This is a genomic window from Halococcus salifodinae DSM 8989 (genome assembly GCF_000336935.1).
GTDB lineage: Archaea > Halobacteriota > Halobacteria > Halobacteriales > Halococcaceae > Halococcus > Halococcus salifodinae.
In genome coordinates this window covers 1-226,786 of sequence record NZ_AOME01000013.1, presented here as the reverse complement: position 1 = coordinate 226,786, position 226,786 = coordinate 1, and the positions used below count along the sequence as shown (strand labels likewise).

Sequence of the window (226,786 nt, the reverse complement as noted above, 5' to 3'; positions counted from 1 at the left end):
CCGCTCAGAGATGTGTATAAGAGACAGGAACAGGAGCAGGTTGATCGACAGCGAGCGCGCCGTCCCCTCGACCGAGGCGGGAACGCCGATATCGACGGCTTTGCGCGCGAACGAACGACCCGGAATCATCTGGCGCAGTCGGATCTTGACGCCACGATTCCCCCGGAACATGATGACGAGGCCGACCCCGAACGCGAGCGCCCGGGCGAACACCGTTGCGATCGCGGCCCCGCCGATCCCCGATCCGGTGTAGCTCGTGAGGGCGAACAGCCACGTTTCGAGGCCACGAGCGCCGAGCAGCCCGAACAGCGGGTTGTTCTGAAAGCCGAAGATGAGGATCGGGTCGAGCACGATGTTGATGACGACCGAACCCGCCATCACGTACATCGGCGTGAGCGTGTCGCCGTACCCACGCATCAGCGCCATGAACACGGCGAAGCCGAAGACGGCCACGAGACCGATCGAGTACACCTGCATGTACTCCTCGACCAGCGGCGCGATATCGGGCCCCGCACCGAGCACCACGAGGAACTCGTCGACGAAGAAGTAGCCGATCACGCCGAGGACGAGCGAGGCGATTATCGCGTAGCTGATCGTCTGTGAGGCGGCATGTTCGGCTTTCCGTTCCCGTCCGGCTCCGGTGTGTTGGGCGACGAGCACGCTGCCGGCCACCGAGAGCCCGAGCGCGAGCGAGATCAACAAGAACACCATCGGGAACGCGAAGCTGATCGCGGCCAGCGCGGTCGTGTCGAACTGGCCGAGCCAGAACGTGTCCCCGAGGTTGTAGGCGGTCTGGAAGAGGTTCTGGACGATGATCGGCAAGGAGAGATAGAACAGCGGCTTTCCGATGCCGCCCTCGGTCAGATCGAACTCCTCGCGGGACTTGAACAGCCCGCCCAGCATGCTTCGAAGGCTCACTCCGCGGTGACCTCCTCGGGCCCGATCACCAGCGTCTCGTCGATGTGATCGAGCAGGTACTCACGGGCGTCCTCGATCGGCTGCTCGACGGCGACGTGGCGGGTCTCGGCCCCGTCGATCGTCGTCACGAAGAAATCCGCGATCCGATCGGGATCGAGGGCTGCGTCGAAGTACCCCTCGGCGACTCCCTCGGCCAGAATGGTACGCAGGAACGCGTGGAGATGCTCATCGAAGCGTTCGAGGCGGTCACGATAGGCCGTTTCGTAGGGAGCCTGGGCCTTGATTTCGAGGATGGCGGTCTGGAACTCTTGGTGGGCCTCCCGATCGCGTGCGGTGAGCCGTTGCCCGACGAAATCCCGCAAGCGGTCCGGCGGAGTCTCGCCTTCGGCCTCGCCCAGCTTTTCGCTGAAGTCGGCGATCAGGTGGTCCAGAAACGACAGCAACAGGTCGTGCTTGCTGTCGTAGTGGTAGTGGAGGGCGGCCTTGCTCTTGGTGGTCTCGTCGGCGATGTCCTGCATCCGGAGGGCGGCGTAGCCGTGCTCACAGAGCGCGCGGTAGGTCCCGTCCATGATCTCTGCTGCGGTCTCGTCGGTCGTCGTGTCGGACATGATCGATGATACTGACTGGTCAGTCAGCTCTTACCGAAATGACTAACCAGTCAGTTAAAAAGTTTTTGAATGGTGGCGCACCGTCCTGTTCCTGTGCGAGACGCCCACCACCACACGCTTGCCGAGTCGACGACGCTCTTCGCCAGCGACGGCGAACCCCTGGCCGACGTCTCAGCGGCTGCTGGCACGGACTGTGACGAAAGCCAGCCGCCATCGGTCGCGCCGATTCGTTCCGTGTGAGTTCACATCGATTCGGGTGCAGCCACCCCGAGGAGGCCGAGTGCGTTCGCCATCGTGGTCCTCGCACCGGCCACCAGCGCCAGCCGTGCCGTCCGGGTCTCCTCCTCGGCGTCGAGCACGGGACACTCCCGATAGAAGGCGTTGAACCGTTCGGCGAACTCTCTCGTGTAGGTGGCGATCACGTGCGGGGCGAGCTCGTCGGCCGCACTCTCGATTACGGCCGGGAACCGAGCGATCACGTCGAGCAGCGCGCGCTCTTCGGGCGTCGTGAGCGTGCTCGCATCCACGCTGTCGAGAGCCGGGACGTCGTTCGCTTCGTCCAAAATTCCGCAGGTCCGGGCGTGGACGTACTGGACGTACGGCGCGGACTGGGCCTCGAAATCGAGCGCGCGATCCCACTCGAAGGTGATCGCCTTCGTGGGCTGCTTGGAGACGATGTCGTATCGGACCGCGCCGAGGCCGACCTGGCGGGCGATCCGCTCGACATCGTCCTCGGTGAGGTCGTCGTTTCGGATCCGGTCGTCGAGTCTGGATTCGACTTCTTCGCGCGCGCGGGCGATCGACTCGTCGAGCAGGTCGTCGAGATCGACGCCGGTGCCCGCGCGGGTGCTCATGCCGCCCTCCGGAAGGTTGACCCACGAGTAGTACACGGATTCGAGCTGGTCGGTGTCGTTGCCGAGCAGGTCGAGCGCTCCCCGGAGCTGCTCGGCCTGGAGCTTGTGGTCCTCGCCGAGCACCGTGACCGCGTGATCGAAGTTGTCGAACTTCCACTCGTGGTGGGCGAGATCGCGGGTGGTGTAGAGGCTCGTCCCATCGGAACGGAGGAAGACGAGCTTCTTCTCGAAGTCGGGGAGGTCGAGCTGCCACGCGTCCTCCTCGTAGACCGCGTTCTCGGTGTCTTTGAGCTGCTCGACGATCTCGTCCATCGAGCCGTCGCGCATGAACCGCGTCTCACGAACGAACTCGTCGTACGTCACGGGCAGCCGTTCGAGCGACGATCCCATTCCACCGAGCATCGGCTCGACGACCTCGTTCACCCGCTCGAAGGTCGCCTCGTCGCCCGCTTCAAGCCCCTGAAGGATCGACTGGATCTCGTCCTCGGCGGCCTCGCGCTCGTCGTCGTTCGCCGCTTCGAGGTATGCGTTGCCCTTCCGGTAGTAGCGCACGAGGTCGTAGTCCGCGCGAGGGCGCTCGGGGTCGGGAAGGTCGTCCTCGTCGAACGTCTCGTAGGCCCACGTGAACACGGCCATCTGGCGACCGGCGTCGTTGACGTAGTAGTGGCGAGTGACGTCGTAGCCAGCGAAATCGAGGACGTTCGCGACCGCGTCACCGATGATGGGGTTGCGTGCCCGACCGACGTGGACTGGTCCTGTGGGGTTCGCGCTGGTGTGTTCGACCACGACCGACTCCTCTTTCGGATCGAGTCGACCGTAGCCGTCGTCGCCGGCGGCCGCGAGCGTGTCGTCGTAGTAGTTTTTCGAGGGGTGGAAGTTGACGTACGGCCCCGCGAGAGAGACCCGATCGAGATACTCGTAGCCCGTCGTGTCGAGCGTGTCGGCGACCTCCTCGGCCACCTGGGGCGGGGGTGCACCGCGCTCTGCGGCCAGCCGGAAGGCCACACTAGAGGCGAGCGGGGCGTCGACGTTCTCGGGTGGTTCCTCGATACCGAGGTCGGTCGTGTCGACGTCGAGCGCTGCGAGCGCCTCGGAGAGCGCCGCAGCGACGTCGTCGCGAAGCGAGAGGAACATACTCGCCGTTTCCCGGCGGCCGACATAGGGCTGTTGGGTTCGACCGTAACGACCCCGAGCCAACGGGTTTACCCGCCGCCCGTTCCATCGATCGATCACGTCACGGATCTGGAGTCGAACACCATCACGATTTCGTGATGCGTAACACGTCCGATACGCTTATGCGGGATGGTCCCCGAATCGGGTGTATGTCGACGGCAACCGAGCGCGCGGTCGGGAACGACGAGCTCGCCACGCTGAAGCTGCTGGCGCTTCGCGGCGCGCTCGACGGCGAGATCAAGGTCTCGTGTGCGAACCTCGCGGCCGACCTCGACGCCTCGAACCAGACCGCCTCGCGCCGGCTCCAGCGTCTCGACGACGCCGACTTCCTCACGCGCGAGACCGTGAACGACGGCCAGTGGGTCGCGATCACGCCGGCGGGCGAACGCGATCTCCGCGAGGCGTACGCCGCCTACCGACGCATCTTCGAGGAGGGGCTCACGGTCGAACTCGCAGGGAGCGTCACCGGCGGGATGGGCGAGGGCCGCCACTACATCACGCTGCCCGGCTACGCCGAACAGTTCGAAGAGCGGCTGGGCTACGAGCCGTATCCCGGCACGTTGAACGTCGACCTCACCGACGAGAGCATCCGGTCGCGCACGGCGCTCGCCGGGATCGATCCGATCGGCATCGATGGCTGGGAGGACGACGACCGCACCTACGGCCCCGCCGTCTGCTATCCTGCGACCGTCGAGACAGCGGACGAGAACTACGACCGTGCCCACGTCATCGCGCCCGAGCGCACCCACCACGACGAGGACCAGCTCGAAGTGATCGCCCCCGACAAGCTCCGTGAGGCGCTCGAGCTCGACGATGGGGATCGCGTGACCGTCCGAATCGAGGGTGAAGCGTGACCTCGCGGACGACCGAACATGCTGCCGAAGTGGGTGAGGCGGCCGAATCCAACGAATCCAGCGAATCCGCGGACCCAGCGGAACGCACGATCGCGGCGTTCGCGCGCGGCGACCCCGTCCTCGTCCACGACGCTGCCGACCGCGAGGGCGAGACCGACCTGATCTACCCCGCCGGCGCGGTCACGCCCGACGCGGTCGCCCGACTCCGGAACGACGCCGGCGGCCTCGTCTGCGTCGCGCTCTCCGATGGCGTGGCGAGCGCGTTCGACCTCCCGTTCACGCGGGAGATCGTCGATCATCCAGCGGCCGACGGCGACGCGCTGGCCTACGGTGATCGGTCATCCTTCTCGCTCACGGCGAACCACCGTGACACCTACACGGGGATCACCGACGACGACCGGGCGCTGACGATCACCGCGCTCGGCCGGGCGGCCGCCGCACCCGACGACACCGACTTCGCCGCGACGTTTCGCGTGCCCGGCCACGTCCACCTCCTCCGCGGTGCGCCCGACCTCCTCGCCGGCCGTCGCGGCCACACCGAACTCGCGCTCGCTCTCGCGGCGGCCGCCGACCGCGCGCCTGCGGCCGTGGTCTGTGAGATGCTCGACGATGCGGGTGGCGCGCTCGCGCCGACGGATGCGCAGACGTACGCCGAGGAGCACGACCTTGTCTACGTCGAGGGGAGTGCGCTCGTCGATCGCCTCGGGTAGTCAGAACACCCCGGCGATGAACCCGATACCCATCACGACGAGGATCGCCGCCGTGACCGCCGGCAGGTACTCGGTGTAGCGTTCGAGACGCTCCTCGTAGCGCTCGTAACCCGCCACGAGGAGGAGGGTGATCCCGACGAGCGAGACGATGACCGAAATCGCGTAGAGGAGCATGAGTTCGAGGCAGTAGCTCGATCCCGTACAGATCGCGATGATGTCGAACTCCTCGTTGTGGGCGAACCCGAGCGCGAACGCGAGCGCCGCCATCCCGTAGAGCCCGCGATCCGCTCCCTCCTCGGCAGGGTCATGTGAATGTGAGTGGCCCGAGTCGCCAACGAACGGCAGCACTCCACGGAGCCGAACGATCCAGCCAGAATCTTCGGTGTCAGCGTGATTGTGCTCGTGGTCGTGAGTGTGGCCGTGTTCGTGCTCGTGATGATCCTCGTCGGAATCGTCGTGTTCCTCGGTGGTGTGGTCGTGACCGTTGAAATACTGCCAGATTCCGAGCCCGATCAACATCGCGCCCGCAACGTAGTTCATCCACCCGATCTGCGTCAGATCGAAGTACGAGAGCGCGAAGAAGTAGAGCAGCACCATCGCGATGCTGCTGACGAGGTGGCCGACGCCGAGGATGAGACTCGACGCCGCGCCGTAGAACCACTTGTTCGGCTTGTCGAGCGCATAGCTCGCGGCGATCGCCCAGCCGTGACCCGGCGCAAGCCCGTGAACCAGGCCGAGCGCGCTCGCCCCGAGCGCGAGTCCCACCACCCCGTTTGCCATACGACCACCTGTGGAACACCGGTTGATAGGGGTTGTTATGGTCGAGCCGGCGGGTTCGTAATAACGGGGTTCATATCCGACGCCACCCAAACGGTCGCCGATGCGAACGAGCCTCAACGTTCCGGGGGAGGTTCTCGACGCGTTCGACGAGACGTGGCAGAACGAAGAGCTGGAATCGCGCTCTCGCGCCGTTCGTGAGGCGATGCAGGAGTATATCGAGCGCCACACCGGTCTCGAAGGGTTGGAGGGAACTGTCGTCGCCGCACTCGCCTTCGATTACGAACACACTCTCGTCATCGGCGAACTCCATACGATCCAGCACGAGTTCGAGTCGGTCATCGAAACGACCCACCACATGCATCACGGCGAGTGGTGCCTCGAAACGGTTTTCTGCCAGGGGCCGGCGCCACGGGTTCGCGAGCTCGTCTATCAGCTCCGCGATTTCGATGCCGTTGGTCGCGTCAACGTACTGTTCCTTCAGCCGGAGCACGCGCCCACGGCGAACGAGTAATCCCGATCACGCTCGATGATACCCAGCCCGGCAACAACTACGAGTCGAGTGCTTGGAAGGACTAGTCGTCCGCGGGCGCTGCGGCGTCGGATTGCGCGGTCGACCGAGTCACGCCGTGGCCCGTGTACGCCATCACGAACAGTGCGAGCGGCGAGAGGAAGCCGAAGAAGTAGTACGGGACGAACGTCCACGAGGTCGCGAAGCCGAGCACGCCCGCCATGTAGACCGCACCGGCGTGCCACGGGAAGAGCGGCCCCGAGGGCGTGCCGGCGGCCTCGACCGCACGCGAGAGGTCGGTGGTTTCGAGGTCGTACTCGTCGTAGAGACTCCGGAGGCTCATTCCTGGGACGACGATGCTCATGTACTGCTGGGCCGAGAACGCGTTGGTCGCCATCGCGGCGACACCGGTGCCCGCGACCAGTGAGCCTGGCGACCGGATCGCCGCCGCGAGGTGATGGGCGAGCGTCGCGAGAATCCCCGTGCGTTCGAGTAGCCCGCCGAGCGAGAGCGCGGCGACGACGACCGCGATGGTCCACGCCGAGCCGGCGATCCCGCCGGTCGCGAGCAGGCCGTTCACGACCTCGCTGCCCGTCTCCGGGGCGGTGCCGTTCAGGAACACCTCCCACGCGCGGGTGAACGACGCGCCCTGGGTGAAGATCGTGGTGAGCGCGCCGGCGAAGACACCCGCGACGAGCGCCGGGAGCGCCGGATAGCCGGCGATCGCGAGTCCGAACGTGACCAGTAGTGGGAGGAAGACGAGCGGGCCGAGCGCGTACGTCGCGGCGAGCGGATCGCTGATCGCGGCGACGTCCGCCCCCGCGCCCGTGACGGCGACCACGCCGAGTGCAGCGTACGCGAGCACCGAGAGGCCGAATGCGACGAGCGTGCCGAGTCGCATCGCGGTGATGTGATCGTAGAGGTCGGTGTCGGTGACCGCGGCCGCGAGGTTCGTCGTATCCGAAAGCGGGCTCTGCTTGTCGCCAGCGTATGCGCCGGAGACGATCGCCCCCGCGGTCATCGGTGCGGGGACACCGAGCCCTTCACCGATTCCGAGGAAGGCTACCCCGAGCGTTCCTACAGTGGTCCACGAGGAGCCGACGGCGAACGCCACGATCGCGGCGAGGACCGCTGCGACAGGAAGAAAGATCGTCGGCGAGAGCAGGCCGAGTCCGTAGTACATCAATCCGGGGATGGTCCCGGCGCTCGTCCACGTCGCGATGAGCCCGTAGATCACGAACAGGATCAAGATCGCTTGCAGCCCCATCCGGAGGCCGCTCGCGGCGGCGTCGTAGACGCCGTCCCAGTCGTAGCCCAGCCGATACCGGGCGAACAGCCCCGTAAAGGCGATGGCCCAGAGCAGCGGTCCGTGTGGTGCGAGTCCGAGATAGCCCGACCCGATCCCGAGGGCGAGAACGACCGCGCCGACCGGCACGAGCGCCTCGGCGAGGCTCGGCCGCCGCGACGGGTCGATGTCCGCATACTCGAGCGGTGCGAAATCACTCATCGCCACCAAGTAATTCTCGGAGGTAATTAAGACGCTCGATTGAATTACTGTAGGGAATTTTTGGTGCGTGTGGGCCGGCAAGCGTTGCCCGAACCGTCACTCGTGGTTTTAAGACGTGGCCGATCGATTCTGTGGGTATGAGTGGCTTCGACGACATGGACGTCGACACGATCTGGATGGACGGCGAGTTCGTCGACTGGGACGACGCCCAGATCCACGTGCTGACCCACGGTCTCCACTACGGCTCGGGCGTGTTCGAGGGTATCCGGTGTTACGACACCGAGCGCGGGCCGGCGATCTTCCGGTGGGACGAGCATCTCGATCGGTTCTACGACTCCGCGAAGCCGTACGACATGGATATCGAGTTCTCTCCGGAGGAGCTCACCGACGCTACCCACGAACTCATCGAGCGCCAGGACCTCCAGTCGTGTTACATCCGTCCGATCGCCTTTTACGGCTACAACAGTCTGGGAGTGAGCCCACAAGACTGTCCCACCCAGGTCGCGATCGCGTGCTGGCCGTGGGGCACGTATCTCGGCGAGGATGCGCTCGAAAACGGCGTCGACGTGATGGTGTCCTCCTGGCGCAAACACGCCTCCAGTCAGATCCCGACGAACGCCAAAACCACGGGTCTGTACGTGAATTCGATGCTCGCCGGCGAGGAGGCCCGACGAAACGGCTACGTCGAGGCCATCGTACTGAACAAGGAGGGCAACGTCGCCGAGGGTCCCGGCGAGAACCTCTTTCTCGTGCGTGACGACACGATCTACACGCCAGGCCTCGCCGAATCCATCCTTGACGGCATTACCCGCCAGACCGTGATCGAACTCGCCGAGGAGGCGGGCTACGAGGTCCACGAGGACTCGGCGATCAGCCGCGGCGAGCTCTACACCGCCGACGAGCTCTTCTTCACCGGCTCGGCGGCCGAAGTCACCCCCATCAAGACCGTCGACGACGTCACGATCGGCGCTGGCGAGCGCGGTCCCGTCACCGAGGAGCTCCAGTCGCGCTTCTTCGAAGTGGTCGAGCGCCGTACCGACGACCACGACGAGTGGTTCACCTACATCTGAACGTTTTTACTGCGGGGGATCGCACGCTCGCTCCGCTCGCGCGCTCAACCCCTTGCAAAAACGGTCATCAAAAACACCCGCTCGCTCACTTCGTTCGCTCGCGGTAGGGTTGCTGGCGCTCTCCGCAACCGCACAACACCGCCGAAGCCCTCGCTCCCCTGCGGTCGCTCACGGGTCGTTCCTCCCCGTTCGTGCGTTCGGCGGTGCTCACTCCGTTCGCACCGCCCGACGCTCGCCCTTCATCCACCGGGAGAGCAACGCTCTCCCGAGCCCCGACTCACTCTGTTCGTCGGGACGCCAGGTCCGTAGCTGCGCCGCTATCGATGATACGACAGCGAACGATTAAAAACCGAAGTGGACGGTCTACGCCGCGCTCTGGCCGTAGGTCTCGTCGAGATAGTTCACGATGTCGTCGGATTCCGACATTCCGTCGACGCCGTGCTCGGGGTCAACCAAGACAGGGACACCGGTCTGACCGCTGACCTCCTCGACTTCGGTGCGCTCGCTGTGGGAGCTCGGCACCATGTGCGAGTCGTAGTCGAGGTCGAGGTCGGCGAGTTTGTCTTTCACCTTCGCGCAGTACGGACAGCCCTCCAGCTCGTAGAGTTCGAGGTTCGACATCGACAGTTGATAGGCGACACGGATTCAAGAGGTCTCCGGTGGTGTGCGCCCCGCCCGCCCAGCCACGCTCACTGCAACAGCCGCGAGCGGGCGCGAGCGACCGTGCGGCGGATGCGCTCGCGGTGATAGAGCCCCTCGCCGAGCGTCCACGGAAGCGCGACGAGCACCGCACCGAGGAGGGCGGCGAACGCCCAGCTCGACAGCCACACCGGCCGGAAAAAGGGCGTGACGTGGGCGTACCGTTCGGCGATCGATCCGATCTCCTCGGCCACCGGCGTCCCCGCGGCCACCGACGCGACCCACGTCGAGAACCGTTCGCCGTCCGCTGGCTCCCCCGTTGCACCGCCCGAGAGTTCGTAGCTTCCGGTGACGTTCTGGTCGCCCATTGTCGGTCCGTGCGAACCGCCGATCGAGGCGTTCGTTGCGTTCGTCGCCGCCGTCCTGTTCGCCCCGTCCGCTCTGCCCGTCTCGGCCGCACTGAGCCGTTCCGCGTCGTAGGGAGCCCACGGCGCGCTGTACTCCCAGACGACCTCGCCCGTGGGCGTGACCTCGACCACCCGGTGGTTGAGCGAATCCGTCACGAGCGTGTTACCGTTGGGAAGTCGATCGGCGTCGCGCGGCCAGTTGAACCCGCCCGACAGCTCCCACGTCCGTTTCCACCCGGTGTCGTTGCCGGGACTGTCGACGCGGGCGTACTCCACGATCCGATCGTTCTCGCTGTCGGCCACGAGGATCGTGGGGGTGCCGTTCTCGCTTTCGAGGTAGTCGGGGTTGTGCTGTTCGAACAGCGTTCCCAACTCCCCATCCTGTCCGAGCCGCATCGTGATATTCCCGGTCGAGCGGTCGATCACGATCGTCTGGTCGAAGTTCCGCGGCGAGGCGAGATACTTCCCGTCACCGATCTTGTCGACGTCGTTGACGTGTGACCAGTCTTCGGAAAAACCGCCGTCGGTCGAATTCGGATAGTGCTCTCTGAATCGCCACTCCCAGATCACCTCGTCCGTGCCTCGGTCGTAAACGAACAGCCGATCGTTGCTCACGCCGGAGCTTCCGTTGTACTCGCGCATGTTGGCGACGAGCAGCTGATCGCCGTTGATCAGGTCGACGTCGTGGGTGTCCTCGGCGTCGAAGCGTTCGGTCCAGACCCGTTCTCGACTATCTGGATCGAGCTCGAACACCACCGTCTCGTTCGGTACTGTCGACGTCACCAGCAGGTTCCCATTGGAAAGCGGATCGACGTCGTAGAACCAGCGCGCGTTCCGTTTCGAGCCGTCGTAGACCCACTCGGTTGCGGCACGCGGCCCGGCCGAAGCCAGCCGTGCCGGCTTCTTCGCGTTACCGACGCCCTGAAAGTGAAACCCCTGGACGCTGACGACCGTCGATCCGTTCGCGGGCTGCTCGACCGCTCCGGGTGGTGTACAACGCCTCGAAGANCCATCAGAGATGTGTATAAGAGACAGGGATACCCCGAAGGAGCCACCGCCGTGGCGGGAGGTCCATATCCCGACACACCGACCGGCGGTTGAAGCGCTTGTGGTCCGCTCCGGCCGGTCAGGCGTCGTCGAGCAACGCCGAGGCCGTCACGAGCGACGTGAGGTCGACGTCCGCTTCAGCGAGCGTTTCGCGCGCGCCCTCCTCGCGGTCGACGACGACGAGCACCTGATCGACGCTCGCACCGGCCTCGCGGAGCGCACGGACGGCCGACAGCGCGCTTTTGCCGGTGGTGGCGATGTCTTCGAGAACGACGACCGACTCCCCGCCGGCCAGCTCGCCCTCGATCCGGTTTCCGGTGCCGTACTCCTTCTGTTCTTTCCGCACGATCACGTACGGCGTGTCGGTCTCGACGCTCGTCGCGGCGACCAGCGGGACGGCCCCGAGCGCGACGCCCGCGAGTTTCGACTCGTCGAGTCGCTCGGCGAACGCCGCCGCGATCGTCGAAAGGCAGTGAGGGTCGGTCTCGAAGCGGTACTTGTCGACGTAGTACTCGCTCGTGCCGCCGTGGGAGAGTTCGAACTCGCCGAACTCGACGGCGTCAGCTCTCTGAAGCGCGTCGATGAGGTCGCGATCGGTCATGTGTTTCGGTCGAACGGGCCCTACCATAAGCGGCGCGGAGCGCAGGGGACGAACGACGACGTTCACTGTCATCAGGGACGCGTCGTCACTCTCTTGTTGTTCGGGTCAGTCGTCGGTTTTTGCCGGCTCTTCGGTGACGTTGATCGACACGCCGATGTCCTCGCCAGTCTCGCCGAACCCCGCGCTCAGGACCCGGGTCAGCGCGTCCTCGACGCGCTCGTCGGTCTCGGTGTACTCGTCCGGCTCGACCTCGATCACGAACCCGGTGGTGATGTTGGGAGCGGTCGGGAGGAAGAGTACGTCGCGGCCGTCCTCGGTCCGCTTACCGGTTTTGAACGCCGTCATCCGCATTCCGTTCCAGGTTTCGAGCTTCACTGGGGCCTGGAGATCGCCGGTGCCCGTGACCGCGGTCTCGACCGCCATCTTCGAGGCGTTGTACACCACCCGGAGCCCCGGAAGACTGTTCATCACGTCGTCGATCGCCCCTTCGACCAGCGGTCCCGTGGCCGTGCGCATCAGATACCCGATCGCGAACACCAACAGGGCGAACAGGATCAGCGTGAGCGGAACCCGAACCCATCCCGGCTGGATACTTTCGATGAACGGCAGCGTCGCGATGGCGTTGTAGATGAACGCGATGACGTAGAGCGTGACGATGACTGGTACGAGCACGATCAGCCCACTCGTGGCGTCGCGCTTCCAGGAGGCCATTTGTTCGACGGTCACCCCCGACCGTAATGAGCGCTTCCCCTGCTCGGCTGCTCCGCCGTGCTACCGCCCCACGATCGCCCGGAGCGCGAACGTGAGGTTCTCCTTTCGCTCCATCGTCCGGCGGTAGAAGTACGACAGCCACTTCCCGCCGTAAGGGGCGTACTGCCAGACGTCGTACTCCTCGGCGAGTTCGATCTGGGCCTCCTCGCGTACTCCCATCAGCATCTGTATCTCGAAGTCCGTCCCGAGCTCCTCGTGGCGGCGGGTTGCGTGCTCGATCATCGCGGGATCGTGACTCCCCACCGCGATCCCGCCGTCGAACTCCTCGAACATCAGATCGAGACAGTCGCGGTAGGCCTCGTTGACCCCCGACTTCTTTCGGTGGGCGATCGCCGCGGGCTCGTCGTACGCGCCCTTCACGAGTCGGACTTTCCCCGGCAGGTCCGCCAGCCGGCGGAGGTCTTCGGGGGTCCGCTTCAGGTTCGCCTGGACGCAGACCCCGACCCGCTCGTACTCCGTGGCGTGATCGGCGTAGGCGTCGAGCGTGGCGTCGGTCGTCGGATGGTCCTCCATATCGATCCAGACGAACTTTCCGTGGGTGGCCGCCCGATCGACGATGGCCCCGAGGTTCTCTCGAAACGTCTCCTCGCCGATCCCGAGTCCGATCTGTGAGGGTTTGACCGAGATACACGCCCCGAGCCCCGCGTTGTCGATGTCCGCGAGGAGGTCACAGTAGGCGTCGCGGTCCTCGCGTGCCGGCTCGGGCTGCTCGTAGTGCTCGCCGAGCCGGTTGCAGATGGTTCTGACACCCTTTTCTTCGAGCTGGCTGACGTGTTCCAAGAGTTCGGCCGGGGTCTCGCCCGCGACGAACCGACTGGCGATCGGCGGGATCATGCGCGCAATTCTTGCCGGGCGGTCAATAGCAGTTCCGCTCTGCGATCGGGTCGGTTCCCACCGATCTGGCTGCTCGTCGAGAATCGAACCGGTGAGTCGAGCGACGAGAGCTACTCGATGTTGTCGACGATGACGTCGGCGAACTCGCTGGTGGCGAGCTTCTCGCCGCCCTCGATCTGCCGGTGGATGTCGTAGGTGACCTGCTTCGAGGAGATGGTGGCCTCGACGGCGTCGTAGATCTTCTGGGCGGCGTCGTTCCACCCGATCTCCTGGAACAGGATGCGGCCCGAGAGGATCAGTGCGGTCGGGTTGGCCTTGTCCTTGCCGGCGTGTTTCGGCGCGGAGCCGTGGACGGGTTCGGCGACCATCCGGCCGTCGCCGATGTTCGCGCCGGGCGCGATCCCGAGCCCGCCGATCTGTGCGCCGGCGGAGTCCGAGAGGTAGTCGCCGTTGAGGTTCGGCATCGCGAGGACGTCGTAGTCACTCGTGCGAGTGAGGATCTGCTGGAGCATGTTGTCCGCGATCCGGTCGTTGACCACGAGCGTGTCCTCGGGTGCGTCACCGTCCTCGTCCTCCCAGAGGGTGTCCTCGGTGATGACCTCGTCGCCGTACTCCTCCTCTGCGACCTCGTAGCCCCAGTCACGGAACGCGCCCTCGGTGAACTTCATGATGTTTCCTTTATGAACGAGCGTGACCGAGTCGCGGTCGTGATCGAGCGCGTAGTCGATCGCCTTCCGGACGAGGCGTTTGGTGCCGAACTCGGTGATGGGTTTGACGCCGATCCCCACCGCGCCCTCGTGGATCGACTCGTCGAAATCCATCTCGTCCTCGACGAACTCTCGAACCTGCTCGACCTCGTCGGTGCCGGCCTCCCACTCGATGCCGGCGTACACGTCCTCGGTGTTCTCCCGGAAGTTGACCATGTCCATCGCGCCCGGGTCGGATACCGGTGAGGGGACGCCGTCGATGTGGAACGTCGGCCGGACGTTGGTGTAGAGATCGAGGCGTTTGCGGAGCGCGACGTTCAGGCTGCGAAAGCCCGCGCCGACAGGGGTCGTGAGCGGGCCCTTGATCCCGACGTTGAACTCCCGGAGCGCCTTCAGGGTGTCCTCAGGGAGGTTCTCGTCGTAGCGCTCGCGGGCGGCCTCGCCGGCGTAGAGTCGCATCCAGTGGATCTCGCGTCCTGTGGCCTCGGCAGCGGCTCCCAGCACTCGCTGGGCGGCGGGTGCGACGTCGCGACCGATGCCGTCGCCGTGGATGAACGGGATGATCGGCTCGTCGGGAACGTCGAACTCGTCGCTGCCGGCGGCTTCGATGCGCTCGCCCGCGTCGGGTACCTCGACTCGATCGTAGCTCATATCATCACAAATCCGCGTGGCGCGCTCAAAGGTTTACCGTTCTCCGATCCGGCTTCTCCGCGTTCCGCGCCGGTTCGTGAGGGTTATGCGACCGGCCCCGGTGGCGCACGTATGCAGCTCATCGTCCACGGCGGAGCGGGCAGCGCACCCGACGATCCCGAGTCACGCCAGGAAGTTCTCGACGAGGCCGCGGCGACCGGCACAGGGGAACCGACACCGACCGCCGCGGTCGTCGCCGCCATCGGCGTGCTCGAACGTGCCCCACGATTCAACGCCGGCGTCGGCGGGGCGATCCAGGACGACGGGGTCGTCAGAACCGACGCGGGGATCATGACCGACGAGCGCGAGGTGGGGGCAGCCTGCTCGATGCCCGGCGTCCGCGACGCCGCGACGGTCGCCCGCACGGTGATGACGGAGACGCCACACGTGCTCGTCGCCGACGACCATGCCGTCTCGCTGGCCGAGGGGTTCGGGGTCGAGACCGAGGCCGATCTCACGACCGAGCGGACACGCGAGCGGTGGGCCGATCTCTCGCCGCCCGACGAAGGCGATACCGATGAACGGCTCGCGTGGGTTCGTGAGCAGTTCGGCGGATCGGATACGGTCGGTGCGGTCGCGGTCGAGGATGGGAAAATTGCGGCGGCGACCTCGACCGGCGGGCGGTGGTGTGCGCTCGCCGGGCGGGTGGGTGACGTCCCGCAGGTCGGGAGCGGGTTTTACGCGACGCCCGCGGGCGGCGCGAGCGCGACTGGGGCCGGTGAGGACATCGCCCGGATGACGCTCTCGCGGCTGGCGGTCGAGCGGCTCGAAGCCGGCGACAGTCCCGAGACGGCCGCCGAGCACGCCATCGACGAGCTGGCGGTCGAGACCGACGGTGGGGCGGGAATCATCGTACTCGACGACGAGGGCAGGGTGGGCAGCGCGTACAACACCGACGCGATGCAGACCAGTACGGCAGAGCAGTCGTAGGCCGAACGGCAGGCGTTTTGGTGGTTCGGTCCAACGTCGAGCCATGAGCGACGTGGACCTCTCGTCGGAGCAGTACGAGAAACACCGTGAGGCAGGCGAAATCCTCGCTCAAGTGCGCGAGGAAGCCGCCGAGCGCGTCGAGGTCGGCACGAGCCATCTCGACGTTGCGGAGTGGGCCGAGGAGCGTACCCGCGAGCTGGGTGGCGAGCCCGCGTTTCCAGTGAACATTTCGATCGACGAGGAGGCCGCCCACGCCACGCCGAGCGCCGACGACGACGCCACGTTCGGCGAGGAGATGATCAACCTCGACATCGGGGTACATGTCGACGGCTGGCTCGCCGACACCGCTATTACGGTCGATCTCTCGGGCCACGACGACCTCGCGGAAGCGCCCGAAGCCGCGCTCGACGCCGCGCTCGACCTCGTCGAACCGGGTGTCGAGACCGGCGAGATCGGTGCACGGATCGAGGAGGTCATCGACGACTACGGCTACAACCCCGTCGTCAACCTCACCGGCCACGGGCTCGGCCGGTGGGACCAGCACACCCCGCCGAACATCCCGAATCGCGCGGTGAGCCAGAGCGTCGAACTCGAAGCGGGCGACGTGGTCGCCGTCGAGCCGTTCGCCACCGACGGTGGCGGGAAGGTCTCGGAGGGCGGTGACGAGCAGATCTACGCGCTCGACCGCGAACAGTCGGTCAGAAACCGGGACGCGCGCAAGGCGCTCGATCAGATCACCGAGGAGTTCCGCACGCTCCCCTTCGCCACCCGATGGCTCGACGTCGATCGTCCCGAGATGGCGCTCCGCCGGCTCGAACGCCAGAACGTGGTTCACGGCTACCCGGTGCTGAAAGAGGACGATGGCGCGCTCGTGAGTCAGAAAGAGCACACCATCATCGTGACCGAGGACGGCTGTGAAGTGACGACCGAGCGCTGAGACGGCAGTTGCGGGTGTGGTGCGGCGGCGGTGCGGGCCTGGCGGATGAAGGGCGAGCGAACGAAGTGAGCGAGGGCTTCGGCGGTGCGGTTGGAGTGCGGCTGCGGCCCCTCGGTGGATCGAGGGCGAGGGAGCGGAGCGACCGAGGGCTCGGGCGGTGCTGTGCGGAGCGGACGGCGGGACCGTCCGTGCGAGCGAAGCGAGCACGGTTCACCGCGAACGACCGAAGAGAGTGAGCGGGGGTTTTTGGTGCAGATTTTTACGAGGAGGGGTGTGCGAGCGAAGCGAGGCGCGACCGACGGGAGCGCCTCGATGCGAACGGGGAGTGGAGCGACCCGTGAGCGAAGCGAGCGCACCCGACGAAGTAAAAAGGTGCTACCACGGCTCACTTTTCAGCCCCACCCGATAGGCGATCACGTTGGTCCCGACGTGGAGCAACGGGGTGGCGACGAGGACGACCAGGAGAACGGGGAGGGTGAACGTCGCAGTAAACCACTCGAACGCGCCGAGCGCCGTCAGGAGGAGCGCGCCGAGGACGAAATCGAACTGGTCGACGCCGGGGAACGCCGCGCCGCGTTCGCGGCCGGTGCGACGCTTGAGGAAGGAAGCGGCCGCGTCGCCGACCATCGCGCCGATCGGCAGTGTGACCATCGCGATGGGGGGAAACGTCGGAAGCGGGAGGCCGGTCGCACCCGAAACGGTGGGCTCGACGGCATTCAGCACGAGTGCGAGCGCGATACCCGCGATCGCGCCAGCGGCGGTCCCGCGCCACGTCTTGCCGTCGCCGAGCACGCGCGCACCGCGCCACGTCCGCCCGTTGTCGATGGGACGACCACCGCCGACGAGAACGGCGGCGTTGTTCGGAACGTACGCCGGCAGCATCGCCCAGAACGCGACGGCGATGACTGCGACAGGGTCCATACCGCCGGATCGGCGGTCGGCGGTATGATACTGTCGGAGTTCGAGGCCGCGTCACGCGGAGCGACCGCTACACGCCGGGGATAAATCCGAGCACGCCGATGGTTTCGAGAACGAGCCAGCCGACGAACACCCCGTAGACGCCCAACAGGACGCCGCCCTCCCGTCCGGTGAGCGTCAGATCGGTCCTGAGAACGGTAAAGAGCACCAGCGTCGCGACGGTGAGAAACGCCATCATCGGGACGGTGGCGGCGAAGTCGATCGGCGCGGTGCCGGCGACCAGCACGCCCGCGGGCACCGCGACGAGGAGATCGAACGTGTTGCTGCCGAGGACGTTCGCGAGGCTGGTCACACCCTCGCCGCGCTTCGCTGCTTTGACGCTCACGAACGCGTCGGGCAGGCTGGTTCCGGCCGCGACGACGGTCAGTCCCCAGATGAAACTCGGGGTATCGAAGAGGTCACCGAACCCGATTGCCGCCCGGACCAGCCCCTCGACCGCGATCACGATGACGACGAGACTCACCGCGAGCACCGCCCACTCCCGCACGACGTTTATCCCGTCGGTTGGCTCGGTCGATTCGTGCTCGATGACGTCCTGGTACTGGATGAACACGTACAGCGCGTAGAGGGCGAGCGGCGCGAGCGCGAGCGGCCGCGTGACGGTGCCGACGAGCGAGCCCGGCGTGGTCGGGTTGTAGATGACCGCGAGCGCGAACGTGATGAGGAGCCCCGCGACCGCGAGCATGTAGAACTGGGCCTCCTTGTACACCAGCGTGCGATCCGCTTCGAGATCGCCCCGGCTGAAGTAGCCGCTGAGCGCCGGGATCACGAGGATGTTGAACACTGCGGAGCCGACGATCGCGCTCACGCCGAGATCGAACTCACCGTGGAGCAGCGTCGAGAGCACGGCCGCCGAAAGCTCCGGAAAGCTCGACCCGACCGCCGCGACGATGGCTCCCTGGACGACCGCCGGCAAGCCGTAGTACGTCGACAGTCGATCACTGGCGCGTTCCAGCAGGCTGCTCCCCTTCCACACGCCGGCGGTAGCCACGACGGCGATCACCGCGTACAGGGCGACCTGAGTCGCGCTCATCGTCCGACGCTACCGACGGCCGATCCCATAACACTCCTGTTATCGCTCGACGACTGCCGACTCAGTCGAGCTGGTCGGCCACGATCGCGTCCGCACGCTCGACGAACGCCTCTTTCTCCTCGGTCGGAATCGTGGCCCCGGCGGCGACGTCGTGGCCGCCGCCGTCGCCGCCGAGGGCGCGCGCGGCCTCGCCCATCACCGCCGAGAGATCGAGCCCCTCCCGCACCAACCGATGGCTCCCGCGGGCCGAAACCTTGCTCTCGGCGTCGTTTTTCGTGGCGAACGCGACGATCGGCTTGTCCGAACGTGTCGCGTCGGCCCCGAGCGCCATCCCCGCGATGATCCCCACGATGGTCTCGCGGATCTCCTCGCCGGCGTCGAACCACTGGAGATGCTCCTCGCCCGTCACGCCCGTTCGCTTCACCCAGTCGAGGCCGGTCGCGAGGTTCCGACGGTGGTTCGAGAGCAGGCGTCGCGCCCGATCGAGCGCCTCGTCGCGATCGCCGAGACAGACCGCGAGGCCGACGTCGGCGCGGTCGTAGCGGGCGGTGGCGTTGAGCAGCGTCGAGAACTCGCTGGCGTCCCGGAGCTCCGTGCCCGTCGGCTCGCCTGACAGCGTGTAGGTCGTCCCCACCAGCTCGTCGATCCGCCCGGCGGGGACGCCGCGATCGACCGCGCGCTTGACGAGACCGCTCGCCACCGCCTGTCGCTCGTCGGCGGTGAGATCGACCCACCGCCGCCAGCCGTCGTCGTCTTCGAGATCGAGGCCGAGCCCGGAGAGGAACTCGCGTGCCCCGCGCTCACTGCCCGAGATCCCTGGGATCCGGACGTCGGTCGCGTATTCGAGGAGTTTCGGGAGCGGCCGGGTCTGTTTGCCGTAGAGTGCCAGATCGGTGGTTTCGTTCAGGACGTCCGCTGCACAGCCCTCGCCGACGATCGCCTGATTCGCGCCCGTGAGCTCGCCGTCGCTTGCTTGCATGTCGCCGACCGCGCCGACGATTGCGAGCGCCGCGAGATCGCGGTTTTCGGTCGTTCCTCCGTGCGCGTCACCGCCATGCTCCGCTAGCGCCCGTGCGAGAACGTACGCCGTCCCCGCTCCCGAGAGCTCCGACGATCCGTCGAGGCCGACGAGCAGCGGGTTCAGGTGGTGTTCGGTGTCGGCGTCGGCGGGCTGGTGGTGATCGGCGATCACCGGTGTGAACGCACCTGCGGCCTCGTGTTCCGCGATGTGGTCGAGCTGACCGCTGCCGAAGTCGGTGAACAGCACGGTCTCGAACTCGGTGGCTGCGATCTCGGCGATCGCGTCGGCGTCGAGCTGCTTTTCGAAAACGACTTCGAAGGGGATCTCCGCGCGTTCGAGCGCCTGTGCGGCGACCGCCGCACTGGTCAGTCCGTCGGCGTCGATGTGGGAGGCCACGAGCACTCGGTCGGCCCCCACGAGTGCGTCGGCGCACGCTCGGGCGTCGTCGGCGAGCTCGGGGACCGGTGAGGCCATTGTTCCCGATTGGCGCGCGATCCGGTTTAAGTCTCCGGACCGTTGGCGGCCGTCTCGTCGAGGAGATCGACCGCAGTCCGTGCGAGCGCGTCGAACGTCGCTTCCGCTGGCACGATGTCGACGCCGATCCCTGCGGCCGCCGCAGTTGCCCGGGTCGGTTCGCCGATCGTTCCGACGACCGCGCTCTCCAACCCGTCGATCGCCGCCTCGTGGAGCCCGCGTTCTGTGGCCGCTTCGAGAAAGTGTTCGACCGTGAGCGAGGAGGTGAACAGCGCGGCCGCGAGATCGCCGTCGGCGGCGAGTTCGGCCGAGCGACCCGCTTCCGGCGGCCGAGCGAGCTCGTACAGGATTGTCTCGTGGACGTACGCACCGTGCTCGGCGAGGCCGTCGGTGAGCACCGCCGACCCGTGATCGCTCCGGGCGACCTCAACGCGCGCACCGGGGACCTCGTCGGCGAGATGGGCCACGAGACCCGTCGAGGAGAATTCTCCGGGGACGTGATCGACCTGGTAGCCCGCCGCCCGGAGCGCGTCGGCGGTTGCGGTGCCGATCGCACACACCTTTCTCTCCGGCTCCCAACCCACGTCGGCGACGATCTCGACGCCGGTCTTGCTCGTCAGGATCGTGTACTCGGCGTCCGTCCGTGGCACGGCTCCCGTGGTGTCGATCGCGAGCATCGGGTCCGCTACCGGTTCGACGCCGAGCGATACGAGCAGATCGTTCGCCCGTTCGATGCGCTCGTCGGCCGGCCGGAACACTGCGACCTTCATCTTTGGAGGAACTCCCGCACCCGATCGCGCTCGCCGGCCACGTCGCCGATGACGGTGACGGCAGGTGGCTCGATACCCTCGCGATCGGCGACCCCGGTGATCGTTTCGAGTGTGCCGGTCACGATCCGTTCGTCAGGCCGGCTCGCGCGCTCGATCAGCGCGACCGGCACTTCACCACTCATCCCGGTTTCGCGGAGTGCGGCGGTGTACCCGGGCAGTTTGCCGACACCCATCAGTACCACGATCGTGCCGTGGGTGGCGGCGAGCGCGTTCCAGTCGACCGCTGATTCTTCCTTTGTGGGGTCCTCGTGGCCAGTCACGAACGACACCGACGAGGCGTGCTCGCGGTGGGTCGTGGGGATGCCCGCGAGCGCGGGGCCGGCGAGCGCCGAGGTCACGCCGGGCACGACGCGAAAATCGACGCCGTGCTCGGCGAGATAGGCTGCCTCCTCGCCGCCGCGACCGAACACGAACGGGTCGCCGCCCTTCAGCCGAACGACGTGGTTGCCTTCGCGGGCGAGTTCGACCAGCCGCTCGTTGGTGTACTCCTGGCTTGTGCGATCGCCGCCCGCGCGCTTGCCGACATCCTCGCGCTTCCCTTCGGGGATCGTCTCGATGATCGCCGGCCCGGGGAGCTTGTCGTGGAGCACGACGTCGGCCTCGTCGATGAGTCGGCGGGCTTTCACGGTCAGGAGCTCGGGATCACCCGGACCGCTCCCCACGAGAGAGACGATGCCGACCGAGTCGGTTTCGGTGTCGGTCTCGTTCCCGGTCATTCCGCGCGTTTCGCCTCCCCTTCGTCGTCCCGTTTGGCCTGCTCGATCAGATCGGCTGCACCCCGGTCGGCGAGGTCGTCGGCGAGATCGCGGGCCGCCGTCGGATGGCGCTCGATCGGGAGGTCGCGGGTCGCGGCCACCTCTTCGGTTCCATCCCGACTCAGTACCCGGACCGCGACCCGGACGTACTCACCCTGGATGACCGCGTGTGCGCCCATCGGTGCGACACAGCCACCGCCGAGCTCCTCCAAAACCACTCGCTCGACGGTGGTTTCAACGCGCGTTCGGGGATGATCCAGTACCTCGTTGAGGGTCTCGGCGAGGTCACTGTCCCGGGCCGTGACCGCGAGCGCGCCCTGGCCGGCTGCCGGGACGAACGTGTCGGTCGCCAGTTCGCGGGTAGGGACGTGGCGCGCGAGACCCGAACGTTCGAGTCCCGCCGCCGCAAGCACGATGGCGTCGAATTCGGTCTCGACCTCGCGTTCCAGTGACTGGCGCTCGATCTCGTTCAGATCGTCGAACCACTCCTGGGGCGTGCGCTCGTACGCCGGCAGGTCGTCCGCATTCCCGTCGTCCGTGCCCTCTCCATCGCTCTCGCTCCCCTCTTCGTCCGTGTTTGCGGCCTCCATCCGCCGTTCGTGTTCGCGCTGGCGGTGCGGCGCGAGCAGCTTCTCGATTCGAGTGTCGACGTTCCCGCGAAGCGGCTGAACGTCGAGATCGGGCCGCGTTGCGAGCAGTTCGGCCGTCCGCCGGAGGCTCGACGTACCGACAACGCTCCCGTCGGGGAGATCGTCGAGCGTCGTTCCGTCGGGCGTGACGAGCAGATCACCGGCGGTGGCGCGTTCGGGGACGCCCGCGATCACGAGACCGTCGGGGCTCTCGGTCGGAACGTCCTTCATCGAGTGCACTGCGGCGTCACAGTCGCCGTCGAGGACTTGCTGGTCGAGCGCACGGACGAACGCACCGGTCTTGCCGAGCCGGTGGATGAGTTCGTCGCGGAGCTGGTCGCCCGTGGTTTCGACCTCGACCAGCTCGACCGTGTGGCGGCGGGCTTCGAGGCGTTCTTTCACCGTCGCCGCCTGGCGGGTAGCGAGGTCCGAACCCCGCGTCGCCAGCCGGATGGTCCCGTCGCGCGCGTTCATACCTGCTCTCGGACACCGAGCTTCAAACCACCTTCGAGAGACGTACGTGACTGTTGCTCTGTCTGCTCGTGAGTAAACGGGCCGGGCAAACGGCGGAGGTTCGGATTCGGCTGGCGACGAGCCACGGGCTTTCGGGCTGGGCGGTGCGGTGGAGAAAACCCGATTACGCGTTGTTCATCCGCAGTGCCGTCTCCTCGCCGCAGATCATGCACTCGCTGATCCGGTAGGGTTCGCGCGAGAACTCCGCGTTCTCGGCTTTGCCGCTCTCGGTGCGAAGCTCGATCGAGACGCTATGGCTGGTATCGCGGTCGCAGACATCGCAGGATTCGCTGACGCCGTCTGCAGCATCGGTGCGGGTTGACATCGACAAGTGCTCGGGGTGTCGCCATCATAAACCTCCAATTCCGTTGGCTCCAGTTCCGACGGTTCAATCGCCGATAGCGCCAACCGCCCGCGAAACAGGCCCGAAAAACGGAATTTGCCACCGACCGTTCAACCGTTCATCCCGCCCGAAACAGTCGAGAACGGCCGAAAAGCTTTTATACAGGTTTCATCGACACTCGATACATCCGGAAAGGCTCTAACCGCGCCACCGCTCAGCCCCCACATGGAGCAGGTGTTCGCCCCGTGGCGCATCGAGTGGGTCGAGCGCGACGACGACGGCGATGGGTGTCCGTTCTGTGAGCTTCCCGAACGCAATGCGGACCGAGAATCGCGGATCGTGGCTCGGAGCGAGCACGCTTTTTGCCTGCTGAACAACGCCCCGTACAACCCCGGCCACGCGATGGTGATTCCCTACCGCCACACCGGTTCGTACCCCGACCTCGACGACGAGGCACTCCTCGATCACTCGCGGCTCGTCCAGCGCACGCTCGCCGCGATCGACGACGGGCTCGACTCTGATGGGGCGAACACCGGGATGAACCTCGGAGATTCGGCCGGCGGCTCGATCGACGATCACCTCCACACTCACGTCGTCCCTCGCTGGCAGGGAGACACCAATTTCATGCCGGTGGTGAGCGACACGAAGGTGATCGTCGAAGCGATCGACGACACCTACGATCACCTCCACGACGCGTTCGCCGCACAGGACGGGGTCCGTGATCCCGGTCCCGACGAGGCGATCGTCATCGAGTGAGTCCACGCCCCGCCAGCCTCGGCGTGTCGAAGCGTCTATGCCGTCCGCTCGCCAACCGTCGACGATGAGTCGTGCGGCCGCGGTCCGGCGGGTCGGGCTGCTCGTACTCGCTGCGAACGTCGTGCTCGTCGCGGTCAAAGGGGGCGCGTGGGTCACCACCGGGAGCCTCGCAGTCGGCTCGGAGGCCGCGAACTCCCTCGTCGATGCGGGCTACGCCGCAGTCGTGCTCGGTGGGCTCTATCTCACGACCCAGCCACCCGACAGCGAACACCCCCACGGCCACGAGCGGATCGAGCCGTTCGTCGCGCTCGCGATCGCGCTCGCGGTCTTTCTCACCGGCGGCACGGTTCTGTGGCGCTCGCTCACCGCGATCGCCGCCGGGGACGTGACCGCAACCGGCAGCCCGATCGCGGTCGTAGTGCTCGCTGGCGCGGCGATCGCCAAGTTCGGGCTGTATCGGTACTGTCTCGCTGCCGGCCGGACCCACGACTCGCCCGCGCTGACCGCGACCGCGCTCGACAACCGCAACGACGTGCTGACCGCGGGAGCGGCACTCTGCGGCGTGCTCGGCGCACGGCTCGGGTTTCCGTTGCTCGACCCCCTCGCGGCCGCGATCGTCTCGGTGGGAATCCTCTATACGGGCGTCGAGGTCGTCCGAGACAATCTGCCGTACCTCGTCGGCGGCGCACCGTCCGAGGACTTCCAGGCCAGAATCCTCCGGCGCGCGCTCGCCCACCCCGATGTCGAGGGTGCACACGACGTGATCGCTCACTACGTGGGTCCGGAGATCGACGTCAGCCTCCACATCGAGGTCGAGGGCGATCGCACGCTCAGGGAGGCTCACGCGATCGAGAGCGCGGTCGTCGCATCGATTCGCACGCTCGACCGCGTCGACGACGTGTTCGTTCATCTCGACCCGAAGGAACTCGACGAGTGGAAGGCGGACCCGGACGCCGATCGCCTGGTTCGCCGAACCGAGGAACGTCCCGACGACGGTGAGCCGAGCACAGCGAGGCGATCCACGTCGGTCAAGCGGAGCGAGGCGCGACCGGAGGAAGCGCCTCGAAACAGCGAACGGCGAAGCCGTGAGCGAAGCGAGTCCGACGACGGTAGCGAGCCCGGGCCGAACGGCAGCCGCCAGTGACGACTACTCCGGGAAGATGCTCTCGGGAAGGTACGCCGAGACCGTCCAGTTGGGTGCGTCGACGACCTCGCTGATCTTCAGATCGATCGCGGCCGAACACAGGATGTACGCCTCCGCTCGGGTCAGCCCGCGCTCGTCGTGGAGGTGATCGATCATGTGACGCACCGCCTTCTTCGTCGCCGTCATGAGGTCGTCGCTGATCCCCGTGGTTCCGTACATCGGCTCGTCGACGCCGGTGGGCGTGAACGGTCCTTCTGTTCGGAACTGGGGCTGTTCGATCTCCATGTCCGAGCGGACGTCGAACCGCGCGGTCACGAACATCGGCGCTTCGATCCCGGTCACGCAGACCTCGCCGTCGCCCTGAGCCGCGTGGCAGTCGCCAGTCGAGAACAGCCCGCCCTCGACTTCCACGGGCAAGTACAGCGTCGAGCCTTCGGTGAGATGTTTGACGTCCATGTTCCCGCCGACATCGCGCGGCGGGAGCGTGTCGTGTTCGCCGTCCTCGCCTGGTGCGACTCCGATGGTGCCCGGGAACGGGTCGAGCGGGACCTCGATGCCGTTCACGAACTGGCCGACGTCCCCCTCCAGATCCCAGATGTGGAGGCCTGGCTCCTCGAAGTCGTCGGGCAGCAGTCCGAGCCCCATCTCGCCAGGGAAGAAGACGTTGTACCCCCAGCCCTTGTGCTGGCAGTCGAGCAGTTCGACTTCGAGGACATCGCCCGGTTCCGCGCCCTCGATTGCTACTGGTCCCGTGAGCGGGTGGACGGGATCGAAGCTCACGTCCGGGACGTCCGCGACGGTGGTTTCGACGTCGACCTGGCCGTCGACCGCGTCGCGGCACTCGAACCGGACGACCTCGCCAGGCTCGACGGTCAGCGCGGGATCGAGGCCGTTGTCCCACGCGCTGTGGATGTTCTCGTCGCGATCGCTCAGTCGGTGATCGACGGTGTACTCGCGTTCGGTGTGTGCCATACAGCCACAATCGACGAACCGGAACGGAATAACTCTACGGACGATGTCGGTCTTCCTCAGACCGGTTCGCCGAACGCGTACACCGTGTTCTGCCCCGTGATCTCGACGGTGAGGAGATCACCAGGCGCGACGCCGTGTTCGGGTGCGTTCTGGATGATGACCTGGCGGTAGGCTTCGTCGTAGCACTTGACCGACTCGCCGGTGCCGGGTTCGACGACCAGCACCTCGTGGCGCTCGCCGACCATCGACTCGTAGGCCGCGCCCACAACGTCCATCTTCAGGTCGGTCATCGCCGACGACCGCTCCTTCTTTTTGGTGCCGCCGAGGCCCTTCATCTCGGCGGCGTCGGTGCCAGGCCGCTTCGAAAAGCGCGTGACGTTGATTCGCTCGGGCTGAGTCTCGCGGAGGAGATCCATCGACTCCTCGTGGTCCGCGTCGGTCTCGGTCGGGAAGCCCGTGATGAAGTCGGTCGCGAGCGTCCAGTGATCGAGGCGGTCGTCGAAGGTCTCGACCACCTCGCGGAACTCGCGCACCTGGTGCTGGCGGCGCATCTCTCCGAGTACGTCGTCGCTTCCGCTCTGGACCGGTGCGTGGAGGAAGTTGTAGAGCTTCTCGTTTGCCGCAAAGACGTCGGCGAGTTCCTCGCGGATTCCATGTACTCCCTTCGGGTTCGCCATCCCCACACGCACCCGAAAGTCGCCGTCGATGGCACAGATCCGATCGAGGAGCTCGTGGAGCTTCCGTTCGCCGTCGTCCCAGCCGTACACGCCGGTGTCCTGGCCAGTAACGCGAATTTCCTTCGCGCCGGCGTGGACCAGCGCGCGGGCTTTCTCGACGTTTTCTTCGACGGGTGGCGAGTCGATCTTGCCGGTCGCGTGCTTGGTGATGCAGTACGAACAGTCGCTCATGCAGCCCCGCGCGATCGGGAGGATGCCGACCTTCCCGTCGAGGATCGGCTCCGTGCCGGGGGTCGCCGTCGGACACTCGCCATTCAGCACGACCTCGGGGACTTCGTCCCAGCCACAGACCGTGGCGTCGAGGTCGGCGAACTCCTCGCCCTGGGCGAGCGCCATGCAGCCGGTGACGACGAGATCCGCGGTCTCGCTTTCGAGCTCGCGCGCCCGACTGAGCATGTTCGTCTCGGTGGTCTCGACCACGGTGCAGGTGTTGAGGATGGCCACGTCGGCCGCTTTGGGGCCGTCGACTGGGTGATGGCCGCCGTCGCGGAGCCGGCGCTCGATCGCGCGGCTCTCCCCGCGGTTTGCGGTGCAACCGTAGGTTTCGAGGTGATAACTGGCCATCCGCTGTCGTCGGTCCTCGGGCGTGCGCAGCAAAAAGCGCGACGACTCGTCCTCCCGGAGCGGGTCTCACGTCGTCTTTCGGATGAGGCCGACTATCGCCTGGCGGCGAGGTAGATCACCGCCGACTCGTGAAGCGCCGGATGGGAAACGGCGTGCGGGCGAGCCTCGTGGACGATGGCGAACGCGTCATCGAGCCGACGATCCTCCTCGGCGGCGAGCGTCGTCGCCACCAGCACGCTGCTCCGCGAGATCCCGGCCTTGCAGTGGATCAGCACCGAGCCGTCACGTCGGTAGAGCGCTCGCGCCGTATCCACCGCGGCCTCGAACGCCGGCCAATCGTTGCCTGGCCCATCGTCGAGCGGGTGGTGATGGGTCGTCAGCGGTCGCTCCTCACTGGTGGCCGAGAGGACGTGCGCAAACGCGTGGTCGTGGCGCTCGGGAGCGGCGGCGAACCAGTTCCCGAGGAACAGGTCCCGATCGCCGATCCGACGGACGATCGGTTCATCAGCCACGTAGCCGAACGGTCGAACGATCGGCTCCGGGGTGTCCGTCCGGTTCGGTGTGGGGGCCGTTCGGTCCGGCTCGTCCGGATTCATGCCAGCACGAGCCCTCTCACCGACAATGAAGCGTTCGGTCGATCAGCGAACGTGATCGCCGGACCGTGACGGCCTCTCTACCGCAGCGGCTCGCCCCTCGTCTCGCGGCCGAACGCCAGCACTACGACTCCGCCGGCAGCGAACGCGATCGCGAGCGGGACGAGCGCAGCGAGATAGCCGACCTCGACCAGCGCGTCCGCGAGGATCGGGCCGATGACGGCCGCGATCTTGCCGACCCCGCCCGCAAAGCCGTTGCCGGTCGCGCGCGCCTCGGTCGGGAACAGCTCGGGCGTGTAGGCGTAGATCGCGCCCCACGCCCCGAGCGAGAAGAAACTCGCCGCGAGCAGCCCGCCGAAGAAGGGCCAGAATCCGGAGAGGCCGAGACCGAACAGCGAGACGCCGGGCATCGCCGTCGCGAAAACGAAGGTGAACACGCCCGAGAGCACGAGATAGCTGCCGAGGGTTGGCTTTCGACCGATTTTCTCGACGAGATAGGCCGCGCTGAAGTAGCCCGGGAACTGGACGAGGCCGACGAGCAGGAAGTAGCCGTAGACGTTGCCGACCACACCCGCCGCGCCCACAGTCTGTGGCAGCCAGATGAACACGCCGTAGTAGCCGAAGTTGATCGCGAACCACGCCGCCGCGATCATCAGGGTCTGTCGGCGGATGTCCGGCGCAAACAGCCGTGAGACACTCGCAGCGGCGGTCGATTCGACCCCCTCGACGTCGGGTGGGGCGTGCTCCTCGCCGTTCTCCTCGGCGATGGCCGCGAGGCGCTCGTTCGCGCCCTCGACATCGCCGGTGCGCGCGAGGTAGTAGGGCGTCTCACGGAGCTGTGAGCGGATCACGAACACCAGCAAGGCGGGGAACGCGGCGGCCGCGAACAGCAGCCGCCAGCCCGCCACCGCACCCACGACCGGCACCGCGATCATCCCTCCTGAAGGGAGCGCGGCGAGGAAGACCCACGCGAGCACCACCGCGAGCACGTAGCCCACCGGCCAGAACGCGTCGAGGTAGACGAGATACCGGCCCCGGCGGTCGGTCGGGAGATGCTCGGAGAGATAGGAGGTGTCGACTGCGAGCGCGCCGCCGAGGCCCATGCCGGTCAGAAAGCGCAGCGCGAACCCCGAGTAAAAGCCGACCGCGAGCGCGGTCAGCCCGGTAAAGACGCCGTAGAGAAGCACCGTCCACTGGAAGGCGACCTGGCGACCGTACCGATCGGCGTACCAGCCCCACCCCCAGTTGCCAAGCACCATCCCCATCAGGCTCGCCGAGCCGAGCAACCCGGCCGAGAGCCCCGAGAGCGTCCACGCCTCGATCAGTACAGGAAGGGTGAAGCTGATGATGATGACTTCCATCCCGTCGAGCGCCCACGCGCTGCCACAGATCGCGAGCAGCCGGCGGTGGAACGCGCCGATCGGGATGCGATCGAGCACCTCCGCGACGGTGACCGTTTCTCCCTTCGACATCGATTCGATTTCCCGTATCGAAGACCCACAGCCACACGTACTTAATAGCGAGGAAGATCAGCAATCAGTTCCGCTTTTGAAGACCGATCGACTTCAACCGATTTCGGTCGTCGTTGGAATCGCGGGTCCGCGATCGTCCCGGGTGGCGCTGTGACGGCCTGGTCTCACTCGCCGCTCTCGAACTCCTCGACGAGCGTCACGCCGCTCGACGCACCGATCCGCTCCGCGCCCGCTTCGAGCATCGCTTTCGCCTCCTCGTAGCTGCCGACGCCGCCGCTGGCCTTGACTGGGAGGAACTCGCTCATGAGCTCGACATCGGCAACCGTCGCACCCCCCTCCGCGAACCCGGTAGCGGTCTTCACGAAGTCGGCATCGGCGTCGACCGCACAGCCACACGCACGGCGCTTCTCGTCGTCGCTCAGCAGGGGGGCTTCGATGATGACCTTCACCGGGAGCGGCACCGCAGCCACCACCTCGGCGAGCTCCGCCGTGACGGCCTCGTCCTCGCCCGCACGGAGCCGACCGACGTTTATCACCACGTCGAGTTCGTCCGCACCGTCCTCCCACGCCCGAACCGCCTCCGCACGCTTCGTTTCCGGGGCGTGCTGGCCGTGGGGGAACCCGATCACGGTGGCCACGGTCACCTCGGGTGCAGTCTCGCTCGCGATGTCGAGGTAACACGGCGGCACGCAGGCGTTCATGCCGTACTCGTCGGCCTCGGTCACGACTCGCTCGACGTCGCGCGGCGTCGTCTCGGGCCCCAGGATGGTGTGATCGATCGTCGCGGCGAATGCGGTGCGGTCCATATCGGGGCGAACGGAGCCACGGTCAAAAGATCGCGTATCCGCCGACCGGAACCCTTTCGCCGCCGCCGGCCGCGTCGTCGGGCATGGTTCCCGTGCAGGTTCTTCCGGAAGGAACGACGCTCCCGTCGCCCGTCGTCCTCCTCGTGCTGGCGATCGGGATCGCGGGTGTCGTCGTCGCACTCCGGCGGATCGCCCCGCGGGTCACCGAGCGGGTGGTGGTCGCGTTCGCACCGTGGATGGTCGCCGGGTCGAGCTGCTACGTGCTCTATCAGGTCGAGGCGGTGCCGGAAAGCGTGGCCCCGTTTTTCAGCTCGCCGGCGGTCTACGTCTCGATCGCAGTGCTCGCGGGTGCGGTGTGGGCGGCCACAGCGGCGACCGGACTCTCTGCGGATCGGTGGCGACTGCCGTCGGTCCCGGGGATCGTCGCGCTCGTGGGGAGCGCGGTCGCGATCGCGGCCGTGGGGTGGGCGTTCGCGTTCGGCGTGGAGACGCGCCGAGGACTCACGGTGGCGTGGCCGGCGGTCGGGCTCATCGTCGCCGTGGTGCTGGCGGCCGTCGTCTGGAGCGGCCTGCAGCGCGTTGCCCCCGAGACACGGATCACCGGCGGCGTCGGCGCGCTCGCGGTGTTCGGCCACACGCTCGACGGCGTCTCGACCGCGGTCGGAATCGACGTTCTGGGATTCGGCGAACAGTCGCCGATCTCGCGCGCGATCATCACGTTCGCCGCCGACCTCCCGACGGCACCGGTTCTCGGCACGGTCTGGCTATTCATCCTCGTCAAGCTCGTGCTCGCGGCGGTCGTCGTCGTCCTTTTTTCCGGGTACGTCCGCGACGAGCCCGCCGAAGGATACCTCCTGCTCGGCGCGGTTGCGGCCGTCGGGCTCGGGCCTGGCGTCCACAACCTGTTGTTGTTCACGATCGCCACCCCGTAGATTTATCACACAACACGAACGAACCGTAACGGAGCCGACATCACTCAGCCGACACCGCTCGACCGATGACCGACGATCTCCCGACCCCAGCCGAAATCATCGCCGCCCACGACAGGATCGAGGAGATATACGACCTCAAATGTCCGTGAACGATGACGGCGGCCCCGAAGCGCACGCTCCGCCGCGAAGTGCTCGAACCTGCTGCCGAGCACGACGATCCGTACCACCGGGCAGCGACGCTGCTCTGGAAAATCGAGAGCGTCCACGTCTTCGAAGACGCGAACAAGCGGACTGCGTGGGCCGTGACGGAGAACTATCTCCGGGAGAACGGCATCGCGCCACCTCCCGGCGACGAACTTGTCGAACGCGTCGTGCGGCGGGCCGGGATGTTCGATGTGGACGAACTTGCGGACTGGTTCGAAACCGGCGATATCGACGCATCGCGACTGCCGGAGCATTAATCATGCGTTGGACCACTACTACCACCATCCCATCATGAGTCAGGAAAAAGAGCGTGACCCCGATGATCTCGATGCGTACAAGAACCGGATCGAACGGATCGTCGAGGAGCGCCGCGAACTCTTCGATCGGCTCGCCTGAGCAGCGCCACTCGGCTTTCAGCGAGCGGCCTCGGTGACCAAAGCGACCGAACGGCCAGTTTCTCGGCCTGAGTGGCAGGTATTAGTGAGCCGACCGCCTACAGCCGGCAATGCCAGACGCAGAGGCGGTCGCCGAGGCCGACGTACCGCTCGATCTCACCCTCTCGGAGAACGAACTCGATGCGCGCCGCGAGCACATCCTCCAGTTCGTCCGTGAAACGGTCGACGACGCTGGGGCAGACGGTGCGGTGCTCGGGCTCTCCGGCGGGATCGACAGCACCCTGACGGCGTATCTGGCCGTGGAGGCGCTCGGTACTGATGGCCTCCACGGCCTCGTGATGCCGAGCGAGGTCAACGACGACGCGAACATGAGCGATGCCGAGCGGGTCGCCGACGATCTCGACATTGCGTACGACGTGATCGCAATCGAACCGGTCGTCGAGTCGTTCCGCGAGGCGTTCCCGGCCGATCTCGACACCGACTCGGACTCCGCGGCGCTCACGACGGCTGTCGGCAACGTCCGCGTCCGCACCCGCGCGATCTTCAACTACTTCGCCGCCAACCTCGAAAACCGGATCGTGCTCGGGACGGGCAACCGAAGCGAGGCGCTCGCGGGCTACTTCACGAAGTACGGCGATCAGGCCGTCGACTGCAACCCGATCGGCAACCTCTACAAAGTGCAGGTTCGCCAGCTCGCGCGCCACCTCGGCGTTCCAGACGATCTCGTGGCGAAGACGCCGACAGCAGGGATGTGGGTCGGCCAGACCGACGAGGAGGAGATGGGTCTGAGCTACGACGTTCTCGACGCCGTGCTCGCGCTCCACATTGATGGGCCGCTCTCGAAGTCCGCGACCGTCCGCGAACTCGCAATCGACGAAGCGGCCGTCGAGCGGGTCGAAGGTCTCGTCGCTCGGAGCGAGCACAAACGTCAGATGCCGCCCGCACCCGAACCGCTCGGCTGACACGATGATTCCGGAGCCGCGCCCCCTTCACCCCGACGATCGATAGCACTCGCTGCGAATCGAGTCCGTGGTCGGTTGCTGTTCGTCCCTCTTCGAACCTGCTCGCCGAGTTCTGTCACTCGACAGGGACAAAAAGATAACTTCACCGATCACGATCGGGATGATGAATGGCGATCCTCGATACATTCGTCATACTCGCGGTGAGCCTGCTGGTCGGCGGTCTCGTGATCTTCACCGGCGTGCGATTCGTCGTCGATGACACGGTACGCCCCGAGAGTGCGTTGCTCACCGCAGCAGTCGGGGCCGTCGTGTGGGCTGCCATCAGCTTCTACGCCGGCCGCGTTCCGGTCGTCGGCCCCGTGACGGCACTCGTCATCTGGATCGTCGTTATCGTTTTGCAGTACTCCAGCAGTTGGCCGACCGCCGCCGTGCTCGGATTCGTCGCCTGGTTCGTTTCCGTCGTAGCGTTGTACGCGCTCGGAACCCTGGATATCGTCTCACTTTCCGTTCTTGGTGTCCCGGAGGTGTGACAGTCGTGATCGCACGGGAGCACAGTAGCGCACGTATCGACGACGGGAGAGCTGTTCCGTGAGTGATCGATCGACGAAACCGAACGTCTCGACCACCAGACGTGCGCTTCTCCGCGCCAGCGTCGGTATCGGTACTGGCGGAGCACTCGCGAGCACAGGGGCCGCAACGCCGAACGATGCTGTCACCGTCGCGACGGAACGGACTCGAAAGACGGCTCCCGACAACGAACAGTTCGAAACGCCGGGGCGGCCGTCACGGACCGCATACCGTGCCCTCGCGCAGATCGAGCGAAGCGTCGCACAGCGATCGGGATCGCCGTCGTTCGATCACGTCGTGAACGCGGTCGGGTATCTCGGCATCGGATCGAACGATCCGATCGACGAGGCGCTGGAACGAGCAGACGCTGCCGGCGATCTCGACGGCGTGCTCCTCGATTTCCCGCCCGGAACCTACCGCCTCTCGGATGGGTTCAGCATCTCGCCAGAGGGAGCCTTCGGTATCGTCGGCCCCCGAGCCACGTTTCGACTCGATTCCGGCCTCCGCTGTGAGGTGAAGATCCATGGCCTCTCGCGCGGGCTGTTCGAGGGGTTCACGTTCGATCAGCGTGCCGGACGGGCCGCCGTCTCGGTCCTTCTGGGTACCGACGGCCACATCGGTGTTCGCGATCTCACCTACCGCGGCACGGCCGAAGCCGTCGCCGACGACCAGGGCGCGCTGCTGCGCCCCGTTGCAGAGAACCGAACGGCGAGCATCCGGATCGACGATCTGCACGCACGCGGCGGCACCAACGCCGGGTCGCACGCCTGGGTGGGGTCCGACCCGCCCCCGAATCACGTCGCTGGCGGTATCGTCGGCGTGTTCGTCGGCCGTGCGAACGAGGGCGTGGTGCAGTTCGTTGACCCCGTGCTTCACGGGTGGGAGAACGCGCTCTACGCCACCCGAACGAGAGGAGCCGTTCAGGTGATCGGGGGCCGGTTCGTCAACAACAACAACACGGCCGTTCGGATCAGCGGTGCGGAATCGTTCTGTGATGGGGCCACGATCGTCCTCGATGCGCGGCAGTGGCCCGAAAGCCATCCTGGCGAATTCACAATCGGCGAGGTACAGGGCGTGAGCGCCGTGCGATTGGAGACCGGTGGATTGGACAAGTCGGGAACACGCCTCAGAAACCTGGACGTTCGGGCGTACGCGATGCAGAAGTGTCCGGGACTGATCGTCTATCGCGGGAGCGCCGGCGCGGGGCGGATGCGGCGCTGTCGGCTGACGAACCACCTCGACGGCACGCCAGCGATCGTGATCGACCCACCGGGAGCGGGCCCGTATTCGGCACCCCCGGGCTCGCAGGCTGTACGGATGGACCACATCGAGATCGGAGGATCGATGACGGGCGCGCCAGCCGTCCGTGGGTCCACCGAGCGCTCGAACTCCCTGCTCGCGGATAGCTGTCTCCGAATCCCCGACGCGGGTCCCGACGACGTCAGAGCGGTTCGGACCCAAAACGTCGGCTACGGCGCTGATTGTACCGCCAGCCAGCGTATCGAGAGTCAGTTCGGCATGCCGAGTGACGTCCCAACGATCCAGAATACGACTGTCCAACCGCCGTCGCCCGGTCCAGGGTTGCCGGGGCTGGGAGTTCTGGTCGGTTTCGGTACAATCACTGCATACGTGATGGCGACGCTGCCACCACTGCTGAGGGAGAAAATCCGCACATAACTCGTCGAGGGGAGCGTCGCGAAGTGCGACTAGCGGGAGAGCAGCACTACGCTATCGCGGCCAGCCGGCAACGCATTCCGTCCTCGATCCAGGCCGCGATCTCCTCGGGTGACTCGCCAGTGAACTCGACGAGACGATCGTAGAACCCGGAGTTGCCGAGGAACCGGACGGCCTCGTAGATCGGTCGGCGTTCCGCGAACCCCGCCGGAAACCGGCCGGCGCGGTCGCGGTAGCCGTCGTGGAACGCGGTCACGATCTCTTCGGGACCGTCGCTACGGAGCGTATCGAGATAGCCACGGGTACGGACGATGTCCCGAGCTGGATCGCCGACATGGGCGATCTCCCAGTCGAGAAATCCCACGCCGCTGTCGGTGTGAAAACAGTTCGGCTTGGCGGTATCGCCGTGAAGCAGAGCGGCCGGTGTGTCGTCGAGCAGATCGCGGTTCGCCTCGACCGCTACGACGACCTCCTCGAAGTGGTGATCGAACCGTTCCGACGGGGCGATTTCGCGCTTCTCGCCGATTTTGTCGAGGAGGACATCCGTCCACGGTTTCGTATCGAGGTCGAGACCGTCCGCGTCCCCGCCGGTGATGTGCCCGTGTCGATCGAACCGCTCGGCGTGGATTCGCGCGAGAGATTCGCCGACCTCGCGGGCCAGCGACGCCCGTTCGGCGGTTTCCGCGTCGCTCCAGAGTTCCAGAAAATCCTGCCCGTCGATCGGTGCGGTCGCGAGATACGGCCCTGGATCGTCGGTCGCGCTCGCCACCACTCTTGGCACGGGAATCGAACTGTTCGCACCGACGTAGGCGATGGCCGCACGCTCGCGGGCCACGCGGGTCGCGTCGCCGTCGACGGCCACTTTCAGGTAGATCGTTGTCCCGTCGTCGAAATCGACCCTGACCGTGTGATTCTTCCCGTTCCACGATGGCCCCGGAGGCCTCACCTCGTCGACTTCGCGCCCCGGGAACCTGTCGTCGAGGACCGCTGCAACCTGGTCGTCCATGATCTGGCGTAGTCCGTGTCCAGGATTGTTCTTGTGGTGGGTGCGGAGACGTTACGTTGATCGCGACTCTCCGTGCGGTTTCTGGGAGCTATCGCTCGGCCGACCGCTCGACCTGGAGATTCCGATCGTCGAGTGCTGCAAGGAGGTGTGGAACGTCACAGTCCCTGATGACGTCGAACACGGTGAGACGCGGATCGTAGGAGTACTCCCGGCTCGTCGCCATGTCGTGGAAGCTCGGCCCGAGCCCCCGAAGATCGACCGTTCCGACGCGCTCGTCGACGGCTGCGGCGTACAGCGCGTGGTACGCGCCGACTTCTTCGCCGACAAGCGAGACCTCCCCGCACCCGGTTTCCTCGACGAGGAACTCGACCGCCCGCAGCACGTCGTAGACGCGCATCCCGAACAGCGACTCGCCGAGCAGCAGCGCGTCGTACGCGAGTTTGAACTCGGTGCCATAGATCCCGTAGTAGTCGTCGACCCACGTGGGGATCGGGATAGATCGGTTCCGCACTGCCCCGACGCCGCGCGGATCGAACACGAACACCGTTCCGTACTCGGCGGCCAACGACGCGATGTCGTCGCTTCGTTCGGGCAACGCCTCGGTTCCTCGCTCGGAGCACACCACGGCGGGCGAGCGAGCGGATACGTCGCGATCCGTGACGAGAACACCTGTACAGACGATGTCGGGCTCTCGCTCGATCTTGAACCAGACGTGCTCGACGTTCAGTCCCGCTGCTTCGCTTTCCCGAACGTATCGTGGGTACGGATCGGGTGCCTTCCTATCGAGATCAAGCCGCTCGACGAGCGTTTGTCGGAGCCGTGCCGCGTCCACCTCGCGATCGTCGACAGCCGGCGATGTCCCCGCGCTGGGGTACTGCTCCGCCACGTACTCGTGGAGCAGGTCGTTGATGGTCCGTTCGTCGGGGTACGCTGCTCCGACGCTTCCTTCGGGAGTACATTGGAGGTCGGCCGCGTCGACGATCGATAGCTCGTCGTGCGGGACGTACTCGGTGTCACCGAGGGTGTCACAGAACCACTCGAAGATCCCGTCGCCGAGTTCGTAGACCGAACAGTGCGTCTCGTCGGCGACGACGAGATCGACCCTCTCCTGGGCGTCGTACAGGTCGTAGACGCGCTGTGCCCGTTCAACCGTCTCGTAGACTCCTTCGATCGGGAAGTATTCGTCCGACGCCGCTGCGCCGATGCAGACGGGTCGTGGTGCCATCGCCGTCACGAAGTCGTCGTAGTTGATACCGAGCGGGATCGCGCCGTGGATCAGTTGCTCGGCGTCGATGCGTTTGCCCGTCCGGAGCCATTCCTCGCGTTCGGTGATCGAACAGCACGGCGCGGCGGCGTCGATCCGGTCGTCGACGAGAGCGAGATACGCCGTCTGGACACCGCCACCGGAGGTGCCAGTGACCCCGATGCAGTCGTCGTCGACGTCCGGTCGTCTCTCCAAGTAATCCAGCGCGCAGCGAGCGTCGTGGATCATGTACCGCGCGAGGTTCGCTCCGGCGTAGAAACACTGCTGGCCGGCATAGCAGTGTGCGAACGCGCCGCCGGCGCTGCCGACCAGCGGATCGTCCGTCTCGGCGTCGCGGTACTGCGTGCGCTCACCTTGGCAGACCGGATCGACGGCGAGAACGACGAACCCGTTCCGTGCAAGCTCGATGCACGCTCGCTGGTTGAGCGGGTCGGCCTTCGCCGCATCGATGTGGCCACAGAGGAAGAGCACTCCCGGATGTGGACCGTCGCCCTCTGGCACGTAACAGTTCGCCGTGACGTGGAAGTCCGGATGGCTCTCGAAGGTGAGTAACTCGATGGTGTATCCGTCCCGAGTCAGGACGCCCGTCGTCTCGACCACGAGATCGTCCGGCCGGTCGGGGAGTCCGCCGATCCCCGAGAGAAACCCCTCCCGAACCCGTTCGCGGCGTGCCTCGAACTCGCGCCACGAGTCGATGGCGCGCTTCGCCTCGCGTTCGGCCGTAAACCCCTCAGCCGCCCGCTGCTGGAGATACCGTGTCAGTTGGTCTTCGACATCGAAGTAGCCGTTCACGGCGGCTCGGAACCCGTCCATGAACGGGGGTGATCCGTGCTCCGGATGGCTCTTGTGGTGGTCTGAAATGTCACGGCCAGCCAACGGGTTGAGGACTCTCAGCGATCCCGAAGCGCGTCGGCATTCCGCGTGACGAGATCCGCGAACGCCTCGCGTTCGGCGCGTTCGCGGGCGGCGGCGGTTCCTCGATCCCGTAGCAGCGGTTGCAGCCGTTCGAGCGCCGCAGGATCGTTCGCTGCCACTTCACGAGCGACTTCGGTCGGGTCGTCGGTGACCCGCGAAACCAGCCCCATTCTGAGCGCCGTCTCGGCGTCGACGGTCCGTCCCGAGAGCGCGAGATCCATCGCGTTGCCTTCGCCGACGACCCGTGGGAGTCGAACCGTGCCGCCCCACGCGCCGAACAGCCCGAGTCGCACCCCCGTCTCGGCGAACGTCGCCGCCGGGGTGGCGACCCGGAGATCGCAGGCGAGTGCGAGTTCAACCCCGCCGCCGCGCGCCGCGCCGTCGATCGCCGCGATCACGACCGCTGGCGACTCCGCGATGGCTCTCGCGACCCGCTGGCCTTGCTCGGCGAACGCGGCAGCCTCTTCGCGGCCGAGGTCGGCGACGACGTCGAGATCTGCGCCGGCACAGAACGCGGGCCCCGCGCCGTGGAGACAGATGACCGACGTCTCGCACTCCTCGACGGCGGCCTGGAGCGCATCGAGTCCGTCCGGCGTCAGCGCGTTGCGTCGGTGGGGCCGATCGAGGGTGATGGACGTGATGTCTGCCCCGATGGTCGTCTCGATCATGACCGACGCTGGGTACGCTTTCCAAAGGCCTTTGCCCTCCCCGCGGCTATTTTCGGCTGATGGAGGAAGCCTCCCAAGTCCGACGTGCCGCGCGGGAGGCCGTCCGCGACGTCGGTCCCGAGCGGTTCGGCGACGCCGTCGGGACCGTGCTCGACGACGGGTCGATGACGCCCGGCGTCCTCGCGGTCGCGTGTGCGCGCGCGATCGACGAATCGGTCGCGTTCGATACCGTCGCCGAACGCGCCGCCGGGACCCAACTCATCTACGAGGGGCTGCGACTGACGCGCGAACTCGCCACCGATCCCCCGTGGGAGGGTGCTGTCGGCGGCGGTGCCGACACCACCTTCGATCCCGACATCGAGACGGGAGCCAACGTCGACGTGCTCGTGGCGGACGTGCTGGTTGCTCGTGGGTTCCATCTGCTCGCACGGACCGAGGCCGCCGGGACCGCCGTCGAGACGGTGCGGAGCTTCGGCCGCGATCAGACGCGCCGCCGATCGACGGCTGAAACAGCGCTCGACACCAGTCTCGAAGCCGACGTGTTCGAACTCGCCGCGGTCGCGGGCACGACGGCCGTCGGCGCACCCCCCTCGACCGAGTGTCGCGAGTTCGTCGCCGCCCTCGCGAGGACGGACGATGGACTGCCGACCCCGGAGACGGTGTTCGGGCCGTCGGTACGCGAGTCACTCCGGACGTTCTCGGCCGCACCCGCCGTGTCCGGCGAGGGTGTCCGCCCCTCTGCACCCGACTCGTGAATCGAAACGGATAAACACGGGTCGGCGGTACTCACAGGTGCCTGCCTGGGTAGCTTAGCGGTAAAGCGCGTCCTTGGTAAGGACGAGACCCCGGGTTCAAATCCCGGCCTAGGCTTTTCGGACCTCTTAGACTCTTGTTAGAGCGCTGGCTCCGTCGAACGGGCCCTTTCTGGGTACTCCCCAGCGCATGTGTGCGGGACCACTACTCTACATATCAGATTAGTGGTGGTAGGTGGTATCTCAACGAAGATGCTGGTTAGTCGGATCAACTCTTCTCTGATTGACGGATCGAAACAGAAGTAATTACACTACATTCGTGTCGAGTGCATGAACGAGATCTGAGACAGATTCGATTTCGGGTCTCTGTTACGCTTCTGCATACTCCTGTGGCTCGTGTCATTGCAATAGGGAATCTCGTCCATCGTCGACATTTAACCACTTATATTCGATTTACTTGTCATCGCTTCGTTTCATTGCGGACGTCATCTGTACCGTTTCTACCAAAGTGTTTGGACCGTAGAAATTCAACCCACCTATCCGTTCGTGCTCACAGCCGAGTACCGCGGAACGGGTGGGTGTACCATCGGAAGACGAACGAACACTTCTGTGTCGGTTGTCTCTCGCTGTCCGGTCTCGCCATCGGTAGCGCGCCGTCGTATCCGGCTGGGCGTAGCCCCCGGCGATCAGGTGTCTTCTCGACTCTGGCGCGTGTGCGGCCACGACTCTTCGGTGTAGGCCATCTCCCAGAAGGCGTGTTCTAACTGTGTGCTCCGGCGAAACGCCGTCTCCATCTCCTCGTGGAGTGAGGGGTCGTTCTCGGCACACCGATCCACCAGTTCGCGCATCCAGGCCACCGATTCGCGGAACGCATCGCTCGTGTACTTCGTGATGAACGGGGTGTAGCGGTGCTCGCCGTCGGCCAGTTCGGCCATGTGCTCGGCGATGTCGAGATACCCCTGTCCGCAGGGATAGATGGCGGCCGCACCGACCCCGAGCGGGCGCTCGCGGGCGGTTCGCAGCAAGTAGTTCGTGTAGGCGACGCAGGTCGGTGCCTTCTCGACGGCGGCGAGATCGTCGGGAGTGAGCCCGTACTCGGCCGCGAACTCCCGATGGAGCTCCATCTCCTCGGCGACGATCGTTCCCGCGACGTCGAAGCAGTGGGCCATCGTCGCCTCCTCGCGCGCCTTCGTCCCGAGCACGGCGAACGTGCGCGCGTAGTCGAGGAGATACCGGTAGTCCTGTTCGAGCCACGTGCGAAACGCCGCTTCGTCGAGCGTTCCGTCGGCCAGCTCACGGACGAACGAATGGTTCCTCTGTGCCGTCCAGAGCTCCGCCTCGGTCTCGACGAGGTGGTCGCTGAAGCGCATTGGTTGAACGGTGGGATTCACAGGTAATATAATCATCGAATACTACTGTGGTGGCGAACGACGCGACCCGATCCGAAGGAAGGTTCGGGGCGCAGCGAGGGATCGAGCAGCAACAGCACTGCGGACCTGTCGACACAGTACGACGCAATGTCGTCCGCCGATCAGAGCTCGACGACCCGATCCGCCCACGACCGCAGCGCGTCGAGAGCGGTCCGCTCGTTGCGGGAGATGTCGTCGTCGACACCGAGTTCGTCGCCCTCGAAGGCGTTGCAAACCGCCACTTCCGCCCCATCACAGTACGTCGACAGCACCGCGGGATCGAGGAGATCAGCTTGAAACGGGATAGTGGCGTCGTTGACGAAGACCGCACGCGGATCGGCGGGAGCCGACTCGACCATCCGTTTCGACTGTCGGGCGTTTGCCGCCGCGAGATCGAGCGCTTCGGAAACCGTCGCGCCGGACGTCCGTGGCGCGTGGGCGTCGAGGCGCTCGTTCCAAACGTCGTCCGGCACGTCGGTGAACCGGGTTAAGAACCCACCGAGCAGCCGGCCGTCCCGTCGAACTTCGGGGGCGAAATCGAGAACCACGACTCCGTCCGTTCCGTGCTCGTCGGTCCACGCGTCGAGCGCACGGGCAGTCAGGCGTGTCTTGCCTACGTTCGATGGGCCAGTCACGAGCGTCGTTCCGGCGAGTGGAAACGGAAGATCAGTCATCTCAGCCTGCCGATTCGACGGTTGTGCTGGCGCTGTCGAGTCGTTCGCGGACGAACAGCGCGAGCAACAGCAACGTCGCGATCCCGAGAACGGCGGCGAAGATGAGGACGAACAGCGTGACCGGCGTCAGCCCGCTCGCGATCTGCCCTTGGAGGAACGAACCGGCCGTGACGGCGGTCACGCCGATGAGCACCACGCCGCCGACGTTGGCGGCCGTCGAGTTCGTCTCCGGGACCGCCTGCCGGTCGTTGAGCAAGTAGAGGACGAGCGCGAGCGCGAACGGCGTCCCGACGAGCCCGAACGCGAGCGTCAGGACGAGCAGCGGAAATACCTCTCCGCCGACGAACACGCCGGCGATGCCAGCGAGCGCGACGACGACGACGGCCGCCCGGTATCGCGGATCGGCAACGTCGCGCTCCCACCCCAGCTTGTCCGCGAGGAGGTACGGCGGGACGACCGTGTTCGCGCCGAGCGTCGAGATGGCTGCACCCCAGAGCCCGAGCAGGAACAGCCAGCTCGCAGCATCGCCGACGAGTGGGCCAAGCGCCTGTGCGGCTGCGGTCGCGGTCAGCTCGGCGGCCGCGACGTTCGGCCCGTGGAGCACCGACGCAGCCACGAGGAAGATGGCGAGGCTGTAGACGCCGAACGCACCCAGCATCGAGACGATGACGTCGAAACGTGCGAGACCGGCGTCCTCGCGGGTCCAGCCGCGTGCCGCCATCGTGTACGACTGCATCGTCACGAGCGTGATGTGGACCGCGCCGCCGAGAACCCCTGCGGCGACGAGCGCACCGTCGACGCCGGCGGGGATCCGTGGCACGAGCCCGCCAGCCGCCGCCGAGAGATCGATGGGAACGACGAACAGCGAGGCGACGAAGGCGAGGACGACGAGCGAGACGAGCACTTTCGCGCCGAGTTCGGCGATGTGATAGCCGCCACTGGCGAGTCCGATCGCGAGCACGAGCCCCCAGACGACCGCCCAGATCCGGGCGTCGATCCCGGTGACCGTCGCGGAGACGCCGGCAACCGTCTTCATGATGACCAACTGCGCCAATCCGGCGGCCAGCACCGTGTCGGCGACGAGCAGCCACGCCCAGCCGTCGCCGAGATGGTCCTCGACGACCGAGACGATCCCCGCCTCGGTCAGCAGTCCGAGCCGCATCGCGAGATACTGTGAGAGCGCGCCGAGCACTGCCGAAAGCACGGCGACCCAGAGCAGGGTGTAGCCGAAGCCCGCCCCGCCGGCGATGAGGCTGGCCATTGTCGCCGGGCCGGCGGCGATCGCCCCCGCGAGCCACGCCGGTCCGATCTCCGCGGTGTATCCGCGAACGCGTTCGAGTGCGGCCATTCAGACGCACCCCGAAAACTCGTCGTCGTTCATCGGTGTATCACTCGATGCTATCTTCCAGTAATTAGCGCTTGCGACATCGATGAGCGCGAGCACTGAGAGGGGGATGCAGTCCGGCGTGTTGTCGTGATCGGCTGTTCGGTGGTGCTCGCTGGCGGACGTTTCCGACCACGATGCAACGTACAGTCGTGTCTGGGTGCTGTGATGTCTTCCGGGGTGTTGGGAATCTCTCGACCTGGAAAACTATCATCCCACTTTACACCCATTCGTCTTCATCTCCTGTCAAGCATCTCCTCGCCCGACACGAACGACGAATTCTCGTCCGTGGGATGCTGTCGATGTCGTTTCACGTCCTGCTCTCTTGTAGCAATCCCGGGACTTGTGTTGAGTGCTTCACAGACTCGATCACATCCTTTCGTATCTGATCGTGATCGAGAACACGAGGACAGCTGACGGAAACGTAGCAACAGGCGACTGCCTTCTCTCGAACGTTCGTTGCTTCGACCGTACGATGCCAGCACCGTGCTCGCTACCCACCTACTCTGACTCGCTACGATATGGGTTATCAGTTCCAACTGTCGTTCACGTTTTGTGAACCGTTTCCTGTTCCCCTACTATAACACACGTACTACTGTTAGAACTGGACACTCCACTCGGCAGTCGAGCCCAATCGTGATCGCGAACCGGCTGGAAATCTCCAAAAGCAGCGTCTACAAACACCTCAAGACGCTCGAAGAGGGGGCGGTACGTGATCGAAGGCGAAACGATATGTCCGACACCGGACTCCGACTGCTGAACCTCGACGTAGGGGCACGCCGACGGCGGAGGATCGACGAAACGGCGAAATCGGAGATACGGCGATCGGCCGAGGAGTACGGCGAAATGGCGAACCTGCTGGTCGAAGAACGGGGACGTGGAATATTTCTCCACAGAGCCGACAGCAGTCGCGCGACGAATCTCGATACTCACGCCGGTCGCGAAGTGTATCACCACACAACGGCGCTGGGCAAGGTGATTCTCGCGGGCTTTTCCGACGGACGAGTGAGCGATGTCATCGAGCGGTGACGGACTGCCATGTCGCGAAACCGGCTTGCACGACGGTCAGTCTGTGACTTTCGTCGAAAAGAGTGTAACAGCGTGTGCAGATCGAGTACCGTCGGCTCAGACGACGCGATTCTTCAACGACTCGCCGTCCTGATACCGGTGGACGTTCTCGGCGACCAGTTCGGCGATGTCGAGGTGATAGCGGTTCGTCGCCGACCCACGGTGCGGCGAGATGATGACCTCCTCGAAGTCCCACAGCGGCGACTCCTCGGGGAGGGGTTCGGTCTCGAAGACGTCCAGCCCCGCACCGGCGATCGTGCCCGAGTCGAGCGCGTCGATGAGTGCGTCCTCGTCGACGATCGGCCCACGGGCGACGTTGACGAGATAGGCGTCGTCGCCCATTGCTTCGAACTCGGCGGTGCTGATCATCCCCTCGGTCGACGGGGTGTGCGGGACGGCGACCGCGACGAAACGGGCGTCCGCAATGGCGTCGTGGAGATCGTCGGGGTGGTACACCTCGGAGACGCCCGGGATCGATTTCCCGGAGCGACGGACGCCGACGACGTCCATCCCGAGCGCGTTCGCACGCTCGCTGATTCCCTGGCCGAGCGTCCCGAGACCGATGACGCACAGGCGCTCGTCTTCGACGGTGAAGGGCCGGCTGTACTCCGGCTCGTACCAGTCGTCGTCGTTCTGTCGATCGCGATAGATGTGGAGCATGCGGGCCAGCGAGAGCATGTAGCCGACGGCGATCTCGCCGACGGTGGTACCATGAATGCCCGTGCTGTTCGTCAGGGGAGTTCTTGCGGTCTCGTACGCGTTGGTGTCGAACGCATCGTAGCCTGCACGAATCACGTGCACCCAGCCGGCGTCGAGGAACTCTGGACGCGGCTCGAACGAGGCGACTGCGTCGCCCTCGTCGTACGTTTCGTCGTCGCTGACGAGTTCGATGGGGATCGGGAAATTGTCGAACGCCGATACGAAGCCTTCTCTTGGGATCGCGTTGCCGATCGATTCGTGAACACAGAGTCGTCGTAACTCGGGACGGTCGGTCATGCAGTTCCGGCGGAGACAACGGAATCGGGTCATTTGAGTCTGTTGGTGCGTTTCAGCGGCGGAGCGCACACAGGGTACCGGGATCATCTGACAAACTCATGCCAGCCGCTATCGGCTGAGTGACTGTCACTTGAGTGGTGGGTACCACAATAATCATCAACGAGTCAATCACTGACGTGCTGAAAGCGGAAGACGTAGAGTACCTCGTGGGGCTCCCCAGCAACCCGCTGTTCGGTACGGAAATCCCAGAGGACGCGGAAATCCGGACCATCATCACCCGGCAGGGGCGGACCGCACTCCACATGGCCGACGGGATCGGGCGGGCGTCCTCCGGCGAGAACATCGCCGCGTTCGTCTGCCAGCCTGGTCCCGGAACGGAGAAATCGGTCGAGAATGTGGGTTGCGCGACTCAATGCGTGCCACGGCACCCGTGAGGATCGCGAGAGATAGAACGCGCGACCACGATCGTCATCGACGACGTCGCGATCGACATCGCCACCGACCGAATGTGAGACGAGGCCACCTACCAGGCTGCGATGACCCCTGTCACCCTCTTTCAGGACGTCTCCGAGAACCGCCCCCAGCCAGCACGACGACCTCGCCGACCGCTACGGCGAGAGCGTGGTCGAGCGCGCCACCGACGTCGGCAACTGAAGCCACACTCCGCGCTGCATCCTGAGAACGATTTCGAAGCTCCGGTTTCCGCTGAGTACTGATCGCGTAGCGCCCGATCCGCAGCGGCTGCCGATGGTTATGAGGGTTGCGCGTCGGTCTCGGATGCGGCCACCGTGTTGCTGAGGGTCCCGATTCCCTCGTAGGTGATCTCGATGCGGTCGCCCGGTTCGATCGTGCCCGGGTTCGCCGGGCTCCCGAACGCGATCGCGTCGCCAGGGCGGAGGGTGAACCGTCGGGAGAGGTACGCGACGATCTCGTGTGGATCGAACAGCATCAGTTCGGTGTTCGCGGCTTGGCGCTGCTCGCCGTTGATCGTCGTCGTCATGTCGATCCCGTGCGGGTCGATATCCGTCTCGATCCACGGACCGAGCGGCCCGGACGTATCGAACGCCTTTCGGGCGGTCCGACCCTGCTGGTCGAGCGCGTCGACGTCGTTCATGATGGTGTAGCCCTCGACCACGTCCGGAACGTCCGCGGCAGCGACGTCGTGGCATTCCTCCTCGATGACGGCGACGAGCTCACCCGCGTACGTCAGCTCGTTCGTCCAGTCGGGATACCATATCGGATCGTCGTGGCCAACGAGCGAGGCCGGCGGTTTGATGAAGAAGTCGGGTTCGTCCGGCCGCTCGTAGTCCATCTGATCGAGCGTTGCGGCGAAGTTCCGGCCGACACAGTACAGCGCCGATGGCGAACAGGGGTACGTGAGCTCTCCATCTTGGCCGACGACGTACTCGGCGTCCCGCGTGGTCACGATCCCGTCCTCGTACCGACCGCTGACGACGCCACCTGACGTCCGTAGTCGCGCTCGTCGCATACACGACGGCCGGGTGCGACCGTAATAAGCCCTCGTGAATCGGCGCTTCCAGCCACTCAGCAACGCTGTTCGGTCCTGTTGTCCAGTCGCGTGAGCTACTCCGCAGCTAGCTCGACAAGCGCCGTCCCCAGCACCGCGGTATCCGGTGTCGGTGAGTGTCCCTTTCAGGGTTTCACTGTCGTCGTCTTCGAGCAGCTCGGCAGTAAACGTCCTCTCCCCCTCGATGTTGAACTCGGGTTGTTCCATGGGCCGCACGGGACAGCTAAGCCGTATGACTGTTTTGATGTACTACGGCTCGTTCGATCCGACAGCTCTCCACCCCGGATTCAGATGAGTAATCTATTCCAACTAATAAATTCCGATACAGCACCTACCAGTTCTAGCCACGTCTCGCGTAACAGAGAACCGAAACAGCGTGTGGGATTTGCCATTTTTCGATAGACATCTCTAATCACGATGTAAAAATGCCAAAGATATGGTTATACTGAAAATTCTGTTAACGATCGGTTGGAACTGTTGCGGTTCTATTGCCAACCCGGTTTGTTATCGGTGCTGTCGGATCTGTCTCGTGGCCCTGTGCTTCGCCTTGTCTCTCGGTCGAGGCCGCTCACCTCGTGAAATGACTTCGCTACTGAATGTCGTCGCACAGGCGTTCTCTACTGGATAGCAGCCGACTTTTCACTCACGTGAGGACGGTCGACCAGCTCAAGAGCAGTGATAACTAAAAACTCATCCAACTGTGTCTGTCATCGACTAATTCGACATGCCTAATTATACTGTGTTCCCTACTGAAACTTCGTTCGATTGAGGCGTGGTCACTATCCGGGTCGGCAACATCTGATCGGTGTTTCTGCCCGAACCGACCAACGATAGCACAGCATCGCACGCGCTCGTCCAACCCGACCGTCGACACGGTTAGCGATCGGTGCCCAGAACGGGTGTGTTCGTCACCGGCGACACCATCGTGCCGCCGTTGCTGGAGTGCGAGTCGACTCTCGAATGATGGTTTATTTTTCGGATTCAGACCGCCTCGACCCGTTCGAACAGATACGCACCGAGACCGACCATCACGACCGACGAGGCCACGAGCGCGCCGAAGTTCACGACGAGGGGATACGTCGACGTCCCGACCAGTGCCGCCCGGAGCCCGTCGACGCCGTACGTCAGCGGGTTGATGTACGCGAGTGGCTGGATCAGTTCGGGCAGCCCCTCGATGGGGACGATCGCGCCCGAGAGGATGAACAGCGGGAAGATGACGAACTGAACGATGAGCGAGAAGCCCTCGCTGTCGGAGAACTGCGACGCGAGCGCGATGCCGAAGCCGACGAACGTCACCGCGATCAACACGAGGAAGACCGCTGCGAGCGGTAGCGAGAGCCAACTCGCGAGTTCGAACCCGAGCGGGATCGAGATCGCGAGGATGAGCACCGCCTGGACGATCGCCGTCGTCGACCCGCCGGCGATCCGACCTAGAACTATCGAGGTCCGACTCACCGGCGCGACGAGGATCTCCTTCAGGAACCCGACGTCCTGATCCGAGAGGATCGAGATCCCCGCGATCGAGGCACCGAACAGCATCGTGAAGCCGACGATGCCTGGGACGAGATACTGGAGGTATTCGACGCCCTCGGGGAGGCCGGGGATCGCCTCGCCACCGAGCCCGAAGCCGAGGAGCACGAGGAACATCAGCGGGAACACGAGCGAGCCGATGATCTGGGAGGGCGTCCGCAGGAATCGCTTCACGTCGCGGAGCCAGAGCCCGTAGATGCCGAGGGGATCGATCAGCTTCATCGACTCGCCCTCGCGGCCTGCGACGATTCCTCGCGTGACTCTGACTCCGTCGACGGTTCGTCGGCCTCGCGCTCGGTCAGCGTGCTGCCGGTGAGCGCGAGGAAGACGTTCTCGAGGCTCGGCTTCTCGAGATCCACGGACGAAATCGTCGCTTCCGTCTCGTCGGCGAGTCGGACGAGGTCGACGATCCGGGTGGTGCCGTGTTCGAGCGTGATGGCGATCCCCTCGTCGGTTCGATCGCGCTCGCGCACCCACGGTCGGTCGCCGAGACGGTCGACGAACTCGTTTGCCGGACCATTGAGCCCGAGCGTGACGACGTCGCCGCCCAGCGAGTCCTTGAGTCCCTCGGGCGAATCGATCGCGACGATATCGCCCTGATCCATGATCGCGACCCGTTCACAGAGGAAGTCGGCCTCGTCCATGTAGTGGGTCGTGATGATGATCGTGACGCCCGACTCCTCGTTGAGCCGCTGGATGTACTCCCACGTGTCTCGACGGGTCCGGGCGTCCAACCCCGTGGTGGGCTCGTCGAGAAAGAGCACCTCGGGCTCGTGCATCAGCCCGCGGCCGATCTCCAAACGGCGCTGCATTCCGCCGGAGTAGCTCGCGACCTTGTTGTCCGCCACGTCGGCGAGGTCGACGAGTTCGAGCACCTCGGGGATGCGCTCCTCACGCTCTGCCGTTCGCTTGCCGTACATTCGACCGTGAAAGGCGAGGTTCTCTGTGCCCGTCAGCTCCTCGTCGATCGCGGGCTCCTGGAAGACGATCCCGAGGCTGTCGCGCACGTCCCCCCTCTCCTTGGTGATGTCGTGGCCGTTGACCCGCGCGGCCCCCTCGCTCGGTCCCAGCAGCGTCACTAACATGTTGATCAACGTCGACTTTCCCGCGCCGTTCGGGCCGAGGAGTCCGAAAATCTCGCCTTGTTCTACCGTAAAGGAGAGGTCGTCCACCGCCGTGACCGTGTCGAACTCCTTGGTTAGGCCATCTACCTGGATTGCATCCATCGAATCGTTCCTGCACTAACTGAACGGTCAGTCTATGTAAACCTGTTGTGTCGGTGTTCGGTAGCGATGCACACTCGGGTCGTGAATCCAACGACCGAGCCGAAAGACTGAAACCTGACTAAATGTATAGTCAGGTATGGCCCAATCACTTTCAAAGAAGCGTCCGTGGCTCGCCGCGCTCCTCGCCGTTTTCGCCACGGGGGCGGGTCACCTGTATCTCCGACGGTGGCTACGGGCGCTCGGCTGGCTCGGGGTCGCGGGGCTCACCAGCTACCTGTTCGTGCCGGCGTCGGCGCTCGAAGCGTTCGTCTCCGGTGGTCAGGTTGTCTGGCTCGATCTCCTCCCGCTGCTCGTGGTGACGACCCTCAGCGCGCTCGACGCATACCAGCTCGCGGTCGTCAACAACTACTTCCACCGCGTTCGTACCCACGATGGAGCCGGCCCGACGGCGTGTCCATCGTGTGGTCGGCCAGTGGATGACGACGACCTCGACTTCTGCCAGTGGTGTGCAACCCCGCTCGGCAGCGAGGGGTCGTGAAAACGATAGCCTTTTGTTTCTGATTGAATATTCAGTCTATATGAGCAGTGACGCGGACGATCGAACCGGCACGCAGGCAGCGATCATGGAGGCCACCTACCGGGCGCTCTGTGACCACGGCTACGCCGACCTCACGATCCAGGCGATCGCGGACGAGTTCGAAAAGAGCAAATCGCTGCTGTACTACCACTACGACACCAAAGACGAGATCCTCGTCGAGTTCCTGTCGTACATGCTCGATCAGTTCACCGTCGAGGACGCGATCGATACGACCGACAGTCCCGACGACCAGCTGCGGTCGCTGATCGACAACTTCCTGCCGGCATCGCCCGACGCGGAACAGCGCGAGTTCCAGATCGCGCTGCTCGAACTGCGTTCCCAGGCGCTCTCGAACGAGGCCTACCGCGAGCAGTTCACTCGCGCCGATCGTCTCATCAAGGACACGCTCGCGGACGTTCTCACGGCCGGCATCGACGACGGCACCTTCCGGGAGGTCGACGTCGAGCCGACGGTATCGCTACTCGCCTCGACGATCGACGGTGCGATGTTGCGGCGTGCGACCATCGCCGGCAACAGTACGGCCGCGACCCGCGAGGCGCTGACACAGTTCATCGAAACAGAAATCCTCACTGGTGAGTAGCCAACAGCCGCCGCGCAGTCATCGGCGGCCGTCGCTAAGGCCGGAGTGGCGGTTTCGCTGCGCGACGCTTACGGCCGTTGCCAGCGCCCGGCACGCCACTCCCAAAGGAGTTCGAGGCCGATCCATCCGAGTCCCCAGACGAGGACGACCGTCGCCACGATCGCCGTCGTGGCGAGAATCCCCAGCGACCACGTGAGCGACACCAGCAGCGGGTAGAGCAGCGCCCCGAGGACGACCGCGATGACGAGACTTCCGACCGCACACGCGTAGTGTTCGAACGGTCGAACGCCCTCCACGCCCTCCATCCCCTCCACCCCGTCCTGTCCACTCCCGGAAATGGACGACTGCTCTTTCTCGCTCGTTCCATGAGGTGTGTACACATCCAACACCAATTTGGAGCTATGTTGTCGATGGTTGTTAACGGTTCCGTCGGTGGGCGGTAGGACGGCTGGTTACCGAGTGGCCGTGAACACGAAAATACGAAAATGAAACCGACGTTAGATTCATGTATTCGTGGTGTGTAACAGCAGGCGTGAGGGAGTAATATGGTTGCAATCCGGACGAACGAACTGACGAAATACTACGGCGAGACCCTTGGTATCGAAGATCTCACCCTCGACGTGCGGGAGGGCGAAGTGTTCGGATTTCTGGGTCCCAACGGCGCGGGCAAGTCGACCACCATCCGGACGCTGATGGGGTTTCAATCGCCGAGCGGCGGGAGCGCCACCGTGTTGGGCCACGACGTCACCGACCGGAGCGCGATGATCGAGGCCAAACAGTCGATCGGCTACATCCCGGCCGAGATGGGGTTCGACGAGAGCGTCACCGGGCGGCGATTCCTCCGGTACCAGGCGTCGCTCAAGGGCGATACGCGGAGCGAGGAGTTACTGGAGCTGTTCGATCCGCCGATGGACCGCGAGATCGGCGAGTATTCGACTGGGAACAAGCGCAAGCTCGCGGTCGTGCTCGCGTTCATGCACGACCCGGATCTCGTCATCATGGACGAACCGACTTCAGGACTCGATCCGCTGATGCAGGAGCGCTTCTACGAGTTCATCCGCGAGGAGCAAGAGCAGGGCGTGACCTTCTTTTTCTCCTCGCACATCCTGAGCGAGGTCCAGAAGATCTGTGACCGCGTGGGCGTCATCCGAAACGGCCAGCTCGTCGAACTCGAAGACGTCGAGACGCTGCTCGACAGGACGGGAAAACGCGTCTCGGCGCACGTCGCCGGCACCATCGAACCCGGAGCCTTCGACATCGACGGCGCACACGACGTCACGATCAGCGGTGACGAGGAGTCCTCCCGTCCCACAGCGGCCGACGGGGGTGAGCGCGATCCTCGTCGGAGCGCGGAGCGATCCGACGGCGATGGCAACCGAACGAACGGAGCGCCCGCGGACGCCGAACAGGAACCGGGCGAGGACGACGCGGGCGAGGGTTCCGCTGCGGGCGGACGCGAGGGGACGACGGTGAGCTTCACGTACACGGGCGATTACAACGCCCTGCTCGAACACCTCGTCGAGTACGACATCCTCGACCTCGACGTCGCGGACGCCCCGCTGGAGGACGTGTTCATGCGCTTTTACGGCGACGTCGACCCGGACGAGGAGTCGAGCACCGTCGGCCGATCGGATCGGCGTGGTGAGGCGGATGTTTGAGGTCGCGCGCTACGAGGGCGAACGCCGCCTCGTGCTCGGGGCCACCATCGCGGTCGCGGCGAGTTTCTACGGTGCGATGTTCGTCGCCCTCTCGCCGTCGTTCACCGACTTCGACCTCGAAGCCATCTTCTCGAACCTCCCCCAACAGTTCACCGAAGGACTCGGTCTCGCGGCGATCGATACCCTACCGGGGCTGCTCGCAGTCGAACTCTTCCAGGTCGGCTGGGTGCTCGTGCTCGGGCTCTACCTCGCGTACAGCGCGGCCTCGATGGTCGCTGGCGATATCGAGACGGGCCGGATGGATACGCTGCTTTCCGCGCCGGTCTCCCGATCGAAACTCGTCGTCGAGGAGTTTTCCTCCCTGCTGGTGCCGATCCTCGCGGTCAACGTGATCACCCCGATCGTGCTCTATGCTGGGTCGGTGATCATCGACACGCCGCTCGACGTCGCGAACCTCCTCGCGCTCCACGCGCTGGCGGTTCCCTATCTGCTGTGCTGTTCGGCGGTCGGGTTCGCGGCGTCGGTGTTCCTCAGCGACCAGGGCCGTGCCCAGATCACCTCGATCGGGGTGCTGGTCGTGGCGTTTCTCGTCGAGACGCTGCTCATCGGCACCGATTACGAGGTGCTGGGTGTGATCGCGCCGATGAACTACTTCGACCCCACCGAGATCCTCGTCAACGGGAACTACGACCTCGCGGGCGGAGCCATCCTGCTCGCTGCGGCCGCAGTGCTGGTCTTTGCGAGTCAGTGGCGCTTTACGAGGATGGATATCCAATGACCCTCGACATCCTGCGATACGAAGGGGGCCACCGGATCAAGAGTGCGATCGGACTTAGCGCCGCATTCGCGCTGATGGCGTTGGCGTTCGTGGCGTTCACGCCGTTGATCACGACCGACGTCGCGGCCAGCGCTCAGTTCGAGCAGGTCATGACGGACCTGCCACAGCCGTTCATCGAGGCGTTCGGTTTGGAGAGTCTGTCGAGCCTCGAAGGTCTGCTCGCCGGCGAGTTCTACACCCTTTTCTGGGCCGTGTTCTTCGGTCTCTATCTCGCGTACACCGCGGCGGGGTCGATCCGGGGCGACATCGACACCGACCGGATGGACGTGCTGCTCGCGAACCCGGTCTCGCGGGGCAGCGTGCTCGTCGAGAAGTTCCTCTCGCTGCTCGTGCCGATCCTCGTCGCTAGCGTCGTCACGCCGGCGGTGATCTACGCCGGGACGCTGTTCATCGACGCGTCGATCGCGGTCGAGGAGCTTCTGATGGTTCACGTGCTCTCGATTCCCTACCTCCTGTGCTGTGGGGCCATCGGCCTCGTCCTCTCCGTCCTGCTCGACAGCAAGGACACCGCCCAGAACGCCGCCATCGGGCTGCTCTTCTCGCTGTATCTGCTCGAATCGTTCATCGTGGCGACCGACTTCGGCTGGGTGGCGAACATCGCGCCGATGAACTACTTCGACGCGAACGAGATCCTCGTCGAGGGGAGCTACGACTTCGTGAGCGCGGGCATCCTGCTCGCCGCCACGGTCGTACTGATAGCCGTGAGTCAAGTACGCTTCGCGAGGATGGACATCCAGTGATCCGATCGTCTCGCTCGGCAGCGAAACCGAACCACCGCACGCCCCACTCACAAATGGCTGACAGATGAAGGGATTCAGCGACGAAAAACGGGATCTCCTCAGAGAAGAACTCCTCGATGCGGGCCGGACGCAGTTCGCGCGCTACGGGATCGACAAGACCACGATCGCCGATCTCACAGGAGAGGTCGACATCGCGCCGAGCACGTTCTATCAGTTCTTCGACTCGAAGGACGAGCTCTACCTCGCGGTCCTCGACCGCGAGACCGAGCGGTTCTACGGGCGCGCCGTCACGCCGTTGGAGGAGACGGACGATCCCGAGCGCGCTATTCAGGAGTTCCTCCGGATCACGTTCGAGGAGCTGGAGACGAACCCGCTCGTCGAACAGCTGTTCACCGGCGACGACTACGAGCGGCTGACGCGCCTCTACTCCGACGAGGAACTGGCCGAACAGATCGACCGCGAACTCGGCTACCTCCTGCCGTACGTCGAAGCGTGGCAGGCCGAGGGGACGATTCGAGATGGCGATCCCGAAGCGATCGCCGGCACCATCGAGGCGGCGGTGACCCTCGCGCCGTACCGCGAGGAGATCGGCGAGGACCGCTACCCCGCGATCCGCGACACGATGATCGAGACGATCGCTGCCGGACTCACCGATACTATGGGCCGGGAAGACGACCCACACGACCGAACGCACGACTGAGCCATCGGCGATGTCGTGGCGACGACGTCACATCGCCGAACGGGCCGGCGGTCGGTACTCCGCGAACACCTCGACGAGCACCTTGAGCAGGCCGAGGACGACCGGTCCGAAGAACAGTCCCATGAAGCCGAACACCGCGAGGCCGCCGAAGAGGCCAACGACGAACAGGCCGGGGTTGAGCCGCGCCTCGCGCCCGCCGATCATCGGCCGGAGGTAGTTGTCCGAGAGACTCACGACCAGCGCGCCGTAGACGAACAGCGCCACCGCGATCACCGGGCGGTCGACGAGCACGAGATAGCCGGCAGCGGGGAGCCAGACGACCGACGCGCCGATGATCGGCAACAGCGCCAGCACGGTGGTCGTGATCGTCCAGAAGATCGCGTTCGGCACGCCGAGGACGGCGAACCCGATCCCGAGGAGCACGCCCTGGACGACGGCGACGAGGATGTTGCCGAACACGACCGCCCACATCAGCCGATCGCTCCGCTCGTAGAGCCGGTCGATCGTCGTCTCTCTGACCGGCGAGACGGCCCGGAGCCACGCCGCGAGTGCCGGGCCGTCCGCGAGCAGGTAGTAGAGCACGAACAGGAGGACAGTGATGCCGATCGCGATGTTCGAGAGACTGCCGATGACGCTCACGACGTTGCCGAGCACCTGGCTGACATTACCGAGAAGCGCTGTTGCGCCGTCCCCGCCGGAACCGCCGAGCAGCGCGGATGGATCGAGGTTCCACTCCGTCAGGATCCGATCGATGTTCATCGGGATGCCGGTCTGCTCGCTCAAGCGGCTCTCGATCGCCCCGACGCTGAACTCGCCGCGCTCGATCGCAACGAGAATCGTGGACGCCTGTCGGACGCCGACACCGACGAGCACCCCGAGCGGAACGATCACGGCGAGAAACGATCCGACGATGAGTAGTCCTGCCGACCCCCGACTCCCGACGTACTCCCGGAGGCGACATTGGAGCGGGTAGAGCAGGTAGGCGAGCAGGATCGCGAGCAGCAGATACTGCTCGTAGGGCAGCACCATGAGGACGGCGACCGCGCCGAAGAGGGCGATCGCGGCGAGGAGCAGACTTCGTTCGATGGACATATCCCTGCGAACGCGTGGCGCACTCATAAGCGCCGGTGCCGCTTCACCCGTGATCCGAGCCGCCCCGGCGCGATCGTCGGATTCGTCTCACCCGCAACTGCATGGCGACGGATCGACTCTCTGACGCCGGGGCCGCGGTCTACACCGGAGCGATCCTCACCCGACGGCCGGTCGTCGCGTCGCAGCCCCGTCCGTTGACTCGACGACGAGCCGACCGTCGCTGTGCACCGTGACGGTCGATCCGGCGAGCGTGAACCGAATCACCCCGTACGACCGGGGCTCTTCGTCCGTGGTTCCACCGAAGAGTCGTTCGACGGTTCGTGAGTGATCCTCGCCGTAGTCGGCGGCGACGGCTGTCGTGTTCGTGCCGGTCGCCGTCGCGACCGCCTCGACGATGGACTCGCGAAGCGAGCCCGCTTCGTCCCAGTAGTGACGGCCGATATACTGTCCGTTCCATCGTGTTTCGGTCGCTTTAGCCTCGTGGTTGCTCATTCGTGTACTCCGCCGAGCGCCATATGGGATCGCCGCTCGACATTCTGACTAACCATTCATTCAATATCAATCTTCTGCCTCCTTCAGTCGAAGGAGTTGCCGGGATTCGGCCATTGTAGTGCCCACACGGCGATCGAACCGTCGACGAGCGGGATCGACGAGTCGTCGACGGTATCGTTCCGGTGGCTCTCCACAGATCGCTCTTCCGATCACGTGCCGTAGAATGGGCCGACGGGGGAAGGCTGCTAACCAGGTCAAAACCGTGCGGTGATGCCACGCAACGGTTGGTTTGTACTCCCCCGATGGTGGGATGAAGCGGCATCGCACCCCGGCCCTGACTAAACGTTTCGTCAGCATAAGTCTTGTGCCGTCGTTCGTCCTTGTATCGGGGCTATCGCTGTCGATCGGGTCGTGACGCCCGTACACTCGATGCTCCCTTCGATTCGGTGGCGCAGGCAACACGCCTATGTGAATCGCCGTGGGAGATTGGTTCGGACGCGACGTTCACGGGGCGGTTGCCGTGCCACGGAGGATCGGCGAACCGCCGGACGACGGAGATTTCGAGCCATGTCAGGAGACAACCGCGAACTCGCCATCGTTGGACTGGGCAAGATCGGGGGCAACCTCGCGCGCCAGGCTATCGGAAAAGACATCCGAGTTGTCGGGTTCGACACGGCCGATCGGCCCGACCTCGACGATACGGGGGTCGAGGTCCACGATGCCGGCGAGTACGACACGCTGGTCGAGGAGCTCGACCCACCACGCGTGATCTACCTCTCGCTGCCCGCCGGTGGCCTGATCGACGACGAACTCGATGCTCTACTCGATCATCTCGACGAGGGCGACGTCGTGATGGACGGCGGCAACTCCTTCTGGCGCGACTCGATGCGCCGCGAGGAGCGCGCATGGGAGGAGGGTGTCTACTACCTCGATACAGGGACCAGCGGCGGACCACCGCGTGCGAGCGAGGGGGCCTGTTTCATGGTCGGCGGAAAGGAAGAAGGATTCGAGATCGCCGAGCCCTATCTCGACACGCTGTCGGTCGACGGCGGTCTCCTGCACGTGGGACCGCCAGGGAGTGGACACTTCGTGAAGCTCGTCCACAACGGGATCGAGTTCGGGATGCTCCAGTCGATCGCGGAGGGGGTCGAACTCCTCGAAGCCGGTGACTTCGACGTCGACATGGCCGACGTGTTCCACAACTGGTCGAACGGCGCGGTCATCGAGAGCTGGCTGGTCGAACTCATGGAGAAGGGCCTCCGCCACGAGGACCAGCAATCGGACGCCCCCGAGTTCGAGGAGATCCCCCACTACATCGAGGACACTGGGGAAGTCAACTGGCTGGTTCAGGAGGCGTTCAAGGGCGAGACGCCGATCCCGGTCATCAGCCAGTCGGTGATGGAGCTGTTCAAATCACGGGGCAACCAGCGCCACGCCCCGCGGGCAGTCGCGCTGATGCGACACGGGTTCGGCGAACACCCCTTCGGCGAGGACGAACACATCAGGGAGGAACGGTTCACCGGTCGGGTCCGAAACGACGTCCGCCACGAACTCCGTGACGAGGAGGAGATGGACCCGCTCCGGCCGGTCGATCGATCCGACGACGGATAAGCGGAGATACGAACGATGGCAAAAGAGTTCACCTACACGGCCGACGACGAGCAGATCCGTGAATGGGCGGAAACCGAAGACGAGGCGATCGAGCAGGCCCGCGCGGCGCTCGACGACCACGGGCTCGACCTCGACGACGCAGCGATCCGCGAGCATATCGAAGTGGTCCCGTCGCCGAACCGGATCAAGAGCGGCGCAGAGGGCGTTTTCGACGAGCGCCGACGACGGGCGGGCGAGCGCGCAGCGCAAGAACTCATCGAGGACGGGATGGACGTCGGGCTCGGGACCGGGAGCACGACGGCGTGGACGGTCGCCGAGATCGGTCGGCTGCTCCGCGAGGGAGAGTTGGAGGACGTCCGCGGCGTGGCGACCTCGCTTCAGTCCCACGAGCTCGCGAAGGAGGCCGCGATCCCGCTCGTCACGCTCGACGCAGTCACCGAGCTCGACATCACGGTCGACGGCGCGGACCAGTACTCGGAGAACGAGCCTACCGTCATCAAGGGCGGCGGCGGCGCACACGCCCGCGAGAAGGTGATCGACGCGATGGCCGACGAGCTGGTCATCACCACTGACGAGGAGAAGGCGACCGACCCGCTCGACTACCCCGTTCCTGTGGAAGTGATGCCCGACGCCCGCGAGGTCGTCGCCGAGTGGGTGCGCGAGGCCGGCGGCGAGCCCGACCTTCGGATGGCCGAACGCAAGGACGGGCCGGTGTTCACCGCGAACGGCAACCTCGTGCTCGACTGTGACTTTGGCGGGCTCGACGATGCGGCGGGCACGGCGCAGGAACTCGACGCGATCCCCGGCGTCCTCGACCACGGCATCTTCCTTGACATGGTCGATGCGGTCTATCTTGGGACCGGGGACGATGTCGACACGATCACGTTTTGAGGACGGCCGATTCCGGTCTACGTCGTTTCAGACCTCGATAACGGTATTTTCGAGCTGTCCGACGTTCTCGATTCCGATCGCAACCTGATCATCCGCTTCGAGCGTGAACTCCTCGGGCACCAGCGAGGTCCCGGTGAGAACCACCGCGAGCTCGGGCAGCGGATTGTGGCGAGTCGTGTACGAGACGAGCTCCTCGGGCGAGCGCACCATCCGTGAAGTCGACGTGCTGTCGTCGAACAGCGTCTCGCCGTCGCGCTCGATCGTCATCGAGAGCTCCAGATCCCGAGGATCGCCGACGGTTTCGGGCGACGCGATGCAGGGGCCGATGGCACAGCACCGGTCGTAGACTTTGGCCTGGGGGAGGTACAGCGGGTTCTCGCCCTCGATCGACCGACTGCTCATGTCGTTGCCGACGGTGTAGCCCACGATCTCGTCGCGGTAGACCACGACGCCGAGTTCGGGTTCGGGCACGTCCCACTCGGAGTCCTCGCGGATCCCGACACCCTCGCCAGGGCCCACAGTCCGTGAGGGAGTGGCTTTGAAGAAGACCTCCGGGCGGTCGCCTTCGAAGACGCCCTGGTAGATCTCGCCGCGGCCGCTCTCCTCTTCGCGGGCGTCGCTGCTTACCTCGTAGGTGACGCCGGCGGCCCAGACTTCGCCCGGGATCGCCGGCAGGGTCGCCCGCTCGGCCACCGATTCGGCGTCGAGCAGCGGCGCGTCGGCGGTCAGGCGCTCGGTCACGCCGTCGACGTCGGTGTCGACGACGTCCGCGACCTGAGCGAGGTCGCAAAAGTCGCGGAGTCCGTCGCGCGCCCCGGTGAGGTCGTAGGCCTTCTCGTCGTCGCGGGCGACGAGCTTCGTGCCTTGGTCGGTCGCCACGCGGTAGTAGCGCATGCCGGCGGTACGACCTCCCCGCACAAAGCCGTCAGGGTGATCGACGCACGAACACCGTGAGCCTGAGATAGCAGGCCGAAAGAAGGGTATGTCTCGCGTCCGTTGCTCCAGCGATGGCAGACACCTACGAGAACTACGTTGACGGGGAGTGGCGCGCCTCCGAAACCGGCGAGACGTTCGCGGTCGAAAACCCCGCGAACACCGACGAGACGGTGGCGGAGTGTCAGGATTCGAGCAGCGCCGACGCCCGTGGTGCCATCGAGGCTGCCGCAGCCGCCCGGGACGCGTGGGCGGAGACCCCGGGACCCGCTCGCGGCAAACTCCTGCGCGAGACAGCCAAGCGGATGGACGACCGACGCGAGGAACTCACCGAGACGCTCGCGCGCGAGGAGGGCAAGGCGCTCGGCGAGGCCGGCGGCGAGGTCGGCCGCGCGATCAACATCTTCTACTACTACGCCGAGAAGGCCATGGACTACGCCGGCGAGGCCAGCAATCCGAGCGCCACCGGACAGAACCTCTACACCGTCCGCGAGCCGATGGGCGTCGCGGGCCTGATCGTCCCGTGGAACTACCCCATCGCAATCCCCTCGTGGAAGATGGCTCCCGCGCTCGCGACGGGCAACACCGTGGTCTGTAAGCTCTCACAGGACGCGCCGACGGTCTTTCTGAAGGTCACCGAATGTCTCGCCGAGGCCGCCGACGCCGTGGATGCCCCCGATGGTGTCGTGAACGTCCTGACCGGTGGCGGCGAGGAGGTCGGCCAGCCGATCGTCGAACACGACGAGGTCGACGCCGTCTCCTTCACGGGGAGTCGCTCGGTCGGCGATATGATCTACGAGCAGGCTACTGACGCCCACAAGCGCGTCCAGACCGAGCTCGGCTCGAAAAACCCCACCGTCGTGACCGAGAGCGCCGACGTCGAGGAGGCCGCACAAATCGTTGGCGGCGGTGCGTTCGGCGTCACAGGACAAGCCTGCACCGCGACCGAGCGGGTGATCGTCCACGAGTCGGTCCACGACGAGTTCGTCGACGCGCTCGTCGACTATGCGAAATCGATCGAGATCGGGGCCGCCCTCGACGGGGCGGACATGGGCCCCCAGGCGAACGAGGGCGAAATCGAGGGCACCCTCGACGACGTCGAGACCGCCAAAGACGAAGGCGCGACCGTCGAGTACGGCGGCGGCCAACCCGACGGCGACGAGTACGAGAACGGCTACTTCGTCGAGCCGACGATCCTCACCGGCTTGGACTCCGATGCGACCGTAATGCAGGAGGAGGTGTTCGGCCCCTTCGTGGGGATCATGACCGTGAGCGATTTCGAGGAAGCGATCGACCTCGCCAACGATGTCGAGTTCGGACTGGCGGCCGGGATCGTCACCGACGACCACACTCAGGCCAACCGCTTCGTCGACGAGGTCGACTTCGGCGTCGTGAAGGTCAACGAAGCCACCACCGGCCTCGAACTCCACGTTCCCTTCGGCGGCATGAACGCCTCTTCCAGCGAGACCTACCGCGAACAGGGCGAGGAGGGGATGGACTACTTCACCATCATCAAAACTGTCTACGATAACTACTAGACACCCACCTTTTTACTTTGTTACGAGACGGCTCCGCCGTCTCGGCATGACGAAAGACGCCTCCGGCGTCTTTCGAACCACGTCGGGTCTCCTCGCTCGTCGGCTTCGCCGACTCGCTGCGGGGACCACTCCTCGTAAAAATCTGGACCAAAAACTGCCGCTCGTTCGCCCCGCTCACTCGCGGTACAGTTGCTACCCCTTTCCGCAACCGCACAGCACCGTCCGAGCCCTCGGCCCGCGAAGCGGGCCTCGCCCTCGATCCACCGAGGACCGCAACTGCACCGCACAGCACCGCCGAAGCCCTCGCCGCGCGCTCCCTTCGTTCCCGTGAGCGAAGCGAACGGGAGCTCGGAGCACGCGAAGCGTGCTCCGGTGTTCGCTGCTCACTCGGCCTGCGGCCTCGTTCGCGCGCCTCGCCCTTCATCCGCCAGGCCCGCAGACCGCACCGCCACCGCACGCGGCAGTCGTCGCCGAGAGCGGCGGTTCTGCCCGATCCGACTCCCGAGCGGAGAACCGGCACGACACGGACCACGACGTACAGTCCCGTGGTCGCGATCGCTGTCTGTACGAAGGCGGCGACGAGTGTCGGAACACTGGTCCCGAACCTGAAAAGACCGAACGGTAGCGCGACGAGGGTTCCGAGAGCGACCCACACGAGGACGGGCACTGCGACCACGGTACTCTCGTCGAGAAGCTCGCGGAGATCACCCGACAAGCGGAGCGGACGAGTTTCGCGGGCGATAGCGATGCCACGGACGACGACGAACACCACCGCGGTGGCGGACCCGACGATTTGAAAGCCGATCGAAAGCGTTCCGAGAAACGATCCGTTTGCGAGCGCCGCGACGAGCGCACTCAGCACGTACCACGCGAACAGCAGTCCCCCGACGGGCAGGCTCTCTTCCAACAGACGTCGCGAGTCCAGAGGCATGGTCTCCCGTGTCTCAGCAGAACATAAATCGATTGTCCAACGACGCGTTTTTCACCACCCCACGGCACGAGAGCGCATGAACGCAGTCACACTCGGGCCCGAGGGGACCTACTCCCATCGGGCGGCGGGGGCGATCGCCGACGAGGTCGAGTTCCGCGAATCGGTCACGGGGATCGTCGCGGCGGTCGCCGATGGCGCGGCCCCGCGCGGCGTGCTCCCGGTCGAGAACAGCATCGAGGGTTCGGTGACCGAGAGCCTCGACGCGCTCACCGAGTACGAGGTCGCGGTCGTCCGCGAGCTCGTCACCCCGATTCGCCACGCACTGTTGGCCCAGGGGCCCGAATTCGACACCGTGGCGAGTCACTCCCAGGCGCTCGCACAGTGCCGGGCGTTCCTCGACGTCGAGTATCCCGACGTGGCACTCGAAGCGGTCGCCTCTACCGCCCGAGGGGTCGAGCGCGCCCGCGAGGACCCGAACATGGCGGCGATCGCCCACCCCGACACCGCCGGCGACGACCTCTCCGTGCTCGCCGAGGGGATCCAGGATCAGGCCTCGAACGCCACGCGGTTCGTCGCGATCGCCCCGCGCGCCGAACGCTCCGCGGCCGGCGGGAAGACCTCGCTCGTCGTCTACCCGAACGACGATTATCCTGGGCTGCTGCTCGATCTGCTTGAACCGTTCGCCGATCGCGGGATCAACCTCACTCGGGCCGAGTCGCGCCCGAGCGGCGAGCGCCTCGGCGATTACGTCTTCCACATCGACGTCGCCGCCGGGCTCTACGAGGAGCGCACTCAGGAAGCGGTCGAATCCATCGAGGCCATCGCCGAGGAGGGCTGGGTCTGCCGGCTCGGCTCGTACGACACCGAACACGTCGTGGCGTGAGGGGTGCGGTGAGGATGCGGTTGGCGTGCGGTGAGCGTGCAGTGGGTGCGCAGCCGGCTACCTGTCAAAGTTAAGTCCATCGCGGGCCTATGCTGAAGCGCCATGTCGCGACGCAACCCCTTCGAGGAGATCGAGCAGATGTTCGAGCGGATGAACCAGCAGCTCGGCCAGTTCGACGACATGCCGGTCCCCGGAACCCAGCAGCTCTCGGTCGACCTCGCCGACCGCGACGACGCTTTCGAGGTCACCGCCGACCTGCCGGGCTACGACCGCGAGGACATCGATCTCTCGGTGGCCGACCGCACCCTCCGAATCACCGCCGAACGCGACGAATCCACCGAGGAGGGCGAGGGCGACTACCTCCGGCGCGAGCGCCGCCGCCACTCGGTCAGCCGCACCCTCTCGCTGCCCGAGAACGTCGAAGAGGACGAAGCCAGCGCCACCTACACCAACGGCGTCCTGACTGTGACGCTGCCGAAGGCCACGGATCTCGACGACTCGCGCAGCATCGACATCGACTGATCGAGCGCGATTCCACCCTCGACCGAGGCCGCTTTCAGCCTCGACGCCGGAGCGGATGCATGACGCTCACAGCCGGCGACCCCGCACCCGATGTCTCGGCACCCAACCAGGACGGCGAGACGGTCGCGCCCGCCTTCGACGACCCCACGGTCGTGTACTTCTACCCGCGCGACGACACGCCCGGCTGCACTGTCGAAGCCAACCAGTTCGAGCAGGAGCACGAGAGCTATCGCGACGCCGGCGTCACGGTCTACGGCGTCTCGACCGACGGCGTCGACTCCCACCGCGCGTTCGCCGACCAGGAGGACCTCGACTTCGACCTGCTCGCCGACCCCGATGGCGAGGTCGCCGACGCCTTCGGCGTCGACACGTCAAGCGGCGCGGCCGCACGGACGACGTTCGTCATCAGTGACAGTGAAATCCAGCGGGTCTACACTGGCGTCGATCCCGACGGTCACGCCCGGACGGTGCTCGGCGACGCGCTCGACGCTGACCTCGCGTCGCTCGACGACTGAGGCGAGAAGTTACCGAGAGGCGACAAACCGAGTCAGAGCCGAGTCGCGATCGTCCGAGCGGTTGCGTCGGTGACGGCCTGCCAGTCGTCCGAGCGTTCGCCGCCGCGCTTCGGTGGATCGAGTTCGAACTCGATTGGTGCGTAGGTGAACCGATCGAGCGCGTCGCTCGCGACCCGGCCGACGAACTCGGCGTTTTCCCGTTTTGCGGAGACACCGCCGCTCGTGAGATCGTAGTAACCGGTAAATACCTGAAAGACGGCGACGCGATCGGCGTCGGACGTGTCGCTGGCGTCGGGAGCGTTGCCGTCATCGAACGCACCCTCGGCGAGATGGCGAAACAGTTTCGCGGTGTTGTCGGCGGGGTCGGCTCGTCGCCATTCGAGTTCAACGAGTACCCACTCCGCCGAACGGCAGCCAGCGATGTCGACCGGCGTCCCTGCAATTCGGCGTTCGATCTCCCAGTCGTAGTCGTCGCACCGCTCCACGAGTGTATCACACAGCCGGTTTTGAACCGCAGTGGCGAACGCACCCACGAGCTCGCACAGACGCTCCCACTTCCTATGGTTTTCGGCAGCCGTTAGACGGGTGAGCTATCCCTCGCGAATCTCGATCGCTGGCCGGCCCGGTCGCGCCTTACTTACCAGGTCGTCAGGAGCCTCGGCGGCGCGTTCGAGCACGATTGTGGCGTCGAACTCTCGATCGAGCAGCCACGACGCGCGTTCGAGTGCGTCGTACTCGTGGTCGGGCGCGAGCGTTTCGGAGAGTGCCTGAGGGTTCGCGGCGAGGTCCTTCGCGTAGTCGGCGGCGTCCTCGCCGTGCGTCCGGAGCTCCTCGTCGGCCATCACCGTGCCCACGACGTCGTCGTCGGCTTCGATCGCGACGTCGAGCGCACGATGTTTCCACTCGGGGGCGACCGCGACCTCGATGGTTTCGGGGTTCTCGATCCCGGCCACGTCGAGGATGTCACGGACGTCCTCACGGGTGTTCTCGACGAGGCGGCGCTCGGCGGCGTAGTCCTCGACACCGCCGTCGGGGTCGGGCCACGCGGCCTCGGCCACGAACCCCTCGTTGCCGAGCGTGGCCCACGACTCCTCGGCGACGTGGGGTGCGACGGGCGCGAGCAGCCTGACCGCCGTCCGGAGCCCCCGCTCGAACGTTGCCGTGTCGGGGGTCGTGTACTCGCGGTACTGGCCGAGCAGTGAGACCAGCCCGCGCGCCTCCCGGAGGGCCTCGTTGAACCGGAACGCCTCGTACCCTCCGGTTGCCTCCGCGATCGTCGCGTCGATCTCGCGGGCGACGTACGCGTCGATCGGTCGATCGCCCGCATCGGTCGTCGAGAGATCGCCGTCGGTGAACGCCTCGACCGTGCCGAACAACCGGCGGATGAACTCGTTGCTCGACCGGACGCCGCGCTCGGTCCAGTCGAAGTCCTTCGCGGGGCGGGCCGCGCCCATCATGAACAGCCGGGCCGTGTCCGCGCCGTACTCTGCCATGATCTCGACGGGCGAGACCACGTTGCCCGTGCTGGAGGACATCGCCGTCCCGTCGAGCTGGACCATTCCCTGGGGGAGGTAGTGCTCGAACGGCTCGTCGACGTCGAGCAGCTCCATGTCCGCAATCGCGCGGGTCACGAACCGCGAGTACAGCAGGTGCATGACCGCGTGTTCGATCCCGCCCACGTACTCGTCGACCGGCAGCCAGTCGTTCGCGCGCTCGGTGTCGAACGGCACGTCCGCACGGTCGGGCGAGGTGAATCGGAGGAAGTACCACGACGAGTCGACGAACGTGTCCATCGTGTCGGTCTCGCGTTCCGCAGGGCCACCACAGTCGGGACACTCGGTTTCGACGAACGACTCGACCTCTTCGATCGGGTTGCCCGTCGGCGTCGGGACGAACTCGGGGAGCTCCACGGGCAAATCCTCGTCGGGGACCATGACCGGGCCGCACTCCTCGCAGTGAACTACTGGAATCGGCGTGCCCCAGTAGCGCTGACGAGAGATGAGCCAGTCGCGCAGCCGGTACTGGGTGTGGTGGGCCGCCGTGTCGAGGTCCGCAATCAGCTGTTCGCGTGCCTCGCCGCTCGCCACGCCGTCGTACTCGCCGCTGTCGATCAGGACGCCGTCATCGGTGTAGGCCCCCTCCGAGACCTCCGCGGTGTCGCTTTCGCCTCCGTCATCGGGTGCGACGACCTGACGGATCTCGATGTCGTACTCCGCGGCGAACTCGTGGTCGCGCTCGTCGTGGCCGGGAACGCCCATCAGCGCGCCGGTCCCCACGTCGGCGAGCACGAAGTCGGCGACGTAGATCGGGATGTCCTCGCCCGTCGCGGGATTGATCGCGTACTCGCCGGTGAACACGCCGTTCTTCTCGTCGGTGTCGGCCTCCGGATCGAGCTCGTCGACCGCTGCGGCGAGGTCGGGATCGTCGGCGACGATCTCCCGAGTCATCTCGTGATCCGGTGCGAGCGCGAAGAAGGTCGCGCCGTAGAGGGTGTCGAGTCGCGTGGTAAAGACCTCGACCGGACCGTAGTCAGTGCCGAACTCCACGGTCGCGCCCTCCTGGCGGCCGATCCAGTTGCGCTGCATCCCTCGGACGTTGTCGGGCCACTGCTCCAACCCGTCGATCCCGTCGAGCAGGTCGTCGGCGTACTCGGTGATCTTCAAGAACCACTGATCGAGGGTTCGGGTCTCGACGGGGGTGTCACACCGCCAGCACAGCTCCGCCTCGCCTTCGACCTGCTCGTCGGCGAGGACGGTCTCACAGGACGGACACCAGTTGACTTCGCCGCCCTTCTGCTCGGCGAGCCCCTCCTCGTAGAACTGCTTGAACAGCCACTGGTTCCAGCGGTAGTACTCGGGCTCGCAGGTCGTGATCTCCCTGTCCCAGTCGATACCGAATCCGATCGACTGCATCTGGTCTCGCATGGTGTCGATGCAGTCCATCGTCCACTCCCGGGGGTCGATCTCGCGCTCGATCGCGGCGTTTTCTGCGGGGAGGCCGAACGAATCCCACCCCATCGGGTGAAGCACGCTTTCGCCCTGCATCCGCTTGTAGCGGGCGTAGGCGTCGGTGATGGTGTAGTTGCGGACGTGGCCCATGTGGAGGTCGCCCGAGGGGTAGGGAAACATACTGAGGACGTAGCTCGGGTCGGTCGCATCGTCGGAGATGCGGAAGACGTCCGACTCCTCCCAGCGGGCCTGCCACTTCTGTTCGACGTCGGCGTGGTCGTAGGTGTCCTGTTGTTGCATGAGAGATGGCGTTGTCCGTCGTAACCGATCCATCCATCTATAGGTTGCCATCGTCCACCGCAAACACGAGCCCCGTCCGACCGCGACGCTCTTTACGACGCGACACGTAAACGACGGCATGAGCCAGGAGGAATCGGACGACGAACCCGGAACCGCACGGAAAGTGCTGCGGACAGTGACGCCGCCATCGCAGATGCATCGCGACACCGAGATGGACGTCATCGGGTGGTCGATCCTCGTCGGCCTGTTGGTCGTCGCGCTGCCGTTGCTGCCGGTGCTCGTGATCGTCTGGGTGCTGACGAGACTGTTCGATCGGGGCGCGGATCGAGCTACTGACTGACGAACGCGAACGACTCGCCGTTGTCGTTCTCGCGGGCGTGCTCGTAGACCACGTGAGCGGTCGCCACGTCCTGGATCGCGAGGCCGGTGCTGTCGAACACCGAGATGCCGTCCTCGGGGGTGCGGCCCGACGCTTCGCCGACGACGATCTCGCCGACCGCGCTGTCGATGTCGGCGTCGCTGATCACGCCGTCTGCGTACGGGATACTGATCTCGCCGGAGTGGGTGGTTTGAGCGTGGTCGTCGATCACGAGCCGGGCGTCGCGGAGGATCGTGGGATCGAGCTCCTGCTTGTCGGCGGCATCCGCGCCCATCGCGTTGACGTGGGTGTGCTCGCCGAGGTCGTCTCTGGAGACGAGCGGGGCGGTGCTCGGGGTCACCGTAGAAAGCACGTCGCAGGCGGCAGCCTCCGGGATCGAGCCGCCGTGGACATCGAACCGGTCGTCGAAATGCTCGACGAACGCCGCGACGGCCTCGTCGTCGAGGTCCGCGACGACGATCTCCTCGATGTCGCGCACGGCGGCGATGGCTTCGACCTGGGTGTACGACTGGACGCCCGCCCCGACGAGACCGAGACTCCGGGCGTCCTCGCGTGCGAGATGGTCGGTGGCGACCGCGGCCGCCGCGCCGGTGCGCTGCATCGTGAGCTCCNGTTTTCGGGGTTGTCGGGGTGGACGTTGACCCACTTGATACCCGCGGCGTCCCACTCGCCCGCGTCGAGATAGGCGGGCATCGAGCGGAAGTCGCCGTTGTACTCGGGGAGATCGATGTAGGATTTGGCCGGCATCTGGGCGTCGCCACGTTCGTAGGCCGCGAACGCGTCCTCGACCGCCCGGATGACCTCGTCCATCCGTGCGTTCGCGTCGACTGCTGTCTGGTCCAACAGGAGCGTTTCCATACCGGCGATTTCTGCGCGGCAGCCTTAATTCTACCACTCTCGGGGTCGCCACACCGATCGTGATCGGTGAACGAAAAGACATTTTGCACGATGTGTCCGAGAGGCAGCATGCAGCGTGCCGTGGGGACGGTTCTCGTTGTCGTGCTGGTGGTGCTTGCCGGCTGTAGTGGGGTGTTCGGGGGTGACGGTGGCGGTGAGTCGACACCGACGGTCACGCCGATGACGGTGCCGACCGACGAGCCCACCCCGACGCCGGTCCCACAGCTCGCGCCCGGACTCACGGGCCAGGGTATCGAGAACGCGAGCGCGCTCGTGGCAGCCCATAGCTCGTTTCTTCAGAATCGATCGTTCACCGAGCGGTCGAACTCGACTGGACTGGGACCGAACGGTTCGGTTCTCGTTGACACCACGAGCACGCTCCACGTAGGGTCGGGCGACGAGGGGATTTACGCCGTCACCGAGCGTAACAGCAGCGAGGGCTATTCGCCATATCCGGAGACGCTCGCGGCCCGCACCGAGGTCTGGTCGAACGACGGACGAACACTGTGGAACCGAACGTATGCGAACGGAACGACGAGATACGACCGGCTCGATAGCAGTTCCCAAACACGGTTCGGTGCTGCAGGAGCGGGACTCCGATACCGTCTCGAATGGTTCACCACCGATACCACGTCGGTAACCGAACGGCAACGCAACGGCTCCACGCTGTATCTCGTTCGGGGAAAGACCCGAACCGAGCAGACGTTCGCGAACGGAAACACGAGTCTCCGAATGCTCGTCGATCGACGGGGTGTCATCCACAGCTATCGGACTGTTCAGCAGCTATCGGGGAACGAAAATCTCACCCGCGTCGTCAGTACGACCCGGTTTTCAGCCATCGGTGCGACCGATGTGCCGGACCGACCGTCGTGGGCCGACACAGCGTTGAATCGGACGACATCGGTCCCGAGTCGGACGCCATCGTCGGCGAACGCGACAGCGAGCATGGCCACGACCACATCGGGATCGACGACTGCTCGGAACGCGACGGTATCGACCGAGACGACGAGCCTCGATATCAGTAGCTGACGACACGCTTCTCTCAGCCAGACGCCCGACTCAACACCGTTCGTGTCTCATCTCGATCCAGTTCGTTCGGGCGACGATCCATCGTCGTTGCTCTCGCCCGTTGCATCCGGCGCATGGAAACACCGAACGCGTGAGCTGTCGATCGTCTCGAAGTCGGGCTGGCGCTCGGCACACTCCGTCGTCGCGGCGGGACAGCGCGGATGGAACGAACACCCAGTCGGTCGATCCGTCGGATCGGGCGGATCACCGCGGAGCGGCGTCGGTCGATCGTCACCGGGGACGTCGCTCGGGATCGCACGGAGCAACGCGTCGGTGTACGGATGGCTCGGCTGTTCGAACAGCTCCTTCGCCGGCCCTCTCTCGACGATCTCGCCGGCGTACATGACCGCGACTCTGTCGGCGAGATACCGAACGACATCGAGATCGTGGCTGATGAACACGTACCCGACACCGAACCGTCGTTGTACGTCCCCGAGCAGGTCGAGGATCGTCGCCTGTGTCGCCACGTCGAGCCCGGAGACCGGTTCGTCGAGAACGATCACGTCGGGATCGTGCGCGAGGGCGCGGGCCAGCGCGACGCGCTGGAGCTGCCCGCCCGACAGCTCCCGAGGGTATCGATCGGCGATCTGCGGGGAGAGATCCACACTCTCCAACAACCCATCGACGTCGTCGAGATCGGCTTCCGCCGTCGAGACCGTCCCGGGGTCGTCGAGAGCCTCGGAAAGCGACCGACCGATCGGCCACCGGGGATCGAAACTCTCCCGGACGTGCTGGAACACGACACCGATCTGCCGCCGCTGGCTGTACGAGCGATCCCCGATCTCCCCCACACGAGTGCCGTCGAGGCGAACCTGACCCTGACTCGGCGTGAGTTGCCCAGTCAGGAGCTTTGCGAGCGTGGATTTCCCGCAGCCGCTCTCGCCAACGAGCCCGACGGTTTCACCGGTGTCGACCGACAACGATGCGTCACGGACCGCTTCGGCGGACGGCTCGTCGGTCCGCAGTCGATCGAGAAACGAGCGCTCCCCCGAGAACTCCTTCGAGACGTTCTTCGCTTCGATCACGGGGGTTCTCGATCGCGATTCACTCGCGGTTCGCTCTCGCTGTGTCGTCCCGTTCACGCTATCGGGCGTCGATCGTTTCTGACCGGGAGTGTCTGCGTGGTTGGGGGGAAGTGGCGCTTCCACACAGGCCAGTCGATGGTCGGGGTTGCGTTCGATCGTCGGGACCGGTCCGTCGTGACACGCCGGGGTCGCGTGTCGGCAGCGATCGACGAACGGACACTTCTCGTGGCCACCGATGGGGTTCGGCGGATTTCCGTCGATCGATCGTGCTCGTTCGCCCGGGTCGTTGCTCCGGACCGAACACGCGAGCAGTGTTCGAGTGTACGGATGTTCCGGCGCAGTCAGTACTTCTTCGACCGGACCGGCCTCCATCACCTGTCCACCGTACAGAACGACGACGCGGTCACAGGTCTGTGCGATGACGCCGATGTCGTGAGAGATGAGGAGGACGCCGATGTCCCGCTCGTCTCGGAGGGTGCGAAGTCGTCGGAGGATGTCCGCCTGTGTCGTCGTATCTAGTGCCGTCGTCGGTTCGTCGGCGATCAATAGCTCGGGCTCACTCGCCAGCGCAGTGGCGAGAACGGCACGCTGGCGCATCCCGCCCGAGAACTCGTGAGGGAACGCCGCCGAACCCGACTCTGGGTTCGGCACGTCCATCGCCGCCAGCAGCTCGACAGCGCGCTCGCGTGCCTCCGCCCACGCCGACCGATCCCGGAGCAATGGGACGCCGAGGAAATCGGCGAGACGCTGCTGGCCGTTCGTTTCGTGTATTCGAACCGCCTCGCTGATCTGTTCGCCGATCGGGAACACCGGATTCAGCGTCTCTGTCGGGTCTTGGAAGACCATCGAGAGCTCGTTGCCGCGGATCCGCCGGAGTGTGGACTCGTCGGCGGTCGTCAGTTCGGTCCCGTCAAACGTGATCGTTCCGTCGACGATCCGCGCCGGCGATTCCAGTCTGCAGATCGACCGGGCGGTGACGGACTTGCCGCTGCCGCTCTCACCGAGGAGACCGACGATCTCACCACGATCGACCGAAAAGGACGCGCCATCGACCGCGTGGACGGGCCCTCGATCGGTGTCGAAGCGAGTGTGGAGCTCCTCGACGCGAAGCAGTGGGTCGCTCACAGCTGCTCCGTTCGGGCCGACTGAGCCGGTGAGAGCCTGTCTCTGAGACTGTCGCCCAAGAGGTTGAACCCGAGGACGGTGAGCATGATACAGCCCCCTGGGGCGTTGACGAGCCACCACGCCTGTCGAAGGTAGGGACGCCCCGACGCGAGCATCGTTCCCCACTCGGCTGTCGGCGGTTGGGCACCCAGTCCGAGAAAGGACAGCCCCGCAGTCCCGAGGATGACGCCGCCGATATCGAGCGTCCCGAGAACGACGACGGGCGCGACGACGTTCGGCAGCAGGTGGCGGGCGGTGACGTGTATCCGGGATCGACCGACCAGCCGGGAAGCGGTCACGAACTCCCGTTCTCGAACCGAGAGGACGCTGCTACGGATCAGTCTGGCGTACGATGCCCAACCGACGACGGCCAGCGCGAGCATCACGTTCACCAGACTCGGCCCGAGAACGCCGGCGATGACGAGCGCAAGCACGATCCCGGGAAACGCGAGCAGCGTGTCGACGAGTCGCATCAGTGCTTCGTCGACCCACCCGCCGGCGTAGCCCGCGACGAGACCGACCACCGTACCGACGACGAGCCGGACGGTCGTCACGGCGATGGCGATGCCGAGCGACAGCCTGGCTCCGTGTGAGAGCCGTGTGAGCACGTCGCGACCGAGCTGATCGGTGCCGAGTGGATGGGCCAACGATGGCGGTTGCAGTCGACTGAGGAGGTCCTGCTCGGCCGGGCCGTACGGCGACACGATCGGCCCGAACACCGCGAACACGAGCATGGCGAACACGACGATCACACCGAACTGTGTGAGGGGGCTCGACGGGAGCACGCCCGTCCACCGTCTCCGTTCCCCGTCCGATCGCTGTTTCCGTTCCTCGTCCGCTCGCCGTGGTTGCACGTCGGCTGGCGTCTCACTCACGTCGGTTCACCCCCGAGATCGATGCGCGGATCGAGTCGGCTGTAGGTGAGATCGACCACGACGTTCGTCAGCACGAAGATAACCCCGATGAGGAGTGTCACTCCCTGCACGATCGGGTAATCGCGTGCGAAGATCGCATCGACCAGGAGCGTTCCGAGCCCCGGTCGCTGAAACACGACCTCGACGACGACGGCACCGTTGAGAACGTAGCTCAACTGGAGCCCGATGATGGTGACGACGGGCACGAGCGCGTTCCGGAGCGCGTGTTTGTAGACGACGATTCGTTCACGCAGCCCCTTCGATCGGGCCATGCGAACGTAGTCGGCGTCGAGGACGTTGAGCATCGCCGTCCGTACCAACCGGGTGATAACCGCGGCCATGCCCGATCCGAGAGTCAGCGCCGGGAGGACCAGATGTTCGAGCCCACCCGCGCCAGCGACGGGGAACACGTCGAGCCGGAGCGAACAGACGATGATGAGGAGATAGCCGAGCCAGAAGTTCGGCATCGAAACCCCGACGAGCGCACCGAACTGTGCGGCGTAGTCGGTGTGACTGCCCGGCTCGACCGCGCTGGCGATCCCGGCGGGGACCGCGATCGTGACCGCGACGAGCATCGACGCGACGGCGAGGACGATCGTGTTCGGTAGTCGTTGTGCGATCATCGTTGTGACGGCCCCGTTGCTGTAATACGACTGGCCGAGATCGCCGCGAACCACGCCACCCATCCATCGGGCGTACTGGATGGGGAACGAATCGTCGAGACCTTTGGCCGTCCGGAACTGTGCGACGGCTTCGTGCGACGGCGTCTGTCCACCCATCTGCTGGGTGAGGATCGTTCGCGCCGGATCTCCGGGGGTGATGAAGATCAGCCCGTACGTGAGCACCGAGACGGCGAACAGGACGACGACCATGGTCAACAGCCGTCTGAGGAGGTACTGACCGCTCATCTCACTGCTGTGTGTCCCACCATCGGTGTCCCTGTGAGTGCAGCCACGGTGTCGGCCAACCACTCGCCGGCGGGACCGTTCGATCCGGGGTTGTAGCGGGGACTGTCGACCGATTCACGCTCCGCTTCGATCGGTTCATTGGTTCCGCGACAGATCGGACCAGTCGATCATGTTGGCAATGGGATGTTTGTCGATGCCGGCGACGCTCGCCCGTCGGCCGAAGGCGTAGTCGTTGTAGTACAGCGGGACGACCGCACCAGTGTCGACGACCCGTCGTTGCACCTCGCCGTAGCGATCGCGCTTTTCTTCCAGCGTTTCGGCTCGGTATCCCTGCTCGATGAGGCGATCGATCTCCTCACCGGGGTTGTAAATGCCGGTTCCGTTCTGCTCGTGGAGCTTCCGGTTGTCGCTGCCGTCGGAGTGGAACATCGCTCGGATGAGGTAATCACAGGCGGCGCTGTTCGATCCGAAACTGACGAGCGTCAGGTTCGCCTCACCGGCGGTGAACGTATCGTAGAACGACGCCGGATCGACCTGTCGGATTTCGCTCCCGACTCCGATCTCCTCGAACCACCCCGAAAGAATCTGCGCGATCGTTCTGTCGTCGGTGTTTTCGCTGTTGATCAGTATCGAGAGCGTTTCGCCGCTGTAGCCGGACTGCTCGACCAGTTCCCGTGCCCGATCCCTGTCCGGCTCGTCGGTGGGGAGATCGTCGTGGACGGCCCACGGGACGATCGACGAGATCGGACCTCGTGCCGGTTTCCCCATCCCGTTCAGGACACTTTCGACGATCCGGCGCTGATCGACGGCCCAGCTGAGGGCCTGGCGAAGCCGTTCATCGTCGGTCGGTGCTCTGTAGAGGTTGACCGCAACGAGACTCGTCTCCGGTGTGAGATGGGTCTCGATAGCCGTTTCGGACGCCTCGTCGATGGCCGTGGCTCTGCTCTTCGGGACTTTCTGTGCGATGTCGACCGATCCTTTTTCGAGCGACAGAACGCGCGTATTGGGGTCCTTGATCCATTCGAACGTGAGCTCCGCGGGGCTCGCAGTTCCTCCTCGGTAGTTCTCGTCCGGTGTGAGCGTGATCGACTGCTCTTCCTCGACGTTTTTCACCTGGAAAGGGCCGGTTCCAACCGGTTTCTCGGTCGCATCGGGATGTTGGATTCCGAAGTAGTTGTGTGAGATCGTGCCGGGAAACGCGGGAAACGGCTCCGTCGTCCGGAAGCGGACCGTGGCGTCGTCCACTGCGGTGACGCCGTCGGGTTCGACACCGATCCAGCCCGGAACCCACGACAGCTGCTCGAAGACGCGGTCGAACGAGTGAACCACGGCGTCGGCACCCAGCGAATCGCCGTTGTGGAAGGTGACGCCGTCTCGAAGCGAAAACTCCCACGTCGTGTCGTCGACTGCCGTCCACTCCGTGGCCAGCAACGGCGCGGTCTCCATGTCCTCGGTGGTGTCCACGAGCGGTTCGAAGACGTGTGTGTAGTACGGAGTGATGCCGCGGTAGATGTCCCATTTCTCTCGGGTCGGGTCACGGGCGAGAGCTACAGTGAACGATTCCTCCGAGGCAGACGGTGCGCTCGTCGACTCGGTTCGTGAGTGGTCCGAACCGCCTTCCGAGCCGTTCGACACCGGATGAGAGCCACTACAGCCCGCTATCGACCCGGAAGCACCAGTCACAACACCGCCGAGAAATCGCCGTCTCGAACACCCCTTACCCATCGGCGTCCTCCCGCGTACCGACCGAACCGGTACGAGACGCTCTATCGAACTGCGACCGTGCTTTCACGCCTCTGAGTGCTGATTCACGCCGAAGGCGTTCTACAGCCATGACTACAACGAGATTCCAACCCATCAAAACAATTTCTATTGCAATAGAACAACCCAACTTTCACAACGACCGTCGACCATCGTAAGCCAGGCCAGACGCCTCCTCGAACTGTCGAATATCGTGTCGTGACCGATCCCAGCGTGTCGAACGTGCTGTGTGTCGCCTTTACCTCAGAAACCGAGGTTGAGCACCCGATTCCCGACGAGTGACACACAGATCACGGCGAGAAACACGACGAAGATCCCGAACGCGATCCCCCAGCCCGCAGCGTCCGCAACCGTTCCCACAACGACGCTTCCTGTCGCGCTCAACATCATGTACGTCGTCCGCACGAGACCGAACCCCGCACCGCGTTCGGCGGCCGAGAGATTATCGACGAAGCGGGGCAAGAGCGCCGCGCCCCAGCCCATCGCGATGCCGACACAGAAGATGCCGACGAGGAGGACACTCAACCGCGAGCCGACGAGAAGCAACGTATAGCCAGCTATCCCGAAGACCGCACAGAGACCGGCCGTCTCTTCGCGACCGAACCGGTCCGAGAGCGACCCGATACCGGGCTGTGTGAGTCCCTGAATGACGAAATACGCCGAGAACAGTGTACTGGCGAACGTCACCGAGTAGCCGTGATACGCGATCAGAAACGTCGGCAGGAACGACGCCGTCGCCTGCCAGATAAACTCGAACAGAAACGCGAGCACGGCAGTGAAGGCGATCTTTCGTCGGGAGAGGAGTTCGAGAACCGGTTCGAGTGCGATGCGATCCGCCATCGACTGTTCGGGCCGTGCAGGCTCCGTCGGGCGGACCTTCCAGCGGAAGAGGACGAACACCGGTAGCGCAGCGACGGCTCCGAGCGCGATCGCCGCCCGCCAGCCGAACCACTGACTGACGGCGGCCGCCGCGATCGGGGCTATCAGTCCCGCCAACGGTGCCCCGGAGTTGTGGAGACCGATCGCGGTGCCGATGTTGTCCAGCTCCCGGCTCAGCAGCGTCGTCGCAACGCTGTAATGTAGCCCTGCAACGCCACCCAACACCAGCGTGAGAACGAGGAAGACCGGCATCGATGGCGAGAGCGCGAGCAGCGCGCTGGCGACCGTCGTCAGTCCAACTGCCGCGAGGATGACGCGCCGCTCGCCGTACCGATCGGCCAGGATGCCGCTTGGGAACTGTGCGAACGCGTACGCCATCCAGAGGCCGGTCAGCGCGAGTCCGAGAACGCCCGTCGACGAACCGAACGTATCGACGATCTCCGGCACGACTGGACTGATGACCAACCGAGCAACCATCGTCGCGAAAAACGCGAGCGTACAGAGTACGACGAGCGTCACCCGATAGTCCCATACTCGCTTCACCACTCGTGGTATCCCTCTGATCTGGTAAAACGTACTGACTCGCCACAGAACATCTTGGAGTAGTTACCAGAGTGGTGCCCGCTCTCTCGGGGCGAGTCGGTTCCGCTCGAAAACGAAGACTGACGCCGGATCGCTTGTCTCGAAACGTCTTCGGATTCCTCTCGGCGGTCTTCGAGCCGCCGGACGCGTTCGATATCTGTCTGGTGGAGTGTGGTGGTCGAGCCGAGCTTACATCATGCCGCCCATGCCACCCATACCGCCCATACCACCCATGCCGCCGGGTGCGCCACCGGGGCCGCCCGCCTCCTCGCCGCCCTCGGTGGTGAGGTCACCGGCGGAGATGATGTCGTCGATCTTGAGCACGAGGTTCGCGGCCTCGGTCGCGCTCGACAGGGCCTGCTCCTTGGCGTGGGCCGGCTCGACGACGCCCGCTTCGTAGGTGTCCTCGACCTCGCCGTCGTAGACGTTCAGGCCCGCGTGCTCGTCGCCGGACTCGTGGGCCGAACGGAGGTCGACGAGGGTGTCGATCGGATCGAGACCTGCGTTCTCCGAGAGCACCCGGGGAACGAGTTCGAGCGAGTCGGCGAACGCCTCGACCGCGAGCTGCTCGCGCCCGCTCACGGAGTCGGCGTACTCGCGGAGCCGGGAGGCGAGTTCGACTTCGATCGCACCGCCGCCGGCGAGCACGCGCCCGTCCGAAACCGTCTGGGCGACGACTTCGAGCGCGTCGGTGATGCCGCGTTCGAGCTCGTCGACCACGTGGTCGGTCGAGCCGCGGAGGAGGATCGTGACGCCGTGGGAGTCTCCACCCTCGACGTAGAACAGCCCGTCGTCCTCGTCTCGGGTGACCGAGCCGGTACCGAGGTCGGCGGCACGCGCGCTGTCGAGGTCGGAGACGATGTTCGCGCCGAGAACTTCCTTCAGGAACTCGATGTCGGACTTCTTCGCGCGGCGCACGGCCAGAATCCCCTCTTTCGCGAGGTAGTGCTGGGCGAGGTCGTCGATGCCCTTCTGGCAGAACACGACGTCAGCGCCGGTTTCCTTGATCTGCTCGACTTTGGCCTTGAGCTGCTCGTCCTCCTGATCGAGGAACTGCTGGAGCTGGTCGGGATCGGAGAGGCTGACCTGGGAGTCGACGTTCGCCTCCTCGACCTCGACGGCCTCGCTCAGCAGGAGCACGGAGGCGTCCTCGGCCTCGGTCGGCATGTTGTCGTGGACCGGGTCCTTGCTGATGACTGCGCCGTCGAGGAGCGTGGAGTCGCCCGCCGACTGGCCGGTCTGAGTCTCGATGTTGACGTACTCGAGGTCGACGACGTTCTCGCCGGTCTGGGTTTCAACGGTGACGTTCTGGACCGCGTCGACGATGAGGTTGGCGAGCTGTTCCTTGTTGGACTCGGCTCCCTTGCCGGTCATCGAGGTCTCGGCGACCTTGCGGATGCGGTCGGTGTCGTCGGCGTCGATCTCCTCGGCGAGCTCGCCGATCTCCGCGCGAGCCTGCTCGCTCGCCATCTGGAGACCCTTGATGATCGCCGTCGGGTGGATGTCCTGTTCGAGGAGCCCCTCGGCGTTCTTGAGGAGTTCGCCCGCGACCGCGACCGCCGTCGTCGTGCCGTCGCCTGCCTCGTCCTCCTGGGTTTCGGCGACCTCGACGATCATCTCGGCCGTGGGGTTGTTGATGTCCATCTCGGTCAGGATGGTGACGCCGTCGTTCGTGACGGTGACGTCGCCCATCGAGGAGACGAGCATCTTGTCCATCCCTTTCGGTCCGAGTGTCGATCGAACCGAATCCGATACTGCGCGTGCTGCGTTGATGTTGTGGGACTGAGCGTCCTCGTCCTGGACGCGCTGGGAGTCGTCGCCCATGATGATCATCGGCTGGCCCTGCATTCGCTGACTCATGATTCACCGACCGATTGAATGTGCTTCTATAAAAAGCTAACTATTGGTGGCGAAGTGAGGCCGAGGGCGCTCACGAACGAACTGGACGCAAACCGCCCGACGGTGTACTCACGAACGACAAATCATGCGGGGTGTTATCGATGGCTGTGATGCGAGCTACGGCAGCGGCGACAGGAATTTATATACATCGACGGCCTTCCTCGGACGAATGCCGTACCCGAACAGTCCGGAAAAACACGACTGGGAGGCGCTGATCACGCCACGGGCGAGCCTCGATTATTTCCACGACGAGCCGGATCCGGTACCGAAGTCGCTCGTCCTGTGTTTTCACGACGGGCTTCTCGATCACGTCGCCGAGAGCTACGCCGTCACCGGGTTCGAAACGTGGGATACGGGGTACGCGCTCGGTACAACTGATGGTGAGGTCGGGATCGTTCGCGTGCCTGGCGTTGGCGCGCCGGTGACCGCCCTCCTGATGGAGGAGCTGATCGCCCGCGGGGCCGAGCGATTCCTCGCGCTCGGGCACGTCGGCAGCCTCCAGCCGGACGTCGCGCTCGGCGATCTGGTCGTCGTCGACCGCGCGCTGCGCGACGAGGGAACCTCACATCACTACCTCGATGCCGGAGCGTACGTCGACGCGACGCCCGCGCTGTGCGACCGACTCGAAGCCGCACTCGATGCAGCAGACGAAACCTACCATACCGGCCCGACGTGGACCACGGACGCGGTCTACCGGGAGACGATCCCCGAGATCGAGCGCTACCGCGAGGACGGCATCATGACTGTGGACATGGAGGCCGCGGCGGTGTTCGTGGTCGCGGAGCATCGTGGCGTCGATGCGGGCGCACTCTTTACTATCAGCGACCACCTCGACCCGTCGGGCTGGGAGCCACGGTTCGCCGAGACGGGCGAGCACCTCGAACGCGCGTTCGCGCGGGCCGTCGCGGCGCTCTCCGACTGAATTACTCGATGGGTTCTTTCCAGTGGACAGTCACCGTCCCGATCACGAAGTCGTCGCCCGTGCTGGCGTCGCGGACGAACCGGAGCGTGTTGGTGCCCTCGACGAGATCCGCGCCGGTGATCGGGTCCATCCAGTACTGCCAGCCCGCGCCTGGCGGGATGTCAAAGCCCGTGAGCGCGTCGCCATTGACGAGGATTTCGTGGTCGTACGCCGAGACGTCGAAGACCTGGAGTTCGAGGTACGGGTCGACGACCGGCTCCGTGGGGACGGTGAACTCGAACTCCGAGGAGCGGTGGTTGCCGACGAACTCCGCCCACGACACGTCGAGTCCGTCGGCGCTGTCGCCGAGGTGTTCCTGGACGGTGAGGAGTGCGTAGTTCGCACGGGTGGGCTGATCCATTGTGTTGGCGCTCGTCCGTTGAGGTGGTAAGTCCGCCGTCTCGCCTCCTCGAAAATCTCTGATTTTTCGGACGACAGCAAAAGATGGTAGCATGGGCCGGCGCGAATTCGAATCGCGGTTACGGCCACCCGAAGGCCGAAGGATACCAAGCTACCCCACCGGCCCGCGGCCGAAACCACGAGCAGGAGCGTGTTAACCCTTCCGTCTCAGCGTGGTCCCGCCCCGAATCGACTACTCGACGGCGAAGTACCGATCCCAATGATGCTGACAGCCGGGATTGAACGCGCCGTCACACTCCGGACAGCGATGATCGCAGTCGAGGTACGCCGTGATCGAGAGCCGCGCGCCACAGCGTCCACAGAGCACGGCCCGTTCGTCGAAGCGTGCCTGCGGCCACCGGCTCGTCTCGTGGTCGGCGAGCACCTCGTGACACTCGATGCAGGGGTAGAACGTCTCACAGCACGGGAGCGCGATGGCGACCACGTCGCGGTCGGTCCGGTAGTGCCGACAGCGCGTTTCGGGGTCGACTTCGACCCCGCGGAGCGGGACGTCGAGTGCGTGATCGTCGGTCGTGTCGCCACGCCCGTCCCCATCGGACTGGTCGGTCATCAGTACTGCGTGTACCCCGCGGTGTCGAGCCAGTTGTGCGCGACCGTGATGGCGTGGTCGGCGTGGAGTCGCTCGGGGCCGAGGCGCACCCGCGCGTTCGCGATCCCCGCCAGCAGCTCGGTCTCGCCATCGGCGAAATCCCGGTGATCCGACAGCACGAACGCCGGATCGTCGGGCGGCTCGATCTCGCCGACGGGATCGCCGTCCTCGTGAAGCGTGACGACGGTGCTCCCCTCGGCGATCGTCTCCAGGATCGGCTCGAACCCGCGCCGAGAGAGATGGACGCCCGGCGAACTCTCGGTCTCCATGTGGCCGATGGCCTCCTCACGCGCATCGAGCGCGTTGCGGACCAGCGCGGCGGTCGAGCGTTCGTCGGGGTTCAGCCGGCGGAGTTCGCTACCCTCGAAGCGCACCGCGAACTCGTCGCCGAGCACGAGCCACACTCGAACGTTCTCGCGGAGATCGTGCGAGAGGAAAAACGCCGAGTTCACACACCGACAGAGCACGTCGAGCCGCCCCGCGCCGCCCGCGAGATCGTCGAGCGAGAAGTCGGCGGTCGTGGGGGCGTCGTGACCCAGTACGACGAACTGGCGCATAGTCTGCCTGGCGACCGGAAACGAATAGCGCCGTCGATCACCGACTCACCAGGTCAGCCCCTCGTAGGTGAGTCCCTCGCGCGGCTCGACGATCCGCCGGCCGTCGACCACTACTTGACTACTCATCTCGTCGAACGCGCCGTCGAGCGCTGCGAACTCGTCCCAGTCGGTGACCACGAGCGCGCCCGCAGCGTTCCGGAGCGCGTCGGCCGCCGAGTCGGCGTACTCGACCTCGGGGAACTTTTCGGCCATCGCGTCGGCAGCGACCGGATCGTAGGCCGCCACGTCCGCGCCGCGTTCGAGCAGCCCCGCGATGATCGGCGTCGCGCGCGACCCGCGGATGTCGTCGGTGCCTGGCTTGAACGCCAATCCGAGCACCGCGATCCGCTGTCCTTCAGGTGCGACGTGGCGTTCGAGCAGTTCGAGCATCCGCTCGGGCTGGCGGTCGTTGACGTCGACGATCGCGTCGAGCAGCGTCGGCTCGTATCCCACCGAGCGCGCGGCGGCCCGGAGCGCGTCGGTGTCCTTCGGGAAGCACGACCCGCCCCAGCCCACACCCGAGCGGAGGAACCGTTCGCCGATCCGGTCGTCGAGCCCGATCGCGTCGGCGACCTCGTACGAGTCGACACCGAACTCCTTGCAGACGTTGCCGAGCTCGTTGATGAGGCTGATCTTCCCCGCGAGGAACACGTTGTTCGCGTACTTCACCATCGCGGCCTCGCGCCGCCCGGTCTCGACGATCGGCACGTCATCATCGTTTGCGGCGACCAGCGGCTCGTACACCCCGTGAAGTCGTTCGAGTGCGCGATCTCGCGGGCTTCGCCCGCTCGATCCATTCGCGGAGCGTTGCTCCGCGCGGTCCCCGTCCTCAGTGCCGAACACGAGCTTGTCGGGTTCGAGGAAGTCCGTGACCGCCGACCCCTGGCTCTGAAACTCCGGATTGACCGCGACGCCGAACTCCTCGCCCGCACGCTTGCCCGAGGTCTCTTCGAGGATCGGGACGAGACGCTCCTCGACCATCCCGGGGATCACGGTGCTCTTGACCACGACGAGATGGTAGCCCTCGGTCGCGGCGAGTTCCTCGCCGATGTCGCGCATGCCGGCCTCGACCACCGAGAGATCGATGCTACCGTCCTCGCGGGTGGGTGTCTGGAGCGCGACGAACGTGACGTCGGTCTCGCGGAGAGCGGCGTGATCCGTGGTCGCGTGGAGCCGGTCACCCGAGTGAGTCGCGACGCGCTCGTCGAGGCCCGGCTCGTGGATCGGGGTTTCGCCGGCGTTCAGGGCATCGACGATGCCTTCGTCGATGTCGATTGCAACCACGCTGTGGCCGAGATCGGCGAGACAGGCTGCGACGCTCGTGCCGACGTAGCCGCTACCGACGACGCTGATGTTCATGCCGGCTCGTTCACCACCTCTCGCCTTGAGCGTTCGGATGGATGCCGATCCAGCCAGTACAACCCGTTCCAGAGCCGCGACCGAACCGATGGACAGATTTTTGCGACCCGGCGCTGGACGGGAGGACATGAAAGCTGTCGTACTGGCTGCCGGCGAGGGCACCCGTCTCCGGCCGCTCACCGAGGACAAGCCGAAGGGGATGGTCGAAATCGATGGGCAACCCATCCTCACGCACTGTTTCGAACAGCTCGTCGAGCTGGGCGCGAGCGAGCTCCTCGTGGTGGTTGGCTACCAAAAAGAGGTCATCATCAGCCACTACGGCGACGAGTTCGAGGGCGTTCCGATCACGTACGCCCACCAGCGCGAGCAGGCGGGGCTCGCCCACGCCCTCCTCACCGTCGAGGAGCATATCGACGACGACTTCATGCTCATCCTCGGCGACAACATCTTCGACGCGAACCTCACGGACGTCGTGGACCGCCAGCGCGAGGACCGCGCCGACGCGGCCTTCCTCGTCGAGGAGGTCCCGATGGAGGAGGCAGACAGATATGGCGTCTGTGACACCAACGACTACGGCGAAGTCACCGACGTCGTCGAAAAGCCCGAGAACCCGCCGACGAACCTCGTTCTCACCGGCTTTTATACGTTCACGCCAGCGATCTTCCACGCCTGCCATCTCGTCCAGCCCTCCGCGCGCGGCGAGTACGAGATCTCCGAGGCGGTCGACCTCCTGCTCCGCTCCGGACGGACCATCGACGCGGTCCGGATGGACGGCTGGCGGATCGATGTGGGCTATCCCGAAGACAGGGACGAAGCCGAACGACGCCTTCAGAAAAAACGTGGCGAGGCCGGTACTGAGACGGACGCGAATGCGGATGCGGACGCTGATTCCGGTTCGGAAACCGAGACGGCGGACGCGACCGGAAACGAGTAACGAATCGAACTACGCGGTGCGGAGCCGGTCGCGGATCGTTTCTTCGACGGTGTGTTCGGCCGACCATCCCAGAGCCGCTTCCGTGCGTGACGTGTCGACCGGGAACGAGTCCACGAGTGTCTCGCCCGACCGCGGATTCGGAATAATTTCGACATCGGCGTCGATGTCGCGCTCGTCGGCCGCAACGTCGGCGACTAGCTCGGCGAGCTCCTCGACGCTGGGGTCCTCGTCGCTCGCGAGTTCGTACTTCTCGACGCCGGTGTCGCCGCGGTCGAGCTGGCCGATCATTTTCTCGGCGCTGTCGACGTAGGCCCGCGCGACGTCCTCGACGTGGACGTAGTTGCGCGATTGGGTGCCCGGCTCGTACACGGTGAGCGTCTCGCCCGCGAGCGCGCGATCGAGGAAGAAGTTCGTCACCGTGCCCTTCGAGACCCGCTCGCCGTCGATCGTGTGATCGCCGTAGAGGTTGGCGATCATGAACTGGTGGGCCGGGAACGCTCCCTCCGAAAAGGTCTCGATCGCGCGCTCGTTCAGGAGCTTGGTGCGGCCGTACCAGTTGAGCGGGTCCCGGGGATGGTCGACCGTGATCGGGAACTTCTGGGGATCGCCGATGACGCCCATGCTGAACGGGAAGATCAGTCCCGTCTCGTGTTTTCGGCAGAACCACGCCACGTTCTCGGTCCCCTGCACGTTGACCTCGTAGGCGAGATCCGGATGGTCCGCACAGTCGTCGACGCCGCTGAGTGCGGCGAGATGCATCACGATGTCCGCACCGGCGAGTGCGTCTTCGAGCCGGTCGCGGTCGCGGACGTCGAGGTGTTCGACCGCGACGTCGCCGACCTGGCGAACGTCGCCGAGATAGAAGTTGTCGAACGCCGTGATCTCCCACTCCGAGTGTGCGGCCTGAAGCTGCTTGACGACACAGCTTCCGATGTACCCCGCAGCGCCGGTGACGGCGACGGTCGTGGTTCCGTCCTCGCTCTCGCTGCCGGCTTCGGCGTCGCGACTCTCGCTCATCCTGCGAACCTCTCGGCGAGATCGCGAACACCCTCGCGGAGCGTGTGCTCGGGGGCGAACCCGGTCTCGTCGAGCCGATCGAAGTTCACGTGATAGGAGGGGCCGGGATGTTCGTCTTCGAGGTACGTCACGTCCACCGTATCGATTTCCTCGCTAATGAGTGTAGCGACGTCTTCCACTCTGTAGTTCTCGTCGTTCTTCCCTACGTTGTAGACGGGTTTCGACCACGCGTCCGGGCGGAGTACGGCATCGCGGTAGGCCCGTGCGGCGTCGTCGACGTGGATGAACGGCCGCCAGTTCGAGCCGTCGCCGTACACGGTGAGAGGCCGGCCGGTGAGCGCGCGGAAGACGAAGTGGTTCACCACGAGGTTGAACCGGATGCCCGGCGCGTCGCCGTACACCGTACTCAGCCGGATCGCCGTCCCGTCCATGTCGTACTCGGCCGTGTACTCGGCGAGGAGCTTCTCGGACTCGTACTTGGTCTCGGCGTAGGGGTTGATCGGATCGGGGTCGACCGTCTCGTCGATGTCGGTGCTCGTCGCCCGGCCGTAGATGTTACACGAGGAGGCCACGACGACCCGGTCGACGCCGATCTTCCCGGCCGCGGTGAGTACGTTTCGCGTGCCTTCGAGGTTGGTCGCGTAGGTCTCCTCGCGGCGGTCGTGGGTGCTGTCTGCGCCGGTGATCGCCGCGAGATGGACGATCCCGTCGACGTTTCTGACTGCGCTCTCGACGTCGCCGTACTCACGGACATCGCCCTGTCGGAAGTCGACAGCCTCGACACAGCCCATCAGGTTGCGTGGCGAGCCCGCCGAGAGATCGTCGAGCACGACGACCCGATCGATCCGGTCGTCCTCGCACAGCAGCGGGACGAGCGCGCTCCCGATGTATCCGCACCCGCCGGTGACGAGGAGATCCATCAGTCCTCCCGGTCTTCGAGCACGTCCGGTAGGAACCGATCCTCGTGGGACGTGATGACCTCCGCCTGCTCGGTCATCGCCCCGAGAACCTCGTCCATTCCGGTCTCGAAGTCCACCGACTGGCCGTCGATCAGTTCGTCGTACTTCTCCCGCTGGATCTCCATCTCGTGGGTCTCGTCCTCCTCGCGCGGGTTCTCGACGTGCTCGACTGTGACGTCGAGATCGTACTCCGCGCCGACGTCGGCGATGGTTTCGGCGATCTCGACGATACTGATCGCGCGCGTCGTCTGGTTGTAGACCGTGTGGTCCTCGGGCCGGTCGTCGGGATCACACAGCGCCAGCCGCGCGAGACCCTCCACCGTGTCCTCCAGGCTCACGAACGGCTTTCGCTGCTCGCCTTTCCCATAGACCGTCAGTGGGTAGCCCGCGACCGCCTGAGCCACGAAGCGGTGGGCGACCACCCCGAAGTAGTAATCGAAGTCGAGGCGGGTGGCGAGCCGGTCGTCCGCGCGGGTCTCGTCGGTGCCGGAGCCGTAGACGATCGCGGTCCGGACGTCGCTCACAGGAATGTCGAACTGAGAGTGGGCGAGCCGGAGGTTCGCCGCGTCGTGGCTCTTGGTGAGGTGGTACCACGAACCCGCCATCGCGGGGAACGGAACCTCGTCGCGGTCGCCGTCGTTCTCCATCGTCGCCCCGCCTTCCGGGATCGGGAACTCGGGCGCACCGTACACCCCCGTGGTGGTGGTCTCGACGAAGTGGGTGTCGTCGAGCCCCGCTTCGTGGAGCCCCCACACGAGGTTCCGGGTGGCCTGCATGTTGTTGTGCTGGGTCTCGTTCGCGTGCTCGCCGTTGATCTGTGAGTACGGCGCGGAGGGCTGGGCCGCGGTGTGGATCACCGCGTCGGGCTCGTGGACCGCGAGCAACTGGTCGACGAACGCTCGATCCGTGAGATCGCCCTCGACGAACGAGAGGTTCGTGAGACCCTGCTCCTCGGCGGCCGCGACACGCTCCTCGATCGAGGTGACCGGCGTGGCGCTTTTCGCGCCAACTGACGCGACCCACTCGCGGCGCGCACCGTTGTCCACGCCGAGTACGCGCTCGCCGGTCCGCTTCGCGATCCTGAGGGCCGTTGGCCAGCCAACGTAGCCGTCCGCTCCGGTGACGATGATCGACATTGGTTACTCAATTTCTGAGTAACTACTCCGCCGACAAAACGCTTTCCCCTCGGATTTGGGTGATGTTCACACGAACAGCCTGGTCGAAAAGTAGATCGTGGGTTCGATCGTGGTTCACGCCAGCCGATCGGCGATCCCCGCAGCGATGGGCAGCCGGGGGGATTCGCCCTGGTAGGCTTTGACCATGAGGTACGCCCACGCGACGAACCCCCCGACCGCGGCCACGAGCCAGACCAGACCGAGGACCAACGAGAACAGGCTCCCGACGAGGAACCCGCCAGTGGACCCGCTGAACGTCGCCACCGACACCACCGTCCCGAGGAACGTCAGCGCGGTGTACGCCACGAGAAGAACGCCGGTGAACGCGATGCTCTGGGCGGCGTGCCACCGCACGAACGGGTCCTCTCTTTCGATCAGATAGAAGATCAGTCCCGAGACCATTCCGAACAGGTACGACAGCGCGCCTGCGGTGTTGCTGTCGAGTCCCGTGTCGTTCTCCACGGCCGCTGTGGGCTCGTTCTCTACGTCGATGTCTTGTGTGCTGCTTGCCATTGGTTGCTCCGCTGTGTGATGGGTGTTCGTCCGCCGTACCAACGCCGGCGGGATCGCCGCCAACGGGTATGTTAAAGCGTGTCGTGGGGTTATACTCACCGACCGAGATCGTCTCACGACATGAGACGATCTCATCACGTGAGACCGTCTCACTCGATACGTACATTCCTGTACGCGTCCTCCGTCCGGGGGAGCCTCCGTGGCTCGGGAACACAACACATGGAACTCGATGCATTCGTGGACGCGCACCGACCGATCGAGTCCGGCGAGTCGTTCGAACTCGAGAACTCGAAACTGCTCGACGTCTCGCTCGATGGACGCGTACTGGGGAAAGCGGGATCGATGATCGGCTACACCGGCGACATCTCCTTCGAGCGGCAGTCGAGCGGCGGGCTGAAGGGGATGCTCAAAAAGCGGATGACCGGCGAAGGGGCCGTGATGATGGCGGCGTCGGGCACCGGCCACCTCTATCTCGCCGATCAGGGAAAGGAGGTTCAGCTCCTGGAGCTCGACGCCACCGACGAGATCAGCGTGAACGGCAACGACGTCCTCGCGTTCGAGGAGTCGGTGACCTGGGACATCAAGATGCTGAACTCCATCGCGGGGTCCTCCGCGGGCGGAATGTTCAACGTCTATCTGAAGGGCCCGGGTCACGTCGCGATCACCACTCACGGCAACCCGCTCGTGGTGCCGACGCCGGTCCGGACCGATCCCAACGCGACCGTGGCATGGAGCGCCAACGTCTCGCCCAGCGCGAACCACGATCTCTCCCTCAAGAGCTTCCTCGGACGCTCTTCGGGCGAGACCTTCCAGCTCGAGTTCGCGGGTCACGACGGGTTCGTGATCCTCCAACCGTACGAGGAGATCAACCCGGATCAGAGCGGCGGTGGCGAAGAGAGCGCCGGCACCGGTCAGGGGATCAGCGTCAACGACTTCTTCTGATCGACAGCGAGCATCCTTCGAGAAACCAGGCCAAGGACACTCACCGTTCCGACGACGCCGCTGCGAAGACAGCGTTCTCTCCGGTGACGCCGTTCTCGACCCTCGTCGCAGTAGGCCAAAAGACATAAGTTAGTGTCTACTAAACTCCTGATTGGAGGGAGCAAACAAAAACGCGCTGATTGGAACGATGGATGCATACCGCTGGAATGATCCTCTATGCATCTACACGACGGTCGAGTTCCGTTGCTGCACACAGGCCAGGTGAGTTCCTGTCCACTTTGGCCACTGGCATCGGTTGCTCACCCATGCCACTTTGAACGGCACTTACCCGTACTGCACTTACCCGTACTGTATTTACGAGACCCGCTTCCAGAACTGATCTTCCAGGGATCGAGATGCGTGATCGGGGATGTGATGCCCACCTTCGGCATCGCGGTCGTACCCACCGATCTCCGGAGAATTTGCAGAGGCTAACAAAAAATTCAGCATCAGATATCATGTTGTTTGCTACGATACACGAACGTCGGACATGAGATCCGTTACGTCGGTTCGATCCGTGATTCGAGAGGGATCGATCCTCGCCACGCCGGCGGTGGAGTTTCAGGCAACGATGCTCTCGGTACTGTTGGTCATCATCGCTCTGTACGTGCTGGCAGTGGTGTATGACTCGTACTACTCGCCCTGGCCCGGGGATACTGGCATCCCTTTTCCACGACCCGATCCGTGTCGATTTCACAGACGAGTCGCACTTAGACGCGCTACAACAACGATTTAGTAGCCAGACAACTAGGAGTCGATATGCCGAGCGCGAAGGCGGAGGATTACATCAAGGCGGTGTACCAGCTCCAAGACGGTGACGACCCGGTTGCCACGTCGGCCGTTGCCGATGCGCTTGGCGTCACAGCGCCGACGGTGACGGCGACGATGAAGCGGTTGCAAGAACAGGGTCTCGTCGAGCGCGAGGAGTACAAGGGCGTGCGACTGACCCCCGAGGGTGAGCTCGTCGCGCTCGAAACCATCCGCCATCACCGACTGCTCGAACTGTTTCTGACCGAGCATCTGGGGTACGACTGGACCGAAGTTCACGACGAGGCCGACCAGCTCGAACACCACATCAGCGAACGACTCGAAACCGAACTCGCGGCCGTCCTCGAAGATCCGAGCGCCGACCCGCACGGCGCGCCGATTCCGACCGAGGACCTCGAACCAACCGACGCCGACGACGATCCGCTCTCGGAGTACGACGAGGGCGAGACGGTGGTCGTCACACAGGTGGCCGACAGCGATTCGGCGGTGCTCGCCTACCTCGCCGACGCCGGCATCACGCCCGGCACCCGTCTCGAAATCACCGAGATCGCGCCGTTCGGGATGCTCACCGTCGCGTCCGACGACGCCGACGACACCGTCTCGCTCCCCACGGAAATCGCGACCGCCATCCGCGTTCGCGATACCGACTCCGAGCCGTCTGATAGCGAGATGACGCTGGCTGGGTGATCGTCGCTGTTTCACCGCGACCGACCGCTGTATCGACGGTTGAGAGCAGAGAATCCCGAGAGTGAACCCGAGCACGAACGCTGTCCAGACGGTTCCGGACAGGCTCCGCGTCCCGTCCCTCTCGGCCGACGAGTGATCGTGATGTACGACTGGCAGCGCCCATCGGAGCTTTCGTTCGACCGGCCATGACTTTTAGCCCAGTCTAATCTTGGAGTTAGGACGGAACCTTTATCCCCTTTGCATTTCCACAATCGTGTGAGATGAACGGCACACTTTGTGTTGACTCCCGACTCGATTCCGGCTTCGATGGCTGGAATCGCCGCGAGGGAGTGTCTGAACGATGATCGCCCTCCAACTCGGCCTGCCGGAAGGCCTCGGTATCCTCGTCGGCTCCTGGCGCGAAGCCTTCGTGCAGGTCTCGGCCTTCGTCGGCGCGACGATCCTCCTGTTCAGTCTCGTCCAGTATCGGTTCGACGGCCAACTCACCGAGTGGCTCAAAGAGAACGAACGCGCCCAACCCCTCACCGGCGCGTTGCTCGGACTCACCCCGGGCTGTGGCGGTGCCATCATCGCGATGCCGCTGTACATTCGCGGGACGGTTAGCTTCGGCACTGTCGTCGCAGCCCTTGCAGCGACCGCGGGCGACTCGGCGTTCATCATCCTCGCGCTCGCCCCCGAGGCAGCGTTGTACGCCTACGGGATGGCGTTCGTCGCAGCGGTCCTGTTCGGCTACGCCATCGACATCTTCGGGCTCGGCGTCGGCTACGTCGACAACGCGGTCGAGCGCATCGGTCGCCCGATGACCGACGGCGGGTTTTCGACGACGAGTGTCGCCCACGGTGGCCCGAGCATCGCCGACTACGACGGCCCCGACGGTCACGACCACGACCACGATCACGGCAGCGATATGCCGAGCTACCTGCCGAACTCCGGGCTGCTCGAACGCGCGAGTCACGCGATCCACGTTCTGTGGTGGATCGTCCTCGCGGGCGGACTGGTCGCCGGCGTGATGTACCTCGCCAAAGGCGCTCAAGAGCCCGCGTGGGAGCTCGCGGCCACGTACGACGGCCTGTTCACGATCGCTGGCCTCCTCGGCACCACGCTATCGTTTTACCTGTACTTCGTCGGCAAACACTACATCGGCGAAGGCGAGACCGGCCGCATCATGGATTCGTTCGACAGCCTGTACAAGACCTTCCAGCACTCCGCGATGGAGACCGCGATGGTGACCGTGTGGGTCGTCGCTGGCTACCTGCTCTACGAGTACGGGCTCCTGCTCACCGGACTGGATATCGCCGGACTCGCGGCAGCTGCGGGCATTCTCGCGCCGATCGCGGGCGCGGTGCTCGGCCTCATCCCCGGCTGTGCGGCCCACATCGTGTTCGCACAGCTGTACGCTCTCGAAGAAGCCATTCCGTTCTCGGCGCTCGTCGCGAACGCCATCAGTCAGGACGGCGACGCGCTGTTCCCGTTGATGGCGATCGACATGAAGGCCGCCATCATCGCGACCATCTACACGACGATCCCGGGCGTCATCGTCGGGGTCCTCGTCTACTACCTCTGGCCGTACGCCCAGTTCGGGTTCGGGGTACTCGGATGACGGTCGTTCCGATTCACAGCACCCGCAACGTACGACCAGCACGAACGGGACGCTCGGCGCGAACGGGATGCGTGAGGGGTGACTGACGTGTACGAACACATCCTCGTTCCGACGGACGGAAGCGATCCCGCAGCCGCTGCCCTCGGGCACGCGCTCGGGCTCGCCACCCAGAACGATGCGATCCTCCACGCCCTGTTCGTCATCGATACCGACAAGAGCTGGCTGACGGTCTCGCGAACCGAGGTCGACGACGCGATCAGAGACATCGGGCAGGAAACCAGCGAGCAAGTCCTCGGCGAGGTCGAAGCCGCGGCTGCGGATGCCGGCGCCGAACTCGTCACGGAGGTGCTGGAGGGGACGCCCGACGAACGGATACTCACGAGTGCCGCCGACGACGACGCCGATCTCATCGTGATGGGAACACACGGTCACTCGGGGCTCCAACGCCGTCTCCTCGGGAGCGTCACCGAACGGGTCATTCGAGGAGCCGATGTCCCCGTCATGGCGGTCAGCGTCGCCGACGAAGACACCGCCTGAAACGGCGTAGTTACTATCCCAACGGCGGCTTATTAACAAAAACTATTATTATAACCCGCTATTCTGGCAGCTAGTTTGATAAAAGTGCGGTTCGTAGCGTCGGTAATGGACTCGGGCGAAACGACCACGAAACTCTCCGTTCCGCGGATGGACTGTCCCTCGTGTGCGGGCAAAGTCGAGAACGCCCTCGATCGACTCGCCGGCGTCTCGTCGTACAAAACTCAGCCGACAACTGGCACGGTAGCCATCACCTACGACACGACGTCCGTCGAGAAGACGGATGTCGTAACTGCCATCGAGAGCGCCGGCTACGACGTCACCGACACCACGAGCGAAGGAACGACCGACGGCGGCGCGAACGACAGCATCTGGACGAGTCCGCGCGCGCTCAAAACGTGGATCAGTGGAGGATTTCTCGCGCTCGGCCTCCTCTTCGAGTTCGTCCTGGCAGCGCAGAACGCCGCGGTTGGAACGGTCCTCGGGAGTGAACTCTTCGTTGCCGATATTCTGTTCTTGATCGGCGTCGCGGTCGGGGGCCAGGAAATCCTCCGGAACGGCTACTACTCGGCGCGAAACCTGAACCTCGACATCGACTTCCTGATGTCGGTCGCCATCCTCGGGGCGCTGGTCGCGAGCCTCGCGTTCGGCGAGGCGCTCTACTTCGAGGCCGCGACGCTTGCGTTCCTGTTCAGCGTCGCCGAGCTGCTCGAACGCTCCTCGATGGACCAGGCCCGCAACTCGCTCCAGGAGCTCATGGATCTCTCGCCGAACGAGGCGACCGTCAAGCGAGACGACGGCGAGGAGACGGTCCCGGTCGAAGACGTCTCGGTGGGCGATGTCGTCGTGGTGCGACCGGGTGAGAAGATCCCGATGGACGGCGACGTCGTCGACGGCGATAGCGCGGTCAACCAGGCCCCGATCACTGGCGAGAGCGTCCCGGTCGACAAAACCACCGGTGACGAAGTCTACGCCGGCACGATCAACGAGGAGGGGTACCTCGAAATCCAGGTCACGTCTGCGGCCGCCGACAACACCCTCTCGCGCATCGTCGAGATGGTCGAGGACGCCCAGTCGAACAAGACCGAGCGCGAGCAGTTCGTCGAGCGATTTTCAGCGTGGTACACGCCCGTGGTCGTCGCCTTCGCCGTCCTCGTCACGCTGGGGAGCCCGTTCGTGCTCGGAACGGCGTGGTCGACCGCCGTCGTCTACGGACTGACGCTCCTCGTCCTTGCGTGTCCGTGTGCGTTCGTGATCTCGACGCCCGTCTCGGTCGTGTCGGGCATCACGAGCGCGGCCGACAACGGCGTGCTCATCAAGGGCGGCAACCACCTCGAAGCGATGGGTGCGGTCGACGTCGTCACGTTCGACAAGACCGGGACACTCACGAAGGGCGAACTCACCGTGACCGACGTCGTTCCGCTCCACGGGAACACCGAGGATGACGTCCTCCGGTGTGCACGGGGACTCGAAGCCCGAAGCGAGCACCCGATCGGCGAGGCGATCGTCGCCGAGGCCGGGAGCGCGGACGTCGCCGAGCGCGAGATCGACGACTTCGAGGCCATCACGGGCAAGGGCGTTCGGGCCGAGCTCGACGGCACGCCACACTTCGCCGGCAAGCCCGGCTTGTTCGACGACCTCGGTTTCGATCTCTCACACGTTCACGCCACGACCGATGGCGGAGTCGTCACCGAAACGACGCGCCAGCTCTGCGAACGGCACAACTGCCTCGATCTGCTGGAGGAGACGGTGCCCGAACTCCAGTCCGAAGGGAAAACCGTCGTGCTCGTCGGAACTGAAGACGAGATCGAGGGCGTCGTCGCCGTGGCGGACGAGGTGCGCCCCGAGGCCAAACGCACGATCGCCCGGCTGAAGGATCTCGGCGTGGAGCGCACGATGATGCTCACGGGCGACAACGACCGCACCGCGCGCGCGATCGCCGAACAGGTCGGTGTCGACGAGCACCGCGCGGAGCTGCTTCCGGACGAGAAAGTCGAAGCTATCGAGGAACTGGTCGAGGAGTACGATGGGGTTGCGATGGTCGGTGACGGAATCAACGACGCGCCGGCGCTCGCCACGGCGTCGGTCGGCATCGCGATGGGAGCCGCCGGAACCGATACGGCGCTCGAAACCGCGGACATCGCGTTGATGGGCGACGATCTCGCGAAACTCCCCTACCTCTACGAACTCGCGAACGACGCGAACGGCGTCATCCGCCAGAACATCGTCGGGAGCCTCCTCGTCAAGGCCGGGCTCGCGGTCGCGGTCCCGTTCGGCTACGTCCCGATCTGGTTGGCGGTGCTCGCTGGCGACGCCGGGATGACCGTCGGCGTGACCGGCAACGCGATGCGGCTCTCACGGATTCGGCCGGACCTCGCAACCGACACCGCCGAACGGAGCGAGTGACGCCGGCACTACCCGCTTCCGGACCGACGCTTCGTCTCGATCGTGGCCCTGGGCAGAAAGATGGCCACACCGTTGTCGAAAAAGTCAGTATCTTTTCGGGTGTGTCGATACCGCGGCGACGCTCTTCTGGAATCAGAACGAGAGATGCGAGGACGAACTCGGTTCGTCGTTGCCGACGCCGCCGTCGTGCAGATACGTGTAGTTGCCGTCGGTCAGGAACGCGCTCCCGTCGGCGACCGTGATCTCGACCGGCGGGAGCGTCGTCCCGGCGGCCTCCCCGTTGTCACACTCGCCGGAGCAGGCGTCGAACATCGAGCCGTGTTTCGGACAGATGATTGTCCCGTCGCGCATCGCTGCCCCCGTTCCGCGGTCGAGGCGCTGGTTCTCGTGGGTGCAGTTGTTGACCCAGCCCTGGATACCCGGCTCGTCGTCACAGCGGACGAGGATGAGTTCCTGCTCGTTGGTGAACGCATCCGCCGCCGTGAACAGGTAGGAACCGACGTCCGGCACGTCGGCGACGTCGGCGATGTGTGCTCCGTCGGGCATTGTCCGAGAGACGGGCTTTCGCTGTAAAGTTGTGGCGCTCAACGGTGACCGTCCGGTGAAGACGAGAGCGTTTACAGGAAGCGCAGCAGCGAGTGATTCGCCGCCACGAACCCGAGGAGGAGCGTCACTCCGTAGAACCCTGCCACCAGCGTGACGTGACTCCGACGGTGGTTCACGAGCCCGAACACGGGCGTCAGAACTATCGGATACCAGGGCGACCACTGCGTGAGAACGACCATCGACGTGATCGCCAGTGTTACTGTCGCCAGCACGATCGGATCCGACTCGTATCGATAGACGACCACGAGAACGAGCGCTCCACAGACGAGCGTGGCCGCGACGAGCGGCGTGATCCCAGCCGTCACTGCAATCGGGCTCGCGTTGAACTGTGGGGTTTCGCTCAGGTGTGTGAACCCGGGAATCGACAGCACGAACGACGCAACCGATGCACCACCGAGCACACCGGCGAGCCCCAATCGCCAGTCCACCGTCCAGTTTCGCGCCCGCACGTACCGGACGGTGACCACAACCGCCAGCGGACCGAGATACCAGAGCCGGTAATGCAACGAGAGTGCGGCGACGAGCGCCAGCATGGCAACGCCGTCCCGCCCCTGTCGGTACGCAAGAATCCCGTACAGCGCTACTGCGGCAGCGATCGGATCGAAAAAGCCGTTCAGTCCCCAGAACACGTAGAGGGGCGCAGCCACGAGGAGGACGCTCCCCACGAGGACGGGACGATAGCTCCCACGCAGCGTCCGGGCGAGCAGCCACGTCGCACCCACGCCGCCGAGCCCGAAAGTCACCACCATCGCGAGATTGACTACCGACGCGGGGAGTAGCCCGAGATTGTTCACCACACCGAACGGTAAGAACAGCAGTAACGACCCGAACGGGTAGAGATACGGGAGGGCAGCCCAGTTGACGAACGGCCGCAGCGCACCGAACTCCCACTGACCGATCGGTGTCGTGAAGACCTCCGGACCGATGTTGAGGAGCGCCCACGCGGCGTAGGCGTGATGCAGATGGTCGGTGTACAGCGAGTCGAGCGAGTAGGCGGGCGGCGAACCCAGAAAAACGGCGACGATACAGACAGCCACCGCGAGCCAGGCGCAGACGCGTTTGAGCGGGTCGGCGGCGAGAAACCATCGACGGAACAACCGGTCGAGCGACCGATAGGCGGTGGCGATCACGACGGTACTGCGGCGAGGAGTCACGTGAGGATTATGGCCGGATCGCCGGCGGCTCCCCTCGTCGGCGTATCCACGTGGTCCAGAAATGCCCGTTTGCGGCGTCGAGCGCGACTACACCCCGGGTAGGAGTCCGAGCTCTGTGTCGATCGGTGTTCGCGTTGCTTATCAACCACCGACTGAAGATCTAGACGGATGGGATCGCGACTCGACGCCCGATTGCTCCTCCCGATCGCGCTGTTTGCGTGCCTCGTTCACGCCGAGTCTCTCGACCTGTGGTTCGTGGCTACCGATACGTTGCCGCTCATCGAGACGAATCGAGTGTCGAATCCGGCAGCGATCGGCACGCTGTTCACGCAGCCGCTCATGGCCGGCTCGGATTTCGCTTCGATGGCGCTGTTCTATCGACCGGTAGCCAGCCTGACGTACGCGATCGATCACGCGCTCTGGGGGCTCGATCCCTTCGGATATCACCTCACGAACGTCGTTCTTCACGCCGTTGGGACCGTTCTCGTGGTGGTCACGATCACCGAAATAACCGACCGTCCCCGCGTCGGCTACCTGACGGGGCTGCTGTTCACCGTTCATCCCGTGACCGTCGAAGTCGTGCCCGTGATCGCCCGGCGGCAGGACATCCTCCTGGCGATCTTCGTGTTGGGAACGATCTCGCTGTTCGTGCGCTGGCATCGTCGGTGGCAGCGACACCGACGCCAGAACCGTGAGTGGACGCTCCGGCCGTATCGTCCGCTCATCGCCGCACTCGTCGCGTACACGCTGGCGCTCGGATCGAAGGAAACCGCACTCGTCGTGCCGGCTTTGCTGCTGGTCTGGGCTACTCTCCAGCAGGACGAGGGGCCCATGCAACGACTCCGCGCCGGTCTCACTGCGATGGGATCGTTCGCGGTGGTCACGCTTCTCTACGCCGCCGTCAGGGTGGCGGTTCTCGGCGGTCTCGGTGGCTACCACTCGCCGTTCGGGGGGTTGCCGTCCTACACGCTCGAAAACGTGTTGCTGACCGCTGGGAAATACGTCCTCTGGACCGTGCTGCCGGTTCAGTTCAACGCAGCGGGAACGGACGCGACGACTCTGTCGGTCGGTCTGGTCTTCGTCGGCGTGGTGGCGCTCGGCGTCGTCGGCTTCGTCGTGCTTGCCGGACGCGGCTGGTTCACCCGCGGGCGACACACCGTCTGGCGGACGATCACGGCGATCGGCTGTCTCGTCTCCTTGGCGGCGATCCCGTACGTCCTGGGGGTCGGCGCAGAGACGCCCACTCGTCTCGACCCGCCGGCACTCGTCGAGATCGTCGTCCCGATCCTGTTCGTTGGTGGGTGTGGTGCGGCGATCCTGACGGCGATGCTGAGCCGTGAGCCGCTCACCGCTGCCACGCGTCGACAGCTGCTCTTTTTCGGCTGCTGGTTCGTTGGTCCGCTCGCCGGTCTGCTTTTCGCCAAGCAGATCCTTCTCCAGCCGCTGTCGTTCGGGTTCGGAATTCGCAACGCGTACAGCGTCCTCGTCCCGGTGTTGGCCGGGTTCTCGCTGCTCGTGATTGGTTGTGTCAACCGATTCCACACCCATCTCGAACACACGCCCACGATCGGCGATCGTACGGGGAACCTCACAGCCGTGTCCGTGCTACTGGTGGTTCTCGTATCGATGGGTGCCGCCTCTCCGGCACTCTCCACAGACCGCGGCTGGGAAGCTGCGGGCGAGCTCAACCAGCGCTCGCTCGACGCGGTCAGCGACGACCTCGCGGACACACCGAACGCTACGGTCGTCTACCTCGTCGACTATCCGAACAAGTTCGACGCCCGAAACGCGTCCGGACGGAACGCCCACTCGGTGACTCCACTCCTGTCTTACTCGATCGAAGCCTGGCTCTCGCTCGATCGATCATCCCCGTCCACTCAGGTCCGTCTGGTCCGGCCACGAGCGGTCGAGTCGGTTCCACCGCAGCTATCGTCCGCAACCCAGGCCCGTGACGACGTCGTCGTCGTGCGTGTGACCGATGACGAACGCAGTTGACTGACGGACACAATTGACCGACGACCGCAGCCACCAGCCGTGTGCCGTGAGTGTTGACGCAGGACGATCGGCTGTGTCTGATGGACGCAATCGAAAGCCTACACCACGAGTCTGCAGGTCGGGCCAGACGACTGATCTCGACTGGGCGTGGTTCCGTGACGATCAGAGCCGGTACATCCCGAGGAAGGCGACGGCACCGACCGCACTCACCACCGCAACGAGCGGGAACGCAGCGCCGAGGCCGAACCGTTCGGCGGCGACGCCGAACAGCAGGGGCCCGATCGCGCCGCCGAGCGACCCCGCCGTCAACATCACCCCGAACAGACTCCCGCTGAACCCGCGTTCTGAGTACTGGGAGGTGATCGCGTTCATCGCGGGCAGGGCAGCCCACATCGCAACGCCGAGGAGGAAAAACCATCCGAACAGCACGATCGGCACCAACGGCACGACCGCGGTCGCACCCAGTACGATCGTCGAAGTCGCGAGCGCCCCGAAGCCGAGGGTTCGCCGATCCATGCTGTCGGCGAGGGAACCCGCGGCGAGCGAGGAGATCCCGGCACCGACGAGCATCCCGAAGAAGATCCCGTTGGCGACACCGGCGGTCGTGCCGGCGTGTTCGACGAGAAAGGACGTGACGAACGTCCGGACCGCGCCGAGTTCCGTGGCGATCGCGAGGTTGGCGAGAAACAACACTGCGACCCAGGGTTCGAGCGGCACCGAAACCAGCCCGGAGAGACCGGACCATCGATCCCCGGTGTTCTCGCTCGTCCGCGAGGCAGGGCTCTCGTCGGTCCCGCCGTCGGGTTCGACCGGGGCTGCGTCGTCGGAGCGGTGTCGGGGCCGGAACACGGCCAGAAACACCATCGCATAGACGACACCGACTGCCGCGCTGACCGTGAGCGCGAACCGCCAGTCGAACAGCGTTGCCAAGCCCCCGATGAGTGCCGGGGCGAGGGCGGTACCCACGACCCCGCCGAGTCCGTGGATTCCCATCGCCTTGCCTTCGGTAGCGCCGGTTTCGAGATCGCTGATGATCGACATGCCAGAGGGGTGGTAGGTGCTGCCCCCGATGCCGGCGATCACTTCGGCAGCGACGAGGGTCCAGTACCCCTGTGCGCTCGCTGCGACGAGGATGCCGGCCGCGAGCACGACCATGCCGCCGGCGAGGAGCCACCGCTGGCCGATCCGGTCCGCGAGCACGCCCGCGGGCAACTGAAAGATCGAGTACGTGGCGAAAAAGACGGTCAGCAACGCTCCAGCCTCGCCGTAGGAGATCGCGAAATCGTTCACCAACAGCGGCAGGATCGGCGGGAGCGCGACGCTGTAGAACTCGTTGACGGCGTGTGCCACCGTAATGAGCCACACCTCGCGCGGGTTCGACACCGAGACCAGGCGCGAGGTGAACGACCGCGACATGTGATTGCTCCTCCGTCGTATCCAATGAGCGTTGGCTTTCCGGGGCGGGTGGATCGAAGATTCGGCGGACGGCGGTGACCGGGACGCAGACCTCAACCCGCGCCAATAGTGTTAACGCCCCTCAATCGTATCGCTAGACGATGGAGCAGGGAACGGAGCGCGAACGGGAGGCGGTGCGGGAAGCCTGGGACGCGATCGCGGCACGGCGGGCCAGGACGGATGCCCTCCTGCTTGGCGGCGTGCTCGTCGGTAGTGGCCTCCTGATCGTTGCGTTCGCTCTGCTGGTGCCGCTGGAACTGTGCGTCCACGGTGCCGGGATCGATGGATCGATCTGTACGACCCAACAGCTCAGCCGCGAAGCCATGCTCCTCGCGCTGATCGTCGGGGGAATCATGACAGGCGGTGGTGGGCACCTGTTCTGGCAGAACCTTCATCACCCGAACTGACGTTTCGAACGGGTTCGGTAGGTGCGAAAGTTCCGATCGCCGAACGGGAACCAGCCCGCTCTGCCGCCTGCGGAAGCTGCTTTGACGTCCATCGACAACACCCAGACGACTTCGTGGAACGCCCTCCAAACCCCGTTCGGTTGGTCGTGTACTGGGTCGGTCTCGCGCTCGTCCGCGCGGGGCTGATCGACCGGGAGCGAGCGCGCCGAACGACCGACCTCGCGTGGCCGCGGATCGTCACCGGCCTCGCGCGGATGTCGAAAAACGCCATCGACGTCGCGATGGTCGGCGTCGCTATCGGCACGAGTGCGATCACGGGCGTCGGATTCGCGGCCTCCTTTTGGGGCATCGCGTTCGCGCTCGGTGGCGGCGTCGCCAGCGGCACCATCGCGCTCGTCTCGCAGGCATACGGTGCCGACGAGAGCGGTGGACAGGCCGTCCGATCGAGTGTCGTGATCGTGCTCGCGCTCACGATCCCCGTCGCCGCGCTCTTCTGGTCGCTGCCAACCGAGCTCGTCGGCCTGCTCAGCAACGATCCGGCCGTCGTGGCCCTCGGTGCGGACTACCTCCAGGTCGTCGGGTTGGGGATCCCTTTCGCCGGGTTGAACCTCATCGGGAGTCGGACGCTCGTCGGCACCGACGACGCGTGGACGCCGATGGTCATCCGGGCCGGCGGAGCGGTCGTGAACATCGCACTCAACGCCGTGTTGATCTTTGGCGTCGGGCTCGGCGTCGTCGGTGCGGCGATCGGGACCGTGCTCGCGAACGTCGTCGTCACCACGACGTTCGCGCTCGGTTTCACGCACGGCCGCGTCCCACTGGTCGGGTCGTTCGAGGTGACGCTCGATCCACTCGGGACGTACGTCGATCGCGACACCATGCGTCAACTGGTCGAGATCGGCACGCCCATGATCGGCAAGAACTTGGCGTGGCGGCTGGGCGAGTTCCCGCTGCTCGCGATCGTCGACATCTTCGGGACGGCGGTCGCGGCGGCGTTCGTGATCGCGCTGCGGGTGCGGGACCTGATGAACACGCCGGGCTGGGGGTTCAGCCTCGCGTCGTCGAGCCTGGTGGGTCAGGAACTCGGGATCGGCGACGAGGCGAGCGCCGAAGCATACGGCCGCGACGTCATGCGGTTCGCGGTCGTGGTGTATTTCGTCTCGGCAGGACTCGTGTTCGTGTTCGCCGAGCCGATCGCGCTCGCCTTTGTCGGCGATCCGACCGCGCCCGCGCTGCCGATCACGGTGACGCTGATCTACGCCACCTGTGTCGGGATCGTGTTCCGCGGGCTCTCACGGACGGCCAGTGGCCCGCTCCGCGCGAGCGGCGACACTCGCTGGCCGTTCTACGGGCAGGTGCTGGGGTACGCGATCGCCATCCCGGTCGCCTACCTCGGCGCAGTCACGCCGCTCGGTCTCGCCGGGCTGGGGCTTGCGATCGTCATCGAGATGGTGGCTCCCGCGATCGTCAACTACTATCGGTTTTCGACCGGCAAGTGGAAAGCGATCAGTCGGTCGTACCGGCCGGCTGCGAGCTCCGGCGACTGATAGGGACGGTTGGCAGTCCCGATGACGACGCCGGGAAGCCGAGCGGCCGATCCCGAGAGGTGCGTCGTTACAGATCCTTGCCACCGTTGACGTCGATCACTTCACCGGTGATGAACGACGATTTCTCGTCCGCGAGGAAGCCGACGACCTCGGCGACCTCTTCGACGGTGCCGAGCCGTCCGAGCGGCGTGTCGTCCTCGATGCCTGCTTTCAGCTTCTCCGGGACGCCGTCGAGCATTTGGGTCGCGATGAATCCCGGGGCGACACAGTTCGACGTCGATCCCTCGTCCGCAAGCTCCAACGCCAGCGTCCGGGTGAACCCGAAGATCCCGCTTTTCGCCGTCGCGTAGTTGGCCTGTCCCATGTTGCCACCTTTGCCCACGATGCTCGAGATGTTGATCAGTCGCCCCTCCGCTGCCGCCGCGATGTCGTCGTAAAACGCCTGTGTGCAGTGAAACGCCCCGTCGAGGTGGATGTCGAGCACCGTGTCCCACTCTTCGTGGCTCATCTCGGTAAACAGCACGTCCTGGTTGATGCCCGCGTTGTTGACCACGACGTCCGCACGGCCGAACGCGTCGTGGGTCGTCTCCCGCATCGCCTCCACTTGCTCTTGGTCGGTAACGTCCGCTTGGATCGCGAGTGCACGCCCGCCGGCCGATTCGATCCGGTCGACGACCTCGTTGGCTTCCGTTTCCGACCGACGGTAGTTGACGACGACGTTCGCCCCCTGCGTTCCGAAGCACTCGGCGATTCCCCGTCCGATCCCGCGCGACGAGCCAGTCACCACACACGTTCGATCCTCCATGTGATACGAGTAGTAATGCATCCGATATGAAGATTGGGCCCAGTCACTCACGGCGGACACGGAGACCGCACCGATTCCGTGAGCGGTGTTCCGTCACCAATGGAGAAGAACTATCACGCTCTTTCGATAGGAGGCTGGTGTGCCAGTTCCAGAGCCACCGATTTTGGCCCTCGCCCCGCCACTGGTCGCCATCGTTCTCGCTATGGCGACGCGACAGGTACTCATCTCCCTCTATGCGGGCATCTGGTCGGGAGCGCTGATCGCCACATCGGGCAATCCACTCGCCGCGACGGCGCTGTCACTCGACTGGATCGTCGAAACCGTGCGTGACCCGTTCAACGCGACGTTTCTCGTGTTGATTCTCCTGATGGGAGCGGGTGCAGCGTTCATCTACAAGTCCGGTAGCATCCTCGCCCTCGAACAGTGGGTCGGCGATCGGGTCGAAACGGCCCGCGATGCGCAGGTACTCACCTGGCTGATCGGCATCTTCATCTTTTTCGACTCGTACACGAGCACGATCATCACGGGGAATGCGACGAAGGAGCTCGCCAACTCGCGGTACTCCTCGCGGGAGATGCACGCCTACGTGCTCGACTCGACGACCTCTCCCGTGACGACGTTCGGGCCGATCTCGAACTGGATCGGGTTCCAGGTCTCGGTCATCGCACAGGTCATCACTGCCGGTACCCTGACTGTTGCCGCCATCGGCGCGTCTCCCTACGAGCTGTTCTTACAGAGCATTCCGTGGAACATCTACTGTCTCATGGCCTTCCTCATGGTGGGACTCATCGCCATCACCCAACGCTTCTACGGCCCGATGCTCGATGCAGAGTGGCGCGCGCGGAGCGAGCGAAAAACGATGCGGGAGGGTGCGTCCCCGCTGTCGGACGTCAGCTCCGATGTCGGCGAGCCGAGCGAAACGAACCCGACGCTGGTGAACTTCTTCGCGCCGATCGTCGCCCTCGTCGTCGCCGGACTCGTTTCGATGTGGTGGCTCGGTGGTGGTGCGTCCCCGAGCGTTGGCATCGCCGAAGCCTTCCAGGAGACGGACATCGCCCGAGCGTTGCTGTTCTCGGCGTTCGCGTTCGCCGTCGTCGGGTTTCTTGGTACTGTGGCGACCGGCGCACTCGATCTCGATACGGCGAGCGACACGATCGTCGACGGGTTCAAGACCATGATGATCGCGGTGGCGATCATCGTTCTCGCGTGGACGATCGGTCTCGCGGCCGGACAGGTTGGTACCGCTCAGTACATCATCAACGTGGTGACCGGGAGTGGCCTGCCTGGCGAGACGCTCCCGATCCTGATCTTCGCCATCTCGGCGTTCATCGCGTTCACGACCGGCACCTCGTGGGGGACGATGTCGATCGTCACGCCGCTTGCGCTGCCGCTCGGCTACGAGACGGTCGGGGCAGAAATTCTCCCCGTTCTGTTGGGCGCGTTACTCGGCGGGGCGATCATGGGCGATCACTGCTCACCGATCAGCGATACCACGGTCATGTCGTCGATCTTCTCGGGATCGGATCACATCGATCACGTGAACACCCAGATCCCCTTCGCGCTCACTGCTGGTGGCGTCGCGGTCGTGATGTACACGCTGTACGCGCTGGGAATCACGTCACCAGCCGTGATCCTGCCCACCGCACTCGTCGTCACCGCTGGAGCCGTGTTCGTTCTCAACACGATCGACGCTCGCCGAAAGAACCTCCCGGCAGTGATGCCGACCGTCGCCGAAATCGAACGGGGCGAAACCGACTTCGGCCCGGATTCCGAACGCTCCTCGACCGGACTGTTGGAGCGGGCGTCGGCGAACTTCGAACTCGTGAACACGGTCTCGGTCGTCGCCGTCGTGGTGACGGTCGTCTACCTCGGATCCGTACTGGCGTTGGCCACGTTCAGCGGCTGAATCGGACTCTCATCGTCGATCACTTCGAGCCGTTTTCAGCACGGACCGCTCCGGCTGACGGAAGCTGGGTCGATTCGTCGCCATCGGATTTCCGAACCATTCGCACGCCACTCCATTAGTCTACACGAGAGCGTGGACGGCACGTTTTCGACGGTGGCGGTGACCGTCGCTTCGCTGGCGACCTGCAGGATTAAGCCCGGCGACGTTCACACTATCCTATGGACGTCTTCAGTACGGACACGCCGCTCATCGGCATGGTCCACTTGCCGCCGCTCCCCGGATCGCCCGGGTTCGAGGGCGACCGAGACGCGATCCGCGAGCGATTGTGTCGGGACGCCTCGGCGCTCGAAGCGGGTGGCGTCGACGGCATCATGCTCGAAAACTTCGGCGATGCGCCGTTCTATCCCGACCGCGTGCCCCGCCACGTCGTCGCCGACATCGCATCGCTCGCTGCCACGCTTCGCGACCACGTCTCGATCCCGTTCGGCGTGAACGTCCTCAGGAACGACGTCCACAGCGCGCTCGCCGTTGCGGCCGCCACAGGAGGCACGTTCGTTCGCGTGAACGTCCACACCGGCGCGCGCCTCACCGATCAGGGCGTCGTCGAGGGCATGGCCCACGAGACGCTGCGACTCCGCGAGCGACTCGACGCCGACGTCGCGATCCTCGCCGATCTCGACGTGAAACACTCCGCACCGCTCGCCGAGCGCTCTCTCACGGAAGAACTCGCCGATCTCGTCGAACGTGGCGGTGCCGACGCCGTCGTCGTGAGCGGGGCTGGAACCGGTGCGACCGTCGACGAAGCGTTTCTCGATCGCGTGGTCGAGTGCCGCGACGCCCGCGGACTCGATGCACCCGTCTTCCTCGGCAGCGGCGTCACCCCCGAGACGGCCCCCGATCTGCTCTCGGTTGCCGATGGAGCGATCGTCGGGACGGCGCTCAAACACGACGGCGAGACGACCAACCCGGTGGACGAAGCCGCGGTCGAGCGTGTCGTCGAGGCCGTTCCTTAGTCGTCCTTTTCGTCTAAGAACGACCGGACCACGGCGTCGGTCGGAAGATGACCGCGCGCACCCTCGGCAGCACAGTTGAGCGCGGCCGCACCGGCGGCGAACCGTCCCGCTTCCTTCGCCGACAGCCCGTTCAGCAACCACGCGTGGATCAGCCCCGCAGTGAAGACGTCACCGGCCCCCGTCGTGTCCGTGACAGCCACCTCGATAGCCGGAACGTCGACCGTCGTCCCTTCGTTGAGCAGCACCGCGCCCGCGTCACCGCGAGTCACGGCGGCCCGACCGACGCCCCGTCGTTCGAGCGCTGTGATGGCTTCGTCGCACCCGCCGAAAGACGATCGTGCGGCGACCGCACCGACCACGAAGAGATCGGCGACGTCGAGGAGGCGATCGATGGTCGCGGGCGACGTCCCGCGTCCTTCGAGCTCCGAGAGCGGGCCAGCGAGATCGAACACGAGCGTCGAGAGTTCACCGCGTTCACGAGCCGTCACGAGTCTGGACACGACCGCATCGGGCGCGTAGGCGCTCGTGAACACCACGCTTGCGTCGTTAACGTAGCTCATATCGGCGTTGTCGAGCCGGAGGTTGGGGACACTCTGGCCACCGGCGACGACCATCCGTTCGCCATCCGGTCCCCGCAGGATCAGCGTGTACGACGACGTTTCGGGGCCGGAGCGCACCCGAGTACAGTCGAGGCCCCGCTCTCGAAGATCCGTCTCGATGCGCTCGGCAGCGTCCGTCTCGAGCCGCGTGACGATCCCGGTCTCGCGCCCGAGTTCGGCGAGTCCGGACGCGACGTTCGCGGCGACACCACCGACGGCGGTGGTGTGATCCCGAACGAACGCTCCGCCGTCGGGCTGGGGGAGGTTCGACAGCGTGTAGATCCGGTCGACGACCGCACTGCCGACCGTGACGACTGCCGGCGACGACATCGAGCCCACTCACGCGACTGGACCACTTGAACGTGCGGGAACGAAACGTTCGCAGTTCTGAAAACCGAGTCGTATTCGATGTGTCGCTGTGCTCCCGAAAGGATAAAGACGTGGTTGCTTGGATACGGTAACTGAGCCGGCGATGAACCAAGATGGACGGCTGACGTCATCGAACGGCGATCGTCGCATCCTTCCGGTGATCGTCCTCGGGGTTCTCGTCGCCATCGTTCCACTGTTCGCCATCCATCCTCCCAGCGAAAGCCGACGGATCGCGGTCGCGGTCCGCGTTTTTCAAGCGATTTCAGTGGCCGTCGGTCTCGGGGTGATCTCTACGGGTGTCTACTCCTACCGGACACGGAACCTCCAGCCGGCTGTGACAGCAGCCACCACCGTACTCGGGCTGGTCGTCGTCATCGTGACCGGCAGTCTGATAGAACTGACCGGCGGACCGTTGATCCCGATCTGGGGATGGGTTCTGGCAGCGCTGCTCGCCATCGGTATCGCCCTTGCGGTGACGAACCGGATCGTCACAGCGGATACAGCTTCCTCCAACTGAACGAGAGCGTCGTCCATTCAGGACCGCTACCTGTAGCCGGTCGCTCTCGATCGGTCATCCACCGGCCGTTCGGAGGAAACTATCGCCTCCGGGACGATGGCTCGGGAGAACGCGGTTTTCGAGACCCGTCTCGTTCGGCCTCGTTCTCCGAGGATGAGCTCCGCACTACCGATCGGACGAGCAGCCAGTCCACCGTCACTCGACGACGCCGACCGCGCGGACCGGCGCGCCATCGCCACCGAGTGCCAGGGGATACGCACGGAGTTCGAAGCGTTCGTCGACCGCCCCGAGGTTGCGGAGGTTTTCGACGATGAGTTCGTCGGCACCGAGGAGCGCCCGATGTGCCCGAAACCCGTCCGGTTCGCTCTCGACGGCGTTTTCGGTGGGCGTTGGGTCGGGATTCAGTGTGTCCACACCGACTGCATAGCCTCGTTCGGCACACGCCGTGGCGGCGTCGGGCGTCAGGTAGGGATGATCGAGATACCGCTCGGTGTTCCAGTGGGCACTCCAGCCGGTCCAGAAGACGACGATCTCCGCAGCACAGTCGGGAACGTATTCGATCGAAACGGGATCACGATCGTCCAGAGACGTGCAATCCACCCGAACGGCCTCGAACGTGAACTCGTCGAGCGAATAGCTGTCGAGGGCTCGCCCGTCCGGCACGATATGCAGCGGTGCGTCGACGTGGGTCCCCGTATGGCTCCCCAGTTCCACGCTGTCGACGTGGCAGTCGTCGGAAGGATGCGTCGCGTGCGGGTCGACGGCGACCGACGGATCGCCCGGATAGGTCGTCATGCCGGTCTCGATTCGGTGGCTGAGATCGATCTGCATGCTCCCTGCTTGGTCTGGATCGTCAAGTACTGTGTCGACACTGGGAGGAACCGAGATGGCGTGGGTTTGTGTGAGTTTCTCTCGAGCGCACCTGTGTCCCTTCGGCCGATACGTCGCACCGCCTTCGGGTTTATCGGGATCATGTGCGCCGACAGGGGAGGGTTCCGTGGCGCAGGCAGGACGATGAGCGATGAACGGGAGTATTCACTCCGTCATCGATCGATACCGTACGCCGAGCGCAAAATCGTGTTCCCCTCCTCGTGATCCGTCGTGCTATCTTCCCCGAGGCGGTAGCCACCGAGAACTACCCGGGACCGCTCACGCGCCGCGGGGCTTCGTGCCGGGTTGGCTGACGTCCTCCGTCCCACGAGCGTGGTTGCGTCCGCCCATGGCGAGCACGAGCATCGAGAGGCCGGTGCTGAGGAGGTTGATACCGAACAGGAGGCCGACCACCCAGAGGGCAGTGCTTGGCCATCCGATCCAGATCGCAGCGCCGACGACGATGCTGAGCACCCCGCTGGCGAGCAGCCACGCCCAGCCGTCCTCACCCCGAAGCCGGAGACCCATGATCGTCTCGATGATCCCGTCGGCGAAGAAAAACGCCGCGAGGATGAGCGTCAGCGTCGCCAGCGTGAACAGTGGGTTCACCAGCAGGGCGATCCCTGCCACCCCGTAGAGCCCTGCGAGCAGGACTTGCCAAAGCCTTCCTTTCCAGTCCTGTGCGGTGAACGCGTGAGCGACGTGCACGAAGCCGCCGGCCACGAGCAACACACCCAGCAGGACCGAGAACGACACGCCGGTCACGAACGGGAACACGATCGCTAACACGCCGAACAGCGCGGTCAGGACGCCGACGATCGCGAGCGAGCGCCAGCTCGTCGCCAGTGACTGTCCGTTGTCGGTAACTGTGGTTTCTTCACTCATGATATTTCACTACCGACTACAGTATAGAACCTACAACAGCATAAACTAGTCACCCATGACAAATAGATCTCGTAGTTCCTCCACGTAGCCAGCGGAACGATTCGATCGAGGCCGGTCTCGACGCGAAGTCGCCACCGGATCGGCTTGCGGCGAGAAGACGGACTCGGCCTCCATACTTACCGTGGTGGCGGATAATACCAGTCCGACAATGGTTTCTCCGTCGGTCAACGATCACGTCCGCTCGACCGACTTCGACTCTCCTGACGGCATCTACCGTGTGGTCGGGACCGTCGGCGAGAGCGTGACGCTCCTCAGAGTCGGGACTCCCGATGGTCGACGGGTCCACACTGGCGAAATAATCACGGTCAGTGACGACGCCTTCGACGAGTTCGAACCTGTCGAGAACCCGGATGGGAACCGTCCGTTCGGGGCCGCCATCGCCGCCATGCTGGAGACGAGCTACTGGTCGGTCCGCGTTTTCGCTCGGCAACTGGTCGTCCATCCGCTGCCGACCGTTCTCGCCATCGTAGCCATCGTTGCCGGTGCTCTGGGTGAGGGGGCTGTGTCGCTTCCGGATGTCGTGTTCGCGGGGCTGCTACTCGCCGGGAGCCTCGGGCTTGCCGTCGTCGGAAGTGGTCGCCTCTAGTATCGGCACTCCTCCACCGGATTGTTCATCGTCACACGCGCTCGTCGAGCCCTCCGTCCGACCGAAACGCCATCCGTGAATGCCACCGTTCCCGATCGCCGCGATCGGCGTCAGACGACCGTCTGACTGAACGTTTTCTTGTACCGCCGATTGAGGTGGATTATGGCCAGTTCTGCCGTCGGCTCGGCGAACACGAGAGCGTTCGTGGAGGCACTCTCTTACGAACACTCGTCGCTCGATAAGACACGCACCCGCGACGACGCCGTGATCGCGGCGTACAAGTACCTCATCACCCACCGGACCGCCTCGCGGCTGAGTCTCGTGGCGAACGTCTACCCGCGGCGCGACGCGGGGCTCGATGCGGAAGACTGGTATGACAAACTCGTCGCGCCGCTGTTGAACGAACTGCCTGGTGTTTCACCGCCCGGGCCGGGCACGGCGACGTGGCGGTACGCGCCGGAGTGAACACTCGCTGGCGAACGGAACATCGATCGGGATATGGTTCAACCGCTACAGTCGAGATTTCCCGAAGCTATCAGGTCCGTGTTGTTGGTTATTTGGTATGACATCGCTCCACCACCAACTGTATAGGTCGTTTTGCTATCGGGTGGGAGCGTAAACGGACTCCCACTCCGAGTGCTAATACTGACTTCTACTGGATGGCTATACGTATTCTCGACAATGAGAGAGGCGTTCCCGGAGGCGGCACAACCAGTCTTGACGACGGAGCTGTTGTCGGTCGAGACGGTTTCCTCGCCCTCCTCGACGGTGACATCGTAGCTTGCGGTGTCGTAGGTCGATGTCACTTCGCCCGCCGTGATGTTGACCGTCCGATTGGCGCTCGCTGTCGGTGTGTAGCTGAACGTCGCCTCCCCGTCGTCGTCGGTCGTCGTCGAATCGGGAACGACGTTGGTCCCGTTGTTGGCCTCGACTTCGACACCGGGAACCGGGTTGCCGTACTTGTCGCGGACGAGTACGCTGAACGAGACCGATTCGTTGACCGTGGCGTTGAGTGTAGCTGTCGGCGTGTCTGGAGCGATCGTGTCTTCGGTCGGGACGACCTCGTGAGCAGGCGCGTTGCCGTCACTGCCCAAACTGACCTTCGTGATCCGGAACCGGAACTGCTCGCCCGATGTGAGTGTGACGTCGATGGTGTTCGGTTTGTCGCTCCTGCTGTTGTAGCCCTCGAGGGTGGCGTATGATTTGCCGTTAAAGGTGCTTTGTGCCTCCGACTGAGTGAGCGTCGTCGGGAACGTGAGCACCGTATCTCCGTGAGTGGTAGCCGTCAAATACCCAGCTGAGCTACTCACTTCACTTGTCGTTACACTGGTGCTCTGACCGCTCCGGCTGATGTCGCCATCGACCAGTACCAAATCGATCTGCTTGTCGGGAATCGGATCGCCGGCCTGACCGCCGTCCGAAAGCGCCTCACTACCGCCGTACTGTCTGAACAACTGCCCGTTCCTGATCGTGAACCGGGGATCGTTCTGCTGATTGTTGTAGTTTACCGTGTAGACGACTGGCTTCGATTCGAACGCTGGCTCCCCACTCCCATCGTCCGCCTCGTCCCAGTATCCGCTCCCATCGACGCTGACCTCCCTGAGACCGATCGTGTTCTTCTGACCCAACCGCAGCGATCCCGCGGGTGGCCCCGGATTGATCGCAAGCGCGCGACTCGGATACTGCATCCCAGTTGCGATGGTTCGTGAGCGCGATGCCCCGGTAGCGCTGACTGCCGTCATCGCGTCGTTCAACTGGCTCATCTGCTTCTCGACTGTTTGACTGTGCTTGAACTCGGCTTCCTCGTTCTGAGCCGGCACCACGTCGGCCTGGTAGATCGTGAACACCAGCATGATCAGCGCGAAGATCAACACGAACCCCACGACCGGGGAGACCGCACGTTCATCCTCGCTCAGCCGTTGTAATCGCTGTGTGAGTGGTTCGAACATGGTGTTAGATCACTGCGAACACGATCAGCGAAACCGTCGGAAGCACCACCGCGAACTTCGTCCCCGTGAGCAGATCGCCGCTCCGGATGTAGCCCGCGATGAACCCCGACATGATCCCCTGGATCGTCACCGCGTGGAAGAACAGCATTCCCATCAGGTCGACGTCGACGTTGCTCCCGAAACTCGTCGGGCCGCCTGCACCGCTCGCCGCACCCCCGCTCGCGCCGCTCGCACTCGTCTCCTGGGCGGTGCTCGCCATCGTGCCGAGGAAGTTGACCTTTAGCATCGCCATCACCCCGAGCAGCGTGAGGAAGGTCATCACGATGATCGCGACCTGCATCCGGGCACGTGACCGGCGCTCGCGTTCGAGGTCGTCCTGATTTTCGCTTGCCCGCGCCGCCGTGGTGAGCACCTCCGTGATCCGGCTGGAGGCCTCCTGAGCGTGGCCGATCACGTTCACCGTCCGAGCGAGCCGCGGGATGTGGTAGGTGTTGTTGAACTCGACCAGCGCCGTGGTCAGGCTCGTCCCATAGTTGACCTTCGCGTGCATCGTCCGGAACTCGTCGGCGAGCCGGCCCGAAGAGGTGTCGGCGACCAGACGCAGCGACTCCAGCAGGGTGAGGCCTGTACTGTTCGCACTCGACAGTTTCCGGAGACTTTCGGAGAGTTTGCCGGTGATCCGTCGGCGCGACCTGACGTTCCACTCGTAGAACACCGCGAGCGGCAGGAGATTCAGATAGAGCGGCACGTAGATCCACAGCACCGTGCTCCCGATCGGGTTCGCGACGAACCCATCGATCGAGAGTGGCGCGGCACCCGAGACGAGCGCGAACCCGAGCAGCACGATCGTGGCCGGGATCGTGAGCGCGAGCACCGCGAGCGGGTGATCTCGGAAGAACAGGTGGGGCCGTTCGAGCAGCTTCGCCGTTTGATACGTCCCCTCACGGTCCCGGATTCGATCGAACACGGCGTGCGTGCCGGCGTAGTGCTCAACCGCACCGAGATCCGTGATCCGGCCGAGCCCCGTCTTCCCGACCCACTCGCCCTCGACGTCGTCCGGTCGGAGGTAGCCGTCGCCGACCTCGTCCTGCTGGACCGTCGAGACCAGGATCATGAACCCGATCGCGATCAGCGGGATCAGCGCGTAGACGGTGACGTAGAGCAGCGTGGTCTGGGAACCGCCAATCATGCTCATCACGACGAGGATGATGATGAGCAGGAGCGGAAACACCGAGAGCGTGATGTACATCTCGCCGAACAGTTCGAGGGTTTCGAGCACCAGCGACTGTTCCTGTTTCGCGGTCCGGAGGTGTTTGTCCTTCTTGTCTTGCAGAAAGTCGGTCATGTCACCACCGGAGTCGATGATCGAGAGCATATCGGTCAGAAACTGACTCAGCTCCCCGCTCGGCGTCCGTGTGGTCTGTTTTCTGATCGCCGTTCGGTAATCCGTCTCGAAGTACTCGGTTTCGAGGTAGATGCTCTCGAACTCCCGCGCGACCTCGCCGTAGGTGTCGTCGGCCTCGGCCATCGCCTCGAAGATTTCGAGCTGGTTCAGCCCGCCGATCGAGAGCGCGTACATAAAGGAGACCGAGTCCGCGAGCAGCATGTTGATCTCCCGTTTCCGCGAGCTCGCCCGGAAGTAGGGGATCGCGATCAGCGTACCGAACCCGAACGTGAAGCCGACGAGCCCGAAGACGAGGCCCGAGACCGCGACGAACAGCGGGATCTTGATCGCCTCGAAGAGTTCGAGCGCCGTCCCGTGGAGCACCCGGAGATCGGTCAGCTTCGGCGTTTCGGTGACGTAGAGCTCGACGGCAGCGTAGCCGGCCAGCGTAACCACGAGCCACAGCAGCGCACCCGCGATGACGCCGACCCCGAGCGCCCGCGAGAGATACATCTCGACGGTGTCACCCATCCGCGCCTCCGCGAGCTTGCGCTCCATGTCGTCGACGAAATCGCCGTCCTCGTCGAACAGCCACCGATAGAGCGGGTAGAACCGATCGCCGAGCGTGCTCGATCCACCCCCGTAGCCCGCGCTTCCTACTTCGTGGCTCACTTCCCGCCCTCCGCGCCGTCGTCGGTTTCGTCTGTATCACGCCCGCCGCCGGACTCGTCGTCCTCGTCCGGCGTGGTTCGCAGGCCTCCGGCCTGCTCACCGCCGCCAGACCGGATGCCTGGCGAGGATCGCGCGCCTTCGGCGCGCTCACTTCCATCGGGCGGAGCCCGATGACGTTCGCGCTCGCTGCGCTCGCGCTCACCACCGCCAGACTCACTTCGCTCGACTGACGAGGCTCGCCTCGCTTCGCTCGGCTTACTTCCGGAAGACTCGCTTCGCTCGTCTTCCGACGTTCGCAGGCCTTTGCTCGGCTCACCGCCGCCAGACCGGAGGTCTGGCGAGGATCGCGCGCCTTCGGCGCACTCACCCCCATCGGCGAGCGCGGTGGTGAGATGCGGCGTCGCTCCCTGTCGGTACTCGTCGAACAGTCGATCGTCGGCCTCCTCCAAGATCGCGCCCGTCAGCTCCTCCAACTCTTCGTCGGGATCGGGCCGCGGTACCATTGCCTCCGCCGCCGGATCGGTGTCGATCAGCACGCTCTCCATCCCGCGGAGATCGTCGAGGCTCCTCTCCAGCCGGTCGTTCGCGATCAGTCCGAGAATCGTGTCGGGGTCGTTGATGAACGCCTGGAGCGTCGCGGCGGCCTCGGTGTAGGTGTTGAGCCCGTTATCGATCAGATAGGCGAGCACGACCTTCCGCTGGAACAGCTCCGATGAAAGCCGATCCTGATCCCAGCCGCGATCAAACTTGATCTCCTCTAGGGTGGTCGAACTCCCCATTCGGAGGAATTCATCGGTTTCGGCCTGCCACTGGAACACGTCCTGGACGTTGATCTCGTCGTTCTCGGCGTCGTAGTAGTTGATCTCGGTCAGCACCTTGTTCCGACGAACCTTCTGCCCCCGCACGCGAGTCGCAGTTTGAATACTCACGAGGTCGAGCGCCGTGAACAACGTCTTCGAGACGTTGATCGGATCGGTCGTAAAGCGCTTGATGACCTCGCCGACGTTGTCGGCGTGGAAGGTGGTGAGCGTGGTGTGACCCGTGCTCATCACCTGGAACAGCGTCCGACCCTCCTCGCCCCGGACCTCGCCCATCAGGATGTAGTCAGGGCGCTGGCGCAGACCCGCTTCGAGGAGTTTGAACTCGTCGACGTCGCCAGCGTCATCCGCACTGAACGACGGTCTCGTTACCGAGGCGACCCAGTTGCGCTGGGGGATCTCGAGCTCTCGGGTGTCCTCGATCGAGACGATCTTCGCCTTGCTCGGGATGAAGAGCGAGACCGCGTTCAGGCTCGTGGTCTTGCCCGAGGCGGTGCCGCCCGCAAACAGCATCGACTTGTTATTCTCGATGCAGAGCCAGATGTACGCCATCTCCTCCAGACTGAAGGTTCCCCAGTTGATGAGGTCGATCGGGGTGAAAGGAACGTCCTTGAACTGCCGAATCGTGTAGTTCGTCCCGTGATCGGAGACCTCGTAGCCGAGGGTGAGCTGGGCGCGCGACCCATCCGGCAGGGTGGCGTCGACCTGGGGCTGGCGCTTCGAGATGCCCTTGCCCGAGCGCTGGGCGAGCTTGACGACGAAATCGTCGAGTTCGTCCTCACCGTGGTACACGTTGGAGATCAGCTGTTCGCGATCGGAATGGTAGACGAACACCGGGCTGTTGTAGCCGTCACACGAGATGTCTTCGACGTTGACGTCGTGTTTGATCCCGTCGATCCGGCCGTAGCCGATGAAATCGCGCTTGAGTCGGTAGAGGAGCTTTTCGACCTGGTACTCCGAGAGGTCTTTCGCATCCTCGTCGAGCACCGCGGCCTCGGGTCTGGCGGCGATCCCGACGAGGTTCCCGTCCTGCGCTTCGTCGTCGCCGTCGTCCGCCCCCACTCCGAGGGCGCGTTTCAGCCGAGCGATCACGCCCGACTCGCCGGCCCCCGTGATCGGGCCGTCGTAGAGACCATAGCGATCGAGCAGTCGGGCGGTCTCGGTCTCGATGACTTGTCCGCGGTCGGCGTCGCTGCCCTCGACCATGACCTCGTCGCTCGAATACTTGATCGCGGTCTTCAACTTCCGGGTCAGGAACTCCTCTAAATCCCCCTCGATTTCCGTGACGTGGGGCTCGACGAGGTAGTATTTCTCCTCGTTTTCCTTCGCGGAGTGGAAGATCACCACGAACGCGTAGGGTTTGTTGACCCAGTAGCGCGTCACCTCTCGGAAGTGTGTGCGCTTCTCTACGGGGACCGCCTTCGCGAGGTCGTAGCGGTTGGCGACCGTCGTCCGTCCGTCGGCGGTCGAGAAGAATCCGTCTTCGTCGACCGACGGATCGGTGTCGACCGTGCGCCGATCGACTACCCTGGCGAGCGTGCTCGCGGTTTCGGCCCCAGCCGCGATTCGTTCGACGACCGTTCCGGTGCCGTCCGGAGATCCGGATTCGGTACCGTTGCTCTCCCGACCGCCAGCGGCGCGTTCGTCGGTGTGACGCTGCGAACCGAACACGTCCATCACCGGTGGTGGTCCGGTTATCGTACAAAAACCCTCACCTGCCGCCCGATCGGCTCCGCGTCGGCCCGTTGTCCCGTCGGTCGCTGCTGCCGCCGTGTCCATCAAACGACCGCCGGTCTCTGGCGGACCCTGGGCGTGCAGTTACTCGACGAACGCCTCGATCCGGGCCATCGCCTCGCGGAGGTCCTCGAGACCGGTGGCGTACGACACCCGGAGATGGCCCTCGCCGCCCGCGCCGAAGACGTCGCCGGGGACGACCGCCACGCCCGTCTCGTCGAGCAGCGCCTCCGCGAACGCCTCGGCGTCGGGCCACGGGCTCTCGGGGAAGACGTAGAACGCCCCTTCGGCCTCGAAACAGTCGATTCCCATCTCCTCGAAGCGCGAGAGCACGAACCGACGGCGACGGTCGTACTGGGTGCACATCTCCGCCACCGCGTTGTCGGCGTGTTCGAGTGCGTCGAGCGCGGCGTACTGAGCGGTCGTGGGGGCCGACAAGAGCGAATACTGGTGGATCCGGTTCATCGCCCGGATCGTTTCCGGCGGTGCGAGTGCGTAGCCGAGCCGGAGGCCGGTCATCGCGTAGGCTTTCGAGAAGCCGTTGAACACGATGGTTCGCTCGCGCATCCCCGGCAACGTCGCGATCGACGTGTGATCCCGTCCGTACGTGAGCTCGGCGTAGATCTCGTCCGAGAGAACGGTGAGGTCGTGCTCGCGGGCGAACGCCGCGATCGGGGCGAGCTCCTCGCGGGTCATGATCGCGCCAGTGGGGTTGTTGGGATAGCAGAGCACCAGCATGTCGGCCTCCCCCGCATCGTGTGCGTCGAGGACCTCGGGGGTGAGCTTGAACGCGTCTTCCTCGCGGGTCGGCACGCGAAGCGGCTCGCCGCCGGCGAAGATCACGCCCGGCACGTACGAGATGTAGGCGGGCTGGGCGACCGCGACGCGATCGCCGGGATCGAGGAGTGCGCGGAAGGCGACGTCGATCGCCTCCGATGCGCCCGCGGTCACGATGATCTCCTCGTCGGGATCGTAGTCGAGAGAGTACTGCTCGTCGACGTTCGTCGCGATCGCCTCGCGGAGTTCGGCCATCCCGCGGTTCGCGGTGTAGGAGGTCCGGCCCCGTTCGAGGGAGTCGATGGCGGCCTCGCGCGCGCTCCACGGCGCGGTGAAATCGGGCTCGCCGACCCCGAGCGAGATCACGTCGTCCATCTCCTCGGCGAGCTCGAAAAATCGCCGAATCCCGGAAGGAGGGACGCGTTGGGTGCGCTCCGAGGGATTCATGGAGAGACCGACAGCCGATCGTCGTCGTGGCCGTCGTCGAATTCGACCCCGCGCTCCTTGTACGTCGTCATCAGGTAGTGGGTCACGGTCTGGGTGATCTCGGGCACCGGTGCGACCTTCTCGGAGACGAACCGCGAGACGTCGCTCATCGAGTCGGCGCGCACCCCTAGCGAGAAATCGTACTCGCCGGAGACCAGCCGGAGCGACTCGACTTCGGGGAACTTCGCGAGCCGGTCGGCGATGTCGTCGTAGCCCGTCTCGCGGTCGAGCGTGACGTTGCACTCGACCAGCGCGCGCACCGGCTCGTCGTCGACCTGCCGCCAGTCGACGACCGCCTGATACCCCCGGATCACGCCCTCGTCTTCGAGAGTCTCGATGATCGCCTCGATCTCGCCTTCGTCGGCGTCGATCTGTCGGGCGAGATCGGTGGTCGAGTAGCGCGCGTTCTCGCACAGCAGCGAAAGCACCTCCTCGCGAACGCTCATACTACCGAGGCCACCAGCCCGGGGCAAAAGACTTCCGCCCGACCTACGCGTCGGGGTCGTTTTCGAGGAACGCCGCCGCCAGCTCGCGCTGGGCTTTCCGGAGGTGGTTGTGAAGCGTGGGGGAGGTGATCCCCATCGACTCCGCGACCTGCTCGGCGGTGGAGTCACGGGGCCAGTCGTAATACCCCGCGAAGTACGCCGCCCGCAGCGCGGAGCGCTGTTTCTGGGTGAGGCGCTCGTCGAGGGTCTGTCGGAACGTACCCTCGGTCCGGAGCGGGAGTTCGACGGTGCGTTTCGACAGCAGCTCTGCCCCCGGGTACGCCGCCTCGAACCCGTCGACCACGGTGCGAACGTCGGCGTCGGTGGCGATCTCCGCCACCACCCGTGCTTCGCCGTCCTCGGCCGTGAACTCCTGGACCGTTCCCCCGACCTCGATCAGCGTGTTCACGGGCGAGTCGGTGATGGCGAGTTCGAACACGCTACCCGTCTCGCGCTCGCTGACGAGTCGCGCTGACGCGACGAGGTCCGATTCGTCGGCGGCATCGAGCACGCGCTCGGGCGCGACGCCGTCGACGACGACGTACTGGAGGAGCGTTCCGTCGGCACCGGGAACGACGCCGTCGAGGCTGTACCGACAGTCGAGGCGCTCGGTGAGGCGGGTGGCGAACCCCGAGCCGTCGGGAACGTGGAGTTCGAGCGCGACCGCGGTGTCCGACAGCAGGAGCCGCATGTTCTGGGCGGCGTTGATCGCGAACCCGGCGATCTCGCCGAGCACCGCGAACCCGGACTGTTCGCGCTCGCTGAAGGCGTCCCGTCGCGTGGAGTACACCGCGAGCACGCCGTACACCACGTTCTCGTAGGACAGCGGGATGGCCGCCGCCGATCGGTGCTCGTGATCGGTCGCAGCTTCGTCCTCCACGATCGAGCCGTCGGCTGGATCGAGAACCTGTACCCCACCCGTCTCTAGCGCGCGTGCTGCCGGTTCCGCGACCGCCCCGCCGTCAGTCGCGACATCGACCCCGTCGGTGTCGTCGATCCCGGCTCCGGTCCGTACCGCGAGGTCGCCACCCGCGCCGCGCTCGGCGATCCACGCGAACTCGTAGAGCTCCGAGGCGGCGAGGCGCTCGCAGATCGTGTGTTCGATCTCGTCGCGCGTCGCCGCGGCGACGAGGTTACGGATGATCCCCTGGATGACTGCGTTGATTCGATCGAACGTCGCGAGTTCGTCGCGCTGGGCGGCCAGCCGGCGTTCGCGCTCGGCCAACGCCCGCTCCGCCCGGCGCTGGGCCACCGCGTTCTCGATCCGGTTCGCGAGCACCGCGTACTGGTCGGTGCCGGTGTCCTTCCGGAGGTAGTCAGTGACGCCCGCCGAGATCGCTTCGCTCGCCACCTCCTCGCTCCCTTTCCCCGTCGAGAGGACGAACGGAACTTTCGAGTGCTCCTCACGAACCGCTTCGAGGAACTCCAGTCCGTCGAGCCCCGGCATCCGGTAATCGCTGACGATGCAATCGGGGACTCCCTCGTGATCGAGCCGGTCGAGAGCGTCGCTGGCGCTGGTTTCGGTGACGACCACGAACGACTCCTGGAGGTCCTCGAGAAAGCGCGCGGCGACCTCGACGAGGCGCTGCTCGTCGTCCACGAACAGCACGCGGATCGGCTCGGTCACGCTCGCCTCGTCGTCCGACGACATTCCTCTCAAAACCATTCCGCTCGACGTATTAATATATCGTCTGTCAGTTCGCACTCAGTTTTTCGGTGTTTACCGACAGACGGCCGACGAATTCGATCTCTCTTGCAGTTCGAGCGGTCACATTCGTGTCTCATCGGACGTCTGTGTCCGGATCTCGAAGCGTGCGCCGCCTGCCTCGCTTTCGTCGACGGTCACCGTCCAGTCGTGAGCTTCGGCGATGGATCGGACGATCGAGAGCCCCAACCCCGTGCCGTCGTCGGCGGTGGAGTACCCACCCTCGAACACGTTCTCGCGCTCCCCGTCGGGGATTCCCGGGCCGTCGTCTGCAACGAAGAGCCCGCCATCGTCGAGCGCGCCGACGGTCACGGCGACGTCGTCGTGTTCCGTTGTGTCGTCAGGTGAAGCCTGACTGTTCGTGGAGCCGTGTTCGACAGCGTCCTCCTGAGCCTGCGAAGGTGGGTTTGTGGAGCCATGCTCCACAGCGTCGCCGGCCTCCGACCGGCTGCTCGTCGAACCATGTTCGACGGCGTTCCGGAACAGGTTCTCGAACAGCCGCGCGAGCCGGTCGGGATCGGCCTCGACCTCGCCGGGATCGTCGACGGTGAGCTCCGCGGTTTCGGTGCCGGCGGTGTGCCACGCTCGCTTGGCGACCGTCGCGAGCGAGACGCGCTCGGTTGCGCCGATCACCCGTCCCTGTCGCGCGAGCGTGAGCACGTCCTCGATCAGCTCGTTCATCCGGACGAGCGCCGCGTCGATCTCCTCGTGGTGTTCGGAGTCCTGTTCCCTGCGTGCGAGTTCGAGTCGGCCGCGCGCGACCGAAAGCGGGTTCCGGAGGTCGTGGCTGATGACGCTCGCGAACTCCTCCAACAGCTCGTTCTGGCGTTCGAGCTCGCGCTGGCGGCGTTGCTGATCGGTGATGTCGGTGTAGATCGAGTAGCCCTCGGCGTTGCGCTCGTCGAGTGCGATCGGCACCACGTGCAACAGGAAATCCCTGACCCCGTCGGCCGTCCGCCGGCGTGCGGTCGTTCGGAGCCGTTCGCCCGCCAGCAGCCGTTCGTTGAGCTCGTCGGCCTCGTCGTCGTCACTCATTGGAACGATGAACTCGTCGATGTTCTCGCCGGCCACCGTTTCGGACGAGTAGCCGAAGACTTCCTCGAACGCCGTGTTGACGTCCCGGACGATCGGCTCGCCGTCGACGAGGTCGTAGCGGAGCGCGGCGTCGGGAACGTTCTCGAACAGCGCCGCGAGCCGATCGTGTTCGGCGACGAGCCGTCGCTCGCGGTCTGCACGCGAGAGCGCCGCCTCGGTGTTGGTGGCGAGGAGCTTCGCGAGCGAAACGTTGTCATCGTCGAACGCGCCCGGCTCGGTCGATCCGATGTTCAACACGCCGAACTCGCCGATCGGGACCACGATCTCGCTGCGGAGCGGCGTCTCGGGATCGAAGACGTCGGCTTCGCGGTTGACGTGGTCGTACCGACGGGTCTCGCCGTCTTCGAACGCCTGCCACGACAGGCTCTCGCCCCCGGTGTATGTCGGGGCCGTCCCGAACAGCTCCACGCCGCGCTCGGAGATCGCTGCCGGGCGGAGCACCGCGTCGGCCTCGTCGTGGAGCCAGATGCCGCACATCGGCATGTCGAGCACGCGCTCGACCGTCGCGACGGCGATCTCGGCGATCTCGTCGCGGTCGGCCGCGTCGATCATCGCCCGCGTCGCGTCGTGGAGCGTCTCGATCGCCGCTTCGTGGCGTTTCTGGGCGGTAATGTCTCGGATCGTGGCGGTGAAGCGATGCTCGCCCTCGGCGGCGTGTTCGCCGAACGAGACGCCGAGCTGGATCTCGCGTCCGTCTCGGTGTCGACCGGGGAGCTCGATCCACCCCCAGTCGAGATGCTTGTCTCCCTCTCGGAGATACCGGTCGAGCCCTGCGAAGTGGGGATCGTGAAGCCGGTCGGGCATGACCGTCGTGAGCGACTCGCCCTCGAGTTCGGTGGCGGAATAGCCGAACACCCCTTCGACCGCGTCGTTCGCGTACCGAATCGTACTGTTCTCGTCGATGGTGACGACTGCGAGCGTGGTGTTCTCGGCCAGCGCCCGGAACCGCGCCCGCGCTGCCTCGAGTTCCCCCTCACGCTGCTTGCGCTCGGTGACGTCCTCACAGATCATGACTGTCCCTTCGAACTCCGTGTCGTACGGGAGCAACGAAACCCGGATTTTGAGCGTACGCCGATCCCCGTTGGGCGGAGTGATGGTGAGTTCGTACGTCCCGGTCGTGCGCTCGGTGTCCGCCGAGAGCAGGTCTCGTACTGTCGTGGCGTACTTCTCGATGCTTTCCGGCGGAACGATTCCGTTCTCGACGAGCGTCCGGAACGGTTTCCCGCGGAGCTCCATCATGGGGTAGCCTGCCATCGATCCCGCCCGCTCGTTCCCCCCGACGACCGTCCCATTGGGATCGACCACGAACATCCCGACCGGCGCGGTTTCGACCATCGTCTCGTAGCGTTCCAGCTCGCGCTCACGCTGCTTGCGCTCGGTACTGTCGCGGATCACGCCGACGGTCCCCTGGAACGCTTCTGCTTCCGCCGTCGGGAGCAGTGCGACCTGAATCTCACACGGGAACGTACTGCCGTCGGCGGGATGCACGGTGGCCTCGAAGGACTCGCTGACGCTCCCGAACGAATCCCGCGAGAGCAGATCGCGGATCAGGGCCCGTCCGTGTTCGATGTCCGCCGCTTCGAGGAACGTCGAGACGTGCTTGCCGAGCAGCTCCTCGCGCGCGTAGCCCGTTTTCTCGACGATGGTGTCGTTGACGCTCGTGACCTGCCCGTCGGTATCGAGTGCGTAGATCCCGTCACCGGCGGCGTCGAGCATGCGTTCGTGGCGTCGCAGCTGTGCCTCGCGGTCGACCCGATCGAGCGCGACTGCCGCGTTCGCCGCGAGCACCTGTGCCAGCCTGATGTCAGCGTCGTCGAACGCGTCGTCGGACAGGCCGATGCTCAGCGTTCCGTGGTCGCCGAGCGGCACGTACATGGAGCTCTCGAACGGGAGGTCGTCCGCACCGTACTCGGCGACGCTCCCCGCGGTCAGGACGGGCTCGTCCGAATCGAGCGCACGCCACGGGAGTGCCTCGCCGTGGGCGTAGCTGGGTCGTTCGCCGAGCAGCCGTCTCGCGGCATCGGACACCGCGACGGGTTCGAGCGTGTCGGTGTCCGAGTCGTGCAGTCGCACGGCCGTCGCCGAAAAACCGAGCACCTCCGCCGCGGCCTCGATGGTCGCCGTCGCGACTCCCACCCGGTCGTCCGCGCGGACGAGATCACGGGTCGATTCGTGGAGCGCCGTGATCGCCGCCTCGCGACGTTTGCGACCGGTGATGTCGCGACCGGAACCGATCACTCCGTACACCGACTCGCTGTCGGTGAGCGGTGCGCCGTTGAACTCGTGGGGGATCGCCTCCCCATCCGAAGTCACGAACGCCGACTCGACGGTGACGGTTTCGCCGCGCTCTGCGATCGCCGCGATCCGATCGGCGATCAGATTTTGGTCGGCCTCGGGGACGAACTCGAGGGCGTTCATCTCCGCGATCGTCTCGTCGTCGTACCCCACCGTCGCGGCGAACGCGTCGTTCCACCGGAGCATTCGGCCCTCGGGATCGAACGCGTAGATCGCGTCGGGAATCGCGTCGAAGACCCCCTCTGCGACCGCGCGCTCCTCGCGGAGTTCGCGCTCGCGCCGTTCGAGTGCGGCCCGGGTCTCGGCCGCGTCGATCGCCTGCCCGATCGTGCCCGCGAGCTCCGCGAGCGCCGTTCGCTCCTCCTCGCCGAACGCGTACCGCCGACTCGAATAGACCACCAGCACGCCGTACTCGACCTCATCGTACGAGAGCGGCAGTGCGATCACTGACTCGTGGTCGTAGCGATTGGCGGTCTCCGCCCACGGCTCGAACGTCTCGTCCTCAGTCAAGTTCCGCGTGGTTTGAACGGCCCCCAAGCGGAGCGCTCGTCCGGCCGGGCCGCGACCACGGGGTGTGTCGTCGGCCCGGACGGTGATCTCGTCGAGATACCCCGTCCCCGATCCCGCGCGCTCGCTGATCACGACCCGGTCGCCGTCATCGGGCTCGCCGATCCACGCGAGCGTGTACGGTGTCGACCGGGCGAGACGCGCACAGACCTGCTCCTCGATCCCCCCGCGAGTCGACTGGCCGACGAGTTCGCGCTGGACGTCGCTGATCACGCCGTTGATCCGGGCGAGTTCGTCCGCCCGGCGCTCGGCACGGTGGGCCTCGACCGCGTTCTCGATTCGGTTTGCCAACAGTTCGTACTGCTCCGTTCCGGTTCCCTTCTGGAGGTAGTCGGTGACACCCGCCGAGACGGCTTCGCTCGCGATCTCTTCCGATCCCTTGCCGGTGAACAGCACGAACGGGCGATCGGTGTCGATCTCTCGTACCGCGGCGAGGAAGTCGAGCCCGTTCATCCGGGGCATCGTGTAGTCGCTCACGATGCAGTCGAACGCCGCCGGATCGCGTTCGAACCGGGCGAGTGCGGCCGCGCCACCTTCGACGACCGTGACGTCGAAGTCGTCGCGAAGCCGCTCGAGGTGCGTCGCCGCGAGGTCCGCAACCGCCGGCTCGTCGTCGACCAACAGCACCGCGATCTCGCCATTCATGCTCGTTGTTGTCGAGTGCGTCGCCGCTGGCAAAAACCTATCTGCACCATTCCGCCGACGACCGACAGCGAGCGGCTCCAAGCGGTGTCGAGCCATCTTTGGTCCTCGCGCACGTGGGTCGGCCGTGACTCTCGAAGAATCCGCACGCGAACTCGACCGTGGCGACGAAGCTCCCGACTTCGAACTCCCCGGTGCCGACGGCGAAACTCATGCTCTCGCCGATTTCGCCGACCACAAGGCGCTGCTGGTGACGTTCACTTGCAACCACTGTCCCTACGCCCAGGCGAAGTTCGACACCCTGAATCGGCTCGCTGACGACTACGACAACGCCGCTGTCGTGGGGATCAACCCCAACGACGCCGAAGAGTATCCCGACGACTCCTTCGAGACGATGCAGGAGCTCGTCGACGAGGGTACGATCGATTACGACGCCTACCTCCGCGACGAGTCCCAGGACGTCGCGCGGGCCTACGGCGCGGTCTGCACCCCCGATCCGTTCCTGTTCAAAAGTACCAACAACGGGTTCGAACTCGCCTACCACGGCCGGCTCGACGACGCCCACGGCCCCGACGAACAGCCCTCCGGCGAGCCAGGCTTCGAGATGGCGGGTGCGATCGAATCGGTGCTCACTGGCGTCCCGGTGGACCACGAGTTCCGGCCGTCGCGTGGCTGCTCGATCAAGTGGCAATAATACATGAAAACTCGAACAAACGTTATTGTGTCCGTTCCCTGAATCTGCTAGATCAGTCCGTATTTGAGTGTATCAATCCCCTCCCACTGTCTGGCGATCACGGTACCATACCAGTGTGTCTAGGAGTGTAAGTACCGACATAAACGCGATAATACCTGCCATCTCCCACACTACGCCTCTCCCGACACCGATCAGGCTGAGGAGGAAAAGCACGACAGCACTGGCGACCACCGAAATGATCGGGAACAACACCGCCACACCCGCTGTACGAATCCCCCTCATAAACTGATGTTTCTGTTCGTTGTTGTATGAGTTTTGCACTATGGTCATGATCGGCACACGGACCGCAACCGTGATTCACCGATGAACCGCACCGCTGACCGCCACCACAACCACGCAGCACCGCCCGAGCCCTCGGCCATTCACTCCGTTCGTGGCCTTCGCCCTCGATCCGCCAGGACCGCCACCGCTCCGCTGACCGCCGACCACTTTGCCGCACCGCACCCGCGCCGCAGCCGCAAACTCAGCCCTCGCCAACGAGGTCGTCGTAGCGCGCGCCAGTTTGTTTCAGCGTCTCGGTCGAGTAGAGACGTTCGTGGTCGTAGGGCAGATGGTCGCCGGCGAGTTCGTCGACTTTCGCGTCGACGGCGTCGGACTCGCGGCCGTGGATCATCGTGAAGAGGTTGTACGGCCAGTCCTGCTCGGGCCGGCGCGGACGGTGATAGCAGAGCGTGACGTACGGCAGCGCCCCCACCTCGGTCCCGCGGGCGTCGAGTGCGTCGTCGGGCACGTCCCAGACCACCATGCAGTTCGCGTCGAACCCGGTGACGACGTGGTTCACGATACAGCCGATCCGCTTGATACAGCCCGCATCGCGCAATCGGTGAACGGCGTCGAGCACCTCGTCCACGGGAGCGTCGATCTCCTCGGCAACGTCGCGGTACGGCGTCGCAGTTAGCGGGAATCCTTCTTGGATCGCAAGCAGCAAGCGCGCGTCGAGCGCCGAAAGATCGCCGGCGGCGTCCTCACCGATCCGGGTCGGCGAGACGTCGGTTTCGTCGACTCCTTCCCGAGCGAACCGATCGGTGTTGACCACGGGGAATTCGAGATCGATGTAGAAGTCGGTCAGCATCGGGAGCCGCAACACGCCACAGCCCGTCCGCTCCTCGATCTCGTCGAGGATCGTGTCGCGGGTCTCGCGCGATCCCGCAGTAACCACGAACCACATGTTCCAGTCGTGATCGCGCCGGTAGTTGTGGTTGACCTGACGATAGCCGTTGACGACTTCCGCGATTTCGTCGAAGCGTTCTTCGGGGGCTCTGACCGCGGCGAGCGCCGACGATCCGATCACGGGCGGGTTGAGGACCGCGCCGAACCGCCGGAAGACGCCCGCTTCGCGCAGCCGCTCGACGCGCGCGAGCGCTTCGGCCTCGCTCACGCCCAGCTCGTCGCCGACGGCCTCGAAGGGACGTTCGCGGACGGGGAACCCGCTCTGATAGCCGTCGACGAGTGCGGCGTCGACGTCGTCGAGATCCGCGCGCCAGCCCTCCGCCAGCGAACTCATTGTTTGGAGGAGGAGCCCTCGACACAACGGTCTATCGGTTCGGCGGAACTATCCCGTTCGCGCGTCCACTCACCGCATGACCGGGTTCGAAGATCTCACTGATCGGGTCGCGCTCGTGACGGGCGCGACCGGCGGCATCGGGCGTGTCGTGGCGCGGCGACTCGGCGGCCGCGGCGCGACCGTGGTCGTGGTCGGACGCTCGCGCGAGCGCGGCCAGGCAGCCGTCGATGAGATCGAGCGCGCGGGCGGCGAGGGAGCGTTCGTCTGCGCCGACCTCGCTACGACGGACGCCGTTCGCGGGCTCGCCGACGCGTTCCGTGAGCGGTACGACCGCCTCGACGTTCTGGTCCACAACGCCGCCTGCTCACACGACGACCGCCGGCTCACCGACGACGGGTACGAGAAAACGCTCGCTGTCAACCATCTCGCGCCGTATCTCCTGACCCACGAACTGCTCGACCTGCTCCGTGCGTCCGCACCGGCCCGCGTCGTCAGCACCTCTTCGACGGTCCACCGACGCGGCGAAATCGACGTTGACGACCTCCACCTCGAATCGGGCTACGACGCGCTCGACGCCTACGCGCGCTCGAAGCTCGCGAATCTCCTGTTCACCATCGAGCTCGCCGCGCGCCTCGACGGGACTGGCGTGACCGCGAACGCCGTCCATCCCGGGTTCGTCCCCGGCAGCGGGCTCTACCGGGACGCCTCACTGCCCGTCCGCGCCGCTACGGCCGTCGCCGCACGCCTCCCCTTTGTGGGGACTTCAGTCGAAGATGCCGCCGACGGTCTCGTTCGACTCGCCGCAGCGTCCGAAGTGGCCGAAGTCAATGGTGTGTACTTCGAAGGATGCGAGCGCGCCGACCCGGACCCGCGCGTCCACGACGACCAACTGCGTGAACGTCTCTGGAAGGCGAGCGCCGACTTCGTCGGTGTCGATCCCGCGTGGCCGTGACCCGAGCACCCAGATCGACGAAAGCCGGCTGCTGTCAACCGCGGTGGCGCGCGGGAGCGGAGCGCGGCGCGACCGAAGGGAGGGCCGCGGACGTGAACGGGGAGGGACGACCCGTGAGCGCGTCGAAGACGCGCGACTCGCGCGAGGGATGACCGAGTGAGCGTAGCGAACGAGGGGGTCGGTTGGGGAGGGTGTGGCCTGCGGTCTCTCGTTTGTGTCGGGATTAGCTATAGCCAAGTCAGCTGTCCTCACCGAATTCCAATCGCCGAGTTCGATGGTGTTCGATTCAGGAGCGCACCGAGCGGGAGCCTTTTGCGCCACGCGATCCAACACGAGTCATGGCCCAGATCACAGAACAGTACGGCGAGTGGCCGCTCAAGCGACTCATGACCGAGGTCGTCGGCTCGGGACACAAGTCCGCCGACGACATGACGCGCGACCAGGCCAGCGAGGCGATGACGCGGATCCTCGATCACGAACCCGACCACACCACCCTCGGCGCGTTCTGGCTCGCGAACCGTTGGAAGCGCAACACCCCAGAGGAGCTCGCGGCGTACATCGACGTCATGGCCGAGGAGTCGGTGAACGTCGCCGCTCCCGACTGCGATCCCGTCGACTGCGGTGCGAACTACGATGGCAAGGGACGCTCCGCGATCCTCGGTGTCGGAGCGGGCGTGGTCGCTGCCGCCGCCGGCACCCCGGTCGTCGCCCACTCCGGCGACCGCGTCCCCACGCAGAAGCAGGACGCCTACAAGCACGTCCTCGACGCCTTGGAGATCCGGACCGAGATCGAACCCGACGAAAGCGCTGCGATGGTCGACGAAACCGGGTTCGGCTTCTACTACCAGCCGCAATTCAATCCGGGGATCGACGCGCTCGCCGATCGCCGCGACATGATGGGGGTGCGGACGTTCGTCAACACGATCGAGACGCTCGCGAACCCTGCCGGGGCCGACGTCCACCTCGGGAGTTTCTACCATCTGCCCTACGCGAAGCGGATCATCGACACCTTCGAAGCCAGCGAGCGCTACGACGTGCCCCGGGTCGTGATGTTCCAGGGGATGGAGGGGTACGACGACATCCGGCCGGGCTCGACGACGGTCGCCGTGGGCGAAGCCGGCGAGCTGGAGGACTTCACGATCGAGACCCCCGAGTACGGGATGGACTTCGACGAAGAGGATCTCGGGGTCGAGGACGTGGCCGCCGACTCCGCGGCGATTACCGAGGACGTACTCGCGGGCGAGCGCGAGGGAGCGTTCGCCGACGCCATCGCGCTCAACGGCGCGTTCCGGATCTACGCCCGCGAGGACTGTGAGTCGCTCGACGACGGCCTCGCGATGGCCCGCGACGCCATCGCCGACGGGAGCGCCGAAGCGGTCCTCGACGACCTCCGCGCGTTCTGAGACCGCCGGGGCTGTCGTCGAGTCCACGACCGGAACCCGTTCGGCAGACCAGCTTTCCGCCGGCCAACTGCCGATTTCGGAGCGATCAGAGTGCCTGGTCCGTGCCGAGCCCCGCTTCCCGTGCCGCCCCGTAGATCGCCGTGGCCGCGGCGACGTCGAACACCGCCGATCCGACGCTTTCGACCACGACGATCTCGTCGGCGGACTCCCGGCCTGCGTCGTCCTCGAACAGCGCCGCCATCGGGACGAGATCGGCGGCGGTCAGCGACGTCGCGGCGAGATCGCCGGTCGTCGCCGCCTCCTCGGGCACGTCCGCGAACACACGCGCCGCACGATCGAACACTCCTGGTTCGAGCTCCTGCATCCCCGACTCGTACGCCCCGATCGCCACCACGAGCGTTCCGGGTCCGAGCGCGTCGGCCGGGAACACCGGTTCGGTGCTCGTGGTCGCCGTCACGACCACGTCTTTGTCGCGAACGGCGTCGGCGGCCGATTCGACGGCCTCCGCCGGAATTCCCTCCTCGTCGAGCGCGTCGACGCACTCGTGTTTCGAGTCGCTCGGCGAGTAGATCGCGACGCTCTCGACGTCACACAGCGCGGCGATGGCCCTGGTCTGCCACCGCGCCTGCGCGCCCGCCCCGACGACGCCGATTCGAACCGGGTCGGTCGCGAGCTCGCGGGCGGCGAGGCCGCCGATGCAGCCGGTTCGTGCGTTGGTGATCCGCGTCCCGTCGAGGAAGGCGACGGCCTGGCCGGTGCGTGCGTCGGCGAGCACGATCTGGGCGTGGAGCGTCGGCAGCCCGCGGTCGGCGTTGCCCTCGTGGATGCTGGCGAGCTTCGTCGCGAAGTAGTCCTCGCCGTGAACGTACGCGGGCATCACGAGGCCCGTTCCGAGGGGGTCGTCGGAGTCGAGTCCTTCGCCGACCGGGTAGTGGGGTCGTTCCGGGCGTTCGACCGCCCCCGCGGCCTGCTTGACGAGCGCGTGCTCGACCTCACTGGCGAGCGATTCGAGGGCGAGCACCTCGTCGATCTCGGCGTCGGTGAGCACCAGGACCATGCGTTCGCCTCGCCAGCGACCGGGTTATGGGTTTCCCCGCTTCGGTGTGAGGGCGGGAACGGTCGTAGAAATATTCGAAAAGCGAAACGAACGGGTTTGTTGAGGTTCCTGAATGATGATTGGATTTTAAGTCATGCTGTATATAAGGGTCGTATACAACAAATAGCGTTTTCTAACGAACGTGTGACGATAGCAGAGAATCAAATATCTCTATCAGAGAACATCTCTGCATCCTCGTAGCCAAGCTCGTCGGTAACACGATAGTTCACATCTCTTTCTTTAACAATCGTGATGACCACTCGCTTGGCAGAGACATTTTCACCACCGTCAGTCGCAGCTGTTCGGTTAGGGACATCGTCACTGGAATTGGCTTCAAGTAATTGATTATAGTGTTGAGCGACCCATCGATCACCCCATAGACCGTAGAACACTTCTTTAAAGAAGTTTCGTGTCGCTCGATTTGAAAACTTCTTGCTCATTTCTGGTAGTGAAAGTTTAGTGTCAGCAAGACCGTCTGCTACGAGTTGGGATGCAGGGAAGAATCGATAGGTGTCATTGTAATAGATATTCGCAAAGCTGGCTGGAGTGTGTCCCTGCATTGTGTTGCATTGATCGACGAGTTTGGTTGTCGCACCTGATCGATTTGTCGCATTAGCATAGTACTTGGCCTGCGATAGAAATCCCCAGTCTGTGATTGCGGCTCTCGTCGCATACACAACCATAAATATAAAATCGGCTCCCACGACAGATTCAGCCCGTGGATTAATCTTAGAAAGTTCGTCAGCCGCGACGAGATGCTTCATCGAGGCGCTATTCAGTTTGCTAACTAGATTGTGGATGAATTCATCAGTAATATCTTCCTCATCCGATACGCCCAGGGTGGTGTCACGAGTAATTAGCGCCGCTTCTTGTGCTACTGCACCGAGATTTTCTGCCTCATCCAGCGAGAGCATATCTTCTCAGAAGCGGGCAAAATCCAAAACCGTTTATACTATTGCTCTCCAGTCGACTTCCGCTTAAGACTACGACACGAAGGTCAAAAAGAGAAAGAAAGGATTGCTCGAAACAGCCACTCAAGTGGAATATACACAACGGATATGTTTGAGCTACTTTCTTTCCAATAAAAACTACACAATTATTAAGCCACTTCCACCAATCATTGAGTGTCTTGACGGAGCCGAATGAACGATTCCTCGGAGAGGGCTCCGATGGGCACCGCTTCCGGCGTCGCCAGTAGACTTATTCCACCACGCGGCTCAGATTCGCCAGCATGAATGTGGTCGTCGTCGGGGGCGGCATCGTGGGGCTCTCGTCCGCGAACGCGCTCGCCGCGGCCGGTGCGGACGTGACCCTCTGTGAGAGCGGCTCGCTCGGAACGGGGAGCACCGCCCGCTCGGCGGGCGGGATCAGGACCCAGTTCTCGACGCCGGTCAACGTCCGCCTCTCGATCGAGAGCCTGCGGGTTTGGGAGGCGTTCGAGGCGAAGTTCGGCGTCGACATCGCCCACCGGCGGCCAGGCTACTGCTTCCTCGCCCGCACCCCCGAGACGGCCGATCGGTTCCGCGAGAACGTGGCGATGCAGCACGACCTCGGCGTGGACAGCGAGTTCCTCTCGCCCAGCGAGGCCGTCGAGCGCTGTCCGGGCCTTGATCCCGACGAGTTCGTCGGAGCGACCTACAACGCTGCCGACGGGTTCGCCGACCCGAACCTCGCCGTCCAGGGGTACGCGACGAGCGCTCGGGAGGCCGGCGTCGACGTCCGAACGGGGACGCCCGTCGTCGATCTCGTCACCGACGGCGGCCGGGTCACGGGCGTCGAAACCGACGCCGAACGGATCGACGCGGAGTTCGTGGTCAACGCTGCGGGCGCGTGGGCGGCGACCGTCGCCGACCTGGCGGGGATCGACCTCCCGATTCACCCGCGCCGCCGCCAGATCGCGGTCGTCGATCCCAGCCGCCCGGTGTCGGCGGATGTCCCGCTGACGATCGATCTGGAGGAGGGGTCGTACTTCCGCCCCGAACGGGACGGGGCCGCGCTCGTCGGTGGCCACTTCGCCGAGACCGGGTCCGACGTCGATCCGAGCGCCTACTCGGACTCGATGGATCTCGACTGGGCGGCCACGGCGGTCGAACGCGCGGCGGCGTACACGAGCTACTTCGACGGCGATTCGCGCATCCGCCGTGGGTGGGCGGGGCTGTACGCCGTGACGCCGGATCACCACCCCATCCTCGAAGAAACGGTACCTGGCCTGGTCACCGCGGCGGGGTTCTCGGGCCACGGGTTCCAGCACGCGCCAGCCACCGGACGGCTGGTGGCCGAACTCTGCACCGACGGCGAGGCGTCGCTGGTCGACGTCGAGCCGCTGTCGAGTCGCCGGTTCGAGGACGACGGCGACGAACTCGTCGAGCGAAACGTCGCGTGACGCCGGCGACGGTGCGTCGATCGTCGTTCTGGCTCCGGCGGTCGCCACGTTGCACGGAACGGACGGGAGCGATCGGTCACCAGCACCCTTTTCCGCCGGCTCGTCGTTCGAGCGGGTATGACGGACGCAACGCTGCACACCAATCGAGGCCACATCGAGGTCGAACTCCACGACGAGCGCGCACCGCGCACGGTCGAGAACTTCGTCGGGCTCGCGACCGGCGAGCAGGAGTGGGAAGACGACGGCGAAACGGTCGAGGAACCCCTCTACGACGACGTGGCCTTCCACCGCGTGATCGAGGGGTTCATGATTCAGGGCGGCGACCCCGACGAATCGGGTCGCGGCGGACCTGGCTACCAGTTCGACGACGAGTTCCACGACGAGCTGCGCCACGACTCGGCGGGCACGCTCTCGATGGCGAACTCCGGGCCCGACACCAATGGCTCGCAGTTCTTCATCACCCTTGACGCCCAGTCCCACCTCGACGACCGCCACGCGGTGTTCGGCGAGGTCACCGACGGGATGGACGTCGTCCGCGAACTCGGCTCGGTCTCGACCGACGCGAACGACCAGCCCCAGGAGGAGGTCGTTCTCGAATCGGTCGAGATCCACGACTGAGACCGGAAACGACACCGAGCGAAACACTGATTGCGAGTCGGGCGAGTACGCGTGCGTATGGTCGACGATACCACGACGCGCTGTCTGAAGTGTGGATTCGAAGCCACAGGGATAAACCAGTGGAATTCGGTCGACGCGCCACCGTTGGGCGCACTCACGCAGTGTCCCGAGTGCGGGAGTACCGATATCTACACGCGCTCGTGACACCGGGAGAGCCGAGCTGTGGTTCGTCTCGACGGGCCCGACGGCTGCCAGCCGAACGGTACACGGAAACCGATCGAGGCCCGACCTTGTGGTATGGCCGACGAACCCGTCGATCCGAGCGACATCGGCGAGCGCGACGCGCCGCCGATCGCCGAGAAACCCTACAAGATCATCTTCGAGGCGAACAAATGTATCGCGGCGGGCAAATGTGCCGAGGTGTCGGACAACTGGTCGATGAACCTCACGAGCGGGATCGCCCAGCCCGAATCGTACTTCATCGGCGAGGACGACCTCGCAGCGAACGTCGAGGCGGCCGAGGTCTGTCCCGCGAAGAAAGACAGAGGTGTGATCCACGTGGTCGACCGTCGCACGGACGAGGAGATCGCGCCCGATCTCGAGGGCGACGGCACGCTCTCGGTCGATTGGTAACCGAGACCGAAACCGACTTTCCTTCGAGCGCGTAGGGGCGAACGCGCGAGGGTGGCCGAGTCTGGCCAAAGGCGTCGGGCTTAAGACCCGATCTCTTAGGAGTTCGTGCGTTCAAATCGCATCCCTCGCACGTTTCGCCGGATCGCCGAACAGCGACGATTTTATCACGATTCCCCATGAGCACCCGGACGATGGACTCCGACCTCCTCGCCGACGGGCCGGCCGACCGCCTCGTTCGGGTCGCCCGGACCGCGACCGGCGACAGCCTCCGCTCGGTCACGTACTTCACGCGGAGCGACTACGACCAGCTCTACCTCCGGGACGATCTCGAACAGGACGCCGATCTGATGAGCTTCATCGGCCACGAGTGGCACGACTTCAAGAACACCCGCAACGCCTATCAGAACTCCGAGCTCGGGACCTACCGCCACACCATCCGGACCTTCGAGAACGGTTTTCTCCTCCGGATCACCACCGAGCGCGACGGCGTGTTCGTGACCACCGACGGGCTGACGATGCAGGACTTCGAGGCGGTTGCGAACGCGGTCACCACCGTTTTAGAGGACCGAACCGAGTAGTTCCGCGAGCGGGTGACGACGCGCTTTTGCCCGCGAAGGGCGAACCGACCACATGACCCACAACGCGCCCAGAACCGACGGGTTCGACAGTCATAGGGCGTTCGAGCCGATCGACGACGGGTTCGCGCTCACCACCATCCCGTTCGACAGCCGCGCCGAGGCTACTGAGTCGGGCTATCGTATCACGATCCACGTCCCGACGCTCGACGCCGCTGCCGGGGAGTCGATCGCGGAGGCGCTGCGGGAGGGCTGGTTCGAGACGTTCGAGCGGCGACTCGCCGATGCCGGCGGCGTGACGCGCGGGGCGATCGACGTACCGGCACCGACCGTCGAACGCGACGCCGGCACAGTGAGGGTCGAGTTCGCGTTCGAGCACGACGATCCTGCGGGGGCGGCCGACGCCGCGAAGGCGCTGGCGGAGTACGTCGAAGGGACCTACGTCGAGGGTATCGTCCCCGGCTACACCTACGAGCCGCCCGTCGCCGATCTGCTCTCCCGAGCGCGTCAGCAGGGCGACGAGGGCGACGGAGAAGGGTCGAGCGGCGCGATGCCGCTCTGAGTGCGAGGAGAGAGAAGACTCAGGCCTCGCCGGCCGCACGGCTCGTGTCGCCGGCGATGATCCGACGAACGTCGCCGAGCACGTCGAAGTCCGCGAGCGCCACCACCCGATCGCCCTCTTCGAGCGAGTCGTCGGCGTGGGGCAGCCCGAGCGCCGCCCCTTCCTTGCCGAACGCCAACAGCCGGGCGTCGCCGGGGAGTTCGAGTTCGCTCAGGGTGTACCCCCGGGTCGGCGACTCGGGCGTGATGGTAAACTCCACGAGCTGGAGGTGATGGGCGATGTCGGCGATCGCGCGGATCGTTCCCCCCAAGAGAGCGTTTTTCGCGCCGATCGCGCCGAGGCGCTCGGGGTAGACCACTTCGTCGACCTCCGCGGCGTACTTCCGGTAGATTCCCTCGTACTCGTCGTTGTCGATGCGCATTACGGTACGACAGCCTCTCGACTTCCCGATCAGACACGCCATGATGTTGGTGGTCACGTCGCCGGTCAGCGCCCCCACCGCGTCGGCCTCCTCGATGCCCGCGTCGACGAGGTCGTCCTCGCTGCCGCCGTCGCCGTCGAGGATGTCGACGATTTCGAGGCGTTCGCCCCAGAGCTGTTCGAGCTGGTCGGGATCGTTCTCGACCACGGTTCCTTCGTGGCCCTCCTCGGCGAGCACTCTCGCTGTTCGGAGCCCGACCCGGCCGGCACCCACGATGACGAATCGCATACCTCCTGTACACCGAGGACTACCAATAACCTTACTCCGTTCCCGCAGTCTCGACGGCGGACTGTCCCGGCTCCTCAGTCGTCGCCCGCGATCGATGCACGTTGTCGCTCGAGTTCGGGCGTCGGCTCGGCATAGACGTGCTCGAACAGTTCGTCGCTTGCGGGGTCGGGGATCGCCTCGGCGGTCTCGACCGCGTCCGCGAGTTCGTCGTCGGCGTCTTCTTCGCATTGCTCGACGAACGTCTCGTCGATTACGTCACGGTCGGTGAGATACTCGGTGAATCGCTCGACGGGGTCGCTGGTGCGCCACGCGGGGAGATCGGGATCGTCGTCACGGTAGCGGCTCGGATCGTCGCTCGTGGTGTGGGCTCCCCGACGGTAGGTCAGGCTCTCGACGAGCACCGGCTCGCCGTCGCGAGCGCGATCGAGGGCGATCTCGACTGCCTCCCGTACCGCGAGCGGGTCCATCCCGTCGACTTGTGCGCCCTCGAACCCGTACGCTTCGGCCTTCTCGGCGATACTCGGGCTCGCGGTCTGGCGTTCCCGAGGAAGGGAGATCGCCCAGCCGTTGTTCTCACAGAGGAAGACGACCGGCGCGTCGAACACGCCCGCGAAGTTCATCGCCTCGTGGAAGTCGCCCTCCGACGTCGCGCCGTCGCCGAAATCACAGACGATCGCGTGGTCTTCGTCCTGGTGGTCGGCGGCCATTCCCGCGCCGACGGCGTGAGGGAGCTGGGTCGCGATCGGGACTGCCTGTGGGAAGATCGGGAGATCGTGATCGGAGTTGAACTCGGGATGACCACGCCGGAAGGCGAGCAGATCGCTCATCGGGACGCCGCGGGCGATCTGCATCGCGTTCGAGCGGTAGGTGGGGAACAGCCAGTCGTCGGCCGCCAGCGCGTGGGCCGTCCCGACTTGGGTGGCCTCCTGGCCCGCAAAGGGTGGATAGCCGCTCATCCAGCCGCGGCGCTGGAGCGCCACGGCGCGCTCGTCGAACCGCCGCGCGCGGATCATGTCCCGGAGCAGGTCGCGCGCATCGTCGGCGTCGAACTGGGTCGCTTCGAGGTCGCGCTCGCCGATGACCCGGTGCATATCTGCTCTCCCACGGGCCCGCCCGAAAGCCGTTCCGATACGCCGAAGTCCCGCGGGCCCCGAGGGGCGATATGGTCTCGGTTGCCGACCTCGTCGGGCTCGCCGTGGTCGTCGGCGTCAACGCCGTCATCGCCGCGCTCGCCACGCGTTTCATCCGCGTCCGGCTCGACACCCAGTGGGGCGTCGCGCTCTACATCGCCCTGCTCGTGCCGACAGTGTTGTTCGTGACGACGCTCGTCGCGACTGGCCCCGTCGGACTCGGACCGGACCTCGGTGGCGCAACGGCGGTGCTCGGTGTCGCGGTCGCGCTGCCGTTCGCGCTCGGCGTCGCGTTCGATTACTTCTGGATGCCGGCCCCCGAGGAAGTCGAACTCCCCGACACGCTCCGGGAATCCTGAGTTCGCCGCCACAGCCACCACAGCTACCACGGCCGCTACAGACACTACAGTCACCACAGCCACCGCTTCACCGCACGGCCAAAGATTGTGGTGTGTTCACGATCTCCACTCGAAACGGGCGGGCCGAACCACGACAACTCGAAGCGAATTTTTAACCGAGATCGTCGTCTGGACACGGCCATGGGGAGTGCATGCGTTATCAGGGGTGAGATTCCGGCCGACGAGTTCGCGCTCTACGAGGCGCTCTCGTCGTCGCCCGACATCGAGTTCGAGGTCGAACGGATCATCGAGACTGGAACGGATGCCGCAATGCCACTCGTGTGGGTCCGGGGGGCCGACCACGAGGCCGTTGCGGACGTCTTCGAGAACGATCCGAGTGTGCAGGAGATCGAACTCCTCTCGGAGTTCGACAACGAACAGCTCTACCGGATGGAGTGGGTCACCGAGGTCGATCTCGTTCTCCAGATGCTCACGAACTCCGAGGCGACCATCACCGACGCGTACGGCACCGACGGCCGGTGGCATCTTCGGGTGCTCTATCCCGACCGCGAGTCGTTGACGAAGACGACCGAGTTCCGCGATGAGCAGGGGTTGACGTTCGATATCACCGCGATCCGTGAGCTGGAGGGCGAGCCCGCCGGTCGGTACGGCCTGACGACCGAACAGTTCGAGGCGCTCGAAGCCGCGCTCCAAGCGGGCTACTACGAGGTCCCGCGCGACATCGATCAGAACGATCTCGCCGAGAAGCTCGGGATCTCCCATCAGGCGCTCTCCGAACGCCTCCGGCGCGCGACCGGCGCGCTCGTCGAGGACGCGCTGCTGGTCGGGGCCGTCCCGGATCACGATGGGAAGTCCTGAGAACGGGATCTTCCCGCTCGTTCACGAGCGACCGTACCGTGGAACTGTGCTTTCATTCGCAACCTCAACGGATACAAACCACTCGCCGAGTAGTACCGACAATGAGTCTGATCGGCGCGTTGCCGCCCGCTCCGCTGGAGCAAGCGGATGCAGAGGCGATACGCGCCCGCAACGATGTGGATGCGCTCATCGTGCTCGGGACTTCCTCGATGTACGCCCGCCGGAGTCGGTACGACGACCCCGCAACCGAGGCCGTTGCGCTCGTCGACGGTGACGTGTGCGGCTTCTCGTACGACGACTCCGGCTGGTCTCGGGAACTCCTTCGCCGCGACGCCGATCCACACGAGCATCTCGAAGCCACGCTTCAGTGGTCCTCAGGGTAACGTCGTCGGCGTGTATCGGCAGCGATGGAGTCGTCGGACGGGAAACCGGGCGACGACCGACTCGATGAGCTACTCGGTAGCCGTATCGAGCAGCCGCTCGACCGTCGATTCGGCCGCTTCGATCACCGTCTCGGGCGACTGGGTCGCGTCGACTCGCACGAACCGCTCGGGTTCGTACTCGATGAGTTGCTCGTAGTTCGTCCGGACCCGGTCGAGATACTCCGCCTGCTCGAACTTGTTGGTCGCGCCGCTTCGCGCTGCCCCCTGCTCGGGATCGAGGTCGAGATAGATCGTCGCGTCCGGCGGGCGCGTCCACGGCTGGTGAACGCCACGAACGTACTCCATCGGGCGTTTCACCCGCCCGTCGAGCGCCGCGCCCTGGTAGGCGTACCGCGAGTCGGAGTACCGATCCGCAATCACGACGTCGCCGGCGTCGAGTGCGGGGCGCACAGTAGAGGAGAGGTGGGCGGCGTGGTCAGCCGTATACAGAAAGAGTTCGGCGAGCGGGTCGGCGTCGGGATCGTTGATCGAGCGCGCGACCGCCTCGCCGTACCACGAGTCGGTCGGCTCGCGGGTGAAGGTGGCGTCGACGGTGTCGTGAAGCGCCTCCCAGACCGTGGTCTTTCCGCTGCCGTCGATGCCTTCGAGCGTGATGAGCATACCGCGACTTCGCCCGCCGACGGGTAAGCCTTCCCTGCCGGTGACGGTGGTTTTAGGTTAGCTCCCCGAGTAATCAGAATATGGACGTGCTCGTGACCGGTGGCGACGGCTTCGTCGGACGGAATCTGTGTGACGAACTGGCGGAACGCGGCCACGACGTGACGGCGCTCTCGCGCGATCCCGATCCCTCGGTGTTCGAGGCGGACGTCGACACCGCGATCGGCGACGTGACCGCCTACGACTCGATGGAAGGGGCGTTCGCGGGCCAGGATTCGGTCGTCAATCTCGTCGCGCTCTCGCCGCTCTTCCAGCCCTCGGGCGGCGACGAGCAGCACTTCGAGATCCATCTCGGCGGCACCGAGAACGCGGTTCGGGCGGCCGAGGAACACGGTGTCGAGCGGTTCGTCCAGATGAGCGCGCTCGGAGCCGATCCTCGGGGACCGACGGCGTACATCCGGTCGAAAGGTGAGGCCGAGGGAGTGGTCCGTGACTCGGCGCTCGACTGGACGATCGTCCGGCCATCGGTGGTGTTCGGCGACGGCGGCGAGTTCGTTCCGTTCACGAAGAAACTCACGACACCGTATCTCGCGGCGCTGCCCCGCGGCGGTCGCACCCGGTTCCAGCCGATCTGGATCGGCGATCTCACGCCGATGCTCGCCGATACCGTCACCGAGGATGGCCACACCGGCGAAACCTACGAGATCGGCGGGCCGGCGACCCTGACGCTCGCCGACGTCGCCAAACTCGCCTACCGGGCGGAGGGGAAGTCGGTCTCGATCGCCCCGGTGCCGATGGCGCTCACGAAGCTCGGGATGGGGCTCGCCGACCCGCTGCCGGTGGTCCCGTTCGGCTCGGACCAGGCGCGCTCGCTCGAAATGGACAACACGGTCGCCGACAACGACGTCACCGCGTTCGGTCGTGACATGGGCGATCTGCGCTCGCTCGCCGACTACCTCGGCGTGGCGTAACTCACCGCTCCGTCGCCAGCAGCGCCGCCGACGGAACTCTCTTTCCCCGCCGACCGGCACCCATTTGACGCCGAACGGCCGAGCATGGCGCATGCGCGTCGTCGTCCCGTTCGCGGCCGAACAGCCGAAGACCCGGCTCGCGGACGTGTTCACGCCTGCCGAGCGCCGCGAGTTCGCCCGCGTCATGCTGGACGACGTACTCCGTGCGCTCCGCGAGGCCGGCCACACGCCCGAAGTGCTCACGACGGCCGGGATCGACGTGGACGCACCCACGATCGTCGACGATCGTCCGTTGAGCACGGCCGTCGATGCGGTGCTGGCGGCGGGAACGCCGGTCGCAGTGGTGATGGCGGATCTCCCGCTCGCAACTCCGGACGCGCTCACGCGGCTGTTCGCGCCCGACGCCGACGTGGTGCTCGCACCCGGTCGGGGCGGCGGAACGAACGCGTTCGTGACGCGTCATCCCGAGTTCCGGGTCGACTACCACGGCGCGTCGTACCGCGATCACCGCGAACGCGCCCGTGAGGTCGGTGCGAGCCTTGCGACGGTCGATTCCCACCGGCTCGCGACCGATGTCGACGAGTCCGCGGACCTCGCGGAAGTGCTGCTCCACGGAACAGGGGAAACGCGTCGGTGGCTCGAAAGGCAAGACGTTCGACTCGACACGAGCGGGGACGATCGCGTCGATATCCGACGGGACGGTACGACCGCTGTGCAGCGGGATGAGGGGCCAGAGACGGGCTGAATCGGGTGAGAGTTGGGACAATCCTTTCAAGCAGTCGTCACCGAGGACGAACTGCGCGAACCCTCTTACCGGTTCGCGCGGGTGGCCGTCGGCTGTGGTGCCCACCGCTCCCGGCCCGGTATCCCCACTCCCCCTCCTTGGATACCGGGCATCCCCGCTGAGTGAGAGCCTTTTAGCCGTCCGCGGTCTTCACCCGATCCATGCAGGAGGCCGACACGCGCGATCCACTCGATGCGATCGACGTCACGCCGCACGACGTCGATCGGCTGTGTGCTGTCGACTCCAACGACGTCGATCCTGCACCCCGCCTCTCGTTCTCGCGCAACGTCTTCGTTCCGCTGACCACGGCGTGTCGGTACACCTGTACCTACTGCACGTACTTCGACCCGCCCGGCGAAGCCAGTCTGATGAGTCGCGAGGACGTCCGACAGGTGCTCGAAACCGGAGCCGACGCCGGCTGCACCGAGGCGCTGTTCACCTTCGGCGACAAACCCGACGACCGCTACGACGCGATCCACGACCAGCTCGATGAGTGGGGCCACGACTCGATCCACGACTACCTCTACGAGATGTGCGAACTCGCGCTCGACGTCGGGCTCCTCCCCCACAGCAACCCCGGCGATCTCCAGCACGACGAGATGGCGATGCTCGCCGAAGTGAACGCCTCGATGGGCGTGATGCTCGAAACCACCGCCGACGTCGGCGCTCACGCCGGCCCCCGACAGAAGACGCCCGAACAGCGCCTCGACACCATCCGTGCGGCCGGCGAGGTCGGGATTCCCTTCACCACCGGAATTCTGGTGGGGATCGGCGAGGACTGGGAGGACCGGGCCGAATCACTGCTGGCGATCCGCGAACTCAACGAGCAATACGGGCACATCCAGGAAGTGCTCGTCCAGCCCGTCGTCGAAAACGAGCGGTGGAACAGTCCGACGCCCGACGCCGAGATCCTCCGACGTGCGGTCGCGATGGCCCGCGTTGCGCTCCCGGAGGACGTCTCGATCCAGGTGCCGCCGAACCTCGCGCCCGTCCGTGAGGTGCTCGACTGCGGTGTCGACGACCTCGGTGGGGTGTCGCCCGTGACCGACGATCACATCAACCCCGACTACGCGTGGCCAGGCCTCGACGAGCTCGAAGCCATCGCGGGAGAGGCTGGCGTCCCACTAGACGAGCGCCTGCCGGTGTACGAGCGGTTCGTCGACGACGGCGGCTGGATCGACGAGCGCATCGAGGCGGCGCTCGCCGCCGACACCGTCCACGGCGAGCGCTTCCGATCGGTGCTCGAACACGGCGAGAACCCCGCCGGAGTCTAAGCCCACGTCAGCCTGATCCCGGTTGCGATCGGAAACACGGACACCTCGCCAGCTACCGGCGTCTTGCGGGTTCGCGTTCGCGCTCTTGATTGTCGTCGGAGCGCGACCGTGAATCGACTGGCTCCGGTGTCGGACTGTACCGATCGGTCCCGTCGTCGGCCGTCGATTCGTCGTCGAACTCGACGGTGAGCGGCCGTGCGAGTCGGGCAGCCGTGGTCGCGGCCAGATGCCGAGCCCGTGCTACCCCTCCCGGCTCCGACGGGGACTCGGTACGGAGTTCGCTGCCCTGCCGAACGAGGAGGTCACGGTCGTCGAGTTCGGCGAGCGCGTGATCGAGCGTCGCGTCGTCTGGGTCGAGCGCGTCGGACAGCTCTCGACGGGTGAGAGGTTGCTCGCGGAGCGTCTCGTCGACCTTCCTCGTGACGTAGTCGTGGTAGACGTCCCGGCCGTCGGGGCTCTCACCGTCGCCCTCGTCGATGAAGAGCCCCTCGTGACGGAGCGTCTGGACCGAATCGAGGGCGAGCCACCCGCCGACGGCCGCGAAAACCACCGGCAGCCACCACGTACCAGTGCCGCCAAGCACGAACAGGGCAACGCCGGAGAGCAACGCCATGAGACCGAAACCGAGGGTTCTGACTGTCTCGCGGAGATCGTACACCTCCGTCAGGAGCTCCGAAAGACCGAAAATTCCCGTCACCGTGAGGCCCGTCGCGGTCTGTGTCGCCGATCCGTCGAAGACCCACACGGAGATGGCGATGACCCCGAGCCACGCCAGTATCGCCCGCGAACTCACCCGCTCTCGAACCGCGACACGGACGGAGTCGGCCATCGATCCTCGGTTCTCTCTCAGTACAATTAACTCCCCGCCTCGCCGACCGTTTCGGATTGGCGAGCGAATAACGGCTCGTCGCTGAGCGGATCGGAACACTCCATGCGAACCGATCGTTCTTCCGGAATATCTCGGTTATTCAACACGCTTCGCCGTGGATGAGGGTGTGGTGAGGACACGAATGACCAACCACACGCGGCGCGAGTTGCTGAAACTGACCGGGGCGACGGCGGCGGCCGCGGTCGGCGTTCCGAGCGTCGGTCTTGCGCAGGACGACACGCCCGACATCGAGTGGACGGAGGCAGAGTCGCCGACCACGAAGACCCTGAACGGTGCGGTCGACACCGCCGAGGGGCCGTTCGCGGTCGGGGCCGGTGGCGACGTACTCGCGAGACGGAAGGACGGCTGGCAGAAGGTCGTCGAGTACGGCCCTCAGGCACGGAGCCGGCCGCTGACGGGTGTCGACGTGACCGACGACGGCAAGGCGCTCTGGTTCGTCGGCGGCTCGGGTGTGATCGGCGAGTATCGCGTCGACACTGAGACGCTCACGAACTACTCCGCGCCGAAGGAGAAGACGAGCACGTGGGAAGGCTGTGCGGTGCGGGGCACTGCGGGCGAGAACGAGCGGCTCTACTTCGTCAACGGTTCGGGCGAGCTACTGATCGGCGTCCGCCAGGAGAGCGGCGCAGTCAAGTACGAGGACGTGACCAAACCCGGCGGTGGCTCCACGATCCCGGCGATCGACTTCCACGCGCGGAAGAAGGGCCACGTCGTCTCGACCAGCCAGTTCGTCGCCGCGACGGGCGACGGCGGCATGAAATGGAACAAGATCGGGATCGACTTCGCTGGCGGGGCCTTCTTCGACGCCGCGAGCGTCGGCCCGAAGGACGTCAATGTGGCCGCCGGCGGCGGGATCGTCTACCGCTACGACGGGTTCCGATGGACGCCCCACGTCATCGATGGCGGCCGCCAGGCGATCCGGGCGATCGACCGCGACGGCGCGATGGGGCTCGCGGCAGGCTCGGGCGGAAAAGTCTACGAGCGCCAGTCTGCCGGCCAGTGGCGGCGATTCCAGGCGCCGGTCGAGACGAAGCTCAACGGCGTCGCGCGCACGGACACCTACGATGTGGCGGTCGGCGCTGGCGGGGTTATCGTCGAGCGCTCGGTCGATCGTGACGCCGAGCCACCGAGCGGCAACAAATCGGTGGTACGGTACGCGGAGGGTGCTGTCGAAGCGGCGTGGGACTGAGTTCGAAGGGGCCGGCTACGCCGAGCGAGTCGACGGCGAGCCCGAGGGATCACCGAGCTCGTCGTCCAACCCCGACCAGCAGTCCGCACACACCATCCGGATCGTCTCCTCGTCGCCGTCGGGCCCGCTTTCGTCGATCAGGACCGCCCGACAGTCGGGATAGTCCCGGGGACTGAGGTCGGTCTCACAGAGCGCACATTCCGTGCCAGCGGGGGTCGAGTCGGCGGGCGTCGCGTCGGCCGTCGACCCGTCGGAATCGTCCGTCATCGATCACTCCCCCTCGCCGAACCGGCCGCTGAGATCGTCCCAGCAGCCCCGACAGAGCCGGTAGGTACGTTCGTCCGCATCGCGTTCGAGGCGGATCGCCCACTGAGACTCGGCTTCGGTGTCACACTTCCCACAGATGTGTTCGGTCATTGCGTGTGGATCGGTACCTCGAAGCTTCGAGACGGACCGGTGTTATACCTTTGCTCCGCTCGATCGTCGAGGGCGATATAGCAACCGCTTAGTTCGACCGACGGAACTCCCCCGCATGACCAGTGTCAAGGAGTTCCGGATCGAGGAGCCCGCCACCGCCGACACGCCCGGCAGCGGGCGGTTCGTGTTCACCGACGCCTATTCCGTGTTCGACTGGGGGCAGATGCCCGACACCGTTCCCGAGAAAGGTCGCTCCCTCTGTGCGATGGGCGCGTACAACTTCGAACTGCTCGAAGCCGAAGACGTGCCGACCCACTACCGGGGTGTCGTCGATCCGACGGCCGACGAAACGGGTGGGGAGTCCGAGGCGGTCGAACTGGACGCCGTCGCGGCACCGCCCCGTGAGATGGCGATCGATCTCGTCCAGGTGCCGGATCTTCCCCCCGAAGACGGAAGCTACGACTACGAGACGTTCCACGCCGCAGCGGGCGAGAACTACCTCGTCCCGCTCGAAATCGTCTTCCGGAACAGCGTCCCGGTGGGATCGAGCCTGCGCTCGCGCCGCGATCCCGGCGAGGTGGGGCTCGGTGCGGCCGAGTGGCCCGACGACCCGGTCGATCTCCCGGAGCCGGTCGTCGAGTTCTCGACGAAGTTCGAGGAACAGGACCGGTATCTCACGCGCGAGGAAGCCGACCGGATCGCGGGACGGGCGGCGCTCGACGACCTCGCGGCGGTCGCACGCGAGGTCAACCGGATCGTGACAGATCGGGCCGAATCGATCGGGATAACCCACGAGGACGGCAAGATCGAGTGCTGTTACGTCGACGGCGAGGTCCGGGTCGCCGATGTGGTCGGCACGTTCGACGAGAACCGGTTTTCCTACGACGGCCAGCAGCTCTCGAAGGAGGTGCTCCGCCAGTACCACAAGCGCACGCAGCCGGAGTGGGTCGCAGCGGTCAGTGCTGCGAAGACCGAGGCCGACGAGCAGGGCGAGACCGACTGGCGTGCGCTGTGTGAGCGCGACCCCGAACCGCTCGCCGAGAGCGTGATCGACACCGCGAGCGATCTCTATACTGCGGGCGCGAACGCCTATCTCGATCGCGACATCTTCGACGCACCGGCGCTCGACGACGCGGTTGCGACTGTGCGTTCGCTCGGGAACTGAGAATCAATCGTCAGTCGTTAGTTGTCAGTCGTCGCTCGTTCCGGCCGGTTCGCCGGCGGGTGGTGTCTCCGCGTCGACCGGCCGATCCGGGTTTAGTCGTTCGATCTCGTCGGGAAGCCCGAGGGCGGCGTTCTCGCCGTTGCGGAGGTGGGTTCGGCCTCGACCGACGACGAGATCGTCTTCGAGGTGGAGCCGCACCGCTTCGACGAGCGCCTCGGCTTCGAGGGGCTGGCCGCGGCGTTCGAGATCGGCGACGGTGGCGTCGTCGGGCACGTTGAACGCGCGCTGGGTGATGATCGGCCCCTGGTCGAGGTCGGTCGTGACGTAGTGGGCGGTGACGCCCGCGACCCGGACCCCGGCGTCGAGCGCCTGGCGGTACGGCTCCGCGCCGGGGAAGGCGGGCAACAGGGAAGGATGGATGTTGATGATGCGGCTCTCGTAGCGAAACACCACGTTGGGACTCAGGATGCGCATGTAGCGCGCGAGCACCACGAGATCGACGTCGTGATCGGCGAGGACATCGAGCAACCACTCCTCGTCGGGCACGCCGCCCGCATCGCCGACATCGTAAAACGGCACGTCGTGAGCCTCGGCGATCGGCGCGAGGTCGTCGTGGTTCGCGACTACGACCCCGATCTCGGCGTCGGGATCGCCCGTCTCCCACGCGTCGAACAGCGCGTCGAGGCAGTGTGATTCCTTCGTGGCGAGCACCGCGACCTGTCTCGTCTCGCGATCGGCGGGGAATCGGACCTGAACGTCCATTCCCAGCTCCTCGCAGAGGTCGTCGAGCGCCCGGCGGAGGTCGTCCTTCGAGCCGTCCATCTCGCTCGTGTCGACCCGCATCGTCATCCGGAACAGGTCCTGACGAACCGCCTGATCGAGGTCCTCGATGTTCACGCCGCGCTCGAAGAGGAGCGAGGTGATCCGAGCGATGAGGCCGGTGTCGTCGTCGCCGATCACCGTGATCTCGGTGAGTCGTGGGTTCATCGCCACCACTGTGTGTCGGTCGTGTTCATTGGCGTCGTTTCGCCGAACGCGGGCGAAAACCCTTCGTTTGCAGCAGCACTCGCGGCCGAACCGATGCAGAAGGGTTTTCGCCGACCGCTCCGTTCCGCCGCTCATGACCGCCTACACCGCCGTCGTCACCGTGCGGCTGAAACGGGGCGTGCTCGATCCCGAGGCCGAGACCACCGCCCGCGCGCTCGAACGCCTCGGGTTCGAGCTGGAGGAGCTCCGCGCGGCCGATCGTTTCGAGGTCGATCTCGACGCCGCGAGCGAAGATGCGGCCGCAGAGCGCGCCGACGCGATGGCCGAACGCCTGCTCGCCAATCCGACCATCCACGACTACACCGTGGAAGTCGAGTCGCGATGACGGTCTCGGTCATCCAGTTCGGCGGCTCGAACTGCGATCGCGACGCGGTTCGCGCGCTCCAGGATGTTGAGATCGACGCCGAGCGGACGTGGCACGAGGACGGACTCCCCGAGAACCCCTCGGGGATCGTCCTTCCCGGTGGCTTTTCGTACGGCGATTACCTCCGGGCGGGCGCGATGGCCGGGCGCGCACCGATCATGGAGGCCGTCCGTGATGCCGCGAACGGGGGCATGCCAGTGCTTGGGATCTGCAACGGCGCGCAGGTCGGCTGCGAGACGGGCCTCACGCCCGGCGCGTTCACCACCAACGCGAGCGCGCGCTTCCAGTGCGAGCACGTCCACCTCCGGGTCGAGAACGCCGACACGCCGTGGACCCAGGCTTTCGAGCCGGGCGAGGTGATCGAACTCCCGATCGCCCACGGCGAGGGCCGATTCGAGATCAGCGAGGAACGTCTCGCCGATCTCGATCGCGAGGATCGAGTCCTCTTTCGGTACTGCGATGCCGACGGGAACGTGACACCGGAATCGAACCCGAACGGATCGACGGACGCGGTGGCGGGCGTGTGCGGCGAGCGCGAGTCCGTTGCCGTGTTGATGCCCCATCCCGAGCGTGCGACCCTGCCCGAGCTCGGCGGCACCGACGGGCGGGCGATCCTGCGCGGGTTCGCGGAGTAGCCACTCATACCGACCCCAGCGTTTTTCATCGGCAGCGCGGTATTAACTCACATGGGAGAGCGTGCGTGCTATCGCGCTGTCTGTCCGAACTGCGATCTTCAGGTATCGATCGCCGACGAGACCTGTCCGGGGTGTGGTGCGGACCTCGAGACCGACGGATGACGACGACGCATGGCCGAAATCAACGAAAGGGTGGATCAGCACTACCACCGGTTGGCCGTACCGTTAGGGTGTCATAGAACGGTTGGCATGGTTTTCGGATGTCGCTCAAGAGGTCCGCTACGGCCGGCTCTAAATATCGGTGATACTGGCTGCTTGTCAGACACCGTTTCTCGGACCGCTGGTGAGGTATGTGAAGTGTTCTATGACACCCTGCGTACCGTCGCTGGGATGACCGACGAGACGGTTCAGTTCTGACTGGTCGAGCGGACGTACTCCGACGACGAGCAGAACCCCATCATTCTGCCGGCGAGACGCCCGACGACGAGCACGACCTCCGGAAGGAGCGCGCCCTCCCGAGCGTTTCGGGACCGGGCCGCTTCGAGGACCGCCGGCTCACTGGGACTGTTGGGACTGTCGGACGGGGCGGCGCAGTCGAGTGAGGAGCACGCTGCCGTTCGTCGTTTCGACGGTGAGTTCGTGCGTGCCGTCGCCGAGCGTCCCGCGAAGCGTGTCCTTTGGCCCATCCCGTTCGAAGGGGAGATCGTCGACGTTGACGGTGCCGTTCTCCGTCGAAGCGACGACCGTCGCATCGAGATCGGGAGCTAGCGCCGCGATGACGGTTCCGTTTATCGACGAAATCGACACGTCGCCATCGATCGCGGGAACGGCCACATCGACCTCCCCGTTGGTCGTCTCAGCCCCGTCGAGACCGGTGATCCCGCGCGCACTGAGCGGGCCGTTCGTCGACGCCAGCGAGACGGACCCGTCGACATCGTTCGCCCTCGCCATCCCGTTCGTCGCTTCGAGGCTCACGTCACCGGCGACGTTGGTTGCGGTGGCGACGCCGTTCCCCGACGAAACCCTCTCGACGGCGACGCCTTCGGGCACCCCGATATCGAGGGAGATCGATCCGCCACCGAGGCCGAGAAACGAGCCGCCGCTTGTATCCGTGCTGATGTGGAGTCGATCGCCGTCGCGCGCCGTCTCGACGGTCAAGTCGTCGAGATCCGTAAACACCGATCCCGTCTCCTTGGTGCCGCGAACGCGAACCGACTCCGCGTCCGTTCGGCTCACCCTCGCATCGCCGCTGTCCGTCTCGACAGTGATCCGCGCTACATCCGTCCCGAGACCACGCTCGAACTCCGTCTGATCGGTGCCGAACGACATCGCACCGCCACAGCCGGCCGAGACGACCGAGAGACCGACCGCACAGGCACCGAGCAGCCGACGGCGAGTGAGGGGCAACGTCATCGTTCTCGGGTCATACTCCGCCAGTATCAGCTTTGTGTCGGTATCCGCGATACAACCCCTCCGATGTCGAGCCCACAACACTAACCGCTGGCCGTCCGTACTGCCGCCGGAATGACCGACGAGACGATCCGGGTCTGGCTGGTCGAGCGCACGTATTCGGACGACGAACAGAACCTCATCATCCTGACCTACGCGACGCCCGACGGCGAGCACGACTTCCGGAAGGAACGCGCCCTGCCGAGTTTTTCGGGACCGGGCCGCGAGACGACCGCCGCGCTCGATGTCGATCCGGGCAACCTCGGCGATGTCAGCGATCCCGAAACCCGCGAGCGCTACGCCAGCGAAGTGAGTCGAATGGCCGACGAACACGACCCCGACGACGCGATCTGACAGGATGTCGCTACCCAGCTACCGCGCCAGCGGCATCCCGTAGCTCTTCTCCCGTTCCATCACTGCCTTCCACGTCGCCTCGCACTCACAGGACACCTGCTCGAACACTGTGGGGTCCTGTCGCTTGTCGAAGTCCTTGATCGCGGTCTGAACCCGATCGTCGCACTCGCCGCAGTTGTGCGGGCCGCGATCCGAGCCGTGGCCGACCGGATCGGAGACCACGATCGCGTCGGCATCCGCGGTCGATTCGAGCACGTCGGCCACCGACCAGAGCCACGGTGGACGATAGCTCCCATCGTGATAGAGGTCCTCGACCATCGTGTGGCGCTGGACGTTACAGGGGTTCATCGACACGGTATGAGCGTGTTCGGCACACCGTCGGATCGAGGACTCCATGTCCGCGACCGCCTCGCTCTCGGTGAGGAAGGGCGGTTTCATCAGGAGGTAGGCTTTGATCCCTGCGCCCGCCGCGTCGGCCGCCTCGCTCGCCGCGACGAACTCCGAGAAGTCGAAGTACTTGTTCACGCAGTCGTGGCGCACCCGGTCGGTGGCGGTTTCGAGGCCGACCGCGATGTCGATCGCGAGGCCGCGGTCGGTGAAGTCGGCGAGGCGCTCGCGATCGACGAAATCGGGGAGTGATTCGACCACGATCCGCTCGCGGTCGGCGAACGTCTCGGCGATCGCGGCGCGGGTTTCGGGGGGGATCTCGCGCTCGTCGAGGAAGCTCCCGGAGGTGTAGATCTTGACGAGCGGGCAGGGTTCGTCGGCGTTCTCTTGCTCGTGATCGAGACAGACTTCGAGCTGGTCCATGAGCGCGTCGTGGGGGACTGTGCCACCCTCGACCGATTCCGCGACGTAGCCACACATGGTGCAGCCGCCGGCGCGCGCCCACCGACAGCCGCCGGCGTTCAGAATGATCGTGAGCGACTGGCGAACGCCGTCGGGCGTGTTGTCCTCATCGAGCCAGACCCGGGTGGGTTCGTGGGGATCGTAGGTCTGATCGTTGCGCGCGCGGATCCGGCGCATGGCCGCGTTGTGGGCGTCCATCCCCTTGCCCTGCTCGTAGACCTCGGGATCGGGCGTACTGCTCATTGCCGGTGCTACCCGATCGAGCGGCAAAACCCTGCCGTCCGCCGGCTCAGTCGAACCACGTCGCCATGAGCACCTCGTCGACGTACTCCTCGTCGACCAGGTAGTGTTCGGCGTGGACGGCTTCGCGTTCCCAGCCCGCGCTTTCGAGGAACGCGACGGCCTCGTCGTTCGTCGCCGGCAGCGCCTGGTAGATCTTGTGGTAGCCGACCGACGCCGCCCAGTCGAGGGCGTGTTCGAGGAGCGCCCGACCGATGCCCTGTCGGCGACGCTTGGCGACGACCCCGACGGTGAGTTCGGCGGTGTGGCTGAGTTTCTCGACGTCGAGCGCGTCGACGTGGACCCACCCGACCACCTGTTCGTCGTCATCGTCCTTGCTGCCGTCGTCCTCGCCGCCGCCGTCCTGGTCGGTCTCGTCCGTGTCCGCCGTGTCCGTTTCGCCGGCGTCCTCGCGTTCGGTCGCGACGAAGAACGTCCGTCGGCGGTCGTCGTGGCGCAACAGCGCGCTCTCGCGGTCGATCGCCTCCCCGACGGTCTCGGCGCGGATGTGGGTTCCCGCGGCCGTGACTCGTCCGATCACGTCGGTGATTCCTTCCATGTCTTCTTGGTGGGCGGGACGGATCGTCACCGGCCCGTCAGCGGTGTCGAGTTCGGTGGTTTCGGCCTCCCACGCGACCCTGAGCTTGCCGTCGTGCTCGTCGAGGTGGCCCGCCTCGATCAGCGCGTCGACGTGCTCGCGGAACTGTGCGGCCGGGAGGCGGACGCGTTTGGTCGGCAGTGCCGACCGTGGCGGTTTCGATCCGGGCCGGTCCTCCGCGACCCGAACCTCGTTTCTGAGCACTTCGGGTCGAACCGCGCCGTTCCGCTCGACGTACTCGTAGAGCCGCCGTCGCACGTCATCATCGAACGTCTCCGGTTCGGTCGTCGCGCTCATACCGTGAAAAACACGACTCTCCCCCTTAGCTGTTGGCCGCGTTCGGTCCGGCGTGGCTCCCGCCATGGAGAACCGTCCGAATCGAGTGGGCGACGAATGGCAAAGCGAAAGTGGCCGAACGAGGTAGATGCGTCATCCATGGGTGACGGCACAGGACGAGGCTATCGGCGATCGGAGGGTTCTCGCGGGCTGTACCCGTGGTTCGTTTCGGCGTGGGTCGACAGGTACGGGCCGCCGATGGTGGCTCTCGCGTCGACCGTCCTGAGCTGGGTGACCGTGCAGGTGCCGCTGGGGTCGGCGCGAAGCTTCTCGGGTCTCGAACTCTGGCCCGGTCGCGGTGTCGCAGTCGTTGCTGTCGTCGTTCTGTTTCTCTCGTGGCGGCTTCGGGGCTGGGTGGGTGCGTGGTGTCGCTTCGCGGGCGGTGTCGCCATCATCGGATTGGTTTTCCTCCAACTGGGCTCGAACGAATGGGTCAAACAGCAGGTCATCGGGTCGGCTGCCGATGCAGGTAACCCTCTTGCCGAGGGAAGTGCCTCGGCGTTTGCCGTCACACCCGGTATCGGTCTGGGAGTGGCGCTGCTCGCCGGTGTGTTCCTGCTATTCGTGGAGTACTACCGCTGGCAGATGACCTCGACCTGATGAGCGGCTCGAACGCCGCTTCCAGCATCGACTGGCTGGTCATAACGGCCCGTAGCTCACGGTGGGGCGAAGTAAATCGGTCGGTCGGGGTCGGCGACTCGCTCGGTCCTATCGCTCCTCGACGTGACGGACCGTGACGGCGACGCCGCGGGTGCCCTCGGCCATCGCGGAGCCGTGCATCGCCGCGCGGCCGACCGCGAACGCCTTCGGTCCCTCGACGACGACCTCGTCGCCGACCCGGATTTCATCGCTCGCGTCGACGATTCCCGGTGCGAGCACGCTGCCGTGCGGGACGAACCCGTCGATCTCCACTCGCTTCGTGGGGGCGTCGCTCTCGACCCACCGGCGGGCACCCGCGAGCGTCAGAGAGAGCGTGCCGTACTGCGGCACCATCGTCGCGAGGTGGTCGTCTTCGTCACCGTCGGCCCCTCGAACCCGGAGTTTGGGGTAGAAGCTCTCCGTGGAGATCTCTCCAAATAGCGCGTCGCCCGCCCGCGGCCCGAACTGGTAGTCCGCGATCGCGCGGACGGTGTTGTGCTGGCGCTCGCGTTTGGAGTATTTGAGCTCGCCGTCGAGCGCGTCGTCGAGCGCCGCGAGCGAGTCCGTCGTCGTCGGATGGTCGCTGACGGTGTACGTGAAATCGATCCTGAGCGAGTCTTCTACGCGTTCAGTTATCGGGCGGTAGTCCTCGGGAACGTGGGCGATCACCTGGGGGTACTCGTTGCGTTCGAGATAGGCTTCGAGCACGCTCGCCACGAACTCGATCTCCCCGGCGGTCCACTCGCCCGTCACGACCGAATCGTAGTGCTGGGCCGGGTACGTGCATTCGAGTTCCTGGGGCACGACGCCGATCGGCGAGGTCATCGACACCGTGTGCGCCCGGAACCCGATGGCGCTGTGGAACTGTTCGTGGCTCTGGGACTCGCTGTACGGCTTCGTCGCCGAGCACGGCACGAGGACGAGCGGGTTGTCGAATCGATTGTGATACCGGGTCGTGACCCGCTCGGCGAAGCGTTGAATCTCGGCCCGTCGAAGGGTCTCCTCGCTCGTGGCCAGCAGTTCGGCGCGTCGGATCACGGGCGTGCGTGCTTCGAGATACGCGTACTCCTGGTCGAGTCGTCTGAGCGCCGCCGTCAGCCACCCCTCGTGGCGGGCCTGGCCTTCGAGATAGTCCCGAAGCCGTCCTCGACGGATCCGCTCGCGAACGGTCGACAGTTCGGCTTCGAGGACGGTCGCGTTGTGGCTCGCACAGTCCTCGCGGTCGAACTCGCCCCGCTCCACCTGGCAGGCCGGGCACGCACACGGCAGCTCGGTGAGGTCTTCGAGGAAGTGTTCGCCGTCCGAAGTGAGGTATTTCCCTTGGGTTCCCTTCACGACAGCACGATCGCTGTCGAGGAGATCGACGCCAGCGTACGCGAGCAGCGCGGCGTTCGCGGGTGTCGCTACCCCTGGTAGGTAGAGCGCCGTGTCGTCGGGGATCGCTCTCCGTACGGCGACGATCGCCTCCACGAACGCGCGGGCGTGGCCGACGATTCCCTGAGCGTCCGAGAGCACGTAGGCGTCGGTCCCGTGGTCGGTCGCCGTTTCGGTCGAGACGACTGCGGCACTCGGCGCGTCGATGTCGGGGTACTCGGGAGCGAACGCACCCGCGACCTCCTCGGGGGTGCCCGCCGGGAGCGCGCGATGCGGGAGGACGGTCAGGTGCTCGGAGTCGCCGGTCGGCGTCTCGCGTTCTTCCGGCCAGCGGCTGCCCGCGTCCGCGAGAATCTCGTCGCAGAGTGCGGGCGTGGTAAGTGGATCGTCGAGGCGCACCTCCCCGATCCGGGCCGCCCCATCGCGGTCGTGAACCTCGAAGGATTCGGTCATTGGTCCGTTTCGCCCGCCGCGTCGTATTCGTCCATCGATTCGAGCGGCACCGTCGCGACGCGCTCGGGAACTTCTTTGAGCGCGCTCGCCGGCCACTCCCGATGGGCGAGCGTGAACCCGGTGTCGGGGTTCGATTCGGCGAGGCGGGTGATTCCCTCGGCGGCTGCCTCGTAGCTCTCGCGGTCGGTGCGCTCGGGCACTTCGGCAGTGAGCGGGTACGTCTCCGAGAGGTGTCGCGGGAACGGGCCAAAGGGCGGGACTACACGCCACGACTCGTCGTACTGGCTGTTTTCGCCGCCCTCAGTGAGCAGGACATCGCCTTCGGGAGCCAGCCGTGCGAGACGGTCGTGGTGGCGGCGGACCTCGGGTCGGCGGGCGCTCTCCGCCGAGAGGTGGAAAAAGGCGCTCTTCGAGGCCGGATCCGAACTCTCCAGCCGATCGGCGTGATCGAGCAGCGCACGATACCCGTCGAGCATCGCGGGATGGCCCCGTGCGCGCACCTCGACGAGTTCGAGGAGGTTGCCGCGGCGGATCGCCTGCTTGATCCGACGGAGTTCGCCGAAGCTCACGTGGAGGTTGTGTTCGGCGAGGCGTCGCTCGCGTTCGTCGTCACCGAGATCGCGGAGCTCGGCGGGTGTGTTGGCGACACAGATCGGACACTCACAGGGCAGGTAGTCGAGCTCTGCGAGGTGTTCGGTGCCGCGAACCGTCAGATAGCGATCGTCACGAGCGTAGAGCGCGTACGCCGCGGAGTCGAACAGGTCACAGCCCGCCGCGACCGCGAGCGCGAACATCATCGGGTGGCCCGCGCCGAACAGGTGGACTGGAGCCCCTGCACCGAGCCCGCGCTTCGCCGCGGTGACGATCTCGACCACGTCATCGTAACGGTAGGCGTTCAGCAAGGGGACCGCCGCCCCGACCGGGAACACGTCGAGACCCGTGTCGCGGGCGTGTCGCCCCGCGTCCTCGCGGAGGTCGGGATGGGTCGAGCCCTGGACGGGAGCGTTCACGAGCATCTCGCCGGTCTCGACCTCCCGGGCGCGTTCGAGCCGGTCCTGGGTCGTCGAAAGCTCGCGTTCCGCCTGATCCCGGCCCGCATCGGGCGGTGTCGGGATGTCGATCGGCGTGCCGATGTCTGAGCCGATCTCGTACTGGAAGTCGAGGATCTCGGGCGTCGTGACGTCGATCTCGCCGTACTCGGCGAGCTGAAAGGACCCGGAATCGGTCATGATCGCCCCCGAGAAATCGAGGAGATCGTGAAGTCCCATCGACAGCGCGGCCTCGCGGAGATCGTCGCTCTGCGAGAGGATGTAGCCGTTCGTGATCAGGATCTCCACACCGAACTCCTCTTCCAGCCGTGACGGCGCGATCGTCTGAACGTGGGGGTTGACGACCGGCATCAGCGCGGGCGTCTCGACCGTGACGCCCGAGCGCGGGACGGCGAGCTCGCCGATCCGGCCCGCAGCGTCCGCCGTCCGTTGCTCGAAAACTCCACTCATTCCTGTTCAAAACCGCTGGCGTGCGCCTAAGGATTGCGTTCTCCGTACCAGCACTTGTTGAGGTGTTTGTAATCGTCGACGGTGTTGAGAGCGATTCGACTGTTGTTACCGTGATCGCGACCGCTACTGATGACGGCACAAATGAGTACCGCAAGCCACGAGAGTCGGGCGTCTTCGACGCCCTCCCGCGCGCCAACTCCATTCCAGCAACCCGGCTCAGTCGTCGGCAAACCGTTCGTGATAGAGCAGACAGAGCGCGGAGCGGCCGTCACGGAGGTCGCCGGCGGCGAGCCCATCGAGGAGTTCGTCGCGGGTGGTCGTCTCGACGCGGATCGACTCGTCGTCATCGAGGCGCTGTTCGCCAGCCGGTCGACAGCCGCGCGCGACGAAGTGGTGATGGACCGAGTTCGCCAGTCCGTTGAGCGGCTCGACGGTCGTGATGTGGTCGAGCTCGTCGGCCACGTAGCCCGTCTCCTCTTCGAGTTCGCGCCGTGCCGCGGTCGCGAGATCGTCGTCATCGGGCTCGACGGTGCCGGCCGGGAGCCCACGATTCACCCGTCCGACGGCCTCACGCCACTCCTCGATCACGACCACTCGATCGTCGGGCGTCAGCGCCAACACTACGACTGCGGCGGGCTCGTCGACGTAATCGAAATCGGTCTCGGTCCCATTGGGGAGTTCGACGGTCTCGGTGACGATATCGAACCCCGGACACGAGTACGCGATATCGGCGTCGCGGGTCGCCCACGCGAGCGGGTCGTCCATGCGTTCTCGACCACGGACCCGAGAATAAACGTTGTCGTCGGTTCCGATCAGTCGTCGATGGCGTCCGCCGTGGCCGTCTCGGACGGCTCACCCATCGAGCCCGCGACGTCCTCGCGCTCCACGCCGTCGAACTCCAGCACGAACTCGGGGCCGAACGCCGATGCCGGCGTCTGGAAACCAGGCGCGACCTCGCCGGCCGCCACCCGCCGCGCCGACTCGACGGCGGTCCGTGCGGTCAGATCGTAGGTGTCGGGGGTTTCGAGGCGGGCGGCGAGGCGTTTGCCCTCGTCGTTCTCGACTTCGGCCCACACCCGGGTGGTGCTCCGTGCGCGCTCGGCGGCGGTCGGCCCCGAAACGGTCGCATCGATCACCGCATTCAGCGCGCGCTGGACCGCAGACGAGCCGAACACGGGTGTGAGCGCTCCCGTCCGCCGCATCATCGCGACCGCGAGCCGCGGAACGGTGGCGTAGGTCTCGACGTTCGGGATCCCGGTGGTGTAGTACGCCGTCGCGACATCGCCCCACGGGATCGTCACCGCGGGTTTCGGCCCCACGCCGAGGTCGATCCGGCGGGTCTTCCACGCCGGCGGCACGCTTTCGATCTTGCCGTCGATCCGCGCCGCGCCCGATCGCGAGAGCCCCTCCACGATGGATTTCAGGGTTCCCGGTGAGAACGTCCCCATCCCATCGATCGCGAGCCGGAGCTGCGTCGAGGAGGGGAGCCGGCTTTCGAGATACGCCGCGAGGCAGTCGGTGGGGACGACGTCGAAACCCACCCCCGGCAGCAGCGTCACGTCGGCCTTCTCGGCCTCGCGGTCGCGCTCGGCGAGAGCTTCGAAGGCGGCGATCTCGCCGGTGATGTCGAGGTAGTCCGTACCGCTCCGGAGACACGCCTCGACCATCGGCTCCGCGGTCGCCGAGAACGGCCCCGCACAGTTCAACACCGCGTCGAACTCGTCGAGGTGAGCTTCGATCACCGCGGGATGGTCGAGGCTGAACACACGGTGATCGAGACCGCGGTCGGTGGCCTGTCGCTCGACCGGCTCTGCACGCCGGCCCGCGAGCGTCGGCGAGAGTCCCTCCTCGGTCGCCGTCTCGACGATCAACGCGCCGGTGTAGCCGTACGATCCGTAGATCAACAGCTCGTCGGTCATAGTTCTCCCATCGGGCGGCGGCGATAAAACTCACGCGGCCGTTCGTGGCGCGATTGTCGGAACGAATGCGACCTTTCTTGTAGTAGTCTTCGGTAGCCGGTAGCACGTCGCTCGAACGACCCAACGCCGAGTATCGACGGACATGCCGATCGTGTCGTCGTCGAGGGGTCGGCGGCCGAGCATGCACACCGTCAGCGAACACCCGAAACACAATATATGGCAGAGACACCCACACAGGAGTCCGACACAGCACCGACCGTGGACGACGACACACCGGAAGCGTACCGGGAACTGCTCGATCGCACCAAACGGCTGGCCCATCTCGCCGATGTCGGCGGGGTGCTCCACTGGGATCAGCAGGTGACGATGCCGGATGGCGGCGCACCGGCGCGGGCAGCCCAGCAGTCGGCGCTGTCGAGTCTCACACACGAGTACCTCACCGACGACGAGACCGGCGACCTCCTCGATGGGGCGGTCGAGGCCGAGCTCACCGATCCCCAGGCGGCGGTCGTCCGCGAGACTCGCCGGGACTACGAGCAGGCGACCCGGGTGCCAGGCGAGTTGGTCGAGGAGATCACCAGGACGGGCTCCGAAGCCCAGCAGATCTGGCAGGACGCGAAGGCCGACGACGAGTTCGCGGCGTTCGCCCCCACGCTCGAAACCCTCCGGGACCTCCACGTCGAGCGCGCCGAGCACATCGATGCTGACCGCGACCCTTACCGCGTGATGTTCGAGGGAGTCGATCCCGACCTCCCGCTCGATCGGGTCGAGGCGATCCTCCACGATCTCCGCGACGAACTCGTTCCGCTGATCGAGGACCTCCAGTCCCGCGATCCCGACCTCGCGGACCCGTTCGCCGAGGGGAGCTTCGACGAGGACTCCCAGGAAGCACTCTCGCGGGCGTTCCTCGACGATCTCGGCTACGACTGGGATCGCGGTCGCCTCGACACCTCGCCACATCCCTTTACTGTGGGCTCCCAGCACGACTGCCGGATCACGACTCGCTTTCGGGACGAGGATCCTTTCGGGGCGGTGCTGGCGACGATCCACGAGTTCGGCCACGCCACCTACGAACTCGGCCTTCCCCAGGAACACTACGGAACCCCGCTCGGCCAGTCCCGGGGCATCGTCCACGAGTCCCAGTCGCGGTTCTGGGAGAACCACGTCGGCCGGACGAAAGCGTTCTGGGACCGCTACGCCGACACGGTGAACGAGCACTTCGGGACCGAGGCGAGTCCACAGGACCTCTACGAGGCCGCGAATCGAATCTACCCCGACAACCTGATCCGGGTCGAGGCGGACGAACTCACCTACCATCTCCACATCATCCTTCGAGCGGAGATCGAGAAGGCGTTCGTCGCGGGCGAGCTGGACGTTGAGGAAATCCCGACGGCGTGGAACGACAGGATGGAGGAGTATCTCGGAGTCCGGCCCGACACGGACACCGAGGGTTGTCTCCAGGACATCCACTGGACCGGCGGGTTCGCGAGCTTCCAGTCCTACACCGTGGGAAGCGTGCTCGCCGCCCAGCTCGACGCCGCACTCCGGGAGGACCTCGACGAGGACGTGGACGAACTGATTCGGGCGGGTGAGTTCGAGCCGCTCCACGACTGGATGACCGAGCACGTCCACCGCCACGGCCAGCGGTATCCCGCGGACGAACTCATCGAGCGTGCCACCGGCGAGCCCCTGACAGCCGAGTACTTCGTCGACTACGCCGAGGCGAAGTTCGGCGACCTCTACGGCTCCTGACCGGCAGAACGACCATCACCGTATCGCTCAGCTGAACACACCGACGCCACGCCAGGTCCTGACCGACGACCTAGCCAACGACTGCGCAGCCGACTCCATCGAACGGCGGCTGTCGCTCTCGGCGGGCTACTCGTACTCGTAGAACCCGCGGCCCGTCTTCTTGCCGAGGTTGCCCGCCTCGACCTTTCGTTTCAGAAGGTACGCCGGCGTGTAGCGATCGCCCAACTCCTCGTGGAGCGTCTCGGTGGCGTCGAGACAGATGTCGAGACCGATGTGATCGGCGAGCTCCAAAGGGCCCATCGGCACGTTCGTCCCGAGTTTCATCCCGCGGTCGATGTCCTCCTTCGTCGCGACACCCTCGTCGAGAGTTCGGACTCCCTCGTTGATCCACGGCATCAGGATGCGATTCGAGACGAAGCCCGGCTTGTCGTCGGACTCCCACGTCTCCTTGTCCAACTCCTCGGCGAAGTCGTGGGCCAGTTTGGTCGTCTTCTCACCCGTGCGCTCGCCGACGACGACCTCGACGCCGTCCATCACCGGGACGGGGTTCATGAAGTGGACGCCGACGACGAGTTCCTGCCGATCGGTCGCGCTCGCGATCGATGTGACCGAGAGCGTGCTGGTGTTGGTCGCGAGCACCACGTCGTCGGGCACCGTCTCGTCGAGATCGGTGAAGATGTCCTGTTTGATTGCCATCTCCTCGACTGCGGCCTCGATCACGAGATCACAGTCGGCGAGATCGTCGAGCTCCGTGGTGCCCGTGATGCGCTCGCGGGTCGCCGTCGCCCCGTCGTCGGACAGCTTCTCGCCGTCGACGAGCCGATCGAGACTGCTGTCGATCGCGTCGAACCCCTTCTCGACGAACTCCTGTTCGATGTCGCGCATCACCACGTCGTACCCGGCGGTGGCGGCGACCTGAGCGATGCCGTTGCCCATCGTCCCCGCGCCCACGACGCCCACCCGCTCGACGGAATCGAGTTCGCGCATATCCCCGCTCCGGGCGGCCCGCTCGTAAGCCTGCTGGACCGTCGCCTGCACCCGGAGGAGACGAGACGAACCCCGGGCTCCGCGCGCTACGCGGCGTGCAGTCGGTCGAGCGCCTCGACCATCGCCTCGACGCTCGCGCGAGTGATGTCGGCGTCGCTCGCGGCGACCGATACTGACTGTGCGTCACGGCTCATCTCGACTTCGACCGTGACGACCGCGTCGGTGCCACCGGTGATCGCGTCGACGTGATAGGAGTCGAGCGTCGCGTCACCGCCGGGCCCGAGCGCCTCGCGGACGGCCCCCACCGCGGCGTCGACGGGGCCGCTGCCGGTGCCGCTCGCGGTGCGCTCGTCGCCGTTGATCCTGAGTCTGACGCTCGCGGTCGGCGTCCCGCTGCCGCTCGCGGCCGTGAGATCGAGGAGTTCGACCCGGCGCTCGCGCTCGCGGCCTTGGACCGATTCCGCGAGTGCGAGCACGTCGGCGTCGGTCACGCGCTTGTCCTCGCCGAGATCCGTCACGCGGTCGGTGATTGCGGCGAGTTCGTCGGCAGTTACGTCGACATCGTGTTCTTCGAGCGCCGCTTCGACGCCCGCGCGGCCGGCGTGTTTGCCGAGGGCGAGCCGGCGCTCGCGGCCCACCGTCTCGGGTGGATAGGGCTCGTACATCGCCTCGTCTTTGAGGGTGCCGTCGGTGTGGATGCCCGACTCGTGGGTGAACGCGTTCTCGCCCACGACCGCCTTGTTGGGTGCGAGCGCGATTCCTGTGGCGTCGGCGACGGTGCGGGCGAGGTCGTAGAGGAGGGTGGTATCGACGGTCTCGACCCCGTACCCATGCGCGAGCGCGATCGCAACCTCCTCCAGAGCGACGTTGCCCGCACGCTCGCCGACCCCGTTGACGGTCGCGTGGACGAGATCCGCGCCGGCCGCCACGCTCGCGAGCGCGTTCGTCACCCCCAGCCCGAGATCGTCGTGGGTGTGGGTGCTCGTCGGACCGCACTCGGCGAGGGTCGAAACCACCTCGACCGTGCGCTCGGGCGTCGCGTGCCCGACGGTATCACAGTAACACACCCGATCCGCGCCGGCATCGAACCCCGCACGGGCGAGCCGCGAGAGGAAGTCGATGTCGGCGCGGGAGCCGTCCTCGCCGAGGAGTTCGACCCAGAGGCCGTGATCGCGGGCGTACTCGACGAGCTCGACCGCGTCCGCGAGCACGTCCTCGCGAGTCGAGTCGACTTTTCCCTCGATGTGGCGGTCGCTCGCGGGCACGACGAGGTTGATCCCGTCGACATCGCAGTCGAGCGCGAGATCGACATCGCGGCGGATCCCGCGGCAGAAACTCGTCACTCGGGCGTCGAGGTTTTCTCCTGTTACCCGCGAGATCGCCTCGCGCTCGCCCGCACCGGTGCAGGCGCTGCCGGCCTCGATGACCGACACGCCGGCCCGATCGAGCTGCCGCGCGATGTCGACCTTCTCGTCGGGCGCGAGGGACACCCCTGGGGCTTGTTCGCCGTCGCGGAGCGTGGTATCGAGAAACTGTACGTCAGCGTCGGAGAGCGGAGTGGTTTCGGGGAGGCCCCCGAATAAATCGGTCACTGGTCATGATAGCCACTCGCACCGCCGCGCGGTAGACTCTTAAAGGGGTGCCTTCCGACAGATGTTGCTGTCCGGGCGAGTCGAACTGTGGCCGACTATCGTGTCCTCCGCTCTGGTCGCGGTATGGTTGCGGTGGCGCGCGGGAGCGGAGCGCGGCGCGACTCGTGCGAGGGATGAGCGAAGGAGCGAAATGACTGAGCGAATCGGCTGGGGAGGGTGTGGCCTACGGTTCTCAGTTGCGTCAGGATTCGTCGTGGACGAGTCGGCCGTCGCAACAAAACCCATGAGTATCCGATGTAGCGATGTACTCAAACCCCTCCGAGACGCAAAACGGACATGAAAAAGACGCCCGCCGGCACGTCGGTCGGCGTCGATGACCCCTACTCGTTCGTCGAGCGATGCGACCACCTCACCGACGACGGCCGGTGTCGGTACGCCCTCGAACACGCCGAAAGCGCGTCCCGGAGGGACGCGAAACGGTCGAGCAGGGCGGGGCGCGAGCGAAGCGAGCGCCCCGGGGTGAGCGGGGAGGAACGACCCGCGAACGGGCGACGTCGTCCGAAAGGCGGAGCCTTTCGGGATGACGAGAGACAGCCCGGCCGTCTCTCGAACCACCCGCGAGACGGAGATCCCGGGTTCGCCGCCAAGCGCCGAGCCGACGACTTCCGTTGTCCGGCGGCCGATCCCGCCGGCGACTGGGACTGGCCGGACTGCCCCCATTTCCGGGCGCGAAACCACTCCCGGGAGTGCGCGCGGTGTGGAATCGACGAACGCCGGATGACCCACTCCGACGAACGGCCGCTGCTCGAAGAACACCACCTCTCGTACGCCGACACCAGCGACGGCGAAAATCGTAACAGCGATGGTACAGACGACGAACCGAGCCACGAGATCACGGTCTCCCTCTGCCGGTGGTGTCACGCCAAGATCCACAACTCGTGGGCGCGGCTCGGTGACGACGCCAGTCCCGATCCTGAGGCGATCGCCGCACGTGAGGGACGGCGGAGTCGCGAGCAGGACGAATTCGGCTTCTCGTCGGCGGCTGACCGGTACGACGACGAGTGAACCGGACGACCGCTGAATCGATACCGGGATCCGTGACGCAGCTGTGACGACTCGATTCCACCGACTGAGCACGCCAGAGCCCTTACTTCTATCCCGTACCACGAACGCGCATGAGTCGTTCGACACCCCACCTCGGCCATGTCCATCTCAAGGTCCGTGACGTCGAGCGCGCGGTCGCGTTCTACACCGACGTGTTCGACCTCGACGTGAGCGATCGCCACGGCCCGTTCGCGTTCCTCACCTTCGGCGACCATCACCACGACGTCGCCCTCCAGGAAGTCGGCTCCGACGCCGCCGGGACGGAATCGGATATCGGTCTCTACCATGCTGCGTTCGAGGCCGAGAGCCGCGAGGCACTCAAGCGGATCTACGAAACGCTCGACGAGCGCGGCGTCCGGGTCGATCCGATCGATCACGGCATCAGCGAGGCGCTGTACTTCGACGATCCCGACGGTAACGGGCTCGAAGCCTACCGCGACACCCGTGCGGAGAACGACCGCACCGAGTGGCAGGGAATGAACGAACCGTTCGATCCGACGGCGCTCTGAGAACTCGATGAGCGGGCGGGACGGCGAGCGACCGAAACGGTGAAATCCGCTTTCAGGGCCAGAGGCCGCGCGCCTCGTGTGCCTCGGCAAGCCGGCGGAGCGCGACGATGTAGGCGGCGTCGCGCCACGTCGCGTCGTGGTCGTCGAACGCCGCGCGGACGTCCTCCCACGCGGTCAGCATCTCGGCTTCGAGCTCCTCGTTGACCTCCTCCAGCGACCACGCCCGACGGTTGATGTCCTGGAGCCATTCGAAATAGGAGACGGTGACGCCGCCGGCGTTGGCGAGGATATCGGGAACGACCGGAATCTCCCGCTCCTCGAAAATCTCGTCCGCCGCGGTCGTGGTCGGGCCGTTCGCGCCTTCGACCACGATGTCGGCTTGGACGTCGCCGGCGTTCGCCTCGGTGAGGACGTTGCCGATCGCGGCCGGAATCAACACGTCGACATCGAGTTCGAGGAGTTCGGCGTTCGTGATCGCCTCGGCCCCTGGATAGCCGGTGACCGCCTCGGGCTGTTCCTCGTGCGAGCGCACGTCACTGGTGTCGAGACCGTCGGGGTCGTAGATCGCCCCGTTGACGTCCGAGACCGCGACGATCGAGGCTCCCCAGTCGTCGAGCTGGCGGGCGGCGTTCGCGCCGACGCTGCCGAACCCTTGGACTGCGATCGTGGTTTCGGCCAGCGGTCGATCGTAGTACTTGCACACCTCGCGCGCGACGATCGCGACGCTCTGGCCAGGGGCCTCCTCGCGACCGTAGCTCCCGCCGACGACGGGCGGTTTGCCGGTGACGACGCCGGGGATCGTCTCGCCCTCCTGCATCGAGTAGGCGTCCATGAACCACGCCATCGTCTCGGCGTCGGTGCCCATGTCGGGGGCCGGGATGTCCCGCGTCGGTCCGATGACGTTCCGGAGTTCCTGGGCGAACCGCCGGGTGAGTCGCTCCTTTTCGTCGCCGGAGAGCGACTTCGGGTCGACCACGATTCCGCCTTTCGCGCCGCCGAAGGGGAGATCCATCACCGCACACTTCCACGTCATCCACATCGAGAGCCCGACGCACTCCTCGTCGGTGACGCCGGGATGATAGCGAAGGCCGCCCTTGTAGGGCCCGCGAACGCTGTCGTGCTGGGCGCGGTAGCCCGTAAAGACCTCGACGGTGCCGTCGTCGCGCTCCATCGGCACCGACACCCGGTGGACCTGGGTCGGGTTCGACAGTCTGGTGACGACGTTCCGATCGATGTCGAGCTGCGCGGCCGCGCGTTCGAGCTGGTGTTCGGCGGTCTCGCGCGCTGATTCGGGCTCCTCTTCGTCCTCTCTCTCGTCGGTCTCGGCGGTTGCTGCCGCCATTTCAGCGATTCCCTCGCCAGTGGCTGTCGGCTGCTGTGCGCGCCGCGGTGCTGTCGGCAGTCTGCATTGGCTCGGCTCACGGGCTGCATCTTAATAATACTGATGCTATTACGACATACCTGTGCATACTGTTCAATATTAGGACCACGGGACGACGTATCGTTCCCCTTGTTCGGGCGGTTTCAGGGGGCTTTTAGGCGACTCTCACCAACAGCCAGCAATGACACGAATCGTCGTCGTCGACAACCACGGCCAGTTCACGCATCTCGAGGGCCGGGCGTTGCGCGACATCGGCGTCGAGACCGAGATCGTCGACAACACCACCGCACCTGACGAGATCGACGCCGACGGGCTGGTGCTCTCTGGCGGTCCGTCGATCGACGAGAGCGGTCGGTGTGACGAGTACCTCGATCTCGGTGTCCCGGTTCTCGGGATCTGTCTGGGGATGCAGGTCATCGCGGACGAGCTCGACGGAGCGGTCGGTGCCGGCGATTACGGTGGCTACGCCGACGTCACGGTCGACATCGACGATGCCGACGATCCGCTCGTGGGATCGCTTGCGCCCGAAACCCGGGTCTGGGCGAGCCACGCCGACGAGGTGGTCGAACTTCCCGAAGGGTTCGTCCGGACGGGCAGAAGCGACGTCTGTGACATCGAGTCGATGAGCGATCCCGACCGCGGACTCTACGGCGTCCAGTGGCATCCCGAGGTCGCCCACACCGCGGAGGGCGAGGCGGTCTTCGCAAACTTCCGCGCCATCTGTGAGTCCTAACCTGCCGGCGAGTAGTGGGGTTTTACCTGCTCTCGTGTGGTGTCACCGCCAATGACGGCCACGCAGGGCGACCTCGCGGCGCTCTCGCGGTACGTGTTCCGCGCACCGCGGTGGTACGCGAGTCTGGGGTTCGCGTTGGTGGTCGCCGCGCTCGCGGGCGTCGTGGCGTTCGACTCGCGGTTCGTTCTCGAAGACGCGTGGCAAGGGGTGTTCTTCATCGGCATCCCGACCGTCGTGGCGGCGGTGCTCACACCACCGGTCGACCGCCGGCTCGGTGGGCAGCTCACGCCGAACCGTGCCTCCCTGCTCGCGCTCGTGTCCGAGCTCCTCCTCGTCGTCGTGCTCGTCGTGGCGGGGCTCGTCGCGCTGCTCACGCCGCTCGGTCAGGGGTTCGTCTTCGACGCGCTGACCATCGGGCTGGCGGCGGTGTTCGCGCTCCGATTGCTTGCCGTGATGGCGATCTCGCGCAAATCGCTGCTCGCCGCGAGCGTTCCCGCGAGCATCCAGACCGCGACGGTCGCGCTCCTCGTGTTCGTCTACAGCGGTACGATGCGGTTCGTCGAGGTCGGCGGCCCGCTGGTGCGCTCGTTTCTCTCCCGACCGACGCGTGGCCCCGCGGAGTTCCAGGCGGTCGAACCGCTCGACTTCGCGCTGCTCGGGCTGACCTGCGCCCTCTACGCCGTCGGCGTCCGAGTGTTCGTCGCCGCAATCGACCGGCCGTGGCGACGGAGCCTCGGCGTGAGCATCCTCGATTTCCTCCGTGGGTTCGTCGGCCACATCGCCGAGGGAACGAGGGAGCTGGAGGTGTTCTTCGAGTCGCTCGGCGAGGAGGCGATCGTTCCCGTCTCGGTGCTTTCGGCCCGCCGGCCCGACGGCACCGAGAAAGCGCGGTTCGTCCTCCCGATGATCCATCCCGGACCGATGGGTGAGATCGGTGGCGGCAACCTCCCCGAGCGGGTCGCCGAGAGCGCCGACGGGCTCGGTTTCCCGCCACACGCGACCGCCGGCCACGACTTCAACCTCGTGACCGAACGCGAAGTCGATACGGTGCTCGACGCGGTTTCGCGCGCCCACGAGCGCATCGAGTACACCGAGACTGCGACCCCGAGTCGGCGCGCGACCGTCGGCGAGGCCACCGTGACCGGCCACGCCATCGGTGACAGCGCGCTGCTCGTGGCGACGTACGCCCCGGGATTCGCCGACGACATCGACTACTCCGTGGGACTCTCGACGGCCGCGGAGGCACGCTCACGCGGGCTCGCCGACGTGATGCTCGCCGATGCGCACAACTCCAACAACGGGCTCGACGGCCCTGATCTCGGTCACGTGGTTCCCGGCAGCCAGCGGTCGTTCGATCTGATGGAGGCCGCCGGGAGGCTCGCCAGCGATCTCACCGACGCACCCCAAGCGACCCTCGAACTCGGGGTCGCGTGGGACGAGACGCCGTGGGAGCCCACTGACGGCATCGGCCCGCTCGGCATCCGTGTCGCGGTGTTCGACGTCGGCGGTGACACCACCGCCTACGTGCTGATCGACGGCAACAACATGGAACCGGGCCTCCGCGATGCGATCGTCGATTCCCTTCCTGTGGACACCGCCGAGGTGCTCACCACCGACACTCACGTCGTGAACACCGTCGACTCGACCAACCAGGTCGGCGGCGCGATCGACCGCGACGAACTCAGGGCACGGATCGAGACCCTCGTCGGTGACGCGCTCGACGATCGCGAACCCGTCGCCGCCGGGATGGCGACCGAGCGCGCCCGCGTCACGGTGTTCGGCAACGACCGGACCGAGGCGCTCGCCAGCCACGCCAACGCGATGATCGGGATGGGCGGCGCGCTCGCCGCTGCCCTCGTCCTCGCGTTGATGGCGGTGAGCGTGCTCCTCTTTTTCGTCGCCTGAACCTTTTTACTGCGGGGGGGGGGGGTGNCTTGCAAAAACGTTCATGAAAAACACCCGCGAGCGCCGAAGGCGCTCGCGGTAGAACTACTGGCGCTTTCCGCACCGCGACCGCCACCGCACCGCGACCGCCACCGCACAGCACCGCCGAAGCCCTCGGGCGCTCGTTGCACTCGCGCCCTCGCCCTTCATCCACCAGGAGAGCTTGCTCTTTTGAGCCTCAGCTCACGATGTTCGTCGAGACGCCAGGAACCGCCACCGCACCGCCGTACTGCAAACCGCGACGCACCGTGGGCCGCGACCCGCTACCGCGCCGTAACCGCACCGCGATCCGTCACTCGTCGGCGAACAGCTCGTCGACTGCCGACTCCGCCGCCACGATCGCGTTCTCGATGACTGCTTCGGGATCGGGCTCTGCATCGTCGGGTGGATTGAGGTAGATGTCGATGTCGAGAATACCGTCCTCGAACCCCACGGTGATGTCGAGATCACGGACTGCCGATCGCTTGTACCGCGAGAAGATCATGCCTTCGGCGGCCTCGCTGGCCGTCGTTACCACCTCGTCTTCGGTCGGCATCTACCCGCCCGCACCGGGACCGCCGGGACCCATGCCGCCCGCCGGGCCGGGACCGCCACCGCCGCCACCGCTCAGCATCTGCTGAAGCTCGCTCTGGAGGCTCTCGAACTGCTCCTGCACGCGCTCTTCCTGTTTCTGGAGCGTCTCGACGCGGACTTCGAGGCTGGAGACCTTGTCGTCGAGGTCTTCCTCGGCCTCGTCGTAGTCGGTCTCGATCAGGAGCTCGCCGACCTCGCGGTACATCGTGGTGGCGCTGTCGATGTCGTCGAGCTCGTCGAGTGCGGTCTGGGACTCGGTGAGCTGAGTCTCGGCCTGCTGTTTCTGTGCCGCGACCTGCTGGGCACTCTCCTGGAGATCCTGAAGCTCCTCGATTTTCTCCTGTGCTTCCGGCGGCAGGTTACCTTGCATACCCGTCACCTCGGCGGCCGGAGGGAAAAACCCCCGCTTCTCGTCGTGGGATGCTTCGTCGTCGGCGCGAGATCGATGTTTCCGATATCTCGTCGCCTCGATACGATCTCCCGATCTCGGGTCGGCCCCGTTGGCGGAACGATCGTTCGAGGCCGCTGTGCGCTCACGAGCCGGTGACGTTCGCCGACCGTGTCGGGCCGGTTCCGGCAGCGTCGATGAATCGCGCCTCGACGATCACGTTGCGTCCGGTGCTCCGCGTGAGTCGGCGGTCCAACCTCGTGGCGAACGCGGGATAATCGCTGCCCGGTGGCCGGTCGACCGTCACGGTGACGTTGATCGGTCCTCCGGCAGCGAGGCCCGCCTCGTCGAACGCGATGGCCGTTTCGCTCGATCCGATCGAGGCATCCAACAGCGTGAGGTCCCGATACGGCTGTTCGTCGAGCATTGCATGGACCTCGCGTTCGGTCTGCTGTTCGAACTGCGAGGACTGGTAGGTGAGATACGTAACGCCGGCGAGAAACACCGAGAGGACGACGAGCGCGAGTGCGAGGACACGAGCACGCTGCACGAGTGTGGTTCTGACTTCCTCCAGTCGAAGCGCGTCCTGCGGTCGGTAGCCGATGACCCAGAGCACGATCAGTGCAGCGAGGTTGATCGAGAGCACGTTCACGAGGACGAGCACTCCCGAGCCGAGACTCACGAGCGGCTGGCCCCACGCGAGACCGATACCCACTGTCGCGGCGGGCGGGATGAGCGCGACCGCGATCATCACGCCCACGAGCGCTGCGCCGGCTCCCGTCGTGAGGCTGATCGCGCCGGCGACGCCAGCCCCGAGCGCGACCGCAAGCGAGAGAAAATCTGGCGCGAGACGGCTCTGAATCTCGGGTATCGACGTGATATCGGTCCCCGGTGGAATCAGCCCCACGAACCGAACGACCGCGGCGAACACCGCCGCACTCACGACCGCGAGACCGAGACCGATGACCTGCAACCCGACACCCCGCGTCGCCAGCTTGCGGTCGTCGATAACCGTGCCCACGGAAGCGGCCATTGCCGGGCCGATCAGCGGCGCGATCACCATCGATCCGACCACCACGGCCGCCGAGTTCTGGAGGAGGCCAACGACGGCGACGATGGCGCTGACGGCGGTCATCGCCACGTACGACCAGCGCTCGGAGCGCTTTGGAGCGAGGTCTGCGGCCGCCGTCCTGAGTTCCTCGCGGGCGATGCGGCCCTGCCGCGCGGCTCGGTCGGTATCCTCACGGAGTCGATCGAGACGGTCCGAAACGACGGTTTGGGCGTCGAGAACGACGGTCCAGGCGTCGTCGGCGACGCCGGCCGCACGGAGGCGATCGAGCGTCGGCTCGACGGCGTCCTGTGGGAGCGGGAACGAGACGACCGCTTCGTAGTCACTGTCGTCCGACTCGTCGGCGATCGCGTAGTCGACGTCCGCCTCATCGAGTGCAGCGAGCACGTCCGCACGCTTTCCGGCCGGAACGGACACCTTGACGAATCGCATGTCTTGTCGTCAGCACAGGGACGAATAAGCACTCTCCCGCCGAGTCGCCAGTCGGTCCTCGTCGTGCCCGATGGTACCGTTCAGTTCACCCGCCGTCCGGGTGCGAATCGCCGAACGCCGCACACCGCTCCGCGACCCCCGTCAGCGACAGCCACGTGTTCTGCCCGGCACGGAGCGCGACGAGATCCGCCGCCTCGATGGTGATCTCAACCGATCCTCCATCGCGCGTGAGGCTGGCCCGCGTGCGGTCGCCCTCGATGTCGTCGATCTCGGGACGGAGGCTCGCCGCGACGGTCGTGGCTCGCGCGGTGGTGTCGTACTCGAACGTGAGAAGGGTCTCGTGGCGCTCGGTCACTACTCGACGTCGATCTCTTTGACGTCGCGGCTGCGCTCTTTCAGCAGGACGCGGTGGCCGCAGTACGGACACCGCACACCGCCGTAGTCGTCGAGTTCGACGTCGCGCTTGCACCGCGAACACTTGTAGCTCATTCGTCGTCTGCACCCTCGTCGGCGAGTGCGGCCCGGATCGAGCGCTCGACGGTCTGCCCGCCGGGCGTCTCGGGCCGGTAGGCCCCGCCGGCGAAGGTGTGGCCACACTTGCCGCATTCCCAGATCCCCGTATCGGTTCGATCGACGGCGTCCTCGCCGCACTCGGGACAGCCGTGATCGTCGTTCATCTCGGCCTCGATCTCGGCGACGCGTCGGCGCGAGACGCGACCGTAGCGTGCGCCGAACCGGCCCGCACTCCCGACTTCCTGATTACCCATGGTGACGTCACTACGCCGAGGGGCGAGTAAAACCCTTCGTGTTCTTCCCGTGGTCACTCTCGCAGGTCGGCGTCGGCGAGCCCACGATTCAAGTCCTCGCGCACCCGCTCGCCCTGATCGCGGTCGGCGGCGGTCGTCACCACCCGAACCTCCTGCACGCTCGATCCGTCCCGGATGAGGAAGCGGACGTTGCCGGTCGAATCGGCCCGGGTCGCCTTCGCGCGAACACCCGTCCGCGACCCGCGTCCGCCGGCGTCGATCGGTCCCGGGATCACCTTCTTCACGTGTGGGTGATCGGCAGCGACACCGATCGCGTCTCGACCTGTCCGGCCGCCGACCAGCGTCGAGTGCGCTCCACCGAGCTTCTCGCGCGGCGGCGTCTCGACCACCGCGAGCGTGGGTTCGTCCGCGCGCTCGATCACGGTCGCGACCGGGTCGTCGCCCGGGTCCGCGATCCGTCGAAGGTCGTAGTGAAGCCCCGCCCGCACCGCACGAAGCACCTCGCGGTCGCCGGTCGCGTAGACGGTCTCGGGGCGCTTGCGGTGGATCTCGTCGGTGATCCGTCCCGCGAAGTTCCGGAGTTCGCGCGGCCGGTTTTCGCCCGTTTCGGGAACCGTCGTGACCGTCCACGTCCCGACACGCTCGTCGTCGGCGAGGCTGGTGGCGGTGGCGCGCTCGCGTCCGCAGTCAAGCACCACGCTGTCGACGCTCGCGGTCCGACAGGTCAGACAGAAGTCGCCCGCTCGGTCGAGTCGCGCGCCACACCGGCCACACTCCATGCGCGGGATTCGGCGACGCGGCGGATAAACCGGTCGTTCTCACCCGAGATCGACGGGATCGACCTTCAGATACTCTCTGAGCAGCACGGTCGCGTACGACCCCTTCGGCAGACTGAAATCGACGGTGAGGGGATCGCGTTCGATGTCGAGATCACACTCGACGAGCACCGCCCGGCGAGTCCCCGTTGAGTGAAAAGACCCTGGGAGATCGAAATCGGCGGGCGCGATCCCGGCTTCGTCGAGCACCTCGCGCTCGATTTCCCCCGGCTCCCCATCGCCCAGCTCCGTTTCGGTCCCCACGAGCGGTGCGGTGACGAACGCCCGGCCGCGCGCCGCGTGGCGGTTCACGGTATCGACCCGGTCTTCGGTTGCGCGCTGGCTCCGATCCGGGTCGGGAACCCGGAGTTCGTCGGGCGCGTCAGGATCGGCAAAGCAGACGACGTCGCCCGCGACCGCACGGCCGAACGGCAGGCCGCGTGCGAGCCGCTCCGAGAGGATTCGGTTGAACAGCGAGGACTGGGCGGCGTTGACGAACAGTCGCTGGAGGTTGCTCGGGACGGCCTCGATCGCCGCCCGGAAATCCTCTCGACTCTGTGCACCGTTCTCGACCAGCCGGTGGACCATCGAGCGCTCGAACCCGAGTCGGTTCGGGAGGCGCTCCAGCGCTACTTCCCAGCCGTCCGAGCGGACACGGGTCGTTGTTCCGGCTTCCGCATCCTCGTCGTCGATTCGGAACTCGCGTTCGACGAACGTCCGCGCCTCGCGGGTGTCGTCCGGCTCGTTCGAGTGAGGGTTGCCGACGTAGGCAAGCACCGCCCCCGCCCAGTCTCCCCGGACGATCGCGAGGCCGACCTCGTGTGTCACGGGCCGCAGCGAGCCGAACCGCTGTTGGCCGAAGTAGTTCGGGACGCCGACCGTCACGCCACCGTTGGAACCCGTTTCGTCGTCACCGTCGTTTTCGCCACCGAACGCCCGAAGATCGTCGGTGATCGCTGTCACGGGTTCGGTTTCGGCGTCGCGGACGACGATCTCGAAGGCGTTGCCCGCGAGATCGCCGAACCGGAGCGCACGCCCCGATCGACCGACGATCGTGCAGTCGACGTCGTCGAGGCCTGCCGCCGCATCGACGAGTGCCGCCCGGTCGACGCCATCGACCGAGAACAGCTGGGTGCTCACGGCACGCTTGTCTTTCGTTCCTGCCCACGAGACACGCTCACGGCTGCTCTCCAGGCGATTCGAGAGCGCACCGACGAAGTCGTTGGTGTCCCAGTTGTGGAGGGTCGCCCGGAAGACGACGTGCGGGTACGCGTCGGGGTCGGCGTCGATCGGCTCGAATCCCTCACGCTCGATCTCGCGAACCCGGAAATCCGCGGGCCGGGTGCGGAGCCGTCCACCCGTGCCATCGGCGTCGCTGACGTAGTGGCTGATGCCGACCGCGCGTTCGATGGGGTGGGCCTCGCGCATCAATCGATCACTACCCACACCGGTGAATCCTCCTCATGGCGCGCGTTCCGACGGGTGCCAGTAAGTGCGTTGTGGTCGGCCCGTCGCCCGTTTTGCCGGTGCGAACTCTCGATTGTGTGGGAGGAGGACGGTGGCGCGCGGTGAATCCGGCCGAAGGCCGGAGAGCGCGCGAGGGATGACCAAGCGAAATGAACGTAGTGAGCGAAACGAGGGAATCGGTTGGGGAGGTGTGTGGCTGTCGCGGGGCGGTAGCGGAAGAGTATGTGATTCGTATCGCGAGCAAACGGAGTGAGCGAGCGGGCCGAGGAATCCCCGAGCGAAGCGAGGGGGGTGACGCGGGCTTTTGATCCACATTTTGCCAGCGAGTGAGCGACCGGAGGGAGCGAACGAGCGTGGTTCGAGACGCCTTCGGCGTCTCGTCATCACGGAAGGCGCGGAGCGCCTTCCGAACGACAGCAAAAGGTGGGTTAGTATAGCGAGAGGTCGCCCGTGACCCCATCGACGACGCTCTCCTTGCCCGGCCCGACCGCGAGCGCGGTCACCGTGCCGGGGTCGACCTGTGTGTGGCCCGCATCGCGGACGATGGCATGGGGCAGCCCCTTGCGCTCGGCCCGGTCGGCGAGCTCGAACAACGTCCGCTCGCCGTCTCCTTTGAGAACGACTTTCTTCTGTCCCGAGCCTTTCCACTCGTTTCGCGTGCGCGAGCCGGTGTCCTCGTAGGCCGACAGCGAGGCGTGGGCGACCTGGGCGGCGAGTTTCCCCTTTCCCATTCCCAGATCGGTGCGCGCGACGATGGCCTGTTTCATACCCGAGACGGGGTGGCTGCGGGTATAGGGCTGACTACTCGATAGCGGGTGTCAGCCTGCGCCGGCTGGGTCGTCGACTTCCTCGTCCGTGTTGGCCGTCTCGTCGGCCGCGTCATCAGCAGGAACGTCGTCGCGTGCCGACCGTGGGTCGGCCCCGACGCCCTCGCCGAGCGATACGGTGGGTGTGAGGGGCTCGCCCCGAACGAGCTCGGGGAGTACGATCCGGACGAGTTCGAGGATCGCGATGAACACGATCGGGAGCAGGAAGAAACCGTACCAGCCGAACAGGATCGGTCCCAGCAGATACGCGAACATCATCACTACCATGTCGAGCTGTCTGCCGGTGATGTACGGCTGGAGGAACGTCTGCGGCAGGATGTCGAGCACGAGGAAGTAGACGACGAGCGCCCCGGCGACGAACGCGAACGCGCCGCCACCCGTCTGGAGCGCCTGCACGCCGAGATACGCCACGACCGGCAGGTAGATCACCTTGCCGACGACGACCGGGATGAGGCTGGTGAACCCTGTCAGCACCGCCAGCACCAGCACCATCGGCACGTGGAGACTCCCCGGCGCGAGGAGATTGGTCGCCTCGTAGGCGACCGCCGCGATGACCGCCATGACGATCACGAACAGGAGGTTGCCGAAAAACACCGATTCGAGGTCCTCGTCGACCGCCGTGGCGTAGGCGTACGCCACAGTGTCCCGGCCGCCGAATAGCGCTTCGAGTCCGCCGGCGAGCCGGTCGTCGTTCTGAAGCAGGAAAAAGGATAGCGTGAGCGCGAGGCCGACGAGCACGAGTCCGCCGGCGACCGCGCTGAACGCCTGTGCGCCCACGGAGAGCGCCGTCCCGGCCACCTGCTGGGGCTGGCTCACCACCTGGCGGGGGTTCTGGAGGAGCGTCCGCGCCGTTTCCTGTTGTTCGGGTGGGAGAACGCTCAGATCGACGACCCCACCGAACGCCCCGCCACCGCTCGCCCCGACGGCCCCCTGGAGCTGCTGGAAGACGTTGAACCCCGCATAGGCCACGAGCAGGAGGATCGGAATCACGACCAGCAGCACCGTCGCACCCGCCGCGATCCCGTCCGAATCGATCCGACGGGCGAGCCGGCGACAGATCGGCCGTGTCGCGTAGTAGCCGAACACGCCAAGCACCACCATGCCGACGAACGAGTACGCGACGTAGCCCGCGATGGCGGCGAGAGCGACGACGAACGCCCACCAGCCGACCCGCGTGCGATCGGTCGACGGCCCGCTCCCGAGTGCTACCATTCTCCTCTATGGTATCGAGAGCCGACGGGAAACGGTTGTGCTTGCGCGAACTCGACGGGAAGGTTTAGGCCGCTGCCGCCGTCCATACCGAGCATGATCCTCTCGGATGCGGACATCCACCGCCGGCTCGACGAGGGCAGCCTCGTCGTCGAGCCGCTCGACGACCCCGATCTCCAGATCCAGCCCGCGAGCGTCGACCTCCGGCTCGGCCGGGAGTTCCTCGAGTTCCAGCGCACCAACATCCCCTGTATCCATCCCGACTCCGAAAACGAAATCGAGGAGTACGTCACCGAAACCCACGTCAAGCCGGACGAAGAGTTCATCCTCCATCCCGGCGATTTCGTGCTCGGGACGACCGTCGAGCGCGTCGAGGTCCCCGACGACCTGATCGCACGGGTCGAGGGCCGGTCGTCGCTGGGGCGGCTCGCCGTCGTGATCCACGCCACCGCGGGGATCGTCGATCCGGGCTACCGGGGCCAGGTCACGCTCGAACTCTCGAATCTGGGGACTGCGCCCGTCGCACTCACCCCGGGAATGCGGATCTCGCAGGTGATCTTCACCGAGCTCAAAACCCCCGCCGACCGGCCCTACGGCTCCGAGCGCGGCTCGAAGTACCAGGATCAAGCCGGTCCGCAAGCCTCCCGCATCGGTGGCGACGACGAGTTCGGTGGCCACCAGACCGCTCGCGACCGATCACCCGACGCCGACGACCGATCCCACGACGCAGACGGCCGAAACACGCCGGCTGACTCGCGACACGAGGGAGGCGAGCGCCGATGAAGTTCGTCGAGGAGCTCGTCGTCGAGGAGTTCCTTCCCACGTTCCGCTCGATGCTCGCGGAGCGTCTGCGCGAGCGCGATCTCACCCAGAGCGAGGTCGCGTCGATCCTCGGCATCAGTCAGTCCGCGGTCTCGAAGTACGCCCACGGCGGAGTCGCTCGGAACGAAGCAGTATTGAACGACGATCGGGTTCGCGAACTCGCCGACGAACTCGCCGACGGGCTCGCGACCGGCGATCTGACACCGGTGGGCGCGCTGGTCGAGGTCGAGATCCTGATCCGGCGGCTCGAACGCGGCGACCTGCTCGCGCGGCTCCACGAGGAAGCGGTGCCGGGACTCGCCGAGAACAGCGGCTACGACGTCCACGACCCCGACGGGGCGCTCCGGGCGGCCGAGCGCACCCGATCGTCGGTCCGGCGCGGGCTCCGCACCCTCGAAACCACCAGCGGGTTCGCGGGGCTGATCCCGAACGTCGGCTCCAATCTCGTCGAGTGTACCCCCGACGCCGACGGGATCGACGACGTCGCGGGCGTCCCCGGTCGAATTTTCGACGTGAAGGGCCGGACCACGGTGCCGGGTGATCCCGAGTTCGGCGTCTCGGGCCACGTCGCAAGCGTGTTGCTCGCCGCGCGGCAGAACGGCTCCGACGCCCGCGCCGCGCTCAACCTCCGATACGACGCCGAACTCCGCGACCGACTCGGGTCACTCGGGCTCGAAACCGTCGAATTCGACGGTGAAACCGACACCGAGTCAGCCATCGCGAGCGTCGCGGTCGCCGAGGCGGACGTGCTCTACCAGACCGGTGCGATGGGGATCGAGCCGATCACGTACTTGCTCGCGCCCGACGCCGAGACGGCCGCCGAGCACGTCCGCGACCTCCTCTGATCCGGTCCGACGATACTTCGATCGTCCGAGCCACCGAAAAGACGATCCGAGAGCCACTCGTTCGATTCGTATGACGGGCGCTGTTTTCATCGAAGGCGAACGGGTGACGCTCCGAACGCGGGAGCGCGGCGACGCCGAGTTTCGGCGGGATCACGTAAACGACCCACGACTTCGGACGGTGTTGGGAACGGAAGCTCCACAGAATCTCACCTATGAGGAGGCCGCTTTCGAGCAAACAAGCACTGATGACGACGCACTCAGACTCATCGTCTGCGCCGATGGGGAACGGGCCGGCCATATTTCGCTTTGGATCACTGACCGCACTGTCGGTGAAGCAGAAGTCGGGCTCTGGTTGACCCCGGAGCAACAAGGGAAGGGGTATGGGACGGATGCGACGCGATCACTCATCTCACATGGGTTCGAGCAGTTGAATCTACACCGAATCACTGCCGAAGGTGTCCTCGAAACGAATGATGGCTCGATTCGGATACTGGATAGTCTCGGCTTTGCAAGAGAGGGGGAGCATACGGATGGCGCATTCGCCGACGGAGAATACCTCGATACCTACGACTACGCGGTACTCGACACCGATTGGACTGGAAATTGAACTCCGCAGTGGATGCGGCACAGTCGTTTTACGGCCGGTGGGCGCGGCTCTACGATCCCATCGCCACGTTCCCCGGCGTCGGCTCGTGGCGCGAGGAGGCCGCCCGGAGCCTCGATCTTTCGGCGGGTGACACCGTGATCGAAATGGGCTGTGGAACCGGTGTGAATCTCTCGTATCTCCGCGAGCGAGTCGGTGCAGGTGGGACGGTGGTTGGCGTCGATTTTACTCGGGGAATGCTCGATCGGGCGGCCACCCGCGTCGTGCGTAAGGGCTGGACGAACGTCCACCTCGTCCACGGCGACGCCACCGCGCCGCCAGTCACCGGGCCCGTGGATGCGATGCTGTCGAGCTTCGTCGTCGGAATGCTCTCCGACCCGGCGAAGTCGGTCGAGGGGTGGCTCGATCTCGTGCGGCCGGGCGGCCATATCGCATTGCTTGACGCCGCACGGAGCACCCAGTCGCGGGCCCGTCCGCTCGACGCCGCGTTTCGGCTGTTCGTCGCCGCCAGTACACCGCCTGCAACCCAGCTGCGCTACGAGAACCCGCCGTGGGAGCTGCTCGACGAGCGCGTTGCGGCCGCCCGACAGCCGCTTGACGATCGGACGGTCGATCGCCTCGACGAGACGTTCGGAGTGGGATTCGTTCGACTGTCGAGCGGCCGGGTCGTCGAACCCGACGAGTGACCGCGGCGGGCGCTATCCGTACCGTTCGGCGTGGGTCTCGCAGAACTCGCGCTCGCTGAGCTGGGCTGCGATCACACCGGGCTGGCGGTGGGCGTTGTGGAGGCGGCACCGCTCGTCGTCACAGAAGGCCGATCCCGTGTCGAGATACTCGACCGCCTGGAGGACGTAGCCTTTGAGCGCCTCGGTGGCTCGTGGGTCGTCCTCGACGAGAAACTCGCCGTCGACCTGGTTTTCGAGAACTTCGCGCGGCGGCGCATCGCCCGAGAGCATGGCGTGGCGCTGCTGTTCCTGATAGTAGGCTTCGGGTTTGGCCGGGGCCTCGAACAGGCCGGGAACCGAGAGCAGGGCCGGCTGGCCGAGGACGTTCACCCGCTTGTGCCACCGTTTATCGTGGTTGCCCCACGTCCCGATCACGCGGTCGAGCAGCGGGATGTGGAGGTGATCGAGGCCGCGTTCGTCGGCAGGGAGCCGGGCACCCAGGGCGCGCTGAGCTTGCTGGCCGTCGTAGATGACCCCGCCCGCGCGTTCGGGGTGGTCGATGGCGCGCTCCTCGTACCGCACGATGCCGAGCATCTCGTTGCCCGTCTCGCGCTCGTAGGGATCGAGCACTCGCGCCCGCGCGAACGCTTCGGCGAGATCGTCGTCCGCGTGGCGATCGAGAAACCGGTCACGAACCGTCACGTCGGCGTCCACACGCCCGCGGAGCCACGCGGCGATCGCATCGGCGTCGGCCGTAGTGGTGGGCGCGCGGTACAGCGTGACTCGTTCCATCATGACTCGATGTCCGGGTCGCGCGGCGAAATGCTTGCGGTCGGCAGCGCGGCTGCGGTCGCGTGGTTCACCACGGTCCCGCCGATGGCGACCACCCGAAAGGGTTTGTCGCCGTTGGATCAACGATGGAGCAATGGTCGACGCCCGCGAGTACCACGAGCGAACGAAACACTCGCCGCGCGAGCTGCGCGCGGACGACTTCGAACTCGATTTTGCGAACCGGCCGCGGCCGTCGAAGGAGTACGTCGATCTCCCCCGGCGTTCGCTCGGAACGGTCTCGACGCCACCCGAAACGCCGGCACTACAGGCTATCGCGACCGCCACCGCGGAGCCGAACGAGACGCCCGACGGCGACACGGACCCAATCGACCTCACGACACTCTGTCACTACGCCGCCGGTGTGACGAAGACACTCGAAGTCCGTGGCGAGACCGCGACGTTCCGCGCAGCCGCTTGCACCGGCAAGCTCTATCATGTCGATCTGTACGCGATCACCGGCGATCTCGACGGTAGCGATGGCGCCGACGGGATCGATGCCGGCGTCTACCACTACGACCCCGACACCGACGAGTTTCACGTCCTGCGCGAGGGCGACTACCGTGGCGTGCTGGCCGATGCGGCCGGCGACTATCGAGGGATCGCCGACGCACCCGTGACGATCGTGGCGACCTCGGAGTGGTGGCGCAACGCGTGGAAGTATCGGAACCGGACCTACCGCCACGCGTTCTGGGACTCCGGGACGATCCTCGCGAACCTGCTCGCGGTCGCGCACGCGTCCGGCCACCGCGCCGAGGTCGTGACCGGGTTCGCCGACGACTCGGTGGCTCGCTTGCTCGGTCTCGATCCCGACGACGAGGCTCCCCTCGAACTCGTCGCCGTGGGCCGGGACGACTCCGAGGCGGACGCTCGGACGGTCGAACCCATCGACCCGATCGATCCGGCGACCGAACTCGCGTCCGATCCGGTTGACTACCCGTTGCTTGCCGACGTGTGGCGAGCGAGCAGGCTTTCGGACGGCGAGACTGTTGTCGAGTGGCGCGAACGATTTGCCGGCGACGACGGTTCCACTCCGTTCGGCACCCACCCTCCCGGCGACAGCGAGGGACGCGAAGCGTCCCTCAAGCAGTCGGCGCGGAGCGCCGGCGATGGCGACCGAATCGCCCTCGATCCCGTCGACGAGGACACTGCGTCGTCGCGCCCCATCGAAAACACCATCGGACGGCGTGGATCGCTGCGCGAATACAGCCACGAGCCGATCAGTTCCCGAAAATTCGCCACGGTGCTCGACCGCGCGCTCGGTGGCGTTCCACTGGATTGTTTCGGGGACAGCGAGGACAGCGGGCCGGACGAACCGGCCGAGCCGTCGACGCTCGTCGACTGCTACTGTCTCGTCCACGCAGTCGAGGGGGTTCCGACCGGAGCCTACCAGTATCACCCTGCCGAAAACGTTCTCGAACGGATCGGCGACACCGATCGGGAGACTGCGGGCCACCTCGCGCTCGATCAGTCCGTGGTCGGCGACGCTGCGGCGAACGTCTATTTGCTGGCCGATGTGGAGGCGATCGTCGAGCAGGTCGGAAATCGAGGGTATCGCCTCGCACAACTGGCGGCCGGAATCCGTCTCGGCCGGCTCTATCTCGCCACCTATGCCCACCGCACGCTCGGCGGACGCGGGTTCACTTTCTACGACGATCGTGTGACCGAGCACCTCTCGCCACGGGCGGCGAACCAAACCCCAATGACGCTGTTCGCACTCGGCGAGCCAGCGGAGTGATCGCTCGATGGTACTCAGTGCCGGGCGATCGCACGCTTTTTCTCGATCGTTTCCGTGCGCGGCACATGACCAGCGTGCGCGTGCCCCTCGCTGCCCGTTCCCTTCGCTACGGGCTCGTCGTTGTTGTTGCTGCCGTCATTCTCGTCGGGTCGGTTCTAAGGCCTGATCCGGCGGCAGCGCCAACGATGGGACCGTTCGGGGTCGTGGGTGCGGACAAGTGGACCCACGCATTCGCGTACGCTGGACTCACCGCGACACTGCTGTATGCGTCGGTGTCGTCGGACCGCGGCAGCAGTCGGATAGCTCTCGCAGTCGTGCTCGTGGTCGGGTTCGGGATCGGCGTCGAACTCGTTCAGTGGTCGATCCCCTATCGAACGGCGAGCGCCGCTGACGCCCTCGCGGACGCGGTCGGTGCGGGCGTCCTCGCGCTCGCGTGGTGGTCGCTGGGCCGATTCGTGCGCTTCGCTCCGCTCGGACGGTAGCGCGACTCGGCTCAGTGAAAACTCCGCTCGGTAATCAGTCGTCGGCGGGGGCGCGGGTCGTCATTTCGACGTCGGCGGCGTCGATCTCGAGTTCGTCGATGGCGGCCTGGGCGGCGCGCTTGCCCGACAGCAGCATGGCGCCGAAAGTGGGCCCCATCCGCGGGAGGCCGTAGGTGGTGGCGGTGGCCATGCCGGTGACGACCAGGCCGGGGTGAACCAATCCTGTGTGTTCGACGACGGCGTCCTCGCTCTTGCCGACCCACATCGAGTCGTGACCGGGCGAGTCGTGGCCGGGCGCGCCGTAGGTGTCGTCGCCGGTCTGGTCCATCCCGCTGGCCTCGTCTTCGAGACCCGGCGCATCGAGAACGCCACGCTCGTCGAGTTTCTTGATGGCCATCGCGTCGTGACCGGTGGCGTCGATCACCAGCGAGCTCTCGATGGCGATAGGATCGACACAGGTGATCTCGCGGGGCAGCGCGTGGACGGGCGTCCAGTTCATCACGATCCCGCCGACACGATGGTCCTCGCGGATCACGATGTCGGTGAACTCGGTCATGTTCTGCATTTTCGCGCCGGCGTCACAGGCCGCCTTGATGAGCCCCGAACACGCCTCGGGGCCGTTGGCGACGTGGAGGCCCTCGCTGTCTTGGGACTGTTTGTAGTCGACGTCGAGATCGTCGAGGACCTGCTGGGCGGGCTCGCGCACCGTGACCTTGTTCATCAGGAACCCACCGAGCCAGAACCCACCACCCAGGTAGTTGTTCTTCTCGACGACCATCGTCTGCACCCCGCGCTCGGACAGCTCTTTGGCGGCCATCAGCCCCGACGGCCCACCGCCCACGATGATCACGTCCGAATCCGAGAAGTCCATGAACTCCTCGGTCCACTCCTGGCCGATCGCGCGTGTTACTTCCGCTTCACCGACTTCGCTGAACGCCTCGAACTCGCTCATACCACTTAGTGTTATTTAGCGGTGGTACAAAACGGTTTCGGGCGGTCCTCGATCGGATACCTCGGGAATTTCTCGTCTCCCGAGTCGGTCCAGTCCACCACTGGTGGTTGGCTCTACGCGTCCGTGACTTCGAGCGAAAGGGTTTCGCTGGCGTCTTCGCCGACGACGCTGACGGTGAACTCGTACTCACCGACCGGAACACCGCTGACGTCCATGCCGACGATGTCGGTCCGGTCGAGACCGGTCCGATCGAAGTCGGGATCGGCGTAGACGATGTCGTCGATTTCCTCGGCAGAGAGACCCGTGGCTGTGATTTCGACGTCGTACGGCTTCTCGAACGAACCGTAGACGACGTTGAGGTTGAGGATCCCGTTATCGGGTGGCGAGCCGACGGTGTTGGCACAGCAGTCCCTGAACCGTGCGTTCAGGGGGTCATCAGCCGGGGGATCGTAGAAGTCCTCGTCAGTACCGTCGTTCCCATCTCCCCTGTCGTCCTCGCCGTTTCCGTCCTCATCGGGTGTGTAGACGTACAGACAGTCGTTCGGGTACGAGCGGCGGAACTGATCGGCGTCCTCACAGCAGAGCACGCGGCCGTCGTCCATCACGAACACGTTATCGACGTTGAGCAGCGCGTCGTCCGCGACGGCGGCGGGATCGGTGGCGTCGGGCCCGACGATGACGGGTTCGAGCGTCGAGATGTCGTAGTCGGCCTCGATCTCGGCGCGGTAGACCATCCCGCCGTCGACACGGTCGAGCTGGAGATCGCCCGCGTCGTCGGTCATCCCGTCGTTGATCTCGGAGATCCCGACGTAGATGTACTCGCCCGGCTCCGCACCGTCGGCGCTGTCGATCCCCTCGCTCTTTCTGAATTCTACTGTGGCACCGACTTCCTTCGCGGCGGCGCGGGTTTCGAGGAACGGGACGCGGCGGAGGTCCTCATCGATTTGGTCGGGACCGCGGTTCTCGTACTGCTCGGCCCACTCGACGATCGCCTCGTCGAGGATGTAGTCCTCGTTCCCGTTCTCGATCACTTCCTTGTCGGCCTCTTCGAGCGCCGTTTCGAGATCCTCCCCCCAGTCGGTGTCGGCGTGTGCGAGGTAATCCACCTGATCGATGTCGTCGTATTCTGCGATCCACGATTCGACCTCCCGATTGGTCGCGCTCCCGAGCGGAATCCAGTCGAGTTCGAGGGCGATTTTTCCCGGTGGGTTCGCCTTCGCGGCGGCCTCGTTCGTCACGTTCGCCGCGTGGAGCGTTCCCCCGACGTCCATCGGGTCGTCGTAGCTCGGGATCGGCTCGTTCGCGACGAACTTGTAGAACCCCTTGTTGTCGCCGTCCGAGCTGAGGTACATCGTTTTCTCGTCGGCCTGGACGTCGGGACACTCCCACGACGCTCGCCCGCCGACGTAGTACTTCATCGGTTCCGGGGTGTCGGCCGTCGGGTTGCGGAAGTCGACGATGTAGCCGTAGCGGTAGGGGTTGGGGTAGGGCGACTCGATCGGCGTCGTGGTGTTCTCGCCGTCCTGATCCACCGCGTCGGCCCCGAGATAGTACGCCTGGAGTTCGAGTCCGCCGAGCGCGAACGCGCCCTGGGGGTACCACGCGTCGTCGCCGTAGTACTCCTCGACGGCGCTCGCGATGTCCGCGGGGTTCGGGCGGTTGTAGAACTGGGCCGCGCCCCGGAGTCCGACCCCGCTGCCCGATTCCACGATCTCGCTGGTGGTCGCCGTCAGCGAGAGCCGTGGGTGGGAGTACTCCTCTTCGGCCGAGAGGTAGGTACCCCACGGGCTGAGGTCGCCATAGCAGTTGACACGCGTGCCGCCGAGGTTCCGGAGCGCCTCGGTGTTCGCGAGGTTCATCGCGCCGTCGAGATCGGCGCTCCACTCGTCGTCGTCCCAGGTCAGGGGGATTCGGCTGACGTCGCCGGGGCTCTGCTCGAAGTTCGTGAAGAGGTAGCCCTCGGTTTCGGCGTCGTTCGTGGCGACGAATCGGTTGCAGTCGGGGTTGTTGCCGAGGTTCGTGTACCGCGAGCCCTCGTACTCGTCGAGCGAAACCCCGCTGGGCGTGACCGGATACCCCAGATCCTCGTCGTCGCCGATGTTGTCGCCCTCCTGGGCGAGCACCACGTACTCGCCGCCGGCGACTCTGACCTCGCCCTGTTGTTCGTCGGTGCTCGGCACGCCGAGCTCGTCGAACCCGTCGCTCGTGATGTCGTAGCCGCCCACGTACCCGATCCCGCCTTTGTTGTAGGGTGCGGCGTTCTGCCGGCTCGGGTGCTGGAGACTGAAAAACAGCGTTCCGTTCGCCGTGACCTCCGGGCCGGTGACCTCGGCACCGAGCGCGGTCGTCGCGAACCGCTCGATCGTACCGTCGACGCTCGGGGCCATCGGCGTGTCCTCGTCCTCGTTCGTCTGGGCGCTCGCCACGCCGGCCACGCTGGCACCGAGCGCGGCCGCCACCGACGTGGCCATCAGGTTCCGTCGAGTGAAATCGACCATGCAGGTGGCGATCCCGAGCGTTTCACTAAGATGTTTTATAATATCGGTACGGGGCTGGAACGAGGGACAAGGAACGGCACAGAGCGGTACATAGGTCACCGGGATGGTCCCAGTCCGGTCGAAGGCGTGTCGCTGTCGAGACCACCGGCTGGTGGTGTCCGCTACCGCGAACCGTCCGGCGGTCTCCGTGCCCAACCAGCGAGCAACAGGACGATCCCGCCAACGAACAGCACGGGCGGCGCGTTCGCGATGGCCGGCCGGAGGACGGCGGCAGTCACGGAACCGGTGGTCGTGTCCGCCGCTTGGCTGCCTGACTGTCCGTATCGTGCCTCGCTCGTCGGAACGTTCGCCACCGTCGCCGACTCGACGTGTTCGTCGAGCCACGCAGTCAGTGACTCGCCCGCTGCTTCGGCGACGTAGGTCGCGAACACGTCGTCGGTGATCTCGCCCTCGTGCTGATTCAGCCGCCGAAACACGTGTTCGAGCGACCGTGTTCCGTTGCTCCGCGATCGTATCGTCGCGTCCAGTGCGGTGAACGTCCGCAGCCCTTTCCGGTAGGCCACTCGTGAGGACGACCACGACTCGCGGTCGGCGAGGGTCGATTCGGGATACGCCTCGCTCACCGCGAAATCGCGGAACGTCTCGAACGAGACGAGCCCTTGTCTGTACGCGAGCAGCGCGCCGTAGTACTCGGCGCTGCCCTCGTTGATCCACTCCATCTCGTCGGTCGTGTCGTATCGCTGCTTCGAGTGGACGTACTCGTGCAGGAGGACGTTGTCCGGCGTCGCGAGGCGTTTCGACTGATGCACCAGCATGTCGTGACGGTCGTTTCGTGTCACTCCACCCGAACGACCGCTGACGCCGATCGGCGGCGGTGCGACGAAGACGTCGACGTGAGTGGTCCGTGCGTTCAACTGGAGCGATCGCTCGGCCTTCGCGAGCGCCGTCAGCATCGCCTGCGGTTCGTTCGCGGGCTGTGCGTGTTTCGGAACGACGAGACGGATCGTCGTCCCGTCGACGGTCCGGTCGTACGTCTGACCGGGACCCAGGTAGGCGAAGTTGGGGCCAGCCACGCCCTGCTCGGCGACGCGTGCGGTCTCGGACGGCCTCGTTTCGGTTCCGTCGTCCGTCCGTTCGGATTCCCAATCGATCCCGACGGTTCGCCAGTCGAACAGCGCCCACTGGCCGGTCGCGACGCCTTCGAGATCACCGCCCGAGGTGGCGTTGACCGACGCGAGATAGGTGATCGATGCGTGTCGCGTCGATCCGTTCCACTCCCAGCCCATCGTTCCGGGCTCGTCCCGTTCGAACCCCTGGGTTCGCTGTACCGTCGCGGCCGACGGGAGGCTGATGTCGAACGACGACACGTCCGACGGGAGCGTGACGTTCGCCGTGACGAGCGCGTGACCCCGTTCGTTCGGGCTTCGATCGAGCGTGTAGGTGATGTTGACCCGGTCTGTCGGCGAGGGGGCCTCCGCCAATCCACCCGTCGCGTTCGTCTGGGTCTGTGGTTGCGGCTCGGGCTGTACTCCGGCTGCCGGCCCGGCGATCAGGCCGACAACGACGACGAGCGCGATCCAGCAGGACACCCCGCGTCGGAGGTTCCACCCCCTCCAGCCGGGACGGCAGTCCCGCTCGCCGGTCGACCGCCGTTTCGACGCTGCGTTTCGACTCGTCGCTGCCACGTTCGTGTTTGTGGATTTCTGTTGCATGATTGGTTTCGGTGAGTTGCGTCACGCGTACCCGAGGTAGGCGACGGCGTGGTAGCTCAGGAAGCACAGGAACGCGATCGGAACCAGGAGGAACCCGAACGTCACGATCGGGGACGCGACGTCGGTCTCGACGACCCGGAGCAACAGCCCCGTCGCGCCCGCGATCACGAACGCCGCTCCGAGGCGTTGGATCCTATTCATCGGCCGTCACCGCCCACCCGCGCTCGTCCCACTCCATGGCGAGTCGGACCTTCTCGGTCGTCGATCTGAACTCGTACTCGCGCGGCAGCGCTTCGACCGTTTCGAGGCGTTTCAGTATCCCTGCATCGGTCGTGTTCTGGATCCCGAGTCCCGGACGGACGTTCACTTCGAGGACGCGTGGCCGGTTCGCCTCGTCCAGAACGATGTCGACACCGGTGTATCCGAGACCGGACGCCGCCGCGGCGCGCGTTGCCGTCTCCAGGATCCCCGTCCAGTTCGGCAGCGTAAATCCAGTGAGATCGGCTCCCGTGTCGGGATGGTTCTCCAGCCACCGATCACGACTCTGTTGGTAGGCCCGGATCGGCGTCCCGTCGGCGATGCGGAGCCCGACCCCGACACCGCCCTGATGGAGGTTCGCCGCGCCCTGTGATTCGGCGGTCGGCAGTCGCGTCATCGTCATCACGGGATAGCCCTGGAAGACGATGACGCGAACGTCGGGAACGCCCTGTCCACAGAGAGCGAGTAGGGAGTCCGCGGGAACGAGTCGCTCTTCGAGGATGGCCGTGCCGTCGGGATCGAGCCCGGAGTAGTGTCCCTGCACGATCCGCCGAACGTGGTTTCCCAGCTCGGTCCGTGTCAGCTCCCCTTTCGAGGTTTCGTACGACGGCTCTCCCCTGCCCCCGCCGTCGTCGACCCGTTCGACGCGGCCGGAGACGACGACGATCCCTTCGCCACCGTAGCCGTTGCTGGGCTTGATGACGAAATCGTCGTGATCGCGGATGAACTCGACGGCGTCGTCGAGATCTCCCGGACCATCGGCCACCAGATACGTCTCCGGTGCGCCGATGCCGATCCCGTTCAGCCGTTTGTTCGTGATCGCCTTCTCGTCGGCTCCCGGCCGGAGGTGGGGCGGGTTGTACGTCTCGATGTACCGTTTGCGGACGTTCTTCGGGAGCACGTCCGCCTTTTCGAGCGTCTCCGGCCCGTCCGCTGGCGAGCCGAACAGCCGCGACTGGAGATTGTACAGCCCGACCTGCAGAGTCGTGACGGCGGCGTCGAGCGAGTTCGTCCCGAGATGGTCGGTGAACCGTCGATACTCGTTGAGCCGGAGCGTCGGCTGTGAGCCGACCAGTACGACGGCGACGATGAGGCCGACCCACGCCTCGGGCGTGCTCATGAACCACGCCACGATCGTCCGGTTCGAGATCACGAGGTAGGCGGCGACGATGGCCACGAGCGTCCAGAGGAACTGCACGGCGGGCACGCTCCAGCCCCGTTCCTCGACCTCGGTGGCGAACCGATCGGCGTACCACGCGCTGATGATCGAGGGGAAGAACACGTCGGCAGTGGTGAAGAGGTTGGGCAGCAAGTCGTGATCGGCGAACAGCAACACCAACAGCGTGCCGAGGCTGGCCACGGAGAGCAGCGTCGCAACCCGCGGTGCGGTCCCGAGCTGGAAGGGGGAAAGCACGGCGTACGTCGCCAGCGCGAGCACGAAGATGTCGAGAAACATCACGAGCCCCCACAGCGGCCCGAGCGTGAGGAGGATGAACGCGATGATGGCCGGCGCGAACAGCCCGTAGGTCTGCACCCCGAACTCGTTGCGAAACAGCGAGAGCACCGTCGCTGCCAGGACGAGCTGGAAGAAGTACCGATACGGCTGCATCGCGGTGCCGATTCCCGATACGGCCGTCCTCACACCCACGGCAACGGCCACGAGGCCGGCAAGGAAGCCAACGAACGGGTAGTATTTCCGATACCGCTCGTGGAGCCGGCGTAGTTTCCGTCGGTGGGTGCCGATTCGACTGTCGTCCGTCAGTGGTTGTGTTGTCACGGTGGTGAGATTCGGTCGTCAGCGCGTCCGATGTTCACGATGCGGCCGGTCACGGGCGGGCCCCCTGCGGAGCCCCACTCCAGCGTGCCCGGCACCATCGACCGATTCTGCGGCGTGCTGCCGCAACCGTTCGCACAACAGGAACCCACATCAAGTCAGACGATTGTCTACTCGAATCCGCGCGAATTGGCCCGAATTAACCCGGATTTCGGCCCTTTTGTCCGTGTTCGGTCGAATCCCTGCACCAAATAATTAGGATAGTTGCATAGTTGGATCGCAGTGGCTCCGTTCCTGTTGCGATCACTGCGCCAGACGAACCGACGTGGGACCATCGTGATCGGAACGTCGCGCTCGAACTACGCGAACGAGATTTCTCGTGCCTCGCTCCGAAAACCACTCACTGGCTTCGGTCGCAGTCACTCACTATAGAGATCAGCTGAAGCCTTCGTACTTTCCACTATCACAGATCGGCTCTCTGCTAAAATCGGCGTGCAAGATATAGGGCGCGCATCTTGCACGTCCCACGCTCATACTTATCCCGCCTGCGCCGACGGCTCCCCGTGGGCCGTGAGGGTCCCGTGGTGCGGGAGCGAACGCCGTCGCGTGACCGACGCGCTCCGGGTTTCGCGTGAGTGGTCACTTCCGACCTGCTAGGATGACATATTTACTGTCCATCAGCATCAGTGCTACCGGAGATGGGGAATCCATGAGCAAACAAACCGAAATTCTTCACCGGCTCTTTGAGGGAGTATGGAACGGAGAAAACCCAGATGTTGCGGATGAACTTGTTGGACCAGAGTACGTCATCCACGACTGCGAGATTGCCGAGGAGATGCGCGGGCCAGAATTGTACAAAACATTGGTGAGAATGACCCGAGAGGGCTTCCCGGATATGGAGTTCACTATTGAGGACGCCGTAGAAGAGGGCAGTAAGGTAGCTCTCCGGTGGACGATGACCGGGACCCACGAAGGTCCTATGGGCGACATGGAGCCGACCGGGAAACGAGTAGAGATGCTCGCCGTCGAAATCAATCGATTCGAGGATAGACAGCTGATTGAGACATGGACTCAGTCGGCACTGTCTAGTTGAGAACCTCTTCGACGGGTGTTCGTCCATCGAGCGCTTGATTCGGTCGATCGTAGTTGTAGTGATGCTTGAACCGTCGCAGCCNGGCACTGTCTAGTTGAGAACCTCTTCGACGGGTGTTCGTCCATCGAGCGCTTGATTCGGTCGATCGTAGTTGTAGTGATGCTTGAACCGTCGCAGCCAGCGCCGTGCGCTGGCTGGACTCCCCCGCCAGAACGAGTGAAAGCGGTCGATCCGCATCGCCACAGTCTGAAACAGCTTCTCGATCAGATTACGCTCACTGTAGTTGAGCTGTCCGCTCAACTCACGCCGAGCGAGAGCAGTCAGATACCCGCCGGCGTCGACGAGAAACTCGGTATCTGAAACCTCATGTCTGGTAGTGAGTCGGTGGAGGAACGCCGACGCGGAATCGGTCCCGCGTCGGCTGAATACCTCGATATCGAGCAGCAGCTTCGAGTCGGTGTCGACAGCAGCGTAGAGCCACTTTTTCTCGCCGTCGACGGTAATCTGTTTCTCATCAACGGCGACCCGCGACGGCTCCGCCGTCGGCGGGTCAGCCTGGGTCTCTGAGAGCGTATGCGTCCAGTTCCAAACCGCTCCGTGGGAACGATCGACGCCAAGCCAATCAAATACAGCGACGATCTCCCGCAGCGACAGCCCCATCGAATGGAGACGCACCCCGAACACCCTGACGGGTGTCGGGGTGCGTTCGTTCTCCCAAACCTCACCACAGTCCACGTTCAACGTCTCTCCGAGCAGGTCTCCGAGTTTCATGACCAATACTCGCTACGACCTGCTCATTCCTCAAGCTACCTCAACTAGACAGTGCCNCAACGTCTCTCCGAGCAGGTCTCCGAGTTTCATGACCAATACTCGCTACGACCTGCTCATTCCTCAAGCTACCTCAACTAGACAGTGCCACTCAGTCCGATATGCTCGGCCTTATGCAGCAACTTGAATCTGAGTAGTACCACTTCGGTGGTTCTGGTTCACCTACAGACGTGTCTGAGTGAGTCAGTTGTTTGTCTCGCTATGAGTTCTTCTGCTTCAGTCGTTTGATGTCACGAGCAACTTCTGACAAATCGTTGTTGAACTGATGTCCGCCGCTATCACGCTCGTGAATAGTTGCCTGCGGAAGTTTTCCTGCGTACAGCGCAAGGTGGGCAAATGGTACTATTTCGTCAGCGCGGCTGTGGTAGAAGAACACTGGCAGTTCAGTGGGTAGCTTCGATGCGACGTTGTTTTGCAGCGTGTACTCGTCGACATCCCACCCTTCAGCACCCCAGTAGGGTGGCGCGAGCAGAAACAGTCCGGCAACAGGTTGTTCAACCGTCTCTTCGGAAAGATATTTCAGCAGGAGCGAACCACCTAGCGAATGCCCGACGAGAATCACCCTGCCATCTGAAGCAGCGAGTTCGTTTGCGATCTGCTCGTTCCATCTCTCTACCTCGGTTCCATCCGGCATTTTCGGATACCGAACGTTGTATGCCGTCCCCAGCACATCACGCAGATCAGTCGCCAATATTTGATCATCCTCGTATCCCCCGGCGCCGTGAATGAACAGCACTCGTTGTTTCATAGTGTTTCTCTCTATGGGTGTCTATTCTCTCGAATCGGCTTATAGATGCGCTGTACGACGAAAATGGACTATCCCTCTCCTGTACGGTTTTGCCAGTCACTGCCAGTGTGGGATCCTGGCTACTCTACATCAACCGCTGAAGTAGTAGTAGTAGTGTCTCACAAGAAATCCGGACTGATTCGCTATCTACGCCCTGTCACCTATGGAAATCCTGCTACCCGACTCAACAATCGTCAGGCACTCCCCTGCTTACAGGGCCAGTCTCTGAAACAAGAGATAGCCGCAGACATCAGATGCGAGATATTCTCTCTGTCTTGCACGGTAGTTCTAACAGCTGACAAGGTGATTGTCTGATGGGGGTACGAGGACTTCCGCTAAACACTATCGCTTCGGCCACAGTCACTCATCGTTCGTGTCTTCGTCGTTGTCCGCCTCGTCGTCGCTGTCTTCCCCGTCGTTGTCCGCCTCGTCGTCGTTGTCTCCTTCATCGTTCGTCCGACCGTCGGATTCGTCGGTGTCGCTCCCGCCATCGTCGTCCGTTTCTTCCGTGTCGCCCTCACCGTCGTCAGGTGATTTGTCGGATGCCGTGGGCCGATCGGTGCCCGCCGAGTCGTCCGTGGTGGTCGATTCCGCTGTCGGGGTCGGGTCCGTAGTCGGGGTCGGCGTCGCCGTTGCTGTCGTCGTCTTCGTGGCTGTCGCCGTTTCGGTCGCTGTCGGTGTTTCTGTCGCCGTTTCGGTCGCCGTCTCCGTCGGTGTCTCCAGCTCTGTCGCTGTCGCGGTCGGTGTCTGCTCTTTGGGTAGCTGTGTCGTCGAGGCGTTTCGCGGCTGTGGCTCACCTGTCGTCACGGTGCCGTTCGTTCCGTCGTGTCTGCTGTCCACACGACCGCTTTCGATCCCTTCGCCGCCGGCGTTCACACGCGTCGAGAGCATCGATAGCCTGCGGTCGGTGATGTCGTGTGCGGAACGGACGTCGGGAGGGAGGGCCGCCGCTGCTGTCGAGAGGCGATCGAGCCGACAGTCGAGTGTCGTCCGCTTCGCGCGAAGCACCGCTTTACGCGTGTCGTTGGCGCTCGTGTTCCGTGTCGAAAGCGTCCTGTGGCGTGTCGAGAGCCCATCGAGCCGTTCGGCGATGGCTCGTGTTTCGTCGGCGACGACAGCAGCCACCGATCCGTTGGTCGTCGCGTTCGCAAGCGCGGCGTCGAGTGCTCGACACTCGACCGTGGCTTCCGTCTCCGTGCCCTGAACACCGATCGCGATCGAGAACGCCGCACCCGGTGTCTCGGCTCCCGACACCGATCCGTTCCGCTGCCCATCGGTCGGCTCCGTCTGCGCAGCCGTGGGTGCAAGCGCAGCGACCGATACCACACTCGAAAGCAGGACGATCACCAGCGAGAGTGCGACCGCGCGCCGTCGATCAGTCATCGAGCTGTCACTGTACTCCACGATGCGGTGGGGCGATATAGACTCCCCGTACCGTTCAGCCGAATCAACCCGAATTATCCCCGTTCGAGCCCGCTTCGCCGGTCGGATCTTCGGGGAGCGACAGGACGTTCTCGCGGCCGAGCCGGAACCCCTCGACTTTGTCCTCGGCACGCAGGCTGGAAACCACCTGACTCGTCTTCGCTTCGGTCCAATCAAGCGCGGTGACGACCTGCTGTTGTTTCATGCGTCCGTCGTGCCGTTCGAGCACCCGCAGCACCTGCTCCTCGTTGCTCAGTAGCTTCGCCGCGTCGTCGTTCGGTTCGTCGCGCGCCGGTTCGGTAGCGTCCGTGTCGTCGGCGGTGCCACCATCGACGCTCGTCGCGCCTCCGTCGATCGAGTCGCTCCCGGGTGCGACCGTGGCCGCGGTTTCGCTCCCCGCGGCTCCAGTCGTTTCGGCAGTCGTCGTCCCGCTCTTCCGGTAGACGAGGAAGACAACGACGACCACGACGAGGACCACCACGAGCGCCGCCACGCCACGCGGGAGGTCTTCGACGGCGTTCGGGATCACGCCACCCGGATCGGCATCCCCCGACGAACCGACGGTGGTCGTGTTCGACGCGGACACCACGACTCGCGGGCCGTCTTCCTCGAACGCCGGCGAGTCCGTCCAGACGACGGCGTTCGCTCGTCGGTCGTCGGGAGATGGACGTATCGTGGCCGGCTCGTAGCCGTCCGGCCAGGCGATCGTGACCTGCGATCCGTCGTGGAGGACGAACCCTTCGAGTGCGTCGCCGACCCCGAGACGTTCGCCGTTGGTCGTCGCGAAACCACGCCACGTGAAGGTGTAGGTCACGACTCCGACGGTACTATCCGGGCGCGTGGTCCGCACGCTCACGTTCTCGATCGCCATCTCTCGGCCCGTCGTCACCTCGGCGGTCGCGGCCGCCTCGCTCATCCGTTCGGCGAACCGCTCGCTGTAGCGTTCCGGGGTGGCTCGGGCGTTCGCTCGGAGCTGCCGAAAGGCAGCCGTCTCGTTCGGATCGTCGAGCCGGGTGCGGTAGCTCATCCGGACGTCCGCCGAGCCATCCGATCGGAGCGCGATGTGGAGTCGGTTGTCGGACTCGTTGCGTTCGGTCTCGATTTGGCGTTCTTGTGGCCACACCGGTTCGGCGGCAACGCCGCCCACGGCGACGACCCCGAGGAAGACACACCAGAGGGTAACGCGGATCGGCAACCCTCGTGCCGTGCTCATTGTCGAGTGAGACACGAGACACGCTGAAAGAATTTTCTACTTCGTTGCCCCGTTGATGAAACCGCTCGAACCCGGCTCGGGCGGTGGGTTGCCCGAACCTGATGGGGAGCGGTTGTGGTGGAGTGAATCCGACTGCAGGTCACTCGATCGGCGCTGGCGTCGTCGCTACACTCGTCCAGCTGTGTGGTGGATGAATCATCTGCCGTCAGTTGGCTTGGCGCTGGCTCGTTCACCACTGCTTTCGTTCGTATGGACGTACATCCTTCTCCGATTGCTGTAGTGTTTAGCGGAAGTTCTCATATTCTCTTTTAGTACATTATCAGAACTATCCGGAATGATGCGAGAGGTACAGGGCGCGTATGTATCGGCCGAATGTGTCAACGATGATTCTTGAGACCCTTATCCTGCAGCATATCCTATTCGCCGTACCGATGACCAACACGGAACGCGACTATCACGGCTACACCCCGATGGACTACGATGCGGACAGCGAGGCAGATGAGGTGTACCAGAGGTGTCTGTCCTCTCTTCTCACGCACGCTCCAATCGGGCGCGATGATACCGTGGTCGATATCGGTACGGGCACAGGTATCGTCGCTCTCGAACTTGCATCGAAGTGTGACCACGTGTTAGGGCGAGACATCTACGACGAGTGGCTCCAGTACGCCCGAGAGAAGGCTGAAAGACGCAGTATCGAGAATGTCTCATTCGATCACGGATCATTTCGTGAACCGAACATTGAGGAATCTGTGAATGTCGTCGTCGCCAGCTACGCCCTGTATATGGCCTACGATGAAGGGAGCGAGGACGAATTACGCACGGCCATCGACGGTCTCGTGGCGTTGAATCCTCGTTGTATAGTGGTGGCCGACAAAATGCGCTTCGGGCCGACGCAGACCCCAAACGATTACGAAACACTGCCACCGATGGGAACTGTCGCCAATCTCCTCGCAGGTGCAGGCTTCACGCTCACCGATATCGAAATTATTACTGAGTCGGTCGGTGTCCTCATCGCCACTCGATAGATCTATGCTAGCAGTCATCAACCAGACACTCAGTTGGCAGATTTGCCGGAAGCTGAATGAATCGCATTCCAGGAACGGGTGCTGGATACACCCTCTACATCTCGCACATCGGCTTCAACAACACAACAACCTGTAATATGGAGGTTCTGAAATCAATGCTGATTGCTATAGCATCGTCAGTCGCTCCGGCGAACTTCGGCTCGCCACGCGACCGCCGGGAACAACAGTTTAACCGAGAGCGGTGTCGATGCATCACCATGACCAATGTGTTTGACGGCAGGGCGGGCGACGTGCCGACGACGAGAGCGGATTTCCGGAGGACGGTCTGACGGATGGTCGCGGCCGGAACGGCAGCCGTCCTCGTCGTCGCGACCGTCGCCAGCCTGTTCATGGCGTGGACCATCGGCGCGGGATCGTCGGGATCGACACCCTTCGCGCCCGCCGTGGGCGCACGCGCCATCTCGGTGATGCGCGCGGGCTTTCTCGTCGGCATTCTCGGCTTCCTCGGTGCGGTGCTCCAGGGCGCGAACGTCGCGGACGCGGTCGGCACAGGACTGGTCGGCGGGATCTCGCTCTCGCCGACGGCGTCGACGGTACTCCTCCTGCTCGCGGCGGCGCTCGTCGCGGTCGGCATCTTCACCGGCTATCCGATCGCCACCGCGTTCACCGTGACGGGAGCGGTCGTCGGCGTCGGGCTCGGGCTCGGTGGCAGCCCCGTCTGGCCGAAGTACGTCGAGATCGGCACGCTGTGGCTGCTCACGCCGTTCGTCGGTGGCGGTATCGCATACGTCACCGCGCGGACGCTCCGCCACGAGGCGATCCCCGAGCGCTACACCGTCCCGGTCCTCGGCGGGATCGTCGGTCTCATCGTGGCGAACGTCCCCTTCACGCTTCTCGGCTCGGACTCCGGCGGGGCGTCGATCGCCGCCGCGGTGGCGACGGATCTCCCGCTATCGACGACGATCGGGACGGGACTCGTGTCGGTCGCCGTCGCCGGTCTCGTCGCAGGCGCGCTCGTCTGGGACCTCAGCTCGGGCGTCGACAGCGCCGAACGCCACTTCCTGCTGGCGCTCGGCGGCCTCGTGGCGTTCTCGGCTGGCGGGAGCCAGGTCGGGCTCGCGGTCGGCCCGCTGCTCGCCGCGTTTCAGGGAACGACCCTGCCGTTTTCGGTGTCGTTGCTCGCGCTGCTGGTGTTCGGCGGGATCGGCCTGCTCGCCGGATCGTGGATGGGCGCGCCCCGGATGATCAAGGCGATCGCGCAGGACTACTCCTCGCTCGGGCCGCGGCGATCCATCGCGGCGCTCATCCCCTCCTTCGCGATCGCCCAGACGGCGGTCGTCTTCGGGATCCCGGTGTCGTTCAACGAGATCATCGTGAGCGCGGTGATCGGTAGCGGCTTTGCGGCCGGTGGGGGCGGCGTCAGCGCGCGGAAAATGGGCTACACCGTGCTCGCGTGGATCGGTTCGCTCGTGCTGGCGCTGGGGGCGGGCTACGCCGTGATCACCGCGATCGAACTGCTGTGAACGGTTCGTCCTGACGGACCGTCCGCACGCTGCCTCGCGGAGCGCGTCGGCGTTCCCGGCGGAGCGGCGGTCTCGGTCAATCGTCGTCTCTTGGGCCGGCCTCCTTGATGTTCACCGGCTCACGCTCGCGACCACCCTCCCAGCCGACGAGCCACTCGCGCAGCGAGAGTCCACGGACTTCGGGGAAGCGCTGGCGTTCGGTCTGCCCGTAGTTCACGAGCGCCACCAGGAAGACGCCGCCGACAGTGTTGCCAAGCAACACCGGAAGCCAGAACGCGTAGCCGACGGTGAGGAGTCCGGCTTCTCCGATGAACACGAAAAAGAGCGCGTCCGCCGCAGTGGTGACGACGTGATAGAGCTCCGCCGCGGCGATCGTGTAGAACACGATGTAGATGAGGAACAGGCGCGTGACCGAGTCCTGGACGGCGTGACCGAGCCACACCACGCCGGCAACGAGCCAGCCCGCGAACAGTGCCTTGAAGAACACGTCCCACCAGGCGGTTTCGAGTCCCGTCCGGGTGAAATCAGCACCTGCTTGCATTGCCGCGGTCGAGAGCACGTGACTGTTGGCGAGGACGAACACGCCGAGAGCGGCTCCGAGGACGTTGCCGAGCAGCACGACGACCCAGACGCGCACCATCATCGGCAGGCTGGCGAGGCGAGCCAGCACCAGCGCCACGGGCGGTAGCGTGTTCTCGGTGTAGAGCTGGTAGCGCCCGAGGATAATGTAGATGAAGCCGATCGGATACAAAAGGGAGCCAAGCAGCGTACTCTCGGGGAAGTACGCGCTCACCGCCGCGTGACCGACGAACGTGATGACGATGGCAAAGCCCGCGGCGAGGCCGCTGAAGAACAGTTCGCGGGTGCCGGTGGCGACCTCCTCGTCGGCGGTGGCGAGCACCCGTTGGAAGATCTCCTCCGAGGAGAAACGGTCGCCGATCGCCCAGCCGGCGTCGGGCGCACCCGAGGCGGCGTGATCGGTCGACTCGGCGATCGCCCCGCCCGCGTCGTTGTCGTCGTTCATCGGTATCGCTGCTGGTGGGGATCGCTCATATGTTTTCGGGGGTGTAGCGAGGTCACGATCGGTAGCGATCCGTTTTGATTCGTGAAACCGACGACCGATCCCCACCTTACGTCGTCGTTTGTCCCGTAGCGGTGACTCGCACAAAGCGCTTTTCCCGGCGTTCGCGGCCAAGTCTTGTGCGATCACGAGCCCGCCACGAACAGGGGATCGACCGATCGCCGAACGCGCGGATTTATCCCGGCCGACGGCCGATTCCCTCGTATGTCGACGTCGGACGGGGAGCGAAGTGAGCGGACGGCGACCCCGACGCGGGCGTTCGTTCCCGGTCATATCACGGGATTCTTCAGCGTTCATCCTCACGACGATCCCCGCAAGGCGGGGTCGCGGGGAACGGGGCTCGCGCTCGCCGACGGCGTGATGGTTACGCTCACGCCAGCGAACGAAACGGCCGCGACGACCATCACCCTCGGTGGCGAACCCGCCGAGATGGACGCCGTGACGCGCACGCTCGACACGCTCGGAGTCGACGCTCACGTTGCCGTCGAGACGCCGTTGCCGGTGAGCGCTGGCTTCGGCGTCTCGGGCGGCGCGGCGCTCGGCGCGGCGCTCGCGGCGAACGCCTGCTTCGACCTCGAACGTACCGAGAACGAGCTGGTCGGCGTGGCTCACGCCGCGGAGGTCACCGCCGGAACAGGACTCGGCGATGTGGTGGCACAGGCGCGTGGTGGCGTGCCGATCCGGATGGAGCCGGGCGCGCCGCCGCACGGCGCTCTCGACGGGATTCCGGTTCGGGCTGACAGGCGGGTCGAGTTCGTCTCGTTCGATGGGCGTTCGACCGAGGCGATCCTCGGCGGCGACACCGACGGGCTCTCGGCGGCCGGCGAGCGCGCACTCGCCACGCTCCGCGAAGGACCGACACTCCAACGGATGGTGTCGTGCTCGGCAGCGTTCGCTCGCGAGGCCGAGCTGCTGACCGAGCGGGTCGAGACCGCCATCGGGGCCGTCGAGGCCGCGGGCGGCGCGGCGTCGATGGCAATGCTCGGTGAAACGGTGTTCGCGCTCGACACCGGCCTCACCGACGCGGGCTACGAGCCTGCGACCTGTACGATCCACCCTCCGGGTGCGGGGATCGTCGGGATCGACTCTCGATGACTGTTTCCGGCTGCCGCCAACACGGGGTGTTTTTGTCGCTCACCGGCCGAACGGTCGTATGAGCGAGGAGCCGCAGATTCCCGTCGATCCGGACGACGAGACGGCGATCCCGGAGTCACACCCCCGCCACGAGTCGCTGCTTGCGCGTCATCGGATCGAGGACGGTGTCGAGAAAGGCATCACGTCGCGTCAGGGACTCATCGCTCAGGGGCGCGGCGAGGCGTACGACTACCTACTCGGCGAGCGCACCATCGAAAGTGCCGACGCGGCCGCCCGCGCCGCCGCCGCGCAGTTCCTGCTCGCCGACCACCCCGTGATCTCCGTGAACGGCAACGTCGCGGCGCTGTGTCCCGATGCGGTGGTCGACCTCGCACAAGCGACGGACGCAGACATCGAGGTGAACCTCTTCAATCGCACCGAGGAACGGATGGCAGCGATCGCCGAGCACCTCCGCGAGCACGGTGCGAGCGAGGTGCTGGGGCTCGCGGCCGACGCGCAGATTCCAGGGCTAGATCACGCTCGCGCGACGGTCGACGCCGACGGTATCCACGCCGCCGACGTCGTGCTCGTTCCGCTGGAGGACGGCGACCGGGCGGCAGCGCTCGACGCGATGGGCAAAACCGAGATCGTGATCGATCTCAACCCGCTCTCGCGCTCGCCTCAGGTCGCGGACGTCCCGATCGTCGACAACCTCGTGCGTGCACTCCCACTGATCGCGGAGTACGCCCGCGAGCTGCGCGACGACTCACGAGAGGAGCTCGAAACCGTCGTCGAGGAGTTCGATCGCGAGGCGGCGCTCGACGCGGCCGAGCGGACGATCCGGTCGAGTACGACCGACTGACTGCGGGACGAACGTCGCCAATCTCGCCGCGAGACCGGTGAGCTGCGGGAACGAGCTGAGGAGACTTTCATTCGCAGGCGACAGGGTTAGGCCCGAAACAGCCACACTACGTACTACCGACATCTTGCACTCGATGCGAGCGAGACTGGCCGCGTCGTCGATTTTACGGTCTCGCGTGAACGTCGGTCGCGGTTCGTATCGGAGCGTGCGCCAACCAACCGATGGTCGAACGGTGACAAAAGTGAACGATAATCCATTATCGAAAGACGAGACGACAAGTTCGTCGCGCCGACGATTCCTCCAAGCGTCGGCCATTGCGGGAACCGGCGCGTTAACCGGGTGTCTCGGTGCCGCGTCCGGCACCGGGCAGACACTGACGATGGGTTACCAGCCGTTCTCCGCCCACGCATGGGAGGCGCTCGTCATGAAACACAGCGACATCCCACAGAAGTACCTCCCCGAAGGATACTCACTGAACTGGCAGTCGGCGCTTCAGGGGGCGGTCATCGGCAACCGAATCAGCGTCGGCAAGAACCAGGCGGGCTGGATGGGCGACATGCCGGCGCTGACGACCATCGCCCAGAACGAAACCCCGGCTAGCCTCGTCGGGCTCGCGAACTGGTCACGGGGCCAGCAGTGTAACCTTCTGGTCGTCCCGAAGGGCTCCGATATCGAACGGACCACCGACATCGACGGTGAGACGGTCGGCGTCACGGTCGGGGCGTGTTCTCACCGGTATCTTCTCCGGGTGCTCGAGGAGGAAAGTATCGATGTGACCGTTGAGGATACCGGTATCTCGACCATTCTCGCCAATCTCCGAGAGGGCCGAATCGCCGCGGGAGTCGGCTGGGAACCCTCGATCGCGAAATCGGTCTTCCAGGACAATCTCACCCGATACGTCTCGACCGGTGCGGAGTACAACGTGATCGACGCCGGCGGGATCCCGATGACCGACGACCTGATCGAGAACCACCGAGAGGCGGCGAAAGGGATCCTGAAGGCCGAGCTCGAAGCGACCCGGGTGCTCGCCACCGACCACGAGCGGACCCTCGACCTGGTTGCCCAAGAACAAGACCTCCGATATTTCAACCGACCGACGCTTCGTTGGGGCGTCTACAAGGACCCACCGATCGGCGAGGACGTCCAACGGCTGCGGTACGCGACCGACTACGAGCAAACGGAGGAGCCGGGTCGGTTGATGAAGGAGACCGCACCGGCCTTTCTCACCCGCCAGGGGGCGCTCGAAGCGCCGCCGTCCGACGATCGGTACAAGCCGGAGCTACTCAACGAGGCAGCAGCCGAACTCGACGACGCGGTGGAGTGGGCGCCGCGATCGGCCGGCAACAGCTCCACCGCGACGAACGGCTCGGCGATCGGCAACGCGTCCGGAGGGTCACGATGAGTACGCAGTCGATGACCGAACGGATCGGCGACCGGTTCGCGGAGAGCCTTCCATCGCCGACAAGGGGGTTCCGGAAGCTCCTCTCGCTCGTGGGGTTCGTCGCGGTCTGGTGGCTGTGCTACCGGTTCGGTGTGCTCAACTTCGATCACTTCGCCAGCCCCGTGACGACCCTCGTGGAGTTCGCCGGTGCGCTCGCCGGCCAACCCCTGACCGAGGGTGGCGACACCATCTATCTCCACGCCGTCTACTCGGCGGCACGGGTAGCGATCGGCGTCGGGTTCGCGGCCGTGTTCGCGATCCCGGTCGGGCTGGTCGTGGGCACGAGCCAGCGGTGGGAAAACCTGCTGTACCCCGCACTCGAGGCGTTTCGGCCGATCCCGCCGATCGCGTGGCTCCCGATCGCCATCATCGTCTTCCCGACGCTCGCGCTGGGATCGGTTTCGGTGCCGCTGCCCGCGCTGTTCGTCGTGTTCGTCGGGGCGTTCTTCCCGATATTCACGAACACCATCGAGGGCGCACGGAACATCGAGACCGAGTACCGCCGGGCGGCGGAGAGCCTCGGTGCATCCTCGGGAGATGTTTTCCGCCACGTGGTGCTGCCGGCGACGCTGCCGTCGATCATCACCGGGCTCTCGCTCGGTGTCGGGTTGGGCTGGATCACGGTCGTCGCCGCGGAGCTGCTCACCGGTGGTCCCGGACTCGGTTACATCATCATGCAAGGATCGCGATTGTTGCAGAACCAGATCGTCGTCATCGGCATGCTCGCCGTCGGCGCGCTCGGCTATGCGTCGTCGCTGCTGGTCGAGCGTCTCGGCCACTGGCTGATGTCGTGGTCCACGACGGAGGAACGATCATGAGTGAACGTGACCCCACCAACGCTCGTACCGCCACGGACGAACAACACACCGACGCGACCAACGATGCCGACGCGACCGACAAGGAGTTCCGGTCGTGGACGGAGTCGAGCGGGACCGGCACCGTCAATATCAAAGACATGACCAAGGTGTACGGCACCGACAGCGGCGAGTTGACGGCCGTCGACTCGATGGATCTCCATATCGAGGCCGAGGAGTTCGTGACCGTGCTCGGCCCCTCGGGCTGCGGGAAATCCACCGTGATGGAGTGTATCGCGGGCTATCTCGACCCCACCGAGGGCGAGGTGCTGGTCAACGGAGATTCCGTCGACGGGCCCGACCCCACCCGGGGAGTGGTCTTCCAAGAGAACCGACTGTTCCCCTGGAAGACGATCACCGAGAACGTCCGGTTCGGTCCCCAGATGCGCGACGCGGTCGACCAGAGCCGGATCGACAGGCTGTTCGATCAGATGGGGTTGGAGGGGTTCGAGGATTCCTATCCACACGAGCTCTCCGGCGGGATGCAACAGCGCGCCGAGCTCGCCAGACTGCTCGCGAACGACCCCGACATCATGCTGATGGACGAACCGTTCAGCGGGCTCGACGCGATGACCAAGGAGCTGATGCAGGAGAAGCTGCTCGACGTCTGGGAGGACGACGATAGAACCGTGCTCTTCATCACCCACGACGTGGAGGAGGCAATTCTGCTCGCGGATCGGGTGGTCGTGATGACCGCCCGCCCAGGGCAAGTGAAGGACGTCATCGACGTGGATCTCGATCGGCCGCGTGACACCGACATGGTCACCACCGACCGTTTCAACGAACTCCAGCGCCGCGCCAGCGAGAGCATCCACGACGAGGCCGAACGCGCGATGGAGCAAGCGGAGGGACGGGCCTGATGGAGTACGTCCGGCGCGCCGAGCAGTCGGTGTCGCTGCTGGCGCTGCTCGCGGTCTGGATCGTCGCGACCATGATCGTCGGCGCAGTACCGAGTCTTCCCACGCCACCGGAGGTAGTGGTGGCGTTCGTCGACGCGGCGACCGGAGCGTCGTTCTGGGAGGAGGTCCTGTTGAGCACGTTTCGAGTGTATCTCTCCTTCGTGATCGCCGCGGTGGTCGCAATCCCGCTGGGGCTGTTGATCGGGCGAAGCGCGGTCGTCGAGGACCTCGTCTTTCCGTCGCTCGAAGTGCTCCGCCCGATCCCGCCGATCGCGTGGTTCCCGGCGCTGACGATCATCCTGATCAACCCCGCGAACATCGTCCGCTTTATCATCTTCCTCGCCGCCTTCTTCCCGATCCTCCTCAACACGATCGAAGGGGTTCAGGGCGTCGAGGAGGAGTTCTCACAGGCGGCCAGCTCGCTCGGGGCCTCCTCGTCACAGACCCTGCGTCACGTCGTTTTGCCCGGTGCGCTCCCCTCGATCTACACGGGACTCGTCAACGCGATGGGGTTGGCGTGGGTCAGCCTGGTTGCCGCGGAACTGCTGTCGAGCACCGGTCTCGGCTACTTCATCTGGAACGCCTTCACCGCCGGTGAGTACCCGAACGTCGTCGTCGGGATGGTCGCGGTCGGCCTACTGGGGTACGCCTCCTCGACGCTGATCCGGTGGCTCGGTGCCCGACAGTTGCCGTGGCTCCAGTCCGCGGCGGCGTGACATCGTCCACCGGATCGTGTTCACATCGAACACCGGTACTCACCCCGAGACGTTCCGGTCGCTCTCGGGCAGGCGACTCCCGTTCACGGCGTAGATCGTCACGTCGTCGGCACTGAACGCGACTGTGACGCCGGGAAGCCCATCGAACGGCCGGATATCACCGTAGCGATCGCGTTCGGCCGGCCCGACGTACACGTACTCCACGTCGTGCCGAGAGAGCAGTTCGGCTCGCCAGCCGTCCGAGCCGAGGTAGACGGTGTTGACTGCTCGGACGCGATCGACGTACGCCTCCCGGCTGCGGTACTGGATCTCGTGGGAGACACCGGCGATCGTCGGGAAGCCCGTGAGGCTCGACGCCGGACTGGCGCTCCAGTCGTAGACCGCGATACCGGGTGCGGCGACGATCGTCGGCCGGCCGGAACGGTCGTCGAGCCAGCGGATGGCGGCGACCTGATTAGGAATGTTCTCCTCGGCCGCGGCGAGGCCATCGAGCGTCGAGCCGCCGGTGTCGGGATCGTCGAAGTGGCCCTTGAGTGCAACCCCGCCGTAGACCGCAGTCGAGATCACGAGCAGCGCGGCGAGCACGGCACCGACTTGCTGGCGGCGACGGCTCCACGACCACTCGCCCCGCCCACGGACGAGCCGCGGGAGAAGGACCCCGGTCGCGCTCGCCCAGAGGATCCACGTCGGCATGTAGGTCTTGACGACGGTGTTGAACCGGCTGCCACCGCCCTCCCTGACGTACACGAGTTCGGCGAAAAGCACGAGCCCGAGGCCGGCGACCACGAGCACGCCCTCGTAGCCGACATCGCGATCGGTGGCGAGGGCGTACCAGCCCACGGCGAGCAGCGGGCCGAACAGCGCGAACGGCGCGAGCGGCGCCGGAGCGACCGCGACGAGGACGAGAAAGGCGAGCAGACCGGCGGTCACGACCGACGTCGCCACGCGGCCGCGGAGCCACGCGAACGAGGTGGCGACGAGCACCGCGAGGAACGCCCCGTGGACGAGCAGCAACGACCCGAGCGAACTGCGTGCGGCGGCTTCGAGGACGACGATGGGCGTGCTCGGGCGCGACCCCACCGGCCCGAGGAGGAAGGGGAGCGCGACGAGCACCCCGATGACCCCCGCACCGACCGTGATCCCCGTCGCCCCGATCGTCCGGGCGAGCGTGCCGCGCACCATGCTGCGAGACGTGTCGGACCCTGGGTTGCCGACGAACCGATCGACAGCCGTGGCCGTGATCGCCGGGAGCAGCGAGCGCAGTTCCGCATCGGCAAACGTCAGCGAGAGCCACAGCAGGCCGAGGACCGTCGGGAAACTCCACGTGTTGACGACGGCCATGAACCCGCCGACGATGGGAATCGCACCGAAGACCACCGCGCGACGACGGCGGACCGCGGTCGCGGGCGTGCGGTAGTAGGCGTAGCAGAGTCCCGCCACGACGAGCAGAAAGGGCGTACTCAGGAGGTAGGGCCGGATGTCGCCCCGCACGATCCCGAACAGCGGAAACGGGTCGTACGTCAGAGGAATGATCCGACTGGCGACCTTGTAGTTGTACCCCTGGGGGATCGGTTCGAGGACCCACTCGGTCACGAGCTGTGAGTGGGCCGCCGCGAACGCCGTCGCGGCCTCGTCGCGGATCGCCGCCGGAAGCCGCCGCACCAGCAACCGGATCGCAGTCGAGGGGTTGCTCGCACAGACCGTGAAAAAGACTGCCGTGACACCGGCGATGACGCGCTCACGGCGATCATACAGTCCGGTCGTGACACGACCGCCGGTCGAGCGCGAGTCGACGGCCGAGTCGGCGGTAGTGACCGAGTCGGCAGTGATGGCCGAATCCGGACCGGCCGACCCGTGTGAGGCAGACTGTGAGCCGATCGAATCGTCGCCGGATCGGCTGGCCGCGATCGAGCCCGCGAGTTCGTACGCTCCAGCCGCGAGCGTCCCGAAAAACACCGCCATCGAGAGATTGAATCCGAACCACGGATGAGTGCCCGTGAGTCGGGTCAACAGCGACGCGAGGAAGTGACCGCCGTAGTAGTAGATCAACGACTCCCCCGCAAACCAGAAGTCCTCCGGCGGTAGCTGCGGGGCACGGTACAGCGAGGCCACCAATCCGAAATCGAGGAACTTCTCGCCGCCGGGCGTGATTCCCGGCTCGACCGACCGCACGACGAGAACACCGAGGTAAACGACGGTGAACACCACGAGCGCCTCGGTAGCCGCCCGGCGGTCGATGGCGACGCCTGCTCGTACCGCGAGCACCGCCGCGACCGCGAGCGCCACGAGGCCAGCCCCGAGAGCCACCCACCCAAGCGCGAGGTGGCCGACCCAGAACGCGACGAGCGTCACGATCGTCAACGCGATGCCGAGCGAGAACCCTGCGCCGCGGCCTGGCAGCGTCGAGCAAAGCCACGCGGCGACCGGCAGGCCGAACAGCGCGAGCCCGACGACAGCCACCCACCACACCACGACGAGGCCGTACTCCATCCGTCCGAACGGTAACCGCAAGCCCGTAATACGCTTTTGCTTGCCGGGCCGACACCGCTCGAACGGGATCGGAACACCAACCCGGCTGGTAGCGTTCCCAACCCGTCCCGAGGGGTATATAGCGCAATTACAACGACTTAAGCCCGACTCGTAGGATGGTTCGTCCAGCATGGCACAGTCCGATGACGCATCCGGCGTCGAACGGGGCGAATCGTCGTTCAGGGAGTACGTCCTCGGCGTGCGAATCACGGAACACGTTTCGGCGACCGGCGAGGGGCCGCGCTATCGGTTCGAAGCGCCACACCACGACGGGATCACCTTCGACGATCCCGACCTCGCGGAGTTGTACGCCGCCGTCTACTTCGACGTGAACGGGTTCCAGGAGGAAGGAACGGGTGTGCGGGGCGTCCCACCGGCAATCATCCAGGCCGGTCGTGACACGCTCGCCGCGTATCTCCTCACCCAACCCGAGACGGACGTCAACTGGGTCGCGTCGTTCTACGGCGTGAAGCCCAGCAAAGTCGAGCGCTACACATCGTGGGTTCGCGAACGCGCCGCGGAGATACGGGCGGGAGCGGCGGAGCGCGGTATGGAGTGATCGTCTGCCCTCTCGAAGGAGACGACGGCTTCCGTCAACGGTGCACGATCACCACGGCTGCGATGGGGATTGGCCGAAGTCATCACACGTTGTGCTTTTGCGGAATGACTACCTGTTGAAATCGGCGTGCGAGATACAGAGGATCTATCTCGCATCTGGTCTCTGTCGCAATCTCATACCATGAGGTTATCGAGCCTGCAAGACATGAACTAAAGCTCTCGTAGGCGTTCGGCGGTCCTTACGATTGTAATTCGACGGTGGGTCCAAGAGTCGACGTAAGTCCTACTCGTTGCCGGCGTCGGTAGAGATACCACACACAGACAGCTAAGGGAACCAGCGTGAGGCAAAACGCTATGATGCCCTGCGTGTTTACTGGCATGGTCGTTGCTGGAACGGCTACTGCGTAGAAATCGGTGGTGGCGACCTGTGGGATGTTCGAGAAGGTGATGGCAGGAATCATCGCCAGAATCGGGGCGAGGCCGAGAATTCCGTAGTGTATTGGCTTTGGTTCCCACTCTCGGTCAGCGATCATTATGGCTTTCGCGTCTCGATACAGAAAGATAGCGAGCAGCGGGAAGGAAAACAAGAGGATGAAACCGGTGATGGCGGCAAGCACTTTCGTTACCAATATCAACGGCATCTGGAGCGAGGGGATGACTAACGTTCCGATGAGGTAGTAGAGGTAGCTTATTACGTAGAGGATGGGGAAGTACCATGACCGGCTTATCATACCGAGTGTCGGCGGTTCTCTCCTTCAGATAATATATCTGTTGTTTTGGCTATCGAACCCCCTCTGTCAGTAATAGCAAGAGGGTTGGTGCAAGATACGCGCCCTGTATCTCGCACGCTGGATCTCACAACTGCTGGGGAGGACTCGCGCAAAACTACGGAGCTCTCCGATGACCCCTATAAAACCGCTTAGAGGTTCATGTTGATCGTCTTGGTCTGGGAGTAGTGGTCGAGGGTGTCTTCGGCCTGCTCGCGCCCGATTCCCGACTGCTTGTACCCGCCGAAGGGCTGGCCTGCCGGGAAGTCGTTGTACTGGTTGACCCAGATGTTGCCCGCCTCGATGTCCCGAGCCGCCCGGTTCGCCTTCGAGAGGTCGTTCGTGATGACGCCCGCCGCGAGGCCGTAGTCGACGTCGTTGGCGCGCTCCATCATCTCGTCGTAGTCCGACCACGCGAACACTTCCTCGACCGGGCCGAAGATCTCCTCCTGGACGGGGTCGGAGTCGTGATCGATATCGTCGATGACGGTGGGGACGACGAAACAGCCGTCGGCGAGCGCGTCGCTCTCGGGCTGGGACCCACCAGTCACGATCCGCGCGCCGTCCTCGCGCGCCTGGTCGATGTACGAGAGCGTGCGTTCGACCTGTTCTTCGGAGACCTTCGGGCCGAGTCGCGTGTCCTTCGAGAGTGGGTCGCCCATCTGAAGTCCCTCAGCAGCCTCCACAAAGGCGTCCATGAACTCCTCGTAGATGTCCTCGTGGACGAACAGCCGGGTGCCCGCAGTGCAGCACTCACCAGTGTTATAGAACATCGCGATCATCATCACGCGGACCGCCTGCTGGATGTCGGCGTCGGGGAACACCACGACGGGGCTCTTCCCGCCGAGTTCGAGGGTCACATCCGAGACGTTCTCGGCGGCGGCCTTCATGACCTCCTTGCCGACGGCAGTCGAGCCCGTGAAGGAGACCTTTCGGACGTCCTCGTGTCCGGTGAGCGGTGCGCCCGCCTCAGCGCCGTAGCCCGTGACGATATTGACCACGCCATCCGGAACCACGTCGTCGATCTCGCGAACGAGTTCGAGTACGGAGAGCGGCGTCTCTTCGGCGGGTTTGAGTACCACCGTGTTCCCGGCCGCGAGCGCGGGCGCGAGCTTCCACGTCGCGATCAGCAGCGGGAAGTTCCACGGCACGACCGCGCCGACCACGCCGTAGGGCTCGCGGATCGTCTGGATCGACTTGCCCGATCTCGACGGCACGGTGTCGCCGCCGTGGGTTCGGGTCGCGCCGGCGAAGTACCGGAACTGGTCGGCGACGAGGGCGACGTCCGCGCGCGCCTCGCGAATGGGTTTGCCGTTATCGAGACTCTCGATTGTGGCCAGTTCGCTCCGTCGGTCTTCCACTCGATCCGCGATCTCGTTCAGCACGCGCTGGCGTTTCGTGGCGTCGGCCTCGGACCACTCCGTCTCGTAGGCCTCCCACGCCGCCTCGACAGCCCGATCGACGTCCTCGCTGTTGCCGGCCTGGGCCTCGGCGAGCACTTCGCCCGTCGTGGGATCGCGCGTCTCGAAGGTCTCGCCCGACGCGCTCGCGACGAACTCGCCGCCGATGTAGTGCTGTGCGGGTTCGTCGGGAATCAACTCCGCGCGCGCCTCGCGGTGGCGCTCCCGGATCTCGTCGCGGCTCTCCTCCGGCGTGCGTGCGTCGGTGGACATGCGTCCCGCAAGAGTTGCCGGAGCGTGAAAAACCGTTCTGATAGTCGTTCCCACGGCCGTCCCTCGTCGTCTGTCACGCACGCGAGATCTGTCTACCGACTTGGATCCCGATAACCCGATCACCACTCTATTTTCTCACTGTATCCCGCCAGTATAAAATAAAAAATGATTTGATTTCGCTGTTAGAGGTCCGAGACTGTCATGCGACGACGAACCTTTTTGACCGCACTGGGAGCGACAAGCGCTACGGCGCTCTCCGGAGCAGGCGCAGCGTCCTCCCAGGAACTGCTGGCAACCGACGGGACGATACGACCTCTCGCGTTCGACTCGACGGCGAGCCTTCTCGACGGGAACGAACGACCCCTGACCGACGACTCGCTGGTCGCAGTCTGGGCCGAATCCACCGCGTACAATGGCGACGCGGATGGGAACGGTGACGCCGTTTCGTACCCCGATGGAACACCGATTCCCCTCGTAGCGAGCGACGACGGGATCGTGGGTTTCGGTGCGCCGATCGGCCAGGACGATACCGACTTCAACTACGGTAACGAGGAGTTCCTGCTCAACGTTCTCGATGCCGAGGCTGACGGCCCGACCGTCGTCTTCGACGAGGGGCACGGGCAGTTCTACGACACCGAGAAATTCAGCGCGTTCATCGGCTACGCCGAAGCGAACGGGTACGAAATCGCCGCGACCACGGACATCGCTGCCGACCTCACAGGAGCCGATGCGGCGATCGTCACCTCGCCTTCGGAGGTCTTCTCGGCCGCCGAACGCGACGCGCTCGTGGCGTTCGTCGCAAACGGGGGCACACTGCTGCTGTTCGATCAGTCGGATTTCAATAACTTCGACGCGACGGCGAACCTCAATGCGATCGCCGAAGCCATCGGCACGGGCTTCCGGTTCAACGACGATCAGGTGTACGACCCCGAGAACAACCTCTACGCACCCTTCGTACCGTTGACCTCGAACTTCAACACCGCGTTCGACTACTTTGCCGACCGTGAGGGCCTCGGCTTCGAACTCGATCCCTCGAAGACCTACACCGTCGAAGTCGTCGAAGTCACCGACGGCGACACGGTCGATGTCCGTTTCGAAGGGGGTCAGGAGACGGCCATTCGGGTGCTCGGTATCGACACGCCCGAGACGGGGAGTGCGACCAGCACCGAGCGCGCCGAGGAGTGGGAAGGAATCGAATCGTACGACTATCTCGAAGCTGCGGGCAACGCGGCCACCGCGTTCGCGAGGGGTGAACTATCGCCCGGGCAGCGAGTCGACCTCAGCTTCGACGCGAACGAGCCAGCTCGCGACGAGTTCGGGCGCGTGCTCGGCTACCTCACGTACGACGCCGATGGTTCTGGGAGTCGCGAGACACTCTACAACCACCGGGTGATCGACGCAGGTCACGCCCGCGTGTACGATTCCGGGCTGGCACGCCACGACGAGTTCCTCGCCGCTGAACTCGACGCCCGAGAGACCGGCCGAAACGTGTGGTCCGCGAGCGATCCAGCGAACGCCGAGTCGATTCGGAACGATCCCGTCGAGGAGCTCTTCGTCCCGCGGGCAGCCGCCATCGAGAGCGCGAGTGGCGATCTGAGTGGTCGTGTGCCCGTGCGTGCCGAGGCCACTGCCTCGACGCCGAACGCACCGCTCATCGCGGTCGACGATGACGCCGGGATCGCGATGGTCGGATCACCGTTCGTCGATGAAGCCTACGAGATCGCCGAGGGGTATCCAGTCGAGACGAATGGCTACGGCAACTACGTCTTCCTGACGCACTTGCTGTCGCGGACCGCCGCCACCGCCGGCCGCGGGCCTCCTCTCCATGCTGGGCCACCCGATACCCCTGGCAACGGTGGACCACCGCCTCACGCGGGGCCGCCGGACCGTGCTGGACCGCCGGAGAGGAACGCTTCTGACGAGTACGGGGAAGCACCAGTGCTCATCGACGGTGGCCACGGTCAGTTCGCCGCGAGCTATGCGCTCTCGGCCGAGGATGCCGCCTACTATCTGCGGTATCTCGAAGGGGTCGATATCGCGTTCGAAGGGGTCAACCAACTCGCAACAGGCTTCGGAGCTGAGCTACTCGGCAACGGCCGAGCACTGCTGATTACTGCGCCCACCGAAGCCTACACCGAGACCGAACTCGATGCTGTCCGTACGTTCCGGAAAGACGGTGGTGCCGTCGTCCTGCTCGGTGGGGCTGTCCCCGAAGTAGCCCGGACGAATCTAAACACGATCGCCGAAGCTCTCGGTTCGGACCTCCGCCTTGGTGGTGCGGTGACCGACGGCACGAACAACCTGAATGGCAATCCATCGGTTCCGATCACGACGAACTTCGGGGACCGATTCAACCTGTTCGACACCTACACCAACGAGACAGAGTACGGAAACCGGAAGGCTGGTTCCGGTCGCAGTCATCGAAAGGGTAGACGAAACGACTCATAGTTACGGCGACAGGCGTTGCCTGTCCGGCGAGGTGCACTTCGCTCACCTCGCTGGCTCCCAACGTCTTCGTCGCTCGCGGCTCGCTTCGCTCACCGCTCGCAAAACGAGGCCACTCCTTACAGTCGCGACCTCGCTACGGACTCAGCCGCTGACGGTCTCGCGGGAACAGCACCGCCTCCCGGATGTTCGGCAGGTCAAGCATCGTCATGACGAGACGCTCGGCACCGATCGCCCAGCCGGCGTGGGGCGGCATCCCGTACTTGAACATCTTGGTGTAGTACTCGAACGCCTCGGGGTCGAGCCCCTGCTGTTCGAATCCCTCGACGAGGTGGTCGTAGCGGTGCTCACGCTGGCCGCCCGAGACGAGCTCCATGTTCGGAGCCATCATGTCGAACCCCGTCGAAATATCCTGTCCGTCGTGATCCTTGATGTAGAACGGTTTGATCTCGCTCGGCCAGTCGGTCACGAAGTAGTGGCCGCCGACGTCGCTGCCGAGCGCCTTCTCGCCCTCGGTCGGGAGGTCGTCGCCCCACACCAGCTGCTCGTCGAGCTCGCCGGTGGCGTTGATCCGCTCGATCGCCTCCTCGTAGGTCAGTCGCGGGAACGCTTCCGCGGGAACCGAAAAGTCGTCGTAGCCGAGGGTGTCGAGCTGGTCGGTGCAGTTCTCGGCGACGCCTTCGTAGGCCGCGCGGACGACCTGCTCGCACGCGTCCATCGCCTCCTCGTGATCGATGAACGCCGACTCGAAGTCGATCGAGGTCGCCTCGTTGAGGTGGCGTGGCGTGTTGTGCTCCTCGGCTCGGAAGATCGGGCCGATCTCGGAGACGCGTTCGAGACCGCTGCCGACCATCAGCTGTTTGAACAGCTGCGGCGACTGGTTCATGAACGCTTCCTGCCCGAAGTAGGTGATCGGGAACAGTTCGGTCCCGCCTTCGGTGCCGGTGGCGACGATCTTCGGGGTGTTGATCTCGGTACAGTCGAGATCGCGGAACGCCTCGCGGGCCGCTCGAAGCACTTCGGCACGGATCTCGAAGATCGCGCGTGCCTCGCCACGTCGGAGGTCGAGCGTGCGGTTGTCGAGCCGCGTCGGAAGCTCGGCTCCGACTTTCTCGGAGGGATCGAGCGGGAGTTCGGGCTCGGCGGGCGCGATCACGTCGACCGTTTCGGGAACGATCTCGACGCCGGTCGGTGCGCGCTCTTCTTCTTCGACATCGCCGGTGACGGCGACCACGCTCTCGCGGGTGAGGTCGGTGCCGGCCTCGACGAGCTCCTCGTCCATCGCATCCTTCTCGAATTTGACCTGGATCTTCCCGGTGCGGTCCCGTACAATGAGAAAGGCGATCCCGCCGAGGTCGCGGATCTCGTGTGCCCAGCCCGCAACCGTCACCGACTCGCCCGGTGTGGCCGCGGCGGTGTGGGTTCGGTCCTGCATGGTGCGGAGTTTCGGAGCCGCGGTCTTAAACGCCGTCGGTTCGGTCGTAACCACCACGATTCGTCGCAGTCAGAAGTGTCTCGACGGCCGTTGCGAACGCCTCCTGTGAGTCGAAATCCATCTCCGTGGGGGCCTCCGGGATGGGAAGTGCGGCTCCGATGGTTCCGATAACCGCCCCGACCGCCCGCATGAACGGCGAATCGTCCTCGATGGCTGCCCACGACAGCTCGATGGTCATCTCACTTTCAGTTATGTGGATGCACTCGATACCAGCGATGGGATAACTCCCGTGTGTCGTGTATCTCTGGCGCTCTTCCCACGATTTCCCGGCGATGTCATCGGGATAGATGGAGAGATGGCCGTCAGTAATTTCGTACCATCGCTGCCCGTCGGTCCAGCGTCCGAGTGTTGCCAGCGGGACGAGAACCGCACCGCGCTCCTCGGCGAGCGTTCGCAGGTCGCGTTCGTAGTCCGGTCCGGCAACGGAGACGTTCACCCGCCCGTGTGTTCGATAGAGCCATGACTCGTCGGTATGGACCACGAACTCCCTCAATGGGACGTCGTTATCGAGTAGCGCCTCGGCCGCCGTCCGGCCATCAGGGAGCGACACGCGATAGGGGTCGCCGGCGAACGGTTCGTTGGACCACGACCGGGAATCGCTGTCAACGTGCTCAAAGCCGGCATGAGACGGTGATTCGACGCGCTCGGGGTCGAGTGCGACCGTCACTGCTGTGGCGTACTCCAGTGCGATTCTTGCGGCCGCGTTTCGGAGGGCGGTGCGACCCTCGGCACGACGCTGTTCGAGGAGATGGGTCTCCTCACGCTCCTCGGGTGGGCGCTCGTGCGGCTGTCTCGCTTCCTTGACCATCGGACTGTTCGTTTTTCCTGCTCACTCGATCGAAAGCTTCCCGCCCCCGCCAGCTCCCGACTCGCCTTCGTCCCATTCGATCTCGAACTCGACGCTCAACTCGTCCGGGCCGCTGCCGGTCTCGCGTTCGGCTTTGACCTCGAACGTCGGCCGGGCCGGCGGGGCGAGTGTCACGTGCTGGTCGCCGGCCTCAAGCCCGATCTCGTCGCCGCCGTCGAGTCGATCCGCCACCGTCCGCAGGTAGTTGGCGATCTCGCTCCGATCCATCGACTGCTCGGTCTCGAAAAGTACCTCCTCGGGCATACGCTTCCGTACGCGCCGATCGTATATGAATAGTTGTGTCGCTCGGCGTTCAGAAACCCTGCTCAGCGATCGGGTTCGATCCGCTCTTGACCGGCTTCTTTCGCCCCACGGACGGTCTCGCGGACGGCATCACAGCCCTCGTCGTGGACGAGATCGCCGACGATCACCGTGTCGGCGCGTCCGCCCATCTCGTGCGCGGTGTCGTAGTCGCCGATTCCGCCACCATAAAAGAGGGTGGCGTCGTCGAGCGCATCGCTCGCTGCGGTCACGACTTCGGGATCGCCGAACGTGCCCGAGTACTCGAGGTAGACGATCTCCTGGCCGAACAGCCGCTCGGCGATCGTGGCGTAGGCCGCGACTTCGTCGGCGTCGAGATCGCAGTTCGCCTGGGTGTACTCCGCCACCGACGAATCGGGGTTCAGCACGATGTACGCCTCGGTGTGAGTGCGGTCCCAGTCGATCTCGGTGTCCATCCGGGCCCACTCCTTGTGGACACCGGTCAGCCACGCGATATCGCCGGCATTGAACACGGTCGGAACCAGATACCCACTGAGCCCGTCGGTGTGGACCACGGTCCCCGGGTGGCTCGGCTCGATGTACACCGGCACGTCGTGCTCCCGGCCGGCGGCGGCACACGGCTCGATGACCTCGGTCATCTTTGCCTCGGTCATCCCGGTCGTGCCGCCGATCTCGATCGCGTCGGTCCCCGTCTCGCAGACGTCGGCGTAGCTCTCGCCGTCGACGAGGCTCTTGTCGGGGTCCAGCTTCACGATATGGTCCCACTCCGCCCACGGGGCACTCATACCATCCCAATTCCAGTGTGGCCTAAAACGTCTTCCGTAACGACGACGGGGCCGGTGGGGGAGAAACGCGGCTCAGTCCGCCTTCGCCTGCCACTTCCGAACGTTGTCGGCGCTCACGCCCTGGACCTCGGCGGCGAGTTGGTCGGCCTCGCCCTCCCGGAGATCGTCCAAACTGTCGATCCCGACGGCGGCGAGCTTCTCGGCGGTCTTTTCGCCCAGCCCGTCGAGGTCTTCGAGATCGGTGGCCGCCTGGCGCGCCTCGTACTCCCGGTAGTTACACACCGGGCAGCCGAGCTCCCACGGCTCGTCGCCCGAGTGGACCACGAGCTCCGGTAGATCGTGCTCTTCACAGTGCTCGTCGATGACCTCGATCTCGCCGCGGCGCGGGAGGGGTAAGGAATACTCGCAGTCCGGGTATCGGGTACAGCCCGCGAGGCGCGAGCCCGTCCGGAGCGATTTGATCGCGAGTTCGCCACTCTCCTCGTCGTCGCCCTCCCCATCGTCGCCCTCCTCACTGCCGCATTCCGGACACGCACCGATCACGCGATCCTCGGCCTCGTCGGCCTCTTTTGCGGCGCAGATCGGACAGCCGTGGGTAAACGTGTTCCGGCCGTCGAGCATCTTCACTTCTCGAAGTTCGTGCTCGTCGCAGGTTTCCTCCTGAATCACCGGTTTGCCCGACGAGGGCAACGGCAGGGTAAACTCACAGTCCGGATAACCGTCACAGCCGACGAAGTACGAACCGTGGCGGCTCCGACGGACGAGCAGCGCCGCCCCGCAGTCGGGACACGGCCCGAGAATTTTGTCGACCTTGAGGGAGTTCCGGAGGGAGTCACCGATCGCCTCGCGCGAGTCGTGGAGCTCCTCGAAAACGGTCGCGAGCATCTCGCGCGACTCGTCGGTCACGTCGTCGAGCGTCGCCTCCCCGGCGGCGATCGCGTCCATATCATCTTCGAGCTGTTCGGTCATCGCTTCGCTCACGACCTGTTCGGCGAAGCGCTTGCCCGCTTGGACAACCGCCTTCGCCAGCGTCGTCGGGCGCGGCGGGTCGTTCTCGATGTAGCCTCGGTCGTAGAGCTTCTCGATGGTGTTGTGGCGGGTCGCCTTCGTCCCGATCCCCATCGACTCCATCGTCTCGATCAGCCGCGACTGGCCGCGCCGGCGCGGCGGCTGCGTTTCCTTGGCCTCGCTTCGGACCTCACTCACCGGCAGCTTGTCACCCTCCTCGACGTCCGGCACGTGGTTCTCGGTGGAATCGACGTAGGGGTAGACCGCGTGATACCCCGCTTCCAGCAGGCGCTTACCGTTGGCCTTCAGTCGGTGGTCTCCGACTGCGGCGGTCACTCGGAGATGCTCCCACTCGGCTGGCTCGGCCACCGTGGCGAAGAAGCGCCGGACGACGAGTTCGTACACCGCGCGCTCGTCGTCGCCGAGTTCGGTGGCCGAGGGAAGTTCTCCCGTGGGGTGGATCGGCGGATGGTCGGTGGTCTCCTCGTCGCCCTCGGTGGGTGTCGGTTCGCCTTCCAGCAGCGTGTCGGCGTCGTCGCCGAACTCGGGGTGGTCGGTGAATTCCGAGAGCAGCTCCGCAACGTCGAGATCGTCGGGGTAGACGGTGTTGTCGGTTCGGGGGTAGGTGATGTAGCCTGCGGTGTAGAGGCTCTCGGCCAGGCTCATCGCGCGCTGGGCGGAGTAGCCGAGCGAGCTCGCGGCGCGGATGTACTGGGTGGTGTTGAACGGGGCCGGCGGGTCGTCAGTCCGTGTGCGTCGGCGGACTTCCTCGACTGCCGCTGTGCTCGCCCCGCGGAGGTCGTCGTAGACCGCTTCGGCCACGTCGCCATCCCAGACCCGCTCGGCCTCGCTGCCGTCGTCGTCGTAGAAGTACTGTGCCTCGAACGTCGCCTCGTTCTTGGTTAGGTCGCAGAACAGCTCCCAGTAGTCGTCGGGATCGAACGCCTCGATCTCGCGCTCGCGATCGACGATCAGCTTGAGGGTCGGCGACTGGACCCGCCCGACGCTGATGAAATCGCTGCCCATCTGTTTCGCCGACAGCGACAGAAAGCGGGTGAGTGCTGCGCCCCAGACGAGGTCGATCTCCTGGCGCGCCTCGCCAGCGGCTGCGAGATCGAAGTCGAGGTCGTCGAGGTTCTCGAACGCTTCTCGTACTTCGGGTTCGGCGAACGACGAGAACCGCGCCCGCCGGATCGGGGCGTCAGTCACCTCGCGCACGATGTCGTGGGCCTCCTTCCCGATGAGTTCGCCCTCGCGGTCGTAGTCGGTCGCGATGATGACGCCGTCGGCGTCCCGAGCGAGCAGCCGGAGGGTACTGACGATGTTCTCGCGGCTCTCGTGTGGCTCGACGACCACCTCGGCGTCGATGAGCTCGACGGGTTCGACGTCGCGCCAGTTCGAATACTCCGCCGGGAAGTCGTTCTCGACCACGTGGCCCGAGAGCCCCACGCACCGCCGGCCGCCCCACTTGTAGACGTTGACGCCGTTGCGCCGCTCGACGTCCGCGCTCTCGCCGCTCAGGATCTCGGCGATGTTTCGCGCCGCGGTCTCCTTCTCCGTGATGATCAGCTCCATCGAACGATCCCTCCCCCTCTCGTCATTGGGTCCGATAGGCCGATACGGCTTCTAAACCTTTCGCAAACCACGAGACTACGCGGGCGCGCTCGTACGCCTGTGCGGCCGCAGCGGCCGATCGGCCGGTTTCGCAGCGGCCGGTCGCTTGGATCACTCACCCGAGGTCGAACTGCTCAGCCGCGGTCGCCATGTCCTTGTCGCCGCGGCCGCTCAGGTTCACGAGGATCGTGTCGTGCTCGTCGGCGATCTCCTTCGTGAGCGCGAGCGCGTGGGCGGTTTCGAGCGCCGGGATGATCCCCTCGGTCTCGCTGAGCTCCCGGAACGCCGCGAGCGCGTCGTCGTCGGGAACCGCGCGGTACTCACACCGGCCGACGGCCTGGAACATCGCGTGCTCGGGGCCGACACCGGGGTAGTCGAGGCCCGCCGAGATCGAGTGAACCTCGGTGTCGTCGTCGAGTACCCGTGTTTCCATCCCGTGGAGCACGTCGTCGGTGCCCGCTGAGAGCGGCGCGGCGTGGCGCTTCGAGTCGCCGCCCTCGCCGCCGCCCTCCGCGCCGTAGAAGGCCACGGGATCGTCGCGGAAGGCGTCGAACAGTCCCATCGCGTTCGATCCGCCGCCGACACACGCCACCGCCGCGTCGGGGAGGTCGCCGGTTCGCTCCCGGAACTGCTCGCGGGCCTCGTCGCCGATGGTCGAGTGGAACTCTCGGACCATCCGCGGGAACGGGTCCGGCCCTACGACCGATCCCACCAGATAGTGGGTGTCGTCGACGTTCTGCGCGAAATCTTCGAGGGCGGCGTCGACTGCGTCCGCGAGGCCCGCCCCGCCGCGCGTCACTTCGTTGACTTCAGCGCCCATCAGCCGCATCCTGAAGACGTTCATCCGCTGGCGCTCGATGTCCTTCGTCCCCATGTAGATCTCGGTGTCCATGTCGAACAGCGCGCCCACCATCGCGGTCGCGGTGCCGTGCTGGCCCGCGCCAGTCTCGGCGATCAGTCGAGACTTGCCCGCCTTCTCCGCGAGCAGCGCCTGGCCGATCGCGTTGTTGATCTTGTGCGCACCGCCGTGGAGGAGGTCCTCGCGCTTGAGGTAGATCTCGGCCCCATAGCGCTCCGAGAGGCGCTCGGCGTGAAAGAGTGGCGTGGGTCGTCCTGCGAAGTTTTCGAGGATCGATCGGAACTCCGTCTGGAACTCGTCGGTGGTGGCGATCGAGTCGAACGCCCCGGCGAGCTCGTCGAGTGGCTCCACCATGACCTCGGGCACGTGTCGCCCGCCGAACCCCTCGAACTCGCCCGCGTGGTCCGCGTCGTCGTTGCTCATCGTACGCCATTCCTCGCCATTATCGTACAAAGAGATACCGGCTGTGCGATCCGTCGCTGGCGTCTCGCTCGCAGAACTCAGCCGTCGAGTTCGTCGCGGAGCAGTTGGTTCACCGTGCCCGGATCGGCGCTTCCTCCTGTGGCCCCCATGACCTGGCCCACGAGGAAGTTGAGCGCGCCGTCGTCGCCCGTGTGATAGTCCTCGACCGCACCCGGATTCTCGTCGATCGCTGTCCCGACAGCCCGTTCGATCTCGTCCTCGCCGGTGGCTCCGAGCCCCTCGCGCTCGATCACGTCGTCCGGGCTCAGTCCCTCGTCGAGCATCGCGCGCAACACGACCTCTTCGGCGTTCTTCTCGGTGATTTTACCCGTCTCGGCGAGCTCGACCAACCGGACGAACTCGTCGAGACGCCCCTCGATGTCCCCGATTTCCATGTCGCGGTAGTTGAGCTCCCCAAGAAGGGTGTCGGCGACCCACGACGCCGCGACGTCGGGATCGAAGCGGTCGGCCACCCGCTCGTAGAAATCCGCGACGTCGCGGGTGGAGGTGAGCTTTCGCGCGGCCGCCTGACTCAGCCCGTACTCCTCGCGGAACCGCTCGCGTCTGGCGTCGGGAAGCTCCGGAATCTCGATTTCGGTGGCCCGGTCGGCGACCTGGAGCACCGGGAGATCCGGCTCGGCGAAGTACCGATAGTCCTTCTCTTCTTCCTTCGAGCGCATCGAGACCGTCACGCCCCGCGACTCGTCCCAGTGGCGAGTCTCCTGTTCGATCGTCCGATCGCGCTGGAGCGCGTTGCGCTGGCGCGTGACCTCGTAGGCGAGCGCCTTCTCCGCGCCCTTGTGGCTCGAGATGTTCTTCACCTCCGTCCGGTTGGCCGCCGCGAGCGCCTCTTTCCCGATCGTGCCGTCGGCGGCGACTTCCTCGCCGGGCACGAGCGAGATGTTGGCGTCGACCCGGAGTGAGCCGTCCCGCGAACTGTCGAACACGTCGAGGTATTCGAGGACCTCCGTGAGCTTCGCGAGGAAGGCTCTGACCTCCTCGGGACCCCGGAAGTCGGGTTCGGTCACGATCTCCATCAGCGGGACGCCAGCGCGGTTGTAGTCGACGCGGGTGTACTCGGCGGTGTCGATCCCGCCGCTGCCGCCGGCGTGCTGGAGGCTGCCGGGGTCCTCTTCGAGGTGGGCGCGTTCGATCGCGATTTCCCGCTCGTCGTCCTCGATCGCGACGGTGAGTGCGCCGTTCTCGCAGAGCGGCGAGTCGTACTGGGTGATCTGGAAGTTCTTCGGGAGATCGGGGTAGTAGTAGTTCTTCCGGTGAAAACGGGTCGTTTCAGGCACGTCAGCGTCGATCGCGGCGGCGAGTTTGAGCCCGGCCTCGACCGCCGCCTCGTTCAGCACCGGGAGCGCGCCGGGCAGGCCGAGACACGTCGGACAGGTGTGTGAGTTGGGTTCGTCGTCCTCGAAATCCGTCCCGCAGCCACAGAATACCTTACTATCGGTTTCGAGCTGGACGTGGACTTCGAGCCCGATGACGACGGCGTGCTCGCGCGCCGCGGCGGCGTGGGCAGTCATTGTGCCCGTGTTCGTCCGCACCCGCTAAAACGTGACGCCATCGCCGTTCGACCCGATTCCACCACGTTTCGGGTCCGGAAATGACGGAAAGGCGACAAGCGTCTGACGCACGTTTATTGACGTGGGACGGGCTTTGAGAGGTATGTCGGGCAATCGCGTCGAGGAACTCGAAACGCGGGTCAACGAACTCAAGGCCACTGTCGATGGCCTCACCGAGGAGCTCGTCGAGACCAAGGATCGACTCCGCGAGCTCGAAGCCGACGATTCGGACGACTCCGAGGAGTACATCGAGGCCGGGGTCGGCACGACGCCCGAGACGGAAACCGATTCCTCCGAGGCAAGCGCCGTCGAGACCGCTGTCGAAGGAGATAAGCACACCGAAAACGAGGAGGAGAACACGACGGAGGCCGACGATATCATCGTCGCGTAACGCCCCCACGAGCACTCCATGAACATCAAGACGCTCGTCTTAGACAACTTCAAGAGTTTCGGCCGGAAGACCCGAATCCCCTTCTACGAGGATTTCACTACTGTCAGCGGCCCGAACGGCTCGGGCAAGTCGAACATCATCGACGCCGTGCTGTTCGCGCTCGGCCTCGCCCGTACGCGGGGCATCCGTGCACGCAAACTCACCGACTTGATCTACAACCCCGCCCACGACGAGGGCGACGGGGTCGGCGGCACGCGCGAGGCGAGCGTCGCGGTCGTCCTCGACAACGAGGATAGCACCCTCACCCGCGCCGAGGTCGAGAGCGCCGCCGGCACCGAGGACGTCGGCGACGTCGACGAGATCACCGTCAAACGCCGCGTCAAGCAGACCGAGGACAATTATTATTCCTACTACTACATCAACGGCCGCTCGGTGAACCTCGCCGACATTCAGGATCTGCTCGCCCAGGCCGGCGTCACCCCGGAGGGGTACAACGTCGTGATGCAGGGCGACGTCACGGGGATCATCAACATGACCGCGGGCGAGCGCCGCGAGATCATCGACGAGATCGCGGGCGTCGCCGCGTTCGACGCGAAGAAAGAAGACGCCTTCGAGGAGCTCGAAGTGGTCGAGGGCCGGATCGAGGAGGCCGAGCTCCGGATCGAGGAGAAGGAGGAACGACTCAACCAGTTGGAGGACGAGCGTGAGACCGCGCTCGAATATCAGGACCTCCGCGACGAGAAGGAAGAGTACGAGAGCTACCGGAAGGCCGCCGAGCTGGAGGAAAAACGCGAGGCGCTCGCCGACACCCGCGAAGAGATCGACGAGCGCGAAGAAAAGATCGCGGAGCTACGGCGCGAACTCGACGAGCGTGAGGGCCGCGTATCACGGCTCGAAACCGACCTCGACGATCTCAACACCGAAATCGAGCGGAAGGGTGAGGACGAGCAGCTCGCGATCAAACGGGAGATCGAGGAGGTCAAAGGCGAGATCGGGCGGCTGGAGGACAAGATCGAGACCGCCGAAGAGCGCATCGAAGATGCAGAAAACGAGCGCCGCCAGGCGTTCGTGGAGATCGACCGCAAGCAGGAGACCGTCGACGAACTCGAAAGCGATATTCGGCAGGTCAAAGTCGAGAAGTCCTCGATCGCGACCGAGATCGAGGACCTCGAAAACGATCTCGCCGAGGTCGAGAGCGAGATCGAGGCGACTGACACCGCGTACGACGAACTGAAGGCCGATCTCGCGGAGCAACGTGAGGCGCTCGAAGCCGAGAAGAGCGCAAAGAACGAGAAACAGCGCGAGCAGGACCGGCTGCTCGACGCCGCACGGCGGCGCTCGACCGAGCAGGACGAAACCGAGTCCGAACTCGACGAGGCGCGCGAGAAAATCCCCGCAATCGAGGCCGCAATCGAAGACATAGCGGACGAACGCGAGAAGGCCGCGACGAACGAGGCGAACATCGAGGACGTCGTTTCCGACCTCAAAACTGAAAAACGCGAGCGCAACGAGGATTTGGACGAGGTCGAGGAGGAGCTGCGGGCCGCCCAGCAGAAATACGCCGACCTCGAAGCCAAGACCGACGAGAGCGGCTCGTCGTACGGTCGAGCGGTTTCCACGGTGTTGAACGCCGACATGGATGGGGTACACGGCACGATCGCCCAGCTCGGCGGCGTCGATCCGGAGTACGCGACCGCGTGTGAGACGGCCGCCGGCGGGCGGCTGGCCCACGTCGTGGTCGACGACGACGGTGTGGGCGAAAGCGCGATCGACTATCTCAAATCCAGAAACGCGGGCCGAGCGACCTTCCTCCCGCTGACCGAGATGCACCAGCGCTCGCTGCCGCAACTGCCCGGCCAGGAGGGTGTGGTGGATTTCGCCGCGAACCTCGTCGACTATCCCACCGAGTACGCGGGCGTGTTCTCGTACGTTCTCGGGAGCACGCTCGTGGTCGAGGACATGGCGACCGCACGGGAGCTGATGGGCGACTATCGCCTGGTCACGCTGGAGGGCGAACTCGTCGAGAAGAGCGGCGCGATGACCGGCGGCTCGAAGAGCGGGTCGCGGTACTCCTTCGGATCGAGCGAGGGCCGGCTGAAACGGGTCGCGGATCGGGTGGCGGAGCTCGAAGAGGAGCGCCGCGAGGCGAAAGAGGCAGTACGCGACGTCGAAGAGCGGCTCGACGACGCGCGCGAACGGCGCTCCGCGGCCGCCGAGCAGGTGCGGGAGGTCGAGGCCGACATCGAGGCGAAAGAGCGCGAGCACGAGGAGGTCGAAGAGCGGATCGACTCGTTGGAGGACGAGATCGACGAGATCGAAACCGCTCGCGAGGAGGTCGACGAGGAGATGGGCGAGCTCGAAACCGCGATCGCCGATCACGACGATCGGATCGAGGGGATCGAGGACGAAATCGCCGATCTGGAGGGCGAACTCGCGGATTCGGACGTCCCGGAGCTCACCGAAGAGGCCGACGCGATCGAGACCGAGATCGACGACCGCGAGGACCGGATGGACGACCTCGACGGCCGGCTGAACGAACTCCAGCTGGAGAAGGAGTACGCCGAGGACTCGATCGACGATCTCCACGCGACGCTCGAAACCGCCCAAAATCGCAAGGCCGAGAACGAGGAACGGATCGAGGAACTCAAAGACGAGATCGACGGGTGCGAGGACACCCTCGACGAGAAGGAGGCCGCTGTCGCCGAGCTGGAGGAGGAACTCGCCGAGCTGAAAGAGGATCGTACCGAGTTGAAGGACGAACTTCAGGACGCACGGACAACCCGCGACGAACAGCAGGAGGTGGTTGACGAGGCCGAGACCGCTCTCGAAGACCGGCGTGAGACCGCCGAACGCCTCGACTGGGAGATCGATGAGCTCGCCGCGGCGGTCGGCGAGTACGACGCCGACGAGATTCCGGACCACGACGAGGTCGAGCGCGAGATCTCGCGGATCGAAGGGAAGATGGAGGAGCTAGAGCCGGTCAACATGCTCGCGATCGACGAGTACGACGCTGTCGAGGACGATCTCGCGGACCTCACCGGCAAGAAGGACACCCTGACCGACGAGCGCGACGGGATCGAGGAGCGGATCGAGTCCTACGAGGCTCAGAAGAAGGGGACGTTCATGGAGTCCTATGAAGCGATCAACGACCAGTTCGAGTCGATCTTCGAGCGGCTCTCGGCGGGGTCGGGGACGCTCCACTTGGAAGATCCCGAAGACCCCTTCGAGGGCGGGCTGACGATGAAGGCCCAGCCGGGCGACAAGCCGATTCAACGGTTGGACGCGATGAGCGGCGGCGAGAAATCACTCACCGCGCTCGCCTTTATCTTCGCGATCCAGCGCCACAACCCCGCGCCGTTCTACGCGCTCGACGAGATCGACGCCTTCCTCGACGCGGCCAACGCCGAGCGGGTGGGCGAGCTGGTCGACGAGCTCGCGAGCGAGGCCCAGTTCATCGTCGTCTCGCACCGCTCGGCGATGCTCGAACGCTCCGAGCGCGCGATCGGGGTCACGATGCAGGGCGACAACGTCTCGGCGGTGACGGGGATCGAGCTCGGAGCCCAGGAGGCCCCTGCGGATGACTGACACGCCCGATCCGCTGGCATCGGCGGGCGTCGGGTCGCCTGGCGACGCCGTGGACGATGCTGGCGACACCGGGACCGAAGCCGATGGCGATGCGGACGAATCCGAAGAAGTCGAGCCGGTCGAGCTGCTCGTCAGGCTGGCCGAGGAGGGTGAGATCGAGCCGTGGGACATCGACGTGGTGGAAGTCACCGATGCGTTCCTCTCGCGGCTCGACGCCGCCGACCTCCGAACCTCCGGCCGGGCGCTGTTCTACGCGAGCGTGCTCCTCCGGATGAAAAGCGACGCGCTGCTCGAACCCGACGAGCCGGAGCCCGACCCCGCGCCCGAGCCGTGGGAGGAGGCGTGGGGTCCGGAAGACGGAGCGGCAGACGGAGGCGAGTTCGGCCCGGACCCGGTGGCGGCGCTCGAAGACGAGATGGACCGCCGACTCGACCGGAAACAGGCCCGCGGCACCCCCGAGACGCTCGACGAACTCGTGCGGGAACTCCGGGAGGCAGAACGCGACTCGTGGTGGAAGGAGTCCCGAACCTACGACACCGACGGCTCGCCGAAGGGCTTTCAACGAGGTACTCAGACCCTCGAATACCGGTCAGGCGACGACCTCCGGGTCGACGACGAACCCACCGAAGCCGAGGTCACGGCCACGGCCCACACCGAGGACATCGAGACCATCATCGCGGACGTCCAGCGCGTTCTCCGCAAGCAGTACGACGCCGGGCGCGAGGAGGTGCTCTACGCCGAAATCGAGGAGGCGGGCGGGTCGCGCGTCGAAACCTTCCTCGCCGTGCTCTTTCTCTCACACCGGGGCCACGTCCGCCTCGAACAGGACGAACTGTTCGGCGACCTCTGGATCCAGAACCCGGCAGCCGACACCGGATCGACCGAAGCGATCGCGGACTGACTCGATCGCTCCCCGCTGTTCCACCCGGTTGGATCGTCGGCGAATCGAACACAGAGACACTTGACAACGCCGAGATCGACTAACGATAGCAACCGGCGAAAGAGTCATATCTCTTCGAGTTGTATGGTAACATTGGCCATGACGCCAGAACGAATCCGGGAGCGCCTGGCCGAAACCGAGGACAGGATCGATCTCGACCAATTCGTCGCGGCGATCGAATACGTCCGCGACGACGGTCGGTCGTGAATCGACGCGCCGACCGGGCCCCGACAGTCGATCCATCCCGATAGCGCGAATGCTGTCGCGCTCAGTCGAGATACTCGCCAGCGAGCAGGTCGACGCGCTCTTTCGTCTCATCGGGGATCACTTCGTTCGGGGTGTTGATCGTGCCCTCCAGCGCGTGTTCGCAGTCACAATCGCGCTCGTCGGGCAGCGTTCGGATCGCGTGTTCGAGAGTGGCGTTGATCGCTTCCTCGTTCGCGGCGGCGTTTTCGAGGACGTCGCCGAGACGGTCGTCGACTGCGCCTTTCCACACGCCCCAATCGGTGATTCCGGTGATGGTCGCATAGCACAGCTCGGCCTCGCGGGCGAGCTTCGCCTCCGGGACCGCGGTCATGCCGGCGAGATCCCAGCCCTGGTCGCGGAACCACTCCGACTCGGCCTTCGTCGAATACTGGGGACCCTCGATGCAGACGTAGGTGCCACCCTCGCGCGCGCCGTCGTCGGTGGCGGTGTCCGCGGATTCGGCGAGATGGGTGGCCATGTGGGGGCAGTACGGCTCGGCGAACTCCATGTGGACCACCATGCCGTCGCCGAAGAAGGTGTACGGCCGGTGTCGGGTGCGGTCGAACAGTTGGTCGGGAACCACGAGGGTTTGCGGCGGGAGGTCGTCACGGAGGCTTCCCACGGCGTTGGTCGCGAGCACCCGCTCGACGCCGAGCTGTTTGAGGGCGTGGACGTTCGCCCGATACGGCGCGTCGGTTGGCGAGAACTGGTGGTCGCGGCCGTGTCGCGGGAGGAAGGCGACCTCGGTGCCGTCCAGCTCGCCGACCGTGATCGGCGCGCTCGGATCGCCGAAGGGTGTCTCGATCTCCTCTTCATGAACGTTTTCGAGATCGAACGCCTCGTAGATCCCGCTGCCGCCGATGATGCCGATCATACATCGTTCGATCGCGTGTGCGCGGCTAAAACATGACGGGAAAAGGGCCATGACCTCTCCACCCCTCGATCGACCGTGGTTCGTGCCGACACTGACAGCCGATCCGATGCTGAACGTCCCAGCGACACCGGATACAGCGACGCCGCCGATCGCACTAGTGACGCCGATCCCCTGGCGCTGGCTGTGGACCTCCTCCGAGCGGTGCGCTACGGCGAGTCGACACGCCGATACGAGCGTGCGCTCCGCGACCTCCCACCAGCGGCGCTCCGAGACGCGCTCGCCACCGATGACCGCCGGCTCGCCTTCTGGCTCAACGTCTACAACGCCCACGTCCAGCTCCTGCTCGACGCCGCGCCCGAACAGTACGAGGACCGGCGACGGTTTTTCCGTGCGGAGGTGGTCGCGGTCGCAGGCCACGAACTGAGCCTCGACGACATCGAACACGGCCTCCTCCGGCGCTCACGACACTCGCTGGGCCTCGGCTACCTCCCGCGGCGAGCCGACGCGTTCGAACGCGCTCACCGCCTCGACAGTCGCGACTCGCGGATCCACTTCGCGCTCAACTGCGGGGCCGCGAGCTGTCCTCCGATCCTCGCGTACGACCACGAGACGATCGACGACCAGCTCGACACCGCGACGGCGGGGTTTCTGGAGACGGAAGTCGCGCACGATGCCGACCAGGGCGTGGTTCGCGTGCCGCGACACATGCTGTGGTATCACGGCGACTTCGGTGGCCGACGCGGGATCCGCTCGCTGCTCCGCGAACACGTAGTCATTCCTGGCGACGCGACGCCCGCGATCCGGTACCAGTCGTACGACTGGTCGCTCGCGCTCGGGCGATTCGCGGGCTCGCAATCGGACGGCTCAGACACACCACGCGAGTAGCTGAACGACGACGAGCGCCACCATCGCGGCGACGCTCGGGAACGGCACTCGACGCTCGGTGTAGCCTGTCGCCCCCCACACCGACACCGGCAAGACGACCAGGCTCGCCGCCGCGACGACGGCCGGAAGCACGCTGCCCGCCAGTACGGGCAGGGACCCGAACGCCAGGCAGACCGCCCCGACGTACAACAGCCTGAGCTGTCGCGGCGACCACCGCGTGACGAGCGTCCGCTTCCCGACGGCAGCGTCGGCATGGCGGTCGGGCCACTGGGTGGCCAGGAGGTTGGCGAACACGAGCAGGAAGAACGGGAGGCACGCGAGCAGCGTTCGCCAAACAGGGCCGTCGAGAACGGCCGCGCCGTACGCCGGAAGGACGAGACCGCCGAGCGCGGCGTTGTCGAGTTCGCCCCAACCGCGCCACGCGAGTCGGAGCGGCCCGACCGAATACTGCCAGCCGAACCAGGCGATGACCGTGAGCAGGGCGAGCGCAGGGTGAGAAAGAACGCCGAGAGTGGTCCCGGCCACCGCAGCGACCATTCCGATGGCGAGCGTCGCAATGCCAGCGTAGAGCGCGAGGTATTGAGAAAGGCCCGTCCGAGCGAGCGCGCCGCTTCCACCCGAAAACGGCGTTCGTTCGGTCAGTGCGTCGGTCTCGTGGTCGGCGTACTCGTTGGCGTAGTGGACGCTCGCGGCGACGGCGAGCAGCGCCGCGCCGCCGACCGCGAGCCTCACGACATCGAGTGACGCCCCACTCGACAGCGCGATCTTCGCGCCGAGCGCGTAGACGACGAGCACTAGGAGGAGCTGTGCGGGGCGGCTCATCTTCCAGCACGCCCAGAACTGCGCTCGGAGCCGCGAAGTCGTCAGTCGACGAGTCGCCACTCGTCGGTATCGGTGGGTTCGATCACGTCACGGCGG

General features: G+C 65.4%; 211 protein-coding genes, 3 tRNA genes and 6 pseudogenes. 96 read left to right on the top strand and 124 right to left on the bottom strand.

Translation table 11 applies throughout. The features are described from left to right. A partial coding sequence (locus tag C450_RS02455) for an MATE family efflux transporter (protein WP_005039569.1) occupies positions 1-903 on the bottom strand: 903 nt, incomplete at its 3' end. 11 nt (positions 904-914) lie between these two features. Then, complete coding sequence (locus C450_RS02450; protein ID WP_005039568.1) at positions 915-1,526, bottom strand: TetR/AcrR family transcriptional regulator; 612 nt, start codon at positions 1,524-1,526, stop codon at positions 915-917. 93 nt (positions 1,527-1,619) lie between these two features. Between C450_RS02450 and C450_RS21995 the strand changes: the two genes are divergently transcribed. Continuing rightward, positions 1,620-1,766, top strand: coding sequence for a hypothetical protein (locus tag C450_RS21995; protein WP_161606937.1), 147 nt, complete (start codon positions 1,620-1,622; stop codon positions 1,764-1,766). A 2-nt stretch (positions 1,767-1,768) separates the two neighbouring features. Here C450_RS21995 and argS read toward each other — a convergent pair whose 3' ends face one another. Beyond that, a complete protein-coding gene (gene argS / locus C450_RS02445; protein ID WP_005039566.1) occupies positions 1,769-3,514 on the bottom strand; it encodes an arginine--tRNA ligase in 1,746 nt (581 codons plus the stop codon). A gap of 188 nt (positions 3,515-3,702) precedes the next feature. Here argS and C450_RS02440 point away from each other — a divergent pair, with 188 nt between their 5' ends. Both C450_RS02440 and ribB read left to right on the top strand, forming a co-directional pair. After that, on the top strand, positions 3,703-4,407 hold the full coding sequence (locus tag C450_RS02440) for a DUF120 domain-containing protein (RefSeq protein ID WP_005039564.1): 705 nt from the start codon (positions 3,703-3,705) through the stop codon (positions 4,405-4,407). After that, positions 4,404-5,117: a 3,4-dihydroxy-2-butanone-4-phosphate synthase gene (gene ribB / locus C450_RS02435; RefSeq protein ID WP_005039562.1), complete on the top strand. Its 714-nt coding sequence runs from the start codon at positions 4,404-4,406 to the stop codon at positions 5,115-5,117. Before C450_RS02440 ends, ribB begins: the two co-directional genes overlap by 4 nt. Here the strand turns inward: ribB and C450_RS02430 are convergent, their stop codons facing one another. Continuing rightward, complete coding sequence (locus tag C450_RS02430; protein ID WP_005039560.1) at positions 5,118-5,897, bottom strand: HoxN/HupN/NixA family nickel/cobalt transporter; 780 nt, start codon at positions 5,895-5,897, stop codon at positions 5,118-5,120. A 100-nt stretch (positions 5,898-5,997) separates the two neighbouring features. Here C450_RS02430 and C450_RS02425 point away from each other — a divergent pair, with 100 nt between their 5' ends. Further along, complete coding sequence (locus tag C450_RS02425; protein ID WP_005039558.1) at positions 5,998-6,408, top strand: CopG family ribbon-helix-helix protein; 411 nt, start codon at positions 5,998-6,000, stop codon at positions 6,406-6,408. A 61-nt stretch (positions 6,409-6,469) separates the two neighbouring features. Here C450_RS02425 and arcD read toward each other — a convergent pair whose 3' ends face one another. After that, positions 6,470-7,912, bottom strand: a complete 1,443-nt coding sequence (gene arcD / locus C450_RS02420) for an arginine/ornithine antiporter ArcD (protein ID WP_005039555.1) — start codon at positions 7,910-7,912, stop codon at positions 6,470-6,472. Between the two features lie 137 nt (positions 7,913-8,049). Here arcD and C450_RS02415 point away from each other — a divergent pair, with 137 nt between their 5' ends. After that, positions 8,050-8,982: a branched-chain amino acid transaminase gene (locus tag C450_RS02415; protein ID WP_005039554.1), complete on the top strand. Its 933-nt coding sequence runs from the start codon at positions 8,050-8,052 to the stop codon at positions 8,980-8,982. 363 nt (positions 8,983-9,345) lie between these two features. Here the strand turns inward: C450_RS02415 and C450_RS02410 are convergent, their stop codons facing one another. From C450_RS02410 to icd, 6 genes are all read right to left on the bottom strand, one after another. Beyond that, positions 9,346-9,603 carry a glutathione S-transferase N-terminal domain-containing protein gene (locus tag C450_RS02410; RefSeq protein ID WP_005039552.1) on the bottom strand — a complete coding sequence of 86 codons (258 nt, stop codon included), beginning with the start codon at positions 9,601-9,603 and terminating at the stop codon, positions 9,346-9,348. A 68-nt stretch (positions 9,604-9,671) separates the two neighbouring features. Further along, the gene (locus C450_RS02405) at positions 9,672-10,811 is read right to left on the bottom strand and encodes an arylsulfotransferase family protein (RefSeq protein WP_005039550.1); all 1,140 of its coding nucleotides are present in this window, start codon (positions 10,809-10,811) and stop codon (positions 9,672-9,674) included. A 343-nt stretch (positions 10,812-11,154) separates the two neighbouring features. Then, complete coding sequence (pyrE, locus tag C450_RS02400) at positions 11,155-11,676, bottom strand: orotate phosphoribosyltransferase (protein WP_005039547.1); 522 nt, start codon at positions 11,674-11,676, stop codon at positions 11,155-11,157. 105 nt (positions 11,677-11,781) lie between these two features. Continuing rightward, a complete protein-coding gene (locus C450_RS02395) occupies positions 11,782-12,387 on the bottom strand; it encodes a DUF502 domain-containing protein (protein WP_005039546.1) in 606 nt (201 codons plus the stop codon). Between the two features lie 60 nt (positions 12,388-12,447). Further along, the gene (locus C450_RS02390; protein ID WP_005039544.1) at positions 12,448-13,281 is read right to left on the bottom strand and encodes a proline dehydrogenase family protein; all 834 of its coding nucleotides are present in this window, start codon (positions 13,279-13,281) and stop codon (positions 12,448-12,450) included. Between the two features lie 110 nt (positions 13,282-13,391). Further along, entirely contained in the window at positions 13,392-14,639 is a 1,248-nt protein-coding gene (gene icd / locus C450_RS02385; protein ID WP_005039542.1) for an isocitrate dehydrogenase (NADP(+)), read from the bottom strand. A 111-nt stretch (positions 14,640-14,750) separates the two neighbouring features. Between icd and C450_RS02380 the strand changes: the two genes are divergently transcribed. After that, positions 14,751-15,608 carry an isoaspartyl peptidase/L-asparaginase gene (locus tag C450_RS02380; RefSeq protein WP_049909797.1) on the top strand — a complete coding sequence of 286 codons (858 nt, stop codon included), beginning with the start codon at positions 14,751-14,753 and terminating at the stop codon, positions 15,606-15,608. Between the two features lie 43 nt (positions 15,609-15,651). Beyond that, on the top strand, positions 15,652-16,545 hold the full coding sequence (map, locus tag C450_RS02375; protein ID WP_005039538.1) for a type II methionyl aminopeptidase: 894 nt from the start codon (positions 15,652-15,654) through the stop codon (positions 16,543-16,545). A gap of 375 nt (positions 16,546-16,920) precedes the next feature. On the opposite strand, the gene C450_RS02370 is transcribed toward map, so the two are convergent. The 7 genes from C450_RS02370 to C450_RS02340 all read right to left on the bottom strand — a co-directional run bounded on the left by C450_RS02370 (position 16,921) and on the right by C450_RS02340 (position 23,103). After that, positions 16,921-17,466 carry a CDP-2,3-bis-(O-geranylgeranyl)-sn-glycerol synthase gene (locus C450_RS02370; protein WP_005039537.1) on the bottom strand — a complete coding sequence of 182 codons (546 nt, stop codon included), beginning with the start codon at positions 17,464-17,466 and terminating at the stop codon, positions 16,921-16,923. A 67-nt stretch (positions 17,467-17,533) separates the two neighbouring features. Then, on the bottom strand, positions 17,534-18,556 hold the full coding sequence (locus C450_RS02365; protein WP_005039535.1) for a sodium:calcium antiporter: 1,023 nt from the start codon (positions 18,554-18,556) through the stop codon (positions 17,534-17,536). A 61-nt stretch (positions 18,557-18,617) separates the two neighbouring features. Continuing rightward, a complete protein-coding gene (locus tag C450_RS02360; protein ID WP_005039531.1) occupies positions 18,618-20,051 on the bottom strand; it encodes a single-stranded-DNA-specific exonuclease RecJ in 1,434 nt (477 codons plus the stop codon). A gap of 26 nt (positions 20,052-20,077) precedes the next feature. Next, positions 20,078-20,821, bottom strand: a complete 744-nt coding sequence (locus tag C450_RS02355) for a uroporphyrinogen-III synthase (RefSeq protein WP_005039528.1) — start codon at positions 20,819-20,821, stop codon at positions 20,078-20,080. Continuing rightward, the gene (gene cobA / locus C450_RS02350; protein WP_005039525.1) at positions 20,818-21,597 is read right to left on the bottom strand and encodes a uroporphyrinogen-III C-methyltransferase; all 780 of its coding nucleotides are present in this window, start codon (positions 21,595-21,597) and stop codon (positions 20,818-20,820) included. Before cobA ends, C450_RS02355 begins: the two co-directional genes overlap by 4 nt. Then, on the bottom strand, positions 21,594-22,739 hold the full coding sequence (gene hemC, locus C450_RS02345) for a hydroxymethylbilane synthase (RefSeq protein ID WP_005039523.1): 1,146 nt from the start codon (positions 22,737-22,739) through the stop codon (positions 21,594-21,596). The genes cobA and hemC overlap by 4 nt, the downstream gene beginning before the upstream one ends. 163 nt (positions 22,740-22,902) lie before the next feature. Then, positions 22,903-23,103: a DUF7835 family putative zinc beta-ribbon protein gene (locus C450_RS02340; protein ID WP_005039521.1), complete on the bottom strand. Its 201-nt coding sequence runs from the start codon at positions 23,101-23,103 to the stop codon at positions 22,903-22,905. Between the two features lie 243 nt (positions 23,104-23,346). Between C450_RS02340 and C450_RS02335 the strand changes: the two genes are divergently transcribed. Both C450_RS02335 and C450_RS02330 read left to right on the top strand, forming a co-directional pair. Further along, positions 23,347-23,877 carry an HIT family protein gene (locus C450_RS02335; protein WP_005039518.1) on the top strand — a complete coding sequence of 177 codons (531 nt, stop codon included), beginning with the start codon at positions 23,347-23,349 and terminating at the stop codon, positions 23,875-23,877. A 64-nt stretch (positions 23,878-23,941) separates the two neighbouring features. Then, entirely contained in the window at positions 23,942-25,021 is a 1,080-nt protein-coding gene (locus C450_RS02330; RefSeq protein ID WP_241430241.1) for a cation diffusion facilitator family transporter, read from the top strand. A 3-nt stretch (positions 25,022-25,024) separates the two neighbouring features. On the opposite strand, the gene C450_RS02325 is transcribed toward C450_RS02330, so the two are convergent. The 5 genes from C450_RS02325 to deoC form a co-directional block, all read right to left on the bottom strand. Further along, complete coding sequence (locus tag C450_RS02325) at positions 25,025-25,993, bottom strand: acetamidase/formamidase family protein (RefSeq protein WP_005039513.1); 969 nt, start codon at positions 25,991-25,993, stop codon at positions 25,025-25,027. 56 nt (positions 25,994-26,049) lie between these two features. Then, positions 26,050-27,294: a tRNA (N(6)-L-threonylcarbamoyladenosine(37)-C(2))-methylthiotransferase gene (locus C450_RS02320; RefSeq protein ID WP_005039511.1), complete on the bottom strand. Its 1,245-nt coding sequence runs from the start codon at positions 27,292-27,294 to the stop codon at positions 26,050-26,052. A gap of 92 nt (positions 27,295-27,386) precedes the next feature. Next, positions 27,387-27,890 (bottom strand): dual specificity protein phosphatase family protein, encoded by a 504-nt coding sequence (locus tag C450_RS02315; protein WP_005039509.1) that lies wholly within the window; start codon positions 27,888-27,890, stop codon positions 27,387-27,389. 77 nt (positions 27,891-27,967) lie between these two features. Beyond that, a complete protein-coding gene (locus tag C450_RS02310) occupies positions 27,968-29,359 on the bottom strand; it encodes an MFS transporter (protein ID WP_005039507.1) in 1,392 nt (463 codons plus the stop codon). Between the two features lie 164 nt (positions 29,360-29,523). Further along, positions 29,524-30,165: a deoxyribose-phosphate aldolase gene (gene deoC, locus C450_RS02305; protein ID WP_005039505.1), complete on the bottom strand. Its 642-nt coding sequence runs from the start codon at positions 30,163-30,165 to the stop codon at positions 29,524-29,526. Positions 30,166-30,248: 83 nt separating this feature from the next. On the opposite strand from deoC, the gene C450_RS02300 reads away from it, so the two are divergent. The 5 genes from C450_RS02300 (at position 30,249) to C450_RS02280 (ending at position 34,902) form a co-directional block, all read left to right on the top strand. Beyond that, complete coding sequence (locus C450_RS02300; protein WP_005039503.1) at positions 30,249-31,097, top strand: DUF63 family protein; 849 nt, start codon at positions 30,249-30,251, stop codon at positions 31,095-31,097. Positions 31,098-31,249: 152 nt separating this feature from the next. Further along, positions 31,250-31,558, top strand: a complete 309-nt coding sequence (locus C450_RS02295; RefSeq protein WP_005039501.1) for a Fic family protein — start codon at positions 31,250-31,252, stop codon at positions 31,556-31,558. A 248-nt stretch (positions 31,559-31,806) separates the two neighbouring features. Further along, positions 31,807-32,658 carry an NAD+ synthase gene (locus C450_RS02290; protein ID WP_005039499.1) on the top strand — a complete coding sequence of 284 codons (852 nt, stop codon included), beginning with the start codon at positions 31,807-31,809 and terminating at the stop codon, positions 32,656-32,658. A 167-nt stretch (positions 32,659-32,825) separates the two neighbouring features. Further along, entirely contained in the window at positions 32,826-33,188 is a 363-nt protein-coding gene (locus tag C450_RS02285; RefSeq protein ID WP_005039497.1) for a hypothetical protein, read from the top strand. Positions 33,189-33,246: 58 nt separating this feature from the next. Next, on the top strand, positions 33,247-34,902 hold the full coding sequence (locus C450_RS02280; RefSeq protein WP_005039495.1) for a hypothetical protein: 1,656 nt from the start codon (positions 33,247-33,249) through the stop codon (positions 34,900-34,902). A 46-nt stretch (positions 34,903-34,948) separates the two neighbouring features. Here C450_RS02280 and C450_RS02275 read toward each other — a convergent pair whose 3' ends face one another. The 3 genes from C450_RS02275 to C450_RS02265 all read right to left on the bottom strand — a co-directional run bounded on the left by C450_RS02275 (position 34,949) and on the right by C450_RS02265 (position 38,752). After that, complete coding sequence (locus tag C450_RS02275) at positions 34,949-35,905, bottom strand: phosphotransferase family protein (RefSeq protein ID WP_005039493.1); 957 nt, start codon at positions 35,903-35,905, stop codon at positions 34,949-34,951. 88 nt (positions 35,906-35,993) lie between these two features. Next, on the bottom strand, positions 35,994-37,982 hold the full coding sequence (locus C450_RS02270) for an alpha/beta hydrolase family protein (protein ID WP_005039491.1): 1,989 nt from the start codon (positions 37,980-37,982) through the stop codon (positions 35,994-35,996). Between the two features lie 77 nt (positions 37,983-38,059). Next, complete coding sequence (locus C450_RS02265) at positions 38,060-38,752, bottom strand: enoyl-CoA hydratase/isomerase family protein (RefSeq protein ID WP_005039487.1); 693 nt, start codon at positions 38,750-38,752, stop codon at positions 38,060-38,062. Between the two features lie 59 nt (positions 38,753-38,811). On the opposite strand from C450_RS02265, the gene C450_RS02260 reads away from it, so the two are divergent. Further along, entirely contained in the window at positions 38,812-39,507 is a 696-nt protein-coding gene (locus C450_RS02260; protein ID WP_005039485.1) for a DUF7114 family protein, read from the top strand. A gap of 43 nt (positions 39,508-39,550) precedes the next feature. Continuing rightward, positions 39,551-39,622 (top strand) — tRNA-Thr (locus C450_RS02255). Positions 39,623-40,190: 568 nt separating this feature from the next. On the opposite strand, the gene tenA is transcribed toward C450_RS02255, so the two are convergent. From tenA to C450_RS02240, 3 genes are all read right to left on the bottom strand, one after another. Continuing rightward, positions 40,191-40,874 carry a thiaminase II gene (gene tenA / locus C450_RS02250; protein WP_005039483.1) on the bottom strand — a complete coding sequence of 228 codons (684 nt, stop codon included), beginning with the start codon at positions 40,872-40,874 and terminating at the stop codon, positions 40,191-40,193. Between the two features lie 161 nt (positions 40,875-41,035). Further along, on the bottom strand, positions 41,036-41,587 hold the full coding sequence (locus tag C450_RS02245; RefSeq protein ID WP_005039482.1) for a hypothetical protein: 552 nt from the start codon (positions 41,585-41,587) through the stop codon (positions 41,036-41,038). Position 41,588: 1 nt separating this feature from the next. Next, the gene (locus C450_RS02240) at positions 41,589-42,935 is read right to left on the bottom strand and encodes an NRAMP family divalent metal transporter (RefSeq protein ID WP_005039479.1); all 1,347 of its coding nucleotides are present in this window, start codon (positions 42,933-42,935) and stop codon (positions 41,589-41,591) included. 768 nt (positions 42,936-43,703) lie between these two features. Between C450_RS02240 and C450_RS02235 the strand changes: the two genes are divergently transcribed. Then, positions 43,704-44,000, top strand: coding sequence for an IclR family transcriptional regulator domain-containing protein (locus tag C450_RS02235; RefSeq protein ID WP_193790495.1), 297 nt, complete (start codon positions 43,704-43,706; stop codon positions 43,998-44,000). A 96-nt stretch (positions 44,001-44,096) separates the two neighbouring features. Here the strand turns inward: C450_RS02235 and ddh are convergent, their stop codons facing one another. Continuing rightward, positions 44,097-45,035: a D-2-hydroxyacid dehydrogenase gene (gene ddh, locus C450_RS02230; RefSeq protein WP_005039472.1), complete on the bottom strand. Its 939-nt coding sequence runs from the start codon at positions 45,033-45,035 to the stop codon at positions 44,097-44,099. A 137-nt stretch (positions 45,036-45,172) separates the two neighbouring features. Between ddh and C450_RS02225 the strand changes: the two genes are divergently transcribed. Together C450_RS02225 and C450_RS22795 are read left to right on the top strand one after the other, a co-directional pair. Continuing rightward, positions 45,173-45,469 (top strand): thiamine pyrophosphate-binding protein, encoded by a 297-nt coding sequence (locus C450_RS02225; protein ID WP_241430240.1) that lies wholly within the window; start codon positions 45,173-45,175, stop codon positions 45,467-45,469. Between the two features lie 27 nt (positions 45,470-45,496). Further along, positions 45,497-45,689, top strand: a pseudogene (locus C450_RS22795) (malate synthase); the annotation flags it as partial. A gap of 97 nt (positions 45,690-45,786) precedes the next feature. Here C450_RS22795 and C450_RS02220 read toward each other — a convergent pair. From C450_RS02220 to C450_RS02210, 3 genes are all read right to left on the bottom strand, one after another. Beyond that, the gene (locus C450_RS02220; protein ID WP_005039469.1) at positions 45,787-46,524 is read right to left on the bottom strand and encodes a fumarylacetoacetate hydrolase family protein; all 738 of its coding nucleotides are present in this window, start codon (positions 46,522-46,524) and stop codon (positions 45,787-45,789) included. A gap of 1,020 nt (positions 46,525-47,544) precedes the next feature. Beyond that, complete coding sequence (locus C450_RS02215; RefSeq protein ID WP_005039466.1) at positions 47,545-48,315, bottom strand: ABC transporter permease; 771 nt, start codon at positions 48,313-48,315, stop codon at positions 47,545-47,547. Further along, complete coding sequence (locus C450_RS02210) at positions 48,312-49,319, bottom strand: daunorubicin resistance protein DrrA family ABC transporter ATP-binding protein (RefSeq protein WP_005039464.1); 1,008 nt, start codon at positions 49,317-49,319, stop codon at positions 48,312-48,314. The genes C450_RS02215 and C450_RS02210 overlap by 4 nt, the downstream gene beginning before the upstream one ends. Before the next feature lie 136 nt (positions 49,320-49,455). Between C450_RS02210 and C450_RS02205 the strand changes: the two genes are divergently transcribed. Next, entirely contained in the window at positions 49,456-49,857 is a 402-nt protein-coding gene (locus C450_RS02205; protein ID WP_005039462.1) for a zinc ribbon domain-containing protein, read from the top strand. 40 nt (positions 49,858-49,897) lie between these two features. After that, complete coding sequence (locus C450_RS02200; RefSeq protein ID WP_005039459.1) at positions 49,898-50,497, top strand: TetR/AcrR family transcriptional regulator; 600 nt, start codon at positions 49,898-49,900, stop codon at positions 50,495-50,497. Between the two features lie 68 nt (positions 50,498-50,565). On the opposite strand, the gene C450_RS02195 is transcribed toward C450_RS02200, so the two are convergent. Further along, positions 50,566-50,877, bottom strand: coding sequence for a hypothetical protein (locus C450_RS02195; protein ID WP_080510247.1), 312 nt, complete (start codon positions 50,875-50,877; stop codon positions 50,566-50,568). Between the two features lie 165 nt (positions 50,878-51,042). On the opposite strand from C450_RS02195, the gene C450_RS02190 reads away from it, so the two are divergent. The 4 genes from C450_RS02190 (at position 51,043) to C450_RS02175 (ending at position 54,433) form a co-directional block, all read left to right on the top strand. Next, positions 51,043-52,155, top strand: a complete 1,113-nt coding sequence (locus tag C450_RS02190; RefSeq protein WP_005039454.1) for an ABC transporter ATP-binding protein — start codon at positions 51,043-51,045, stop codon at positions 52,153-52,155. Then, a complete protein-coding gene (locus C450_RS02185) occupies positions 52,148-52,933 on the top strand; it encodes an ABC transporter permease (protein WP_005039450.1) in 786 nt (261 codons plus the stop codon). The genes C450_RS02190 and C450_RS02185 overlap by 8 nt, the downstream gene beginning before the upstream one ends. After that, complete coding sequence (locus tag C450_RS02180; protein ID WP_005039447.1) at positions 52,930-53,733, top strand: ABC transporter permease subunit; 804 nt, start codon at positions 52,930-52,932, stop codon at positions 53,731-53,733. The genes C450_RS02185 and C450_RS02180 overlap by 4 nt, the downstream gene beginning before the upstream one ends. A gap of 64 nt (positions 53,734-53,797) precedes the next feature. After that, positions 53,798-54,433 carry a TetR/AcrR family transcriptional regulator gene (locus tag C450_RS02175; protein ID WP_005039445.1) on the top strand — a complete coding sequence of 212 codons (636 nt, stop codon included), beginning with the start codon at positions 53,798-53,800 and terminating at the stop codon, positions 54,431-54,433. Positions 54,434-54,460: 27 nt separating this feature from the next. Here C450_RS02175 and C450_RS02170 read toward each other — a convergent pair whose 3' ends face one another. Both C450_RS02170 and C450_RS02165 read right to left on the bottom strand, forming a co-directional pair. Next, a complete protein-coding gene (locus C450_RS02170) occupies positions 54,461-55,525 on the bottom strand; it encodes an AI-2E family transporter (RefSeq protein ID WP_005039442.1) in 1,065 nt (354 codons plus the stop codon). A gap of 156 nt (positions 55,526-55,681) precedes the next feature. Next, on the bottom strand, positions 55,682-56,017 hold the full coding sequence (locus C450_RS02165) for a HalOD1 output domain-containing protein (protein ID WP_005039440.1): 336 nt from the start codon (positions 56,015-56,017) through the stop codon (positions 55,682-55,684). A 567-nt stretch (positions 56,018-56,584) separates the two neighbouring features. On the opposite strand from C450_RS02165, the gene C450_RS02160 reads away from it, so the two are divergent. Both C450_RS02160 and rpiA read left to right on the top strand, forming a co-directional pair. After that, positions 56,585-57,628, top strand: a complete 1,044-nt coding sequence (locus tag C450_RS02160) for an NADP-dependent phosphogluconate dehydrogenase (RefSeq protein ID WP_005039438.1) — start codon at positions 56,585-56,587, stop codon at positions 57,626-57,628. A 15-nt stretch (positions 57,629-57,643) separates the two neighbouring features. Continuing rightward, on the top strand, positions 57,644-58,519 hold the full coding sequence (rpiA, locus tag C450_RS02155) for a ribose-5-phosphate isomerase RpiA (RefSeq protein ID WP_005039434.1): 876 nt from the start codon (positions 57,644-57,646) through the stop codon (positions 58,517-58,519). 27 nt (positions 58,520-58,546) lie between these two features. On the opposite strand, the gene C450_RS02150 is transcribed toward rpiA, so the two are convergent. Continuing rightward, positions 58,547-59,413: a fumarylacetoacetate hydrolase family protein gene (locus C450_RS02150; RefSeq protein WP_005039431.1), complete on the bottom strand. Its 867-nt coding sequence runs from the start codon at positions 59,411-59,413 to the stop codon at positions 58,547-58,549. A gap of 113 nt (positions 59,414-59,526) precedes the next feature. Between C450_RS02150 and xacF the strand changes: the two genes are divergently transcribed. The 4 genes from xacF (at position 59,527) to C450_RS02125 (ending at position 63,841) form a co-directional block, all read left to right on the top strand. Then, positions 59,527-60,990: a 2,5-dioxovalerate dehydrogenase gene (xacF, locus tag C450_RS02145; protein ID WP_005039428.1), complete on the top strand. Its 1,464-nt coding sequence runs from the start codon at positions 59,527-59,529 to the stop codon at positions 60,988-60,990. A gap of 1,007 nt (positions 60,991-61,997) precedes the next feature. After that, complete coding sequence (gene pheA / locus C450_RS02135; protein ID WP_005039425.1) at positions 61,998-62,804, top strand: prephenate dehydratase; 807 nt, start codon at positions 61,998-62,000, stop codon at positions 62,802-62,804. 102 nt (positions 62,805-62,906) lie between these two features. After that, positions 62,907-63,326, top strand: coding sequence for an Hsp20/alpha crystallin family protein (locus C450_RS02130; RefSeq protein ID WP_005039423.1), 420 nt, complete (start codon positions 62,907-62,909; stop codon positions 63,324-63,326). Positions 63,327-63,385: 59 nt separating this feature from the next. Next, entirely contained in the window at positions 63,386-63,841 is a 456-nt protein-coding gene (locus C450_RS02125; protein ID WP_005039419.1) for a peroxiredoxin, read from the top strand. Positions 63,842-63,873: 32 nt separating this feature from the next. On the opposite strand, the gene C450_RS02120 is transcribed toward C450_RS02125, so the two are convergent. Continuing rightward, a complete protein-coding gene (locus C450_RS02120) occupies positions 63,874-64,374 on the bottom strand; it encodes a hypothetical protein (RefSeq protein WP_005039418.1) in 501 nt (166 codons plus the stop codon). A 57-nt stretch (positions 64,375-64,431) separates the two neighbouring features. Further along, on the bottom strand, positions 64,432-67,089 hold the full coding sequence (gene leuS / locus C450_RS02115; protein ID WP_005039416.1) for a leucine--tRNA ligase: 2,658 nt from the start codon (positions 67,087-67,089) through the stop codon (positions 64,432-64,434). A 118-nt stretch (positions 67,090-67,207) separates the two neighbouring features. Here leuS and C450_RS02110 point away from each other — a divergent pair, with 118 nt between their 5' ends. Continuing rightward, positions 67,208-67,429, top strand: a complete 222-nt coding sequence (locus tag C450_RS02110) for a DUF7535 family protein (protein WP_005039413.1) — start codon at positions 67,208-67,210, stop codon at positions 67,427-67,429. Here C450_RS02110 and C450_RS02105 read toward each other — a convergent pair. After that, positions 67,419-68,326: pseudogene (locus C450_RS02105) on the bottom strand (ornithine cyclodeaminase family protein). The gene C450_RS02110 and the pseudogene C450_RS02105 overlap by 11 nt on opposite strands. 108 nt (positions 68,327-68,434) lie before the next feature. Between C450_RS02105 and C450_RS02100 the strand changes: the two are divergent. Further along, positions 68,435-69,394: a hypothetical protein gene (locus C450_RS02100; protein ID WP_005039410.1), complete on the top strand. Its 960-nt coding sequence runs from the start codon at positions 68,435-68,437 to the stop codon at positions 69,392-69,394. Positions 69,395-69,441: 47 nt separating this feature from the next. On the opposite strand, the gene C450_RS22790 is transcribed toward C450_RS02100, so the two are convergent. The 6 genes from C450_RS22790 to thsB all read right to left on the bottom strand — a co-directional run bounded on the left by C450_RS22790 (position 69,442) and on the right by thsB (position 78,514). Beyond that, on the bottom strand, positions 69,442-71,583 hold the full coding sequence (locus C450_RS22790; RefSeq protein ID WP_005039408.1) for a dipeptide ABC transporter ATP-binding protein: 2,142 nt from the start codon (positions 71,581-71,583) through the stop codon (positions 69,442-69,444). Continuing rightward, entirely contained in the window at positions 71,580-72,497 is a 918-nt protein-coding gene (gene nikC / locus C450_RS02090) for a nickel transporter permease (RefSeq protein WP_005039407.1), read from the bottom strand. Before nikC ends, C450_RS22790 begins: the two co-directional genes overlap by 4 nt. Continuing rightward, positions 72,494-73,444 (bottom strand): nickel ABC transporter permease, encoded by a 951-nt coding sequence (nikB, locus tag C450_RS02085; RefSeq protein ID WP_005039405.1) that lies wholly within the window; start codon positions 73,442-73,444, stop codon positions 72,494-72,496. The genes nikC and nikB overlap by 4 nt, the downstream gene beginning before the upstream one ends. A gap of 135 nt (positions 73,445-73,579) precedes the next feature. Next, on the bottom strand, positions 73,580-75,079 hold the full coding sequence (locus tag C450_RS02080) for an ABC transporter substrate-binding protein (RefSeq protein WP_005039403.1): 1,500 nt from the start codon (positions 75,077-75,079) through the stop codon (positions 73,580-73,582). A 369-nt stretch (positions 75,080-75,448) separates the two neighbouring features. Next, the gene (locus tag C450_RS02075) at positions 75,449-76,603 is read right to left on the bottom strand and encodes an MFS transporter (protein WP_005039400.1); all 1,155 of its coding nucleotides are present in this window, start codon (positions 76,601-76,603) and stop codon (positions 75,449-75,451) included. 252 nt (positions 76,604-76,855) lie between these two features. After that, positions 76,856-78,514, bottom strand: a complete 1,659-nt coding sequence (gene thsB / locus C450_RS02070; protein WP_005039398.1) for a thermosome subunit beta — start codon at positions 78,512-78,514, stop codon at positions 76,856-76,858. Between the two features lie 136 nt (positions 78,515-78,650). Here thsB and C450_RS02065 point away from each other — a divergent pair, with 136 nt between their 5' ends. Continuing rightward, positions 78,651-79,487, top strand: coding sequence for a nucleoside phosphorylase (locus C450_RS02065; protein WP_241430237.1), 837 nt, complete (start codon positions 78,651-78,653; stop codon positions 79,485-79,487). A 1-nt stretch (position 79,488) separates the two neighbouring features. Here the strand turns inward: C450_RS02065 and C450_RS02060 are convergent, their stop codons facing one another. The 5 genes from C450_RS02060 to aglM form a co-directional block, all read right to left on the bottom strand. Continuing rightward, complete coding sequence (locus C450_RS02060; RefSeq protein WP_005039392.1) at positions 79,489-79,887, bottom strand: DUF7383 domain-containing protein; 399 nt, start codon at positions 79,885-79,887, stop codon at positions 79,489-79,491. Between the two features lie 92 nt (positions 79,888-79,979). After that, positions 79,980-80,052: transfer RNA gene (locus tag C450_RS02055), tRNA-Pro, on the bottom strand. A gap of 66 nt (positions 80,053-80,118) precedes the next feature. After that, a complete protein-coding gene (locus C450_RS02050) occupies positions 80,119-80,496 on the bottom strand; it encodes a CHY zinc finger protein (RefSeq protein ID WP_005039389.1) in 378 nt (125 codons plus the stop codon). Next, a complete protein-coding gene (gene trmY, locus C450_RS02045) occupies positions 80,496-81,092 on the bottom strand; it encodes a tRNA (pseudouridine(54)-N(1))-methyltransferase TrmY (protein WP_005039387.1) in 597 nt (198 codons plus the stop codon). The genes C450_RS02050 and trmY overlap by 1 nt, the downstream gene beginning before the upstream one ends. 45 nt (positions 81,093-81,137) lie before the next feature. After that, a complete protein-coding gene (gene aglM, locus C450_RS02040; protein ID WP_005039386.1) occupies positions 81,138-82,490 on the bottom strand; it encodes a UDP-glucose 6-dehydrogenase AglM in 1,353 nt (450 codons plus the stop codon). A gap of 127 nt (positions 82,491-82,617) precedes the next feature. Between aglM and aglF the strand changes: the two genes are divergently transcribed. Continuing rightward, positions 82,618-83,424: a UTP--glucose-1-phosphate uridylyltransferase AglF gene (gene aglF, locus C450_RS02035; protein ID WP_005039384.1), complete on the top strand. Its 807-nt coding sequence runs from the start codon at positions 82,618-82,620 to the stop codon at positions 83,422-83,424. A gap of 9 nt (positions 83,425-83,433) precedes the next feature. On the opposite strand, the gene C450_RS02030 is transcribed toward aglF, so the two are convergent. From C450_RS02030 to C450_RS02015, 4 genes are all read right to left on the bottom strand, one after another. After that, entirely contained in the window at positions 83,434-84,441 is a 1,008-nt protein-coding gene (locus tag C450_RS02030) for an NAD-dependent epimerase/dehydratase family protein (RefSeq protein WP_005039382.1), read from the bottom strand. After that, a complete protein-coding gene (locus tag C450_RS02025) occupies positions 84,438-85,361 on the bottom strand; it encodes an NAD-dependent epimerase/dehydratase family protein (protein WP_005039380.1) in 924 nt (307 codons plus the stop codon). The genes C450_RS02030 and C450_RS02025 overlap by 4 nt, the downstream gene beginning before the upstream one ends. Further along, entirely contained in the window at positions 85,361-86,536 is a 1,176-nt protein-coding gene (locus tag C450_RS02020) for an NAD-dependent epimerase/dehydratase family protein (RefSeq protein WP_005039379.1), read from the bottom strand. Before C450_RS02020 ends, C450_RS02025 begins: the two co-directional genes overlap by 1 nt. Before the next feature lie 114 nt (positions 86,537-86,650). Continuing rightward, a complete protein-coding gene (locus tag C450_RS02015; RefSeq protein ID WP_005039377.1) occupies positions 86,651-87,088 on the bottom strand; it encodes a DUF4870 domain-containing protein in 438 nt (145 codons plus the stop codon). A 219-nt stretch (positions 87,089-87,307) separates the two neighbouring features. On the opposite strand from C450_RS02015, the gene C450_RS02010 reads away from it, so the two are divergent. From C450_RS02010 to C450_RS01990, 5 genes and pseudogenes are all read left to right on the top strand, one after another. Then, positions 87,308-88,030, top strand: a complete 723-nt coding sequence (locus C450_RS02010) for an AIM24 family protein (protein WP_005039376.1) — start codon at positions 87,308-87,310, stop codon at positions 88,028-88,030. A gap of 798 nt (positions 88,031-88,828) precedes the next feature. After that, positions 88,829-89,524 (top strand): metal-dependent transcriptional regulator, encoded by a 696-nt coding sequence (locus C450_RS02005; protein WP_005039374.1) that lies wholly within the window; start codon positions 88,829-88,831, stop codon positions 89,522-89,524. Positions 89,525-89,864: 340 nt separating this feature from the next. Beyond that, positions 89,865-91,124, top strand: coding sequence for a putative manganese transporter (locus C450_RS02000; protein ID WP_005039372.1), 1,260 nt, complete (start codon positions 89,865-89,867; stop codon positions 91,122-91,124). 78 nt (positions 91,125-91,202) lie between these two features. Then, positions 91,203-91,661, top strand: coding sequence for a universal stress protein (locus C450_RS01995; RefSeq protein WP_005039371.1), 459 nt, complete (start codon positions 91,203-91,205; stop codon positions 91,659-91,661). A 99-nt stretch (positions 91,662-91,760) separates the two neighbouring features. Further along, a pseudogene (locus C450_RS01990) lies at positions 91,761-94,064 on the top strand (heavy metal translocating P-type ATPase); the annotation flags it as partial. A gap of 132 nt (positions 94,065-94,196) precedes the next feature. Here C450_RS01990 and C450_RS01985 read toward each other — a convergent pair. Together C450_RS01985 and C450_RS01980 are read right to left on the bottom strand one after the other, a co-directional pair. After that, positions 94,197-94,610: a Rieske (2Fe-2S) protein gene (locus tag C450_RS01985; RefSeq protein ID WP_005039367.1), complete on the bottom strand. Its 414-nt coding sequence runs from the start codon at positions 94,608-94,610 to the stop codon at positions 94,197-94,199. A 71-nt stretch (positions 94,611-94,681) separates the two neighbouring features. Next, complete coding sequence (locus C450_RS01980) at positions 94,682-95,800, bottom strand: hypothetical protein (RefSeq protein WP_005039365.1); 1,119 nt, start codon at positions 95,798-95,800, stop codon at positions 94,682-94,684. Positions 95,801-95,992: 192 nt separating this feature from the next. Here C450_RS01980 and C450_RS01975 point away from each other — a divergent pair, with 192 nt between their 5' ends. Continuing rightward, positions 95,993-97,819 (top strand): hypothetical protein, encoded by a 1,827-nt coding sequence (locus C450_RS01975; protein ID WP_005039363.1) that lies wholly within the window; start codon positions 95,993-95,995, stop codon positions 97,817-97,819. 162 nt (positions 97,820-97,981) lie between these two features. On the opposite strand, the gene C450_RS01970 is transcribed toward C450_RS01975, so the two are convergent. Beyond that, entirely contained in the window at positions 97,982-99,235 is a 1,254-nt protein-coding gene (locus tag C450_RS01970; RefSeq protein ID WP_005039361.1) for an MFS transporter, read from the bottom strand. A 140-nt stretch (positions 99,236-99,375) separates the two neighbouring features. Here C450_RS01970 and C450_RS01965 point away from each other — a divergent pair, with 140 nt between their 5' ends. Both C450_RS01965 and C450_RS01960 read left to right on the top strand, forming a co-directional pair. Next, complete coding sequence (locus C450_RS01965) at positions 99,376-99,681, top strand: hypothetical protein (RefSeq protein WP_005039359.1); 306 nt, start codon at positions 99,376-99,378, stop codon at positions 99,679-99,681. Between the two features lie 113 nt (positions 99,682-99,794). Beyond that, positions 99,795-101,228 (top strand): MATE family efflux transporter, encoded by a 1,434-nt coding sequence (locus C450_RS01960; protein WP_049909785.1) that lies wholly within the window; start codon positions 99,795-99,797, stop codon positions 101,226-101,228. A gap of 67 nt (positions 101,229-101,295) precedes the next feature. Here C450_RS01960 and C450_RS01955 read toward each other — a convergent pair whose 3' ends face one another. Then, entirely contained in the window at positions 101,296-102,033 is a 738-nt protein-coding gene (locus tag C450_RS01955) for a beta-ketoacyl-ACP reductase (RefSeq protein WP_005039355.1), read from the bottom strand. A 202-nt stretch (positions 102,034-102,235) separates the two neighbouring features. Between C450_RS01955 and C450_RS01950 the strand changes: the two genes are divergently transcribed. Together C450_RS01950 and C450_RS01945 are read left to right on the top strand one after the other, a co-directional pair. Further along, complete coding sequence (locus C450_RS01950; RefSeq protein ID WP_005039354.1) at positions 102,236-103,939, top strand: Na+/H+ antiporter NhaC family protein; 1,704 nt, start codon at positions 102,236-102,238, stop codon at positions 103,937-103,939. Between the two features lie 218 nt (positions 103,940-104,157). After that, entirely contained in the window at positions 104,158-104,952 is a 795-nt protein-coding gene (locus tag C450_RS01945; protein WP_005039352.1) for a BtpA/SgcQ family protein, read from the top strand. Here the strand turns inward: C450_RS01945 and C450_RS01940 are convergent. Further along, positions 104,949-105,881 carry a carbohydrate kinase family protein gene (locus tag C450_RS01940; RefSeq protein ID WP_005039350.1) on the bottom strand — a complete coding sequence of 311 codons (933 nt, stop codon included), beginning with the start codon at positions 105,879-105,881 and terminating at the stop codon, positions 104,949-104,951. The genes C450_RS01945 and C450_RS01940 overlap by 4 nt on opposite strands. A 142-nt stretch (positions 105,882-106,023) precedes the next feature. On the opposite strand from C450_RS01940, the gene C450_RS01935 reads away from it, so the two are divergent. Continuing rightward, the gene (locus C450_RS01935) at positions 106,024-106,437 is read left to right on the top strand and encodes a hypothetical protein (protein WP_005039349.1); all 414 of its coding nucleotides are present in this window, start codon (positions 106,024-106,026) and stop codon (positions 106,435-106,437) included. 195 nt (positions 106,438-106,632) lie between these two features. On the opposite strand, the gene C450_RS01930 is transcribed toward C450_RS01935, so the two are convergent. Together C450_RS01930 and C450_RS01925 are read right to left on the bottom strand one after the other, a co-directional pair. Further along, positions 106,633-107,268, bottom strand: coding sequence for a cyclase family protein (locus tag C450_RS01930; RefSeq protein WP_005039347.1), 636 nt, complete (start codon positions 107,266-107,268; stop codon positions 106,633-106,635). 318 nt (positions 107,269-107,586) lie between these two features. After that, positions 107,587-108,192: an HdeD family acid-resistance protein gene (locus tag C450_RS01925; RefSeq protein ID WP_005039345.1), complete on the bottom strand. Its 606-nt coding sequence runs from the start codon at positions 108,190-108,192 to the stop codon at positions 107,587-107,589. Between the two features lie 208 nt (positions 108,193-108,400). Here C450_RS01925 and C450_RS01920 point away from each other — a divergent pair, with 208 nt between their 5' ends. Together C450_RS01920 and C450_RS01915 are read left to right on the top strand one after the other, a co-directional pair. Further along, positions 108,401-108,838, top strand: a complete 438-nt coding sequence (locus C450_RS01920) for a hypothetical protein (RefSeq protein WP_005039342.1) — start codon at positions 108,401-108,403, stop codon at positions 108,836-108,838. A gap of 162 nt (positions 108,839-109,000) precedes the next feature. Further along, on the top strand, positions 109,001-109,303 hold the full coding sequence (locus tag C450_RS01915; RefSeq protein ID WP_005039339.1) for a hypothetical protein: 303 nt from the start codon (positions 109,001-109,003) through the stop codon (positions 109,301-109,303). A gap of 38 nt (positions 109,304-109,341) precedes the next feature. Here C450_RS01915 and C450_RS01910 read toward each other — a convergent pair whose 3' ends face one another. The 7 genes from C450_RS01910 to C450_RS01880 form a co-directional block, all read right to left on the bottom strand. Beyond that, positions 109,342-110,787, bottom strand: coding sequence for an Ig-like domain-containing protein (locus C450_RS01910; RefSeq protein ID WP_005039337.1), 1,446 nt, complete (start codon positions 110,785-110,787; stop codon positions 109,342-109,344). 4 nt (positions 110,788-110,791) lie between these two features. Next, complete coding sequence (locus C450_RS01905) at positions 110,792-112,843, bottom strand: type II secretion system F family protein (RefSeq protein ID WP_005039335.1); 2,052 nt, start codon at positions 112,841-112,843, stop codon at positions 110,792-110,794. Beyond that, positions 112,840-115,338, bottom strand: a complete 2,499-nt coding sequence (locus C450_RS01900; RefSeq protein ID WP_005039333.1) for an ATPase, T2SS/T4P/T4SS family — start codon at positions 115,336-115,338, stop codon at positions 112,840-112,842. Before C450_RS01900 ends, C450_RS01905 begins: the two co-directional genes overlap by 4 nt. Positions 115,339-115,479: 141 nt before the next feature. Then, positions 115,480-116,619 carry a pyridoxal phosphate-dependent aminotransferase gene (locus C450_RS01895; RefSeq protein WP_005039331.1) on the bottom strand — a complete coding sequence of 380 codons (1,140 nt, stop codon included), beginning with the start codon at positions 116,617-116,619 and terminating at the stop codon, positions 115,480-115,482. Further along, positions 116,616-117,104, bottom strand: a complete 489-nt coding sequence (locus C450_RS01890) for an Lrp/AsnC family transcriptional regulator (RefSeq protein WP_005039329.1) — start codon at positions 117,102-117,104, stop codon at positions 116,616-116,618. Before C450_RS01890 ends, C450_RS01895 begins: the two co-directional genes overlap by 4 nt. Before the next feature lie 43 nt (positions 117,105-117,147). Beyond that, on the bottom strand, positions 117,148-118,794 hold the full coding sequence (locus tag C450_RS01885) for a bacterio-opsin activator domain-containing protein (protein WP_005039326.1): 1,647 nt from the start codon (positions 118,792-118,794) through the stop codon (positions 117,148-117,150). Positions 118,795-118,911: 117 nt separating this feature from the next. Further along, a complete protein-coding gene (locus C450_RS01880; RefSeq protein WP_005039323.1) occupies positions 118,912-123,450 on the bottom strand; it encodes a PAS domain S-box protein in 4,539 nt (1,512 codons plus the stop codon). A 124-nt stretch (positions 123,451-123,574) separates the two neighbouring features. Between C450_RS01880 and C450_RS01875 the strand changes: the two genes are divergently transcribed. Then, positions 123,575-124,141 carry a thioredoxin family protein gene (locus C450_RS01875; RefSeq protein WP_005039321.1) on the top strand — a complete coding sequence of 189 codons (567 nt, stop codon included), beginning with the start codon at positions 123,575-123,577 and terminating at the stop codon, positions 124,139-124,141. 72 nt (positions 124,142-124,213) lie between these two features. On the opposite strand, the gene C450_RS01870 is transcribed toward C450_RS01875, so the two are convergent. Further along, positions 124,214-124,471: a hypothetical protein gene (locus C450_RS01870; RefSeq protein ID WP_049909784.1), complete on the bottom strand. Its 258-nt coding sequence runs from the start codon at positions 124,469-124,471 to the stop codon at positions 124,214-124,216. Positions 124,472-124,664: 193 nt separating this feature from the next. Further along, complete coding sequence (gene ahbB / locus C450_RS01865; protein WP_005039315.1) at positions 124,665-125,705, bottom strand: siroheme decarboxylase subunit beta; 1,041 nt, start codon at positions 125,703-125,705, stop codon at positions 124,665-124,667. 76 nt (positions 125,706-125,781) lie between these two features. On the opposite strand from ahbB, the gene C450_RS01860 reads away from it, so the two are divergent. Both C450_RS01860 and C450_RS01850 read left to right on the top strand, forming a co-directional pair. Next, the gene (locus C450_RS01860; protein WP_005039313.1) at positions 125,782-126,657 is read left to right on the top strand and encodes an SDR family NAD(P)-dependent oxidoreductase; all 876 of its coding nucleotides are present in this window, start codon (positions 125,782-125,784) and stop codon (positions 126,655-126,657) included. A gap of 338 nt (positions 126,658-126,995) precedes the next feature. Continuing rightward, positions 126,996-128,060, top strand: a complete 1,065-nt coding sequence (locus tag C450_RS01850) for an anthranilate phosphoribosyltransferase (protein WP_005039308.1) — start codon at positions 126,996-126,998, stop codon at positions 128,058-128,060. Positions 128,061-128,145: 85 nt separating this feature from the next. On the opposite strand, the gene C450_RS01845 is transcribed toward C450_RS01850, so the two are convergent. Both C450_RS01845 and C450_RS01840 read right to left on the bottom strand, forming a co-directional pair. Beyond that, positions 128,146-129,117, bottom strand: a complete 972-nt coding sequence (locus C450_RS01845; RefSeq protein ID WP_005039306.1) for an ornithine cyclodeaminase family protein — start codon at positions 129,115-129,117, stop codon at positions 128,146-128,148. A gap of 200 nt (positions 129,118-129,317) precedes the next feature. Beyond that, positions 129,318-130,070, bottom strand: a complete 753-nt coding sequence (locus C450_RS01840; protein WP_005039304.1) for a hypothetical protein — start codon at positions 130,068-130,070, stop codon at positions 129,318-129,320. 317 nt (positions 130,071-130,387) lie between these two features. Here C450_RS01840 and C450_RS01835 point away from each other — a divergent pair, with 317 nt between their 5' ends. The 6 genes from C450_RS01835 (at position 130,388) to C450_RS01810 (ending at position 133,927) form a co-directional block, all read left to right on the top strand. Further along, positions 130,388-131,539, top strand: coding sequence for an NAD(P)/FAD-dependent oxidoreductase (locus C450_RS01835; RefSeq protein WP_005039302.1), 1,152 nt, complete (start codon positions 130,388-130,390; stop codon positions 131,537-131,539). Between the two features lie 117 nt (positions 131,540-131,656). After that, a complete protein-coding gene (locus C450_RS01830) occupies positions 131,657-132,157 on the top strand; it encodes a peptidylprolyl isomerase (RefSeq protein WP_005039300.1) in 501 nt (166 codons plus the stop codon). Between the two features lie 297 nt (positions 132,158-132,454). Continuing rightward, positions 132,455-132,790: a ferredoxin gene (locus C450_RS01825; protein ID WP_005039296.1), complete on the top strand. Its 336-nt coding sequence runs from the start codon at positions 132,455-132,457 to the stop codon at positions 132,788-132,790. A gap of 45 nt (positions 132,791-132,835) precedes the next feature. Beyond that, positions 132,836-132,920 (top strand) — tRNA-Leu (locus tag C450_RS01820). Between the two features lie 61 nt (positions 132,921-132,981). Beyond that, complete coding sequence (locus tag C450_RS01815; RefSeq protein ID WP_206536821.1) at positions 132,982-133,368, top strand: DUF7522 family protein; 387 nt, start codon at positions 132,982-132,984, stop codon at positions 133,366-133,368. 52 nt (positions 133,369-133,420) lie between these two features. Beyond that, complete coding sequence (locus tag C450_RS01810) at positions 133,421-133,927, top strand: DUF5813 family protein (RefSeq protein ID WP_005039292.1); 507 nt, start codon at positions 133,421-133,423, stop codon at positions 133,925-133,927. Between the two features lie 19 nt (positions 133,928-133,946). Here C450_RS01810 and C450_RS01805 read toward each other — a convergent pair whose 3' ends face one another. Together C450_RS01805 and C450_RS01800 are read right to left on the bottom strand one after the other, a co-directional pair. After that, positions 133,947-134,636, bottom strand: a complete 690-nt coding sequence (locus tag C450_RS01805) for a potassium channel family protein (RefSeq protein WP_005039290.1) — start codon at positions 134,634-134,636, stop codon at positions 133,947-133,949. A 74-nt stretch (positions 134,637-134,710) separates the two neighbouring features. Then, complete coding sequence (locus tag C450_RS01800; protein ID WP_005039287.1) at positions 134,711-135,727, bottom strand: thiamine pyrophosphate-dependent dehydrogenase E1 component subunit alpha; 1,017 nt, start codon at positions 135,725-135,727, stop codon at positions 134,711-134,713. A gap of 71 nt (positions 135,728-135,798) precedes the next feature. Between C450_RS01800 and C450_RS01795 the strand changes: the two genes are divergently transcribed. The 3 genes from C450_RS01795 (at position 135,799) to C450_RS01785 (ending at position 137,366) form a co-directional block, all read left to right on the top strand. Next, entirely contained in the window at positions 135,799-136,125 is a 327-nt protein-coding gene (locus C450_RS01795; protein ID WP_005039284.1) for a hypothetical protein, read from the top strand. Between the two features lie 180 nt (positions 136,126-136,305). Then, positions 136,306-136,983 carry a helix-turn-helix domain-containing protein gene (locus tag C450_RS01790; RefSeq protein WP_005039281.1) on the top strand — a complete coding sequence of 226 codons (678 nt, stop codon included), beginning with the start codon at positions 136,306-136,308 and terminating at the stop codon, positions 136,981-136,983. A gap of 101 nt (positions 136,984-137,084) precedes the next feature. Beyond that, positions 137,085-137,366, top strand: a complete 282-nt coding sequence (locus C450_RS01785) for a hypothetical protein (protein ID WP_005039279.1) — start codon at positions 137,085-137,087, stop codon at positions 137,364-137,366. Between the two features lie 69 nt (positions 137,367-137,435). Here C450_RS01785 and tmk read toward each other — a convergent pair whose 3' ends face one another. Further along, positions 137,436-138,026: a dTMP kinase gene (gene tmk / locus C450_RS01780; RefSeq protein WP_005039276.1), complete on the bottom strand. Its 591-nt coding sequence runs from the start codon at positions 138,024-138,026 to the stop codon at positions 137,436-137,438. An 80-nt stretch (positions 138,027-138,106) separates the two neighbouring features. Here tmk and C450_RS01775 point away from each other — a divergent pair, with 80 nt between their 5' ends. The 3 genes from C450_RS01775 to cofG all read left to right on the top strand — a co-directional run bounded on the left by C450_RS01775 (position 138,107) and on the right by cofG (position 141,052). Then, entirely contained in the window at positions 138,107-138,994 is an 888-nt protein-coding gene (locus tag C450_RS01775; protein ID WP_005039273.1) for a complex I NDUFA9 subunit family protein, read from the top strand. Between the two features lie 91 nt (positions 138,995-139,085). Beyond that, positions 139,086-139,739 carry a 2-phospho-L-lactate guanylyltransferase gene (gene cofC, locus C450_RS01770; protein ID WP_005039271.1) on the top strand — a complete coding sequence of 218 codons (654 nt, stop codon included), beginning with the start codon at positions 139,086-139,088 and terminating at the stop codon, positions 139,737-139,739. Positions 139,740-139,939: 200 nt separating this feature from the next. Further along, positions 139,940-141,052 carry a 7,8-didemethyl-8-hydroxy-5-deazariboflavin synthase subunit CofG gene (gene cofG, locus C450_RS01765; RefSeq protein ID WP_005039270.1) on the top strand — a complete coding sequence of 371 codons (1,113 nt, stop codon included), beginning with the start codon at positions 139,940-139,942 and terminating at the stop codon, positions 141,050-141,052. 52 nt (positions 141,053-141,104) lie between these two features. Here cofG and C450_RS01760 read toward each other — a convergent pair whose 3' ends face one another. After that, positions 141,105-141,881, bottom strand: a complete 777-nt coding sequence (locus tag C450_RS01760; RefSeq protein ID WP_005039268.1) for a hypothetical protein — start codon at positions 141,879-141,881, stop codon at positions 141,105-141,107. A 181-nt stretch (positions 141,882-142,062) separates the two neighbouring features. Between C450_RS01760 and C450_RS01755 the strand changes: the two genes are divergently transcribed. Continuing rightward, a complete protein-coding gene (locus C450_RS01755) occupies positions 142,063-143,130 on the top strand; it encodes a hypothetical protein (protein ID WP_005039266.1) in 1,068 nt (355 codons plus the stop codon). A 15-nt stretch (positions 143,131-143,145) separates the two neighbouring features. Here the strand turns inward: C450_RS01755 and C450_RS01750 are convergent, their stop codons facing one another. After that, positions 143,146-143,397: a hypothetical protein gene (locus tag C450_RS01750; protein WP_005039263.1), complete on the bottom strand. Its 252-nt coding sequence runs from the start codon at positions 143,395-143,397 to the stop codon at positions 143,146-143,148. Positions 143,398-143,400: 3 nt separating this feature from the next. Then, on the bottom strand, positions 143,401-143,547 hold the full coding sequence (locus C450_RS21990) for a hypothetical protein (RefSeq protein WP_161606936.1): 147 nt from the start codon (positions 143,545-143,547) through the stop codon (positions 143,401-143,403). Positions 143,548-143,662: 115 nt separating this feature from the next. Between C450_RS21990 and C450_RS01745 the strand changes: the two genes are divergently transcribed. Then, the gene (locus C450_RS01745; protein WP_005039261.1) at positions 143,663-144,712 is read left to right on the top strand and encodes a phosphoribosylaminoimidazolesuccinocarboxamide synthase; all 1,050 of its coding nucleotides are present in this window, start codon (positions 143,663-143,665) and stop codon (positions 144,710-144,712) included. Positions 144,713-144,736: 24 nt separating this feature from the next. On the opposite strand, the gene C450_RS01740 is transcribed toward C450_RS01745, so the two are convergent. Beyond that, complete coding sequence (locus C450_RS01740) at positions 144,737-145,699, bottom strand: formyltetrahydrofolate deformylase (RefSeq protein ID WP_049909783.1); 963 nt, start codon at positions 145,697-145,699, stop codon at positions 144,737-144,739. 133 nt (positions 145,700-145,832) lie between these two features. Between C450_RS01740 and purS the strand changes: the two genes are divergently transcribed. Both purS and purQ read left to right on the top strand, forming a co-directional pair. Continuing rightward, complete coding sequence (gene purS, locus C450_RS01735; RefSeq protein ID WP_005039256.1) at positions 145,833-146,084, top strand: phosphoribosylformylglycinamidine synthase subunit PurS; 252 nt, start codon at positions 145,833-145,835, stop codon at positions 146,082-146,084. Next, a complete protein-coding gene (purQ, locus tag C450_RS01730) occupies positions 146,081-146,758 on the top strand; it encodes a phosphoribosylformylglycinamidine synthase I (RefSeq protein ID WP_005039255.1) in 678 nt (225 codons plus the stop codon). The genes purS and purQ overlap by 4 nt, the downstream gene beginning before the upstream one ends. A gap of 555 nt (positions 146,759-147,313) precedes the next feature. Here the strand turns inward: purQ and C450_RS01725 are convergent. Then, a complete protein-coding gene (locus tag C450_RS01725; protein ID WP_005039250.1) occupies positions 147,314-148,171 on the bottom strand; it encodes a DUF4097 family beta strand repeat-containing protein in 858 nt (285 codons plus the stop codon). 111 nt (positions 148,172-148,282) lie between these two features. Here C450_RS01725 and C450_RS01720 point away from each other — a divergent pair, with 111 nt between their 5' ends. Further along, the gene (locus C450_RS01720) at positions 148,283-148,561 is read left to right on the top strand and encodes a hypothetical protein (protein ID WP_005039248.1); all 279 of its coding nucleotides are present in this window, start codon (positions 148,283-148,285) and stop codon (positions 148,559-148,561) included. Positions 148,562-148,579: 18 nt separating this feature from the next. Here the strand turns inward: C450_RS01720 and C450_RS01715 are convergent, their stop codons facing one another. Together C450_RS01715 and C450_RS01710 are read right to left on the bottom strand one after the other, a co-directional pair. Further along, positions 148,580-149,653 (bottom strand): archaeosine biosynthesis radical SAM protein RaSEA, encoded by a 1,074-nt coding sequence (locus tag C450_RS01715; RefSeq protein ID WP_005039246.1) that lies wholly within the window; start codon positions 149,651-149,653, stop codon positions 148,580-148,582. A gap of 46 nt (positions 149,654-149,699) precedes the next feature. Next, the gene (locus tag C450_RS01710) at positions 149,700-150,584 is read right to left on the bottom strand and encodes a GNAT family N-acetyltransferase (protein WP_005039243.1); all 885 of its coding nucleotides are present in this window, start codon (positions 150,582-150,584) and stop codon (positions 149,700-149,702) included. A gap of 138 nt (positions 150,585-150,722) precedes the next feature. Between C450_RS01710 and C450_RS01705 the strand changes: the two genes are divergently transcribed. After that, complete coding sequence (locus tag C450_RS01705; RefSeq protein ID WP_005039241.1) at positions 150,723-151,223, top strand: hypothetical protein; 501 nt, start codon at positions 150,723-150,725, stop codon at positions 151,221-151,223. Positions 151,224-151,331: 108 nt separating this feature from the next. Here C450_RS01705 and arcS read toward each other — a convergent pair whose 3' ends face one another. The 4 genes from arcS to C450_RS01685 form a co-directional block, all read right to left on the bottom strand. Continuing rightward, positions 151,332-153,089, bottom strand: a complete 1,758-nt coding sequence (gene arcS, locus C450_RS01700) for an archaeosine synthase subunit alpha (RefSeq protein ID WP_005039239.1) — start codon at positions 153,087-153,089, stop codon at positions 151,332-151,334. Beyond that, entirely contained in the window at positions 153,086-154,588 is a 1,503-nt protein-coding gene (gene tgtA, locus C450_RS01695) for a tRNA guanosine(15) transglycosylase TgtA (RefSeq protein ID WP_005039237.1), read from the bottom strand. Before tgtA ends, arcS begins: the two co-directional genes overlap by 4 nt. Before the next feature lie 216 nt (positions 154,589-154,804). Next, positions 154,805-155,353 carry an NUDIX hydrolase gene (locus C450_RS01690; protein WP_005039235.1) on the bottom strand — a complete coding sequence of 183 codons (549 nt, stop codon included), beginning with the start codon at positions 155,351-155,353 and terminating at the stop codon, positions 154,805-154,807. 47 nt (positions 155,354-155,400) lie between these two features. Further along, a complete protein-coding gene (locus tag C450_RS01685) occupies positions 155,401-156,507 on the bottom strand; it encodes a saccharopine dehydrogenase family protein (RefSeq protein ID WP_005039231.1) in 1,107 nt (368 codons plus the stop codon). Between the two features lie 216 nt (positions 156,508-156,723). Between C450_RS01685 and C450_RS01680 the strand changes: the two genes are divergently transcribed. After that, positions 156,724-158,259, top strand: coding sequence for a carboxypeptidase M32 (locus C450_RS01680; protein ID WP_005039229.1), 1,536 nt, complete (start codon positions 156,724-156,726; stop codon positions 158,257-158,259). Positions 158,260-158,385: 126 nt separating this feature from the next. Here C450_RS01680 and C450_RS01675 read toward each other — a convergent pair whose 3' ends face one another. Both C450_RS01675 and C450_RS01670 read right to left on the bottom strand, forming a co-directional pair. Next, positions 158,386-159,246 (bottom strand): 3-hydroxyacyl-CoA dehydrogenase family protein, encoded by an 861-nt coding sequence (locus C450_RS01675; RefSeq protein WP_005039228.1) that lies wholly within the window; start codon positions 159,244-159,246, stop codon positions 158,386-158,388. A gap of 86 nt (positions 159,247-159,332) precedes the next feature. Continuing rightward, the gene (locus C450_RS01670; RefSeq protein ID WP_049909782.1) at positions 159,333-160,838 is read right to left on the bottom strand and encodes a (R)-citramalate synthase; all 1,506 of its coding nucleotides are present in this window, start codon (positions 160,836-160,838) and stop codon (positions 159,333-159,335) included. 336 nt (positions 160,839-161,174) lie between these two features. Between C450_RS01670 and C450_RS23635 the strand changes: the two are divergent. From C450_RS23635 to C450_RS01660, 3 genes and pseudogenes are all read left to right on the top strand, one after another. After that, positions 161,175-161,309 (top strand): annotated as a pseudogene (locus C450_RS23635) (DUF7097 family protein); the annotation flags it as partial. Positions 161,310-161,465: 156 nt separating this feature from the next. Beyond that, a pseudogene (locus C450_RS20515) lies at positions 161,466-161,903 on the top strand (DUF7097 family protein); the annotation flags it as partial. Between the two features lie 110 nt (positions 161,904-162,013). Continuing rightward, on the top strand, positions 162,014-162,451 hold the full coding sequence (locus tag C450_RS01660) for a VOC family protein (RefSeq protein ID WP_005039218.1): 438 nt from the start codon (positions 162,014-162,016) through the stop codon (positions 162,449-162,451). A 52-nt stretch (positions 162,452-162,503) separates the two neighbouring features. Here the strand turns inward: C450_RS01660 and gdhB are convergent, their stop codons facing one another. Next, positions 162,504-163,793 carry a glutamate dehydrogenase GdhB gene (gdhB, locus tag C450_RS01655; RefSeq protein ID WP_005039216.1) on the bottom strand — a complete coding sequence of 430 codons (1,290 nt, stop codon included), beginning with the start codon at positions 163,791-163,793 and terminating at the stop codon, positions 162,504-162,506. A gap of 220 nt (positions 163,794-164,013) precedes the next feature. On the opposite strand from gdhB, the gene C450_RS01650 reads away from it, so the two are divergent. Together C450_RS01650 and C450_RS01645 are read left to right on the top strand one after the other, a co-directional pair. Beyond that, positions 164,014-164,565, top strand: coding sequence for a GMP synthase subunit A (locus C450_RS01650; protein ID WP_005039213.1), 552 nt, complete (start codon positions 164,014-164,016; stop codon positions 164,563-164,565). Between the two features lie 51 nt (positions 164,566-164,616). Further along, the gene (locus C450_RS01645; RefSeq protein WP_005039211.1) at positions 164,617-166,470 is read left to right on the top strand and encodes a DUF2070 family protein; all 1,854 of its coding nucleotides are present in this window, start codon (positions 164,617-164,619) and stop codon (positions 166,468-166,470) included. A gap of 331 nt (positions 166,471-166,801) precedes the next feature. Here C450_RS01645 and C450_RS01640 read toward each other — a convergent pair whose 3' ends face one another. The 10 genes from C450_RS01640 to C450_RS01595 all read right to left on the bottom strand — a co-directional run bounded on the left by C450_RS01640 (position 166,802) and on the right by C450_RS01595 (position 174,059). Next, on the bottom strand, positions 166,802-167,044 hold the full coding sequence (locus tag C450_RS01640; protein ID WP_005039206.1) for a DUF3194 domain-containing protein: 243 nt from the start codon (positions 167,042-167,044) through the stop codon (positions 166,802-166,804). Then, entirely contained in the window at positions 167,045-167,452 is a 408-nt protein-coding gene (locus C450_RS01635; protein WP_005039204.1) for a prefoldin subunit beta, read from the bottom strand. Between the two features lie 163 nt (positions 167,453-167,615). Next, on the bottom strand, positions 167,616-168,971 hold the full coding sequence (locus C450_RS01630) for a TIGR00341 family protein (protein ID WP_005039202.1): 1,356 nt from the start codon (positions 168,969-168,971) through the stop codon (positions 167,616-167,618). An 85-nt stretch (positions 168,972-169,056) separates the two neighbouring features. Next, positions 169,057-169,326, bottom strand: coding sequence for a KEOPS complex subunit Pcc1 (locus C450_RS01625; protein ID WP_005039201.1), 270 nt, complete (start codon positions 169,324-169,326; stop codon positions 169,057-169,059). After that, entirely contained in the window at positions 169,326-169,460 is a 135-nt protein-coding gene (locus tag C450_RS01620; protein ID WP_005039198.1) for a DNA-directed RNA polymerase subunit P, read from the bottom strand. Before C450_RS01620 ends, C450_RS01625 begins: the two co-directional genes overlap by 1 nt. After that, the gene (locus C450_RS01615; RefSeq protein ID WP_005039195.1) at positions 169,457-169,738 is read right to left on the bottom strand and encodes a 50S ribosomal protein L37ae; all 282 of its coding nucleotides are present in this window, start codon (positions 169,736-169,738) and stop codon (positions 169,457-169,459) included. The genes C450_RS01620 and C450_RS01615 overlap by 4 nt, the downstream gene beginning before the upstream one ends. Before the next feature lie 53 nt (positions 169,739-169,791). Next, positions 169,792-170,517 (bottom strand): DUF2103 domain-containing protein, encoded by a 726-nt coding sequence (locus C450_RS01610; protein ID WP_005039194.1) that lies wholly within the window; start codon positions 170,515-170,517, stop codon positions 169,792-169,794. A gap of 39 nt (positions 170,518-170,556) precedes the next feature. Next, positions 170,557-171,981, bottom strand: a complete 1,425-nt coding sequence (gene truD, locus C450_RS01605; protein ID WP_005039192.1) for a tRNA pseudouridine(13) synthase TruD — start codon at positions 171,979-171,981, stop codon at positions 170,557-170,559. Between the two features lie 467 nt (positions 171,982-172,448). Beyond that, positions 172,449-172,787 (bottom strand): peptidyl-tRNA hydrolase Pth2, encoded by a 339-nt coding sequence (pth2, locus tag C450_RS01600; RefSeq protein ID WP_005039188.1) that lies wholly within the window; start codon positions 172,785-172,787, stop codon positions 172,449-172,451. A gap of 51 nt (positions 172,788-172,838) precedes the next feature. Then, a complete protein-coding gene (locus C450_RS01595) occupies positions 172,839-174,059 on the bottom strand; it encodes an AI-2E family transporter (RefSeq protein ID WP_005039185.1) in 1,221 nt (406 codons plus the stop codon). 93 nt (positions 174,060-174,152) lie between these two features. Between C450_RS01595 and dcd the strand changes: the two genes are divergently transcribed. The 4 genes from dcd to C450_RS01575 all read left to right on the top strand — a co-directional run bounded on the left by dcd (position 174,153) and on the right by C450_RS01575 (position 177,013). Next, positions 174,153-174,839, top strand: a complete 687-nt coding sequence (gene dcd / locus C450_RS01590) for a dCTP deaminase (RefSeq protein ID WP_005039183.1) — start codon at positions 174,153-174,155, stop codon at positions 174,837-174,839. After that, positions 174,836-175,723, top strand: a complete 888-nt coding sequence (locus C450_RS01585) for a thiamine-phosphate synthase family protein (protein ID WP_005039181.1) — start codon at positions 174,836-174,838, stop codon at positions 175,721-175,723. Before dcd ends, C450_RS01585 begins: the two co-directional genes overlap by 4 nt. A 70-nt stretch (positions 175,724-175,793) precedes the next feature. Further along, positions 175,794-176,330, top strand: coding sequence for a GNAT family N-acetyltransferase (locus tag C450_RS01580; RefSeq protein ID WP_005039178.1), 537 nt, complete (start codon positions 175,794-175,796; stop codon positions 176,328-176,330). Between the two features lie 8 nt (positions 176,331-176,338). Beyond that, positions 176,339-177,013, top strand: a complete 675-nt coding sequence (locus C450_RS01575; RefSeq protein ID WP_005039175.1) for a class I SAM-dependent methyltransferase — start codon at positions 176,339-176,341, stop codon at positions 177,011-177,013. Between the two features lie 12 nt (positions 177,014-177,025). Here the strand turns inward: C450_RS01575 and C450_RS01570 are convergent, their stop codons facing one another. Further along, positions 177,026-177,784 carry a DUF7001 family protein gene (locus C450_RS01570; RefSeq protein ID WP_005039173.1) on the bottom strand — a complete coding sequence of 253 codons (759 nt, stop codon included), beginning with the start codon at positions 177,782-177,784 and terminating at the stop codon, positions 177,026-177,028. Positions 177,785-177,917: 133 nt separating this feature from the next. Here C450_RS01570 and C450_RS01565 point away from each other — a divergent pair, with 133 nt between their 5' ends. Then, entirely contained in the window at positions 177,918-179,558 is a 1,641-nt protein-coding gene (locus tag C450_RS01565) for a SagB family peptide dehydrogenase (protein WP_005039170.1), read from the top strand. Between the two features lie 65 nt (positions 179,559-179,623). Next, positions 179,624-180,040 (top strand): VanZ family protein, encoded by a 417-nt coding sequence (locus tag C450_RS01560; protein ID WP_049909791.1) that lies wholly within the window; start codon positions 179,624-179,626, stop codon positions 180,038-180,040. A gap of 34 nt (positions 180,041-180,074) precedes the next feature. Here C450_RS01560 and C450_RS01555 read toward each other — a convergent pair whose 3' ends face one another. The 5 genes from C450_RS01555 to C450_RS01535 all read right to left on the bottom strand — a co-directional run bounded on the left by C450_RS01555 (position 180,075) and on the right by C450_RS01535 (position 187,237). Beyond that, positions 180,075-180,992: a sulfide-dependent adenosine diphosphate thiazole synthase gene (locus C450_RS01555; RefSeq protein WP_005039166.1), complete on the bottom strand. Its 918-nt coding sequence runs from the start codon at positions 180,990-180,992 to the stop codon at positions 180,075-180,077. 113 nt (positions 180,993-181,105) lie between these two features. Next, positions 181,106-183,490, bottom strand: a complete 2,385-nt coding sequence (locus tag C450_RS01550) for an alkaline phosphatase PhoX (RefSeq protein WP_005039163.1) — start codon at positions 183,488-183,490, stop codon at positions 181,106-181,108. 161 nt (positions 183,491-183,651) lie between these two features. Continuing rightward, a complete protein-coding gene (locus C450_RS01545) occupies positions 183,652-185,175 on the bottom strand; it encodes a hypothetical protein (RefSeq protein WP_152424383.1) in 1,524 nt (507 codons plus the stop codon). A gap of 48 nt (positions 185,176-185,223) precedes the next feature. After that, a complete protein-coding gene (locus tag C450_RS01540) occupies positions 185,224-185,403 on the bottom strand; it encodes a hypothetical protein (RefSeq protein WP_049909779.1) in 180 nt (59 codons plus the stop codon). Beyond that, a complete protein-coding gene (locus C450_RS01535; protein WP_005039158.1) occupies positions 185,396-187,237 on the bottom strand; it encodes a sugar-transfer associated ATP-grasp domain-containing protein in 1,842 nt (613 codons plus the stop codon). The genes C450_RS01540 and C450_RS01535 overlap by 8 nt, the downstream gene beginning before the upstream one ends. A gap of 706 nt (positions 187,238-187,943) precedes the next feature. Between C450_RS01535 and C450_RS01530 the strand changes: the two genes are divergently transcribed. Next, positions 187,944-188,327 carry an ester cyclase gene (locus C450_RS01530; protein ID WP_005039156.1) on the top strand — a complete coding sequence of 128 codons (384 nt, stop codon included), beginning with the start codon at positions 187,944-187,946 and terminating at the stop codon, positions 188,325-188,327. On the opposite strand, the pseudogene C450_RS23630 reads toward C450_RS01530, so the two are convergent. From C450_RS23630 to C450_RS01510, 5 genes and pseudogenes are all read right to left on the bottom strand, one after another. Then, positions 188,320-188,406 (bottom strand): annotated as a pseudogene (locus tag C450_RS23630) (IS6 family transposase); the annotation flags it as partial. The gene C450_RS01530 and the pseudogene C450_RS23630 sit on opposite strands and share 8 nt — an antisense overlap. An 11-nt stretch (positions 188,407-188,417) precedes the next feature. Next, positions 188,418-189,098 (bottom strand): IS6 family transposase, encoded by a 681-nt coding sequence (locus C450_RS01525; protein ID WP_005039153.1) that lies wholly within the window; start codon positions 189,096-189,098, stop codon positions 188,418-188,420. Positions 189,099-189,354: 256 nt separating this feature from the next. Continuing rightward, positions 189,355-189,903 carry an alpha/beta fold hydrolase gene (locus tag C450_RS01520; protein WP_005039151.1) on the bottom strand — a complete coding sequence of 183 codons (549 nt, stop codon included), beginning with the start codon at positions 189,901-189,903 and terminating at the stop codon, positions 189,355-189,357. A 399-nt stretch (positions 189,904-190,302) separates the two neighbouring features. Then, complete coding sequence (locus C450_RS01515; protein ID WP_152424382.1) at positions 190,303-191,325, bottom strand: hypothetical protein; 1,023 nt, start codon at positions 191,323-191,325, stop codon at positions 190,303-190,305. Positions 191,326-191,389: 64 nt separating this feature from the next. Next, positions 191,390-192,577, bottom strand: a complete 1,188-nt coding sequence (locus tag C450_RS01510; protein ID WP_005039145.1) for a DUF7345 domain-containing protein — start codon at positions 192,575-192,577, stop codon at positions 191,390-191,392. A gap of 383 nt (positions 192,578-192,960) precedes the next feature. Here C450_RS01510 and C450_RS01505 point away from each other — a divergent pair, with 383 nt between their 5' ends. Both C450_RS01505 and C450_RS01500 read left to right on the top strand, forming a co-directional pair. Continuing rightward, a complete protein-coding gene (locus C450_RS01505; RefSeq protein ID WP_005039143.1) occupies positions 192,961-193,602 on the top strand; it encodes a class I SAM-dependent methyltransferase in 642 nt (213 codons plus the stop codon). 332 nt (positions 193,603-193,934) lie between these two features. After that, on the top strand, positions 193,935-195,125 hold the full coding sequence (locus C450_RS01500; protein ID WP_005039141.1) for an inorganic phosphate transporter: 1,191 nt from the start codon (positions 193,935-193,937) through the stop codon (positions 195,123-195,125). Positions 195,126-195,201: 76 nt separating this feature from the next. On the opposite strand, the gene C450_RS01495 is transcribed toward C450_RS01500, so the two are convergent. Next, complete coding sequence (locus C450_RS01495) at positions 195,202-196,149, bottom strand: formate/nitrite transporter family protein (RefSeq protein ID WP_005039138.1); 948 nt, start codon at positions 196,147-196,149, stop codon at positions 195,202-195,204. A 261-nt stretch (positions 196,150-196,410) separates the two neighbouring features. Here C450_RS01495 and C450_RS01490 point away from each other — a divergent pair, with 261 nt between their 5' ends. The 6 genes from C450_RS01490 to C450_RS01465 all read left to right on the top strand — a co-directional run bounded on the left by C450_RS01490 (position 196,411) and on the right by C450_RS01465 (position 202,052). Then, the gene (locus C450_RS01490; RefSeq protein WP_005039135.1) at positions 196,411-197,301 is read left to right on the top strand and encodes a pantoate kinase; all 891 of its coding nucleotides are present in this window, start codon (positions 196,411-196,413) and stop codon (positions 197,299-197,301) included. 58 nt (positions 197,302-197,359) lie between these two features. Then, positions 197,360-198,142: a 4-phosphopantoate--beta-alanine ligase gene (locus C450_RS01485; RefSeq protein ID WP_005039134.1), complete on the top strand. Its 783-nt coding sequence runs from the start codon at positions 197,360-197,362 to the stop codon at positions 198,140-198,142. A 379-nt stretch (positions 198,143-198,521) separates the two neighbouring features. Further along, a complete protein-coding gene (locus C450_RS01480) occupies positions 198,522-199,544 on the top strand; it encodes an ABC transporter substrate-binding protein (RefSeq protein ID WP_049909790.1) in 1,023 nt (340 codons plus the stop codon). Next, positions 199,541-200,401, top strand: a complete 861-nt coding sequence (locus C450_RS01475; protein WP_049909789.1) for an ABC transporter permease — start codon at positions 199,541-199,543, stop codon at positions 200,399-200,401. Before C450_RS01480 ends, C450_RS01475 begins: the two co-directional genes overlap by 4 nt. Next, complete coding sequence (locus tag C450_RS01470; protein WP_005039126.1) at positions 200,398-201,297, top strand: ABC transporter ATP-binding protein; 900 nt, start codon at positions 200,398-200,400, stop codon at positions 201,295-201,297. Before C450_RS01475 ends, C450_RS01470 begins: the two co-directional genes overlap by 4 nt. Then, positions 201,297-202,052 (top strand): ABC transporter permease, encoded by a 756-nt coding sequence (locus C450_RS01465; RefSeq protein WP_005039124.1) that lies wholly within the window; start codon positions 201,297-201,299, stop codon positions 202,050-202,052. Before C450_RS01470 ends, C450_RS01465 begins: the two co-directional genes overlap by 1 nt. Positions 202,053-202,091: 39 nt before the next feature. Here the strand turns inward: C450_RS01465 and C450_RS01460 are convergent, their stop codons facing one another. After that, positions 202,092-204,542: a DUF2298 domain-containing protein gene (locus C450_RS01460; RefSeq protein ID WP_005039122.1), complete on the bottom strand. Its 2,451-nt coding sequence runs from the start codon at positions 204,540-204,542 to the stop codon at positions 202,092-202,094. Positions 204,543-204,711: 169 nt separating this feature from the next. Here C450_RS01460 and C450_RS01455 point away from each other — a divergent pair, with 169 nt between their 5' ends. Further along, positions 204,712-205,140, top strand: coding sequence for a hypothetical protein (locus tag C450_RS01455; RefSeq protein WP_005039120.1), 429 nt, complete (start codon positions 204,712-204,714; stop codon positions 205,138-205,140). Between the two features lie 238 nt (positions 205,141-205,378). Here the strand turns inward: C450_RS01455 and C450_RS01450 are convergent, their stop codons facing one another. After that, positions 205,379-205,870, bottom strand: a complete 492-nt coding sequence (locus tag C450_RS01450; protein WP_005039118.1) for a hypothetical protein — start codon at positions 205,868-205,870, stop codon at positions 205,379-205,381. Positions 205,871-206,058: 188 nt separating this feature from the next. Further along, the gene (locus tag C450_RS01445; protein ID WP_005039114.1) at positions 206,059-207,579 is read right to left on the bottom strand and encodes an aldehyde dehydrogenase family protein; all 1,521 of its coding nucleotides are present in this window, start codon (positions 207,577-207,579) and stop codon (positions 206,059-206,061) included. Between the two features lie 201 nt (positions 207,580-207,780). Between C450_RS01445 and C450_RS01440 the strand changes: the two genes are divergently transcribed. After that, entirely contained in the window at positions 207,781-210,027 is a 2,247-nt protein-coding gene (locus tag C450_RS01440; protein WP_005039112.1) for a DUF4350 domain-containing protein, read from the top strand. Positions 210,028-210,160: 133 nt separating this feature from the next. Here C450_RS01440 and aspS read toward each other — a convergent pair whose 3' ends face one another. From aspS to gatB, 7 genes are all read right to left on the bottom strand, one after another. Then, positions 210,161-211,459: an aspartate--tRNA(Asn) ligase gene (gene aspS / locus C450_RS01435; protein ID WP_005039110.1), complete on the bottom strand. Its 1,299-nt coding sequence runs from the start codon at positions 211,457-211,459 to the stop codon at positions 210,161-210,163. Between the two features lie 25 nt (positions 211,460-211,484). Continuing rightward, entirely contained in the window at positions 211,485-212,327 is an 843-nt protein-coding gene (locus tag C450_RS01430; RefSeq protein WP_005039107.1) for a hypothetical protein, read from the bottom strand. A 21-nt stretch (positions 212,328-212,348) separates the two neighbouring features. Beyond that, the gene (locus C450_RS01425) at positions 212,349-212,630 is read right to left on the bottom strand and encodes an amphi-Trp domain-containing protein (protein WP_005039104.1); all 282 of its coding nucleotides are present in this window, start codon (positions 212,628-212,630) and stop codon (positions 212,349-212,351) included. A 62-nt stretch (positions 212,631-212,692) separates the two neighbouring features. Further along, the gene (locus tag C450_RS01420) at positions 212,693-213,433 is read right to left on the bottom strand and encodes a phosphoglycerol geranylgeranyltransferase (RefSeq protein WP_005039102.1); all 741 of its coding nucleotides are present in this window, start codon (positions 213,431-213,433) and stop codon (positions 212,693-212,695) included. Between the two features lie 72 nt (positions 213,434-213,505). Further along, positions 213,506-216,016 carry a DNA topoisomerase I gene (locus C450_RS01415; RefSeq protein ID WP_005039100.1) on the bottom strand — a complete coding sequence of 837 codons (2,511 nt, stop codon included), beginning with the start codon at positions 216,014-216,016 and terminating at the stop codon, positions 213,506-213,508. A 154-nt stretch (positions 216,017-216,170) separates the two neighbouring features. Continuing rightward, positions 216,171-217,337: a tryptophan synthase subunit beta gene (trpB, locus tag C450_RS01410; protein ID WP_005039097.1), complete on the bottom strand. Its 1,167-nt coding sequence runs from the start codon at positions 217,335-217,337 to the stop codon at positions 216,171-216,173. Positions 217,338-217,414: 77 nt separating this feature from the next. Further along, a complete protein-coding gene (gene gatB / locus C450_RS01405) occupies positions 217,415-218,908 on the bottom strand; it encodes an Asp-tRNA(Asn)/Glu-tRNA(Gln) amidotransferase subunit GatB (protein WP_005039094.1) in 1,494 nt (497 codons plus the stop codon). A 142-nt stretch (positions 218,909-219,050) separates the two neighbouring features. Here gatB and C450_RS01400 point away from each other — a divergent pair, with 142 nt between their 5' ends. The 3 genes from C450_RS01400 to C450_RS01390 are packed head-to-tail and all read left to right on the top strand — an operon-like array spanning position 219,051 to position 223,824. After that, positions 219,051-219,338 carry a DUF7518 family protein gene (locus tag C450_RS01400; protein WP_005039092.1) on the top strand — a complete coding sequence of 96 codons (288 nt, stop codon included), beginning with the start codon at positions 219,051-219,053 and terminating at the stop codon, positions 219,336-219,338. A gap of 18 nt (positions 219,339-219,356) precedes the next feature. After that, positions 219,357-222,923, top strand: a complete 3,567-nt coding sequence (smc, locus tag C450_RS01395; protein ID WP_005039089.1) for a chromosome segregation protein SMC — start codon at positions 219,357-219,359, stop codon at positions 222,921-222,923. After that, positions 222,916-223,824, top strand: coding sequence for a segregation and condensation protein A (locus C450_RS01390; protein ID WP_005039086.1), 909 nt, complete (start codon positions 222,916-222,918; stop codon positions 223,822-223,824). The genes smc and C450_RS01390 overlap by 8 nt, the downstream gene beginning before the upstream one ends. Positions 223,825-224,131: 307 nt before the next feature. Here C450_RS01390 and mtnP read toward each other — a convergent pair whose 3' ends face one another. Then, positions 224,132-224,983 carry an S-methyl-5'-thioadenosine phosphorylase gene (gene mtnP, locus C450_RS01385; RefSeq protein ID WP_005039082.1) on the bottom strand — a complete coding sequence of 284 codons (852 nt, stop codon included), beginning with the start codon at positions 224,981-224,983 and terminating at the stop codon, positions 224,132-224,134. 75 nt (positions 224,984-225,058) lie between these two features. On the opposite strand from mtnP, the gene C450_RS01380 reads away from it, so the two are divergent. Then, complete coding sequence (locus C450_RS01380) at positions 225,059-225,868, top strand: DUF547 domain-containing protein (RefSeq protein WP_005039080.1); 810 nt, start codon at positions 225,059-225,061, stop codon at positions 225,866-225,868. Here the strand turns inward: C450_RS01380 and C450_RS01375 are convergent. After that, positions 225,848-226,690: a prenyltransferase gene (locus C450_RS01375; protein ID WP_005039078.1), complete on the bottom strand. Its 843-nt coding sequence runs from the start codon at positions 226,688-226,690 to the stop codon at positions 225,848-225,850. The two genes, C450_RS01380 and C450_RS01375, sit on opposite strands and share 21 nt — an antisense overlap. Positions 226,691-226,786: the final 96 nt, after the last annotated feature.

What these genes read in the sequence shown, in the direction of transcription:
- trmY (WP_005039387.1), bottom strand. Translation starts at nt 81,092, where the DNA reads ATGCGCCAGTTCGTCGTACTGGGTCACGACGCCCCCACGACCGCCGAC.
- arcD (WP_005039555.1), bottom strand. Translation starts at nt 7,912, where the DNA reads ATGAGTGATTTCGCACCGCTCGAGTATGCGGACATCGACCCGTCGCGG.
- C450_RS01455 (WP_005039120.1), top strand. Translation starts at nt 204,712, where the DNA reads ATGGCACAGTCCGATGACGCATCCGGCGTCGAACGGGGCGAATCGTCG.
- C450_RS01955 (WP_005039355.1), bottom strand. Translation starts at nt 102,033, where the DNA reads ATGGAGGATCGAACGTGTGTGGTGACTGGCTCGTCGCGCGGGATCGGA.
- C450_RS01845 (WP_005039306.1), bottom strand. Translation starts at nt 129,117, where the DNA reads ATGGTCCTGGTGCTCACCGACGCCGAGATCGACGAGGTGCTCGCCCTC.
- C450_RS02240 (WP_005039479.1), bottom strand. Translation starts at nt 42,935, where the DNA reads ATGGCCGCACTCGAACGCGTTCGCGGATACACCGCGGAGATCGGACCG.
- C450_RS01640 (WP_005039206.1), bottom strand. Translation starts at nt 167,044, where the DNA reads ATGCCGACCGAAGACGAGGTGGTAACGACGGCCAGCGAGGCCGCCGAA.
- C450_RS01595 (WP_005039185.1), bottom strand. Translation starts at nt 174,059, where the DNA reads ATGGTAGCACTCGGGAGCGGGCCGTCGACCGATCGCACGCGGGTCGGC.
- C450_RS01420 (WP_005039102.1), bottom strand. Translation starts at nt 213,433, where the DNA reads ATGAGTGCCCCGTGGGCGGAGTGGGACCATATCGTGAAGCTGGACCCC.
- C450_RS02020 (WP_005039379.1), bottom strand. Translation starts at nt 86,536, where the DNA reads ATGTCGATCATCGTCACCGGAGCGGACGGCTACGTTGGCTGGCCAACG.
- C450_RS01495 (WP_005039138.1), bottom strand. Translation starts at nt 196,149, where the DNA reads ATGAACGACGACAACGACGCGGGCGGGGCGATCGCCGAGTCGACCGAT.
- ddh (WP_005039472.1), bottom strand. Translation starts at nt 45,035, where the DNA reads ATGACCGACCGTCCCGAGTTACGACGACTCTGTGTTCACGAATCGATC.
- C450_RS01800 (WP_005039287.1), bottom strand. Translation starts at nt 135,727, where the DNA reads ATGCACCGGGTCATCGGCGAGCGCGACCTCGAAGCGACCCAGTTCGAC.
- tgtA (WP_005039237.1), bottom strand. Translation starts at nt 154,588, where the DNA reads ATGAGTGGAGTTTTCGAGCAACGGACGGCGGACGCTGCGGGCCGGATC.
- C450_RS01745 (WP_005039261.1), top strand. Translation starts at nt 143,663, where the DNA reads ATGACCAGTGTCAAGGAGTTCCGGATCGAGGAGCCCGCCACCGCCGAC.
- C450_RS02050 (WP_005039389.1), bottom strand. Translation starts at nt 80,496, where the DNA reads ATGACCGACCAGTCCGATGGGGACGGGCGTGGCGACACGACCGACGAT.
- C450_RS02335 (WP_005039518.1), top strand. Translation starts at nt 23,347, where the DNA reads ATGGAGCAGGTGTTCGCCCCGTGGCGCATCGAGTGGGTCGAGCGCGAC.
- C450_RS02030 (WP_005039382.1), bottom strand. Translation starts at nt 84,441, where the DNA reads ATGAGCGAGAGTCGCGACGCCGAAGCCGGCAGCGAGAGCGAGGACGGA.
- C450_RS02310 (WP_005039507.1), bottom strand. Translation starts at nt 29,359, where the DNA reads ATGTCGAAGGGAGAAACGGTCACCGTCGCGGAGGTGCTCGATCGCATC.
- C450_RS02025 (WP_005039380.1), bottom strand. Translation starts at nt 85,361, where the DNA reads ATGGATCTCCTCGTCACCGGCGGGTGCGGATACATCGGGAGCGCGCTC.
- C450_RS02150 (WP_005039431.1), bottom strand. Translation starts at nt 59,413, where the DNA reads ATGCGCTACTACCGCGTGGCGACCGACCAAGGCACGAAGCTCGTCGCC.
- C450_RS02365 (WP_005039535.1), bottom strand. Translation starts at nt 18,556, where the DNA reads ATGAGCGCGACTCAGGTCGCCCTGTACGCGGTGATCGCCGTCGTGGCT.
- C450_RS01815 (WP_206536821.1), top strand. Translation starts at nt 132,982, where the DNA reads ATGGACTCCGACCTCCTCGCCGACGGGCCGGCCGACCGCCTCGTTCGG.
- C450_RS01440 (WP_005039112.1), top strand. Translation starts at nt 207,781, where the DNA reads ATGCGACGACGAACCTTTTTGACCGCACTGGGAGCGACAAGCGCTACG.
- C450_RS02165 (WP_005039440.1), bottom strand. Translation starts at nt 56,017, where the DNA reads ATGAGCAACCACGAGGCTAAAGCGACCGAAACACGATGGAACGGACAG.
- cobA (WP_005039525.1), bottom strand. Translation starts at nt 21,597, where the DNA reads ATGACCGGGAACGAGACCGACACCGAAACCGACTCGGTCGGCATCGTC.
- C450_RS02170 (WP_005039442.1), bottom strand. Translation starts at nt 55,525, where the DNA reads ATGTCCATCGAACGAAGTCTGCTCCTCGCCGCGATCGCCCTCTTCGGC.
- C450_RS01795 (WP_005039284.1), top strand. Translation starts at nt 135,799, where the DNA reads ATGGTCTCGGTTGCCGACCTCGTCGGGCTCGCCGTGGTCGTCGGCGTC.
- C450_RS01925 (WP_005039345.1), bottom strand. Translation starts at nt 108,192, where the DNA reads ATGAGTGAAGAAACCACAGTTACCGACAACGGACAGTCACTGGCGACG.
- C450_RS02100 (WP_005039410.1), top strand. Translation starts at nt 68,435, where the DNA reads ATGCAGCGTGCCGTGGGGACGGTTCTCGTTGTCGTGCTGGTGGTGCTT.
- C450_RS01935 (WP_005039349.1), top strand. Translation starts at nt 106,024, where the DNA reads ATGAACCAAGATGGACGGCTGACGTCATCGAACGGCGATCGTCGCATC.
- C450_RS01810 (WP_005039292.1), top strand. Translation starts at nt 133,421, where the DNA reads ATGACCCACAACGCGCCCAGAACCGACGGGTTCGACAGTCATAGGGCG.
- C450_RS02330 (WP_241430241.1), top strand. Translation starts at nt 23,942, where the DNA reads ATGAGTCGTGCGGCCGCGGTCCGGCGGGTCGGGCTGCTCGTACTCGCT.
- deoC (WP_005039505.1), bottom strand. Translation starts at nt 30,165, where the DNA reads ATGGACCGCACCGCATTCGCCGCGACGATCGATCACACCATCCTGGGG.
- C450_RS02110 (WP_005039413.1), top strand. Translation starts at nt 67,208, where the DNA reads ATGAGCCAGGAGGAATCGGACGACGAACCCGGAACCGCACGGAAAGTG.
- C450_RS02440 (WP_005039564.1), top strand. Translation starts at nt 3,703, where the DNA reads ATGTCGACGGCAACCGAGCGCGCGGTCGGGAACGACGAGCTCGCCACG.
- C450_RS01570 (WP_005039173.1), bottom strand. Translation starts at nt 177,784, where the DNA reads ATGGAACGAGTCACGCTGTACCGCGCGCCCACCACTACGGCCGACGCC.
- C450_RS02190 (WP_005039454.1), top strand. Translation starts at nt 51,043, where the DNA reads ATGGTTGCAATCCGGACGAACGAACTGACGAAATACTACGGCGAGACC.
- C450_RS01970 (WP_005039361.1), bottom strand. Translation starts at nt 99,235, where the DNA reads ATGTCGCGGTCGTTCACCTCGCGCCTGGTCTCGGTGTCGAACCCGCGC.
- C450_RS02160 (WP_005039438.1), top strand. Translation starts at nt 56,585, where the DNA reads ATGTCAGGAGACAACCGCGAACTCGCCATCGTTGGACTGGGCAAGATC.
- arcS (WP_005039239.1), bottom strand. Translation starts at nt 153,089, where the DNA reads ATGACCGAATCCTTCGAGGTTCACGACCGCGATGGGGCGGCCCGGATC.
- C450_RS02175 (WP_005039445.1), top strand. Translation starts at nt 53,798, where the DNA reads ATGAAGGGATTCAGCGACGAAAAACGGGATCTCCTCAGAGAAGAACTC.
- C450_RS02410 (WP_005039552.1), bottom strand. Translation starts at nt 9,603, where the DNA reads ATGTCGAACCTCGAACTCTACGAGCTGGAGGGCTGTCCGTACTGCGCG.
- C450_RS01895 (WP_005039331.1), bottom strand. Translation starts at nt 116,619, where the DNA reads ATGAATCCCTCGGAGCGCACCCAACGCGTCCCTCCTTCCGGGATTCGG.
- C450_RS02425 (WP_005039558.1), top strand. Translation starts at nt 5,998, where the DNA reads ATGCGAACGAGCCTCAACGTTCCGGGGGAGGTTCTCGACGCGTTCGAC.
- C450_RS02065 (WP_241430237.1), top strand. Translation starts at nt 78,651, where the DNA reads ATGCGGGGTGTTATCGATGGCTGTGATGCGAGCTACGGCAGCGGCGAC.
- C450_RS01910 (WP_005039337.1), bottom strand. Translation starts at nt 110,787, where the DNA reads ATGTTCGAACCACTCACACAGCGATTACAACGGCTGAGCGAGGATGAA.
- C450_RS01850 (WP_005039308.1), top strand. Translation starts at nt 126,996, where the DNA reads ATGGCCCAGATCACAGAACAGTACGGCGAGTGGCCGCTCAAGCGACTC.
- C450_RS01475 (WP_049909789.1), top strand. Translation starts at nt 199,541, where the DNA reads ATGAGTACGCAGTCGATGACCGAACGGATCGGCGACCGGTTCGCGGAG.
- C450_RS02235 (WP_193790495.1), top strand. Translation starts at nt 43,704, where the DNA reads ATGTCCGACACCGGACTCCGACTGCTGAACCTCGACGTAGGGGCACGC.
- map (WP_005039538.1), top strand. Translation starts at nt 15,652, where the DNA reads ATGAGCGACGTGGACCTCTCGTCGGAGCAGTACGAGAAACACCGTGAG.
- C450_RS01900 (WP_005039333.1), bottom strand. Translation starts at nt 115,338, where the DNA reads ATGGACGTGTTCGGTTCGCAGCGTCACACCGACGAACGCGCCGCTGGC.
- pheA (WP_005039425.1), top strand. Translation starts at nt 61,998, where the DNA reads ATGAACGCAGTCACACTCGGGCCCGAGGGGACCTACTCCCATCGGGCG.
- C450_RS01560 (WP_049909791.1), top strand. Translation starts at nt 179,624, where the DNA reads ATGACCAGCGTGCGCGTGCCCCTCGCTGCCCGTTCCCTTCGCTACGGG.
- C450_RS02285 (WP_005039497.1), top strand. Translation starts at nt 32,826, where the DNA reads ATGGCGATCCTCGATACATTCGTCATACTCGCGGTGAGCCTGCTGGTC.
- tenA (WP_005039483.1), bottom strand. Translation starts at nt 40,874, where the DNA reads ATGCGCTTCAGCGACCACCTCGTCGAGACCGAGGCGGAGCTCTGGACG.
- C450_RS02430 (WP_005039560.1), bottom strand. Translation starts at nt 5,897, where the DNA reads ATGGCAAACGGGGTGGTGGGACTCGCGCTCGGGGCGAGCGCGCTCGGC.
- hemC (WP_005039523.1), bottom strand. Translation starts at nt 22,739, where the DNA reads ATGAACGCGCGCGACGGGACCATCCGGCTGGCGACGCGGGGTTCGGAC.
- C450_RS01785 (WP_005039279.1), top strand. Translation starts at nt 137,085, where the DNA reads ATGAGTCTGATCGGCGCGTTGCCGCCCGCTCCGCTGGAGCAAGCGGAT.
- C450_RS01915 (WP_005039339.1), top strand. Translation starts at nt 109,001, where the DNA reads ATGGCCAGTTCTGCCGTCGGCTCGGCGAACACGAGAGCGTTCGTGGAG.
- C450_RS01650 (WP_005039213.1), top strand. Translation starts at nt 164,014, where the DNA reads ATGACACGAATCGTCGTCGTCGACAACCACGGCCAGTTCACGCATCTC.
- C450_RS02275 (WP_005039493.1), bottom strand. Translation starts at nt 35,905, where the DNA reads ATGGACGACCAGGTTGCAGCGGTCCTCGACGACAGGTTCCCGGGGCGC.
- C450_RS02295 (WP_005039501.1), top strand. Translation starts at nt 31,250, where the DNA reads ATGACGGCGGCCCCGAAGCGCACGCTCCGCCGCGAAGTGCTCGAACCT.
- cofC (WP_005039271.1), top strand. Translation starts at nt 139,086, where the DNA reads ATGCGCGTCGTCGTCCCGTTCGCGGCCGAACAGCCGAAGACCCGGCTC.
- C450_RS01555 (WP_005039166.1), bottom strand. Translation starts at nt 180,992, where the DNA reads ATGAGCGAGTTCGAGGCGTTCAGCGAAGTCGGTGAAGCGGAAGTAACA.
- C450_RS02380 (WP_049909797.1), top strand. Translation starts at nt 14,751, where the DNA reads ATGCAGCTCATCGTCCACGGCGGAGCGGGCAGCGCACCCGACGATCCC.
- C450_RS01880 (WP_005039323.1), bottom strand. Translation starts at nt 123,450, where the DNA reads ATGAATGGCGAGATCGCGGTGCTGTTGGTCGACGACGAGCCGGCGGTT.
- C450_RS02185 (WP_005039450.1), top strand. Translation starts at nt 52,148, where the DNA reads ATGTTTGAGGTCGCGCGCTACGAGGGCGAACGCCGCCTCGTGCTCGGG.
- C450_RS01945 (WP_005039352.1), top strand. Translation starts at nt 104,158, where the DNA reads ATGGACGTCTTCAGTACGGACACGCCGCTCATCGGCATGGTCCACTTG.
- C450_RS01660 (WP_005039218.1), top strand. Translation starts at nt 162,014, where the DNA reads ATGAGTCGTTCGACACCCCACCTCGGCCATGTCCATCTCAAGGTCCGT.
- C450_RS01685 (WP_005039231.1), bottom strand. Translation starts at nt 156,507, where the DNA reads ATGACCGACGAGCTGTTGATCTACGGATCGTACGGCTACACCGGCGCG.
- C450_RS01870 (WP_049909784.1), bottom strand. Translation starts at nt 124,471, where the DNA reads ATGACCATAGTGCAAAACTCATACAACAACGAACAGAAACATCAGTTT.
- C450_RS01825 (WP_005039296.1), top strand. Translation starts at nt 132,455, where the DNA reads ATGGCCGACGAACCCGTCGATCCGAGCGACATCGGCGAGCGCGACGCG.
- C450_RS01450 (WP_005039118.1), bottom strand. Translation starts at nt 205,870, where the DNA reads ATGATAAGCCGGTCATGGTACTTCCCCATCCTCTACGTAATAAGCTAC.
- tmk (WP_005039276.1), bottom strand. Translation starts at nt 138,026, where the DNA reads ATGCTCATCACGCTCGAAGGCATCGACGGCAGCGGAAAGACCACGGTC.
- trpB (WP_005039097.1), bottom strand. Translation starts at nt 217,337, where the DNA reads ATGAGCAACGACGACGCGGACCACGCGGGCGAGTTCGAGGGGTTCGGC.
- C450_RS02180 (WP_005039447.1), top strand. Translation starts at nt 52,930, where the DNA reads ATGACCCTCGACATCCTGCGATACGAAGGGGGCCACCGGATCAAGAGT.
- C450_RS01515 (WP_152424382.1), bottom strand. Translation starts at nt 191,325, where the DNA reads ATGACTGATCGACGGCGCGCGGTCGCACTCTCGCTGGTGATCGTCCTG.
- C450_RS02325 (WP_005039513.1), bottom strand. Translation starts at nt 25,993, where the DNA reads ATGGCACACACCGAACGCGAGTACACCGTCGATCACCGACTGAGCGAT.
- C450_RS02060 (WP_005039392.1), bottom strand. Translation starts at nt 79,887, where the DNA reads ATGGATCAGCCCACCCGTGCGAACTACGCACTCCTCACCGTCCAGGAA.
- truD (WP_005039192.1), bottom strand. Translation starts at nt 171,981, where the DNA reads ATGCGCGAGGCCCACCCCATCGAACGCGCGGTCGGCATCAGCCACTAC.
- C450_RS02010 (WP_005039376.1), top strand. Translation starts at nt 87,308, where the DNA reads ATGGAACTCGATGCATTCGTGGACGCGCACCGACCGATCGAGTCCGGC.
- C450_RS02300 (WP_005039503.1), top strand. Translation starts at nt 30,249, where the DNA reads ATGGTTCCCGTGCAGGTTCTTCCGGAAGGAACGACGCTCCCGTCGCCC.
- C450_RS01805 (WP_005039290.1), bottom strand. Translation starts at nt 134,636, where the DNA reads ATGCGATTCGTCATCGTGGGTGCCGGCCGGGTCGGGCTCCGAACAGCG.
- purS (WP_005039256.1), top strand. Translation starts at nt 145,833, where the DNA reads ATGACCGCCTACACCGCCGTCGTCACCGTGCGGCTGAAACGGGGCGTG.
- C450_RS02450 (WP_005039568.1), bottom strand. Translation starts at nt 1,526, where the DNA reads ATGTCCGACACGACGACCGACGAGACCGCAGCAGAGATCATGGACGGG.
- C450_RS01485 (WP_005039134.1), top strand. Translation starts at nt 197,360, where the DNA reads ATGAGCGAGGAGCCGCAGATTCCCGTCGATCCGGACGACGAGACGGCG.
- C450_RS01835 (WP_005039302.1), top strand. Translation starts at nt 130,388, where the DNA reads ATGAATGTGGTCGTCGTCGGGGGCGGCATCGTGGGGCTCTCGTCCGCG.
- C450_RS01415 (WP_005039100.1), bottom strand. Translation starts at nt 216,016, where the DNA reads ATGGAGCTGATCATCACGGAGAAGGAGACCGCGGCGCGAAACATCGCC.
- C450_RS01520 (WP_005039151.1), bottom strand. Translation starts at nt 189,903, where the DNA reads ATGAAACAACGAGTGCTGTTCATTCACGGCGCCGGGGGATACGAGGAT.
- C450_RS02205 (WP_005039462.1), top strand. Translation starts at nt 49,456, where the DNA reads ATGGCCCAATCACTTTCAAAGAAGCGTCCGTGGCTCGCCGCGCTCCTC.
- C450_RS01705 (WP_005039241.1), top strand. Translation starts at nt 150,723, where the DNA reads ATGGGTGACGGCACAGGACGAGGCTATCGGCGATCGGAGGGTTCTCGC.
- C450_RS02415 (WP_005039554.1), top strand. Translation starts at nt 8,050, where the DNA reads ATGAGTGGCTTCGACGACATGGACGTCGACACGATCTGGATGGACGGC.
- C450_RS01480 (WP_049909790.1), top strand. Translation starts at nt 198,522, where the DNA reads ATGGGTTACCAGCCGTTCTCCGCCCACGCATGGGAGGCGCTCGTCATG.
- smc (WP_005039089.1), top strand. Translation starts at nt 219,357, where the DNA reads ATGAACATCAAGACGCTCGTCTTAGACAACTTCAAGAGTTTCGGCCGG.
- C450_RS01500 (WP_005039141.1), top strand. Translation starts at nt 193,935, where the DNA reads ATGGTCGCGGCCGGAACGGCAGCCGTCCTCGTCGTCGCGACCGTCGCC.
- C450_RS01610 (WP_005039194.1), bottom strand. Translation starts at nt 170,517, where the DNA reads ATGGAGTGTGGCCGGTGTGGCGCGCGACTCGACCGAGCGGGCGACTTC.
- purQ (WP_005039255.1), top strand. Translation starts at nt 146,081, where the DNA reads ATGACGGTCTCGGTCATCCAGTTCGGCGGCTCGAACTGCGATCGCGAC.
- C450_RS01430 (WP_005039107.1), bottom strand. Translation starts at nt 212,327, where the DNA reads ATGGTCAAGGAAGCGAGACAGCCGCACGAGCGCCCACCCGAGGAGCGT.
- C450_RS02360 (WP_005039531.1), bottom strand. Translation starts at nt 20,051, where the DNA reads ATGGCCTCACCGGTCCCCGAGCTCGCCGACGACGCCCGAGCGTGCGCC.
- C450_RS02005 (WP_005039374.1), top strand. Translation starts at nt 88,829, where the DNA reads ATGCCGAGCGCGAAGGCGGAGGATTACATCAAGGCGGTGTACCAGCTC.
- C450_RS01505 (WP_005039143.1), top strand. Translation starts at nt 192,961, where the DNA reads ATGATTCTTGAGACCCTTATCCTGCAGCATATCCTATTCGCCGTACCG.
- rpiA (WP_005039434.1), top strand. Translation starts at nt 57,644, where the DNA reads ATGGCAAAAGAGTTCACCTACACGGCCGACGACGAGCAGATCCGTGAA.
- C450_RS02320 (WP_005039511.1), bottom strand. Translation starts at nt 27,294, where the DNA reads ATGGCCAGTTATCACCTCGAAACCTACGGTTGCACCGCAAACCGCGGG.
- C450_RS02015 (WP_005039377.1), bottom strand. Translation starts at nt 87,088, where the DNA reads ATGGCAAGCAGCACACAAGACATCGACGTAGAGAACGAGCCCACAGCG.
- C450_RS01950 (WP_005039354.1), top strand. Translation starts at nt 102,236, where the DNA reads ATGGCGACGCGACAGGTACTCATCTCCCTCTATGCGGGCATCTGGTCG.
- C450_RS02215 (WP_005039466.1), bottom strand. Translation starts at nt 48,315, where the DNA reads ATGAAGCTGATCGATCCCCTCGGCATCTACGGGCTCTGGCTCCGCGAC.
- C450_RS02130 (WP_005039423.1), top strand. Translation starts at nt 62,907, where the DNA reads ATGTCGCGACGCAACCCCTTCGAGGAGATCGAGCAGATGTTCGAGCGG.
- C450_RS01715 (WP_005039246.1), bottom strand. Translation starts at nt 149,653, where the DNA reads ATGAGCAGTACGCCCGATCCCGAGGTCTACGAGCAGGGCAAGGGGATG.
- C450_RS01635 (WP_005039204.1), bottom strand. Translation starts at nt 167,452, where the DNA reads ATGCAAGGTAACCTGCCGCCGGAAGCACAGGAGAAAATCGAGGAGCTT.
- argS (WP_005039566.1), bottom strand. Translation starts at nt 3,514, where the DNA reads ATGTTCCTCTCGCTTCGCGACGACGTCGCTGCGGCGCTCTCCGAGGCG.
- C450_RS02200 (WP_005039459.1), top strand. Translation starts at nt 49,898, where the DNA reads ATGAGCAGTGACGCGGACGATCGAACCGGCACGCAGGCAGCGATCATG.
- C450_RS01675 (WP_005039228.1), bottom strand. Translation starts at nt 159,246, where the DNA reads ATGCGCGAACTCGATTCCGTCGAGCGGGTGGGCGTCGTGGGCGCGGGG.
- cofG (WP_005039270.1), top strand. Translation starts at nt 139,940, where the DNA reads ATGCAGGAGGCCGACACGCGCGATCCACTCGATGCGATCGACGTCACG.
- C450_RS01890 (WP_005039329.1), bottom strand. Translation starts at nt 117,104, where the DNA reads ATGAGCGTTCGCGAGGAGGTGCTTTCGCTGCTGTGCGAGAACGCGCGC.
- C450_RS01975 (WP_005039363.1), top strand. Translation starts at nt 95,993, where the DNA reads ATGGGATCGCGACTCGACGCCCGATTGCTCCTCCCGATCGCGCTGTTT.
- C450_RS01725 (WP_005039250.1), bottom strand. Translation starts at nt 148,171, where the DNA reads ATGACGTTGCCCCTCACTCGCCGTCGGCTGCTCGGTGCCTGTGCGGTC.
- C450_RS02395 (WP_005039546.1), bottom strand. Translation starts at nt 12,387, where the DNA reads ATGGCCTCCTGGAAGCGCGACGCCACGAGTGGGCTGATCGTGCTCGTA.
- C450_RS02270 (WP_005039491.1), bottom strand. Translation starts at nt 37,982, where the DNA reads ATGGACGGGTTCCGAGCCGCCGTGAACGGCTACTTCGATGTCGAAGAC.
- aglF (WP_005039384.1), top strand. Translation starts at nt 82,618, where the DNA reads ATGAAAGCTGTCGTACTGGCTGCCGGCGAGGGCACCCGTCTCCGGCCG.
- C450_RS01690 (WP_005039235.1), bottom strand. Translation starts at nt 155,353, where the DNA reads ATGGACGACCCGCTCGCGTGGGCGACCCGCGACGCCGATATCGCGTAC.
- C450_RS01760 (WP_005039268.1), bottom strand. Translation starts at nt 141,881, where the DNA reads ATGGCCGACTCCGTCCGTGTCGCGGTTCGAGAGCGGGTGAGTTCGCGG.
- C450_RS02000 (WP_005039372.1), top strand. Translation starts at nt 89,865, where the DNA reads ATGATCGCCCTCCAACTCGGCCTGCCGGAAGGCCTCGGTATCCTCGTC.
- C450_RS01620 (WP_005039198.1), bottom strand. Translation starts at nt 169,460, where the DNA reads ATGAGCTACAAGTGTTCGCGGTGCAAGCGCGACGTCGAACTCGACGAC.
- C450_RS01885 (WP_005039326.1), bottom strand. Translation starts at nt 118,794, where the DNA reads ATGTCGTCGGACGACGAGGCGAGCGTGACCGAGCCGATCCGCGTGCTG.
- pyrE (WP_005039547.1), bottom strand. Translation starts at nt 11,676, where the DNA reads ATGACCGATCGCGACCTCATCGACGCGCTTCAGAGAGCTGACGCCGTC.
- xacF (WP_005039428.1), top strand. Translation starts at nt 59,527, where the DNA reads ATGGCAGACACCTACGAGAACTACGTTGACGGGGAGTGGCGCGCCTCC.
- C450_RS01400 (WP_005039092.1), top strand. Translation starts at nt 219,051, where the DNA reads ATGTCGGGCAATCGCGTCGAGGAACTCGAAACGCGGGTCAACGAACTC.
- C450_RS02260 (WP_005039485.1), top strand. Translation starts at nt 38,812, where the DNA reads ATGGAGGAAGCCTCCCAAGTCCGACGTGCCGCGCGGGAGGCCGTCCGC.
- C450_RS01720 (WP_005039248.1), top strand. Translation starts at nt 148,283, where the DNA reads ATGACCGACGAGACGATCCGGGTCTGGCTGGTCGAGCGCACGTATTCG.
- C450_RS01585 (WP_005039181.1), top strand. Translation starts at nt 174,836, where the DNA reads ATGAAGTTCGTCGAGGAGCTCGTCGTCGAGGAGTTCCTTCCCACGTTC.
- C450_RS01830 (WP_005039300.1), top strand. Translation starts at nt 131,657, where the DNA reads ATGACGGACGCAACGCTGCACACCAATCGAGGCCACATCGAGGTCGAA.
- C450_RS02245 (WP_005039482.1), bottom strand. Translation starts at nt 41,587, where the DNA reads ATGACTGATCTTCCGTTTCCACTCGCCGGAACGACGCTCGTGACTGGC.
- icd (WP_005039542.1), bottom strand. Translation starts at nt 14,639, where the DNA reads ATGAGCTACGATCGAGTCGAGGTACCCGACGCGGGCGAGCGCATCGAA.
- C450_RS01965 (WP_005039359.1), top strand. Translation starts at nt 99,376, where the DNA reads ATGGAGCAGGGAACGGAGCGCGAACGGGAGGCGGTGCGGGAAGCCTGG.
- C450_RS01390 (WP_005039086.1), top strand. Translation starts at nt 222,916, where the DNA reads ATGACTGACACGCCCGATCCGCTGGCATCGGCGGGCGTCGGGTCGCCT.
- C450_RS01565 (WP_005039170.1), top strand. Translation starts at nt 177,918, where the DNA reads ATGGTCGACGCCCGCGAGTACCACGAGCGAACGAAACACTCGCCGCGC.
- C450_RS02125 (WP_005039419.1), top strand. Translation starts at nt 63,386, where the DNA reads ATGACGCTCACAGCCGGCGACCCCGCACCCGATGTCTCGGCACCCAAC.
- ahbB (WP_005039315.1), bottom strand. Translation starts at nt 125,705, where the DNA reads ATGAGTTCGCTGGCGGAGGGCTGGCGCGCGGATCTCGACGACGTCGAC.
- C450_RS02265 (WP_005039487.1), bottom strand. Translation starts at nt 38,752, where the DNA reads ATGATCGAGACGACCATCGGGGCAGACATCACGTCCATCACCCTCGAT.
- C450_RS01425 (WP_005039104.1), bottom strand. Translation starts at nt 212,630, where the DNA reads ATGCCCGAGGAGGTACTTTTCGAGACCGAGCAGTCGATGGATCGGAGC.
- C450_RS02315 (WP_005039509.1), bottom strand. Translation starts at nt 27,890, where the DNA reads ATGAATCCGGACGAGCCGGACCGAACGGCCCCCACACCGAACCGGACG.
- C450_RS01940 (WP_005039350.1), bottom strand. Translation starts at nt 105,881, where the DNA reads ATGTCGTCGCCGGCAGTCGTCACGGTCGGCAGTGCGGTCGTCGACCGG.
- C450_RS01755 (WP_005039266.1), top strand. Translation starts at nt 142,063, where the DNA reads ATGACCAACCACACGCGGCGCGAGTTGCTGAAACTGACCGGGGCGACG.
- aglM (WP_005039386.1), bottom strand. Translation starts at nt 82,490, where the DNA reads ATGAACATCAGCGTCGTCGGTAGCGGCTACGTCGGCACGAGCGTCGCA.
- leuS (WP_005039416.1), bottom strand. Translation starts at nt 67,089, where the DNA reads ATGCAACAACAGGACACCTACGACCACGCCGACGTCGAACAGAAGTGG.
- thsB (WP_005039398.1), bottom strand. Translation starts at nt 78,514, where the DNA reads ATGCAGGGCCAGCCGATGATCATCATGGGCGACGACTCCCAGCGCGTC.
- C450_RS01465 (WP_005039124.1), top strand. Translation starts at nt 201,297, where the DNA reads ATGGAGTACGTCCGGCGCGCCGAGCAGTCGGTGTCGCTGCTGGCGCTG.
- mtnP (WP_005039082.1), bottom strand. Translation starts at nt 224,983, where the DNA reads ATGATCGGCATCATCGGCGGCAGCGGGATCTACGAGGCGTTCGATCTC.
- pth2 (WP_005039188.1), bottom strand. Translation starts at nt 172,787, where the DNA reads ATGAAACAGGCCATCGTCGCGCGCACCGATCTGGGAATGGGAAAGGGG.
- C450_RS21990 (WP_161606936.1), bottom strand. Translation starts at nt 143,547, where the DNA reads ATGACCGAACACATCTGTGGGAAGTGTGACACCGAAGCCGAGTCTCAG.
- C450_RS01525 (WP_005039153.1), bottom strand. Translation starts at nt 189,098, where the DNA reads ATGAAACTCGGAGACCTGCTCGGAGAGACGTTGAACGTGGACTGTGGT.
- C450_RS02220 (WP_005039469.1), bottom strand. Translation starts at nt 46,524, where the DNA reads ATGCGACGAGCGCGACTACGGACGTCAGGTGGCGTCGTCAGCGGTCGG.
- gatB (WP_005039094.1), bottom strand. Translation starts at nt 218,908, where the DNA reads ATGACTGCCCACGCCGCCGCGGCGCGCGAGCACGCCGTCGTCATCGGG.
- C450_RS01710 (WP_005039243.1), bottom strand. Translation starts at nt 150,584, where the DNA reads ATGAGCGCGACGACCGAACCGGAGACGTTCGATGATGACGTGCGACGG.
- C450_RS02210 (WP_005039464.1), bottom strand. Translation starts at nt 49,319, where the DNA reads ATGGATGCAATCCAGGTAGATGGCCTAACCAAGGAGTTCGACACGGTC.
- C450_RS01470 (WP_005039126.1), top strand. Translation starts at nt 200,398, where the DNA reads ATGAGTGAACGTGACCCCACCAACGCTCGTACCGCCACGGACGAACAA.
- C450_RS01860 (WP_005039313.1), top strand. Translation starts at nt 125,782, where the DNA reads ATGACCGGGTTCGAAGATCTCACTGATCGGGTCGCGCTCGTGACGGGC.
- C450_RS01490 (WP_005039135.1), top strand. Translation starts at nt 196,411, where the DNA reads ATGTCGACGTCGGACGGGGAGCGAAGTGAGCGGACGGCGACCCCGACG.
- C450_RS01930 (WP_005039347.1), bottom strand. Translation starts at nt 107,268, where the DNA reads ATGCAGATCGATCTCAGCCACCGAATCGAGACCGGCATGACGACCTAT.
- C450_RS02355 (WP_005039528.1), bottom strand. Translation starts at nt 20,821, where the DNA reads ATGAAGGTCGCAGTGTTCCGGCCGGCCGACGAGCGCATCGAACGGGCG.
- C450_RS01840 (WP_005039304.1), bottom strand. Translation starts at nt 130,070, where the DNA reads ATGCTCTCGCTGGATGAGGCAGAAAATCTCGGTGCAGTAGCACAAGAA.
- C450_RS01460 (WP_005039122.1), bottom strand. Translation starts at nt 204,542, where the DNA reads ATGGAGTACGGCCTCGTCGTGGTGTGGTGGGTGGCTGTCGTCGGGCTC.
- C450_RS02370 (WP_005039537.1), bottom strand. Translation starts at nt 17,466, where the DNA reads ATGGACCCTGTCGCAGTCATCGCCGTCGCGTTCTGGGCGATGCTGCCG.
- C450_RS02340 (WP_005039521.1), bottom strand. Translation starts at nt 23,103, where the DNA reads ATGTCAACCCGCACCGATGCTGCAGACGGCGTCAGCGAATCCTGCGAT.
- C450_RS01445 (WP_005039114.1), bottom strand. Translation starts at nt 207,579, where the DNA reads ATGTCCACCGACGCACGCACGCCGGAGGAGAGCCGCGACGAGATCCGG.
- C450_RS01750 (WP_005039263.1), bottom strand. Translation starts at nt 143,397, where the DNA reads ATGACGGACGATTCCGACGGGTCGACGGCCGACGCGACGCCCGCCGAC.
- C450_RS01790 (WP_005039281.1), top strand. Translation starts at nt 136,306, where the DNA reads ATGGGGAGTGCATGCGTTATCAGGGGTGAGATTCCGGCCGACGAGTTC.
- C450_RS01985 (WP_005039367.1), bottom strand. Translation starts at nt 94,610, where the DNA reads ATGCCCGACGGAGCACACATCGCCGACGTCGCCGACGTGCCGGACGTC.
- aspS (WP_005039110.1), bottom strand. Translation starts at nt 211,459, where the DNA reads ATGCAGGACCGAACCCACACCGCCGCGGCCACACCGGGCGAGTCGGTG.
- C450_RS01630 (WP_005039202.1), bottom strand. Translation starts at nt 168,971, where the DNA reads ATGCGATTCGTCAAGGTGTCCGTTCCGGCCGGAAAGCGTGCGGACGTG.
- C450_RS02290 (WP_005039499.1), top strand. Translation starts at nt 31,807, where the DNA reads ATGCCAGACGCAGAGGCGGTCGCCGAGGCCGACGTACCGCTCGATCTC.
- C450_RS01550 (WP_005039163.1), bottom strand. Translation starts at nt 183,490, where the DNA reads ATGGTCGATTTCACTCGACGGAACCTGATGGCCACGTCGGTGGCGGCC.
- C450_RS01580 (WP_005039178.1), top strand. Translation starts at nt 175,794, where the DNA reads ATGACGGGCGCTGTTTTCATCGAAGGCGAACGGGTGACGCTCCGAACG.
- C450_RS01510 (WP_005039145.1), bottom strand. Translation starts at nt 192,577, where the DNA reads ATGAGCACGGCACGAGGGTTGCCGATCCGCGTTACCCTCTGGTGTGTC.
- C450_RS01645 (WP_005039211.1), top strand. Translation starts at nt 164,617, where the DNA reads ATGACGGCCACGCAGGGCGACCTCGCGGCGCTCTCGCGGTACGTGTTC.
- C450_RS02390 (WP_005039544.1), bottom strand. Translation starts at nt 13,281, where the DNA reads ATGATCCCGCCGATCGCCAGTCGGTTCGTCGCGGGCGAGACCCCGGCC.
- C450_RS01775 (WP_005039273.1), top strand. Translation starts at nt 138,107, where the DNA reads ATGGACGTGCTCGTGACCGGTGGCGACGGCTTCGTCGGACGGAATCTG.
- gdhB (WP_005039216.1), bottom strand. Translation starts at nt 163,793, where the DNA reads ATGGCGGCAGCAACCGCCGAGACCGACGAGAGAGAGGACGAAGAGGAG.
- nikB (WP_005039405.1), bottom strand. Translation starts at nt 73,444, where the DNA reads ATGAGCGGTCAGTACCTCCTCAGACGGCTGTTGACCATGGTCGTCGTC.
- C450_RS01740 (WP_049909783.1), bottom strand. Translation starts at nt 145,699, where the DNA reads ATGAACCCACGACTCACCGAGATCACGGTGATCGGCGACGACGACACC.
- C450_RS01375 (WP_005039078.1), bottom strand. Translation starts at nt 226,690, where the DNA reads ATGAGCCGCCCCGCACAGCTCCTCCTAGTGCTCGTCGTCTACGCGCTC.
- C450_RS01920 (WP_005039342.1), top strand. Translation starts at nt 108,401, where the DNA reads ATGGTTTCTCCGTCGGTCAACGATCACGTCCGCTCGACCGACTTCGAC.
- dcd (WP_005039183.1), top strand. Translation starts at nt 174,153, where the DNA reads ATGATCCTCTCGGATGCGGACATCCACCGCCGGCTCGACGAGGGCAGC.
- C450_RS01615 (WP_005039195.1), bottom strand. Translation starts at nt 169,738, where the DNA reads ATGGGTAATCAGGAAGTCGGGAGTGCGGGCCGGTTCGGCGCACGCTAC.
- C450_RS01530 (WP_005039156.1), top strand. Translation starts at nt 187,944, where the DNA reads ATGAGCAAACAAACCGAAATTCTTCACCGGCTCTTTGAGGGAGTATGG.
- C450_RS01680 (WP_005039229.1), top strand. Translation starts at nt 156,724, where the DNA reads ATGGCAGAGACACCCACACAGGAGTCCGACACAGCACCGACCGTGGAC.
- C450_RS01540 (WP_049909779.1), bottom strand. Translation starts at nt 185,403, where the DNA reads ATGAATAGGATCCAACGCCTCGGAGCGGCGTTCGTGATCGCGGGCGCG.